Raw genomic sequence first — 181,212 nt, forward strand, 5'->3', positions numbered from 1 at the left:
TTTGATTATAAATTGCGCCTATTGCTTGCGATTTTTGATAGCTGCGATGCTCATGTATTGGCATACACTGTGCGTCTCGCTTCAAAACTCATTGCGCATAGCTCGCAATTTAATCATCAAAGCAAATAGATGTAAGACTTTGATGAGAAAACACCAAGCCCTGACCTCACGGTCGGGGCTTTTTTGTATCTTGAGGGTGTATCAGCCCTATGCGCCTCGCTTCAAAACGCCTATCACACAGACACCAACCGACACTTTTCCACATTTCTGACTACCTAATAGGCCGTATAAGGCTTGGATCGCTATGCTGAGTACTGGCTGACGTGGGTTTTATCCATGCTGGATAGGCGTAAACACCTGATCGTACCGATGTCGTTATGCGTATTAAAACGAAATTAGGAGGGACGTTTATGGTGACGCTATTTTATGACAGTTTGTGCCCGTTATGCGTCAAGGAAATGCGCAAGCTGTCACGTTGGGATAAAAACCAACAGCTCATACTGGAAGATATCCATCATCCCGATTTTGCAGCACGTTTCCCCGATGTGGATCCCAATGCCGCTAATCGCATTTTGCACGCCAAAGATAGTCAAGGACAGATGGTGTATGGTTTAGATGCTACTTATGCTGCATGGCAAGCGGTAGGCAAAGGGCATTGGGTTAAGTGGTTACGTAGGCCTGGCATTGCCTGGTTTGCGGATAAAGCCTATTTGTTTTTCGCCCGCCATCGTTATCGAATATCTGCGTTGTTAACGGGCCAAGCCCGTTGCCAGCGGTGCCAACTTGAATAAGGATACTTATGTCCCTAAGCGTGTATGAAAGAGATGATATATTGGCCATGGAGAAGCGCTACCGTGCGGCGTTCGTCAATAGCTTGTCAGGTTTTAAATCGGCGAACCTACTGGGAACAAGTGATACGAGTCGGCAGACAAATCTATGCATTGTGAGTTCTGCGTTTCACTTAGGGGCAAACCCTGCGTTGATGGGGGTGATTATCCGCCCTGATACCGTCCCGCGAGATACGTTAGCAAATATCAGAGAAACAGGTGTTTATACTCTCAACCATGTTCAAAAGGAGATGGTTGTCGCGGCGCATCAAACGTCAGCACGCTACCCACACGGCGTGTCTGAATTTGAGCAAGTGGGGTTGACTCCTTTATGGCGCGAGCGCATTAATGCGCCTTATGTTCAAGAGGCTGCTATACGTCTTGGTCTCATTCTTCGTGAAGAGCACACTATGGCGATCAATGGCACCCACCTGTTGGTGGGTGAGATCATTGAGGCACATGTTCCAGATAGCTGTATCAGCCATGATGGTTTTGTCGATATTGAGCAAGCAGGCTCCGTCGCTTTGAGTGGCTTAGACAGCTACCATACCACTGATCGTGTTGGTCGTCTGAGCTACGCTAAGCCCGATAGCATGCCTGAATGGCTTGGTTAGCGATTACGTGCCATATAATGGGCATCGACAAACTCGCCATTGCGGAACGCAAACTGTTTGGCGGTGCCTTCAATCTCAAAGCCAAAGCGTTGATAGAGATGGATAGCCGCTGTGTTATCTGTGTATACGGTCAACTCGATCCGTGACATATTCAACCAGTTTTCGGCTAAATCGATCGCTTTTTCCATTAGTGCACTACCAATGCCGCGGCCTTGATAAGCATCATGAACGCCCATGCCAATATCTGCGACGTGGCGACGGCGCGGGTTCGCGGCAATGACTAAGCCTAGGTTGCCGACCACTTTACCTTCTAGCTCGGCAACCAATGGGTATACGCCATCTGGCACGTTATTAAGCCGTTTTTCCCACATGGCGAGGCTTGGCATCGGTAGTTGTAAGGTGCCCGCTTGGGCCTTGGGTTGCGCATAGATATCACGTATCGCCGGAATGTCGTCGGCGTGGTATTGACGAATAATCAGAGACATAACACATCCTTGTGGTGAGCTTTCTTTTTAATAAGCCATTAAATTAAAAATAAATCAACAGCGTATATTAATTAAGTTACTGATTATTCACTCTAAATGTAGATCAAGCGGGGTTTTACTGGCTCGCCCGCCAATTTCTCGGGTCAGTCGGGGGACCAAATAGCCTGAAAGCTGGCCGATAATGTCTTGCACTAATGCGCGCGCTTCATCGTCCGAGACTAAAAAGTGGGCGGCGCCTTGAACTTTATCCAATACATGCAGGTAATAAGGCAAAACGCCAGCCTCAAACAGTCGTTGGCTCAGTGCCACCAACGCATCCGCACTATCATTCACGCCTTTGAGAAGCACGCTTTGGTTGAGCAGCGTGATCCCCGCTTGTCGCAATGCGTGGAGTTTGTCGCTTAATTCGTCATCGATCTCATTGGCATGGTTGATGTGGGTGACCATTACCACTTGTAAACGCGAGCGCGATAAGCGCTCGGTCAGTGCGGAAGTGAGGCGCGCAGGGATCACTACGGGCAAGCGAGAGTGAATACGCAGCCGTTTAACATGCGTTATTTGCTCGATAGCACTGATGAGCCAATCGAGCTCCTCGTCTTTTGCCATCAGCGGATCACCACCAGATAAAATCACTTCGTCTATCTCTGCATGAGCGGCGATATAATCCAGCGCCCCTTGCCACACGCGTTTGCTGCCTTTGTTATCTTGATAAGGGAAATGGCGGCGGAAGCAATAACGGCAATTTATGGCACAGCCTCCCTTAACGATCAGCAACACACGGTTGTGGTACTTGTGTAACAAGCCAGGAATCGCATTATCTTGCTCTTCCAGTGGGTCAGCGCTGAACCCGTCAACCTCAGTAAACTCGTCTGCCACTGGTAGCACTTGCTTAAGCAGCGGGTCATTAGGGTTGCCCTTTTCCATTCGGGCAACAAAACTACGTGGGACGCGCTGTGTAAACAAACGGCGCGCGGCAAAGCCGGCCTCCCACCCCTTTGGTGAAATTTCAAGCGTTTGCAGCAGTTCACTGGGATCTGTGATCGCCTCTGCGAGTTCTTTGATCCAGTTTCGCTCAACAGCAGGCTGGATTCGGGTTATGATGTGCGACATTTGTGAAAACTCGAAGATGTTAAGAGGATCAAGATGGCGTCTTTCAGCACTAATGAATTCCGCGGCGGTTTGAAAATTATGCTCGATAACGAGCCGTGTGTCATTACCGAAAATGAATTCGTAAAGCCAGGCAAAGGTCAGGCCTTTAACCGTGTCAAAATCCGTAAGTTGATCTCCGGTAAAGTACTAGAGAAAACATTTAAATCGGGTGACAGCGTTGAAGCGGCCGACGTGATTGAAGTCGATATGGATTACCTGTACACAGACGGTGAATTCTATCACTTCATGAACAATGAAACCTTTGAGCAAATTGCGTCTAATGAGAGCGCAGTGGGTGATAACGTCAAGTGGTTAGTCGAGAACAACACTTGTACGCTTACACTGTGGAATGGCGACCCTATCGTGGTTACTCCACCTAACTTCGTTGAACTCGAAGTGACGGAAACCGATCCAGGTTTGAAAGGTGATACGCAAGGCACGGGTGGTAAGCCAGCGACACTGAGCACAGGCGCTGTGGTTCGCGTGCCTTTGTTTATTCAAATCGGCGAAGTGATTAAAGTCGATACCCGTACGGGTGAGTACGTTGGACGGGTTAAGTAACGATACCGCGAAAAAGCCCTGAGCTGATATAGGCCAGGGCTTTTTTATTATGACGGGCCGTCGGTGTTCGTTAAATGACAAGCACCAACAGCACGGCGGCAATGCTGACGGCAAAAGCGATGGCATAGCACACCACTTTGCCTGCTAACCCCACATGCAGCTTCAAATCATGCAGCCCGTGATGAATGCGGTGCATGGCGTGCCACATTGGTAGCGCCAGCGTGGCGAGGATCAGCAATTTGCCCAGCCAGTGATCAGCAAACATCATCACACGGTCATAGCTCAATGCGGATGGGTCAATAACGCCAAGTGGGATGAGCACCCCCAGAATCAAGACAGTCACCGGGGTAAACATCGCGAACCAGGTCCCCCCGGCGCCAAATAAACTCCACCAAATGGGCTCATCAGAACGTTTGGGTTTGGGATCGATCATAACACCTCCTAAATGAGCACTAGAGCAATCAGTGAGATCACCGCGACCGCGGCCCATTGCGCACCAACCACCCATTTACCGTCGAGCAGTTTGCCTTTAATGCGAATCGGCATCACTTGCGGCATCATGCTAAAAAATGTGGTGGCATGAAACAGGCTGGCGACCAAGGCAACCAGGTTCAAGATAATCACAACCGGGTGGGCCATATAATCCAGCCAGCTTTGCCACGCTTGCGGTCCCTGAACCAAGCAAATTAACCCAGCGGTGAGACTAAGCGTGAAAAAGACCAAAGGCAGTACTGTCGCTTCTCGCACCATATAAAAGCGGTAGAACGGATGTTCGAGCCACCAAGTACGAGGCATGGGGCGTGTATAGGGTTTGCGATTACTCATCCTCTTACCTCCTGCCCATCTTTATTAGGATTAAACATGGCAATCACCATATCTTGGGTGGAAGCCACCTTGCCTTGGTTAACCGCACCCGCAGGATCAACACTTTTCGGACACACTTTTGAGCAGTAGCCGACGAAAGTGCACCCCCATGCGCCATTATCACTATTAATCAGAGGCATGCGTTGGGCTTTCCCCTTGTCTCGACTGTCAAGGTTATAGCGGTGTGCCAGCGCGATCGCAGCAGGACCAAGAAAGTCGGGATTGAGACCAAACTGAGGACAGGCGGCGTAGCATAAGCCGCAATTGATACAAGCGGCAAACTGTTTGTAGCGTGCCATTTGTTCAGGCGTTTGCGTGTTGGGCCCGTCTTCAGGGCGACGATCATTACCCAAGATATAGGGCTTTATCGCTTCAAGGCGCTCAATAAAGGGCGTCATATCGACAACGAGATCTTTTTCGATCGCAAAATTAGCCAAAGGCTCAATCACCACCCCTTTGGCGTAATCACGTAAAAACGCTTTGCAAGCGAGCTTGGGCACGCCATTGACCATCATCCCGCATGAGCCACAAATGGCCATGCGACACGACCAGCGATAAGAGAGCGACTTATCGAGGTTGTCTTTGATATACCCCAGCGCATCCAAGACCGACATGGTTTCATCGCCGGGTACAACGAAAGACTGCGAGTAAGGCGCATCATCCGTTGCCGGATCGTATCTGAGCACTGAGACCTGGTAGGTAGTTTGCGTCATGATGCGTGCTCCTCTTTTGAGTCAACATTGCCACCATTGGCGCGTTCTGCCGCATCACCATACAACCGCGCTTGTGGTTGTGACTTGGTGATTTTGACATCGCCATAATCAATGCGAGGACGGCCGTCAGGTTGGTAGAAAGCTAAGGTGTGCTTGAGATAGTTTTCATCGTCACGCTCGGTACAGCCCTCATCAAGGCGTTGGTGGGCCCCGCGAGACTCCTTACGCTGGATAGCAGAATGTGCCATAGCTTCGGCCACTTCCAAGCCATAGCCCACTTCAATGGCATAGAGTAGGTCAGTATTGAACACACTCCCTTGGTCTTGGATGGCAACATGCTGATAGCGTGCTTTGAGTTCCGCGATTTTATCAATGGTGGCTTGCATCAGATCTTCGCGACGATAAATACCGCAGCCCGCTTCCATTGTCTCGCCAAGCTCTTTGCGAATATCCGCCCAGTTTTCTTCGCCTTGATTGCTCAGCAACTGATCAATGCGCGCTTTGACGTTCTGAATCTGGGCATCAATCGCCGCTTGATTCCAATCTGTGAAGGCCGCTGCCCGTTTTGCTGCGCCTTCACCCGCCAAACGACCAAATACCGCCAATTCAGCGAGCGAGTTTGAGCCGAGTCGATTCGCGCCGTGCAAACCGACGGAGGAGCACTCACCAACCGCAAATAAGCCGTTAACGCGCGTTTCGGTTTGGGCATCCGTTTCAATGCCACCCATGGTGTAGTGCACCGTGGGACGAATTGGGATCGGCTCTTTGGCGGGGTCAACGTTGACATAGGCTTTGGCGAGCTCACAAATAAACGGCAGCCGTTCTTGAATATAGTCTTCGCCGAGGTGACGTAAATCGAGATGAACAACGTCACCGAGCGTGTGCTTGATGGTATTGCCTTTTTGCTGCTCATGCCAAAAGGCTTGTGAGACTTTATCGCGTGGGCCGAGCTCCATGTATTTGTTTTTCGGTTGACCGACGGGTGTTTCTGGCCCGAGTCCATAATCTTGCAGGTAGCGGTAGCCGTCTTTGTTGACAATAATGCCACCTTCGCCACGGCAGCCTTCGGTCATTAAGATCCCCGTACCAGGCAGTCCTGTGGGGTGATATTGGACAAATTCCATATCACGCAGCGGAATACCGTGGCGATAAGCCATGGCCATGCCATCCCCGGTGACAATCCCACCATTGGTATTGCAGCTGTACACGCGTCCCGCACCGCCAGTGGCTAACACCACCGATTTGGCTTTAATACAGACCAGCTCGCCTTCTGCCATGTGCAAGGCAATCAAGCCTTGTACTTGCCCGTCATCGATAATCAAATCAATCACAAAGTATTCATCGAGACGCTGGATTTGTGGGTATTTGGTCGAGGTTTGAAATAGGGTATGGAGCATATGGAAGCCGGTTTTATCGGCAGCAAACCATGTACGCTCCACTTTCATACCGCCAAACCGACGAACATTGATACTGCCATCGTCTTTTCGACTCCAAGGGCAGCCCCATTGCTCGAGTTGTACCATTTCATGGGCACAATGTTTGACAAAGTAATCGACGACATCTTGTTCGCATAACCAGTCGCCACCGCTCACGGTATCGTTGAAGTGGTTGTCTAGGCTGTCTTCGTCCTTGATGACGGCAGCCGATCCACCTTCTGCGGCCACGGTGTGGGAGCGCATGGGGTAGACCTTAGACACCAGCGCAATATTGAGAGAAGGGTCAGCTTCAGCGGCCGCAATGGCCGTGCGCAGTCCAGCGCCACCAGCGCCGATAACTGCAATGTCTGTGGTGAGGGTCTGCACGTTCATCCTCCAGTGTAGGGAAAGCCAGTGCTTGGCTTGTTTATTGTTCTGCTGTCATGGTAGGCAATCTACGCACAGTAAAAATTGACTCAGTCGGGGAATTGCCGTGATTTTGCGGGCATGGGTGTTAAATTGCATAAAAGTGTGATGTTAGTCGTTAAGTGCCTGCCTCTCTTGTAAAAATGAGAAATACTCACCAAGAAAATGCGTCGTGTGACACATCATTGTTGTGTGACAGCAGTGGTGAGCACTTGTCATTCCAGGCGGCAGCGATAGACTGGCGCCATCAGAGAGCGCAAGGGTAAACGTATGAGTGAGAGGAATCGGTGGCAGCCAACGGCAAGCGTGTCACAACTAAAAAAGCGCGCTGCGATCATAGCCCGTATCCGTCAATTTTTTGCCGTTCGTGATGTATGGGAAGTGGATACCCCAGCACTGAGTCAAGCGGCGGTGACCGATGTGCACCTTCATAGTTTCACAACGTCTTTGGTGGGACCGGGGTTTGCTGACGGCGTCGCCTTGCACCTCATGACCAGTCCAGAGTTCCATATGAAGCGGCTATTAGCCGCTGGAAGTGGGGCTATTTATCAAATCAGCAAAGCGTTTCGGAATGAAGAAGCGGGGCACTACCATAACCCCGAGTTTACGATGTTGGAGTGGTATCAACCTGGCTATACCCACCATGACTTGATGGACGAAATGGATGCCTTGTTACAACAGGTGCTGAGGTGCCAAGCTGCGACACGGATGAGCTATCAAACGGCGTTTGAATCTCTCACCGGACTGTGCCCTCTCACTGCGGAGATTGATCAGTTGCGTGCACTGGCTGCCACCCAAGGGCTCACCGATATCACTCAGGATGAAACCGACAAAGATACCTTGCTGCAGCTGCTTTTCTCGGTGATGGTGGAGCCGAATATTGGCCAGCAGGCGCCCGCCTTTATTTATGACTTTCCGGCATCGCAAGCCGCGCTGGCTAAAATCAGCGAAGCAGACACGCGTGTTGCGCATCGGTTTGAGGTGTATTACCGAGGGATTGAGCTGGCCAATGGCTTTTATGAGTTGCAAGACGCCAACGAGCAGCGACAGCGGTTTGAGGCGGATAATGCGGCACGTGTGGCTCGCGGTCTACCACCACAACCTATCGATGAGCACTTGTTGTCAGCGCTGGAAAGTGGCCTACCTGATTGCGCAGGGGTCGCGCTAGGGATCGATCGTCTTGTGATGCTCGCGCTCGGTTGTGATCACATTGATGCGGTGACCGCGTTTCCTGTCTCACGCGCGTAGCGCCATAAGAAAAACGCCGCCTTGCGGCGGCGTCTGAAAGGGCATTCACCTAGACTTTAAATTTTGACAGATCTTGATGCATATCCCGCGCGGCTTGCGCCATGCTTTCTCCCTGATTGCCGGTAGCACTGGCTTGCTGGTGGATCTCATAAGATAGATCTTTCACCGCTTGGGTATTGCGATTGATATCGTCAGTGACCGCGCGCTGCTCCTCGGCGGCGCTAGCAATTTGAATCGCCATTTCTGAGATAGTACCAATGGCGCTGGTGATTTGATTCAGGCGCTCACTGGCCGCTTCGGCGCGCTCCACACTTGATGTCGCCATCTCGTTACTCTGAGTCATATCATCGACCGCGCGCTGCGTGGTGTGCTGCAGCGTCTCAATCATGTTGCGAATTTCTTCGGTGGAGTCATGGGTACGCTGGCTGAGCACGCGCACTTCATCGGCGACTACCGCAAAACCGCGCCCTTGATCGCCTGCCCGCGCTGCCTCAATCGCCGCGTTTAGGGCAAGCAAGTTGGTTTGTTCTGCCACCCCTTGAATCGTCGCGATGATTTGGTTAATACTCTGTGCATTTTCATCCAGCTCGCGGATCACATTAGTGGCTCGCTCCACTTGCTCGGCCAACTGAGTGATGGCATTGCGGTTATCGCCGACCACGCTCAACCCTTCTTGGCATGACTGCTCCGCTTGTTGCGCCGATGAGGCCGTATCTTCAGCATGACTGGCCACCTCGTTGGCCGTGGTCGACATTTCGTGGATAGCTGTCGCTATTTGGTCAACGTCATTTTGCTGTTTATCAACCAACTGGCTGGATTGCAGGGCGTGGGTGCGGCACTCTTCCGCGCTTTCTGACAGCGTCATGCTTTGGTTCACTGCTTTACCCACCATTTGCTGGAGCTGAGCGAGGAAGGCATTGACGTATTCAGCCAATTCGCCAATTTCATCTTGGCGGGCGATGTTGATCCTTTGCGTCAGATCGCCTTCACCTGCAGAGAGCGTGCGCACGGCCCCTGTCAGCTCGCCTAATGGCTTTAGCAGTTGTTTGATTAACGCGCCGGCGACAAAGGCAATCACAATAAACAAAATCACTGAGGCGATCAGCACAAAGGTAATTTGCTCTGATACTGAGGCGTAGGCTTGCGTCTTGTCTTCAACGATACCCAAGGTCCAATCGGTATTGGGTACTTCGATAGCCGCGAGTAGCTTTTCTTTGCCATTGAGCTCAAAGGTGGTGAGTTGGCGTTGTGCGCTTGCATTGGCCATAAATGTCGGGGTGAGCTCTTCATCCAGCTCAGTGAGGGGTTGGCGACTGAGATCTGTGTCGCGATACGCCACTAAGCGGTTGTCACCATCGACGAGAAAGGCAAAGCCATTACTGAGTTTCAAATTTAACACTTGCTCGACAATATCGGTGACGGTGACGTCGGCAGCCAGCACGCCTTGATATTGGCCATTGAAGGCCTTGGCGAGACTGACCACCAAACTGCCGTCGAAATCTTGATAGGGCTCGGTAATGATTAAGCCATTGGCGTCACTGGCGCTTTGATACCAAGGGCGAGTGCGCGGATCATAGTCGGCGGGCCAATCTTCGCTTTTATCACCGTAGGCGATACGGCCATCTTCAAAGCCGGCATATACGGAGAGAAAATGCCCCGCTCGCTTGGTGACAAGAAGCTCGCGATCCACATTAGCCTTATTGGCGATCAGTGACTCGTTTGCCAATAGCATATCGGCGCGCGTACTCAGCCAGCTATCGATAAACTGGACGGTGGCATCCCCGACATCATGCATTTGCTTGGTGATACTGCTGGTCGTCTCGCTTTGGAGTTGACGCACAGAAATGCTGGCAAGTACCGCACTGACCAAGGCCACGATAAAGGCAATCGCCACAATGATTTTTAGCTTAATGGTTGGCTTGGGCATAGACACATTTCCATCTGCTTGAAAAGTGTCACAAGTGTATACGCAACGTTTGCACTAAAGTTGGATCGATAAGACAAAATGCGGTCACAACAGCGGCAAAGCGCAAGAAGATGGATGAATCTGTGATCTTTCTGCCAGTGACAGTCTGCCTACCCAGGCAGGCAGACTGCAGTGGCTCAGGTTATACTTTGAACTTGGAGAGGTCGTTGTGCATTTCTTGCGCATCTTGCGCCATTTGCTCACCTTGCTCGCCCGTTTCATTGGATTTTTGGTGGATCTCTAACGATAGGTCACGCACCGCTTGGGTATTGCGGTTGATATCCTCGGTCACCGCACGTTGCTCTTCAGCCGCGCTGGCAATTTGTGCCGCCATCTCAGAAATGTCGCCAATTGCACGAGTGATTTCGTTGAGTTTCTCGCTCGCTGAGGCCGCGCGCTCGACACTTGAGGTCGCCATATCATTACTTTGGGTCATGCCATCCACCGCGCGTTGAGTGGTGTTTTGTAGCGTTTCAATCATGTTACGGATCTCTTCCGTGGAGTCATGAGTACGCTGACTCAATACACGCACTTCATCGGCGACGACAGCAAAGCCACGACCTTGTTCGCCGGCTCGGGCGGCCTCAATGGCGGCGTTAAGCGCGAGTAGGTTGGTTTGTTCAGCAATATCCTGAATGGTGGAGATGATTTGGTTGATGCTTTGTGAATTGGTATCCAACTCTCGAATCACATCCGTCGCTTGCTCCACTTGCTCCGCCAGTTGGGTAATGGCATCACGGTTGCTCTCCACCACCTCTAATCCATCACGGCAAGAGCTCTCCGCTTCTTGGGCAGAGCGAGCGGTTTGTTCAGCGTTACTCGCAACTTCGTTGGCGGTGGTCGACATCTCATGGATGGCGGTAGCAATTTGATCGACATCGCCTTGTTGCTGCCCCACCAAGCTACTGGACTGGTGAGCAAGATTGCGACATTGGTCTGCGCGATCCGATAAGGTGACACTCTGGGTGACGCTGCGGCCTATCATCGCTTGTAACTGCTCAAGGAACGCATTGACGTGCCCGGCTAGCTCACCGATTTCATCTTTACGGACAATATCAAGGCGCTGAGTCAGATCCCCACTGCCTTTTGACAGCGAGCTCACTGCCTGTGTCAGTTGGGTCAGGGGGGCTAACATCCGGTGGATAAGGGCGCCGGCAATCAATGCAATGATCACAAAGAGAATCACTGACGTGACCAAGGTGGACACAATCTGCTCTGAGACAGACGCAAACGCCAACTTTTTGTCTTGTACCACGCCAAGGCTCCAGTCAGCGCCTTCAACGGGCGTCACGGCGAGCAGCTTTTCTCTTCCGTCACCGTCAAAGGTAATGCTCGCGAGTGCGTCACTGTTACGAGCCTTTTGGATAAAAGCGGGGGTGAGCTCATCGTCAACCTCGGTGAGCGCTTTGGTACTGAGCGCGGTATCCCGATAAGCGACGACATTGTTATTCCCGTCCACCAAAAAGGCGAAACCTTGGTTGGGTAACCGCACGTTGAGCACTTCTTGCACAATAGCGTCAACGGAGAGATCCGCCGCGATAACGCCCTCAAAGCGTTGATTGAACGATTTGGCAAAACTGATCACCATCCCGGCACCATTGGCATCGACATAAGGTGGTGTGATAATGAGCTCATTGGCGGCGTTGGCTTGTTTGTACCAAGGTCGAGTCCGCGGGTCATAATTGGCCGGCCAGCTTTCTGTTTTGTCACCATAAGCAATCGAGCCGTCTGCAAAGCCGGCGTAAACGGTGAGAAAGTTACCCTGGCGCTTGGTCAGCAATAATTCACGATCGACATTCGGCTGGGTCGCAATCAGTGGCACATTGGCGACTAGCATGTCACTGCGGATATCTAGCCACTCTTCGATAAAGTTGCTGGTGGAAAGACCGACATCGCGCATTTGCTCAGTGACGTTTTGCTGCGTCTCTTGTTCCAATTGGTTAACCGAAAACCATGCCTGTACTGCACTGACTAAGGCAACGACCAAAGCAACAGCAAGCAATATTTTGGTCTTGATGGTGAATTTCATTAAAGATCCCTCGTACTACCACGTTTTGATGACACTTTCTTATTGAGTGTCTGCTTAATTGTAGAAAGCTTGAGTCGATGAGGGATAAAGAATTTTGCAAAAAGTGGATTTATCCTCAAAGCTCAGCTGGCTGTCTTACTCACATCATCAGTGTTATCCCATTTTTAGCGGATGAAAAATATCAATTTTCTCGTTCTGGGGCGAATCTATCGTTTTGTGTCTCAATCGTTAAACGATTGTCATGTGAGTAAGAGGACAGCGGTATAAACTAGGCCTAAGCCACTTATGCCTAAGATGATACCGACTTTGACCAAATCTTGACTGCTGATAAATCCGGTTGAATATGCTAGGGAGTTGGGTGGCGTCGAGACCGGCAGTATCATCCCCAAGGAAGCGGAAAAAGCGACCACAATCAATAGCCCCTGCATACCGCCAATGCTTCCCAGTGCGGGCATGGAGGTCGCGATGGCCGCAGCTATCGGCATTAAGAGGTTAGCGGTGGCTGTGTTGGACATAAAGTTCGCCATCAGCCAGCAGATAATCGACAAGGTAACCAGCACCGTCATGGCGGTAAGCAGGCTGTAATCGACCGCATGAGCGAGCGCCGCGGCTAGGCCGGTTTGGTCGAGCGCGATCCCCATGGCAATCCCGCCAGCGACCAGCCACAACACATCCCAGTTAATTTGTTTGAGCTCTGGCTTACCAATAATGCCAGTGAGGGTAAAAATCGCCAGTGGGATCACCGCCACCACATAAGTATTCATGCCATGCAAACTGGTGGTGAGCCACAGCACGATCGTGAGGGCGAAGGTGATATAGACAGTGTAAGCCTGCCAGCTTTGTAAAAAACGCCCTTCTAAAGCGAGGTTCACGCGGGTTTGTTGACTCTGAAAGAGCCGTTGTAATAGCCACCAGGCGAAGGTGAGCTGAACGATCACGAAAGGCAGGCCCATCTGCATCCAACCCAGAAAAGAGACTTTATACTCCCCCGTTAAATACTGTAAGGCAATAGCGTTAGGTGGTGTGCCGATAGGTGTGGCAATGCCACCGGTATTCGCTGCCACGGGAATACAAAGCACGAGTGCCTTGACCAAAGGATCACCTTTGGGTAACACCGCGATAATTGGCGTTAATAGGGCCAGCATCATCACCGTGGTGGCAGTGTTTGACATAAACATCGAAAATACCGCGGTAATCAGCATCAGGCCAAGCATGATAAATTTAGGGTGGTGACCAAACGGCCTCAACAGCACACGTGCCAAATTGATGTCGAGTTCATATTTTGATGCGGCAATAGCCAGTGAAAACCCGCCCATAAACAGAATAATGATAGGGGATGAAAAGGCGCTGAGAATGTCGGTATAAGGAATTAAGTCTCCGCGAGGATGATGCAGTGTGATACCGCGAAACCAGTGTAAGCCTTTATCGGATATCATCACCAACTGCAGGGTAATGATCAGCAACGAGGTTGAAAACACCGGCACAGGCTCAAGGACCCACAGCAAGGCCGCCATCAGAAATATCGCTAACAAACGGTGCTGAATGATAGTGAGGTTAGCAATGGGTAACCAATCGGTAGGGACTAACAGTAGTAACAGCGGTAAGCCGAGGGCGACCAGCAATTTGATAAAACGAGCATTAACCACAAATACGCTCCTTCGTCATGGATGGGCGAGCGCGTTCCGCCTTAGACGCGAAGAGTCGCGTGCGCCTTATTATCAGTAATGGAATATCCGTATCATACGGCGCTTTATCTTGGATTAACGGGAAAAATATCCGAATTTCGACACAAAAAAGGGGCATAAATGCCCCATATTTCACATTTTTCTCAGGTTTTTAGCGGGACGTTAGTGCTGGCGGTGTGCGTAAGCTTGCCCCAATTGTGTCGGCTCACCAGGTAAGACGGCGTCATCAAAGCGTACCGCCCCTTTCGGGAAGAGGTTAATCACGGTAGAGCCCAGTTTGAATCGGCCCATTTCCTCTCCTTGAGCAAAGTGCATCGCCTGCTCACCGTCGGTTGGATATTGCCAACGACGAATACTGCCACCGGTTGGCGGGGTCACCGTCCCGGCCCACGTGGTTTCGATACTGCCAACAATGGTGGCGCCGACCAATATTTGTGCCATGGGGCCAAACGCGGTATCAAAGACGCACACGACGCGCTCATTCCGCGCAAAGAGGTTTGGCACGTTTTCTGCCGTCAGTGGGTTCACTGAAAACAAATCGCCAGGAATATAAATCATCTCTCGCAACACACCGTCACACGGCATGTGAACGCGGTGATAGTCGCGAGGAGAAAGGTACAAGGTGGCGAATTCGCCTTGGTCAAATTGCGCCGCAAGCGTGTCATCTCCGCCCACTAACTCGGTCAGAGAGAAGCTATGGCCTTTGGCTTGAATCAGGCGGCCCTGTTCAATCGCGCCTGCTTGACTGACACAGGCGTCAGCCGGAAAGACCAGCGTTGCCTCGTCGCCATCGATGGGGCGCAGCGCCGGCTTCAGCTCGCGAACGAAAAAATCATTAAAGGTGCGATAGTGGCTGGGATCGCTCACTTTTGCTTCGCTCATATCCACGTGATATTGCTTGATAAACCATTTGATCACAGCGGTGGTGAACCAACCCGCTTTCAAGTTAGCAAGTTTCCCCATCAATCGGGTCAACGCGTGTTTCGGCGTAAGGTATTGTAGGCCGACTTTCAAATCGTCTCGCACAGTGTAGTCCTAACCAATTATCGGGTTGTTGATGTCAGTGACGTGCCTTTTACTGGCGCGCAGTGTAGCGAATCTGTCAGTAAAGTGACAATCGCTCAGTGTTGCTTATTCCGCGAGAACTGACGGTTGTCTTTGGCTTCTTTCATGCTCTCAATGATGCGATGGTAGCTATCAAAACGTTCGACACTAATGTGTCCGTCTTCGACCGCTTGTCGCAGCAGGCAACCAGGATCATCGCCATGTTTGCAATCGCGGAACTTACAGCCACCTAAATAATCACGAAATTCGACAAAGCCATGAGCAATTTGTTCCGGTTCTAAATGCCATAAGCCAAACTCACGGACGCCGGGGGAGTCAATCAGATCGCCGCCTTGATCAAAATGATACAAGCGTGCGGCGGTGGTGGTATGTTGACCAAGCCCTGAATTTTCCGATACCTGATGCGTATGCGCGTGCACATCGGGGAGTAGGGTATTGACCAAACTGGACTTCCCGACGCCGGACTGCCCAACAAAGACGCTCACATGCTGGTCTAGGTGTGTCATCAACGCTGACATGCCTTCGCCCGAGTCCGCACTGACCATCACGAGGGGATAACCAATATCTCGATAGATATCGAGCAGATCATCGACCATCTCATGGCCCTCTTCATCCAACAAATCGACTTTGTTGATCACAATCAGGGGCGCGATATCCAGTGCTTCACAGGCAATAAGGTAGCGGTCGATAATGTTGAGCGACAGCTCGGGCAAAATAGCGGCCACGATCACCACCTGATCAATGTTCGCCGCGACGGGCTTGACCCCATCGTAATAATCGGGGCGAGTGAGCACGGAGTCACGTTCATGCACCGCCTCCACAACGCCAGCAAAGCCATCGAGCGCTTCTTTACCGGGTCGCCATACTACACGGTCGCCAGTGACCAGACTATGGACAGTGCGACGAATATTGCATCTGTGTATCTTACCTGTGTCGGGATCTTCGATATCAGCATGTTGTCCAAACCGCGTGATAACCCGCCCTTCCCGCGCGGATTCCAGTGCGGCATCTTCCCATTGCAGATCGGTATCTTTCTCTTTGATCCGGCGTTGTTGGTTGGATCTTACCCGTCGCAGTTGACCCTTCGTCAGTTTTTTCTTTTTTGCCACGTTGACTCTTATCGGTTAAGTTGGCTTTCATATCAAGCACAGTATGATACATGGTTTATCGATAAAAAAGGCAAGTTCAATGGCGTTCAGTGAAAACAATTTAATCTGGATTGATCTGGAAATGACGGGGCTGGATCCGGATACACATAAGATCATTGAGATCGCGACAATTGTCACCGATGCACAGTTGAATATTCTGGCTGAGGGGCCCGTCCTGGCGGTACATCAACCGCAAAGCGAGCTCGACAAAATGGATGATTGGTGCACGCGTACCCATAGCCAGTCTGGCTTAGTGGCGCGCGTACAACAGAGTGATATTGACGAGCAAACCGCCATTGAGCAGACCATCGCTTTCTTATCGCAATGGGTGCCGTCTGGCGCGTCACCGATTTGCGGTAATAGTGTGGGGCAAGATCGACGCTTCCTCTATCGCCACATGCCAGCGCTCGAGCGCTATTTTCATTACCGTACGGTGGATGTGAGTACGTTAAAAGAGCTGGTACGTCGATGGCAACCTGAGGTGTTGAATGATTTCTCTAAACAGGGAACCCATTTAGCGCTTGACGACATCCGAGAATCAATTGCAGAATTACGCTTCTATCGAGAGAGGATCTTAACGATCTGATGGGTCAGCCATCGATCTGATGCTCTTTTGAGCGATTAAAAGAAAAAACCAAAAAATTGCTCACCAGCACTTGCAACCCGGTTTTTTCTTCGTATAATTCGCAGCCCTAACGACGTGAATCGTCTGTTGAAAGCGACATTAGCTCAGCTGGTAGAGCGCAACCTTGCCAAGGTTGAGGTCACGAGTTCGAACCTCGTATGTCGCTCCAAATTAATATCGATCTGATGTTGATCAGGTCGATCTAAGCGACACTAGCTCAGCTGGTAGAGCGCAACCTTGCCAAGGTTGAGGTCACGAGTTCGAACCTCGTGTGTCGCTCCAAATTAAAATGCGATGTAATGCATCAGCAATGCGACATTAGCTCAGCTGGTAGAGCGCAACCTTGCCAAGGTTGAGGTCACGAGTTCGAACCTCGTATGTCGCTCCAAACAACAATTCGGAATAAGCGACACTAGCTCAGCTGGTAGAGCGCAACCTTGCCAAGGTTGAGGTCACGGGTTCGAACCCCGTGTGTCGCTCCAATCACTTGGTTAACCACCAGTGTGGCGTTTAAGATAGCGCCATCTTTAATGCTGTGAAGCATCATTTCTTACACAAATCCCATCCGTCCATGCTTTCTCTGAAAGCGCACGGTGGCGCGGTTTTTACCAATACTGCACAGACTTATCCACAGAGAAAGCGTTGTGGATAAACCAGTTAATGGATTTGTTGCTGTGTACGGTGCTGGTTATCTTATCATCAGGCACGGTATCTATGTTGCACATGTGAAATAAACGCAAACATACCTTAAATGCTTGTAAAATAAGAAAAATACATGGTTTTCTTTCAGGTTAGCTAACGCTTTTCCACAGTGTTATTCACTTACGTGATCTTGCTCGCTTAATGCACCATCAATGTGTTTAACTATCAAAAAGCGCACCATAAATGCGCATTGCGTGACGGTTTTCCACATTATGTGAATAGCGTCATCTTCCGCTTGTAAGCCTCCGATTAAGCGTCACGAGGCAATCCTTTTTCTATAATGCGCACGAGACGACGCGTCCCTGTGGGTAATGGTTTGACATCAATACGCTGTCGTTTTTTCTCTTGTTCGCTGAGCGCCCAGTGAATATGTTCGTCAACCAGCTTGTCCTCACCGAGCCGCGCCTTGAGACTGTCGATGATCGCTTGATTGAAGGGGGCATTGCCCATGGCAATCGCTAGGTTGCGCCGCCATTTTTGGATCCCGATGCGACGTATCGCCGACCCCTGTGTTAGTGATAAGAAGGTTTCCTCATCCCAGTTGAACAGCGTGGTGAGTGGCTGTTGCTCGAGGCTGGGGCGACAATGAAAATCAGCCTCTAAGGTGATCTCGGCCTCACGGTTAAACGGACAAACCAGCTGGCAGTCATCGCAACCATAGATACGGTTGCCGATGGCATGGCGAAACTCTAAGGGGATCACGCCATCATATTCGATAGTCAGGTAGGAAATGCAGCGGCGCGCGTCGACCACGCCTTCTGCGACGATTGCTTGAGTGGGACAACTGGTCATGCAGGCAACACATTTACCGCACTGATTCTCGACAGGGGTGTCGACGGGTAAAGGAAGATCCACCAATAACTCACCGAGAAAGAACCAGGATCCGGTTTCATCATTGAGGATCAGGGAGTGTTTGCCTGTCCAACCTAAGCCGGCTTTCTCCGCGAGCGGGCGCTCTAAAACAGGTGCAGAGTCGACAAAAGGACGATATCCGTATGGGCCCACTTCAGCCTCAATCTGTTGGCCCAGCTTTTTGAGTCGATTCCGAATCAGTTTATGGTAATCACGTCCCAGCGAGTAACGACTCACATATCCTAAATCAGGGTTTGCCAGTGTTTGGGCAAAGCCCGCGTTAGGCGGCAAGTAGTTCATCCGCACACTGATCACGCGCACTGTGCCTGGCACCAGTTCGTCCGGTCGCGCACGCATCATGCCATGTCTGGCCATCCACGCCATCTCACCGTGATACCCGTTGTCGAGCCAGCGCTGTAATTGCGCTTCATGTTGCTTGAGATCAACATCCGTGATCCCCACTTGCTGGAAGCCTAGCGCTTGCCCCCATTGCTTGATACGTTGGGCAAGTTGGTCGAAATCAATGGATGCATCGGGCTTGGGTTGCGACATAGCGATAGATCCTGAGGCCTTGGGTGGTGCAGTACAATCAATGGAGGCACTTAATGGCGACAAGTTTACCACAGAGTTTCTATCGCGCAGAGCAAGTTCGTGAAGGCGAGCAAGCGGTCGCGCGTGCACTGTCGATTCCCATGTATCAGCTAATGCTACGTGCTGGGCAGTCAGTGTTTGACTGTATCAATCAACATTATCCCAATGCGGCTCGACTATTAATCGTATGTGGTGCCGGTAATAATGCGGGTGATGGTTATGTGATTGCGCGGCTTGCCAAATCCTCGGGGTTAAGCGTTACCGTGTGGTCGCTAGTGACACCAAGCAAACTGGAGGGTGATGCGGCGACCGCTTGGCAAGAGTGGCAAGATTGTGGTGGTAGCTATGTTGAACACCCACCAACGATCAGCCAGTTCGATGTGGTGGTCGATGCTATCTTGGGTACCGGATTATCGCGTGCCGTGGAGGGGGAGTTTGCTCAGGCGATCAGCGCCATCAACCTCGCGGCGGTACCTGTGGTTGCAGTAGATATTCCCTCTGGGCTTTGTGCCAATAGTGGCTGTGTGAAAGGCGTGGCTATTGACGCCGATGTGACCGTCACCTTGATTGCGTTAAAGCAAGGATTGCTCACCGGCCAAGCGGTTGCCCATCGCGGTGAGTTAATGTTTGCGGGCCTGAATGTCGCGACAGCATTCTCGCGTCAGTCCACCCCTGCGGGTTACCTTGTTCGTGATGACTGGGTCGAGCAGCATTTACCTAAACGCTCACGCAGCGCACACAAGGGACAATTCGGTCGCGTCCTGTGTTTAGGGGGCGACCAGGGCATGGGGGGCGCAGTGGCCTTGTCAGCGCAAGCGGCGTTAAGAACCGGTGCCGGGCTTGTCAAAGTGGTGACGCAAAAAGCGCATACCCTGATGCTGGTAACACGTCAGCCAGAACTGATGACGCAAGGTTGGGAGCCCGGCCAATCACTCAGTGAGACGTTGGCATGGGCAACACATTTGGTCATTGGCCCGGGACTCGGCCAGAGTGCGTGGTCGGATGCGTTGTGGACGATCGCCATGAGTGCCCGGACGCCCAAGGTGATTGATGCGGATGGCCTCAATAAGTTAGCGCGGCAGCCACAACATCGCGATGACTGGATCCTCACCCCACATCCCGGTGAGGCGGCGCGCTTATTAGGTTGTGAAACCAAAGAAGTGGAACTTGACCGCTTTGCTGCCGTCAAAGCGATACACACGCGTTATGGTGGCGTTGCCGTACTTAAAGGAGCGGGAACAATCGTATATGATGGCACAAATTATGCTGTTGCTAATGTCGGTAACCCTGGCATGGCGTCTGGGGGAATGGGCGATGTGTTGTCGGGTGTCATAGGCAGTCTTCTGGCGCAAGGCGTAGACTTATTTCCTGCCGCGGCTCTGGGGTGCTATCTTCATGGCAAAGCGGGTGATAAGGCGGCCGAGGCAGGTGAACGGGGGTTATTGGCCAGCGATCTATTCCCCTATTTGCAACAATTAGTAGATTAGCGCACGGGTGGCGGTAGCCATGCAAGGTGCGACGAATACCCATATAAAGATGAGATCCCTTTGTAGTATGACCCAGACTTTTACCACCTCATTGACTGATGCCGATCGCACTGTGGCGTTTGGTGCCGCGTTGGCGCGTGCATGTACGCAAAATACCACTTGTTACTTGCACGGTGATCTTGGCGCCGGCAAAACCACATTCTGCCGCGGTTTTGTGCAAGCAATGGGACATACCGGGAATGTGAAAAGCCCCACCTATACGCTCGTGGAACCTTACCTATTGCCACCCTGGCACATATACCATTTTGACCTTTATCGGTTGGGCGATCCGGAAGAGCTGGAGTTTATGGGGATCCGTGATTATTTTAATGATCAGGCGCTTTGCTTGATTGAATGGCCGGAAAGAGGCCAAGGCTGGTTACCGCGCGCCGATCTAGACATTACTCTGCGCTATGACGGTGAGCAACGTGAACTGGTTATTGACGCGAATACCCGCGTTGGGATCGCAATTATCGACCGTCTAGAATGGGAAGACTAGCATGATGTGGCAGCGGCTTTGCATCTTGATGATCGCCAGTTTGTTGAGTGCAACAAGTTGGGCCAATAAGATTGAAAATATTCGGGTATGGCCCGCCCCCAATGAGACACGGGTGGTGGTAGATCTTGAAGATAAACCGGATTTTAGCTATTTCTCACTGTCACGTCCCGATCGGCTGGTGGTTGATTTAAAGCAGAGCCAGCTGGCTACGCGCTTACCTAAGCCGGTCAAAGGCAGTGATATCTTGCGTCAAATCCGTAAGAGCAGTCCGCCCGAGGCATCGACGTATCGGTTAGTTTTTGAGTTAAAAGACGGTGCCAAGCCGCATATCTTCTCGCTCGCCCCCGGGGGAGAATATGGCCACCGGCTGGTGGTTGATTTACCCCATCCTAAGAAAGTAGATAAAAATAAACCCGCGTTGTCTGTTGCTGAAAAGAAGCGACGTGAGACGGTGGCTGCATTGCCTTTTGGCACCGAGGATATCGTAGTGGCAATCGATGCCGGGCATGGCGGTAATGATCCCGGTGCGGTGGGGCCTAGCCGTAAATTTGAAAAATATGTCACGCTCTCTATCGCTAAGCAAACGGCGGCACGCATTAACGCTGTTCCTGGCATGCGTGCGGTTTTAACGCGGACGGGGGACTACTTTGTCGATTTGAACCGTCGGTCTGAAATTGCGCGTCAACACAAAGCCCACTTATTGGTCTCGGTGCACGCAGATGGTTTCCATAAACCACAACCTCGTGGCGCATCGGTATGGGTACTTTCTCGTCGCCGTGCGAACAGTGAAATTGGTCGTTGGATAGAAAAACATGAAGAGCAATCTAACTTGTTGGGTGGGGGCTCTTTGCTGGCACAGAATAATGAGGACGAATACTTAAGTCGTGCGGTATTGGACTTGCAGTTTAGTAACTCGCAAAAGGAAGGCTTTAATGTTGCGAAACGCGTACTAAAGGAGCTCGGCAAAGTCACCAAATTACATAAATCGAGTCCAGAGCACGCCAGCCTCGCGGTATTAAAGTCACCAGACATACCGTCTTTGCTCGTCGAAGTTGGCTTTATCTCTAATCCACAAGAAGAACGCCTGCTATTTCAGCGGGATCATCAGCGCCGGCTCGCGGATGCGGTCTATCATGGTATTCGCAATTATTTTGAGCGCTTCCCGCCGGATGGCACCTTGTTTGCTGCGCGCAAAAACGGGGTAAAACACGAAGTCAGTGCCGGCCAGTCACTGTCGGTCATTGCCAAAAAATATAAGAGTTCCGTCGCCGCGATAAAATCGGCGAATGGATTAACCTCCAATACCTTGCGGGTTGGCCAAGTGTTATCGATCCCCAATGTTGATGTCGCTAAATTAGCAGGCAAGACCAGCAAAACGACGTCAACGCGTACGCTGACGCACACCGTGAGTCGCGGAGAGTTTCTTGGCAAAATTGCCGAGCATTATCAGGTCTCGGTGGCGACGCTGCGCCGCGCGAATAACTTGAAGTCTGACACGCTCTGGGTGGGGCAAAAGCTGAAAGTGCCGGGTGCGACATCGCCAGCGGTCAAACACAAAGTCAAACGCGGTGAATACCTTGGCAAAATTGCCAGCAATTACGGAGTGACCATTGAGAGCCTCCGCCGCGCCAATGAATTACGCTCTGATACGCTGGCGGTCGGGCAAACCTTGATCATCCCAGGAAGCTGATATGGCGATTGAGATTTTACCCGCGCGCCTTGCTAACCAGATTGCTGCTGGGGAGGTGGTCGAACGTCCCGCCTCGGTGGTGAAAGAGCTGGTCGAAAACAGCATTGATGCGGGAGCGACCCGTATTGATGTGGATATTGAAAAAGGGGGAAGCAAGCTGATCCGCGTGCGTGATAATGGGTGTGGGATCAGCAAAGCGGATCTGCAACTTGCCCTCAGTCGACACGCCACGTCTAAGATCCACAGCTTGGATGATCTTGAGGCGATCATGAGCCTCGGATTTCGCGGTGAGGCGCTAGCGAGTGTAAGCTCGGTATCACGTCTTACTATCACCTCGCGCCCTGCTGACCAGCAAGAAGCATGGTCGGCGTTTGCTGAGGGGCGAGAGATGGCGGTGAATGTAAAGCCCGCCGCCCACCCGGTTGGCTGTACCGTTGAAGTGGTGGACTTATTCTTTAACACCCCAGCGCGGCGCAAATTTTTACGCACTGAGAAAACCGAGTTTGGCCACATTGATGAGTTACTGCGGCGCATTGCATTGAGCCGGTTTGATATCACCATCAACCTGCGCCATAACGGTACCCAAGTGCGCCAGTATCGACGTGTGCCAGAAAACGGCGATCCATTACGCCGCGTGAAGGCGATTTGTGGGCAAAAGTTTGTTGAGCATGCGTTGCGGATTGACCTGCATCATCACGACATGGCACTGACAGGCTGGATTTGCACACCAGAAGGTGCTCGTCAGCAAAGTGATATGCAGCATTGCTTTGTTAATCAGCGCATGATGAAAGATAAGCTGATTAATCACGCGATTCGCCAAGGTTATGAACAAAGCCTTGCACGGGATCAGTACGCCGCTTTCGTACTGTATATTGATGTCGATCCGCATCAAGTGGATGTCAATGTGCACCCAGCGAAACATGAAGTCCGTTTTCATCAGGCGCGCTTGGTGCATGATTTTATCTATCAAGCCATTTATGACGGCTTACAACAAGCGTCGTTACCTGAAGACCACAGTGTGAATCCTGAGACGGGCGAAGTGAGAGAAGCGGTCACTTATCAGCCGCGTGCCTCTGCGACCGCCAACCCCAACCCTTACCAACAAGCGGTTGACGCGTTCCCTGATTACCCTGGTAAACGGCAGGAAGACGGGGCATCACCGGCTTCCTGGTCGCGTGATACAGCGTATAAGCACCACGCCGATGACGGCCCAACGCGTGGCCGACCTTCTCACGGTTCAGACTGGCCGGGGAGAGCGGATGCTCCTTCTCGTTCACCCTCAAAGCAAGCGACGCAAGCGTATCAAGCATTGATGACCCCCCAACCGGATGCCGGGGCTGACCTAGGTGATGCCACGCCAACGCGTGCGACGAGTTTGTCGCCATTCGACAGCGTCCCGGCAGCTCTTGATACCGTCTCAACAACCACGAGCACGGGTCAGCCTGGATTAGGGAAGGTGCTTTCAGTGGTTGAGCAGCACTATGTGCTGATGGCATGGGGTGAGAGATTATGGCTGGCCGATCATCACCGGTTAGAATGCTGGCGCCATCAAGGCGTGCTACAACCCGCTCTGGGTGAGGGGCTAGTCACGCAACCTCTATTGATCCCACAACGATTATCTGCCTCTACAGAAGAGTGTCAGCGCGTGATCCAGTATCAGGCGTTACTTGGCCAGTTTGGTATTCATATTCGCCCTAAAGGGCAGCAATTAATGGTGATGTCAGTCTGTCAGCCACTAAGACAGCATAACTTACAGGCTTTTATCCCTGCGTTATTGGCGTTTTTAGCGCAATTAGATCCTGAGCAATCCCACATGGATCACAGCGCGAGTATGTGCTGTTGGCTGGCAAAGCAGTTGACAGTAGCATCGGATCCAGTCAGCCTTGCGCAAGCGGTACAAACCGTATCGGACGTTGAACAATATTGGCAGGGGGACGCGTTAGAAAAGGGCCGCCAGCGCTACTTTAAACGCATCGACCTGACCTCAGTGATAGAAGCACTACAGCATGACTAATCCGCTGCCTAAAGCGATTTTTTTGATGGGACCGACCGCGTCCGGGAAAACGGATCTGGCCATTGCGCTGCGCCAGATCTTGCCGGTAGAAATCATTAGTGTCGACTCGGCACTGATTTATCGCGGGATGGATATTGGCACCGCCAAGCCGACAGCGGAGGAATTAGCGCAAGCGCCGCATCGTCTAATCGACATTCGTGATCCGTCTCAAGCCTACTCGGCGGCAGATTTTCGTGAAGATGCGCTCACAGAAATGGCGACGATTGTCGCCGATGGTAAGATCCCACTGTTGGTGGGAGGCACCATGCTGTATTTTAAAGCATTGTTAGAAGGGCTATCGCCGTTGCCGAGTGCGGATCCTGATATCCGTGAGGGGTTAGAAAACGAGGCGCAACAGCATGGTTGGGAAGCATTACATGCTCAGTTATGCGAGGTTGATCCCGTGTCGGGCGCTCGGATCCACCCTAACGATCCGCAAAGAATCATGCGGGCGTTAGAAGTCTATCGGATCAGTGGGCAGACCCTAACAGCATTAACAGAAAAAAAAGGTGAACCTTTGCCGTATCAGGTACACCAATTTGCAATAGCGCCTCAGGATCGAGGCGAATTGCATCGCCGCATCGAGCTTCGTTTCGATAAAATGATCGACGCGGGGTTTGAAAAAGAGGTACGCACATTATACGAACGCGATGATCTGCATGTCGATCTGCCATCGATTCGTTGTGTCGGGTACCGTCAGATGTGGGACTATTTGGCCGGACGTTGCACCCATGATGAAGCCGTTTACCGTGGGATTTGCGCGACGCGCCAGTTAGCCAAGCGTCAAATAACCTGGCTAAGAGGCTGGGATAATGTGACGTGGCTTGATAGCGACACGCCGTCGCTGTCTTTACAAACGGTGACAAAAGCGTTGACGGCAGGGACGGAAACTTGATGTATACTGTCACTGACAAGGACGCTGCTTAACCGCGACAATTGACTACAATTACAAACAAATAAGGAAAAGAAATAATGGCTAAGGGGCAATCATTACAAGACCCATTCCTGAACGCGTTACGTCGTGAGCGCATTCCTGTTTCCATTTACCTAGTAAATGGTATTAAGTTGCAAGGCCAAATCGAATCGTTTGATCAGTTCGTGATCCTGCTAAAAAATACGGTTAATCAAATGGTGTACAAGCACGCGATTTCAACCGTTGTGCCGGCACGTGCTGTGAGCCACCACAACAATAATCAAGGGGCTGGTGAGCGTCCACAGGGCGAACGTCAGCAAGAAAAACCTGAGGAATAAAGCATTCTATTGCTAAGGAGTCTATCGCTTGTTTGACCGTTACGAGGCCGGTGAACAGGCTGTACTCGTTCATATAAACTTTACCCATGATGGCGAGTGGGATGATCTCAGCGAATTTCAAATGCTGGTGTCATCCTCGGGTGTCGATGCCTTGCAAGTTGTTGTCGGCAGCCGTCAGTCCCCTCATCCCAAATATTTTGTTGGCGAGGGAAAAGCCCAAGAAATAGCAGATACTGTGCAACAAGTCGGCGCGGACATTGTGATTTTTAATCACACTTTATCCGCGGCCCAAGAGCGCAACCTAGAGCAGCGATTTAAATGCCGAGTGTTAGACCGAACCGGATTGATCCTCGATATTTTTGCCCAGCGTGCGCGTACCCATGAGGGTAAGTTGCAAGTTGAGCTGGCTCAGTTACGCCACTTATCTACCCGGCTTGTGCGAGGCTGGACTCACCTTGAGCGTCAAAAAGGCGGGATTGGCTTGCGTGGCCCGGGTGAAACACAGTTAGAAACAGACCGTCGCTTAGTGCGTGATCGGGTGAAAGCGATTTTAAAGCGACTGGATAAGGTTGCGAAGCAGCGTGAGCAAGGGCGACGTGCGCGCGCGCGGGCGGAAGTGCCGACTGTGTCATTGGTCGGGTATACCAATGCGGGCAAATCGACCTTGTTTAATCGGATCACCGAAGCGGGGGTATATTCGGCCGATCAGCTGTTTGCCACCTTGGATCCGACATTGCGCCGTATTGAAGTGGACGACTTGGGTACCGCGATATTGGCGGATACCGTCGGCTTTATTCGTCACTTACCGCATGACTTGGTCGCGGCATTTAAAGCAACGCTTCAAGAAACGCAAGAAGCGAGCTTGCTACTACACGTGGTCGATGCCAGTGATGAACGCTTTGGTGACAACATTGAAGCGGTCAACAGTGTGTTGGATGAAATCGATGCGGCGGATGTGCCTCATCTTATCATTATGAACAAAATAGATAGTCTGGATCAGGCTGAGCCTCGTATTGAACGGGACGAAGAGGGCGTTCCGAAAGCAGTATGGGTGTCAGCGTTGTCTGGTCAAGGTATCGCGCTCATATTTGAAGCCCTTACCGAGCGTTTATCTGGCACCATGGTGCGGCATCAATTACGGCTGCCACCAAGTATGGCTGGGCGAATGCAAAGTAAATTTCACCAGATGCGATGCGTTATCAGTGAAGAGTACCAAGATGATGGGCATCTACTCGTCGATGTCAGGCTGCCGCAAACGGACTGGTATCGGTTAGAAAAAAGAGAAGGCAACCAGCTCGGCGACTTTATCGTCAGTGATTAGGCTGCTAGAGTAAAAAATTATCGTCAGATCAATTTGATGGAGTGCGCGAATGGCGTGGAATGAGCCAGGAAACAATGGCGGTCCCGACAAAGACCCCTGGGGGAATCGTGGAGGCCGTAATCAAGGGCCACCGGATCTTGATGAATTGTTTAACAAACTAAGCCGCAAATTGGGCGGCTTAGGTGGCCGCAAAGGTAAAGGACCATCGTTCGGCGGTGGTATGGCAGGGCTAGGCGTTCTCGCGCTGGTAGGTATCATTGTCTGGGGTATTTCCGGGTTCTATACCATCGGGGAAGCTCAGCGTGGTGTGGTGCTGCGGTTTGGTCAGTATGATCGTATCGTTCAACCGGGCCTGAACTGGAAGCCAACCTTTGTGGATACGGTCAGCACGGTGGATGTAGAGTCGATTCGTTCGCTCAATAGCTCTGGCCTGATGCTGACCAAAGATGAAAACGTGGTCAACGTGGAGATGGACGTTCAGTACCGCGTGATGGATCCACAGCAATATCTTTATAGCGTGACCAATGCAGATGACAGCTTGCGTCAAGCAACCGATTCAGCATTGCGTGCGGTCGTCGGTGACTCTTTGATGGATGACATCATCACTCGTGGCCGTCAAGAAGTGCGTGAGCGCACTCAGGTTGAGCTGAACGAAATCATCGACAAGTACGATATGGGCTTGTTGGTGGTGGATGTCAACTTCCAGTATGCGCGCCCACCGGAGCAGGTCAAAGACGCCTTTGATGATGCGATTGCAGCGCGAGAGGATGAGGCCCGCTTTATCCGTGAAGCCGAAGCGTATCGTAATGATGTGTTGCCGAAAGCAACGGGTCGTGCTGAAACGCTGAAAAAAGCGGCATTGGGTTACAAAGAGCGTACCGTTAACGAAGCAGAGGGTGAAGTCTCTCAATTTGAGAAACTCTTGCCTGAGTATCGTGATGCACCCCGTGTGACGCGTAACCGGCTATACATCCAGACCATGGAAGAAGTGTACAGCAATACGAGTAAGGTGATGGTGGATTCGCAAAGCGGAAACAGCAACCTCATGTATCTCCCACTGGATAAGCTAATGGGAGGCGCAGCCGTCGGCGCTAACCAGCGTAAAGAAACGTCGAGCAGCCAATATGGTATTGAGCTTGAGCAAAGCTCTCAGCCTCAACAGCAAGAGTCGGCGCCGCGTTCTGGTTCATCACGAGAAGGGAGATACTAAGCATGCGTAAGATGATGATCCCAGTTGTCGTCCTAGCGGCAGTGGTCTTTTTGATGTCGATCTTCGTGGTGAGTGAAGGTGAGCGTAGCATTGTGATCCGTTTTGGACGTGTGCTTAAAGCGGATAACGACGTGGCGAAAATCTACCAGCCCGGTCTGCACTTCAAACTGCCGTTATTTGATCGCGTTAAGACCTTGGATGCGCGTATTCAAACCATGGATGATCGCGCTGACCGCTTTGTTACCGCGGAGAAAAAAGACGTTATTATCGACTCTTACGTCAAATGGCGTATTAAAGACTTTGGCCAGTACTATCTGTCCACAGGGGGCGGTAATAAATTGACGGCTGAATCTCTGTTGCAACGTCGTGTTGCCGATGGCCTGCGTGCCGAAATTGGTAACAAGACCATCAAAGAGATTGTGTCTGAAAAACGTGATCAAGTGATGAAAAGTGTCCTTGAGCGGGCGGCCAGCGAGGGTTCGCGTGATTTAGGGATTGAGTTGATTGACTTGCGTATCAAGCGTATCAACCTACCGAGTGAAATCAGTGAGTCGATTTATGCGCGTATGCGTGCTGAGCGTGAGGCCGTCGCCCGTCGCCATCGTGCACAGGGTCGCGAGCAAGCGGAAATCATTCGTGCGCAAGCGGAGCTAGAAGTGGCGACGATTCTGTCCAAAGCAGAACGTCAAGCGCGGATCACTCGTGGTGAAGCTGATGCAGAAGTGGCGAAGCTATTTGCCAGCGCTTTCAAAAAAGAGCCTGAGTTTTATAGCTTTGTTCGCTCGCTACAAGCGTATCGTAAGAGCTTTAACAGCAAGAGCGATATGCTCGTCGTGGATCCGAAGAGTGATTTCTTCAAATACATGAAGCAACCTGAAGCGATAGAAAAGTAAATCGTTAGATGGGTAGCGACGCATAAAAGACAAGGCTCTGGCCTTGTCTTTTTTTATGTCGTCATCCCCTATTTTCGACGTAGGAGGTAAGAATGACTAGCCTGTGGGGCGCGCTAGCGCTGGTATTAGTGGTTGAGGGGTTAGGGCCGATGTTACTGCCGAAACAGTGGCGACAGATGGTCATGGCTTTGGGTGAACAATCTGACACCCAGTTGCGGCGTATTGGTGGCTGCTTAGTGGTGATTGGGAGTGTGCTGGCTTACCAGCTTTTAACCTAGCATTCAGCCACCTGGCACCGAGCAGACAAGTGAAAATGTCAATACGGTTAAAAAATGACTGCAACCGAGTTTTTAAGGTGCTAGAATCCATTTTTAACTAGCTGCATATCGAAGAAGATGGGTAATAACGTAGTCGTTCTCGGCACCCAATGGGGTGACGAAGGTAAGGGAAAGATCGTTGATCTTTTGACTGAAGATGCAAAATACGTGGTTCGCTACCAAGGCGGTCACAACGCAGGTCATACTCTTGTCATTGACGGTGAAAAGACCGTCCTACACTTGATTCCTTCTGGTATCCTCCGCAACAACGTTAAATGCATTATCGGCAATGGTGTGGTGCTGTCCCCGGACGCCTTGCTGAAAGAAATGGGTGAGCTGGAAGCACGTGGCGTGCCTGTGCGTGAGCGCCTATTCCTGTCAGAAGCGTGTCCACTGATCCTGCCTTATCACATTGCGCTTGACGCAGCACGTGAGCAAGCACGCGGTAAGAAAGCTATCGGTACCACAGGCCGTGGTATTGGTCCTGCGTACGAAGACAAGGTCGCCCGTCGTGGCCTACGCGTTGGCGATTTGTTCGACAAAGAAGCCTTTGCTGAAAAGCTTAAAGAAGTGATGGAGTTCCATAACTTCCAGCTTGAGCATTTCTACAAAACCGAGCCAGTAAGCTACGAAGAGACCTTGGCGAAAGTCATGGAGCAAGCGGACATCCTCACCGGCATGGTGATGGACGTGACTCAAGAGCTGGATGATGCCCGCAAGCGTGGTGACAAAATCATGTTTGAAGGCGCGCAAGGCACTTTGCTTGATATCGACCACGGCACCTATCCGTATGTGACCTCCTCAAACACTACCGCTGGCGGTGTAGCAGCGGGCTCAGGCTTTGGTCCTCGTCATCTTGGCTATGTGTTGGGGATTGCTAAAGCTTACTGCACCCGTGTAGGGGCAGGCCCATTCCCAACTGAGCTGGATGATGAGATTGGCATGCACCTTGGTACCAAGGGCGCTGAATTCGGTGCCACCACTGGCCGTAAGCGTCGTTGTGGTTGGTTTGATGCGGTGGCCATGCGTCGTGCCGTACAGATTAACTCGGTATCAGGCTTCTGCTTAACCAAGCTTGACGTGATGGACGGCTTGGAAGAAATCAAAATTTGTACCGGTTACAAGATGGCAGACGGTTCAACCGTTGAGGTGTCTCCATTAGCTGCTGACGCGTATGAGAACATTGAGCCTATCTATGAAAGCATGCCGGGGTGGAGTGAAAACACCTTTGGGGTGAAGTCTCTGGATGAGCTTCCACAAGCTGCACTGAACTACATCAAGCGTATCGAAGAGCTGACTGGTGTGCCTATCGATGTGGTCTCGACCGGTCCAGACCGTAACGAAACCATTATCAAAGTGCATCCTTTTAATAGTTAAGCACGTAAGACGGTTCGATACCAAAAGCCAGCGTTGATCGCTGGCTTTTTTCATATTTTAGTGTGGCGTAGGAAGCCAAATCGCGTGAAAGCGGAAAAAACTTGCCGCCTTTGCTAAAGTCAGTATGCAAGGTGCCGATACAAAAAAGCACACGGCGAGCGTGCGCGTTGCTGTTGGGTTTCTTGGTTGAATAGCGAGTAGGCATGAAGTTTCGAACGCTGATTTTTTCACTTTCTTTGACGACAGCGACGCTGACGACAGCAACGGCCCATGCGGACGTCGGGGCGGCTGTGCCTTTATACGAAGAAAGTGAGCTTATCACGCTGTTTGAAACCAACTCTCACCTTGAGCGCGTCAAACAAGACGAATGCCAGCTCGTACAAGATATTGAAGCCCGTGCCACCCGTGTGGGCTCCCCTGCCTATGAATTTTTATATGGCGATATGCTGGCGTGGGGTGTGTGTGTTGAGCAAGACGCGGATCTCGGTGTTTACTATATGAAGCTGGCGGCTCAGCAAGGGCTACCCGCCGCATTGGAGCAAATTGGCCGTTACTACGCCAATGGCACACTGGTGCAGCAAGATCAGCACCGTGCGATCCCTTATTTACGTGAAGCTGCCTCGTTGGGGGATACGCGTGCCCGGATCCAGCTGGCAGAGTTGCTGGTGGACGATGTCGGTTCGCCGCTTGATTATGAAGACGCTTACCGCTGGTTATATCAAACCATCACCGCGGATTCTCGCACCCGTAATCGTATCGCACAGTTACGTTCAGCACTTGAGGCGCGGATGCCGCAAAACATTATCGCCCGTGCTAAACGGCGCACCAGCTACTGGTAGCCGTCGGTCTTGTCAGTAGGCGACTTTGCGCGCAAAATTCGTTACACTCTCTATACACATCTGTTCCCAATCTGATTTGATATGGCCAATGCGCCATGCTCCTCTCGTTGCCTGCAAGCAAGGCGCTGAAACAAAACGTCAAACTGCGATCATCGCGGCGCAATAGCGACAGTTTACAGATATAATGAAATCAACATACGCCAATAGGAAAAGGTCTATGTCGCAAGACACAGGTTCGACAAATAATACCCCGAGCAGCCTCGCAGCCGATCCTCACCAGGCACGCGAAGCGGAGAAATACGAGAATCCGGTCCCGAGCCGCGAGCATTTGCTGGAAGTTATCCGCAGCTTCAAGGCACCAGTGAGCCGCGATAATCTGTTTTCACATCTGGGCCTAGCTGGTGATGAGCAGTATGAAGGGCTACGTCGACGCCTGCGCGCCATGGAGCGTGATGGACAATTGGTGTTCACCCGTCGCCAATGCTATGCCTTACCCGAGCGGTTGGACTTGGTCAAAGGGACCGTGATTGGTCATCGTGACGGTTTTGGCTTTCTGCGTCCAGAAGGCAAAGGCAACCACGATGATTGGATGCTGCCGCATCATCAAATGCGGAGCGTGATGCATGGTGACGTGATTTTAGCCCAGGGTGTTGGCACCGATAAGCGTGGGCGCAAAGAAGCCCGTGTGGTTCGCGTGCTCGAAGCGCGCCAAGGCCAGATTGTAGGCCGTTACTTTGTGGAAGACGGTATGGGCTTTATGGTGCCCGATGATAGCCGTCTTGGTCAAGATATTGTGATCGACAAAGAACAAACCCAAGGTGCGCGTATGGGCAATGTGGTGGTGGTCGAGATCATGCAGCGGCCAACCCGCCAAACCAATCCTGTCGGTAAGATTGTCGAAGTGCTGGGCGAGAACATGGCGCCGGGCATGGAAATCGAGATTGCACTGCGCACCCATGATATTCCCCATCAATGGCCGGATGCTGTGCTCAAGCAAGTCAAAAACTTGAGTGAAGAGGTGCCAGAAAAAGCCAAAGAGGGGCGTGTCGATCTGCGTGATTTACCACTGGTGACCATCGATGGTGAAGATGCCCGCGACTTTGATGATGCGGTGTATTGTGAGCGTAAACGCTCTGGCGGCTGGCGCTTGTGGGTGGCGATTGCCGATGTCAGTTACTATGTGCGTCCTGACTCGGCGCTGGATAAAGAAGCGCAAAACCGCGGCAACTCGGTGTATTTCCCTAACCAAGTCGTGCCGATGTTGCCGGAAGTGCTTTCTAATGGCTTATGCTCGCTGAATCCGCAAGTCGACCGCCTGTGTATGGTGTGTGAGATGACGATTTCAGAATCAGGGGCGTTATCTGGTTACAAACATTACGAAGCGGTGATGAACTCCCACGCGCGTCTGACCTATACCAAGGTGTCCCATATCTTGGAAGGCGACGAGGAGCTGCGAGAGCGCTACCGTTCTCTGGTCCCGCACTTAGAAACCTTACACGATATGTATAAGGTGCTGAGCGATGCACGTCAGCAACGCGGGGCGATTGAATTCGAGACGGTGGAAACCCAGTTTATTTTCAACGCACAACGTAAAATCGACCGCATTGTGCCGGTGGAGCGTAATGATGCACACAAGATCATCGAAGAGTGTATGATCTTGGCCAACGTCGCGTCTGCCCGTTTTGTGGAAAAACACAAAGAGCCGGCGCTTTATCGTGTCCACGAAGCGCCCGGCGAAGAGCGCCTCAGCGGCTTTAAAGACTTTTTAGGCGAGTTAGGCTTGAGTCTCAGCGGTGGCCTCGAGCCGACGCCGAAAGATTACGCGGCGCTGATGCATGTGGTGCATGGTCGTGCTGACAGTGAACTGATTCAAACCATGCTGCTCCGCTCGATGAAGCAAGCGGTGTATCAAGCGGATAACCAAGGCCACTTTGGTTTGGCGCTCAAGCAATACGCGCACTTTACCTCGCCCATCCGTCGTTATCCGGATTTGCTGTTGCACCGTGCACTCAAATACTTGATTGCCAAGCAAGCGGGTAAAAACCAAGACCGTTGGACACCCACTGGCGGCTATCACTACTCGTTTGATGATATGGATGTGCTGGGTGAGCAATGCTCGAAAACAGAGCGACGTGCCGATGATGCCACCCGAGATGTATCGGACTGGCTCAAATGTGAGTACATGCAAGATCACGTTGGCGATGAGCTGGAAGGCGTGATTGCTAATGTCACTGGTTTTGGCTTCTTTGTTCGCCTTAATGAGCTACATATCGATGGTTTAGTCCATATTTCCAACCTCGATAATGATTACTATCGCTTTGATATGGTAGGGCAACGCTTGGTGGGCGAAGGGTCTGGCCGTGTGTTCCGACTCGGCGATCAGGTAACCGTGAAAGTCTTGGCGGTGAACTTGGATGAGCGACAAATCGACTTTGAGCTGGTAGGCTCTGAGCGCAAAGCTCGTCGCCCGGGTAAAACGGCTCGTGACAAACGTAAAAAAGGCCGAGCGGAGTCGAATAAAGACCCGCAAGCCCGTCGTGAGCGAACCTCGGTTCGCCAACAGCTTAAACGTGGTGCGGTGCCAAGTGTTGAAGAAGACAAGGCGCCTGCAGATAAAAACGGCAAAAAGCGTAAAGTGAAATCGCCTGCGGAAAAAGCGCGTAAGAAAAAGGCGAAGAAACAAAAAGCCAAAGCGGGTCAGAAAAAGAAGTAAACCATGAGTAATGAAGTAATTTACGGTATTCATGCCGTTAAAGCGATTTTAGCGACCGACCCTTCCCGCTTTATCGAAGTGATGGTGTTAAAAGGGCGCCAGGATGAACGTCTGGTACCTGTGCTAAATGAGATTGCGATGTTGGGGGTCAGCATCCAACAAGTGGGTCGCAAGGCCTTAGACGACAAAACCCAAGGTGCGTCGCACCAAGGGATAGTGGCACGTGTCAAAGCGGGCCGTCAGTACAACGAAAATGACTTGGAGGCGATTCTCACCAATACCGAGAACCCCTTGTTGCTGGTACTTGATGGTGTCACCGACCCCCACAACTTGGGGGCGTGCTTACGTACCGCGGATGCGGCGGGAGTCAGTGCGGTGATTGTCCCGAAAGACAAGTCCGCTCAGCTTAATGCCACGGCGCGAAAAGTGGCCTGTGGCGCCGCTGAAGTGGTGCCTTTGGTGCGCGTCACCAACTTAGCGCGAACCATGCGTGCGCTCAAAGAGCAGGGCGTGTGGTTTGTGGGCACCGCGGGTGAAGCCGATCATGATGTTTACGACACCAAATTGGTGGGGCCGCTCGCCTTAGTGATGGGCGCAGAAGGAGATGGTATGCGCCGTTTGACCCGTGAAACCTGTGATGAGCTGATCCGGATCCCAATGGCGGGCAGTGTGTCGAGCTTGAATGTGTCCGTGGCGACCGGCGTTTGCTTGTATGAAGCGGTGCGTCAGCGTCGTTAAGCACAGCGCCTCTTGCTCAACGTTGAAGAAAAACGCCCCAGCTTGGGGCGTTTTTTATTTGGGAGGAAGAGCAGCTCGTTACAGTAGTTGCCAGACTGCGGCGCTGCCCGGCTTGTCGCCTTGCGTCCACCACTTGGCTTGGTAGCGTTGGTTGTTATATTCAACTTCAGCGCCGCCGGAATAAGCGACGGTCGCTTGCCATTCACTGCTTTGGTTGGCTTGGCTATCCCCGACGCGTTCCCATGGGGCGCCTTGGTCTGGGCGCTGGCCTTTGGTCCACCACTTGGCGCGATACTCAACCCCTTGATATAGAACACGATCGCCGCCGACGTACACGGTGTTTTCATCCCACGCTGGCAAGCCACTGGCCGGCGTCACGGTTACTGTGAATTGCGCTTGCGTGGTTTTGTCGCCATCGCTGACCTCGACCGTGACCACATAGTCGCGATTCTCCGTCACGGTGGGCGCGGTCAGCGTGACCTGATCACCGGTGCCAGAAACGGCCAGATCGCCAGATGCACGGTAGGTGTAGCTGAGTGTATCGCCATCTGGGTCGTTTGCCTCAATCGTCACGCGGGTTTGCTCACCGCTTTTCAGGCTAACAGGGGCGATAGGTGCCACAGTAGGGGCTTGGTTTTCACCCGGTACCACCACCTTAATGATGGCGCTGGCCTCGGCATTGGCTTGGCCGTCCGATACCGTCACCGACAGGGAATAGTCGGTGCTGGTGCTCACATCGGGGGCGGTCACAGTGACCGAATCCGTGTCGCTATTAGTCAGGGTCAACGCTGTATCGCCTTGCCAGCGATAGGTCAGGGCATCGCCATCCCGATCACGCCCATTGGCGGCAATGGTTAACGACGCTCCGGGCGCCAGCGTATAGCTTTGCTGCGCAAGGGTGACGGTAGGAGCATTATTGGCGGGTGGTTGACCATCCTGTGCTAATCCCTCGTGCATCGCATTGAGGATATCGCCATTGTCGGCATCGATTTCCCAAGCAAACAAACCGGCGAAGTTGTGATTGCGCACATACTGGCCTTTGGCTTTGACCGAGCGTGGGTTGTCATAAGTGACGAGCTTACCGTTGTCTGGGTTCCAAACATAAGCCGCTTCGGCTTGCTCATCATAACCGGGTTGGAAGCCATTGATACCGTTCCCCGCGCTGCCGAGCATGGATTTGACGATGCCTTTGTAGTCAATCACACCGGCTTCCCAAATACCGTCTGCGGTGCTGCCTTTGATCGGGCCGTTACCGGGTGCGGTCATCGGGTTGCTAGGATCGGTCGCATTGGCAGGGAAAACGCCTTCCCAGCCACGGCCGTACATCGCGGTACCAATCACCATTTTTTCCGGTGGTACGCCGCTTTCTAGCAGTAATTGCACACCATTATCGAGCGTGTAGGCAGGGCCTTTACGAGGCTCGCCGTTATCATCGACGCCAGTACCATCACATTCACCCGCACTCATGTGGCTGCCGCAGTAAATGGCGGTTTGGTGACCGGTGACATTGTTCCATGCGCCGAAAAAGTCGTAGGTCATGGCAAAGATATAATCCATGTACGGCGCGCTGGCGCTGTAATCGACGTTGGCCACTTTGTCATAACCGGCACCGACGGCCGAGGTGAGTTGGTACTCACGGCCCGTGTCGGCCTCGAGCTCATCCAACATCGCGCGCAGCTCACGCATTAAGGCCGCGTAGGCTTGGCTGTCTTTATCTGGATTGCCTAAATCTGGATTGGCACCGCCACCGCCTGGGTACTCCCAGTCAATGTCGACCCCATCATAGAACTTCCAGGTTTGTAGGAACTCTTTCATCGAGGCAACAAAGACGTCACGGTTGGCTTTGTCGGTGAAATCATAGAAGGGGTCTGACAGGGTCCAGCCGCCCACAGATGGGAGGATTTTCAGATCCGGGTAGCGCTGCTTGAGCGCCATCATTTGCGCATAAGTGCCACCAATCGGATCTTTAGCTGGTGTGCCGGGCAGTTTTTTCTGAATCGCCGCCCAAGGGTCATGGATCACCACTTCGTAGTCTTTTGAGCCTTGGCAGGCGAGCTCTAGTGCGCGCAAGCTGTTGCCATTTTCGATGTCGCCCAATGACTCATTGGGGCCACAAATGGGGATAAAGCCATATAAGATGTGGGTGAGATTTCCCGCGGGCACCTGACTGACATCGAAGTTACGACCATAAATGCCCCATTCGACAAAGTATGCCCCCACCACGGTATCAGGCTGTTTGGGGTAGTCATTGTTGTTCGGGTCGACATTCATCGGCAGTGGGTCAAGGTGCACACCGTCGGTGTCTGCGATCACGATGGGTTTGGCGGCACTGGTCGCACACTGGCCATCCACGCCGCCTTCACACAAGGCGAGTTTAAGCTGGTGGCGGCCTCCTTTGTCATAGGGAAAAGTGACAATGCCAGATTTGGTTCCTGCCGGTAAGGTGCCTTGATTGACGACCTGATCGTCAAAGTACACCTTGTAGCTATCACCACCATCACCGGACCAGGCATTCCATTTAATTTCAATTTGGACTTCGTCCACGCGTTGTACCAGATCTTTGTACGATCCGCGGCCATATTCGTCGACTTCAACAAAAGAATAGTTTTGTGGCTTCCAGTCCAAGCTTGGGGTTGAGGGGGCCGCCACGGCGTGGCTGGCACCCAGCGCCCCAGCAATCGCCAGAGAGAGTAGGGTCATTGGCTTCATGTTTGCTCCTTATTGTGTCACGCGTTGCCAAACAAGGGCAGCGCCGGGTTGCTCGTTTCGTGTCCACCATTTTGCTTGGTAGATGTTGTCGCCGTAGCGCACGCGATCCTTGGCCACATAGACCTCAGAAGCGCTCCACGCGGGCAGGTTGCTGGTGGGTTCGTCGGTAGCCGGGATCACCGACAGGTTGAAGCTATAGCTATCGTGGTGGCTAAAGACTTGATTTTGCACCACGTCATCGGCATTAAACTGGATCTCACCGTGGCGCATCACCCCGATACGTAAGGGCTCGTTAGCCTGTTGTTCGATAAGGCTGGCCAGCGCGTGTGGCCAATTCGCCACATTTTGGTCCGTCAATGTGAGTGTGACATCTACTACTTCTTGGCCTTGGCGGTTGTGCAAGCGGGCACGTACGCGATCGCCCAAAGCTGCCATTTGTGGATGTGGGACAAAGTAGCCCAGCTCGTGCCATTGGGCTGGCGCTGTCTGACTGGGGGTGATAGTGATGTCGGCACAGTTGTAGAAGCCTTCACCGGCCGGATCAATGCGTTGCCAACGGCTATAGAGAATGGCGTCACCTTGACGATCGGCGGGCAGGGTCACGGTCATCTCGTAATAACGGTTTCCGTTATCGCCGATCACAATGGGCAGATCGCCAAAGGTGTCGATCTTCTCGAGATCATCCCACGTCAGCGCATCGGTCGCGCCGTTGTAGTCTGGCTTGGTGAGATAAATTTCCCAATAGCTTGGGTTGTGCGGTGTGGTGGCGCGAAAACGTACGTCAATTTGGCCATTGCCATCTGGGGTGACTTCGGTCCGTTGCCAATCCGGTGAGGGCAAACTGATCCCGGCTTTATTGGGATCTCCGGCACCACATAAGTTGCCATCGGTCACGGCCGCTTTCACCGCATCCATATTGCGGTAATCCGCCACCAATTGCGCTGATTCGTGGTGTTGCACAAACGGGTAGTGCCCCGACTCTAAGAACGCAGCGCGACAGGCAGCATTGGGAATACGTGACCCATCTGAAGGCCACCAATAGCCCCCTTGCTCATGGCAAATCGCTTGGCGTGCTTTGGGGCTGTCTAAATAGCCATGTGCCATCACCTGTGAACTGCTTGCGACCAGCGCAAGGGCCACGGCGGTACGGCAGGAAAACTGTGTGAACGAAGACTTGAACATAACGACTCCTTAACGGGGGCACGCAGCCCCCGCATTCAAGACCAGAAATGGATTAGAGGCTGCAGATTTGGCGCCAAGCTTGACCACCGGGTGCCGCTTGGGTCCACCACTTGGCTTCCCATACCGCATCTTGGTAGATAAGTTGGTCGCCACCGCTGGCATGGTTGCCCCCGTTAGGCCAGTTGGGATAGGTACTCAGGCTGGCAACATCGACGCCGGGACACTGAGACTCTCCGCCACTTTGGCTGGTGCTACCGGGTAGCGCAGGCGGAAGGCTTGGATACTCCTGCTTCACCGCATAGCGCTGGCCATCTTTTTCGATGGTGATATTGGTCGGGTTGGTGATCGGCATGTAGTACATCACCTGAGCATCCAAGGTTTCACCGGGCTTAAAGCTTTGCTCAATGCCGCCCCATTCGTTAATCAGGGTGATGGCAAAGCGATGGTGCGTAGCATCAAACCCGCCGATGTTGTTGCCACTGGCGTTGCTGCTATCACGGACCACTTCCATGCGTAGCTTTTTCTGAGCGTTCCAGTCAGATTTAAAAATGGCCGAGGTAGACACGGGCACATCAAAGCTGATGGTGGCGCCCGATAAGTCCAGATCCGAGTGGTTGGTAAAGCGGAACGTGGGGCGAATAGGATAGTTGTCATCGCCCACTGGGAAGTTCAGCGCGTCAAAGGTGACATCCACTTGCTCGCTTGGCACTTGGAAGTTGGCATCGCCACGTTGCAGTGAGTAGTCGCTGCCAGCTTGCTTAAAGGTTTGGTACGCCAGCGAAGTCAGGGTATCGCCCATAAAGTAGGCTTGACGCTGATCATCATAGCGATAATCCCCCGCCAGCTCCCAGAACATCACCCCGCCTAGACCTTTATTGATCACGTAGTCGACCTTTTCGGCCATCGAGGTTTCATCTTCCATCGATAGGAATACGCGTTTTTCTTCGTTCCAAACCCACGGCGCTTTGGCGATGTCATCGTAATAACGTTGATAGTTACCGGTGAGACGGTCGCTAGGATCTTGCTCAGGATCGAGTCCGTACTCCGCGGCGTAGGCCGGTAGTTTGCCGTCGAGCAGGTTTTTCACATGCCACAATGGGTTGGAGCCAGCAGGCACTTCGTTGCCGAGCTCGTCCACATCATGCCAAAGGTTATCAATGCCGATTGCACCGTTGCCGCATTTGTTTTTCTCACCGACACCGGTGCCGGCTGGGCACTCACTTTGGTTTGGCAGTGGCGCGCGTCCCCAAAGGCCTTTATCGCCGCCTTGTACGTCTTTAAAGCCGCGGGTGTAATACGGGATACCGATATTGATACGGCCGGGAGACATACCGCCCATAAAATAGGTTGCTGCCCAGTCGGTATTTAGATAACCAATTCCCTCGAACTCAGGGGTTTGGTAAACATTCCACTGTTTAAGCTCCGAGTCTTCGCCGGTGTCGTACAGCGGCGCTTGATGGCCAACATGATCATTCCATGCCCCATGTAGGTCATAGCTCATGATGTTGACGTAATCTAAGTATTGGGTGGTTTGGAAGGTTTCCATCCCGCGCAATAAGTAACCCGATGACGGAGCGGCGATGGTCAGCATATAGTGCTTGCCATCTTGTGCACTGGCTCTATCGAGCGCTTCACGTAGCGATTTCATCAGCACTTGGTAGGATTTATTCAAGTGCGCCCGACGTGGGTTAGAGTACTCGAAATCGTCCGGATGCCCCGAGTCTTTCATTGACGATGGGTATTCATAATCAATGTCTAGACCATCAAAGCCATACTGGCGCAAGAAGGCGACGGCACTGTCGGTGAAAGCCCTGATGCCTGCTTGGTTGACACTGCCATCGGCATTGGTGGTCATGGTGTAGAAACCGCCACTGTCGATACGCTCGCCGTTTTCACCGAAGTAGCCCCCAGTTTCGGCCCAGCCACCCACGGAGATCAGCGTTTTCACGTCGGGGTGCTGCTTTTTATACTTGTTGAGCAAGTTAAAGTGGCCTTTGTACGGCAGGGTTGGATCCATCTCTGCGCCGGCCACGCCCGGCCAGGTCATTTGGGTTGCTGGATTATCGGGGGCATTGGGATCGCCGATAGACAATTGGTTGTCCGCATTGACGTGAGCAAAGGCGTAGTTAATGTGGGTGATCTTGTCCCAAGGAATATCGCTGACTAAATAAGCGGGCTGGCCGTTGGCACCGTTTCGCCAGCTGGTGAAATAGCCGATAACACGGCGAGGGTGATCAGCGCCCATGTATTCAAGGCCGTTCTCGTCATACACCGAGCAATACGGCACGTCGACATCGGGGGTGGTGTATAAACCAGCCGGACGACAGGCATACTCATCGCCGCCGGTTTGGTCATCACCCACCACCTGTTGCAATGTTTGGGTATCGGTCGCGCCTTTGTCGTCGGTCACGGTGAGACTAAACGTAAAGCGCCCCGTTTGTTCGGCTTGCCAGTCAATGGTGGTCGCTTCTGCACCTTCATATAAGACAGTGTCGCCTTGTGAGAGTACGAATGAGGTCACTGTGCCATCCGTATCGGCCCCGGCGAGGGTGAAGGTGAGTGTGTCGCCAACCTCAACGGGTCCAGACGGTGACACGGTTAAGGTTGCGGTAGGGGCTTGGTTAACGCTGCCCGCGCACTGGCCGAGGATTTTCCATGCTTTCCACTCGCCAGACTGAGTGGCAGGATCGGCTTGCGTCCACCACCTTGCCTCATAGGCGGTATTGTCCGCTTTGACTTGATCCCCTTTGGTGTAGGTATTGCCATTCTGCCAATCGGGCAGAGGCTGGCAATCAACCGCAGCATGCACGCTGGGGCTAGTTAACGCGAGCCCCGCCAAACCTAGCGCGACGGCACGTGATGGCGTCATCAGTTTCATATTTTGCTCCCAAAATTTTTGAAGCGAATTTCATCAATACAGTTAGCGATTGATGCGTCCTTCCCTACGCTTTTTGCACTAAAAAACCGACTTTCAGGTCAAGTCTAGGCAACAAAGTGGTTATATTGGGCAATGAATGCCAAGAAATGGAGGCGAAGGTGTAATAATTTGAGCGCGGGTTCAGAAATTAATTATCGATAAAAAAGAAGTGCATCAATAGCGTGATGTCGGTTGAAAATTAAACAAACTTGACAGTTTGCAGGCTTGATTTCTTGATTTTTTTGCGATTTGTCATGCTTTTTCGGTCTATGTCACGGAGAATGTTATCAGTAGGTTGTTGTTTTGAGCGAATTAAGTGGTGCGCACATTCTATGTTGTAAAGGGGGAGGATAAGGCGCGTGTTCCGATAAGTAACGCAGCGAGGGCCTTTTGACGTTGTGGTGACACGGTGACAGAAAGAAAAGCGGATAAAGAGAAAATCTGTTTGCTTATGCCGCTGCAATTCTGTACTATCTCGCGCCTGATTCTCGGTCTTTTACTTTTCGTTCCTTGCTTCCGCTGGACGACCGAGCCAATTGTGGAAGCTGATTAATCCGTAAGGAGCAACTCAATGCGTCATTACGAAATCGTATTCATGGTGCACCCTGATCAAAGCGAGCAAGTTGCTGGCATGATCGAGCGTTACACTGCGTCTATCAAAGATGCAGGCGGTCAAATCCACCGTCTAGAAGACTGGGGCCGTCGTCAACTGGCTTACCCAATCAACAAGCTGCACAAAGCACACTATGTTCTGATGAACGTAGAAGCTGAGCAGGCTGTGATTGACGAGCTGGAAAGCATGTTCCGCTTCAACGACGCGGTGATCCGTAACATGATCATGCGTACCAAAGACGCTATCACTGAGCCATCTGTCATGATGAAGGCTAAAGAAGAGCGTACCGCTAAGCGTGAAGAGCGCCCAGAAGCGAAACCAGAAGCAAAAGCTGAAGCGCAAGCTGAAGGCGAAAACGCAGCTGAGTAATTGCTGTGATGACCAATCGGTTGGAGCTTGCTGGTGTTATCAGTAAAGGTCCGGTCCGTCGCCAAAGTCCTGCAGGAATTCCGCACTGTCACTTTGTGTTAGAGCACCGTTCCACGCAGGTTGAAGCTGACCTACCTCGACAAGTGTTTTGTCGCTTATCTGTGGTAGCCAGTGGGCAAGTGTCAACACAACAAACGCAAAATTTAGTTTTAGGCAGCCATATCAAGGTAAGCGGGTTTCTCGCCTACCAAACCAGCCGACAAGGCGAGGGTAAATGGGTATTGCATGCCGACAACATCATAGACATTTAGATCAGGAGATAAGCCCATGGCACGTTTCTTCCGTCGTCGTAAATTCTGCCGTTTCACTGCAGAAGGCGTTACAGAGATCGACTACAAAGATGTAGCGACTCTAAAAAATTACATTACCGAATCAGGTAAAATCGTACCTAGCCGTATCACTGGTACTCGTGCTAAGTATCAGCGTCAACTGGCTCGTGCTATCAAGCGCGCTCGTTACCTGGCCCTGCTGCCGTACACTGACAAGCATCAGTAATCGGAACTGTCCAAGTTAGAGAGGATTGAAGAATGCAAGTTATTCTACTTGATAAAATCGGTAACCTGGGTGGCCTAGGTGATCAGGTAACTGTTAAATCTGGTTATGCGCGTAACTTCCTTATCCCTCAGGGTAAAGCAGTTATGGCAACCAAAGCCAACATCGAACACTTTGAAGCACGTCGTGCTGAGCTAGAAGCGAAAGTTGCTGAGCAACTGGCAGCCGCTCAAGCGCGTGCAGAAAAAGTTGAAGCACTAGAAGCCGTTGAAATCGCGTCTAAAGCGGGTGATGAAGGTAAACTATTTGGTTCTATCGGTACCCGTGACATCGCTGATGCTGTGACTGCAGCAGGCGTTGAAATTGCGAAAAACGAAGTGCGTCTACCAGAGGGCGCATTGCGTCACACTGGTGAGTACGAAATCAGCGTACAGCTGCACTATGACGTGTTCGCAACCGTAAAAGTAAACGTTGTTGCTGCGTAATCGCGCATCAAAACGTTGATAAAAAGCCAGCCCTCGGGCTGGTTTTTTTATAGCCACTGATAGCGAAGGCCGACGGTTAGCACGCTGTCGTGGTGCTTCAATCCTGGAGGCACATCCGTCATATAGTTGTGTTTGCTGGTTATTTTTATCGAAAGCTTTTCGGTAATGGTAGAAGCCAGAGTGACGGCACCTTCCACGCTGGTATTACTGGCGCCCGAGATTACAATGCTTCTCCCCTCTAAGCTGACACTGTCGACCAGTTGCCACTCTCCTTTAGCCTGTGCACGAATCACCGGCTCGCGAACCGAGTAAGGCATGATGAGATCGTCATCGTCGATTTCATCAAGATTGGGACGCTGGTAGCGATACCCTGGCCCCACTTCCGTGCTGAGTTGGAAGGTGTCACTTTGCCACCATTGGTGGCCAAGCCCTGTGGCTAACATAAAGTCATCGTAATAGGGACCGTAGCGGTCAGCGACATAGGTAGCGTTTAGTAAGACATAGCTGCGCGCGCTAATACCACGGTTTGCTTGGGCTTCTAATTCTGTTTTACGTTTATCTTCCTCGCCATCTTTTTCCACTTGTAGCACGCTCGCGCTGGCTTGATAACGTGTTTGTTCGCCATCATATTGACCATTCACTTCCCCGTTGACTGTTTGTGAATCGGCATTGCCGCTTAACTGTTGCAGTCCTAACGACAAATCACTTTGCCAAGGGGATGACGTGGTCTCCGTGGCGTGGCTAAAAGGGATATATAATGTGGACATCACAAGGAAGAGGGACGGCACTTTCATCGTGAATCACCTGTTGACAATATCGCGCCTTATCCTAGGTGTCCTGGCCTCCTAGGCGGTCAAATTTAAGTTAAAATCTCGGGGACTTATTCAGCGTTTGGAAAAAAATGCTGCATGGGGCAGCGTCCTGCGAGGACAGCGGGTATAATGACCCCCAGTAGCAATAGGTGAGTTTTTATGGCAGACAATCGTAAACCCGCAAAAGATCAGCAAGTCGCTAACCTCAAAGTGCCCCCACACTCTATCGAAGCCGAGCAGTCTGTGTTGGGTGGTTTGATGTTGGATAACGAACGTTGGGACGCGGTTGCGGAAAAAGTGGTCGGCCATGACTTTTATAGTCGTCCGCACCGATTGATTTATGAGTCCACCAAGTCTTTGCTTGATGAAGGCAAGCCGCTTGACTTAATCACCTTATCTGAACACCTAGAAAAAACCGGTCATTTGGATGATGTGGGCGGTTTTGCCTATCTGGCTGAGTTGGCTAAAAATACGCCAAGTGCGGCGAATATTGTCGCTTATGCGGATATTGTCCGCGAACGAGCCATGGTTCGTAACCTGATCGGGGTAGCCAATGAAATTGCGGATGCCGGCTATGACACCCAAGGGCGCACGTCAGAAGATCTGCTCGATATGGCGGAGAGCAAGGTGTTTGCGATTGCTGAGTCACGAACCAGTGAGACCGAAGGGCCGCAACATATCGACTCGGTGCTCAGTAAAACCCTTGAGCGTATCGAAGAGCTTTTCAAAACCCCACAAGATGGAGTCACGGGCGTATCGACCGGCTTTACTGATCTGAACAAGAAAACGGCAGGTCTGCAGCCTTCTGATCTTGTGATCGTGGCGGCTCGTCCTTCAATGGGTAAAACCACCTTTGCGATGAACCTGTGTGAAAACGCGGCGATGGATCAAGAAAAGCCGGTACTCATTTTCTCGCTCGAGATGCCAGCTGAACAGCTGATGATGCGTATGTTGGCCTCGCTCTCACGGGTTGACCAAACCAAGATCCGTACCGGTCAGCTTGATGATGAAGACTGGGCGCGTATCTCGTCATCGATGGGGATCTTAATGCAGAAAAAGAACATGTACATCGATGACAGCTCCGGCCTGACGCCGACGGATGTGCGTTCACGCGCGCGCCGTGTTGCCCGTGAGCATGGTGGGGTGAGCATGATCATGGTCGACTATCTGCAGCTAATGCGTGTTCCTGGCTTGCAAGAGAATCGAACTCTTGAGATTGCCGAGATCTCCCGCTCCCTCAAAGCGCTCGCGAAAGAGCTGAATGTGCCTGTGGTGGCGCTATCACAGCTTAACCGTTCGTTGGAGCAACGGGCCGACAAACGCCCGGTTAACTCGGATTTGCGTGAATCGGGTGCCATTGAGCAGGATGCTGACTTGATCATGTTTATTTACCGCGACGAAGTCTATAACCCGGAAAGTGCGATGAAAGGGATTGCAGAAATCCTGATTGGTAAACAGCGTAACGGCCCGATTGGCTCAGTACGACTGACTTTCCAAGGGCAGTATTCGCGATTTGATAATTATGCAGGGCCGGCGTTTGATGACGAGTAATCCTTTTATCATGACGAATGCGGCCAAAGCCGTTATCGATCCGGAGGCGATGATACACAACATCCAGGTGATGCGTCGCCAAGCGCCCAATAGCAAAGTGATGACAGTGGTTAAATCGGATGGTTACGGCCATGGTTTGGTCTCAGTGGCCTCCACACTTGCGCCTTATAGCGATGCTTTTGGGGTGGCACGGATTGAAGAAGCACTGACGTTACGGCAGGCCGGTATATGCTTGCCTATTGTTTTGTTGGAAGGTTTTTATGAAGCCGACGAGCTGCCGCTATTGGTTGAACACCAACTGACCGCCACGGTGCACTGTGATGAGCAAGTCACCATGCTGACTAACGCGGCACTGAGTGAGCCGTTACCCGTGTGGTTAAAGGTCGACTCTGGGATGCATCGCTTAGGCTTTGAGCCTGAGCAAGTGCCAGACGCACTCTCTGCCTTGAAAGCGTGTGACAATGTGGCGCCGCAAATTGGCTTTCTCAGTCATTTCGGTTGCGCCGACGAGATGGATAATCCCATTACGCAAGCGCAAATAGACACCTTCACACAGGTGACAGAAGGACTGCCCGGTGAACGCTCACTGGCGGCGTCGTCGGGAACCTTGTTTTGGCCGCAAAGTCACTTTGATTGGGTGCGCCCTGGCATTTGCCTATATGGTATTTCGTCGCGGATTGAACTGACGGGTGAACAGCTGGGCTTGAAACCGGCGATGCGCTTAACCTCAAGGGTGATGGCCGTTCGCAAGCTAAAAGCCGGTGAGCCGGTAGGATATGGCGCGCGCTGGCGTAGCGAGCGCGATACGCTGATTGGTGTGATAGCCATCGGTTATGGTGATGGCTACCCACGACTGGCGCCCGATGGCACCCCTGTTTGGTTGAATGGCCGCGAAGTACCACTCGCTGGGCGGGTATCGATGGATATGATCACGGTCGATTTAGGGCCAGATGCCGCTGACAAAGTGGGGGATGAGGCGGTGTTATGGGGGCCTGAGCTTCCCGTCGAGCGCATTGCCCGCTTGGTCGATACCATCGGCTATGAGCTCGTGTGCCAAGTGACCGGCCGAGTGCCGCGCCAATACCTGACCACCACCTCTGAGCGGCGGGCGGCGGGTTAGGCCCTGCCCCCTTATCTAAACGCATGCTGGCCAGCGAGACTAGACGTTGGCTTGTGGTGCGCCTTGCAGGGTCACTACCAAGGTACGCATGCCGCCCTCATCGCGATGCTCGCCTAGATAAATCCCTTGCCACGTGCCTAAATTCAGCCGACCTTGGCTGATGGGCACCGTGACGCTTGCGCCTAACAATGACGCTTTGATATGCGCTGGCATGTCATCGTCCCCTTCGTAGGTGTGGCGATAATAAGGCGCACGCTCAGGCACTGAGTGATTAAAGTGCGTCTCCATATCTTGGCGCACGGTCGGGTCGGCGTTTTCATTGAGGGTTAAGCTCGCCGAGGTGTGCTTGATAAACACTTGCACCATACCTACATCCATGTCGCCCAACATGGGGAGCGCGTGCACGATCTCGTCGGTGATCAGGTGAAACCCGCGCGGCAGAGCACGCAGACGAACCTCAGTTTGATACCACATAAGCAATCCTTGTTGTGATCTTTATCGTATGCTGTTGGCTCACAGGCGATCCAACTATTCTATGATTGATCGCAACCTACTCACAGCGATTAGATGTGAGAATCGAGCCATGATTATGTAATATTACACCAATGACCGCTGCGTACAGCGTGGTGGTGCTGACGTTATACAGGATCCTTGCCTGCTGTGATACCCACAGCAGCACTCACAACGCGATTTGGATGACATGATGCTAAAGACAACGAATCCCACTCAGACCGTGGCGTGGCAATCACTGACCGCCCATTTTGAAGAAGCGCAGGACTACACACTGGCTGATCTGTTTGCTGATAACCCAGAGCGATTTGCCCACTTCTCAACGCAATTCGAAGACAGCATTCTGTTGGATTATTCCAAAAACTTGATCAGCGAAGAAACGCTGACCAAGTTATTGGCACTCGCCGACGAAACCGGGGTCGCTGAAGCGATTGAGTCAATGTTTAGCGGTGAGAAAATCAACCGTACAGAAGATCGCGCGGTTCTCCACACAGCACTACGTAATCGTAGCAACACGCCTGTGATGGTTGACGGCGAAGATGTGATGCCTAAGGTTAATGCGGTACTGACGCAGATGCAGTCTTTTTCCGAGCGCGTGATCAGTGGCGAATGGAAAGGTTACACTGGTAAAGCGATCACCGATGTGGTGAATATTGGTATCGGCGGATCAGACTTGGGTCCTTATATGGTCACTGAAGCGTTGGCGCCGTATAAGAATCACCTTAACCTGCACTTTGTCTCTAATGTCGATGGCACCCATATGGCTGAGACGTTAAAAGATCTTAACCCGGAAACCACCTTGTTCTTGGTGGCGTCAAAAACTTTTACCACCCAAGAAACCATGACCAACGCACACACGGCGCGTGACTGGTTTATGAATGCAGCAGGGGATGAGACCCAGGTGGCGAAGCATTTTGCCGCGCTATCAACCAATGCCGATGCCGTGGCAAATTTTGGTATTGATACCGCCAACATGTTCGAGTTCTGGGATTGGGTTGGCGGCCGCTACTCACTGTGGTCGGCGATTGGTCTATCTATCTGCTTGGGTGTAGGTTACGACAACTTTGTCGCGCTGCTTGATGGTGCGCACCAAATGGACAATCACTTCAAAACCGCGCCGATGGCACAGAACATGCCGGTTTTGTTGGCACTGATTGGTCTTTGGTACAACAACTTTCACGGGGCGGAATCAGAAGCTATTTTACCGTATGACCAATACATGCACCGTTTTGCGGCTTACTTCCAGCAAGGCAATATGGAATCAAACGGTAAGTATGTCGACCGCAATGGTCGCCCGGTTGACTACCAAACAGGGCCTATCATCTGGGGCGAGCCAGGCACGAATGGTCAGCACGCTTTCTACCAGCTGATCCACCAAGGCACCAAGTTGATCCCATGCGACTTCATTGCTCCTGTGCACAGTCATAATGCGATTGGCGATCATCACGCCAAATTGATGGCGAACTTCTTCGCCCAGACGGAAGCGCTAGCCTTTGGTAAGAGCCGTGAGCAAGTCGAAGCTGAGTTGACGCAAGCGGGCAAATCAGCCGAAGACGTGGCTGCGATTGCGCCATTTAAAGTGTTTGAAGGCAACCGTCCAACCAACTCGATTTTGGTGGAGAAAATTACCCCTTATACACTCGGCGCGCTGATTGCCATGTATGAGCACAAGATTTTCACCCAAGGAGTGATTTGGAATATCTTCAGCTTTGATCAGTGGGGCGTTGAGCTCGGTAAACAGCTGGCGAGTAACATTCTGCCTGAGCTCGGTGATGCGCAGCAGGTCGAAAGCCACGATAGCTCAACCAATGGCCTGATCAACGCGTTTAAACAGTGGCGCCAAGCCTAAACTGAGCGTAACCGTGATTGAGAAAGTCAAACGCCGCGATGGTTATCGCGGCGTTTTTATATTTTTGGGGTCCAACCATTGGAGGCCACCTAGTGAGCTGTCGCCTTTGGCACAGCGCATGATCGCTTGCGACGTATGTCCGTTTAGTGATCGAAGCAGATCTCAATAAAGGCAGTGCCGTGCGGGGACTTAAATGGCATGATGATCACAGGCCCATCGCTTTTGTGATTGATGGTATGGCCTTTGCCGGATACGACCACAGGGGTGGCCATCTCAAACTCGAAGCCCTTTTCTGACAAAATACGCTTCGCGCCACCTGTCACCATATTGGTGATCTCACCGACCATATCCGTCACTTCTTCATCAATCGACTCTGACCGCTCTCCAAGCATACGCTGCATGATTTCAAGCGCCATATCTTCATCAAAGGTGACGGAAAAGGAGCCCTTAGTCTGTGGGCCGACCATGCCAATTAACCCAGAAACGTCCCCTTTGGCGATCTCTGACTTTTTCAAGTGAGGCTTCTCTGGCTGGATTTCCAGCTGTGCCATCGTCTGTAGCACATTGATCAGTGAAGTAAGAAACGGGTTGACGAATTGTGCTTCCATAAAGAATGTCCGTCCTAATCAATTCAGTATTAGTGAGCTAGGCATTGTGCGCAGGTACCATGGGTTTCAATCACGTGATGTTGGACCTCAAACCCCATTGTTTGCGCCTTTTCACGCAACGCCTCAGAAAGCTCCTCAGTGTGACACTCTTCCACGGTGCCGCATTGATCACAGATGAGCAGTTGGGAGCAGTGCCCCTGGTGGCCAAGATGACAACAAGCGATATAGCTATTGGTTGACTCCACCTTATGCACAAACCCCTGCGCTAACAGAAAGTCTAGCGCACGATAAACCGTTGGTGGTTTGGCTTGTGGCTCTGTTTCACGCAGCTCGTCTAGCAGCTCATAGGCGCTGATCGCACGTGAATAGTTGGCGATAATCTCGTAAACGCGCGTCCGCTGCGGCGTTAATCGCACGCCGCGTTGCTCGCAAAGCTGCTGTGCGCGGTGCAGTAACCCAGTGGTGTTGGTCATAGCGCCTCAAAGTGCTAACAGTCAGTCAGTTATCTTACCATAGCTGTATAACATCGCACCCCACCTATCGTCATCCTATGCGCTTTGCCACAAGTGTAAATAGGTAGTCCAATATCACTTGATCGCGATCAGTTACCCTACAGTAATGATAGAAGTAAAAATAAAAACCAATCAGTCGATTTTTGAATCGGCTAACTGTTTTGTGCTGTCATGTCAGTATGATGACAGCGTGCCACAGGCATTAAAAACATACCTTTACATCCATAATAGGAGTATGTACCGATGAAAAAACTGTTAGCCCTCGCCGCCATGGCGTTCGCGTCTGTTTCAACGCAAGCGGCTGCCAATGAGTGTGAGTTAACTGTCACCACCGGCGATAAAATGGCCTACGACCAGTCATCGTTGTCCGTACCAGCAAGCTGCAGCGAAGTTACGCTAACGCTGGAGCATCAAGGCTCAATGCCTGTGACCTCTATGGGCCACAACTGGGTGCTGTCGGAAACGTCTAACCTGCAAGATATCGCCATGAAAGGCGCCGGTGCCGGCGCAGATAACGACTATCTGCCACAAGGCGACGATCGCATATTGGCACACACTAAGCTGATTGGCGGCGGCGAAAGCACCACCATCACCTTCTCAACCGAAGGTTTGCAAGGCAAAGACTTAACCTATTTCTGCTCATTCCCAGGCCACTGGACTGTGATGAAAGGCAAATTCACCATCGAATAAGTCTTGTCGCGAGAGAGCACCTCGTTCGGCTCTCTCGCTTGCCAAGGTCGTTGTGATTTGGCAACCTGTAAGTGGTATTTATGGTAAGTTATCAAACGTGAAGAAGTTTCAATACTATAGTTATAACATTGCGATAAACGCTATCCCTAAGTTTTTATATCGTAAGTTAGTAGACAGAGACTTCGATGAGCTTTATCGCCAACATCAGAATGATATCGATTATCGTGTCGCGTATTATAACCGCATGGTCCAACCATTTTCTTTTGCTCCTTCGCTGATTAAACACGCAACCGGTAACCTGAAACGAGATTGCGGCTCTGCCTATTTTCTCGATATGTTACGAGTTATGCGCCGTTTTCCAGATGGGTTATTTTTGCACTATATAGGTGGGGATGTCATCAATGTACCTACATGCCCTGCGTTCGTGAAAAGTCGCCCGATTCATGGTGATAACCAAAACGCTGTCCTGCTGAAACTCAATGCTATTCGTCATTTTCAATTTATTGATGATCCTGTGCCTTTTGTGCAAAAGCGGGACAGTATGGTATGGCGAGGACGATGCTTCAATGATAAGCGCCGCCAGCTTCTTCAGCGCTTTTACACGCATCCAACTATTGATGTCGGGGATACACGCCCCGCGAATGATACTGACCAAGCCTATCGAAAAGCCCCGCTGACACCGCAAGCGCAGCTACAGCATAAGTTTATTCTGAGTGTGGAAGGGAAAGATGTCGCGACCAATTTAAAATGGATCATGTCATCTAACTCGCTTTGCGTGTCACCACCAATGGAGTATGAAACCTGGTTTATGGAGGGACGATTAATTCCCGGGGTTCACTATGCTGAGGTCAACGCGGACTTTTCTAATCTCGAGGAGGTGATGGACTACTACCTTACTCACCCTCATGAAGCGGAGGCCATTATTAACAACGCCCATCAATGGGTAAATCAATTTCGCGACCGACAAAAAGAGGCGGTGATCAGCTACTTAGTGGCAGAGAAATACTTTCGGATTTCGCAACAGCGCTAGGAGACAAGGGTCGCCATCCACTTTAGGTCATTACAGCCGCGTTCGTATTCTCATCCGTTTCTATTTCAAACCCTTCACGTTCACCTGTTCTGCTTAAATCTTACCGGTGCAATGTGTATAATCCGCGTCCGCCTGTCGAAAATGACCGTCGTTCAACGTAATTGCAGAGATTCGAGACCATGACTACCCCCAGCAAAACCGCCGCCAGCCCTGATGTGACGCCAAAAACGGTGATGCAGCGTTTCTCTGTTGCGCCCATGTTGGATTGGACCGATCGCCACTGCCGGTATTTTCATCGCTTACTATCAGAACACACTTTGCTGTTTACTGAGATGGTCACCACAGGCGCGATCATTCATGGTAAGGCCGATTACCTTGCCTACAACGAACAGGAGCATCCGGTGGCGTTGCAGCTGGGGGGATCGGATCCGGCGGACTTGGCAACATGCGCCAAACTGGCGGCTGAGCGTGGTTATGATGAAATTAACCTCAACGTTGGTTGCCCGTCGGACCGGGTGCAAAACGGGCGTTTTGGGGCGTGCTTAATGGCTGAGCCTGAGCTGGTGGCGCAGTGTGTGGCTGCCATGCGCGAAGTGACCGATGTGCCTATTACGGTGAAAACCCGCATTGGTATTGATGAGCAAGACAGCTACGAATTTTTGACTGACTTTGTGGGTACCGTCAGTGAAAAGAGTGGTTGTGATATGTTTACCGTGCATGCACGTAAGGCGTGGCTAAAAGGGCTGAGTCCCAAAGAAAATCGGGAGATCCCGCCGCTGGATTACCCGCGTGTTTATCAGCTTAAAAAAGATTTTCCGCACCTCACACTTGCCATCAATGGCGGGGTGAAAAGCCTTGAGGAAGCGGAACAGCACCTAGCGCATCTTGATGGCGTGATGGTCGGCCGCCAAGCTTATCAGAGCCCGTTTATGTTGGCCGAGGTCGATCAGCGTTTATTTGGCAAGACAACCCCTCGCATTACACGTCGCCAAGCAGTCGAGGCGATGTTCCCATACATTGAACAGCAGCTCACTCAAGGGGCGCAACTCAACCATATTAGCCGCCATATGTTAGGTCTGTTCCAAAATATGCCAGGCGCGCGGCAATGGCGCCGCTATATCAGCGAGAATGCGCACAAGCCGGGCGCGGGTGTTGAGGTACTGACCACCGCAATGAGCCATATCCCTGAGCAATGGCTTGATGCCTGAACCGGTGAAAAGCACCAATTATTGGTTAAAATATAACCGCACCTTCATGAAGACCTGAAGGCAACGCTGTAATCTATTGAATTAATGATAAAATATAGAGTGACAAATTGGCCTGAAACCTGCAAAGTCTGTCTCGCTATCAAGACAAGGAGATCGCAATGATCGAAATACTCTTTCTGATTGGCTTTGCTGTTGTATTGTTTATGACAGGCGTAAGCATCATGGGCATGGTGCTGGCCATGCTGGCCGGCTTTGCCGTGATGATGCTGGCCGGGATGATAGGTACGCTGCTTAAGCTACTACCATGGCTTTTGGTGATCGCCTTGGTTGTGTGGCTTGTTAAACGCCAGCGTCGCAGCCGCAAAGGTGAGCCTGAAGTGATTATCAACGAAAAGCGCTGGACACGATTCCGTCGCCGTTAAGCGCACAAAATTTGCGCGTCGACACAGCAAACACACGCCGTTGCGGGTTTTTCTCTTCACCTCGGCACAAAGCTTGCTATTATTCTAAGCAATCGGCGACAAGGCATGGCTTTGCCGCCTCCGCGTGACGACCTTTTTTAATCGACAATGTGGAGAGTTTCATGAAAACCACTTCAATGACGCTTGCCGCCGCAGCGCTCACTGCGTTTTTGGCCATGCCCGCTCAGGCAGATACCTTGGCAGGCGGTAAAGTAGGGGCGGATGCCTGGTTTATGGATGCTGACGTCAATAATGTAGAAGCCGATGATGCGAGCACTGCTGGCTCTTATTACGCGGCGATTGAGCATCCGTTACCATTGATCCCCAATGCGAAAATCCGCCAAACCTCGGTGAGCGTGGATAACCCTGATGTTGATTTTGACCAAATTGACTTTGTTGCCTATTACGAGTTTCTCGATAACGATCTCGTGTCGGTCGATGCGGGCATTAATATGCAGCGTTTCCAATCCGGTAAGTTTCAAGGGCAAAGCTTTGACGAGTGGCAACCGAACATTTATGCCGATGCACGTGTAGGTCTAGTCGGCACGCCTTTATTTGTATTTGCCACCGTGAGCAAAGGCGAGTTTGATGGCACCAGCACCTTGGATGCCGAAGCGGGCTTGCAATATCAGTTAGGTTTAGTGGCCGCTGATTTGAACGTGCGAGGCGGTTATCGCATGATCGACCATGACTTCGACTACTTTGACAATAATGACGGAGAGCTTGATGTGACTGGCTTCTTTGTCGGTGCAGAGCTCGACTTTTAATCGGTTGAGCGTCAAGGCAACGAGTAAAAAGCCGCGCACATGCGCGGTTTTTTTATACCTGAAGATTCCGCCTATTCGCTTCTGTTGCCCATGTCTCACTGCGACTTTCGCCTAATACCCAGCCAATAAAAACTCTGCCACGCTTTTTGAGCAATAACGGCAAGGAGAGAGCAGTACGTGCTCCGCCATCTACTCAAACACGGAATAAGGAAAGAGTATGATCTACGCAAAACCAGGAACAGATGGGTCAGTGGTTAGCTTTAAGTCGCGTTATCAAAACTTTATCGGTGGTGAATGGGTGCCGCCGGTGAAAGGGCAGTATTTTGCCAATACGTCACCGTGCACTGGCGAAACCCTTGCTGAAGTGCCGCGCTCAAGTAGCGACGATGTGGATCTGGCATTGGATGCGGCGCATCGCGCGAAAGACGCATGGGGGAAAACCTCTGTCACTGATCGGGCCAATATTTTGTTAAAAATAGCGGATCGGATTGAAGCGAACCTCGAAATGCTCGCCGTGGCGGAAACCTGGGAAAACGGTAAAGCGGTACGTGAAACCTTGGCGGCGGATATTCCTCTCTGCGCCGATCATTTCCGTTACTTTGCCGGTTGTATTCGCGCTCAAGAGGGCACCGCGGCGGAGCTGGATGCAGGCACGGTGGCGTATCATATTTACGAGCCTTTAGGTGTTGTGGGGCAGATCATTCCGTGGAACTTCCCCTTACTGATGGCGTCATGGAAGCTTGCGCCGGCCTTGGCGGCGGGCAACTGCGTGGTACTCAAGCCGGCGGAGCAAACCCCGACGACCATCTTGCTATTGATGGAGTTGATTGGCGATCTGCTGCCTGCTGGTGTGGTTAACGTGGTCAATGGTTATGGCGCAGAGGCGGGCCAAGCGCTTGCGACGTCGTCTCGGATTGCCAAACTGGCGTTCACAGGCTCTACGCCAGTGGGTCATCACATTCTACGTTGCGCGGCAGAAAACCTCATTCCTTCAACCGTTGAGCTGGGCGGTAAATCCCCCAACATCTATTTTGAAGATGTGATGCAGCAAGAAGAAGCATATATCAATAAAGCGGTAGAAGGCCTGTTGCTTGGCTTTTTCAACCAAGGCGAAGTGTGCACCTGTCCGTCGCGCGCGCTGATCCAGGAAAGTATCTATGACGACTTTATCGCACGCGTGATTGAGCGCGCAGGCACGATAAAACAGGGTAACCCGCTCGACACCGAGACCCAGGTCGGGGCGCAAGCATCAGACGAACAGTTTGATAAGATCATGAGCTATTTGAAGGTCGGGCAAGAAGAGGGGGCGAAGGTATTAATTGGCGGTAGCCATCAGGATTTGGGCGGCGGCTATTATGTGCAGCCGACCCTACTGGAGGGCAATAATAATATGCGGGTTTTCCAAGAAGAGATCTTTGGGCCGGTGATTGGGGTGACCACCTTTAAAGATGAGGCGGAAGCTTTAGAGATTGCTAACCACACCGAGTACGGGTTGGGTGCAGGGCTTTGGACCCGTGATATGAACCGCGCCTATCGTGTCGGACGTGCGATTGAAGCAGGGCGGGTCTGGACAAACTGCTATCACCTTTATCCGGCGCATGCCGCCTTTGGCGGCTACAAAAAGTCAGGGATCGGGCGAGAGACACACAAAATGATGCTGGGTCACTATCAACAAACGAAGAACTTACTCGTTAGCTACGACATTGATCCATTGGGTTTCTTTTAATAGAGACCACCTCAATGCGGAGGCGGTGACAACATCGCCTCGGCTCATCAAGCCTCCTGCATGGCAGCTTTGCTTATCTGAGACTAAACTCAATAAGTGATCCAATTCAGTGGGCAAAGCATCATGACAGCCGAACAGCTACGTGCTTTATACCGTCAGCAGCTTTTGATTGAGGCGGTTGTTGAGCCTTCGTTAGATAGCGAGGGGTGGGTTGTTGAGTGTCGCCACACCGGTGGTGGTTTAATGGCGCTTACCAATGCTGAAGGGATTGAACAATGCTTTACCGATATTGACCAAGCGACGTTGAATGCGCTTGAGATTGGTTTTCAGCAAGTTCGTATTGCTGACTAACATTATGTTCCCGCTCAATGACACGCCGCTGCGCACCTACCTTACAAAAAGTTATAAAACATTCACATCTATTCTTTATTGTTATTAATTGGTGAGGGTACGCTAGCATTCACGCAATGTTAGCAAGGAATGTCGTCACCATGTTACTCAAGGATCTCTCCGGGTTAACCAGCCCGCTCAATGATCAGCAGATAGGCCAGTTGCAACAAGCCGTGGCGGAGTTGTCACCGCAGCAACTGGCCTGGATCAGTGGTTATTTTTGGGGGTTAAGCCAAACACCTGCTGGTGAAGCGGCGGCACCCAATGCTATGCCACAAGCCAGTTCTGCTCCCAACCATACACTAACCATTTTGTATGCGTCACAAACCGGCAATGCTAAAGGCGTGGCGGAGGCGCTGCATCAGGAAGCGGAAGCGGCTGGGATCCCGGCCAAATTGGTTGCAGCAGATAGCTACAAAGGCAAGCAACTGGGCAAAGAAACCCATCTTGTGATTGTTGCTTCCACCAATGGTGAAGGCGAGCCGCCCGATAACGCCATTGAGTTACATGAATTTTTGCAATCGAAAAAAGCCCCCAAACTGGATCATCTTCATTATGCCGTCTTGAGCTTGGGAGACTCGAGTTATGAGTACTTCTGCCAGACGGGGAAAGACTTTGATGCCTTTTTGCAAAAGCTTGGCGCCAAGCCGATGGTTGCCCGCCTTGATTGCGATGTGGATTATGAAGCCACGGCCAGTGCTTGGCGAGAGCAAACCTTAGCCGAGGTGAAGCAACAATTTAAGGCCAGTGGTGATGCGCAGGTAGTGCCGCTTCATCAAGCCACCGCGCAAGCAAAATACACCAAACAGTCGCCTTATACCGCTGAGCTACTCACCTGCCAGCGCATTACCGGACGAGGCTCAGATAAAGCGGTTTATCATGTTGAGCTGGATCTGGATGAATCCGGCATTGAATATCAGCCAGGCGATGCTTTGGGGGTGTGGTATCAAAATGATCCCGAACTGGTGGACAGCATCGTCGCCAAGGTGGGTCTGCGTGGCGATGAAACCGTCGATATCGACGGTGACAGCCTCTCGTTGCGAGACGCGCTAATTGCCCACTATGAGATCACCGCCTCTAACCCACAGCAGATCAGTGCGCTGGCAGCGTTATCGGAAAGCGACACACTCACCGCATTGACCGAAGACAAAGCCGCCTTGCGCGAGTTCGCGAATCGCACTCAGCTGATTGATGTGCTGGCACTGGCGGACGTCAACCTGAATGTCGAGCAATTTCAATCGATATTGCGTCGGCTCACGCCGCGTTTGTACTCGATCGCCTCTAGCCAAGCAGAAGTGGAAGATGAAGTACACCTCACCGTTGGGCTGGTGGCTTATCAGCATGAGAGCGGAGAATCACGCCAAGGCGGCGCCTCGAGCTTTCTCGCCCACCGCGCTGAAGCGGCCGAGACGGTTAAGGTGTTTGTTGAGCACAACGATAACTTCAAACTGCCAACCAGTGATGACACTCCCATCATTATGATTGGTCCCGGTACCGGTATCGCGCCGTTCCGCGCCTTCTTGCAAGAGCGAGAGCAACGAGAGGCAAAGGGTGATAACTGGTTGTTCTTTGGCGATCGCACCTTTACTGACGATTTCCTCTATCAGGTTGAATGGCAGCAATACCTTAAATCTGGCCTGCTGACGCGGATGGATGTGGCCTTTAGCCGCGATCAGGCTGAGAAAGTGTATGTCCAGCACCGGTTGCTCGCGCGTGCTGAGACAGTGTGGCAATGGCTATCAAATGGCGCTTACATCTATGTGTGTGGTGATGCCAACCAAATGGCGAAAGATGTCCATGAAGCCTTAATCGAGATTGCCCAGACACAGGGTCAACAAAGCCGTGAGCAAGCGGAAACCTTTATTAATGAATTGCGCAAAGATAAGCGCTATCAAAGGGATGTGTACTAATGAGTGAGCAGAAATTTGCGGGCGATACACTGGGCCCACTAGCTGATAACGAGCGTTTGAAAGAGCAAAGTGATTACTTGCGTGGCACCATTGATCAAGACTTGGATGATCCGATCACTGGCGGATTCACGGATGATAATTTCCAGCTGATCCGCTTCCATGGTATGTATCAGCAAGATGATCGCGATATCCGTGCCGAGCGACAAAAACAAAAACTGGAGCCTTTGCACAATGTGATGTTGCGTGCGCGGATGCCGGGCGGGATCATTACGCCCCAGCAATGGCTGGCGATTGATAAGTTTGCCCGTGAAAGCTCGCTCTATGGCAGTATTCGCCTGACCACCCGACAAACCTTTCAATTTCATGGTGTCCTTAAGCCTAACATCAAGCTCATGCACCAGACCTTGAATGAATATGGCATTGACTCGATTGCCACCGCTGGGGATGTGAACCGCAACGTATTGTGTACGTCCAACCCGGTGGAGTCAGAGCTCCATCAGCAAGCTTATGATTGGGCAAAGCGGATCAGCGAGCACTTGCTGCCTAAAACCCGCGCTTACGCAGAGATTTGGCTCGACGGTGAAAAAGTCGAAGGCAGCCAAGACAAAGAGCCGATTTTGGGTGAGCGTTATCTGCCACGTAAGTTCAAAACCACGGTGGTGATCCCGCCACAAAACGACGTGGATGTGCACGCCAACGATCTCAACTTTGTCGCCATTGCTGAGAACGGACAGCTTGTCGGCTTTAACGTCCTCGTTGGTGGTGGGCTGGCGATGACCCATGGTGATACCAACACCTACCCGCGTCGCGCGGATGACTTTGGCTTTATTCCGCTTGAGCATACACTGAAGATCGCGGAAGCCGTGGTCACCACACAACGTGATTGGGGAAACCGCTCAAACCGTAAAAATGCGAAAACCAAGTACACACTTGATCGCGTTGGTGCGGATGTGTTCAAAGCGGAGGTGGAAAAGCGCGCCGGCGTGAGTTTTGCGCCAAGCCGCCCGTATACCTTTACCGGACGCGGCGATCGCTTAGGCTGGACCAAAGGCATTGACGGTAAATACCACCTCGCCCTGTTTATCGAAAATGGTCGTTTGCGAGATACACCAGAAAAACCACTCAAAACCGGCATGGCGGAGATAGCTAAAGTTCATCAGGGCGATTTCCGCATGACCGCGAATCAAAACCTGATCATCGCGGGGATCCCGGAAGCGCAAAAAGACGAGATTGAGGCGTTAGCGCGCCGTTACCGTTTAATTGATGACGAACACAGTGTGCAGCGCACCAACTCGATGGCGTGTGTCTCCTTCCCAACGTGTCCACTGGCGATGGCTGAAGCCGAACGCTTCTTGCCGGACTTTGTCACGGAAGTGGAGAAAATTCAGCAAAAACATCAGGTGCAAGATGATCCGATTGTACTGCGTGTAACCGGTTGCCCGAACGGCTGTGGCCGCGCCATGTTGGCAGAAGTGGGTTTGGTGGGTAAAGCGCCGGGTCGTTATAACTTGCATTTAGGTGGGAATTGGGAAGGTACCCGGATCCCTAAGATGTACAAAGAGAACATCACCGATCGTCAGATCCTTGAAGAATTGGATCAGTTGATTGGTCGCTGGGCGACAGAGCGCGAAGCGGATGAGCACTTTGGTGATTTCTTGATCCGCCGCGAGGTGATTGCCCCCGTGCATGTATCTAAGAGGGATTTTTATGCCTGAAACCGTTCAACCTAACGCGACGTTAGCCTTAGCTGACATTGCCGCGATGAATAAAAGTCAGCAAGCCTTGGCATTGGCGGAGGTGAATGCCACCTTGGAGGCACTCTCGGCATCTGAGCGTGTCGCCTGGGCGTTAGAGCACCTTGAAGGGCAGTTTGTCCTCTCGTCGAGCTTTGGGGTGCAAGCGGCATTGATGCTGCATTTGGTCAGCCAGGTGAAGTCGGATATTCCAGTGATTTTAACCGACACGGGTTACTTGTTTGCAGAGACCTATCGGTTTATCGATACCTTAACCACAAGGTTGGATTTGGACTTACGGGTGTATCGCGCCGCACTTAGCCCCGCTTGGCAGGAAGCGCGTTATGGCCAACTGTGGGAGCAAGGGGTGGAGGGGATCACCCAATACAATCACATCAACAAAGTCGAGCCGATGAAGCGCGCGTTGCGAGAGCTAAACGCCGGCACCTGGTTGTCGGGATTGCGCCGGGGTCAATCAGACTCTCGCGCCAATCTGCCGATACTCAGTGTCCAGCATGGAGTATTTAAGTTCTTGCCCGTGATTGATTGGTCAAACCAAGCGGTGGACGACTACTTGCGCGAGCATGATTTGCCGTATCATCCCTTGCGAGACCAAGGCTATGTGTCGGTAGGGGATGTGCATACCACCCAGCGCTTGGAGCCAGGTATGCGAGATGAACAAACACGCTTTTTTGGCCTAAAACGCGAATGTGGATTGCACGAAGATGACTTGAATGATGGCGCTGGCATATAGCGTGTTGAGTCTTGTCTGCGACAACGCTTCTCTCAAACGTCACCCTAGGGTGGCGTTTTTTTGTTCAAACACGCGGAACTTGTCTATCTTTTTTATTGAGTGACTCGTCAGCCGTGAAGTGTTCTGTGATATAAACAGCGCGCATTGCCAGGAGGCATAAATAAAAGCGGTCAGCTTTTATTTAACACGTCACGGATGCTCCATTTATGTGACCAACAGTGAAGCTTATGAACAAAAAATTCTCTTTAGTGGCGCTTGCCGTCGCCGGTGTCGTTGCCCTTGGGGCACCCGCCGTCATGGATTACTCCTCGCCTACGCCGTCGACGCCTGATACCGGCAATCGTTATATGGGGCATGGCAACGGCTGGCTAGAAGTGAGCACCTCCACCTTTGGCGACAATATTCAACGTGTGCAGCAGAAAGTCAGCGAAGGCACCAAGATTTGTGTGGTCATGAAAGCCGATGCCTATGGCAATGGTATTGCTGGTCTTTTACCTACTGTGATTGCCAGTGGCATTGATTGTGTTGGCATTGCTAGCAATGAAGAAGCGCGGACCTTGCGTGAAGGCGGTTTTACCGGCGAGATCATGCGTGTGCGCACCGCGACCTTACAGGAAATGGAGAGCGCATTAGCATTGAATATGCAAGAGCTGATTGGGTCGGCAGAGCAAGCCGAACAAATGCGTCAGCTTGCCGAGAAACATGATATTACCATTCCAGTCCATATGGCGTTTAATGCCGGTGGAATGGGCCGCAATGGCATCGAGATGAACGAGGAGTCGGGTAAGCAAGTCGCGTTGGATATTGCCACTGACCCGCGTTTTAACGTGGTCGGTATCATGACGCACTTTCCTAACTACGAAGCCGATTATGTGCGCAGCAAGTTAGGACAATTTAAAACCAACAGTGAGTGGTTGATTGAACAGGCAGACTTGAAGCGTGAAGATGTCTTGCTGCATGCCGCGAACTCGTTTGTCACTTTAAACGTGCCAGAGGGTCATTTTGATATGGTTCGCCCTGGTGGGGCGCTGTATGGCGATCAGCCAACCAACCGGGAGTTTCCGCCCATCATGAGCTTTAAGACCAAGGTGGCCTCTGTGCATCATTTACCCGCGGGCAGCACGGTTGGTTATGACAGCACTTATACCTTGGAGCGTGATTCTATTCTGGCCAATTTACCGGTCGGCTATTCGGATGGTTTCCCCCGTAAAATGGGTAATGATGCCGATGTGCTCATTCAGGGGCATCGCGTGCCTGTTGTCGGCGTTGCGTCAATGAACACTATTATGGTTGATATTACTGATATTGCGGATCAAGTGGCCCCCAACGATGAGGTGGTGCTATTCGGTCAGCAAGGGGATAAAACCATTGGTGCGGTAGAGTATGAGACCAATGCGGATGTGATTTTCCCAGAAATCTATAGCTGGTGGGGCGCAGTGAACCCACGTGAATACGTGCAATAACGCCGGACTAAAAGACAAAAAGCGATGCCGAGGCATCGCTTTTTCATTCCTGATTTGGCGCTTGTATTCAATCAGCGATTACAGGATGTCGAGTAGCTCAACTTCAAAGACAAGGGCAGCAAACGGAGGAATGGCTGCGCCCGCACCACGCTCGCCATAGGCGAGATCTTGTGGCACATACAACTTCCACTTAGAGCCAACTGGCATCATTTGCAGGGCTTCAATCCAACCTTTAATCACGCCAGTCACCGGGAATTCAACCGGCTCACCACGTGTGACTGAGCTATCAAATACACTGCCGTCAATCAATTGACCATGGTAGTGAACACGCACCTGCTTATCGCTGGTTGGAATTTCACCGTCACCTTGTACCAGTACTTCGTACTGCAAACCTGAATCTGTCACGGTGACGCCTTCGCGCTTGGCATTGTCTGCCAAGAAGGCATCGCCTTCTGCTGCTTGTGCTTTTGCAGCCTCTTGACGAACTTCTTCCGCTTTTGTGTGAAGCTCACGCAATGCGTTATTGATGTCGTCAATTTCAATCTCTGGCATTTCGCCAGCCAGCGCGGTGCTGATGCCTTTTGCAATGGCATCAACATGTAAGCCTTCTAGGCCGCTACCGGCAAGCTGTTGGCCCATTTGTAGGCCGATGCCATAGCTCGCCTTCTGCTCGACAGTTTCCAGTTGTACGTCAGACATAACGTCTCTCTTTTTTGCGTCAATAAAGTGTGAAAGGATAACAGGTGATGGTTTCGTGGGTAAACTTTTGTGCCAATAAGGCGTCCAAGATGAGGACAAAACAACAAAACATGCGCGGAGTGGCAATGAAGTTAACAGCAATGCGTTCATACTGGAACAAACTGCGTGCTGGATGGCGAGAGAAACTCACAGCGGGATGGGAAAACCGTCCTAGCGTAAAAAGCCTACATGGTTTGACGGGGCTAAAGCAGGGTTGGCAACGCCTACCGGCTTTACACCGACGCCTATTGATGGTGCTTATCCCGACTGTATTGGTGTTGGCTGTGCTTCCTAGTCCCTCGCCCAAAGCCCCCTCGCCCCAAACTCGTCAACCCGTCGCCCTGAATACAGGGGCGAATGTATCGTCAGCGTCGCAAAATGATTCGTCAGTCGCGGCGTCAACCGCTGAGCCTGCGACTCAACAAGCTGAAAAAAAAGAAAATAGCCCTTGGGTGAGCCATCAAATTGAGCCCGGTGACACGCTGGCCAAAGTCTTTCGTCGCTACGATCTAGCGTTAACCGATCTGTATGCGATTGCCAATATTGAAGGTGAGGGAAAGCCGATTAGTCGCATCCAGCCAGGACAGTGGATCCGCTTTAAACGTACACAGAGTGGTGCGTTAGATATTCTGCAAATTGAAACCGAGAAAGGGCAATCGGTACTCTATTTCCGTTTGTCTGATGGCGGTTTTGCTCGCCAACGCTAGTCTTTTGACGCCACGAGCCCAACCGAAAGCACTGGTAACAGGGTGCTTTCGGTAGTCAACCTCTCTTTATCTCAGCCTTGTTCTGTCTTTTTTCTACTCGATGTGTGATTAAAGTCGCTGCCGGACGATTTTTGATCTACTTTTTATAAATCGGTCAATAGGGCCGAATACGCTACACCATTGGGGCGGAAAAGGGATAAGTTGCTGTTCAGGGCAAGAAAGCTTACACAATCAGCCATCATTGTATGACAGACTTTTTGCAAAAATAATGAGTCTTTCATCACACTTTGGTTATTTTTTGTGCTAGTATTCGTGCCGCTGTGTAGGACAGACACGCAAGCCCGCCTCAACATGGATGTCTAGGCATTAACACGCTAATCACTATTTTGTTGAGGACTCGCTTTTCCATGTTGAAAAATCTATCTATTGGTAAAAAGTTTACGGCGGCTTTTTCCCTGATTGGTATCGCTGTGGTGATCTTTGGGTTTTATATCTATACCCAAGTCAGCGGCATGCGCGATAATATGCTGAACTTTACGGACGATACCCTCCCTGCAGTGCTTGAGATCGAGCGACTCAATGAAGAGATAATACGTATTCGTCAAGATCAGTATGCGGTCCTCACCTTTAGTGATCCGGCAGAAAGACGTGAAATCTTGGGTGAAATCGATGTCATGAAGCGCGATTACAGCCGCGCGCTTGATGCCTATGAAGAAAGCCTTTGGTACGACAACGAGCGTGCTATTTTTACTCGTATTCAAAATCACTGGGACCAATACAATCAAGAGCTCAGTGCCTTTCCGGACAGAGTCGAAGCAGGGCAACTGACCGCGGCGCAAAAAATCCTATCTAAGTCGTTTGGCACCTTTGGCCAGTTGGATAAATCGCTTAAAGAAATGTCTGAGCTGACCCAAGGTTTTATTGACTCAAACCGCACCTCAATGCTGAATCAAGTGTCTACGGTGAGCATGACTATTATCGGGGTACTGCTTGCGGTGATCGCCTTTATGATTGTGGTAGCGGTGGTCTTCACCCGCGCGATCATTAATCCGCTACGTATGGTGATGGAGCAATCGTCTGCGATTGCCAAGGGCGACCTGACTTACCAGTTAGATCGTAGCCAGATTGGCAATGATGAAATGGGTAAATTGGCCGACTCCAGTATCGCCATGCAAGATAGCTTGCGTAGCTTGATTGAAGAAGTAATTGCCGCGGTAACCCAGCTAAGCAGTGCGGTCGAAGAAGTGAGTGCGGTATCGAGCCAAACCTCGACGGGGATGCAAAATCAGCAACACGAAGTGTCGCAAGTGGCGACCGCGATGGCGCAAATGAAAGCCACCGTGGCGGATGTAGCGCAGAACACCGAGAGCTCATCCACCGCGGCCAATGAAGCGAGTGAGCAGTCGCGCATGGGCGCACAAGACATTGATGGTATGGTGGCCTCGATTCGCAAAGTCGCCGAGGACATGCGTCAAACCGGCGATACTGTGAATGAATTGGATCAGCAGTCGAAACAAATCAACATGGTGGTGGATGTGATTCGTGATATCGCTGAGCAAACCAACTTGTTGGCCTTGAACGCAGCGATTGAAGCGGCACGTGCCGGAGAGTCGGGCCGTGGCTTTGCGGTGGTTGCCGATGAAGTGCGTACCCTCGCGGGCCGAACGCAAGATTCGACCGGTGAAATCACCACTATCATTGAGAAACTGCAGCAGTTTGCAACCCAAGCGCGCAACGCCACCACCCAAAGCTGTGAAAGCATTGAGCAATGTGTGGAGCAGGGCGATCAGGCGCAGCAATTGGTGCGTGGGATTGAAACCTCGGTTGAGAACATTGCTGATATGGGCATGCAGATCGCTAGTGCCTGTGGTGAGCAAGACTCAGTGGCGGATGAGCTCAGTCGCAATATCGAGCGCATCAATGATTCAGCACAAGAAGTGGCGGGTGGCGCCGATCAAACTGCGCAAGCCTGTAGCGAATTGAGCCAATTGGCGCAATCACTGCAAAGCACTATGCAGCGTTTCCGCCTGACAAAATAATCGCGAAACGATCGCGCACGCTTCATGACAATGAATCCCGCTCCTTGAGCGGGATTTTTTTGCTTAAACGGCAGACGTCTCACTGACTGATAAGCGCATATCGATATGTGGGATACCGTCTTCTAAGTAAACGTCGGAAAACGCGACAAAATCGTGCTTTTGGTAAAAGCGCTGTAGGTGTGCTTGAGCGCCTATTTCGATGTTTTGCGCGGGCCATTGCTGTTGGCATACTTGAATGGCTTGGCGGATCAGCTGATGACCCCATTGCCCATTGCGATGAGTGGGTGCAATGATCACGCGACCAATACTGCTCCCTGGGTAACTTGCCCCGGGAGCGAGAATACGGGCATAGGCGGCGAGCTCTCCATTCAGCCAGCCCATTAAATGCACGGTATCTGGCGCGGTATCGTGCGTGTCCAGCTCTGGATAGGCGCAGGCTTGCTCAACCACAAACACATCGACACGCAATTTCATCAGTGTGAATAAAGTGCGCGTATCCAGCGCGTCAAAGGTTGCCTGTTGCCATTCCATGTCATTTCCTCTTGATTGAACATAAAAAATACCGCAGACAGGCTGCGGTATTCAAAGGCTATTTATCTTTCAGCGTTAATTATTGGCGAGGTTGGCCTAAATCAACATGATAAACGGCAAATCCGACCTCATCTTTTCCTTCTCGCGTCATCGACCAGCGGCCTTTTTGCTCAATAAACTGCGCTGCTTGCTCACTCGGGGAGGTTTCAAAGCTCACCACGGCATCTCCCTTAATCGGGGCAATCGACCAGTTATTGTCAGCGCTAACGGTCACCTCACCTTCCTCTTCACTCACGCGACTGATGTAGTTGGCGACCACGGTGCGGTTTTCATCCGGCGCGGCAAAGGCAATATGATCGCTGCCGGTACCTGGGAACTTTGCCCCATACGCACGGTAGTTATTGGTCGCCACCAAGAAGGTTTGCTCGGGATCAACCGGCTCGCCTTGATAGGTGAGGTTGACGATCCGTGATGCCTCTGGGTTCACTTCATTACAATCGCCGTCGTAACGCGCGGGCTGGGTGACATCAATTTGGTATTCCACCCCATCAATCACGTCAAAGTTATAGGTGCGGAAACCGTCCCAGTTGATCAGCGATTGCGGCTGCGCTGCGTTTGGATCGATTTGATTAAACTGGCCGGCGCTGCACTCCAGCCATTGGGTGAGTTCGGCGCCAGAGACTTTCAGCGCCACCAAGGTATTCGGATATAGGTAAAGATCGGCGGCGTTGCGGAAGGTCAGTTGACCGGCTTCCACTTCCGTAAAGTTGCTCGGATCGTTTTTGCGTCCACCGGCCTTAAAGGGCGCAGCGGCAGAGACAACCGGAAGATCGGCCAAATCTGGGTCGCCTTGGATCATGCGCTCGACATAATCTTGTTGAGCGAGATTGACGATTTGTACGGTTGGGTCATCTTGTAGCAATGCCAAATAAGAGTACATCACATCATTGGCTTTGCCGATTGGTTGATTCACAAAATCTTGTGTGGCTTTATGATCGGCTTCTACCGCATCAAGCATCGCCTTATCGGCTTCAACCAATGCCTTGTTGTTGGCGCGGTCAAAAATGGGTCGCGCATGCGCGTTGCTATCAGTGACTTGCCATTGACCGTCCACTTGCTCGAGGGCGAGATCAATCACCCCCACGTGGCTGCCCCAGCGGCCAGCCATCACACTAGCGACGCCATTGATGGTGCCTTTTTCGATATCCGCGCCGGGAATATTGGCAAAGTCCTCGCCAGGGAATACCGCGTGCGAGTGACCAAAGGCAATGGCATCAATGCCGTCGACATCGGTGAGGTAATACACGGAATCTTCAGCCATCGCTTTATACGGCGCTTGGGAGATACCAGAGTGTGGGATTGCCACCACCACGTCAGCACCCTTGGCTTTCATCTCTGGGACGAGCTTTTCAGCGGTTTGTTTAATGTCTTTGGCGATCACTTTGCCTTCAAGGTTGGCTTTATCCCAAGTCATGATCTGCGGCGGCACAAAGCCGATGTAGCCGACTTTGATGGTATGGCTGTCACCGTCTTCATCTTTGAGTTGGTATTCTTTAATCAAATACGGGTCAAAGTAATGCTCGCCAGTCTCTGCATCGAACACGTTGGCGTTGATATACGGGAAGTTGGCGTCGTTAATCGACTCTTTTAAGAATGCTAAGCCGTAGTTGAATTCATGGTTACCGATGTTACCCACTTCATAATTGAGCAAGTTCATCGCTTTATATACCGGATGTACTTCTCCGGGTTTAATGCCTTTGCTGGCCATGTAGTCGCCCATCGGGCTGCCTTGAATCAGGTCACCATTATCCACCAATAGTGCGTTTTTTGCTTCATCACGCGCTTGTTTCACCACGGTGGCGGCGCGAACCAAGCCGATTTTTTGTGACGGTTTGTTTTTGTAGTAGTCATAATCCATCACGTTGGTGTGAATGTCGGTGGTTTCAATCACACGTAGGTTAATGGTGTCGGCAAAGGCACTGCCAGAGGCGGCAAATAAGCCGGCTACCACAGCAGTGGCGACAGCAGATGGCATCAAACGCATAACAAAGTCTCCAGTGAAAAATGTGCGTTAGTTATCAGGCAGATGAATTATGCCGTTTCTCATACCTAGAAAGCTGTGCGATTGATCGGCTTATTATCTTCGGCTGTCGCTCAACACCGATATCTTGCACGCTTTGCGATCTCAGTCATCGTTAATCCTTTCAGGCAAAGGCACTCCAGATCTTTTAATCACAAAAAAGAATAAAAAATGAATTTATAGAATTTCAGGTAATAGATGTGGGGCGATATAGTGGCGGTATTGTCATCAAGGGAATGCGCGATCATGGATTATCTCCCCCTCTTTGCTCAGCTCAAAAACCGTCCTTGCCTCGTGGTAGGTGGCGGCGAAGTCGCATGGCGCAAAACGCGCATGTTGCTCAAGGTGAGCGCGGCCGTCACTGTGGTTGCCCCTGACGTCGACCGTGAAATTGCGGAGGCGCAAGCGCAAGGGAAATTGACCGTCTTGCGCGAGGCGTTTCGTCCCGAGCATCTGGATGGAAAGATACTGGCGATTGCAGCGACTGACAACGCCCTCGTCAATGAGCTGGTCTCCACCGCTGCTGATAGCCGCAATATCTTAGTCAATGTCGTTGATGATACCCCTAAGTGCAGCTTTATTGTCCCTTCTTTGGTTGATCGCTCCCCGATCATTATTGCCATCTCATCGGGCGGCAAAGCGCCGGTATTGGCGCGGATGTTACGAGAAAAAATTGAAACTCTGGTGCCGCAACATATCGGCAAGATGGCGGCAATGGCGGGTGCGTTTCGCGACAAACTGAAAACGCGTATTCCGACCTTAACGGGCCGGCGCAAATTCTGGGAGGCCGCTTTTAGTGGGCGGTTTGCCGATTTAGTCGCGGCGGGCAAACACCAGCAAGCCGAGCAAGCGCTGGAACAGCTTAGTGGACAAATCACCACCCAAGGCGAAGTGGCGTTGATTGGCGCCGGGCCGGGGGATCCGGGTCTATTGACCTTGCGCGCGTTGCAGTTGATGCAGCAAGCCGATGTAGTGCTTTACGACTACTTGGTGGCTGAACCGATTATGGAGCTGTGCCGCCGAGATGCGGAGCTGATTTGTGTGGGCAAACGGGCGAGCTACCACAGTGTGAGCCAAGACGACATCAATCGCCTGTTGGTCGAGCATGCTCAAGCCGGAAAACGGGTGGTGCGCTTAAAAGGGGGCGATCCTTTCATGTTTGGCCGTGGCGGTGAGGAATTACAAACCCTTGCCAACGCCGGTGTCTCGTTTCAAGTGGTGCCCGGGATCACTGCAGCGGCGGGGGCGACGGCCTATGCCGGTATTCCGCTCACCCATCGCGATCATGCCCAGACCGCACTGTTTATTACCGGTCATTTGAAAAAAGAACAAGACACCTTGGAGTGGGCGACGTTAGCGCGCCCGCGTCAGACCTTGGTGATTTATATGGGATTGATGAAATCTGCCCATATTCAAAGCCAACTGATGGCTCACGGTCGATCGCCGGACACACCTGTGGCGGTGATTGAAAACGGCACGCGTCCGGAGCAGAAAGTCTTTACCGGTCAACTCAACAACTTACCGTCGCTGGCGGAACAAGCTGCGTCGCCCGCGCTTATTGTGGTGGGCGAAGTGGCGGCACTCGCCGGTCAGCTGACATGGTTTGGCGAGGGGCGCGCGGTAAGCGATGCCGACCCCACGCAAGCCCCCACCGCTGTGGTTAACTTCGCTTAAAGGATAGTTAGGATGGATGCAAAAACACTCACTCACCTCCAGCAGTTAGAAGCCGAGAGCATTCATATACTGCGGGAAGTCGCGGCGGAGTTTGATAACCCCGTGATGCTGTATTCGATTGGCAAAGACTCGTCAGTGATGCTGCATTTGGCGCGCAAAGCTTTTTACCCCGGAAAGATCCCGTTTCCGCTGCTGCATGTCGATACCGACTGGAAGTTTCGCGACATGATTGCCTTTCGCGATCGTACTGCCAAGGAGCTCGGGCTGGATCTGATTGTGCACAAAAACCCAGAAGGGATGGCTCAGGGGATCAATCCTTTTGATCACGGCTCCGACAAGCACACCGATATCATGAAAACCCAAGCGCTGAAGCAGGCGCTGGATCAGCATAAATTTGATGCGGCATTTGGCGGCGCGCGTCGGGACGAAGAAAAATCCCGCGCCAAAGAGCGTGTCTATTCGTTCCGTGATAAGAACCATCGCTGGGATCCGAAGAACCAACGGCCAGAGCTGTGGCGCAACTATAACGGTCAAGTGAACCCGGGCGAGAGCATTCGTGTTTTTCCGCTCTCTAACTGGACTGAGCTCGATATCTGGCAATACATCTATCTGGAAAATATCGACATTGTTCCGCTTTATTTAGCAGCCGAGCGCCCAGTGGTAGAGCGTGATGGCACCTTGTACATGGTGGATGATGCGCGGATGCCGATTGGGCCCGACGAAACCGTGACCCATAAATCGGTGCGTTTTCGCACCCTGGGCTGCTACCCATTGACCGGGGCAGTAGAGTCACACGCCAATACCTTGCCAGAGATCATCGAAGAGATGTTGGTCGCTACCTCGAGTGAGCGTCAAGGGCGGGCGATCGACCACGATCAGTCCGGGTCCATGGAGCGCAAGAAGCGTCAGGGTTATTTCTAAGGAGCAGTCATGAATCCAGCAATTCAACAACAGGTGGCCGATCTGGGTATTGAGGGTTACTTGCAACAGCACCAACACAAAAGTTTATTGCGCTTTTTGACCTGTGGCTCGGTCGATGACGGTAAATCGACCTTGATTGGCCGCTTGCTGCACGACTCGCAGCAGATCTATGAAGATCAGCTGGCTGCGGTCCATGCCGATAGCCAGCGTGTCGGCACCACGGGCGAGAAACCCGATCTGGCGCTACTGGTAGACGGCCTGCAAGCCGAGCGCGAGCAGGGGATCACCATTGATGTGGCGTACCGGTATTTCTCCACCTCCAAGCGCAAGTTTATCATCGCTGACACCCCCGGCCATGAGCAGTACACCCGTAATATGGCTACCGGCGCGTCGACCTGTGATGTGGCGGTGATCTTAATCGACGCGCGTCACGGCATCTTGGATCAGACCCGCCGCCATTCATACATCGCTAACTTGCTGGGTATTCAGCATTTTGTGGTAGCGGTGAACAAGATGGATTTGGTGGAATATAGCCAAGCTCGGTTTGATGAAATCCAAGAGCAATATTTGGCGTTTGCCGATCAGCTCAACCCCGGCTTGTCGGTGTCTATGGTGCCCTTGTCGGCACTGGAAGGCGACAATGTGGTCAATGCCAGTGACGCGATGGCGTGGTATCAAGGCGAGCCGCTGCTCAGCCAGCTAGAAGCCATCGACATTGAAAAATCGCGCGGGACGGGCGCATTCCGTTTTCCGGTGCAGTATGTCAATCGACCAGATCTGAACTTTCGCGGTTACGCCGGCACCCTTGCCAGTGGCGAGGTGCATGTGGGCGATGAGGTTAAGGTACTCCCTTCTGGGCTTACCGCGAAGGTCGCGCGCATCGTCACCTTTGACGGTGATCGTGAATTTGCCTTTAGCGGTCAAGCGGTCACCCTCACTTTGGATAGAGAAATTGATATTTCGCGCGGCGATCTCTTGGTGCGAGCGGACGATGACGTGGCGGTGGGGCAACGATTTGACGCCGACGTAGTGTGGATGACGCAAACCCCACTGGCACCGGGGCGCGAATACGAGATTAAGTTGGCCAGCAAGAAAACCTCGGCACAGGTTGAGGCGCTGTCCTATGGGGTGGATGTGAATACGCTTAACACCCATGACGCAGACACCTTGCCGCTCAATGGCATTGGTCGTTGCACCCTGACCCTGAGCGAAGCGGTGCCGCTGGATACCTATCACGATAGCCCGAATACCGGTGGCTTTATCCTGATTGATCGTCTCACCAATGTGACGGTCGGCGCGGGCATGATCCGTCATGTGGCGGAGACGCAGCCGCAAACCACCTCGTCGTTCTCAGCGTTTGAGCTTGAGTTAAACCAGCTGATCCGCAAGCACTTTCCGCATTGGCAAGCGCGGGATCTGCGTCAACTGGGATAAACGATGAGTTGGCAAGAAACCACGGTACTCACCTTGCTGGTGGCGATTGTCGCCGGCTTGGTGCTCACCCGCATAAAGCCTGTACTCTTGTTTGCGGGGGCCGCGTTTGTGGCGTTCCAAACCGGGCTCACCTCGGTTGAAGCGCTGACGGCGAACTTTACCGCGCCATCACTGCTTACCTTGGTATTGCTGATTTTGGTTTCTTGTGCGTTGGAGAAAACCCATCTGACCAGCTGGGTCGCCCGACAGGCGTCGCACGGCGCGCTACCCACCGTGATTGCCAAATTAGGCATATCGAGCGCGCTGCTATCGGCGCTGGTCAATAACACAGCGGTGGTGGTGTCGATGATTGGCGCGCTCAAGCGTAACCGACGTCACTCACCTTCGCAGCTTTTGATCCCATTGTCATATAGCGCCATTCTCGGTGGCACCCTAACGCTGATTGGCACGTCCACCAATCTCATTGTGAACAGCTTTGTTGAGCGGGCGGGTTTACCCAGTTTGGGCTTTTTCACCCCAACGTTCATCGGTGCCGCGGCACTGGTGGCGGGGCTGTTGGTGTTAATTCCGTTCAGCTATCGGTTGCCACGCCAGGATGGTGAACAAGAGGAAAGCTTGCCGTATGTACTTGAAGCACGACTAGCCGCCGACTCGCCCTTATGCGGTCGCAGTGTGGCCGACAATGGCTTGCGGGCACTACGCCGCTTGTACTTGGCCGAAATTCATCGTCAAGACGGGGTGATTGCGCCTGTGTGTCCGGATACGCCGTTATTGGCCGGTGACAAGTTGCAGTTTGCTGGTGATGTGGAAAGTGTTGCGACCTTACAAGAGATCCCAGGCTTGACCTTGTTCGGTCAGCATCACATTGATGGACAAAATTTGATTGAGGTGGTGGTGAGCCACAGCGCCAGCATTTGTGGCAAAACCCTCAAAGCCGCCCGTTTTCGCGAGACCTTTGATGCGGTGGTGGTCGCCATTCGCCGCGGCCATGAAAAACTCGACGGGGGACTGGGCAATATTCCTTTGCATGCCGGCGATACGCTGGTGTTGGTGCCGGGTAAAACCTTTCGCCAAGACAGCCAAGCGTTGCGGCGTGAATTCGTGCTCTTTAATGGCTTGGAAGCCAGTACCCGTATTTCCGAGCGTAAAAGTGTTGCGGTACTGGCAGGGTTTGTGGCGGTGATCGGCGCTGCCTTGCTGACCCCGGTTCCGCTGCTTAATGGCTTAGCCGCTTATTTGGTGGTGTTGCTGGTCACCGGCATTATCTCCTTGCACGATTTACAACGCCGCTTTCCGGTTGAAGTGGTGGTGATTGTCGGCGCGGCGCTGACGTTGGCACAACTGATGTTGGCGTCAGGGCTTTCAGCACGCTTTAGTGATTGGTTTATGGCGACTTTTAGCGCAGGGGGCGCGATAGGGGCACTGGTGGCGGTGTACTTGCTGACTTTGTTGCTAACCGAGCTTATCACTAACAATGCCGCGGCGGCGCTAGCTTTCCCGCTAGGCTATAGCTTGGCGCTAGGGTATGGAGTGGATCCTATGCCCTTTGTGATGGCGGTGCTGTTTGGCGCCAGTGCCAGTTTTATTTCCCCTTACGGGTATCAAACCAATTTATTGGTATACAGCGTGGGCAATTACCAGCTACGTGATTATTTGCGTCTGGGACTGCCATTATCTGTGGTGTATTCCGCGGTGGTGCTCACCCTGTTACCGATTGTTTTTCCTTTAACGCCGGTGGCCTCTTAATCATAGCGTGGCCAACGAAATTGCGGAGACTTTCATGACTGACACTGTATCTGCGCCAACCGATCCCAACGTGATTTGGCATCAGCATCATGTTGATCAAGCCCAGCGCAGCGAACAAAAACAGCAGCAACCTGTAGTGCTTTGGTTTACCGGCTTGTCTGGCTCGGGTAAATCGACCATCGCGGGCGCGCTAGAGGCGGCCTTGGTGGCCGAAGGGCACCATACCTATTTGCTGGATGGTGATAATATTCGTCATGGCTTATGTCGCGATCTGGGTTTTTCCGATCAAGACAGGCGCGAGAATATTCGCCGGATTGGTGAAGTGGCCAAGTTGATGACCGATGCGGGCCTGATTGTCTTGAGTGCTTTTATCTCACCGTTTCGTGCGGAGCGAGAGATGGTGCGCGAGCGTTTGCCAGAGGGGCAGTTTATCGAAGTCTTTGTCGATACGCCGCTGACAGTGTGTGAGCAGCGCGACCCCAAAGGGCTGTACAAAAAAGCGCGTGCCGGCGAGATCCCCGCCTTTACTGGCATATCGTCAGACTATGAGCCACCGCAAACACCGGCGGTCCATTTGACCGGTGATCACAGCGTCGCTGAGCATGTGGCGACCTGCCTTCGCATACTGCGTGAGCGCGGGGTGCTACGCACGTCGGATTAAGCGTGGGTGTTGACCGTATCACCCACATCGCTGTGCATCTCAAAGCCTTCGGCGAGCAACTCACAAATGGCGTGGTGGTAATCGGGATGCACGCGTTTACCGACCAGTTTTGCGAGCTCATGGCCGGTGGGACTAAAGCGGTAGTAATAAAGACGCATCCCTTTGTGTAATGGGGTGAGCATGTATTGGGTGTCTTGCAGTTTAAACGGCATCGCTGGCTGCATTTCAATCACGCCGGATTCGAGCTCAGTGCGCAGGATCAGCCCCAAGTCCATCAACAGCATTAAGTCGGTGTAAGACAATTGATAGTGACCCAGCGAGAGTTTATGAGGCGGCTCTGGGCGCAGCAGTTGCACCAAGCCTTGGCGGCGGCGAAAACCGGTGACTAGCTTTTTGGTGCTGTCTTGACCAAAGGTGCTGGATAATGCACAGGCGCGTTGCAGTGCTTGCGCTTCGCGCTGGGTCATGGTCTCGAGAATGGTCAGTGCTTTAATTGAGGTGCTGCCGGGGCGGAGCATTTCTTGTTTGAGGATCTTCGCCCACAACTGCTGCATCGCATGGCCGTGAATATTGCGTGCTAAATCGAAAAAACGCACTAGCCAATCTGGATCTGGGGTCTGAGCGGTTTCGCTATGACACTGGTCGTAGGTCAGAGCGATGATGGCTTCGAGATTGGCCTGCTGCTTTTGCATCACATGACGCTGGCGGTTGGCACTGCGGTGAGCGAGATCTTCCTGCTCAACCTCCTGCAGGCGCGCATCCACGTGGTACTCACTGGCAATCGCTTTCAGTCGTCCTTTACTGCCACGCAGATCCGCGTCTTCTTTGTAACTGTGATCTTGATGTTGCCGTTTGTCGGGATGGGCGTCGACGACCACGGGTTTGTCTTGCTCTGCCATGCGAGTCTCACACTGATTGTCAGCAAAATTTAATGCTGGCAAATATGTTAATTAAAGATTAAATTTGTTAACATTATGAGTGTTAACAATCAAGTGTAGGGATGCGTGTGCGCAAGCAAAAACTCAACCCCATCAATCTGCTGTTGATTGCCGTGTACATTGGCGCACTGGCGATCTTGTCTCATTATATTGTCTGACAACATCGGGTGCGCCGATCGGGCTCACTGATTGATAGGGACTTATCCGTCGTCGTAGTCAGTTAATTCGGTGCCTTGTAGCACATATCCCACTTCTGCCAAGTCATGACTGACATGCTCGGTTTTCAGTGTGCCCTCGACATACACCACATCCCATAGTTGTTGAATCGGCGCGCCGCCGGCAAACTTTACATAAACAATCTGATTAGGTGGCGGCGGTGGGACATGGATACAGGCGCCAAGAAAGGGCACCAATAGGAACTCCGTCACCACTTTATCGTCGCCTTCTAGAGGGATCACAAAGCCAGGGATTTTGACCTGGCTGTTGTTGAGCTCCGGGCGAACTGAGCCAACAAGACTTTGTGGATTCTCACTGTCGTGGCTGATTTCCGGCATCCCGCGGCTATCAAATTGGGCGCGTTCGTGCTCGGGGACCAAATCAATCCAATCTAGCGTGAGTGGCTCACTGCTTGCCCACGCCAGTGAGCTTAACAGGCCACAGAGTAAAGCGATAAGACCGAGCGTTATCCGTTTTTTCATCTGTTACACCTTAATTGTCATGCCATCGGCGAGCGCCTGTCGATAGGCCCGCCAGGCCGGGATCAAGCCCACGATAAAACCGGCGATTAACACACCTGCCATCAGTGATAGCTCATAAGAAGATGGCCAGTCGAGTGGCAAGAACAAGCCAAACTCACTGAGGATATAAGGCTGCGCCAGCGCCAGCCCGCCATAAAGCAGGAGCACACCAAAGACGATCCCTGCGACGGTGATCGCGACTGCCTCACTGACCAGAAGCAAAATAATATGCAAAGGACGCGCGCCCATCGCACGTAAAATTGCCATTTCTCGCCGACGTTCATTCAGGCTGGTAAGTAGGCTTGAAAGCATGCCCAAAAGCCCGGCGACGGCGACAAATCCGGAGATCACCAGCAGTGCTTGCTCGCCAACCCGCATCATACCCCAGAGTTCATGCAAGGCAATACCGGGCATAATCGCGGTGAGTGGCTCGCGTGGATAGGTATTAACCCAGCGCTGGACGGCAAAGGTTTTGATTTTGCTGTTTAGTCCCACCATCACTGCGGTCAGCTGCTCCGGTTGTAGCTCGCGTTGCTGCGCTTGCGCTTGGGTGAGACCTTGGCCGAGTCGTGCGCCACTTTCCCAGCCGACATGAATCGCTTCGATGGCTTCAAGCGACACATGCACACTGCGGTCGACGGGGGTGCCAGTGGGCGCTAAGATCCCGGTGACCGTAAAGGGTAAATTGTCATGCTGATTAAAGCCTTTGTCGGCCAGTCCATGGGCAATGATCAGACTATCGCCCATCTTGTATCCCAGCTCTTTCGCCACTTGGGCGCCAATCACGGTATCAAATAAGCCGGAAAACGGGCCGCCTTGGCGAAAGGCGAGTGGTTGTTTTTGACCATATTGATAATGAGCAAAGTAATCATTGGTGGTGCCGACCACGCGAAAGCCGCGATGAGAATCGCCCAGTGAAATGGGAATGGTCCAATTCACATCCGAGTGCTCACGAAGGCGCTGGTAACTGTCCCAGCCGATATTGTTGGTGGCGTTACCAATACGAAACACCGAGTAGAGCAGTAAATTAATGGGACCGGAGCGGGCACCGACAATTAAATCGGTATTGGAGATGGTGTTGGCAAAGCTGGCCTTAGCTTGGGTGCGCACCTTCTCCACCCCGAGTAAGAGCACCACGGCGATGGTGACAGTCAGCAAAGAGAGCAGGGCGGTGGCGCGGCGATTCTTGAGGCTTTGCCCTGCCAATCCTAGTAGTGAAATCATTGGTTGGCCTCCTCGCGGTGTATGGCGCGATTAAGCGCGGGAAGCGAGACATCGCGGTCAAACAAGGGCGCCAATTGGCTGTCATGGCTGACAAACAATAAGCTGCTATTAGCTTCACGGCATCGGTCTTGAAGTAATTGAATAAAGGTATTTCGGGTGTCTGCGTCGAGCGCAGAGGTGGGCTCGTCAGCGATAATCAATGCTGGTGCCCCAATTAATGCGCGAGCCGCTGCGACCCGCTGTTGCTGGCCGATACTTAGCGCAGTCACTGGCTGATGGTAACAGTGCGCGGGAAGACCAAGTTTATCGAGTAAATTGGCCGCCTCTTGGTGTGCAGGCTGGCTGAGTGCCTGACGCCGCGTGTGAGAAAAGCGCAGCGGGACGGTGACATTGTCAATCACCGATAAATAGGGCAGCAGATTAAATTGCTGAAAAATATAACCAATATGGTTAGCACGGAATTGATCCCTTTGGCGATCATTCAGTGCGGTTAGCGCTTGATGATTGACCGTCAGTGTTCCCGATTGTGGGGTATGAATGCCTGCAATCAGGCTCAGCAGGGTGGATTTCCCACTGCCACTGGGGCCTTTTAAAAATACATGCTCGCCATCATCGATCGCAAAGGTGTCGATATCTAAGATCGGTTGCGGCTGATCTGGCCACGTAAAACGCAGTTGTTCGATGGTTATCATGCCTGACAGGGGCGCTTAACGCGCCCCGCCTCCTTGTTCACTACCACTGGATGTGCGACTTGGCACGATTCAAGGTGTCTACCCAGACCTTATCATCAGTAAAGGCCTGAATTTTGATGGTTTCTGTGTTGGGGAACAGGCTAAACCAATCAGTTTGTAATTCGGTGAAGGCTTGCGGGTTTTGGCAAACGAATTGGTAGTTCGCTGATAAGGTGTTGTGGTTACCGTGATCATGCCCATGATGCTCATCGTGGCCGTGGTGCTCGTCGTGGTCATGGTGCTCATCGTGGCCGTGGTGCTCGTCGTGGCCGTGGTGCTCGTCGTGGCCGTGGTGCTCGTCGTGGCCGTGGTGCTCGTCGTGGTCATGGTGCTCATCGTGGCCGTGGTGCTCATCGTGGTCATGTTGCTCATCGTGGCCGTGGTGCTCGTCGTGGTCATGGTGCTCATCGTGGCCGTGATGCTCATCGTAGTCGCTAAAACTGCTGGTGACTTTGGCCTCGGCGAGCTGGCAATTTGCCTCTTTGGCTAGCTGGAAGCGTTTCCCACCATCACGCAGCAGTGCATAAGCATCTTCAAGTGTTTGCTGGTCGGCGGCATTTTTCGGGTGGTGCTCAAACCCAACCACATCATGGCCGGGTGCGGTCAGTTCAATCAGCACACGCTCACCGTCTTGGGCAAGGCTTGCGGTGACTTCACCGTGCACATGGGCATCGAACGACTGATAGTTGGCTTCGTCAGCAAGCGTGGCTGTGGACGCGGTTGCGATGGCCATGGCGATAACATTGGGTAAAAAACGGGTTTTCATTGGGTTCTCCTAGTGAATAAATGGGTTAACTGATTGCGGTATTTATCCAACTAGGTGGGTCGCGCGCCGAAAAGGCGATGGCGATGTGGTAAGCACGTGGTGGCTTAGAAAGGGTAATAATTGCGTTGACCACATAGGTGGGCGCAGGTGCTGTGACAGCATAAGCTAAGAGGGCGGGTGGCACCAAGTGGCAGGCGCTGCAGTGCTCACTGTGATGCGTTGGAGTGAAAGTATCGAGGTGATGATGCCCCCACAGCCCAGCTTGGCTGAGCAGCAAAACAAACAGCAGATGGACGATCAATCGCCGAAACATACCAACTTCCGCGCCATATAAGTAATGTGATAACATAACAATTATCATCATCAACGCCAAGTATTGAATGGCAGCGCGGGCTGTCCCCGCGCGCGGTTGTTATTGGTTGACCAGTTGGGTGACTAAGCTGACGACTTGATTCACTTCATCGGCACTTAATTTGCCTTCTTTGACAAAACGTACTGAGCCTTTGTCATCCAATACAGCAATTAACGAGCTTTCTTCTTTTAGGCGCCACGCTTCGGCAACACTGCCGTTTTCGTCGAGCACGATAGAAGACCAACTAAACTCGCGTTTACTGTCTTCGGCTGATGATTTCACAAAGCCACCGGTGCCCCACATGGCATCATCTTGGTTAATGATGGTGGTGGTTTGGTAGCGAGCGTCATCAAAGTCCGCGGCTGTGATGGCTTCCATTAACGGCGCGTTCATTTCCTTGGCACTGCTGCGTCCGGCGATAGCTTGGATCACGCGCACCTTGCCTGGCAATTGCTCGGTTTGCCAGTCTTGATAGACGATATCGTCGCCATTGAGGGTCAATTCGCCATGCTCGGCGACCTTGGCTGAAGGTAAAGGTGCACCATTTTGGATCGTGTGCGCCATACTGGTGCCAGAGAATAACGCAAATACGAGAGCAAGTAGGGTGGTTTTTTTCATTATTAATCATCCATGTTTGTGGTCACTATTTGGCATCAGGTGCCAAGTTATCTATGGTTACGCCAGACGGTGATTTGTGCCAAGTATCTAAGGTGAATCCGTGCGCAAGATCGGAATTTTATCCGGTGATCTTAAAAAGCCTTGGCTCGTCATCGATCAAATAAGGGAACTTTTGGTGTTGTGTTGCCTCTAACACTGTGTTGGTCACCTTGGCAAGGTGGCACTATGCTTGCTTAGCTTTGTACGCGGAGATGGTTAGATAATCTTCTGCTCTCCATGGTGGTAGCTCATATTTGCTGTGAACAGTGAATGAATCGGGTTACCGTTTCGGTCTGTTAATCAGACTTTGTTGAGAAAAAAGAAAGGGATCCTTATGCTTCGCATCTTTCGTCAATATCGACCAACCCAGATTGCGCGGTATGTGAAACGATTTTTTAAGGGCCGACTCTATATCGAAGGTGTAGGCGCGTTTGAGTTTGATGGTGGCCGTTTGCTGCCGCCGGGACACAGTGACAAACGAGCGTTATCGGTAATGACCGAGGTGAATAAAGAAATTAAAGCCATGGCCATTACCGCATAAACATCGCCACGCTGAAAAAACACGTCCAACCGGACGTGTTTTTTTATGCCTCACCCTTCAGCCATGGTTGATGATGAATGGCTGAGCACCAATGGCTTACTGCGGGGGGAAACAAACACCTGTGCCACCTAAGCCGCAGTAGCCTTGCGGATTTTTGTGCAAGTACTGCTGGTGGTCAGTTTCCGCGAAATAGTACGCGCCAGCGGGTGCGATCTCAGTGGTCACCGCATCTGGCTTACCCGCCTCTCTCAATGCCGCCTGATAGGTCGCCAGACTCGCCTCGACGCTGGCTTGGTCCGCTGGATCGCAATAGTAAATTGCGGAACGATATTGCGGGCCGACGTCATTGCCTTGACGCATGCCTTGGGTCGGATCGTGGTTTTCCCAGAACACTGCAAGTAGGGTGTCTAAACTCACCACTGACGGGTCAAAAATCACGTTAACGACTTCGGCATGGCCGGTTTGCCCTGTGCACACGTCTTGATAACGCGGATGCTGGGTGACGCCGCCACTGTATCCGACTGATGTCATGACTACCCCTGGCTGTTGCCACCACTTTCGCTCGGCCCCCCAAAAACAGCCCATACCAAAAATAACCTGTTTTTGACCGGCCGCTGGCGTGGCCGTGATAGGCTGATTAAATACCGCGTGCGGTTCGGTTGGAATAATAGGATCGGTGCGATCGGCTATCGCATTGTCAGGTTGGGTAAAGGAAGATTGCATCGACATAGGCATCCTTTGACTGCTGTGATGGAAAAGCGCAACGCGTGCTGCTTTGCGCGTTAATGGTTGGCGTTCAGTCATGGCTCCCGCACCTTGTTATCAACATGGTACTGGCATCCATCCCCGCTCAACACGTAATATGGCAAGATATCATCAATTTAGCCGGGCGACACCCGGGTAATGGATCTCACTGTATGAATATACGGCTACTCCCGCTATTCGCGATCGCTATCAGCTTGATGGCTAGCGTTGCTCGTGCGGATGTCGACATTGATATTGAAGGGCTAAACGGCATTGCACAAGACAACGTCGAGACCTATCTCGCGGCGATTGCCCCAGAAGAGCGAGATGGCTCCTACCGATTTATAGCCCGGGTCGAAAAAGATGTGCGCAAAGCGCTGCAAGCGGTGGGCTTTTATCAACCCAAGATCACCACGCGAATGGATGAAGACGCCACGCTGGAGGTCAAGGTTGACCCAGGTAAACCCGTTCGCTTGGCACAAGTGGATGTGGTGTTCAATGGCGAAGCTAATATGGATGATGACTTTCATGCTCTCATCGCCCAAGGGCCTCAGCCGGGCGCGAGGCTCAATCACAGTGATTACGAGACGCTAAAAAGCCAGATTCAAAGTTTGGCAGTGAAAAAGGGATATTTTGATGGTCGCTTTACGCAAACGCGATTAGAGGTTGCCCCTGATCGTCAGCAGGCCTTTATTCGGCTTCACTTTGCCAGCGGTAAGCGCTATCACTTTGGTGCGATTCGCTACCAAGGTGCGCAAATTCAGTTGCAGCGTCTCGACACTTTACGTGATTTTTCTCCGGGCGAGCCGTATCGCGTGTCGGTATTGGGCGAGTTTAACCAAGCTCTCGCGAATACCGGTTGGTTCGCCAGTGCCTTGGTGCAAGCGGACATGGAAGAAGCCGATGACAACGAAGTGCCGATCAAGGTGACGCTCACCCCTGAAGCACGCAACAAGTTTGAAACCGGGATTGGGTACTCCACCGACATTGGTCCGCGGTTCAAGTTTAACTGGCGAAAGCCTTGGTATAACTCACGCGGCCACAGTATCAACACATCACTGGCGATTTCTGAGCCCGAACAGACGCTAACCTCGACCTACAAGGTCCCCTTGGAGGATGTTTCCCGCGAGTATTATCAAGTGCAGTTAGGGTTACAAAATACCGATCAACGCGATACCTCCAGCCTCGAAGTGTCCACCTCTGTCTCTCGCCATTGGCTGTATGATACCGGCTGGCAACGCAGTGTCTCATTGCGCTGGCTATATGAAAACTACACCCAAGGGCAAGATGAAGACATCGTTAGCGTGGTGCTGCCTGGGATCAATTTCACTCGCACCCGCGCTCGCGGTGGGTTAATGCCGCATTGGGGAGACAAACAATCTATTACATTGGAAGCAGCTGATCCGGTTTGGCTGTCCGACATCAGCTTGGTGCGCTTACAAGGGCGGAGTGCGTGGATTCGTAGTCTCAATAAAAACCATCGCGGCTTATTACGCGTTGATGGCGGCGCTTTGATTTCTGAAGAATTTAGTGAAGCGCCACCATCGTTGCGTTTTTTCGCCGGGGGCGACAACAGCATTCGTGGCTATGCCTACGAAACTGTTTCCCCGCGTGACGATAGCGGTCAGCTCAGTGGCGCGCGCTATATGTTAACCGGTACGTTAGAGTATCAATATCGCCTCGGCGGCAACTGGTGGTGGGCGTTATTTACCGATGGCGGTGATGCGTGGACCAGTCATTTATCGTGGAAGCGTGCGGCCGGTACCGGTATTCGCTGGTCATCGCCGGTCGGCCCGATTCGTCTTGATGTCGCACATGGCTTTGATAATGACGATGATGATTTTCGTGTACACCTTACCTTGGGGCCTGAGTTATGAGTCGCTGGTTCGTCAGGCTAACGTTTATTGCGTTAATTGCTCTTTTTTCATTGGTGGGGCTGGTGGCGGCCGCACTTTTTACTCCGGTGGGTCTGCAAGTGGGCCTGTGGGGCGCGCAGAAAGCCTTACCTGCGTTGTCGGTTGATGAGGCCGAAGGCAGCCTGCTGACCGGCTTTATGCTGCAAGGGGTGCGCTATAAGGATGCGCAGCTGCAACTGAACGCCAAACAGCTGAATCTTGTTATTGAAGGTAAGTGCTTACTGACGCCTGCGATTTGTATTGACCAATTGGCCGTCGAAGGGGTCAGGCTCGATATTGATTTGCCCGCGAATGAGGAGGATACATCGTCGGAAGACGTATCCACGTCGGCTATCCACGCGCCGTTGCCTATTCATGTCAATGCCTTTGCCTTTAACGAGGTGGCGATTCAGGTCGCTGGACAGTCGGTGAGTTGGCACCAACTGCAAGGTGGCGTGCATTTTGTGGGTGATACGTTAACTGTATCGCCGGCCGATTGGCAGCAGTTGGTGGTGAGTCTGCCGAGCAACACCGAGCCTCAACAAAATACCGACCAAGCGGTCGGCAAACCGGATAGCGCGGTGGCAAGCACACCATGGCACTACCCGGGCTTGGAGTTACCCACGGTGGCGCTGCCGCTGGCTATCGAGGTGGAGCAGCTTCGCTTGCAAGATACGCGGATTGAAGCGGGCACAGTACAAACCCTCTCAGCGTTATCTTTGGCGGGTAGCGTTCGAGGCAGTGCGGTAACCATTGATAGCTTCTCAGTGACCGCCCCCCAAGGCACGGCAAGCCTTGCAGGTGATATTACACTCGAGGGTGAGTACCCACTGACCTTGCAAACCCAGTTGACCACTCATCTCGCCCCCCTTCAAGGCCAAGCCTTATCACTGTCGGCTTCAGGAAGCCTGGCCGCGCTTGAGCTAAGCGCGAATGCGCGCGGTCCGGTGACAGCGACGCTGGAAGGAGAGGCAAACCTGCTGGCGGCGAACTTACCTTTTGCGATGCAATTGGATAGCGAGGCATTGACGTGGCCGCTTACGGGGGAAGCGATCGCGGCATTACGCGAGCTACAATTTCACGCCGATGGGGATTTGTCTGACTATCAGCTCGGCTTACAAACCGGTGTCGGCGGCCCTGAGGTGCCAACCACTCAGCTGAATCTTGCCGGCCAAGGCAGCCTGACGGCGCTGACCCTCTCGCAGCTGGAGGCCAACACGCTCGGCGGCAAGGTGGCTGGCCGTGCCAGCGTGGATTGGTCCAGCGTGCCTTTTTGGCAAGCTGAGTTAGGCTTTGCCAACATTCAACCTCAGCAGCAATGGCCAGAGGTGACGGGAGATTTAACCGGTGCAATCAGCCACCGTGGCCGCTTAACCGCCCAAGGCGGCTGGGATGTGTCGGTGCCCACGTTGGTGGTGCATGGCGAGTTGCAAAAACTGCCGCTAGCGGTCGCGGGCGCGCTCAATGCGCATGATCGCGATGGCGATGGTCAGCCGAGCGTGTCGACACCGGGATTGACGCTGTCACACGGCCCCAACCAAGTGACGGCGCAAGGGCAAGTGCGTGATGAGTGGCAAATGGGGCTCTCGGTCGATATTGCTGATTTGTCGCAATCCTTGCCCATGCTCACTGGTGTGATCCGCGGAGATGCGCGACTGAGCGGGCCGTTTGCGCAGCCAACCGCAAAGTTGGCGATTCATGCTAAGCAGCTGCGTTGGCAAGATGTGCGCATTAATCAGCTGACGGTAGACGGCAATCTTGCCGTAAAAGACCGCTTAGGCGGTGATCTGACGGTATCGGTATTGGGCGGGCGCTATCAAACCGCGCGTTTAGATAACCTCGATTTAGCCGTGCGCGGTGATGAAGCCGCCCATCAGCTGGATTTGCGCTGGCAAGGTGCTCCAGCTTCTGGCGCGCTGCGCATTGAGGGTGCATTGACGCGAGACACCGGCTGGCAAGGAAAATTACTCGATACATCGGTGAGCGTGGAAGATCTTGGCGACATCGTGCAGCAAAGTGCAGCACCGATTACGCTCGGTTTCGCCGATATGCAAACTGAGGTTGGCGAGCATTGTTGGCAGTGGCAAGCGACCTCTTTGTGCTTATCGCAACCGGCGACAATCGGTGCGCAAGGGGAGGTGGTTGCCAAGATTGAAGGCTTTGAAGCCGCGCAAATCGCTGCCTTCTTACCGCCGGAATGGCAACTTGATACACGTGCCAATGCCGCGGTTCATGCACGCTGGCAGCCTGACGCCTCGCCCGATGTGCAAGCCTCGATTGATATCGCGGATGGTGATGTGCGCCAGCAGGCCGACACACCACTGGTGATTGGCTGGCAGCATGCCAATCTCAATGCGCGTTGGCATCAGGATAAATTGCAAGGCGCGATGGCGCTGACATTGTCCGAAGGAGGCACCCTAGCCTCGGCCTTTACCTTGACCGATCTGTTGGCGCCAAGTCGCGCCTTATTGGGGGAGGTGACGGTCAATGACGTTCAACTCGCGACACTCGAACCTTTGCTGGGTAGCGATCAGCAAGCAGATATTAATGGTGAAGTGAACGCTAACTTGCGGATGGAGGGGCCGCTGACCTTGCCGAATGTGTACGGCGGGCTGACGATTGACGCGTTGCGAGTCAAAGGCTTGGCTTCACCTGTCGATGTGAACGATGGGCGGTTAGCACTCACGGTGGATGGTAAGCAAGGCAAGGTAGAAGGCGAGCTGGTGACGCCGGATGGTGTGCTGGCACTTAACGGCGATGGGCAATGGCCCAGCATGGACGACTGGCGCTTTGGCTTAAACGTGGCGGGGGATACCTTACGCGTCAACGTGCCGCCCATGGTGCGGCTGGATGTGGCACCTGATCTTACGGTATCGGCAACGCCGCATGATATGACTATTCGGGGCGATATTCGTGTGCCTTGGGGGCGGATTGAAGTCGAGAATCTGCCCGAGTCTGCGATCACGGTCTCGGATGATACGGTCCTGCTGAAAGAGAACTATGTGCCAGAGGATATTGAGCAAAGTGAATCTGTGCCCTTTAATTTACAGACTGATGTGCGACTGGAGCTGGGGCAAGATGTGCAATTAGCAGCGTTCGGACTGAAATCGCGTTTGGCAGGAGCGCTTAACATCAAAAACAATCAGCAAGGTGCCTTAATTGTGGGGAATGTGAGCCTGCTGGACGGTACTTACCGCTCGTTTGGCCAAGACTTGCTGATTAAAAAGGGCGAGATCTTATTCAATGGCCCCGCTGATCAGCCGTATTTGCAGGTGGAAGCGATTCGAAATCCTGAACGCATCGAAGGGGATGTCACAGCAGGGATCCGTTTAACGGGGCCCGCCGATGACCCGGTTGCTGATGTGTTTATGGATCCGGCAGGCTCGCAGGCAAACGCCCTGTCTTATTTGTTACGTGGCCGCGCGCTTGATGCCGGCGCCGGTGATGCCAATATGACCTCGATGCTGATTGGCTTGGGCTTAGCGCAAAGTGGCAAGCTAGTGGGTGAAATTGGTCAAGCGTTCGGTGTGGAAGAACTCACTCTTGATACCGCTGGTGCTGGTGATGAGCAGAAAGTAGAAGTATCGGGTTATATCCTGCCCGATCTAGAGGTGAAATACGGTGTGGGGATCTTCGATGCGATAGGGGTGTTTACGGTGCGCTACCGATTGATGCAAGACCTTTATCTCGAAGCGGTCTCTGGGGTGGATCAAGCGGTGGATTTGCTCTATCAGTTTGAGATCAAATAGAAAAAAGCCCGCGAAGGCTCGCGGGCTTATGTGTCATTGACGCGGAGGATTACTGCTTTGCGCGCTCAAATGATGACAGGATTTCGTCTTTTGCCGCCTGGGCATCTTCCCAGCCATCCACTTTCACCCACTTGCCTGCTTCTAGCTCTTTATAGCGCTCGAAGAAGTGCGTGATTTGGGCTTTTAGCAGCTCAGGTAGGTCGTTCACGTCTTTCACGTGATCGTACTCTTTGGTTAGCTTGCTGTGCGGTACGGCGATCACTTTCGCATCTTCACCCGACTCGTCGGTCATTTTCAGCACGCCAACAGGGCGGCAGCGGATCACTGAGCCTGGTACCAATGGGAAGGGAGTGGGTACCAGCACGTCGACAGGGTCACCGTCCAACGACAAGGTGTGGTTCACATAGCCATAGTTACATGGGTAGAACATAGGCGTTGCCATGAAACGGTCAACGAAAACGGCGCCGCTGTCTTTATCGACTTCATACTTGATAGGATCGGCGTTAGCTGGGATCTCAATCACCACATAAATATCTTCAGGCAGCTCTTTGCCCGCAGGGACCTGGTTCAGGCTCATGGGATGTCCTTTTGTTTAATGAAAAAGTGTGTGCCAATTATAACCGCCAAGCGTGAAAATAACAGAGGCGACCGTGTTGGCCGCCTCTTTATCATGGAAGACTGTCGTTAGGCGTCTGTTTTGCGCTTATTCGTCGTCATGATCCGGATAAGCGTCGAGATACTCCTCGACTTTATCGACCATATTGCTCGAGCCAACAAAGAATGGGACGCGCTGATGGAGCTCATTCGGAGCGATGTCCATGATTCGCTGGGTGCCATCGGTTGCTTTGCCGCCGGCTTGCTCGATAATAAACGCCATCGGGTTGCACTCATACAGCAAGCGCAGTTTGCCATTGGGGTAGGCGAGCGTGCTGGGGTAGAGGTAAATGCCGCCCTTTAGCAGGTTACGGTGAAAGTCAGCGACCAAGGAGCCAATATAACGCGACGTGTAAGGACGTTTCTCTTGTGGGACGTTTTCTTGACAGTATTTGATATATTTTTTGACGCCTTGCGGGAACTTGATGTAGTTCCCTTCGTTAATCGAGTAGATATTGCCGTCTTTAGGAATGGTCATGTTTTCGTGAGACAGGCAAAACAGGCCGAGGGATGGGTCATAAGTGAAACCATGCACACCATCACCGGTGGTGTAAACCAACATGGTCGATGAGCCGTAAATGATATAGCCGGCAGCGACTTGGCGGTGACCGGGCTGGAGAAAATCTTCTTCGGTGGGCGGTGTCCCCACAGGCGAGACGCGGTGGTAAATGGAGAAAATGGTGCCAACAGAGACGTTAACATCAATGTTAGAGGAGCCATCAAGTGGGTCAATCAACACCACATATTTGGCATTACGGTTAAGCTGTTTATTAAAAATAACCGCGTCATCTTCTTCTTCACTGGCCACGCCACACACTTGGTCGCGCGCTTCCATCGCGGCTTTAAATTTTTCGTTGGCATAGACGTCGAGTTTTTGCTGCTCTTCGCCTTGTGCGTTTTCCGTCCCAATCGCGCCGGCAATGTCGACTAAGCCGGCTTTGTTGATTTCACGGTTAACAATTTTGGCGGCCAGACGAATCGAGGCGAGAAGAGAAGATAAATCGCCGCTAGCATGCGGAAACGCGTGTTGCTTCTCAACAATGTACTCGCCGAGGGTCTTAATGTCGGGCATTCTCAATCCTTAATGATGATGAACTGTCTTTCTTGTGCAATCGGATACATGGGCAGTGGGCTGCCTCTTCAAATCGCCGCTATTCTAGCTTTCGTGACTTTTTAATCGTACTGAAGAAATGAATCAGGCGAGGGAAGTGTGATCGCGACATAAAAACCATGTCAGATGCGCGCAAGCGATAAGACCCAAGCGTTAATCCGAGGCATAATAAACGCCTGCGCCAAACGGCAGGGCAATCAACAATACAGTGAAGGCTATGCATATTCATATTTTAGGCATCTGCGGGACTTTTATGGGTGGCGCAGCCATGCTGGCAAAACAACTTGGGCACACGGTGACGGGCTCTGATAGCCATGTTTACCCACCGATGAGCACACTACTGGAGTCTCAGGGAATCGATATTATCGAAGGCTATGACCCTGCCCAATTATCGCCTGCACCTGACTTAGTGGTTATTGGCAATGCCATGAGCCGAGGCAACCCTTGTGTTGAGGCGGTCCTCAATCAAGGGTTGCCTTATACTTCTGGCCCGCAATGGCTGCACGACTTTTTACTGCAAGAACGCTGGGTGCTGGCGGTATCTGGCACTCACGGAAAAACCACCACCGCGAGTATGCTGGCGTGGATTTTAGAAGACTGTGGTTATCAACCTGGCTTTTTGATTGGTGGGGTGGCGAGTAACTTTAACGCGTCGGCGCGATTAGGCGATAGCCCGTTTTTCGTGGTGGAAGCCGATGAATATGACAGTGCGTTTTTCGATAAGCGCTCTAAGTTTATTCATTACCAACCGAAAACTTTGGTGATCAACAATCTTGAGTTCGATCATGCTGATATTTTTGATGATCTGGCGGCGATCCAGAAGCAATTCCACCATGTGGTGCGTACCGTGCCAGGAATTGGGCAAATTATCGCTCCGTCAGACGATGCTAATGTCACGGATACCCTCGCCATGGGCTGTTGGAGTGAGTGTATTTATGCGGGGCCGGATGGCCAGTGGCAAAGCGTGAAAAAAGATTCGGCTGGCAGTCAATTTGACGTGTACTTTGCCGGTGAACTCGTGGGGACGGTGAGCTGGGATTTAGTCGGTGATCACAATGTGCGTAATGCGTTGATGGCCATCGCGGCAGCGCGTCATGTGGGGGTGACACCTGATTTGGCCTGCCAATCGCTCGAACGATTTATCAATACCAAGCGTCGGCTTGAGTGGCGCGGTGAGCAAGCCGGCGTCACTGTGTATGACGATTTTGCCCATCACCCAACGGCGATTCGATTAACCCTTGAGGGGGTGCGCGCGAAAGTAGGCAGTGGCCGTATTTTGGCGGTGTTAGAACCACGTTCCAATACCATGAAGCAAGGGGTTCACAAGGATACACTAGCGGCGTCGTTGGCCGGTGCGGACACGGTGTTCTTATATCAACCGCAAGGGCTAGATTGGTCGCTTGAAGCGGTGGTGGACAACTGCACGCAGCCGGCGCATATACATGACGATATTGATGCACTGGTAACTGCCCTGACTAAGCACGCCCAAGCAGGCGATACCGTGTTGGTGATGAGCAACGGCGGCTTTGGTGGCATTCATGACAAGCTGCTAACAGCTCTGGCGAGTAAGGAGGCGGTTTATGGCGGATAAACGAATAACCTTGGCGTGGACAGGCGCATCCGGTGCGCCCTACGGTCTACGTTTGCTCGAGTGCTTACTCGCACAAGATTATCAGGTTTTCTTATTGATCTCGTCGGCCGCACGTGTGGTGTTGGCGACCGAGCATGGGCTGAAGTTGCCCGCCGGGCCGGATGCGGCGAAAAAGGTGTTAGTGGAACACTTACAATGTCACACCGATAAGCTGGTGGTGTGTGGCAAAGAGGATTGGTTTTCGCCGGTCGCCTCGGGATCGGCAGCGCCCAAGCAAATGGTGGTGTGCCCCTGCTCGGCAGGTTCGTTATCGTCCATTGCCCATGGTTTGTCTGATAACCTTATCGAACGCGCGGCGGATGTGGTACTTAAAGAGCGCGGACAGTTGCTCTTGGTGGTGCGCGAGACCCCGTTTTCAACACTGCATTTAGAAAACATGCACAAGCTGTCGCAGATGGGGGTAACGATTATGCCTGCCGCGCCAGGCTTTTATCACCAGCCCCAGTCGATCGATGATTTAGTGGACTTTATGGTGGCGCGCATTTTAGATCACTTGGGGGCCGAACAAACCTTGGTGCCTCGCTGGGGCTATGACCAACGCCAGCGGTGAACAATGCTCAGGCACGCATCGACGTGCCTGAACCCTATGGTTAAGGTTTTAACACCATTACATGGACACTGGCACCTTCGAGCACTTTGGCTGCAACTGAGCCCAGCATCATTTTATTGACGCGTGAACGCTTATGGCTTGGCATCACAATCAGATCGCAGCCGATGCGCTCTGCCGTTTTAATGATCCCCTTGTAGGGCTTACCTTCTTCAACCGACACCTGACAGGCCACGTTTTCGGGGACATATTTATCCGCAAATCCTTGTAAATTGCGCTTCATGTCGCGTTTCATTTTATTGGCGGCTTCTTCAGGGAAGTAAGAGGCGACCATCGAATTGTGAATGCCGGGCAGCACAGTGAGCAGGTGTATTTTGGCCCCTGACTGGCTGGCGAGCCAAACGGCGTGATCCACGGCGGTATCTGCAAAGCTTTCGTCGTTCAAATCAACGGGAACCAATATATGTTTATACATAGCGATATCCTTTGCGCTTATAAAAGAAAGGGGCACGTGTTACCCACGTCCCCCTGTTATTAGGCTTGGCGAATACGGCGGCGTTGATTCCACCCCAACAATGCTAAGAGCAAGAGAGTAGGGACAAACACCCACTCTTTCCATGGCCGGACATTATCAACCGTCACCGTTTTGATTTGCCAGTCAAAATCGATGCCCGCTTTGTCAGCGTCACTGCCAAACTGGATCATATCCACCAACAACTTGTCATCTTCCTCACGAAGCATTAAGCCTGTGTCGTTAATGCGGGCTTCACCGCTTTCAAGGCTATGATCCACGGGCAGAACCACGTGTTTGGAGACTTGCTCACCAAAGAAGTTTTCCCCTTCCACTTCAAGCTGCAGCGGTTTTCCTTCTGGTAGCTGCTCCGCTACACGGGTGATCTCTGTGCCTGGGAAGCTGGTGGTCGGTGGATACACTTCGTCCCACCAAAACCCTGGGCGGAAGAGGGAGAAGGTGATTAACAACAGCAGTGCGGTTTCCCACCATTTGTTCTTGGTCATCCACCAACCTTGTGTCGCGGCAGAAAAAGCCAGCATGGCTATTGTCGCCGACACAATGGTCAAAATCAGGTGGAAGGGGCCATCGAGATCGAGCAACAACAACTGAGTGTTGAAGATAAACATAAATGGCAGGATGGCGGTGCGAATATCGTAGGTGAAACCTTGCACACCGGTGCGGATGGGGTCGGATTTAGCGATCGCTGCCGCCGCAAAGGCAGCCAGCCCCACCGGGGGCGTGTCATCGGCAAGGATACCAAAGTAGAACACGAATAAGTGTACCGCGATCAGTGGAATAATTAGCCCCTGCTGTGCGCCCAAGGTAACAATGACCGGCGCCATCAGGGTGGAGACCACGATATAGTTGGCGGTAGTCGGCAGTCCCATCCCTAATAGCAAGCTGATCACCGCGGTGAACAGCAGCATCAGGAAGATGTTACCGCCGGAGATGAACTCGACGAAGTCTGTCATTACCAAGCCGATACCAGTGAGTGTCACCGTACCCACCACGATCCCGGCCGCTGCGGTGGCGACACCGATACCGATCATGTTGCGCGCACCAGTAACAAAGGCCTCAGCTAAGTCTGTCACCCCGTCGCGGATCTCTTCTTTAAAGTTGGTACGCTGGTTGAAGTAGGCAATCAGCGGGCGCTGGGTGAGAATGATAAAAATCATAAACACCGTCGCCCAAAATGCAGACAGGCCTGGTGAGAAGCGCTCGACGGTCAAGCACCATACCAATACGCCGATTGGCAGCAGGTAGTACAAGCCTGAACGCACGGTGGGGCCCGGCTCTGGCACTTCGGACAAATCGGCCGCCGCGGGGTCTTCCGCTGCTTGCGATTTATACTGGGCGGAGTAGCGTACTAAAAGTACATAAGCCACCAAGGTGAGGATACCGATGACCACGGTTGCCATAGCGCCAAACACATCCTTGGTCCAACCAATGCCGTAGTAAACCGCAGCACTGAGCACCAGCAAGCCGACAAATACCGTCATGAACGAGAACAGTTTTTGTAATACCGTGCTGGTATGGCGGCGTGGTAAGCCTTCCATACCGGCTTTACAAGCCTCTAGGTGCACGATGTAAATTAGCGCAATATAAGAGATCAGTGCAGGGAGTAGCGCGGCTTTAATCACCTCGACGTAGGAAATCCCCACGTATTCCACCATCAAGAATGCGGCAGCGCCCATAATCGGCGGAGTCAGCTGGCCATTGGTCGACGCGGCAACCTCCACCGCCCCGGCTTTATGGCTCGGGAAACCCACGCGTTTCATCAGTGGAATGGTGAAAGTCCCGGTGGTGACGACGTTGGCAATCGATGAGCCCGAGACCAAGCCTGAGAGGCCAGAGGCCACGACCGCGGCTTTCGCAGGACCGCCGCGCATATGGCCTAATAGTGAGAAGGCCACTTTAATAAAATAGCCACCGGCGCCGGCACGGTCGAGGAGTGCGCCGAAGAGCACAAACAGAAAGACGAAAGAGGTGGACACCCCCAGTGCTACGCCAAAGACGCCTTCAGTCGTCAGCCACAAGTGTGACATGGCTTTGTTCAAGCTTGCCCCTTTGTGAGCGATGACATCCGGCATGTAGGGGCCGGCAAAGGTATAGAGTAAGAAGACACCAGCCACCACCATCAATGGGGGGCCAAGGGCGCGGCGTGTTGCTTCCAACATCAGAATCATGCCGATGGCGGCAACCGTGATATCAAACGAGGTGTAAGCACCAGCGCGATCAGCAAGCTGATTGTAAAAAAGGAAGAGATAACCTGCGGCTAAACTGCCTACGAGCGCAAAAACCCAATCGAGCAAGGGAACGCGATCACGGGGTGAGGTTTTACGCGCGGGATAAGCGGTATAAGCCAAAAACATTGCGAACGCTAAATGGAGCGAACGTGCTTCGGTATTATTGAGTACGCCAAAGTCGAGCGCAAAAGGTAGCGGTGACGCATACCAAAGCTGAAAAAGGGACCAGCAAAGTGGTACCAGCCAAAGAATACGTCCTGATAGTCCATGCGGTGATCGTGCGCCTGTGTCTGCTTGCGCCACCATGTCTTGCACATCAGGAGACGATTGATGTGTCTTCGTCATGCAGTTTGTCCTTATTATCATATGCACCGCTGATGCGGCTACAGTGTCCCGAGAAATGCATACCCGGCTGCGTCACTCTCCATGAGCGACTCGCCTGTCTGCAGCCCACTGCTACGTTCGCAGTATAATTGACGTTTAACGAAAGCGTGAACAGTGTGTGGCAGCTAAAAGCAGATAGTAACAGAGGGGTATCAAAAAATTAAAACGATGTTATCGCTTTTGCTTTCGTTGTGGCGACTCAAAAGTAAGACAGGGCAGGTAGGCAGCGGCTTCACGCTGCCTGATAAAGGAATCAATAATGATATTCAAAGAGATCACACACGGCCTCAAATAAGGCTTCTGTGCTGGTACCGCGGGTGGGTGTGATAAAGATGGTGTCGTCTCCAGCCACTGCTCCTAGGATACCTTCAGCCTTGCCCAGAGAGTCAAGTAGGCGAGCGATGAGTTGCGCCGCCCCTGGCCCCGTATGGATCACCACCACAGCCTCATTATAGTCAATTTCCATCACCAGCTCGCGCAAGGCGCTGCCAGTGGTTGGGACACCGAGTTCAATCGGTAAGCAATAGACCATTTCCATTTTGGCGTTGCGGGTACGCACAGCGCCGAACTTGGTCAACATGCGTGATACTTTCGACTGGTTGATGCCCTCAAATCCTTGAGCACGTAGGGCTTCGACAATCTCACCCTGAGAACTGAACTTTTCTTCTTTGAGGATCGCTTTAAACGCTCGAACCAATTGGTCTTGTTTTTCTGAGTTACGCATGACGGCAGACTCGCAATGACAAACGAGTGGCTATTTTGCATATACATGCAACGAGGGGCAATCACTGAGGGTGTAAAATGGCGACAATATCACTGTTGCTGACCAGACACCCCGCGACAACGAAAGGGTGGGGGAAAGGGAGAGCGAAAAAATGAGAGCTTAGGCTGATCATCACCGCCTGAGGCTTGAGTGGGGGTAGGGGCGGGCATATGATGAAGCAACAGTTCGCACCATTGATGGGCGATTTGTGCCCGAACAGAAGCCGGACCGGATCCGGACTATAAGAAATATCGAAAGGAGAACGACATGAAAGTTGCTGTGATTGGCGCCGCGGGAGGCATTGGTCAGGCTCTAGCCCTACTGCTAAAAAACAATTTACCAGCCGGTTCCGACCTGGCTTTGTATGATATCGCTCCTGTTACGCCAGGTGTGGCGGTTGACCTCAGTCATATCCCCACGCCGGTCACCATCAAAGGCTACAGCGGCGAAGACCCAACGCCAGCACTTGATGGGGCTGATGTGGTATTAATCTCTGCGGGGGTGGCCCGTAAGCCGGGTATGGATCGCTCTGACTTGTTCAATGTAAATGCCGGGATTGTTAAGTCATTGGCGGAAAAAATCGCCGATGTCTGTCCAAAAGCCTGCGTAGGCATTATCACTAACCCAGTGAACACCACGGTGGCGATTGCCGCGGATGTGCTGAAAGCCAAGGGCGTGTATGACAAAAACAAACTGTTTGGCGTGACCACGCTGGATGTGATCCGCTCTGAAGCCTTTATCGGTGAGCTGAAAGGCATGGATCCACGCGAAGTGTCTATTCCTGTTATCGGTGGCCACTCGGGCGTGACCATTCTGCCGCTATTGTCGCAAGTAAAAGGGGTGACGTTTAGCCAAGAAGAGGTTGAAGCCTTGACCCCACGCATTCAAAACGCTGGCACCGAAGTGGTGGAAGCCAAAGCCGGTGGTGGTTCTGCGACCTTGTCGATGGGTCAGGCTGCATGCCGTTTTGGTCTATCGCTGGTCCGTGCCCTGCAAGGCGAACAAAACGTGGTGGAATGCGCGTACGTTGAAGGCAGTGGCGAGCATGCCCGTTTCTTTGCTCAACCTGTACGTCTAGGCAAAGAAGGGGTCGACGAGATCCTAAGCATCGGTGAGCTCAGTGCGTATGAGCAACAAGCGATGGACAAGATGCTAGAAACGTTGCGTAAAGATATTAAAATGGGCGAAGAGTTCGCGGCAAAATAGTGGGCAATTCGACATTGGTGAGAGAAGCGGCGCAACAGCGCCGCTTTTTATTTTGGCTAGGGGCTTATATTGAGCTAGGTGTTGCGGTCAACCGCTAAATGCGCCAACGCCACTAAGGCGTGTTTATACGGGGTATCTGGCAGCGTATCGAGCGCACGGATCGCTTTTTCTGATTCCTGCTCGGCACGTTTTCGCGTATAGGCGAGAGAGCCGCAGGCGTCCATACAGGCCAGAATCGCCTCGAGTTTATCGCGGCCATTGCCTTTTTCGATGGCGGTACGGATCATCGCCGACTCTGCCTCAGACCCATGTTGCATGGCGTGCAACAAAGGCAATGTTGGTTTGCCTTCGGCGAGATCATCGCCCGTTTGCTTACCCATTTCATCGTCAGCGCTGGTGTAGTCAATCACATCATCAATTAACTGGAACGCCGTCCCGAGGTAACGGCCATAGTCTTGAAGGGCTTTCTCCGTCTCCGCGTCCGCCTCGTTAAGAATCGCGCCAATCTGGGTGGCTGATTCAAACAAGCGCGCCGTTTTAGAGTAGATCACCTGCATGTAACTGGTTTCTGTGGTATCAGGGTCGTTACAATTCATCAATTGCAGCACTTCCCCCTCAGCGATCACATTGGTAGCCTCACTCATTAAGTCCAGAATGCGTAACGAGCGCAGGCTGGTCATCATTTGAAACGAGCGGGTATAAATGTAGTCACCGACTAACACACTGGCCGCATTACCAAACAAGGCATTGGCCGTTGCGTTACCGCGACGCAAATCGGATTCATCGACCACGTCATCATGGAGCAAGGTGGCGGTGTGAATAAACTCAATAAACGCGGCGGCGGTGGTATGTTTGTCACCGTGATAACCAAGCGCACGCGCCGCTAATACAGCGAGCATCGGGCGCAGTCGTTTACCACCGCTATTGACGATGTAAAAGCCGAGCTGATTGATTAGCGCGACATCAGAGTTTAGCTGGGCGAGGATCTTTTGATCGACCTGCGCCATGTCGTCACTAATTAAGGCTTGGATTGATTTGAAATCCATGAATATATCCGGGCGTTGTCCTAGTTACTTGCCTGCCGAGCTAACGAAATAAATCACAACTCACTAGCAGCAAGAGGCGAAATATTGCATGTTAATACGTTCAGAATGGCGTGAAACCTTCGTCAGTATCGGCACCAGAGCGGGTATTTAGCTTCGCATAGTACACCAGATAACAGGCGACGAGATAGCGCTCACACAGGGAAAATGTGCGGGAATTAATGCTGAGCACCTTTTCACCAATTTTCTTGCTTTCCCCTCTTGCCTCAAATCAATTTCTGCCGTAGAATTCGCGCCCTATTGATGAATTATATGCGCACCCCTTGTTGCTCAATAATGCAGCAGGCCGTGCGGAAATGCGGAGTAAAACATGTACGCAGTTTTCCAAAGTGGTGGTAAGCAACACCGAGTAAGCGAAGGCCAGACTATTCGCTTGGAAAAGCTAGACGTTGAAACTGGCGCAAGTGTAGAACTTGACAAAGTATTGCTAGTGGCAAACGGCGAAGACGTTAAAGTTGGCGCGCCTTTTGTTAGCGGTGCAAAAGTAACAGCAGAAGTTGTTACTCACGGTCGCGGCGATAAAGTGAATATCGTTAAGTTCCGTCGTCGTAAACATTCTCGCAAGCACATGGGCCACCGTCAGTGGTTCACTGAAGTCAAAATCACTGGCATCAGCGCTTAAGAGTAGGAGAGAGAAGAGATGGCACACAAAAAAGCTGGCGGTTCTACTAAAAACGGCCGCGATTCAGAAAGTAAACGCCTAGGTGTTAAACGCTTTGGTGGTGAGTCTGTACTAGCAGGTAACATCATCGTTCGTCAACGTGGTACTAAATTCCACGCAGGCAATAACGTAGGTTGCGGTAAAGACCACACTCTATTCGCTCTGTCTGATGGCAAAGTGAAATTTGAGACCAAAGGTCGTCATAACCGTAAATTCGTTACTATCGAAGCTGAATAAGCTTCAACGCCAAGCGAATTTTTGAAGCCCTGCCTTTTGGCGGGGCTTTTTATTGTGTCTGGTGATCACCGGTCAGTGAGCGTCTGATCAAAGCAGCACAGAAAAGCGGTCAAAACAGAAAAATGATCCTAAGATCGATAAGATCGCCATTCACTAATCTGGGATAAAACTAATTGCAATAAACGTGCGTTTTAGCGATTGGTGCGGAGAAGTTAGCATGAAGTTTGTAGATGAAGCGATTATTCGCGTCGATGCCGGAGACGGGGGCAATGGCACCGTTAGCTTCCGGCGGGAAAAATATGTCCCTAAAGGGGGCCCAGATGGCGGTGATGGCGGCGATGGTGGTGACGTCTATCTGCTGGCCGACGAAAACCTGAATACCCTGATCGATTACCAGTTTGAGCGCTTTCATTCTGCGGCTCGTGGCGAAAACGGTCGCGGTGGCAACTGTACCGGTAAACGGGGCGACGACTTGGTGCTGAATGTTCCGGTGGGCACGCGCGCCATCGATGAAGATACCGGTGAAGTGATTGCCGATTTAACCGAGCATGGCATGCAGGTAATGGTGGCCAAAGGCGGGTTTCACGGCTTAGGCAATACCCGATTTAAGTCGTCTATCAACCGCGCCCCACGACAAAAAACCATGGGAACCAAAGGCGAAGTTCGTCAGCTGCGTTTGGAGTTGTTGCTGTTGGCTGATGTGGGGATGTTGGGCTTGCCGAATGCGGGTAAATCCACCTTTATTCGTGCGGTATCCGCGGCGAAACCGAAAGTGGCTGATTATCCTTTTACCACCTTAGTACCTAGCCTTGGGGTGGTCCGTGTAGCGGCTGACAAGAGCTTTGTGGTGGCCGATATTCCAGGCCTGATTGAAGGTGCGGCGGACGGCGCTGGGTTGGGCATCCGCTTCTTGAAGCACCTAGAGCGTTGCCGCGTCTTATTGCACATGATTGACTTGCTGCCCGTGGATGGTACCGATCCGGTCGATAACGCGTTCACCATTATTGATGAGCTGAACCAATACAGCGAAAAGCTGGCGGATAAACCGCGTTGGTTGGTGTTTAATAAAGTGGATTTGATGCCGGAAGACGAGGCGCAGGCGCAGATTGACCGCGTGCTTGAGGCATTGGCGTGGGATGACAAATACTATGCGATATCTGCGATTAATAAAGCGAACGTCCAACCGCTTATTTACGATCTGATGGCGTCGATTGAAGCGCTACCCGCGCCGAAACCTGAAGTTGAGCCGGAAGATGAGACAGTGGCGTTTAAGTGGGATGATCACCACGAACAGCAGCTCAATCAAAGTGATGACGACGATGATTGGGACGACTGGAACGAAGACGACTACGATGTCGAGATCATCTACAAGCCTTAATCTTATAAAGCCGTTACTGTTGTAGCGGCTTTTTTTATCTCCGACATGGCGATAATCTGAGCACAACTTTATTTGCATCAAAGACCGAGATGACGCTGTGGTGAATACTGCGAGTAGATAAGTGCAACGAAGAGGGATTTTTGAGGTGGGAAAGCGGTTAACCGAACCAGAGCAACGGGCCATATCGCGTCTGGTGATTGAAGTCGGCCAGCGGCTATTACAGCATGGTGCGGAAAGTAAACTCGTCAGTGATGTGAGCATCCGTTTAGGGCGGGCGCTAGGGCTCGATAGCGTTGAACTGGCGTTATCGGCGAGCTCCTTAGTGGTCACCACACTCAGTCAAGGTCACTGCATTACCACCGCCAGACGTTGTCCCGATCGCGGGATTAATATGAAAGTGGTGACCGATATCCAGCGCACGGTCATTTTGGCCGAGAAAGGGATCCTCGACGCCTTGGCGGTACGTAAGCGCTTGAGCCGGATTGAGCCCTTTCGTTACCCACCTTGGCTCGTGGTGGGGATGATAGGGTTATCGTGTGCGGCCTTTAGTCGTTTAGCGGGCGGTGATGCGGTGGTGTTTGCACTCACGTTTATCGCCTCTGCCACCGGTATGCGGGTACGCCAGTTGATAGCTCACCGTCAATTTAATCCGCTTCTCACTTTCGCGGTCACCGCCATGGTCACCACCTTGATATCCAGTGTGGGGACCATAATGCATTGGGGCAATGAACCCTTCCTCATCATGGCCTCATCAGTCTTAATGTTGGTACCTGGCTACCCGTTGATAAATGCGGTATCAGACATGGTCAAAGGCTTTGTCGATATGGGTATCGCACGCTGGACGATGGCATCCTTGCTCACCTTGGCAACAGCATTAGGCATTGTCGGTGCTATGAGTCTCGTGGGGGCGTGGGGATGGTTATGAGTTTATTGCTCGCCTTACTGGAAGATATGTTTTTTGCTATGATCCCTGCGGTGGGGTTTGCATTAGTGTTCAATGTACCGGTTAAGGCGCTCAAATACTGTGCTTATGGCGGTGCCGTGGGGCATGGCTTACGCTTTTTACTGATGGAGTCTGGTGTCGCGATTGAATGGGCCACGCTGGCAGGGGCGACCACGATTGGCTTTTTAGGTGTGTACTGGTCGCAGCGCTTTTTGGCGCATCCCAAGGTGTTTACCGTGGCAGCGATCATCCCGATGATCCCCGGCGTTTACGCGTTTAAAGCGATGATTGCGTTGGTAACCATCAACAATCAAGGCTATAGCCCTGCTTTATGGGCGAGCCTTATCGAAAACCTCACCACAGCTGGCTTTATTCTCTCGGCATTGGCCATTGGTCTTGCGATGCCCGGGTTATTGTTTTATCGTCGCCGACCAGTGATTTAAGGAAAAAGGCACCTAGAATGCGCATCAGTTTAGTTGCTGCGATGGCAAACGATCGAGTGATTGGCAAGAATAACCAAATGCCGTGGCATTTGCCGGCGGATTTAGCGTGGTTTAAACGCACCACCCTTGGTCACCCTGTGGTGATGGGGCGTAAAACCTTTGAGTCGATTGGTCGTCCGCTGCCCAAACGACCGAACATTGTGATCAGCCGCGACCCTGATTTTCAGCCAGAGGGCGTCACAGTGGTGAGCTCGCCAGAGCAAGCGCTTGAAACCGTGGTCGAGTATGAGGAGGTCATGGTGATTGGTGGCGGTACCATTTATCAGGCATTTTTGCCCCGTGCTGACCGTTTGTACCTGACCTTTATCGATCTCGACGTCGACGGCGACACCCGCTTCCCGCAGTGGGGAGAAGGATGGGTGAAAACAGAGGTTGGCGCCCATCCTGTGGATGAAAAAAACGCCTACCCCGTCACTTTTACTGTCTGGGATCGTGCCTAAGTGGCGCTATTTTCTGCCGCTAACGTAAAGCAGGCTTTATCTTCCCAACGAAGGAGCGTGAGCTTACCGCCCCATACGCACCCAGTATCTAGCCCATAAAGCTTGGGCTGGATGGTGCCATTTAACGCCGCCCAATGGCCAAACACCACCGACTGATCAAGCGGCTGGCGCGCCGGCACCTCAAACCAAGGTAACAAACCACTGTCCTCGGCCTGGTTGGGCGGCAATTTGCATTGCATATCAAGGCGGCCATCTGGGAAACAAAAACGCATGCGGGTAAAGCTATTGATGATATAGCGATAGCGGTCAAGCCCGGTGAGTGTTGGATCCCACTGTTCGGGGCTGTCGGCATACATGTTTTCTAGCAACCAGCGCTGATCATCACTGCGCAATATCGCTTCTACCTCGCGTGCACAGGCGACTGCTGTCTTTTTATCCCATTGCGGGCTAACCCCGGCATGGGTGAGTAAAAAGCCACCGTCTGGCGCGGAGACATCCATCAGAAGCGGTTGCTGAGAAAGCCAGCCGAGGAGTTGCTCCCTATCTGGCGCATCGAGAATGGGCTGGGTGTTGTCTTTGGCTTTGACCGGTTTTATGCCATGGGCAACGGCCAGTAAATGTAAGTCATGGTTACCCAAGACAACCTGAGCTGCGTCACCGAGCTGATAAAAGTAACGTAATACGCTAAGGGAATCTGGCCCACGTGCGACCAAATCCCCAACTGAGTACAAAGTGTCTTTATCTGGGGAAAACCCGACTTGGGTGAGAAGCGCATCTAATGTGCGCTCACAGCCATGGATATCCCCGACAAGATAGGTCGCCATATGCCTCCCTGCTGGGGTTAGTGGAGAATGTTTGGCAGCGCGAGACGAAACGGTGCGATGTCGACTTTAAATGACTGATCGTCTTGACCTTGCATGGTATAAAAACCTTGCATCACACCCACAGGGGTCTCGATGATGGTGCCACTGGTGTAGGTGTATTTTTCCCCCGCGGCAATCTTGGGTTGCTCGCCGACAACGCCTTCTCCTTCTATTTCTAGCTCTTTACCATTGGCATCGGTAATGAGCCATTTTCTGCGCATAAGTTGCGCAGGGGCATCGCCGCGGTTTTCAATGGTGACGGTGTAAGAGAAGACAAAACGCTCATTGTCAGGCTCTGATTGGTCTTCCACGTATTGGGTCGCGACGTGAATCTCGAATTGCGATTGTTCAGTGGCTTGCAAATCAAGGCTCCTGTTTATGATGAGTGATTGGCGTCCAACCAGTTAGCTAAGCGGGAGAACTGCGCCAAAGTCATGTGCTCAGGACGTAAGCTGGGGTCGATACCGAGCTCGGTCAAGGTGTCCGTGCTGACTAATGATTTAAAACAGTTACGTATGGTTTTGCGACGCTGATTAAAACCTTCACGACACACGCGCTCCAACCATGACAAATTGGTGACTGGGTGTGGCAGGGTTTTGTGTGGCACCAGACGGACAACGGCAGAGTCCACTTTCGGTGCGGGTTTAAAGGCACTCGGTGGCACTTCCAATACAGGGATGACTTGGCAGTAGTATTGTGCCATCACAGTGAGACGCCCATATGCTTTGGTGCCCGGGCCCGCAGCCAGACGGTTAACCACCTCTTTTTGCAACATAAAGTGCATATCTTGCACTTGATCGGCAAACGAGAACAGATGGAACATTAACGGTGTAGAGACATTGTATGGCAGGTTACCAAAAATCCGCAGTGGACCTTGCTTGGCAAGCTCGGCAAAATCAAATGCCATGGCATCGGCCTCATGGACCGTGAGTTTGCGTCCCATAAATGGATGACTGCGTAGGCGTGCGGCAAGATCACGGTCAAGCTCAACCACGTTTAAGTGATCAACTTGCTCAGTGACGGGCTCGGTGAGCGCGCCGAGGCCTGGGCCAATCTCAACCAGATTCTCGCCGGATTGGGGATTAATGGCTGACACTATCCCATCGATGACATATGGGTCGTTTAGGAAGTTTTGTCCGAAACGTTTTCTGGCACGGTGGCCTTGATGGACTTTATCGCTCATGCTTGCTATCTACTAATTCAATGGCGTGGGAGATGGCCGTCCGCAGGCTTCCTGTATCCGCCGTACCGGTACCCGCTAAATCCAGTGCAGTACCATGATCTACTGATGTTCTGACAAAAGGCAGACCCAGGGTAATATTCACTGAGCGCCCAAATCCTTTGAATTTTAACACAGGTAAGCCCTGGTCGTGATACATCGCCAGCACCGCGTCTGCATCTTGCAGGTATTTTTCCTGGAAAAGCGTGTCTGCAGGTAAAGGACCGACTAAATCCATCCCTTGTTGGCGCAGATCATCCAGCGCCGGCTCAATGGTGTCGATTTCTTCTGTTCCTAAACAGCCCCCTTCACCAGCATGCGGATTCAGGCCGCACACATAAATACGAGGATGTGTGATGGCAAACTTTTCGCGTAAGTCTTGATGCAAAATGCCGATAACGTCGTGCAAGCGCTCACGGGTGATGGCCTTGGAGACATAGGCCAATGGAATATGGGTGGTGACCAAGGCGACGCGTAGCCCCTCAGTGGCGAGCATCATCACGACTTGATTGACATTGGCGTGTTGGGCGAAAAACTCGGTGTGGCCACTAAAAGAGACCCCAGCACGGTTGATGATCCCTTTATGAACCGGACCGGTGACAATCGCGGCAAACTCGCCGCTCATGTTTCCTTCCGCGGCGCGGGTGAGGGTATCAAGTACATAGCGGCCGTTAGCCTCATCCAGTTGCCCGGGCGTCACCGGCGCGCCAATCGGCGTCTCTGCGACAATGAGCTCGCCCGCCTTGTGTGCTTGCGGCTCAGTGCGGGGATCGTAGTCGCGTAAGCTGATGGCTAGCCCTAACTGCTTGGCGCGCTCAGCCAGCATCTGCTTATTGGCGACGGCGACAAGCTGATGAGGCCAGGCATGAAGCGCCATGGCCAAGACAAGATCAGGCCCGATGCCTGCAGGCTCTCCGGGCGTAATCGCGATACGCTCAGCTGTCATCGGTGAGCACCTCGACGTAAGCCCCTGCGCGTAGCTCTTGCAGCCAGGCCTGCGCTTCTTCGTTGAATTTTCTATTGAACAGCATGCGGTAAGCGCGATTTTTCACTGCCGCATCGGTTTTATCCACTTCACGACGATCAGTGACTTCGACAATATGCCAGCCATGTACGGTTTTAAACGGCTCGCTGACTTGTCCTTCTGGCAGGGCATCGACTTTGGCTTTGAAGGCAGGCACATAGGCATCTGTGGTTGACCAACCTAGATCCCCCCCATTGACTGCCGAGCCTGGATCGTCGCTGTACTGCTTGGCGAGATCGGCAAAACTTTGCTCACCACGTCGGATTTGGTTCGTCAGTTGGTTGAGCTCTTTCTCCGCGCCTTTATCACTCAATACGATCGATGGTTTGATCAGGATATGACGCGCTTTCACTTCGGTGACCGCGACCGTTTCTAGCCCTTGTACATCGTCAATTTTGAGAATATGGAAGCCAACGCCGCTTCTAAAGGGGCCGATGATCGCCCCTTTACCTTGGTTGGTGATCTGGTCGGCGAAAATGGTCGGCATTTCTTCTCGTCGCAACCAGCCCCAATCACCGCCGTCGAGCGCTTTGGGCCCTTTGGAATATTCCATCGCCAGTTCAGCGACATTCCCGTCATGGCGTAGAGTATCGACTAAGCGATGAGCTTGCTGTTTCACGCTTTCACGCTCAGCCTTGCTAGCATCGTCGTCTAACTTGAGCTGAATATGCGAAAGTTTGTATTTCACTTTTTGCATTTTTTGCTCGTTTAGTTGGCTAGCGAGCGTCTCGACTTCTTGCGGTAAAATACTAATACGGCGACGTACTTGCGCATTACGTGCTTCGGAAATGGTGAGCTCACGACGCACTTGTTCACGGTATTGTGCCCACGCGACACCTTGCTCAGCCATTTTTTCACGCAGGGCTTGTACGCTAACCGATTGCTCCTTAGCAATGTTTTCAATTGCTTGTTGCAATTGGCTGTCGTCTATCTGAATCCCTAAACGTTTAGCCTCTTGCAGCTGCAGCTCCTCAATAATCAGCCGCTCACGCATCTGCTCTTCAAGCACCTCTTGCGGCGGCAATTCGCGATCGCTGTTGGCAGCATTAAGGGTAACGGTACGACGCATCGCCGTCATATCACTTTTTAACACCACGCCGTCATTGACGACCGCAATCACGCGATCGAGTGCTTTCGGCGCGGCTTGTGTTAAAGGGGTCAGCAACACTAAAACGCCAGTGATGAGGGCGTGACTCCATTTGTTCATGCTTTGTCCACTTCTTTTCATAGGTTCAACAGTCCAGACCACAATATGGCGGGTTAGTTCTTAAGGGCAAAAGGATTACGATAACCCAAGGCGTTACCCGAGTCTGTACTGAAGTTAAAGCCACTGTCAGCTCCCAGTCCCAATAGGCTAAACGAGAGGGTCACGTTGTTGTCGTATTCTGGGTCTGTATTAATATCCGAGCGCGAGAGTAAGTACTCGTTATAGCTCAGGCCGACCACCCAACAATCCGAGCGATAGGTCAGGCTAAACTGATTTTCTAGCATCACGTCTTGAGTCAGATCGCGCCAGTATTGGCCTTTAAAACTGAGGCCTCCCCACAGTGGGAAGCCTGTGACCACACCGGCTTGGGATAGGCCGTCATCGGTGAGTGCGCTGATATCGCGGTTAGGCAAGGTAGACTCAATGTATTCTTGGGCCACATAGCGATAACTGGTTTGCGCGTAGAATTGTTGGCGGCGATACTCGGCAATCACGTTACCAAATTGCATTTCACTGAGGTTGCTGTCGTACTGCATTGATGCCCGTAAAAACAGGTAGTCATCAATATTCGCTTCCCCTTCGAGCGCCCAAGATGAATAGTCAAAGGTTTCTGCGTCTTGGTTTGACGGCTGATCAAAGTAATAAATTTGCCCGAACGACAGGTTGAGTCGCTCTTTATAGCCACCGTCGTAAAAACGAGTGGTCGCCCCGTAAGTCAGCTGGTTAGCCGGGTTAACATAATCAATGCTGCTAAATTGATTGCCGCGGAACAAACCATAGTAGTCGGTTTGTAAGCGTGCGGTATCGTAGCCACCACCACTGAAGTTGACGGGGTTATAAATATCCCCTTGCTCTACGTCTTTGATGTACAAGTATTGCACTTGAGGTTCGATCGTTTGGCTAAAGTGCCCCCCCATCGCCCAAAAGTTACGCTCTAGAACCACGCCGGAATGCAAGCGCACGGTTGGGATTTTACGCTCCACCGACTTACTCAAGGTCGCCGTCGACTCGGCATCTGGCATGGCATTGTCAAAGCGCTGATCGTAATGGGTGTAGAGCATGCTGGCTTCGGCCGTGGCATTAAACCAAGGGCGTGTGAAGGGCATGGTCAAGGTCGGGGCGAGATGTGTGCGCGTTGCTTCTGGTTTATTCGGGTCGTCGTTAGCAAACACACTAAATTGTGCCGGTACGCTGATATCCAACCATGGCAGCACTTGCGGCGCGTAGTAGTTAAAATCGACTTGCGGCATCAAACGATACACGCTGGTATTTTCTGTGAGCGGTTGGAAATCTCTCACGCGCACGGTGCTGTTCCAATCTAAGCCGCGGTAGCTGACTTCACCGGTTTGCAGCAAGGTATTGTCTTCCCGTTTACCCACGTCCGAGTCAATGTTTTGGAAGTAGGTGATGTCACTGACCTTGCTGTAATCGGCTTGGTAGCGCCAGTGACCCTGTACGCCGCTGTGCGTCCAGTTAAAGCCCCAGCGTGCGTCAAGATCTGGGTTACGCTGATCATCAGGCAGATATTCTGAGTACAAAGCGCCTGAGCCGAGTGGGGTTAAATAACGCACCTTAGTATTGAGCTGCACACCCCGTTCCGACATGTATTTGGGCGTGATCGTGGCGTCAAGTTGCGGATGGATGTTCCAATAAAATGGCGTTTCCATCTCGATACCATCGCGATCACTCCAAGAGACTGATGGGTATAAAAAGCCCGTTAGCCGGCCATCTTCAACGGGCACCCGCAGGTATGGCAGATAAAAGATCGGCACATTCATCACCTCAAACCGAGGGTGATAAAGGTCAGCAAATAAGCTACTGTCTTCTTTTTCTATTTTCGAGGCAGAAAAGCGCCAGCTTTTGTCTTCGTCCGGACAGGTGGTATAGGTGCCATCTTCCAGCTCATAGAAGGTGGTACCGTTTTTAAATACCCGCTTGGCTTCCCCTCGCCCTGGCGTACACAGCATCTTGTACTGCGCATTATTGAGTGTGGTGTCTTCGTTTTCTAAATTGGCTTGTAAATAGTCCGATGTCACCATCATCTGGCCGTCATTGAACACCACATCACCTTGAGCGGTGACGATCCGTTCTGGATCGCGCAAGGTCGCGGTATCTGCCGTCATTTTACGATGACCTTGGGTCACCTCGACATTACCGTTGTAGATGGCTTTTTCATTGGTTTGCGCTTCCGCGCGATCGGCCACCACGCGAATAGGCGCATTGTTCACATCTTGGGTTTGCTCACTCGCTGGAATACAGCGCGCCTCGCTATCAGGACAAGGTTCGTTGGATGATTCCGCATTAGCAAAAACAAGGGCTGGGCCATAAAGCGCCAGGCTAATCATGGTGGCTAAAAAGCTACGTGCAGTCGGTGACATTGAAGAAGACATTCCTGTTTTATCTGATTGCGTGGTGTACACGAAGGCAACGCATCAGTATGCTTTGGCTGCAAAATGCGATTATCATAAATCAATTTACGCCCGGCATCACCTGTAAATGTTCAGGGTGTGAAACTAGCAATGAGACCATGGCATGCGACTAAATGGCAAGGTAATTGGTGCAATTCTCGGCACATTGTTGGGAGGCCCAATCGGTTTTCTTCTTGGCCTTTTCTTGGGTCATCAGTTTGATAAAGCGAAACAGCGCGCGCGTTTCGGCGGTTTTGGTGCCCAAGGCCCACAAGCACAACGTGTTTTTTTTCACGGTACCTTTGCCGTGATGGGACATATCGCCAAAGCCAAAGGGCAGGTGACACAGGATGAAATTCGTCTCGCCAGCTTATTTATGGACAGAATGCAGCTGCAAGGTGAAGCCAGGCAGTTGGCTCAGCAGGCATTCCGTGAGGGGAAAGACAGTGATTTTCCGCTGGATGAAACCCTCAACGGCATTCGTGCTTTGAGCCAAGGGCAGCGTGATTTGTCGCGTGTCTTTCTGGAAATGCAAATACAAGCGGCGTTTGCTGACGGCGAGCTACATCCTAAAGAGCGCGAACTACTCTATATGATTGCTGAGAAACTGGGTTTTTCGCCGCAGCAACTGGAGCAACGGTTACGGATGCAAGAAGCCGCGTTTCGCTTTAGCCAAGGTTATCAAGGCGGCTGGCAGCATCAAACCGATGGGCCGGGCGCACCACCACGGCAAAGTGAGATTGATGATGCCTATGATGTGCTGGGTGTTGATGCGTCGGCTTCCTCTCAGGAGGTGAAAAAAGCCTACCGTAAGCTGATGAATGAGCATCATCCCGATAAATTGATGGCAAAAGGCTTGCCGCCAGAAATGATGGAGCTTGCCAAAGAAAAGGCGCAAGAAATTCAAAAAGCCTACGACGTGGTGAAAAAAGCCCGCGATATGTAGCGGGCTTGTGCGCTAGTCAACCAGTGTATGTTGCGGCGAACCGCTTAAAAAGCCATCAATGTTATCCACCAGTTGGTTGGCGAGACGGTTAACCGCTTCATCTGCGCCCCATGCGATATGAGGGGTGACCAGCAGGTTAGGCAATGATGCGGCGATCAGCGGGTGAGTGTTAGGTGCCGGCTCTTCACTCAGCACATCCAATCCAGCACCGCCAATTTGACCCGTTTCTAGCACGTGTAGCAGCGCGGTCTCGTTGACTAAGCCGCCACGTCCGGTGTTGATCAATATGGCATGCTCTGGCATCAACGCCAGCGTGTCTTGGTCGATAAGATGATGGGTGTTATCGGTGAGTGGGCAATGTAAGGAGAGCACATCTGCTTGGCATAGCACGTGTTCAAAAGGCAGATAACCAGGCCGGCATGCCTGTGCACCACGGTGCTCGGCGAAAACCACCTTCATTCCTACTGCGCGCGCAAGTTGTGCGACGGCCTCGCCCAATGCACCTTTTCCAATGATCCCCAATGTACTGCCGGCCACACTGCCAATAGGGTGGGTGAAAAAGCAGAACTGTCCTTGCTTTTGCCATTCGCCATTTTGGACATCTTGGTGGTAGCCGAGGAGCTGGCGCTTGAGGGCAAAAATCATGGCAATGACATGCTCAGGCACCGACTGAGTGGCATAGCCTTGCACATTGCATACTTGTACACCATGCGCTTGGCAGGCCGCCAAGTCGACATTGTTTACCCCTGTTGCGGCCACCGCAATCAGTTTGAGTTTCGGACAGGCGGTAAGCACCGTTTCATCGATCACCACCTTGTTGGTAATGGCGATATCAGCATCTTGTAAGCGCGCGATCACATCGCTGGGTTGCGTTTCACCGTAGGCTTGCCAGTGATGTGGATGCTGGGGCGTGGGCAGGACAATATGCGCTGGGATAGTGTTGCGGTCGAGAAAGACGATATTGACGGGGTCGTGTTGAGCCATGTTGATCTCCGAGTCTCAATCCATGGCTCTAGGGTGCGAGATATCGCGATGTTGTGCAATGGTTTCAGCTAGCTGGCCTGTGAATCCGTCGTTGTATTCGCAAGTGGTACGGCCAATTGATACTCATTGGCCAAGCGGTTGTCGGGCATCGTGGGGTAAAAATCACAGGGAGCCTGAAAATGGAGCGTTTCACCGGTGGCCGGATGCAGCAGGCTGAGTTCGGCAGCATGGAGGTGCAGTCGATGGGTATAGGCGAGCGCATCCGGGCAGGCATAAAATTCATCGCCGACAATGCTGTGCCCTATAGACTGCATATGCACACGCAGTTGGTGCGAGCGTCCCGTCAACGGGTACAGGGCCATCAAGCAGGTAGATGGTGAGGCTTGCAAGCAACGGTAGTGGGTTTGTGATGGCTTGCCATGTTCAAAGCACACTTTCTGACGCGGGCGGTTGGGCCAGTCACAAATCAGCGGCAAGTCAATGATGCCGTCATGGCTGTCGGGTTGTCCCCACACTTCCGCATAATAGAGTTTGGTGGGGATGCGGTCGCGAAACTGCGCTTTAAGGTTGCGCTCTGCTTCTTTATGGGCGGCAAAGGCCATCACCCCTGAGGTGGACATGTCTAAGCGGTGAACCAGCTCGGCGGAGGGAAACGCGGCTTTCACGCGCGACCATGCGCTGTCGTAATGCTCGGGATTGCGACCAGGGTTGGCCAGCAGACCACTGGGTTTGTTGATCACCACCAGATCCGCATCTTGATAGAGGATGTCTAACCAAGGGTCTGTCGGTGGATGGTATTCAGTCATTGCCATAGGGTTTATCGGGGCCGCCGGGCCCCGTCTCATTTTGGTTTATTGGTGGCTAACCACAACAAGGCGCAGCGCATCGAGTTCAATTTGTGCGTGCTGAATATGGTGCGACAAGGTGCTTATCTGCTCGCGTAATGCGTCTAGCTCATCATCACGAATATTCGGATTGACCGTTTTCAGCGCCTCTAAACGCGCTAAGGCTTGTTGGAGCTCGGTTTCCATTTCTTGGAGCGCCCGGGTTTGGATCTCACCGAGGGCTTTTTCTGCCAGTGGCTCACTGCTCTCAATCAGTTTGTGGATTTGGCTTTGTACTGAGTTGACCATTTTACTGCCGAGGTGACGGTTAACAGGGCTCAGTTGACGATGGAAGCTTTCAAACTCGACGTTGGCGGACAGATCATTGCCATTGGCATCAAGCAACAGTCGCACGGGTGTTTGCGGTAAAAAGCGGTGGATACCGCTCGATTTCGGAGCTTGGGCGTCAATGGTGTAGATAAGCTCGACAAACAGCGTGCCGACCGGCAGTGACTTGTTTTTAAGCAGTGATACCGCGGTGGTGCCGATGTTTTCGCTCAGCAGCAAATCAATGCCGCCGCGAACAATGGGGTGCTCCCAAGACACAAACTGGACATCTTCGCGACTCAATGCGGTATCGCGGTCAAAGGTGATGGTACAGCCATCGGTAGGTAGCCCTGGGTAGCTGGGCACCATCATGTGTTCAGACGGTTTGACCACCAAGGCATTTTCTCCTTTGTCATCTTGATTGACACCGATAGTATCAAACAGCCCCAAGGTAAAGGTGACTAAGTTGGTATCGCCATCCTGCTCAGCAATGGTGTTTGCCAGTTGGTTGGCGGCTTCCCCACCGTGAGAGTGCATTTCTAGCAGTTTATCGCGGCCTTGCTCCATTTCCGCTTTTAGCTGTTGGTTCATGGTGGCACTGTCGTGAATAAGGGTCGTCAGCGCATCATCTTGTTGGTTGGCGGCCAACAAGGCCAGGAGGGTCTCGCCGTATTGTTCAAACACCGCTCGGCCCGTGGGGCAAGTATCTTCAAACGCGTCCAAGCCTTCGTGATACCAGCGCGCCAAAATGGTTTGCGCGGTGCCTTCAAGGTACGGGACATGAATGGCAATATCTTGCGTCTGGCCAATACGGTCAAGACGGCCAATACGCTGCTCGAGTAAGTCGGGATTCATCGGTAAGTCGAACATTACCAGCTGATGGGCAAACTGGAAGTTGCGCCCCTCAGAGCCAATTTCCGAGCAGATCAAGACCTGGGCGCCCCCTTCTTCTTGGGCAAAGTAAGCGGCGGCTTTGTCACGCTCAACAATCGACATGCCTTCATGGAATACGGTACCGCGAATGCCTTCGCGCTCACGCAGTGCTTGCTCCAGAGTCAGTGCGGTTTGCGCCCGCGAGCAAATAATCAGCACCTTCTCGCTGCGATGGGCCTTTAAGTAATCCAGCAGCCAGTCAATACGCGGATCAAAGCCCCACCAGCTCGCGCTATCCCCTTCAAACTGTTGATAGATATCTTCTGGGTACAGGTTTTGCACGGCCTTTTGTTCGCTTGAGCCGGTGCTACCCATCATGCCAGCGACTCGCATGGCAGTTTGATACTGACTGGGTAGCGCGAGTGGGTGCATATGCAGGTGGCGGCTGGGGAAGCCACTGATTGCCGCCCGGGTATTGCGAAATAACACACGCCCGGTGCCGTGACGGTCCATAAGATCATCAATCAATTGTTGGCGCGCCTGAGCGTTCTCTTCTGCGTTATCACTGTGCACTTGGGCTAAACGTGCTGACAGATCTTCGTGTTGCAATAGCTGACGTATCCCAGCTTGTGCCGCGTCGGTCAGTGGGGTATCACTCAGCAGCGCTTCAACGGCCTCAGCCACGGGCGCGTATTGTTGTGCTTCTTCGACAAAGACGTCGTAATCATAGAAACGGTCGGGGTCGAGCAGGCGCAAGCGAGCAAAATGGCTTTGTTGGCCCAGTTGCTCAGGCGTGGCGGTAAGTAGCAACACGCCCGGCGTATGTTCGGCAATGCTCTCAACGATTTGATATTCTCGACTCGGTGCCTCCGGCGTCCAAGTCAAGTGATGGGCTTCGTCAACCACCAGTAGATCCCAATGGGTATCACACACTTGTTCCACCCGGCGGCGGTTTTTGCGCAGAAACTCGAGTGAGCACAATACCAACTGTTGGGTATCAAAGGGGTTGGGGGAGTCGGCAAAAGCCTCGACACAGCGCTCTTCATCGAAAATGGAGAAATGCAGATTAAAGCGGCGCATCATCTCCACCAGCCACTGGTGCTGCAGGGTTTCGGGTACCACAATCAGCACACGTTCCGCACGGCCAGCCAGCACCTGCTGGTGGATAATCATTCCTGCCTCAATGGTTTTCCCCAACCCCACTTCGTCGGCGAGCAGCACGCGTGGTGCATGACGACGACCGACTTCATGGGCAATATAAAGCTGATGGGGGATCAGGCCAGCACGCATACCCGTCAAGCCGCGTAGCGGGCTGCGCAATTGCTGATATTGGTTGGTCAGGGCGCGATAACGCAGGGCAAAACGGTCCATACGATCGAGTTGGCCTGCAAACAGTTTGTCTTGCGGCTTGTTAAAGCGAATTTGGTGGCTGAGTAAGATCTCACGCAGTACGACCTCATCTTCCCCTGTGTCGGAACGCTGGCCGTAATAGGTCAATACCCCATCGTTTTCCTCAACGCGTGAGACGGTCATGGTCCAGCCTTCGTGACTTTCCACCTCATCGCCGGGATTGAACATCACCCGAGTCACGGGCGCATCATGGCTGGCGTACAGCCGTGTTTCATCACTAGCAGGAAACATTAGGGTCACGGTACGGCCATCAACGGACACCACAGTGCCGAGTCCAAGATCATGTTCCGTATCACTGATCCAACGTTGTCCAAGCGCAAATGACATAGGGGAAAACCTCTGAATTAACTCGATTGTCGAAAGACGCGACGCCATTCAATACAGCGTCGTTTAAATACTCTGCTATTCAGTGTGGCACTGAAAAAATTGGCCGCCAATAGTACTCGAACTTGTGAGGAGGGTCACGATGAAACTCAACGAATCGCATCAAAGGTCACGCTGACATACAAACGTCATTAATGGGCGGCAAAGATAAAAGCGTGAGCTGGCGCAGTAAAACAAGTTGGGCGCATCCCAACGGCCAGGTCTACGCTTATTTTAAGCGCTGTCACCGACAGTGAACTGCCGACACAGGAGGTGCCTATGGGCGACGCCGACCGGAAGCTGTTTGTACTTGATACTAATATTCTCCTCCACGAGCCTTTCTCGATTTACTCTTTCCAAGAACACGATGTCGTGATCCCCATGACTGTCCTCGAAGAACTTGACCGCATCAAAGACAGCAAGCGCGATGTCTCACGGGATGCGCGTGTGGCGATCCGCGCCTTGGAAGATATTTTTAAAGAGGCTACTCCTGACGAAATTGGCGAGGGTATTGCCGTTGGCAAAGGGGATGCCACTGGCACGGTATCGATTCTCGCTGATTTTGAGATCAAAGAAACGGTCCATGCCTTCGCGGATAAAGCGGGTGATAACCGAATACTCAATGCGGTGTTATATCTACAAACCAAACGCTCGCCACGTAAAGTGGTGTTGGTGACCAAAGACATCAATATGCGTCTGCGCGCCAAAGGGGCGGGGGTGATGCATGTGGAGGATTATCGCACCGACCAGTTGATTGATGATGTACGATTGTTGACCAAGGGTTTCCACCAATTTGAAGGTAGCTTTTGGGATAAAGTGGGGGAGTGCAATAGTCAAGCCTATGGCACAGAGACCTTACATACGTTGCCCTCCGAGCTCCTCGATACCCCGTTTGTTAATCAATACCTGTTGGATGACAGTGACGATTTTGCTGCGCGAGTGCAAGCCATTGATGGCGATAAAGCGGTGATTAAAGATCTGAGCCGAGAGCGATTAATGCATCGCGCCGCTTGGGATGTGAAACCGAAAAATATCTACCAAGGCATGGCAATGGATGCGTTGCTGGATCCGAGCATTGACTTGGCGATCCTCACCGGTCCGGCGGGCTGTGGTAAAACCATTCTGGCGATGGCAGCGGCCCTTGAACAAGTGGTCGAAAAAGGGATGTATGACAAGATTATCGTGACCCGCAATACCCCAGATATTGGCGAGTCGATCGGCTTTTTACCGGGCACTGAAGAAGAGAAAATGTTGCCTTGGCTTGGGGCCGTCACCGACACGCTAGAAGCGTTGCACATGCATGACGAGTGCACTGATGGTTCGATGCGGTACATCATGGAGAAAGCCAATCTACAGTTTAAATCGATTAACTTTATGCGTGGTCGTTCGATTCAAAACGCGTTTGTCATTTTGGATGAGTGCCAAAACCTGACTGCCTCTCAGCTTAAAACCATTATCACCCGATGTGGGGAGGGTACCAAGCTGGTGTGCTCGGGGAACTTAGCGCAAATTGATTCTTCGTATTTAACCCCAGTGACATCAGGGCTGACTTACATTGTCGAGCGGTTTAAAAACTTTGAAGGCAGTGCGTGCGTATACCTCAACGGCGTGGTGCGTAGTCGGTTGGCTGAATTTGCCGAAGAGAATTTGTAGTGGGTATCAGGTGGTGGTCATCAAGCCGCCACCTTTCTCCATGAGCTAAAACAATTCAACATCGTCCTCGGCGACAAAGGTTTTTATCACCCCAGATTGCAGTAAGTCATCATAAAAAGCGACTTGGTTACGGCCGTTTTGTTTGGCGTGATAGAGCGCTTGATCCGCATTGCCTAAGATGGTGCTGGTACTGAGTTGTCCACGTTCAATTCGTGTCGCGCCCATGGAAATAGTCACGGTCTGAGCGGCACCAAAATCTCGAGCGTTGACATTAGCAATAAAGGTGTTGGCTTTTTGCTCTGCCATCGCCCGCGAGCAGGGCTGAAACAGCACCACAAATTCATCGCCGCCATACCGGAACAAGGTGTCTTGTGACGAGAAGGTCTGGCGCATCAATGAAGCCAGTAACAAGATGACCTCGTCACCAAATACATGACCAAAGTTATCATTGATTTGCTTAAAGTGATCAACATCGAAAATACACACCCAAGGAACCAGGGCGCTGCCATTTTCGCTGGCAGGGGAAGGCTCACTTTGCGCTAAGCGATCACAAATAAGATCCAGCTTTTTAGAGAGGACTTTGCGATTAAATAAGCTGGTGAAACTATCACGTTCACTGGCCATGATAATCTGCTGATAGTTTTCATAAATACGCGTTAGTCCAGCGACGAGTGCGCGTTGGTCCTTGCTAAGGCTTTTGGCGCGACCGCATAAAACCCCGCTGACACCTTCTTCTTTCTCGTAATAAATGGGAACGGCAATCAATACATGATCATTGGCGTAGTGTTGAGTGACCGCTTGTGTCGCCAGGCACTCATCAAGCAGGGCATCAATTTGATGAATGTTTTCTTGCTGAAAAGCACTATTGTCGTTGGTGCCGAGTACGGTAAAGGCAGGCTGCATGTCACCGCAGTAATCGAGCAGCACCACCTCGCTAATTGGGGTGAGTTCGGTAATTGAGGTCAGCAAGCTTTTGGTGATCGCGTCGACTTCTGTTTTAGCGGTGAAATCGACAATGGAATCGAGGATTTTTATGCTGCTGGCGGCCACTGGGCGCCTCCTTGGAATCTTCCGTGTTTTCCTTAGTATAGAAGTCAATCCAAGTGGCGCCACCCATCACTCTTCGTCCGTCTTGCCCATATAACCTTGCATTATCGCGGGTGGGGTCTCGAGGGTTTCGACAGGACAATGCAGGCGGACTTGCCCGTTATCCAAATAAAGAAACTCAGAGGCGATGGCTTGGGCGTCTTCGGGATGGTGAGTCACCATCACCACCGTTGTGCCTTGCTCTTGGGCGGTACGCTTGACCAGTGCCAGCATGTCTTTTTTTAGCGCGGGATCGAGTGCGGAGAAGGGCTCATCAAGCAGCAATAAAGGTTGGTTGCGTGCGATGCTTCTACCCAGTGCGATACGTTGTCGTTGCCCGCCTGACAATTGGCCGGGCAGGCGAGAGAGATAGTCGCTTAAGCCGACCGATTGCGCTGCCTGTTCAATGTTTTCCCGTTGGGTAGCGGTGAGTTTCAGTGATGGTGATAAGCCAATCGCCATATTGTCGAACACCGACAAATGGGTAAAGACATTATGCTCTTGGAACAAGATAGACAGTGGCCGCTGGTGGGCGGGGGTTGTTGTCACTGGCTTACCATCAATAGCAATCTCGCCACTATCAGGGGCAATCAACCCGGCAATCAGTGATAGTAAGGTGCTTTTGCCTGCCCCGCTGGGCCCGAGCACGGCCACAATCTCTCCAGGGGCGATATGGGCATCAAAGGTCATCCAATCTTGTTGGTAACTATACTGAACATCGGAAATCGTTAACATGCGTGTCTCCATTGGATAAGGCGCGTCAGTAGGGCATAACACCCCAAGCTGGTGAGCAGTAACAGCATCGCCGCGGCGGCGCCCGCTTCCATTTGGTAACTGCCCATTAAGCGAAACAAATACAGGGGCAGGGTTTGAAAGTTTTGACTACCAAATAAGGAGATGGCACTGAGATCGCCCATGGATAACACAAAACTCACCGCGACACCGCGCGCAATAGGTGCACGTAAACAGTCCCACTCAATCAGACGTAAACGCGTGATGCCTCTGACGCCTAAGGTGGCGCACAAGTTATGGTATGACTGAGCGAGCTGGAAGGCGGGGGCACTCAAGACCTTGATAAGATAAGGCAGCGCCATCAGGGCGTTCACTGTCATTACCAGCCACAGCGCTAAGCTGAATACGTTACTAAACTGGCGAAACAGCAAAAAAAGCCCAGTACTGAGCACGATACTTGGCACTACCAGGATGATGGCACCGAGCGTTTCTATCCCATCCGCCTGTTTTTTTCGTCCATGTAAGCGCCAGTGCCGACTGGCTAAGATCACCGCCACGGCTAACACAAAAGCAAAGGTGGTGGCGCCCGTGGCAATGAACAGCGAGTGCAGAGTTGCTTGCCACAATGCGCTATCGCCGAGCACCGCTAATGCGCTGGGGTTCAATCCGCGTGCAATCACCACGCCGAGAGGCGGTAACACCAGTAGTAAAACGAGGCCAATCCAAAGGCCGTCCCAACACTTGGCCGCACGGCTATCCAAAGATGCAGGAAGCGGCAGCACTTCACTGGGTGTGCTCGGCAGCGGGCGCGTCAAGGTTTGCACGGTAAATGCGATGGCCCCGCATAGCAGCATTTGCCACAGCGCGAGGACAGCACCCGTTTGTAAATCGAAATCAAAATGAATGGCTTGGTAAATGGCCAGCTCGATGGTCGTCGCTTTCGGCCCGCCGCCCAGTGCCATGACAGTCGCGAAGCTGGTAAAGCACAACATAAATACTAGCCCCACGATATGAGGCAAGCTTTGGCGTAGATACGGCCATTCTAGGTGCTTAAAACGTTGCCAGCCTTTGAGCCCTAGCTGGGTAGCAAGACGGCGTTGATCGGCTGGGATCCCCTCTAAGGCTTGCACCATTAATTGGGCGGAAAAAGGGAGATTAAAAAACACATGGGCGAGTAAAATGCCACTTAAGCCATAAATAGAAAACGGCATAGCCGCATCGAAGTGCGCGAAAGCTTGTGCAATCCAGCCACTACGGCCATAGATAGCAACCAGTCCAAATACTCCCACCAAGACCGGCAGCACCAAGGTCATGGCGAATAACTTCAGCAGCCATGCCTTTGCTGGAAATTGTCGGCGAGACAGCGCATGAGCGACTGGCACTGCTAGCCCAACGCTAAGTACGACGGATAAAGCGGCCTGTTTAAAACTAAAGTAGGTGACATGACGCAAGTAGGTATCTTGCCATAAGGAGGCAAGTGACAAATCGTGGCTGTGAGAGAATAACGCCCAGAGTGCGCTGCCAATCAAAGCCACGACCAAGCTGGCCGCAATACTGCCCGGCCAGGTTCGAGAAGGGTTGAGCATCTTGGCTATTCAACCAGCGCGGTTTGCCAGTCACGCACCCATTGCTGGCGATTGCCCATCACTTCATCAGGCTGATACAGCAAGCTCTCTTGCGGTTTGTCCAAGGTGTAGAAGACATCAGGCAAGTTGACATCGGTGACCGGATACATCCACTGAGTGGTTGGGATCACCGACTGTGCCGCATCACTGAGCATAAATTGTAAAAACGCATCCGCACGTTCCGGCTGATCGGTATAGGCTGATTTAGCGGCGACTTCGATTTGCATATAGTGCCCCTCTTCAAACATAGCGGCGGCAAAGCGATCGTCTTCATCGGCCACTAAGTGGTAAGCCGGCGAGGTGGTGTAAGAGAGCACCATGTCCGCTTCTTTATTGAGGAACATGTTGTAAGCTTCGGTCCAGCCTTTGGTCACAGTGATCGTGTTATCGGCAAGATCGCGCCATGCTTGTTGATTATTATCGCCGTACACTTTTTGGATCCAAAGCATTAGCCCCTGGCCGACCGTTGATACGCGCGGATCTTGGTAAATCACACTGATGTCATCGCGCTCCTCAATCAAGGCTTTGAGGCTTTTGGGTGGGTCGAGCAAACGAGTAGTGTCATACACAAAGGCAAAATAGCCGTAATCGTAAGGGATAAAGTATTTGTTATCCCACCCGCCAGGCACTTGCAGGCGCTCGGTATTGACCGCGTGCTCGGCAACAATCCCACTGCGCTCGGCTTCTTTCATTAAGTTGGTATCCATACCGAGTACGATATCGGCTTGGGTGGTTTCTCCTTCAATGCGCAGGCGATTAAGTAAGGCGGCCCCATCGTCGAGAGACACAAACTCAAGTTGGCAATCGCATTGCTGTTCAAATTTCGCTTTAATTTTAGGCCCCGGCCCCCATTCAGCAATAAAGGAGTCATAGGTATAGACAGTAAGCGGGTCCGCGGCGCGGGCGCCGAGTGATAATAGCGATAAAGAAACCAGAGTGAGAACAGAGGTAAAAACTTTCACAGCACGCTCCTAAGTTGGGCGTGGGTGTTGAGGCAAGTTGATGGCAACATCAAGTCTCAATCCCTACGCCAGTGTTAGCTGGATCAGGTTCGATGGGTCTAGCGCAGTGCGCAATCTCAGCCGTGAGGCTCCCCAATGAGTACGGTGGTATTGTACTGATTGGCTTAGGGTTAACCAAGCCTTTTAGTTGCCGAGTTGGTTAAGGTCCCAGTTGTAGTCGTATTCCAATGTTGCCTCTTGTGGCAATGGAATATCGCGATACTGGTTTATGTGAGCGATCACGCCCTGCTTATCGCCACCAAAGTCAGCTTCAAACCATTCATAAATTGAGGAAAGTTGCCATTTTTCCCCTTGCTGACTCACGCCTTTATCACTGTTAATGAAGGTATAGGCGGCGTGCTCGAGCTGTGCATCAAGTGCACTTGCTTGAAAGGCTTGTGGCTGAAGATTAGGGCAGCCAAGGCTGGCACAGTTGACCGCATAGTGGGTACGCGGGTCCTGCCAAAGCGGGCGTAAAATCCGGTGTTCGATATCGTTTAAAGTGAGCGGCTCGCCAGCGACGGTAACCACTTCATCATCCCAAGGGCCAAAGCTAAATAGCCCACCGAGTTTGGTGATGGAACGGACCGGGTACTCGGCGATAATCAGTTTTACCGTGACCGCATTATAGAGGTTAACCCAATACGCGTATTGCTCGTCTTTGGTCAGGGTACGTGGGTCGCGCGCGGTGAGCATACCAATGTAATGGTCGAGGGTTGCTTTGTCGTTATCCGTGACGGCGGCATAGTTAAATAAGGTGTGCTGCCCCTGAGATTGCAAATACTTATCGAGTAACACTTGCCAGCTGTGATGGGTAAACGTGGCTTGGCTGTCAGGGTTATGGGCATCCCACATTGCCCAGTAATCCGCTTTGGGCGCGGCTTGGCTGATGAGCGGAAACACTAACCAGAGCAGAATTATCAAATGTTTTTGCATTGCCAGTCCTTAATGCGATCAAACCTTCTTTGAGACTAGACCAAGCGAGTCAGCGGTTGTTTTCATTGAGGATGGAAAAAATGGGTTGAAGCGCCAATAAGTACGGGTAATACCGCGCTTATTGGCGTTCTTGGAGGGCGTATTACACCAAAAAGTCTGGTATTTGTTTTTCAAAGCGTGAGATATCGGCTTCGTGCTGCAACGTCAGACCGATGCTATCTAACCCTTCCAACAGGCAATGACGGCGAAAATCATCCATCTGGAAGGCAAAGCAGTGTTCACCGGCTCGAATGGTTTGGGCGGGCAAATCCAGGGTTACCGTCGCGCCTTCATTTTCGGCTACATACGCAAATAAAGCATCGATTTGGGCTTCTTCAAGGGTCACCGGCACCATTTGGTTATTGATGCAGTTGCCATAGAAAATATCGGCAAAACTGGGGGCGATAATCACTTTAAACCCGTAATCATCCAGCGCCCAAGGCGCATGCTCGCGGGATGAGCCACAGCCAAAATTCTCGCGGGTGAGCAAGACGCTCGCGCCTTGGTAACGTGCTTGGTTAAGCACGAACTCGGGGTTCGGTTGCTGGCCCGCATCGTCTAAAAAGCGCCAATCGTGAAACAGGTGCTGCCCAAAGCCGGTGCGGGTGACTTTTTGCAAAAACTGCTTAGGAATGATCGCATCGGTATCGACGTTTGCCGCATCCAACGGGGCAACAATGCCGGTATGAGTGTGTATGCCTGACATAAGGCCTCCTTATATTTGGTTAACGTCGATAAAATGGCCCGCAATCGCCGCCGCTGCGGCCATGGCTGGGCTGACCAAGTGGGTGCGGCCTTCACGGCCTTGACGCCCTTCAAAGTTGCGGTTACTGGTGGAGGCGCAGCGCTCTTTGGGGCCTAAGCGATCATTATTCATCGCCAAACACATCGAACAGCCGGGTAAACGCCATTCAAAGCCAGCGTCACGGAAAATGACATCCAGCCCTTCTTGCTCCGCCTGTGCCCGCACTTGCTCGGAGCCCGGCACTACCATGGCATGTACACCCTCTGCCACGCGTCGTCCTTTGGCGACCGCGGCGGCTGCGCGCATGTCTTCAATCCGTGAGTTGGTGCAAGAGCCAATAAAGACTTTATCGATACGGATTTGGTTGATGGCTTGGCCGGGTGTCAGCCCCATATATTTTAATGCGCGTTCTGCCGAGTGACGTTCAATCGGATCGTTCATTGTCTCTGGAGCAGGCACGGTATCATGCACACTGACCACTTGGCCGGGGTTGGTGCCCCAGGTCACTTGATGGTGAATTTGACTGCCATCGAGGGTGACCACGCGATCAAACTGCGCATCGGCGTCCGAATGCAAGGTTTGCCAATAGGCGATTGCCTGCTGCCATTGCTCGCCTTTCGGGGCAAATTTCTTGTCTTTTAAATAGGCAAAGGTGGTGTCATCCGGGGCGATCAGGCCAGCTTTGGCGCCTAATTCGATTGCCATGTTGCACACCGTCATTCGCCCTTCCATCGACAAGTCGGTGATTGCGTCCCCGCAAAACTCCACCACATGCCCGGTGCCGCCGGCATGACCGACCTTGCCAATAATGGCTAGGACAATATCTTTGGCAGTGATCCCGGGGGCGGTTTTGCCCGTGACTTCAATTTTCATCGTGCGGGCGCGGGATTGCTTGAGCGTTTGGGTGGCCAGCACGTGCTCGACCTCAGAGGTACCAATGCCAAAGGCCAGTGCACCAAAAGCACCGTGGGTTGCGGTGTGAGAGTCACCACAGACGATGGTGGTGCCGGGCAGGGTAATACCAAGTTCGGGGCCCATCACATGCACAATGCCTTGGTAAGGGTGATTCAAGTCATACAGAGTGACACCGAACTCTTCGCAGTTTTTGGCCAGTGTTTCCATTTGGATACGCGCCATTTCCCCTGACGCGTTAATGTCTTTGGTTTCGGTGGAGACATTGTGATCCATGGTGGCGAAGGTTTTACTCACTTGGCGCACCGGACGCCCTTTTTCCCGCAGACCATCAAAGGCTTGTGGTGAGGTCACTTCGTGCACCAAATGGCGGTCGATATACAGCAGCGGCGCTTCGCCGGGCTGCTCGGTGACAATATGGGCTTGATGAATTTTTTCGTACAAGGTCTTGGCGCCTTGCTGGGTGTTTGCATTCGACATAGCTCGTATCCTTACGGGTAATTATTCTGCGCCTTGGCGGATATAGGCGGCGATACGATCGCCCATTTGTTCGGTACTGAGGGCAGGATGGTTGCCCGCCAGATCAGCGGTCAGCTCACCGGCCGCCAGTGCTTGGCTGACCGCATGCTCAATCGCACAGGCCGCGTCTTCTTCGCCTAACGAGTAGCGTAACATTAGCGCGGCGGAGAGAATTTGCGCCACTGGGTTGGCGATATTTTTACCCGCAATATCGGGGGCAGAGCCGCCGGCGGGTTCATACAAACCAAATTTACTCGCGTTCAAGCTCGCAGATGGCAGCATGCCCATTGAGCCGGTGATCATTGCGCACTCATCGGAGATGATGTCACCGAAAATATTCGAGCACAGCATCACATCAAATTGCGATGGGTCTTTAATCAGCTGCATGGTGGCGTTGTCGATATACATATGGCTCAAGTGGACATCCGGATAGTCCTTGGCCACCTCTTCCACCACTTCACGCCATAGCATTGAGCTTTGCAGTACATTGGCTTTATCGATTGAGCACACTTGCTTATTACGCAACTGAGCCGATTGGAAGGCAATGCGGGCGATACGCTCAATTTCATAGCGATGATAAACTTCCGTATCAAACGCTTTTTCCTCGCGGCCTTCACCTTCACGTCCTTTGGGCTCACCAAAGTAAATCCCACCGGTTAGCTCTCGCACCACCACGATGTTAAAGCCTTTGTCGGCAATGTCGGCGCGCAGCGGGCAAAAGCCTTCGAGACCAGTGTGGATTTGTGCCGGACGCAAGTTACAGAACAGCCCAAAGTGTTTGCGCAATGGCAGCAAGGCACCGCGTTCCGGTTGCTCGGTTGGCGGTAAATGCTCCCACTTTGGGCCGCCCACTGAACCAAATAAAATCGCATCGGCTTTTTCACACCCAGCCAAGGTTTGTGTGGGCAGCGGCGAGCCATGGGCATCAATCGCGGCACCGCCCACAGGATAGTGGTGACGTTCCAAAGTGAGTGAGAATCGCTCGCTAACCGCATCAAGCACCTTCTCGGCTTGCGTCATGACTTCGGGGCCGATACCGTCACCGGGTAAAATAGCAATCTGATGTGCGCTGGCCATGGTTATACTGTCTCCTGTTTTAAGTGGGATTGTTCCTTAATCTGGGCGATTTTGTCGGCGCGATAAATGGCATTGATCACATGCAGTAGCGCTTCACCTGAGGCTTCGATAATGTCGGTCGACACCCCGGTGCCGTGATATTTACGGCCCTTGTAGTTAGCAATGATGTCGGCTTGGCCGAGACCATCTTCTCCTTCCCCTTTGGCGGTCAGATCGAATTTATCCAGTTCAATGTCATAGCCGGTGATCCGATAGATGCACTGATAAAGGGCATCGACGGGGCCGTTACCAATTGCCGCCTCGCGTTTCTCTTCGTCGCCACATTGCAACTTGATGCTGGTGGTCGCCATTAGGCTGCCCGATTGCACGCCTAAATAGTTCAGCTTGTAGAAGTCGTCCTCTTCTTTGAGGTTGTTGAAGAACATCAAGGCTTCTAAGTCGTAATCGAACACCTGACCTTTACGATCTGCCAGCTGCAAGAAAGATTGATACAAGGAGTCTAAATCGTAACCTTGTTGGTCGTAGCCAAGGTTATCCATGTGGCTTTTCACCGCGGCACGGCCGGAACGGCTGGTCAGATTAAGCGCCTTTTTGCCCAAACCAATCGACTCTGGGGTCATGATTTCGTAGGTGTTTTTGTTTTTCAGCATGCCATCTTGGTGGATGCCGGAGGAGTGGCTAAAGGCATTGGCTCCGACCACCGCTTTATTGGGTTGGATTGGCATGTTGCAAAGCTGACTAACTAACTTGCTGGTGCGGGCAATTTCGGTGTGGTTCAATCCTGTTTCTACGCCTAACAAGTCAGCGCGGGTTTTCAAGATCATCGCAATCTCTTCCAGCGCGCAGTTCCCCGCACGTTCACCGATGCCATTGATAGTACCTTCCACTTGGCGAGCGCCTGCTTGAACCGCGGCAATAGAGTTGGCGACCGACATCCCTAAGTCATCATGACAATGGACAGAGATCACGGCTTTGTCGATATTCGGCACGCGGTTAAACAAGGTCGCAATGATATCGCCGAATTCACTCGGCACTGTGTAACCCACCGTATCTGGGATATTGACGGTGGTCGCACCGGCATCAATCGCCGCTTCGACCATACGGCACAGATTATCTATCGGGGTGCGCCCGGCATCTTCGCAGGAAAACTCCACATCGTCCGTGTATTGGCGTGCATGCTTAACGGCGCGTACCCCCATCTCGACCACGTCATCGTAGCTGCGGCGAAGCTTATCTTTGACATGGATGGTTGAGGTGGACAAGAAAGTGTGGATACGAAAGGCGTCAGCGGCTTTGAGGGATTCGGCGGCCACATCTATGTCTTTAGGAACCGCGCGAGACAAGGCACAGACGCGTGCATGTTGCATGTGCTCGGCAATGGTGCGCACGGATTCAAAATCGCCCGGTGAGGAGACCGGAAAACCGGCTTCAATAATGTCTATCTTCAAGCGGTCCAAGGCTTGGGCGATCTGCAATTTCTCTTTGACGGTTAAACTTGCTGACAGCGCCTGCTCGCCGTCGCGTAAGGTGGTATCAAACAGAATGACTTGGCTGTTCTCGCTCATGGGTGACTCCCTGTTGTGTTTGCTTGGCCGCTTTGAAGGGCTCTTTAATTGGCGCTTGATGTTATTTTGGCGACGTTAGATACAAAAAAACCCGCGTCTGGCGCGGGTTTTTGAGATTTGGCATTCACTGTTTTCTGCCCAAAACCTACCCGCGCGACTGGGTCACGATAAGGAGGAGGATGAGGCGTAGGTGAAACAGTGTCATGCTGATGTCCGTCAGTAAATATTCTGTTACCAGAAATAACAGAGCGATGGGGAAAGCGTCAATCTGAAAAAAACAAAACCCGTTTTCTGCGCAATATAACGGTAAAAAACTGGTTGATTAAACTGGTTTTAAAACTAAAAGTTAGATTTTTGTGCTACGCTCTGGCGCGGCTTTGTCCAGTCTTCATTATTTTTACTTGTCCCAACGTACCTGAGCTCAAGCGGCGACGTAAATTCATCGAGATGACCCAATAACGTCACCGACCTGTCATACCGGCTGACTAGAGTTTAACCATCAGCTCGCCGCATTGGGAGGCAGGATGAGAAGCTTTACCGCGATTAAACGCTTCGACCACACGGTGTCGACACTGTGTTTATCTCACCGCTTTAGCGCTGGCACAGCGAAAATAGCCCGTACCGTTTCCCGATCAGGTGACGGGCCACTCTATCTGGTGATTGGCTTTACTGCATGGTGGCTTCATGAGGCGGTCGGGCTCTGGTTTTTGCTCACAGGATTGATGGCTTTTGCCATCGAACTCCCGATCTATTGGGTGCTTAAACGCAGCTTTCGGCGCGCACGTCCTTCGCAGTTACCTGCCTTTATCACGCCTTCCGATCTTTACAGTATGCCATCAGGCCACACGGCCGCCGCTTTTCTCATGGCCTCATTGCTGAGCACCTTTTTTCCTTCGTTAACCCTTTTGGTGTTCATCTGGGCCAGCCTAATCGGTATTTCGCGCGTGTTACTGGGCGTGCACTTTGTGAGCGATATCGTGGTTGGCGCTGGGTTAGGGCTGCTGTGCGCGACGTTGGCACACAGTATCACTTTCGATCTTTACGGAATAACAGGTATTTAATGAAGCTTTTATACGGTGTTCAGGGAACCGGTAACGGGCATATATCGCGAGCCCGCGCCATGGCTTGTGCCTTAGCAGGATATGATGTCGAGGTCGATTTTGTTTTTTCGGGGCGGCCAGCCGAGCGTTATTTTGATATGGCGCCATTTGGTGACTATCGCACGTTTACCGGCATGAGCTTTGTCAGCCGTGATGGCAAAATTGATATGTTAGCCACCGCGCGACACAATCGTTTTACACAGCTACGACGCGATATTCGCCAGCTTGATGTATCAGGTTACGATAAGGTTATCTCTGATTTTGAACCCATCAGTGCGTGGGCGGCGCGCCGGCAAGGGGTGCCATCGGTGGCGATCAGCCACCAAGCGGCGTTTTCTCACGCGGTGCCCAAACATGGAGAAACGCTGATCAATCGCATGATCATGCGTTATTTTGCGCCAACCGACTATGCCATTGGCTTGCATTGGTATCACTTTAACCAACCGATCTTACCCCCAATTATTGATACCACTCCGGTGGATAAAGCGGTGGCATCGTCCACTGCGGAGAGGGCGGTGCTGGTGTATCTCCCCTTTGAATCTTTATCTTCAGTCAGTGAGCTGCTGTTGCGCTTTAGCCAACCTTTTATCTGCTTTCACCCCGAGGTTAATGCCCCCTACCAACGTGAAAACCTTACGCTAATGCCCTTAGGCAAAGAAAGCTTTCACACGGCACTGCATCAGTGCCAGGGTGTGATCGCAAATGGGGGATTTGAGCTTCCATCGGAGGCATTAAGTTTAGGGAAAAAGCTCCTTTTAAAGCCATTGTCTGGTCAGTTTGAACAGTTGAGTAATGTCGCAACACTTTCTCAGCTTGGGCTAGCACACAGTATGGATAGCTTGAATGCGAGCGCGGTACGTGAATGGCTGCAGGCACCGGCGGTGGGCGCGATTGGGTACCCAGATGTTGCTCAAGCATTGGCGGAGTGGCTGGTAAAAGGAGAGTTAAGTCAGACACGTAGCCTGTTTCACCATCTATGGGCTCAGGTTGACTATCCAGAAACGGTTGAGGAGTCGATTTTGGACTTTAATCGCTCATCAATGCGCATGGATCCACACCCACTCAGGTTGCAACGCTTGATTCGGTAGTGCGATGTGCGGCGCGCGCCGATAAGCTGCTTCCACAAGGCTGAATCACGTTTTTACATTTTTGCTAGAGCATTCACTCAATTTCTCTTGAGTTTGATGGTGCGCTCGGTAAACTCGCTGTCATTATTGAGCGTACATGTGTTCGCCAAACGGCGAGCCAAGAGAGACTCCGTGAACACCCAAAACCATATCGTCACGCGCATTCGCGATCAGATTGCCGCCCAAAATGAACGCGAAGCAATCCGCTTCCAACAAGACACGCAATGGATAAGCATTAGTTGGCGCCAGCTAGGCGAACGCATCGATCAGCTGTCACGCTGCTTACTCAACGCTGGCTGTCAGGTGCAGCAAACCGTCGCCATTTTTGCGCCGAACAGCGAAAAATGGGCAATGTTGGACTATGCCGCGTTGCAAATTCGCGCCGTACCTGTGCCGATTTACGCAACTAGCACCGCCCAGCAAGCCGCACACATTATCAATGATGCAGACGTACAGTGGATTTTTGCCGGTGACGAACAACTGGAGAGCGCGGTTACTGCCCTTGAACACTGCCCTAACGTCAAAGGGGTGGTTGCCCTAAGTCAAGAGACGGCGGTTCCCGTACATCCCAAGGTGTGGGATTGGGCCAGCTGGCTATTGCAAGACGATCGCGGCTATCAAGCCGAGTTAGACGCGCGCATTGACGCACGATGCATGGACGATCTGACCACCTTGATTTATACCTCCGGCACTACGGGCGATCCGAAAGGGGTGATGCTGGATTATGCCAATGTGGCGGCGCAGTTGGATGTGCACGATCAAGTATTGGCATTAAGCCCTGATGATGTCTCTTTGGCCTTTTTGCCACTTTCTCATGTGTTTGAGCGCGCATGGAGCTATTACGTCCTTCACCGCGGGGCGGTCAATTGCTATCTCTCCAACCCGCTTCAGGTGCGTGATGCATTGGCCGAGGTCAAACCGACGGTAATGTGTGCAGTACCGCGTTTTTATGAAAAAATCCATGGCGCTATCCACGACAAACTCAGTCGGGCCACAGGGATCAAACCCCATTTATTCCGTTGGGCGCTGCGCCAAGGCGAGCGTCATGCTGCGCAATTACGCACCGGCCAGTCTCCGTCTTGGTGTCAGCAATGGCAATTGGCGTTGGCCGACAAGCTGGTGCTCAGTAAGTTACGTGCGCTACTAGGTGGCAAGATGCGTTTGATGCCATGCGGTGGGGCGCGTCTTGACCCCGAAATCGGCGCGTTTTTCCACGCGATAGGCATTAACGTCAAGCTCGGTTATGGCATGACCGAAACCACCGCCACGGTTTCTTGCTGGGACGATACCCGCTTTGATCCCCAATCGATTGGCCATCCGATGCCAGGGGCAGAGGTGCGAATTGGGACGGACGATGAAATTCAAGTCCGTGGGCCGATGGTAATGCGGGGTTACTTTAATCAGCCTGATGCGACTGCCGCCACCTTTACCGAGGATGGCTTTTTGAAAACCGGCGATGCGGGGTATCTTGATGCCAAGGGCAACGTATTTATCACTGACCGAATCAAAGAGTTGATGAAAACCTCAGGCGGTAAGTACATCGCACCACAGCGGGTGGAAGGCGCTTTGGTGCGCGATCATTTTATCGATCAGATTGCGGTGGTGGCCGAGGCGCGTCATTTTGTATCGGCCTTGATTGTGCCTTGCTTCGATGCCTTAGAAGAGTGGGCGCGGGCGGCCAATATCGAATATCAAAATCGCAAAGAGCTGCTAAAACACGCCGATGTCGTGGCCTTGTTTGAAAAGCGTTTGCAGAGCTTACAACATGAATTGGCCAAATTTGAGCAAGTCAAACGCTTTACCTTGTTGCCACAGGGCTTTTGCATGCACAGTGGCGAGCTCACGCCGACCATGAAACTGCGCCGCAAAGTGATCCTTTCACGTTACCAACATCACATTGACACCATGTATCAACGTTAGTCCTGGTGCATCAAAGCGGGGGAAGGTTTCTCATGGCTGAGAATCTTCCTTTGTTTTCGTTATTTGTATGCCTTTTCCCCCTTTTTCCTCCCCACGCCTGAATAGCAAATCTGGCAAAGTGTCGATTTTATAGTGGATGTTTCCAATTTCTTCCCCCGTAGTCAGCGTAAACCAGCAACATTCACTCAACATTTAGATTAAAAATGTAAATACTGATTAGCTAATAGACAGTTTTGCAAATAAAACGTTACATTGATTGCAGCTTCATCCGAAGCAGGCCAAGTGACAATCTAACGCCGCCTTACCGCCAGTATTTGGTTCAGATGTCCGCGTGGTGAGTGACCACCAGTACATCCAAGAGTAAGGGGCAGGATTAGGCTAAAAGTAAGTCCTAACTATGCAAACAGGGAGGCGTAGAGTGGAAATGTTATCCGGTGCCGAGATGATCGTGCGCTCCATGATCGATCAAGGCGTAAAACATATTTTTGGCTATCCAGGCGGGTCGGTACTGGATATTTACGACGCATTACACGAAAAAAGTGATATCGACCATGTGTTGGTGCGCCACGAACAAGCCGCGGTACACATGGCCGATGGTTATGCGCGTGCCACGGGGGAAGTGGGCGTGGTTCTGGTCACGTCAGGCCCAGGGGCAACCAATGCCATTACCGGCATTGCCACCGCGTATATGGACTCGATCCCCATGGTGGTGTTTTCTGGCCAAGTCATGAGCGGCCTGATTGGTAATGATGCCTTCCAAGAGTGTGACATGGTGGGGATCTCCCGCCCGGTGGTCAAACACAGCTTTTTAGTCCAGCGCGCCGAAGATATTCCTAATATTGTAAAAAAAGCTTTTTATCTTGCCGCGACAGGACGTCCTGGCCCTGTGGTGGTGGACATCCCCAAAGACATGCTGAATCCGGCGCAAAAGCATCCGTATCAGTATCCTGACAGTGTGCGTATGCGCTCTTACAACCCGACCACGTCAGGGCACAAAGGTCAGATCAAACGTGGCTTAAAAGCGCTACTGGCAGCGAAAAAGCCGGTGCTATACGTCGGTGGTGGGGCCATCATGGCCGACTGCGGCGAGCAAATTCGCCAGTTGTCAGAAAGTCTAAACATCCCCGTCGTTAGCACCTTGATGGGGCTGGGGGCGTTTCCCGGCACCCATGATCACGCGCTAGGGATGCTGGGCATGCATGGCACCTACGAAGCGAACATGGCGATGCACCAAGCCGATCTGATTTTTGGTATTGGTGTTCGTTTTGACGATCGTACCACCAACAATCTAGAAAAATACTGCCCCGATGCCACCATCATGCACATTGATGTGGATCCTTCCAGCATTTCTAAAACTGTGGCCGCAGATATTCCCATCGTCGGCTCGGCGGATGCGGTATTAAATAGCATGCTCAAATTGCTGGTGGAGCAAGGTGGCAATAACGACAGCGATGCGATCAGCACCTGGTGGCACAATATTCAGATTTGGCGTGAGCGCCAATGTTTGCAATATGTCGCTGATCCTGAGCGGATTAAACCCCAGCAAGTGATTGAAACCTTGTATCGCCTCACCCATGGCGAGGCGTATGTGACCTCAGACGTCGGCCAGCATCAAATGTTTGCGGCACTCTATTATCCGTTTGATAAACCACGTCGTTGGATTAACTCCGGCGGCTTGGGCACCATGGGCTTTGGGCTACCCGCCGCCATGGGGGTGAAGTTTGCGCTGCCGGACGCGCAGGTGGTGTGTGTCACCGGTGATGGCAGTATTCAAATGAACATTCAGGAGCTGTCGACGGCATTGCAATACGACATTCCGGTGGTGATCGTCAACCTCAACAACCGTTTCCTCGGGATGGTCAAACAATGGCAGGACATGATTTATCAAGGCCGCCATTCGCACTCTTATATGGACTCGGTGCCGGACTTTGCTGCGATCACAGAGGCTTATGGTCATGTGGGGATGCGCATCAATCATCCTTCCGAGCTGGAAGCGGGCTTAGAGGCAGCCTTGGCGATGAAAGATCGCTTGGTCTTTGTCGATATCAATGTTGATGAAACCGAGCACGTTTATCCGATGCAGGTACGCGGTGGGGCGATGAATGAAATGTGGTTGAGCAAAACGGAGAGAACCTAATGCGCAGTATTGTATCGGTTTTAATGGAAAACGAACCAGGTGCCTTGTCGCGCGTGGTGGGCTTATTCTCTCAGCGTGGCTACAACATTGAATCACTCACGGTGTCACCGACGGATGACGCAACCTTATCGCGCTTGAATATCACCACCTCGGTGGTGAGCGACGCGGACCGCGAGCAAATCGAAAAGCACCTGCACAAGCTGATTGATGTGCTGAAAGTAAGCAATGTGACTGAAAGCGATCATATTGAGCGCGAGCTGGCGTTGGTGAAGGTGAAAGCCAGCGGCTTTGCCCGCGCGGAGGTAAAACGCACCGCCGATATTTTCCGCGGTCAGATTGTGGATGTGACGCACTCGCTCTACACCGTGCAGTTGACGGGTGACAGTGACAAGTTAGATGCCTTTATTCGCGCGGTCGGTGAGATCACTGAGATCATTGAGGTGGCACGCAGCGGTGTGGTTGGCATCGCACGCGGTGAGCGAGCGTTGCGTCAGTAACCAAAGCCACTGGCCGTTGTAAGAAAAATGGCACGCCAAGGCGTGCCATTTTTGTGCGTGTTAGTCGGGGTTAATCAAGTACACCAAGGCTTCATAGGGTGCCAGTTGCATTTCTGGCATTAAAGGCTTGGCTTCTGGGTAATTATGGCTGACCAAGTCTGCGTTCGGGGCCGGGGCGAGAGGCAAGGTCGCCGTGACCGGTTCGCCATAAAAATTACACACCACCACCAGTTGGCTGTCGCCATTGTCGCGACGATAGGCGAGCAGTTGTGGGTGATCAGGCAACAAGTCCTGATAATCGCCTTCACGGATCACGGGTAAGGTTTTACGCAGGGAAATCAGCTTTTTGTAGTGATAGAACACCGAGTCTTTATCCGCCAGTGCGGTGTCGACATTGACGTCAACATAGTTAGGCGCAGGCGTTAGCCACGGTGTACCTGTGGTAAAACCGGCGTTTGCTGAACTGTCCCACTGCATAGGCGTGCGTGAATTATCACGCGAGCGTGCCGCCAGAATGGCCAGCACTTCCCCTTCTGGCATGCCTTGGTCGCACAGCAGACGGTGCATGTTGCGACTCTCAACGTCTTGATAGTCATCGATACGCTGGTAGCCAGGGTTAGTCATGCCAATTTCTTCCCCTTGATACACGTAAGGCGTGCCTTGCTGCATATGAATCGCAGTGGCAAGCATTTTAGCGGACGCGACCCGATAGTGGCGGTCATCACCAAAGCGGCTGACCACACGCGGCTGGTCGTGGTTACACCAAAACAGTGCGCCCCAACCTTGATTATGCAGGCCGTGTTGCCAAGTGCGGAAAAGCTGTTTTAGGGCCAAGAAGTCAAACGGCGCCAGTCGCCACTTCTCGCCGCCCGGATAATCGACTTTTAAGTGGTGGAAGTTAAACACCATGGAGAGCTCTTTGCCATCCGGCGCAGAGTATTGCTGACAGTGCTCCAGAGTGGTTGAAGACATCTCGCCCACGGTGACGCTGCCGTAATGCTGAAAAATATCCCGGCTGATCTCTTGCAAGTACTCGTGGACGCGGGGACCATCGGTATAAAAACGGCGACCATCGCCTTGATGATCGTTGGGAAAGGACTGATCTTTGGAGATCAAATTGATCACATCGAGGCGAAAGCCATCCACGCCTTTCTTGGCCCAAAAGGCCATTACGTCTTTGACGGCTGCCCGCACCTCAGGGTTTTCCCAGTTAAGATCGGCCTGTTCGGTGGCAAATAGGTGGAGGTAATACTGGCCGGTGGGTTCGTGCCATTGCCACGCGCTACCACCAAATTTTGATTGCCAGTTGTTAGGAACACCGCCGTTAACCGGATCTTTCCAGATGTAGTAATCGCGATAGGGACTGTCTTTACCAGTCAGCGCGGATTGGAACCAGGGATGCTCGGTCGAGGTGTGGTTAATCACAATATCCATGATGATGCGGATATCGCGCTTATGCGCCTCGGCGAGCAGGGTGTCGAAGTCGTCCATGGTGCCTAGGCTGGGGTCAATCGCGTAATAATCGGCAATGTCGTAGCCGTTATCGACTTGTGGTGATACATAAATGGGGGTTAGCCATAATGCATCGATGCCCAAGGTCGAAAAATAGTCCAGTTTTTCGATAATGCCCGGCAGATCACCTGTCCCTGTTTGTGTGGTATCACGGAAGCTTTTCGGGTAAATCTGATAGATGGTGGCCGTTTTCCACCAGGGATGTGCGTGCATAATGTCTCTCTTAACGCTAAAAAAGCGGGGAGCGTACTCCCCGCGGACGGAATGGGAATTAGACGACCGCCAATTTGCCTTTGCTGGCCTGGCGGCGATACATAAAGGCGGTGAGTGCGATTGGCACCAAGATGGCGATTAACATCGCGACTGCGTAAACACCCCAGAATTGTGGCTGGATAGATAAGATGCCTGGTAGACCCCCGACACCAATACCGTTGGCCATCACACCGGAAAGACCACACACAATGGCGGCCAGCGCTGAGCCAACCATCGCGCACAGCATTGGGAATTTGTAACGTAGGTTAATCCCGTACATGGCCGGCTCTGTCACGCCAAGGTAGGCGGAAATCGCCGCAGGTACAGAGATTTCACGTTCGTTTTCTTTCTTGCTGACCCAAATAATGCCAACCACCGCCGAGGCTTGTGCAATGTTGGACAGGGCAATCAGCGGCCAAATAGGCGTGCCGCCCATTTCCTGCATCAGCTGCAGGTCCACCGCGTTGGTGGTGTGGTGAACACCGGTAATCACTAAAGGTGCATAGAGGAAGCCAAATAGCGCTGCACCGATAAAGGCGAAATCACCGGTCATCGCCGTGCGAGCCAAGAAGGCGACGCCGTTGCCGATTTCACGCCCAAAGGGACCGATAAGGGTGTGCGCCAGTACCACTGAGGTGAGCAGCGCGACAAACGGCACCACCACAAGATAAAGGTAATCTGGAATAATACGTTTTAACTGGGTTTCAATAAATGCCAGTGCCATCCCCGCAAACATGGCTGGGATCACCTGTGCTTGGTAGCCGACTTTTTCAATTGAGAACCAGCCAAAGTCCCACACTTCGGGCATCTCTTTACCGATAAGGTAAGCGTTCATCAACTGTGGCGATACTAGGGTAATACCTAGCACGATACCCAAAATGGGTGTGCCGCCCATTTTCCTCACCGTCGCCCAACATACGCCGACAGGCAGGAAGTGGAAGATGGCTTCGCCAAGCAGCCATAAGAAGCCGTGAGCGGTGGCCCAAAACTCACTGATTTCGGTCAGGGTTTTGCCATCGAACATGCGGATATCGCCGATCACATTACGGAAGCCGAGGATTAGACCACCGGTGATAATCGCGGGTAAAAGGGGAACAAAAATTTCCGCGAGGTGTGAGATGGCACGCTCAGTCAGGCTCATATTTTGGCGCGCGGCTTGTTTGGCCTCGTCTTTTGACTGGCCTTCCACCCCGGTTTGTTCTTCTAGTAGGGCGTACACCTGGTCGACATTGGTGCCGATCACCACCTGAAATTGACCGGCGCTGGTAAAGCAGCCTTTGACCATGGGGAGCGCTTCAATCGCGGCCACGTCCGCTTTTTCCGGATCGTTTAGCACGAATCGTAAACGGGTGAGGCAGTGGCTAACGGTGGCGATGTTGTCTTTGCCGCCAATATGCGTGACCAATTGGTCAATGGCTTTTTTATCTATCTGGCTCATAAGCAATCCTGTATTGCTGTAGGGTATTCATTGGTAACGTTCCCACTGATTATGGATCGTACTAATCCAATTATCAGTGGAATCGTTCCCATTGTTTGAAAACCATCACACAGAAATTTGTAACTGCCTGATTTTTGGTGTTGGTTGAAGGTTAGGGTGTCACCAGGTGGCAAGGTTGTGTCCAGTGGCTAACCACGGGATCGTCGTCATCCAGCTGCTTGAGTAGCAAGTCGGCTGCATGTTGCCCTGCTTGGTGGTAACCTAGCTCCACACTGACGGCGCGTGGAAACATAAAGCGTAGCATGTCGTGATTGCCAATGCCGCCAATAGCGATATCTTCTCGCCCAAGTGTTTGTAGGCGTTTCGCGACCCCTAGAGCGAGGGTATCGGACGCACAAACAATGGCATCGGTCTGTGTATTGATGAGGCTATCTGTGGCGTTGTAGGCGGCATGTAAGCTCATCTCACAGCGGTGTAGTCGTGGTGAGATCTGGTGGGTTTGGCAAAAATGCTGGTAGGCATCAGAGCGGGCGAGACCTGTGGTTTCATCTCGCTCATCAATCCCTAAGAAAGCAATATGCCGACACCCTTGATGATAAAAGTGATCCATCACTTGTGCGACCGCGCCTTGGTTGTCGTAGCTGACGCTAACGTATTGATCACTATCGACGGCTAGCACAACACAGTTAGGGGCGAATGGCGCTAGCGCGTTGAGATCACAGCCAGAAAAACCAAAAAAGATAATACCGTCGACATTACGGCGTTTCAGCACATCGAGGTGAGCTTGTGCTTTTTGTTGTGAGAATTGGCTTTCCATGATGGCGGCGTCATAGCCTTTGGCATACAAGGTATTGAGCAGGCCAGTCAGTGCAGTGTTTTCTGAATTGGAGCTGAGTTTCGCCACGATCACCCCCACGACGCCACTGCGTTGTGCACGCATCGCACGTGCGGATTTAGAGGGCATAAAGCCATGCTGATCGATCACGGCTTGTACTTTCTCGCGTGTGCTGTCTTTGACCCGTGGATCATCGTTTAGCACACGAGATACGGTTGATTTTCCCACCCCGGCTAAGCGGGCGATATCCAAAATGGTCAATGCTTTTGTCATCTTGCTCTCTGCAGTCACACTAAATCAGCAGCTTAGTCGCCGCCTGTTGGGGGGTGATGATAACAGGCGTGATTGGCGCTTGCGATTTATTGATTAATTTGTAAACTATTGCCTGATTTTTGAACAGACTTCCCGCTTTAGACTGAAATGATGATGAGTCACCCATTACTACAAACAATCAATAAGTGCCTAGTACGCGTTACCACCCTGACCTTAGCGGTGATGGCCGTCAAGTTTAGTGCCATCTATTTGGTACCGTTAGCGGTATTGATAAAAACCCACTTCAAAGAAATTGTCCACTGGTAAAGGTGCCGATCCTGTCTCCGACCATGGTATTTAGTCCCAACCAATAGTGTTGATAAGCGCGGCTGTGAGCTTGTGGTCGCGCAGAGACAAGCCCGCGCAATACTGGCATTAAGCGCTGCCAACTGGTTGCAAATTCAAAGCCGATATCAGGATGAGTGAGGTAGCGTAAATGCTGGGCGACAAGCGGCTGTATTGCGTCTGCGAGATACGGGTTGATCCCGGCAAAGAGCGTGCAATGAAGCTGCTGATGCCAGTGCGCCACGGCCGCGACGTCACGATAATCCTTGGCTGGCAGATTCTGTAGGCTGTGCAGTAAACCCAGTAGGGTCAATGAGGTCGGCTCATCCAACCGAGGTGGCAGCCTATCCATGAAAGCGCCAACCATTGCCTGTATGCCAGACGCGAGAGGTTGCCAGTCTGCCTGACTTAAGGGCATTAACTGGTATCCGAGTTGGGGTTGGTAGCTGATGCGTCCCGCCATGGCGAGTAAATGCAAGCCATCACGTGCCGTTGCTGTGGTTAAACCAAGTTGTTCGCATAAGGTGGCGACGGTGAGTGAATAATTGCCGTGCGCATTCGGTGTTAATGTGAGCTGGCGGGTTAATACTGCTGCCCAAATATGCGCCATGGCTTCTTGTGCTTTGGTTGGTTTCATTGCGCTTCCTGCTGTGCCTTCTTTTATCATGCCACTGAACGGGTGATAAAAAAACGCCCCGAACGAGTCGGGGCGTGATGGTTTGTAAAAACCGCTTAGGTCTGCAGTAAACGTCTTATTACAGAACGTGCACTGAGGCGGTGTTGGTGGTACCAGACGGCACGAGTGCGCCTGAGACCATGACCACGATATCGCCTTTGTTCGCTAAGCCTGACTCTAGCGCGATGGTTTTACCACGACGGTAGAACTCATCGGTGCTATCGATGCTTTCGATCATCACAGGTGTCACCCCTTTGGTCAGACACAAGTGAGCGGCTGTTTTCGGATTAGTGGTGACCGCAACAATGTTTGCGGTTGGGAAGTACTTACGCACTGAGCGCGCTGACTTACCTGCTTCAGTCGCAACCACAATCAACGGGGCACTGAGCTTTTGAGAGGTATCGACCGCGCCTTTACAGACCGCTTCGGTGATACGTAGGCGGTCGCTATCAAGGCGAGAGCCTAAGGCTGGAGACATTTGACGGTCTGTGCGCTCACAGATTTGTGCCATAATGCTCACCGCTTCTAATGGATACTTCCCTTTCGCTGATTCACCTGACAGCATCACCGCATCGGTGCCGTCCATGATGGCGTTGGCCACGTCACCTGCTTCTGCGCGGGTTGGGCGTGGGTTTTTGATCATCGAATCGAGCATTTGTGTCGCCGTGATAACCATCTTGCGTGCACGGTTACATTTTTCGATCATCATCTTCTGCGCGAAGATCACTTCTTCAACGGGGATCTCTACACCGAGGTCACCACGAGCAACCATGATGCCGTCAGATGCTTCCAAGATAGCGTCAAAGTTGTCGACACCTTCTTGGTTCTCAATTTTAGAGATGATCTTGATGTCGCTACCGCCGTTTTGCGCCAATAGCTCGCGGATTTCTTCTACGTCTTCTTTCTTACGAATAAATGAGGCAGCAACAAAATCAACGCCTTGCTCGCAACCAAATTTCAGATCCGATTTATCTTTTTCAGCCAGCGCAGGCAAGCTGACAGAAACGCCTGGCAGGTTAACGCCTTTGTTTTCGCCGAGCTCACCGTTGTTGAGTACTTTACAAACCACTTCTTTTTCAGTCGTTTCTAGTACTTCCATCTCAAGTAGACCATCATCAACCAGTACTGTATCACCCGCTTTTAAATCTTGCGGCAGACCAGCGTAGGTCACGGCGACGCGTTCTTTATTGCCCACAACAGAGGTATCTGTGGTGAATGTAAAGGTTTGACCGGCTTCCAGTAGCACATCGTCGCCACCTTCCAGTTTTACCGTACGGATCTCAGGACCTTTGGTATCCAGCAAGATAGCGGCTTGTTTGCCGGTTTGCTTCATCACATTACGCAAGTTGGCGATACGCGTACCATGCTCTTGGTAATCACCATGTGAGAAGTTAAGGCGCATGACATTCATGCCAGCTTCAACAAGCTGAGTAAGCATCTCTTCAGATTCGGTTTTTGGGCCAATCGTACATACGATTTTGGTCTTTTTCATCGACACATTTCTCCGGTCAAAAATTGAAACATAAGCCTGATGCTTTCTCACAACACACCGAAAAGTGTAATTTTACCACGCACTTTTACTACTTAAGTGGCTGTGAAAGCGAATTTTTTGCATTTTGCAATGACGTTACCGCAGCCAGGGTTGCTGTGGTGACGTCACTGTTTATCGATCGTGAGTATAGATTGTCTGCGGTGATCTGTGTTGATCACGGGCAATAAAGGCTTCATTGACAATAAAGCACTCAATAGTGCTCCTGTCTCATGAGTCTTCCCTTCCTTTGGGGCGCGTAAATTTACCACAGCTGACGATTTAAATCATTACAACCCGATGACAGCACACTGGTGAATCAAGATATTTTTATCATGATTACGCTTTCTGTTGATGTTTCCACCTTTACCATACGACGTATTCCTTTTTGCTGCTTTTATCGGCCATCAGTGGCCATTTGCATGCTTTCTGATGTGATCTAGCTTCCAATTTGAACTGGATCATGCTTTTTTATTAAGTCTTTTGCGTTCCCTTAGAATTTATCTACCATCAAGACTCTTTGAATGGACTGTCTAATAATGTTTGCGCGCACTTTTCGACTTTTGACAGGGATGCTGCTCCTGGCCTGCACGTATGTGAGTACGTTTGCATGGGCTGACGACGCCTATCTGTCAGAAGAAAAAGACATTTTAGTCGCCACTCATTCTTCGGTCTGGAAGCCTTACAGCTACTTGTCTGATGATGGCCAACCAAAAGGCTTGTTGGTCGACTTCTGGCAAGCCTACGGCCAATATAATCATGAGCCCGTACAATTTGTGTTACTCGATTGGGCCGACACGCTCGCTTATATGAAAGAAGGCGGTAACCGTGTTCATGCGGGGTTATTGAAGTCCACCGAACGCGAGGACTACCTCGATTTTGTTGCGCCTATTTTTAATATTGATGGTTCGTTATACATCCGCAATGAAGCGCGCGGCACCAAAACAGATACGCTTGTCGGCGGTAAGGCAGTCGGTGTTGTTGCAGGCAGTTATGAGTCAAGCTATCTCAACGAGCATTATCCGGACGTTGAACAACAGACTTACGCCAATAATGAGCGGTTATTTGACGCCGCTTTCAGTGGTGAGATTGATGCGCTAGTGGCGGATAGCCAAGTCGCTAATTTTTATATGCTCACCTTTGATAAGCCATTGACGTTTGTCGCAGAGCAAATCCTTTACACACGCCCGATTTATGCGGCGGTGCCCAAAGGCAACCAAGCCTTGCTCGCGCAAGTTCGCGAGGGAATGAGTAACATACCGGCGGAAGAGCTGTTACGCATCAAGCAAAAGTGGATCAATACCGAGCGCGTCGAGGCTTACCCGGCTTGGCTTATTCCCAGTATCGTGTTGTCGGTGCTGTTAGGCGCGGTGACCTATATCTTTATTCTGAAACGCATGGTGTATAAACGCACGGTCGCATTACGCCGAGCGAATGCACGTTTGCGAGAGTTTGCTAATACCGATCCTTTGACGCAGTTATTAAATCGCCGTGGACTCGAAACCTACTTTACCCGCTTAAAACCCAAGCTGAGCCGCCAGCAGGAAGTAGGATTAATTTTGATTGACCTTGACCATTTCAAGCAGGTCAATGATACCTATGGACATATGCAAGGCGATAAGGTGCTGGTACATCTGGCGAGCTATTTAAAGCGATATGTTAAAAAAGGGGCCGCTGCGCGTTTAGGCGGAGAAGAGTTTTGCATCTTATGCCCGACCCAAGATTTAGATGCCTTAATTGAAATGGCTAACCACATTCGCTGCGATATTGCGGACACGGTGTTTGAATTTGGCGGCGCCGATATTCGTGTCACTGTGAGCATTGGTGCCATTGTTTCCAGTGATGTGGTGGAGGAGATAAAGCAGCTAGAGCTAGATGCGTTGATCCATGCCGCTGATCTTCTCATGTATCGCGCGAAAGACCGTGGCCGCAACCAAGTGATGCTCGCTTCTTCGCAATCCGTTAATACCCCCATCGTCGAAATATAATACCGTTTACTGTCGGGTAAAGTGGGTAATACTTTACGCTGGGGAAAGCGCCTACTTATTCCCTAGCCGCAATGGCTAATGATTGCACCCCATACGTCCCGAAGCTGCTGCGGTGTCACGCATGTCTTTTTCTCTTTGATGCACCACCCTCCTCTTTTCTACTTTTTTTGTTTTCTTTCCTTGCAGCGTTTTTATCAGTAAATATACTGTATATATATACAGGTATTTTAATGATGAAAACACTCGACCAATTAGCCCAACAACACGGCCTATGGCGCGCCAGTCAGCGCCCGTTAATGGCGGAATTACCCGATAAAAAAGCGACCGGTTATAGCGCCTTTGATCAGTGCCTTGGCGGGCTTCCGTCTCCAGGTGTGACGGATATCATCAGTGACTATGGCGTCGGTGAGTTGCGGCTGGTGTTACCGGCGTTGTATCACGCGAGCGGCCAGCAGGTGGTGTGGATCCGGCCACCGGTTGGACTCAACGCAGCGATGCTACATCAGCAAGGCTATTCCACAGACAACACCTTGTTGGTGTCCCCCAAAAGCGATCAAGATGCGCTGTGGGCCGCTGAGCAAGCGGCGCGCAGTGGCGCGTGTCAGGCGGTAGTGTTATGGCCATCTTCGCTCACGGTTGGGCAAGTGAAGCGCCTAAAACTGGCGGCCGAACATGGCCAATGTGCGGTGGTTCTGTTGCGCCGTCAGCAGACGTACTCATTGACCTTGCCGGTTGATTTAAGCGTGGCGCTGGCGCCTTCCGCATGTGGCGTAACGGTCACGGTGCGCTATTGTCGCGGCCAATGGCCACCGGCTCCGTTTACCCTCGATTGGCGTACGCAATGGCCCGCGTTGGTGACCTGGCCGAGCAATGCAGAGAATTTGCTTGCCTTTCCCTCACGACAACAGCGGGAGCAAGCGTAATGTCATTGTGGCTGTATCTGCATTGCCCGAGCTTGCTGTTAGATAGTCTTTATGCGCCGTCATCGGCGCAAGCAGTGGGACTGGTCAGCGAGCAAGAAGGCCGTTTAGTGCAGCTCTCTGTAGCAGCGAACGCGCAAGGCCTAAATATCGGTATGGGGTTAGGGGCGGCGGCGCTTATTTGTCATCAGCTCGCAGTCTATCCTTATTGTGCGGTGAAAGAGCAGTCCGCGCTTGAGCAGCTCGCCACACAGCTTTATCCACTAGTCGCAGAAATCAGCCTCAATCCCCCTAAAGGTTTATGGCTACACGTGTCACCGATGTTGGCCTTATATCAGGGTTTTCCCCCGCTATGGCAGGCCGTGACTCAAACGCTGGTGGAAAGTGGTATTCGTTATCAGGCCGGGGTGGGCGAAACGCCGCGAGCCGCCGAGCTTATGGCGTATGGCCATACGGGCAAGATCAGTACCGACCCCGAGCACTTACAGGCGGCTTTGCAGCAACTGCCGTTGGCTGCAGCCCCTTTACCAGAGGCGGTAAAAACCCAGTTTACGCGTCTGGGCCTCTCTCAGTTAGGTGAGCTTATCGCCTTGCCCACCGCTTCGCTGACGCGACGTTTTCCGCGCTCTGTGGTGGATTATCTTGCTGAAGTGCGTGGCGATAAGCCGACGCCGCTGCGTTATTTTCAGCCACCGCTGCAATTTTTTCAGCAACGGGTTTTATTGTTTGAGCTCAGTGAGCAAGCCCATTTATTGCCCATTATCGAGAATCTCGTCTCGGCACTGTGCCGTTTTCTTGAGCAGCGTAGTGCCTGCACCCCCGCGCTAACGTTGGGCTTTAGCTTGCGTGATGGATGTGAAGAAACCTTGCCGGTGATGGCCGCGCATGGCGAGAAAGACGTCGAGCGCTGGATGGCATTGGTGCGTTTACGGCTGACGTCATGGCAAGTGAGCCAGCCAGTGACGGCAGTGAGTGTGTGCGCCACGCAAATTGATTGCCACCAGCCTGGACAAACCGATCTCTTTAGCGCGCAGCAAGGCGAGCAAAACCGCGATGAGTTGGTCGCGACACTGGCAGCCCGACTAGGGGAAGAGTCGGTCATGCGGTTGGCGTATGTGGATCATCACCGTCCCGAGGCGGCCAGCCAACATGTCCCTCATCATCATAGCGCCACGCCGACGGCCTCGGCACCTACGCGCCCACGTCCAAGTTTATTGTTGCCGCAACCCACACCACTGATTGGTAAGGTCACCTTACGTGAAGGGCCGGAGCGGATTGTCACGGGCTGGTGGGAAGGCGTGCCTATCCAGCGCGATTACTTTATTGCCCAAAACGCCCAGCAACAATGGCTGTGGGTGTTTCGCACGCCAGAAAAAACCTGGTTTTTACACGGCTGGTTTAGTTAGACGGTGAAGCGATGAGTACGTATGCCGAGCTGGTATGTTGCAGCAATTTCTCCTTTCTTGAGGGCGCCTCACACCCGGAAGAGCTGGTGGCGCAAGCGGCAGCATTGGGCTATCAAGCGCTTGCGATCACTGATGAATGCTCGGTCGCAGGAGTGGTGCGTGCGTATCAAGCCCAGCGTGATTATCCGCAGCTTTCGCTGATCATTGGCAGTCGCTTTCGCCTGCATGCGTTAGATGTTGTTCTACTGTGTCCCACCCAAGCGGCTTACCAAGAGCTGTGTCGGATTATCACCAATGCGCGGCGGCGCAGTCAAAAAGGCGACTACCAGCTGAGCGAGTGGGACTTGATGTCGGTGCGTCATGGCTTGGTGCTATGGCTACCTCATGGCGCGGAGAGCGATCATCACTGGGCGACGTGGCTGCTGCGTTATCATGGCGAGCGCTTGTATCTGGCCGTGCGGCGCGATCTAGCGGATAACGACCATCCGTATCTGGCACACTGTCGCATGCTGGCAAGCCAGTATGAGCTTCGCGTGACCGCGTGTGGTGATGTGTTGATGCATCACCCTGAGCGGCTGGCGTTACATCATACCTTAACGGCGATTCGGCATCGCCAGCCTGTCGCTGAATTGGGAAGGACGTTATTACCCAATGCAGAGCGCGCCTTACGCCCGCTGTCTAAACTACGCTCTCTATTCCCCCCTGAGTGGCTGGCGGAAAGTGCCCACATTGCCGATCAGTGTCAGTTTTCCTTGGCGAGCCTCAAATACAGCTACCCCAAAGAAGTGGTGCCGACTGGCGAGCCTGCGATGGCCTATCTGCGTGAGGCGGTCAAGCAAGGCGCACAGCAGCGTTTCCCCAAGGGGGTGCCCCGTGACGTGGGAGTCATCATTGAAAAAGAGCTCGCGCTTATCGAGGCGCTCGATTATCCGTATTACTTTTTGACCATTTACGATCTGGTGCGCTTTGCCCAATCGCGTGGGATCTTATACCAAGGGCGCGGATCGGCGGCGAACTCGGTAGTGTGTTATTGCTTAGGGATCACCGCGGTGGATCCATGCAAAGTCGATGTGCTGTTTGAGCGCTTTATTAGCAAAGAGCGCGACGAGCCGCCGGATATTGATGTGGACTTTGAGCACCAGCGCCGTGAAGAAGTGATCCAGTATTTGTATCAAAAATATGGCCGAGAGCGGACCGCCTTGGCGGCAACCGTGATCCGTTATCGGCTGAAAAGCGCATTACGCGATGTGGGCAAAGCGTTAGCGATCCCCGCTAGCCAGATTGATTTTTTTATTCAAAACCTCAATCGGCGCGATAAAACCCAGCCTTGGACGCAGCAACTTCAGCAGTTGGGGCTGGATCCTAAAAGCGCGAAAAGCCAACAATGGCTGTCGCTTACCCAGACATTGATCGGCTTTCCGCGCCACCTTTCTCAGCATGTCGGCGGCTTTGTGATTGCGGATGGCCCTTTGTATGAGTTGGTGCCGGTGGAAAATGCGGCGATGGCAGAGCGGACGGTGATCCAGTGGGATAAAGACGATCTGGAAACGCTGCATCTGATGAAAGTCGACGTACTGGCGCTGGGTATGCTCACTGCGATTCGACGTACCTTTGATTTGATTGCCCAAACCGGTGGCCCTCGCTTGAGTTTGGCGGCGATCACCCAACAAGGCGACGATCCGGCGGTGTTTGCGCGTATTCAGAAAGCCGATACCGTGGGAGTGTTTCAAATTGAGTCGCGAGCACAAATGAGTATGCTGCCGCGGCTCAAACCGGCTTGTTATTATGATTTGGTAATCCAAATTGCCATTGTCCGCCCGGGGCCGATTCAAGGTGACATGGTGCATCCGTATCTAAAGCGCCGTGATGGGGAAGAAGCGGTGAGCTACCCGTCCAAAGCGGTTGAGCAAGTGCTGGCGCGCACGCTTGGGGTGCCCATTTTTCAAGAGCAGGTGATCAAGCTGGCGATGGTGGCGGCCGGCTTTTCCGGTGGGGAAGCGGATCAGCTGCGTCGCGCGATGGCCGCTTGGAAAAAAAAGGGCGGACTGGCGCCGTTTCGCGACAAATTGATCGCTGGGATGACCGCGCGAGGCTATCGCGCCGACTTTGCCGAGCAGCTTTACCGGCAAATCTGTGGGTTTGGTGATTATGGCTTTCCTGAGAGCCACTCGGCTTCGTTTGCGGTTTTGGCCTATGTATCAGCGTGGCTAAAGCATTATTATCCCGCCGCGTTTTATACCGGCTTGCTCAATAGCCAGCCGATGGGGTTTTACTCACCGTCACAATTGATGCAAGACGCCACGTGCCACCAAGTGCCTGTGTTGCCGGTTTGTGTGCAGCACTCAGGGGCGGATCATCGCTTAGAAAAGGTCGACGATCAGTGGGGCGTGCGGCTAGGATTGCGATTAGTCAAAGGGTTGAGTGCGGCGGCAATAGACCGATTGCTGGCCCATCGCCCGGAGGCAGGCTTTGCGTCTTTATCGGCACTGCAAGAAATTAACCTTGACCGTGATGCCTATCAAGCCCTAGCCAGTAGCGGTGCATTGGCGACGCTGGCTGGCAATCGCTATCAGGCGCGCTGGGCGCTGATGGATCAGCAGCGGCAACTACCGCTACTGGCCGCCAGTGACGATGAGGTTGCGTTGCCTCACTCGCCTTCCCAGTGGCAGAACGTGATTGAAGATTACGCAGCCTTGGGGCTGTCGCTCACTGACCATCCCATTCGTTTGATGGCTCAAGCCGGCACGTTGGGGCGTTTTACCCGTGGTGTTGAGTTATCACAGTGTGCGCCACAAAGCTGGGTGGCGGTAGCGGGTGTGGTGACGGGCAAGCAATCCCCCGGTACGGCCAGTGGCGTAACCTTTGTCACCTTGGAAGACGATACGGGCAATATCAATGTGGTGGTTTGGGCGGGGACGGCACGGGCGCAATCCCGTGCTTTTATGCAAGCCAAGGTGTTGAAAGTGCATGGCATTGTCGAGCGGCAAGGCGAGGTGGTGCACGTGATTGCCGGTAAGTTGATTGACCTGACTCCGACGCTCACCACCTTGTCGGTGGCCGCGCGTGAATTCCGTTAACGCGACGCGCTAACTGCATCGGGGCAGGCGGGCGCCGGACACGCGGCTACCGCTTGAATACGCTGACGATGCAGCTCATCACGAATCGCCGCCCCTTTAAAGCCTGCGTCGACAATTGGCTTAACCTCTACCTGTTGCGCGCAAGCAAAGCGCTCGCGTAAGGCGTCGGCTTGTGGATAGTAATAATTTTCACGTCCCTTGCGGCCACGCACATCGGCCAAACACGCCAAGGCCAATTGCTCGACCCGCTCGGGTTTGCGCCACGCATCGATCTGATTAAATAGTGCAACCCAATGCTCAGGGCTGAGTTGATCGCACTTATGAATCTTGGAGTGGTGCGCACTGACCACCAAGGCCAAATCCCGATAGGCGTTGGGGATACGTAGTCGCTCGCACAGCTCTTTGATAACGGGCAGTCCGCGATCACCGTGGCCGCGATGGCCGGGCAAGATGGAGGCAGGGGTGAGGGCTTTACCGAGATCATGGACTTGTGCGGCAAAGCGGATGCTTTTGTCATCGGTCAATGAGGCGGCATAACGGCTGACCATTTCCGTGTGGATGCCGGTATCGATTTCAGGGTGCCAGTTGGCTGGATTCGGCACGCCGTACAGGGCGTCGATTTCAGGAAGCACCACCGCAAGGGCACCACAATCGCGCAGTACAGCAAGAAACACATCGGGACAATCACTACCGAGCGCTTTTTCCCACTCGCGCCAAACCCGCTCAGGGGTGAGGTGGGCGAGCTCGCCCTTGGCGACCATCGTTTTCATCAGCGCTAAGGTATCATCGGCAATGGTAAAGCCGAGTGGCGCAAAACGGGCGGCAAATCGTGCCACGCGCAGTACCCGTAATGGGTCTTCGCTAAAGGCGGGCGAGACATGGCGTAGAATGCGGTTATGTAAATCTTGCTGACCGCCATACGGGTCAATCAAGCTGCCCTCTTCATCTTGGGCGATGGCGTTGATGGTGAGATCGCGGCGCTGAAGGTCCGCTTCCAGTGAGATATCTGGCGAGAAGTCGCAAATAAACCCGGTGTAGCCCTGGCCTGATTTTCGTTCAGTGCGGGCGAGGGCGTGTTCTTCGTGTGTGGTGGGGTGTAAAAAGACGGGGAAATCTTGGCCGACTTGCTGGTAGCCGGCTGCTTGCATTTGTTTGACGGTGGCACCGACCACTACCCAGTCTTTATCTGTGACCGGCAAGCCTAATAGCGCATCACGTACAGCACCGCCGACAAGATAATGTTCCACACCAAACTCCTTAATGACAAAGAGAAGACACAATCACGTTTGTGTCGCGAATGGGTTTAAGTATACATAGAGCCTAGCAGCACGCCCACCGTGTGCTTAAAAGGCCGCTATCAGGATCGCAATAAAAAAGGCTGCCAATGCAGCCTTTCATTCACGATTATGCCCAGCCGTCGCGGCGACGTTTTTTACGTGGGATAAGATGTGGCAGCACCAAGCCAAACAGTAAGCCACCGCCGGCTACCATGCCGCCGTAGGTGAACCAACGCATCAGAAGATCATCTTTTTGGGTATCTATTTTGGCGCGTAAAGCACGGATTTCGCTTTGCGCATCAATCAGTTTTTTATTGAGTTCGCTGCTGTGTGCTTCCAGCTTCTCGATCTGCGCGTTGCGCTGTTTAAGGGATTCAGCCAAGCCTTTTTGTTGTGCTTTAGCATCATCTTTTGCACTGGCCAGCGCGGACTTTACCTTTTTCAGCTCTGATTCTAGCGCCGGCACGCGTTCTTTTAAGCCAGGTTGTGTGGTCACGTAGTCACTTTTTACCCAGCCTTTACGGCCACGGCTATCAACTACTTGGGTATAGCCCTCATCGCGATTGCGTTTTAGCACAGTGACTTTATCACCCGCATCGACACTGCCGATAATACGATATTGTGTGCCCGGGCCTGAGTGCATATAAGTGAACAAATCATCAGAAATATAGTTTTCTGCCATCGCTCGAGGCGCGGCAACGAGAACGAACAGCAATACGAGAGCAGAATACAGGTGTTTCACGTCTGGGGTCCTTTGCATAATTTCAGTGTGGGACACATCGGCTTTGCTGGGCATAGTGCCATAGGCGTAAAAGAAAGGGGAGCCATGCCCCCCTTTTTTTGACTGTGATTTGACATCACCGGCGCTTGTTACGCAAATAGCGAGGTCATCACTTGGTAAAAGATCACAGCCAACAAGGCCCCCGCGGGTAAGGTGATCAGCCATGAGGCAACAATATTACGCACCACACCCAAGTTGAGTGCGGCAATACCGCGGGCAAAGCCAACGCCCAAAACGCCGCCGACTAAGGTTTGTGTGGTTGAAATAGGGAGGCCAGTGCCAGAGGCGAGCACAACCGTACTTGCGGTCGCCAGTTGCGCGGCAAAACCACGACTTGGGGTAAGCTCAGTAATGCCCGAGCCCACAGTCGCCATGACTCTGTGTCCCATGGTGGCAAGGCCGAGTACAATCCCCGCGCCACCCATCGGTAAGATCCACCAGGCGATTTGTGCTTTTTCCGCTACAGCACCGAGGTTTTGTACCGTGGCCACGATGGCCGATAGCGGACCAATGGCATTGGCCACGTCATTCGAACCATGTGCGAAGGCCATCGCACAGGCGGTGACCACCATCAATAGGCTAAATATCCGCTCAACCCCCTGAAACCCTTGATTTTCATCGCCGCGATACTTTCTAGAAATGTAATAAACACCAAAAAACATCACCATGGCAGAGAGCACGATGGAGGCGCTCACGGACTCTAAGGTCGTGAGGTGGAGGCCAACATGTTTGAGACCTTTTTTGATGGTGACCATCGCGATAATAAACGCGGTGAGAAACATATAAAGCGGCACGAAACGTTTGGCATTAAGCACAGGGCGGTCGGTATCAAAAATCAGTCGTTGTGCACTTAAGAATATAAAGTAAGCGAACAAGCCAGAGATAAAAGGGGTGATAATCCAACTGCCAACGATGCCTTGCACCGTATGCCAATCGACTGCATCTGCGCCAACCGATAGGCAGGCAAAACCAATAATCGCACCAATGATAGAGTGGGTGGTGGAGACGGGCCAACCCATGAATGAGGCAAGTAATAGCCAGGAGCCAGCCGCCAGTAGCGCGGACATCATGCCAAAGACTAATTCCAACGGCTGATCAGCATAAAAACTGGTGTCAATCACACCTTTGCGAATGGTGTCTGTGACCTCACCACCGGCTAAATATGCGCCGGCGAATTCAAAAATCATGGCAACAATAATGGCTTGTTTCACGGTCAGCGCTTTAGAGCCGACCGACGTGCCCATTGCATTGGCGACGTCGTTGGCGCCGATACCAATTGCCATTAAAAAACCAAAAGCCGCGGCGACCATGATCAGTATGGTCCCGTGATTCATCAGGATTTCCATTGTAATACCTTGTTGTTACATCACTCGGTTAGGAACGGGAAAGCATGACCTCTAAGCGCGCACCCACACGTTGCGCCTGGTCAGCAATTTCACCGACCCACTCGAGGATTTTGTACAAGAACATGACGTCAACAGGGTTGTACTCCTGCTCAACGGCCATTAATGCTTGGCGAAGTTGGATTTGCATAGAATCGGTATCGTCTTCAATCACATCCAACTGATGAATCATTTCGGCGACTAAGGTGACTTCGCGCCCTTTAAAGCCAGTCTCAAGTAGCTCTTCAAGCTCGTTGATCACGCGGCGTGCTTGCGCGGCAGCATCTAAGCATCGCTGCACATAGGCGATAAAGGCATCATTCATTGAGGGGGGCATACGAAGCTGACGGCCTATCACGCGGCCGGCAATATCTTTGGCTAAGTTTGCCAGCTTGTCTTGCTGGGTGAGGAGCTCGAGCATGTCCGTGCGATCGACGGGCATAAAGAGACCTCGTGGTAACTTAAGCCGGATATTGCGCTTTAGGGTATCAGCATCTTTCTCAATATCTGAGATTTGCTGACGGAGTTGATTTGCCTTATCCCAATCTTGTTGCTCGCAAGCATGAAAAAAGGGGATCAGTAACTCACAACAATCGTTTACACGATTTACGTGACGCTGCAGTGGTTTAATAGGGCTTTTTGCAAATAGCCCAACAATTGTATTGACTGGCATAGCCGTAATCTACCTGGTTGCCTCGAGCCCAGAGGGCAAAAAAGAGAGGCGAAAAGTTCAACGATGGTATATCGGAGCGGCGATGGTAGCGCAGAACATAGGCTAAAGAAATAGCTTTTGTGATCTCTGCCTCAGTGCGCGTGATCAAGCCTGGTAGTGATAGCGCTTGCCGACAGGATCAATTGTTCATATCCTTGTCAGGCAATTGGCTATAGGTAACCGTATGGACACTGAGATAGAGCTCAAATTTTTTGTCTCTTCTGACTTTTCTCATCGCATTCGCGATAAAATTGTCAGTGTAAAACAGCTACAGCAAAGCCAGCGTGAGCTGGGAAACATCTACTTCGATACGCCAGATTTTACCCTACGTAAATACGATATCGGTTTGCGGGTACGTCGTTTTGATGGTGTGTACATTCAAACCCTCAAAACGGCAGGTCGGGTCGTGGCTGGGCTGCATCAGCGCCCAGAATACAACGCCGAGCTTAACGGACCTGAACCTGATCTTTCTTTGATCCCAGTCGATGCATGGCCCGATGATCTGGATGTTGATGCACTGAGCCAAGCTCTCCAGCCGTTGTTTTCCACCGATTTTGTGCGTCAGCAATGGCTGTTAGCAACGGATGACGGTAGCCAAATCGAATTGGCGAGCGATCAAGGCGAGGTCTCTACCGAAGCCGGCGACAAGGATGTGATTTCTGAGGTGGAGCTGGAGCTGATTTCCGGGCAAACCGATGCCTTGTTCTCGCTGGCACGCAGCCTGGCGGATGAAGGTGGCTTACGCCTCGGAAATTTGAGCAAGGCGGCGCGTGGCTACCGCCTAGCAACCGGCTATCAGGGTGATCCGGTTAAAGCCTTATCCATCGTTAAACTCGGCGCTGATGATAGCCAAGAAAAAGCCCTGATTCGGATCCTCGAGCATGCGTTGAATCACTGGCATTATCACGAGCAAATCTACATTGAGCGTGAGTCCCTTGAGGCGTTACAAGAAATTCGCTATGCCGTCTTGTTGATCCGACAGGCGTTTGTCTTATTCGGCAGTGTGGTGCCGCGCCGAGCAAGCAGTTTACTCCGTCAAGAGCTGCAATGGTTTGAGGGTGAACTGGCGTGGCTCGATGATGCTCGGACGAATGCCCGGCTGTGTGAAGACAAAGGCCAATATCTGCGTAAATTAAACGCGCGAAAAACCTTGGTGAAAAGCTTGAAGGTCGAACAAGCGAGGTTGCCTGAACGAGAGGACATTGTCGCGCTGCTACATACATCGCGGTATTGCAATTTACTGCTCGATTTAAGTCGCTGGATCCTCTCGAAAGGTTGGCAACCGTTTTTAGATGATAAAGCGGCGGATAAGCTTGCCCAACCGATTCAACGTTTGGCCGACAAAGCACTGCCAGAGTCTTGGCACGAGTTGCTTGACGCATTTGATGAAACTAAACCACTGACGCGGCACGACTACTTTGACCAATACCCTCGCTTGCAACGCAATTTGTTGCTAGGCACTTGCTTGGCCTCTTTGTATGACAAAAGTCGGCGTAAAGCCTTCCGCTTGCCTTGGCTCGATATGTTGCAAGGCATTGAAGAGCTTCGCTTGCTCGAGCCGGTGCGTGAGCGAGTGGTCGAGATTGACGATGAAGAGGATAAAAAACAAGCAGAGAAGTGGTTGGCACGTAAAGAAGAGTCACTGTTTCATGCGATGACGCAAAGCCGTCAAACGGGATTGCGTCTTACTCCTTATTGGCAAGAGTAAGCGAACGAGAGTGATAAAAAGCAGCCTGGAGGTTGCTTTTTTTATGTGTGCCTTTATGCGGTTACCTTGCTTGAGTATCCAGTTTCAATGTCTGAGGCGATTCGATAAAACCGCCTCTAGGATCAATATATTTGGCACTTTTTTACGTTATAAACAGGCAAGGTGCGTGATGATAATTTGATTAACTTATCATTATGGGCATTGTTTATGGGCAAATTTCACAAATACGGTAAACAAGGATTCAGTGAGGGTGACGTTTGCCGATATAACATCACTCAGTATTAATAATCGCCCGTTTGGCAGTCAGTTGGCTTAATAACGGACATGGAGCTTTCAGGATTATGGCTAAACATAACTTTTATGCGTGGGAAAAACCCGTTACCAATCTGCGCTTGATCCCAAAACTCGTGATTCTCATGGTCTTTAGTACCATTATTCTGGTCGGTAAGCAGATGTGGGATGCGAACACGTTTCGCCAGTCCGTGATTGAGTTCACCCTGAATCAGACCCAAGAATTAGCGCGATCCAGCGCGGCAATGACAGGCACCCTCATCGATCAGCCGGATGGGGAACGCTTGATGCGAGAGGCGGTGGATACCATGAACGCCGAATTCAGCGAAGGGGCGTATTTATATTTGGTCAATGGCACCACTCGCCAGGTCTGGTCTCACCCTTCAATGCGCCAGTTTGACGCGTTGCGCGTGCCGGATGAAAGCACCGGAACCGATGTCGCTGACTTGTTTCTCAATCAGTCAGGCGCGTTTAGCTATACCGTTTATGACGGTGGCCGTCATGGCTATGCCGTGCCCGTAGGCGGCAGCGATTGGTGGCTCGTGGCATCACAACCGACGTCTGAGGCGCAGGCGTATTACCAAGATTATATGATTCAGGTCGCGTGGCAAACCGCGCTGATGATTGTCTCTTTCATGGTTATTTTGCTGGGCGGCTCCAATATTATGCTGCGGCAAATTAATTATCTTACCGATAGAATTCGGGCGCTCGCCAACCGTGATCTCAGTGAACCGATTGAGATGAATAGCCGGGACGAGTTTGGTGATTTAGCGCGTGAGCTGGAAAGATCGCGTCAGCAATTGGTGGATGTGATTAACGCGCAGCGCCAAGCGTCGGATGATCTTTCTTCTCTGGCTGAGATTATGACGATCAGCATGTCGGAAACCAAAGAGTCATCGCAAGAGCAATTCTCTGAGATGGATCAGCTTGCCTCGGCGATGAGTGAGATGAGTGCGACCGTGCAAACCGTCGCTGAGCATACTCGAGAGGCGGCCAAAGCGACCGAAACCTCTAGCCAACAGGCGAACAGTGGCCAAGAGCACGTGAGCAGTACCATCAAAACCATCAATGAGCTGTCCAATGACATCAGCGAGTCATCCCAGGTCGTGGGGCAGGTCGATGCCCAGGTGGAGAAAATCGGTACTGTCGTGGTCACCATTCAAGGAATTTCAGAGCAAACCAATCTACTGGCACTCAATGCCGCGATAGAAGCCGCACGCGCGGGCGATACGGGGCGTGGTTTTGCAGTGGTGGCGGATGAAGTACGCAAGCTGGCGCAACACACCCAAGAAGCCACGGTGGAAATTCAAGATATGATCACCCAGTTGCAGCAAAGTGCGCAAAAAGCGGTGGGTTTGATGGATCGCAGTGTTTCCGAGGCCAAGACAGGCGTCGAGTCAGTGAGCCAGGCTGGCGGAGAGCTTGAGCAAATCGTCACGCAAATCCAATCGCTTAATGACATGAACTTCCAAATCGCGTCATCGGCGGAACAACAAGCGTCAGTAGCCGGTGAGATGAACCAAAACCTCACCAATGTTAAAGATTTGGTCCAGGCATCGGTGACAGTGGCGTCTGAGCTGCATGAAACGGCAGAGATGGTTGAACAAAGTGCACAATCACTCAAAGATAAAATTGAGGCCTTTAAAGTCTAACCACGTTTGAGGTTTTATCCGTAATCAACAACGGCTCGCTGCATCGGTGAGCCGTTTTTGTTAGTGTCGATACAGGACGATAGCAAAAGGACTGCCCATGGTACTCTCTGACTCTCTTGCCGCTTGCTTGCATCAGCACTGGATACGATTAAATGAAATTGCCCCTGAGGCCGTGCCGCAGTGGCAAGGCACGGCGCGTGAGCAACTCGAGCAGGCTTTAGCGTGTAGCGAGTTTGTCGCCAAGGCATTAACCCAAACCTCTGGACTTCTCGACTGGCTGTATCAGCATCGCCAGCAAGCCTCGCGTGAGCAGACATACCAAGCTGAGTTGAGTCAGGCGTTGGAAGCGGTGACGGATGAGAGCGAGTTTCACCGTCAACTCCGTCAGCACCGCCAGCGTGAGCTCGTATGGATTGCGTGGCAGGAAATCCAAAATCAATGGCCGGTTGAGCAAGGTTTACAGCATCTATCAGCCCTTGCGGAAGCGCAAATATTATCAGCTTATCAATGGCTCTATCAGCGCGGCTGTCACGACTGGGGCACACCCATGAGCCCCGAGGGGGAGCCGCAGCCGATGCTGATTTTGGGCATGGGCAAACTTGGTGGTGGCGAGCTCAACTTCTCTTCAGACATCGACCTGATCTTTACTTACCCTGAGGCGGGAGAAACCCAGGGCGCGAGAAAAAGCATCGCCAATGCCCAGTTCTTTACCCGGCTAGGGCAGCGCTTGATCAAAGCGCTTGATCAACCCACGGTGGACGGTTTTTGTTATCGGGTTGATATGCGTCTTCGTCCCTTTGGGGATAGTGGCCCTTTAGTGATGAGCTTTTCCGCACTCGAAGATTACTACCAAGAACAAGGGCGTGATTGGGAGCGCTATGCGATGGTGAAAGCGCGCGTCATGGGGAAAGAGCAGTATGACTGCTATCAAACGTTACGGCAGATGCTACGCCCGTTTGTCTTCCGTCGTTACATCGATTTTAGTGCCATTCAAGCGTTGCGGCGGATGAAACAGTTAATCCAACGAGAGGTACGTCGGCGTGGCTTAACGGATAATATTAAGCTTGGTGCGGGGGGGATTCGTGAGATTGAATTTATTGCTCAGTCGTTTCAGCTTATTCGTGGCGGCCGAGAGCCCAGTTTGCGCCAACGTGGCTTGCTCGACACCTTAGATGCGATTGCGGAACTGGAATTATTGCCTACCGCTGAGGTAAGCCAATTAAAGGCTGCGTATTGCTATTTGCGTCGAGTTGAAAACCTCCTACAAGCCATTGATGACAACCAAACGCAGACCCTGCCCGATAACGACCTTGATCGTGAGCGGCTTTGTCACGCCATGGGGGTCAATGACTGGACGCGCTTACAGGCCGACATCACCCAGCATATGCAAGCGGTTAATCAGGTGTTTTCCGGCTTGATTGGCGAAGATGAGCAAGAAACAGACACGGACGTCGATACTGAGTATCACGATCTATGGGCGATGGCGCGCGATGTAGAAAACGCCCACTTGATCTTAGCAGGCTTAGATTTACCGGACACCAATATTGCTGAGCAGTTATTAGCGTTTAAACAAGAGCTGGCTAAGCGCACTGTGGGCCCTCGAGGACGTGAGGTGCTAAACCGTTTGATGCCCGTCATGTTAAGTAAGCTACTGACGTTACCGCAACCACAGCAGGTGCTGCCACATATCACCCACCTGTTACTCAATATCTCGACGCGCACCACCTACTTAGAGCTGTTGGATGAGCACCCCGGGGCGATTGATCAGCTGTTACGACTTTGTACGGCCAGCCCGATGGTGGCAGAAAAGTTGGCGCGCTACCCTTTGCTACTGGATGAGCTGCTTGATTTAACCCATTTGTACCAACCCTTGGCGCCGGATGCCTATCGCAGCGAATTACGCGATTATCTTGCTCGTATCCCCGTTGAGGATATGGAGCAACAAATGGAGGCGGTGCGTCAGTTTAAGCAAGTTCAGTTATTAAAAATTGCCGCGGCGGATATCGCCGGTGTGCTACCTGTGATGCGCGTCAGTGATCACTTGACTTACTTGGCCGAAGCGATTGTGGAGGCGGTGGTCAATCAGGCTTGGCACCAAATGGTGGAAAAATATGGCCAACCAACACACTTGGGCGAGCGCGAGGGGCGTGGCTTTGCGGTGATTGGCTACGGCAAGTTAGGCGGATGGGAGCTGGGTTATAATTCTGACCTCGATGTGGTTTTTCTCCATGACTGCCCCGCGGATATTGAGACTGACGGTCGTAAAGTGATTGATGGTCGGCAGTTTTATCTGCGTCTTGCTCAGCGTATCGTCCATCTTTTCTCTACGCGTACTCCCTCTGGGGTGCTGTATGACATTGACACACGCCTTCGCCCTTCCGGCACCTCCGGGATGCTGGTGAGCACGCTCGAAGCTTATGCTGATTACCAACAAAAAGAGGCGTGGACATGGGAGCACCAAGCACTGGTGCGTGCACGCATGATATATGGTGATCCTAAGCTAGAGTCCGGCTTTACCCAGGTCCGTCATCGCATTCTCACCACGCCACGAGACATCGATACGCTGCGAGAGCAAGTCAGTGGCATGCGTGAAAAAATGCGTCAGCATAAAGCGACAGGACAAAAAGATACCTTCTCCATCAAACAAGACGCCGGTGGGATCACTGATATCGAGTTCTTGGCGCAATACTTAGTGCTCGGCAACAGTGCCAGTCAACCGGCGCTTACCCGATATAGCGATAACGCGCGTATTTTTGAGCAAGCCGGAGAGCTGGGAGTGATGCCACTGACGCAGGCGGCGGAATTAAAGTCGGCCTATACCCGGATGCGCAATGCGCTCCACCGGAGCCACCTAGCTGGTGAAAGTGGGCAGGTGGAGGCTGATGCCTTTATCGATGAGCGTGAAATCGTGCAGCAAGCCTGGCAACAGTGGTTTGATGGGCAAGCAGACTCGCAGCGTAAGGCGCAATAATGAGGCCGCGATTGGCGGCCTATATAGGGCTAGATTCCCTCGTATAAGGAAGACTCACCCTCTGGGCGGGTTTTAAAACGCCGATGCAACCACATATATTGCTCTGGAGCGCGTAGGATCAGTCGTTCAACCGCTTGGTTAGTGATCACCGCTGCGGCATGCGCTTCTTTAGGGAAATCCGTTATCGGTGGGTCGATTTTAACGCGGTATTGGCCAAGCCGTCGTTCTCTCACCACAGAAAATGGTACCACGGTGGCGTGGCCGGCATGGGTCAGCAAACTGGTGCCTGTGGTGGTACAAGCTTGTTTGACCGCAAACAGTGGTGCGAATGTGGAGCGGCGGCGACCATAATCGTGATCGGGTGCATACCACATGCGATGACCCTCTTTGAGGTAATGGATCATCGACTTAACGTCTTTGCGATCGACGCCAATATTGCGCTTCATCCGGCCACGGAACTGAAACCAGTCATACACAGGGTTGGTATTGGGGCGATACACCCCCACGCCAGGCGTTTGTTCGCTTAAGCCGCGCGCGCCAATCTCTAAATTTAGAGAGTGCACGGCAATTAAAAGCACCCCTTTGCCTTGTTGTTCAAGCTCAAGCAGGGTGTCTAATCCTTCAATGGTGACATGCTTGTTGATTCGCCATTTGGGCCAAAACCACGCCATACCAGTCTCGAACAAGGCAAGGCCGGCGTTGGCAAAATTTTCTTTCACCATCGCAGCGCGGTTAGCGGGCGTCATCTCTGGAAAGCACAGCGCTAGGTTACGATCGGCAATTTTAACGCGGCGTTTCATTAGTGTATGCATCAAGTGACCCAAGCTGCGGCCCATATAAAATTGGACGCGATAAGGCAGCCAGCTAGCCAGATACATTAACCCGACGCCGAGCCAGGTATGAAGATAGCGAGGGTGAAGAAACCCAATGCGAAAAGTGGGGGCTGAAAAATCGCTCATAGCGTTAATGACTCATGAAAACCAAACCAGAAAGAGCCGTGAGGCCCGCGCTATTGTAGAGTAAATTCTTGGCGCTGTCCTGCGCGAGTGTGTGCGGTGAGTGTTGAGATTGTGCGCAGCATACGCCTGTGAGCCCCCCATTTAGCCTATGGCTATGCTACTATCGCTCGGTAACGACAGTATTCGGAGATCCAGATGAAACTCAGCCTTCCTGATTATAGCCAAGCCAATGTTCTGGTCGTCGGCGATGTGATGCTCGATCGCTATTGGTATGGACCGACGGGACGCATTTCTCCAGAAGCGCCCGTGCCTGTAGTGAAGATCAATCAAACGGAAGAGCGCCCAGGTGGCGCCGCGAACGTGGCGATGAATATCGCAGCCTTAGGTGGGCATACCCAGCTGATTGGTCTGACCGGGAAGGATGAACAGGCTGATGCGCTCACACAAACCCTCGACTCGCTAAATGTTAACTGTGATTTTGTGGCGCTAGACTCGCATCCCACTATTACTAAGCTTCGGGTAATGAGCCGTAACCAGCAGTTGATTCGTCTGGATTTTGAAGAGGGTTTTGCGGGTGTGGATGTGGCACCCATGCTGGCTAAAGTCGAGGCGGCACTGCCCAAGGCGCAGGCGATGATCTTATCGGACTATGCCAAAGGGGCATTAGCCGAGGTGCAAACATTGATTCAGGCCGCCAAACAAGCGGATGTCACCACCTTGGTTGACCCTAAAGGCACGGATTTTGAGCGATATCGAGGGGCGAGCTTACTGACGCCAAATATGGCAGAGTTTGAAGCGGTGGCAGGCACAGTGACGGACGATCAAAGCTTGGAAGAAAAAGGCCTGGCGTTGATCAAGCAATACGAGCTTGGTGCGTTGTTGGTCACCCGCAGTGAACATGGGATGACATTGCTGCGCCCTGATGCCGCGCCGCTGAACTTGCCAACGCTTGCCAAAGAAGTGTACGACGTCACAGGGGCGGGGGATACCGTGATATCGGTATTGGCGGCATCATTGGCCGCGGGCAAACCGATAGAGCAAGCCTGTGCGCTGGCTAACGCTGCGGCCGGCGTGGTAGTGGGTAAGTTGGGTACCTCAACCCTCTCTACTATTGAGCTGACCGAAGCGGTACACGGCTCGCACGAGTCTGGTTTTGGCGTAACAACCGAAGCGCAGCTGATTGATGCGGTGCACGTCGCCCAAGGGCGAGGTGAGAAAGTGGTGATGACCAATGGCTGCTTTGATATTTTGCACGCAGGCCATGTGGCGTACCTCAATGAAGCAGCCAAACTGGGCGATCGCCTGATTGTTGCCGTCAACACGGATGCATCAGTCCAAGCGCTGAAAGGGCCCGGCCGTCCGGTCAATCCAACCGATCGACGGATGGCGGTGCTGGCAGGGCTGGGCGCGGTCGATTGGGTGGTTCCTTTTGGCGAAGAAACGCCTGCGCGCCTGATTGGCGAAGTCTTGCCCGATTTGCTCGTTAAAGGCGGTGATTATCAGGTCAACGAGATTGCTGGTGCCGAGGCGGTGCTCGCCAACGGGGGAGAGGTCAAAGTGCTTAATTTTGAAGATGGCTGCTCTACCACAGAAATCATTGAGTCGATTCGGCGTGGTCAATAGCGCCTTGCCCTTTCAACTCATGACAATAAAAAAGGTGCCCGTCGGCACCTTTTTGCATACTAAAGCCTCAAGCGTGAATCACTCTTGCTTAACCAGCCCTTGGTTAATATCGAGCAAGTCTTGCTCAGACAAGGTGCCCATGGCTTGGTGTAAACGTAAACGGCTTAGAATATAGTCGTAGCGCGCATTGGAGAGGTTGCGGTTGGCATCGTAAAGGCGACGCGTAGCATCCAACACATCGACAATGGTACGAGTACCCACTTCAAAACCTGCTTCAGTGGCTTCTAGCGCTGAGCGTGCAGAGACCACGGTTTGCTCATAGGCACGCAGCGCACCAATTGAGGCATTGATGTCGTTATAGAAAGCGCGCACATCTTTTACCGTGCTGCGGTATTTGGCTTCAAGACTTTGTGACGCGGCCACATACTCATGCTGCGCCTTTTCCACATTGGCCGAGGTGCTGCCGCCGGTGAACAGTGGCAAGCTAAAATCGAGGCTGGCAGTGCCTTGGTTGTAATCAGAGGAATAAACATCGCTGTGCTGATTATCGCTATCCGTCATCCCGTATTGTGCGCTGAAGGTCAGCGTGGGCAGGTGACCGGTTTTGGCCAGCTTAATCTGCTCTTTGGCGGTATCACGGGCAATGCGGTTGGCGAGTAACTCGAGATTTTTCTCTTCGGCGACTTTGACCAGTGCTGCCGGTTGCTGCTGCGGGTTACTGGCACTAAAGCGGTCAGTGTCGAGCACACGCAAGTCATGTGGGGCTTGGCCGGTGATCTCACGCAAGCCCTCATAGCTGTTGGTGAGCGCATTTTCGGCCAAAATTTCATCGGCCAGTACGGCATCGTATTGCGCTTGGGCGTCATGCACATCGGTAATCGCCGAAAGGCCCACTTCAAAACGTTGCTTGGTTTGCTCAAGCTGACGGCCCACGGCCGCTTTTTCTGCCTGAATAAACTCAAGCTTGTCCATGGCGCGCAACACGTCAAAATAGGCTTGTGCCACGCGTAGCATTAATCCTTGCTGCTGCGCCGCATAGGTCGCATCTAGCTGGCGCGCCTGCATTTCACTGATATCCAAGTTGACCCAGCTATCACGTTTGAAAAGCTGTTGGCTTAAGCTGATATCGGCGCTGGTGGTGTCGACGTCACGCTGATCGTCGCTGTCATTGCGGGTAATGGCGTATCCCGCATTTAAGGCTATTTGCGGTAGCAAGGTGCCACGAGTGGCATCCACAGCAGAAAACGCTGCGTCGCGCTCGGCGGCCGCTTGATTAAGAGTGGGATCGCTTTGCTTCGCTTGTTGATAAATTTGGGCGAGATCATCGGCAAGGGCTGCACTGCTTACGCTGCCGAGTGCCAAGCTTAACGCCAAAGGGAGCAATTTTTTCATAGATGGAATCCCTGAATCTGTGCGATTAGATAAATAGACGGTCACTAGCTTACCGCAATTATGCTTGCGTGAAACTGACAATTTGTTAGGACATTGAGTGTAAACTATCCAATTTGCAAATGGGACTGAAAAATAGTTGTAACTTTTATCAAAAAAGTTAAGTTTATGGTTTGCTAGAAAGACGCGCGTTGCCGCTCGGCACAGGCCAGTGGGTATAGGCGTGACTCAGCATTTCAATTCGTCAGCTCGTGTCATCGAGGATAAGGAGCCCGCATGTCAGACTATCCGCCTGGACAATTCGATCGCGACGATATTGTGATCGAGGATATTTCTTCGCTTTATCAAGGTTTCTTTTCCATTCAGCGCTATCAGTTTCGTCATCGCTTGTTTGAAGGCGGCTGGAGTGGCTCTGTGGTGCGGGAGTTGTTTGAACGTGGCCATGCGGTGGCTGTTTTACCCTATGATCCCGTACGTGATGAAGTGGTGATGCTTGAGCAAATCCGCGTGGGGGCGATGGCAGCAGGCGCGACACCATGGCAACTCGAAATTGTGGCTGGGATGATAGACAAAGACCAATCCCCCGAGCAGGTTGCCCACCGTGAAGCGCGGGAAGAAGCGGGGCTATTACTGCATCAAATGGAGCGTGTTACCCGTTATTTATCCAGCTCTGGTGGCTGTTCTGAACAGTTGGATGTGTTTGTCGCAATTGTTGATGCCTCGGAAGCGGAAGGCGTGCACGGCCTCGACAGTGAAAATGAAGACATTTTGGTGCATCGATTATCTCGCCAACACGCCTATCAAAAGGTGGTTGATGGTGAGATTGAAAACGCCGCCTCAATCATTGCGTTGCAATGGTTGGAACTCAATGCCAGTCGCTTGCGTCAAAGCTATAATGAACAAAACAGTAAATAGACAGTAGGTGTGTGTGAAAACAGAATATCGTGTCGACTTACCAGCGATGATGCGCTTGTATGAAACCAACTACGCCAAACTTGTCCGTTTGATGCCCAAGCGTGACGAGGTGGGACAGGTGTGTCGATACGATATCCAAGGGCAGGAATATGCTTTGGTCGTGCGTGAGTCAACCCGCTATACCACCTTACTGGATATTGCTCAGTTGAGCCCAGGCGCCGCGCCGGATTACTTACGTGCTAACCTGACAGTGCGCTTGTATCACGATGCACGGGTCGCGGAAGTGTGTACCACGCAGCAGATTTCACGCTTAAAACCACGTTATGATTACCCGAATCCGCGCATGCATCAGCGCGACGAAAAACATCAGGTTAATGCATTTTTATCGGATTGGCTTGGCCACTGCCTACGCCGTGGCGTGGTGGCGTCTGATCCTATGTATAAATCATCGTTAAACTAAACCAGCAAAGGTATTTTCAACGTTGCAGTCTTGCCAGATAGATAACGCCGACGGCGATTGTATTCGTCTTTTGCAAATCACCGACACACACCTGTTCGCGAGTGAGCAGGGTAGCTTGCTGGGTATTAATACGCTTCGCAGCTACCATGCGGTGCTGGATGCCATCAGTGCCACTGACCCGACTTTCGACGCCATTATTGCCACGGGGGATCTGTCTCAAGATCACTCCGCTTTATCGTATCGCCGTTTTGTCGACGGTATCGCCCGGTGGTCACAGCCTTGCTTTTGGCTACCGGGTAATCATGATTATCAGCCAGAAATGAGCGCGGTATTACAGTCAAATACCCTTCGTTCTTGCTCGCAAGTTCTGTTGGGGGAGCATTGGCAAATGGTGCTGCTCGACAGTCAGGTGGCTGGTGTACCGCACGGCGAATTATCACAAGCGCAACTGAACCTTTTGGATACACACTTAAGCGCGCATCCTGAGCGCCATGCATTGGTGTTGCTGCACCATCATCCGTTGGATGCAGGAAGCACTTGGTTGGATCAGCATAAATTGGCAAACCGAGAGGCATTCTGGCAAGTGATGGCGCGTCATCCTCAAGCGAAAATTGTGGTGTGTGGGCATATTCATCAGGCCTTGGATGTGCGTTATCAAGGTGCGCGTGTGATGGCGGCGCCCTCCACCTGTATCCAGTTTATGCCAGACTCACACGACTTTGCGCTCGATAACCAAAACCCAGGTTGGCGCTGGCTTGAGCTGTATGCCGACGGGCGCGTAGAAACGCAAGTGGCGCGTGTAACCGGTCAGCACTTTCGGCCAGACTTCGACTCCAGCGGATATTAATCATGCCATCAGCGTTGCTTTATCTTCATGGCTTCAACAGCTCGCCGCAATCGTTAAAGGCGAGACAGATGCAAGACTATTGCGCCCAGCATCGTCCTGATATTGAGGTGTTGGTGCCACAACTGCCTAGTCATTCTGAGCCAACCGTGCAGTTACTGAATGAACTGATCACGCGCTTTAGCGAAACCCATCAGCTGGGTTTGGTGGGAAGTTCGTTAGGAGGCTTTTTAGCCACCTGGCTGAGTGAGCGTTATCAACTGCCCGCTGTACTGGTTAACCCCGCGGTTCGCCCTTACGAACTCTTGCAAGACTATGTTGGGGAACAGGTTAATCCTTACACCCAAGAACGCTACACCCTCGAGGCTGCCGATATCAACGCCTTGCGTGAGATTGATGTGCCGGTCTTATCTCATCCTGAGCAATTTTGGTTATTGCAACAGGAAGGTGATGAAGTGCTGGACTATCGCCAAGCAGTGGCAAAATTCAGTGCCAGTCAACAAACGGTTGAGCCGGGAGGCGATCATAGCTTTGTCGGCTTTGAACGTTACTGTGGGGATATTCTCCAATTTCTTGGTATCTAGCGCGCCATCAGGCTAGAGGCATTGAAACAGAGGCACACAGACGCAAGCTCGTGCTATCTTAGCCGCTACGTCACAGCAGACGGATAGCAGCTCACAGAAACTTGTGGCAATCTGGCGCCGCGCTTGACAAGCGGATCCCCCTTGCTGACCATGTCATCACATTTATTAAGCCAATCGATTATGACAGAACAAAACTATAACGCAGGATCGATAGAAGTCCTCAATGGGCTCGAGCCCGTGCGCCGACGCCCCGGTATGTACACAGATACCAGTCGCCCTAACCATCTTGGGCAGGAAGTCATCGATAACAGTGTCGATGAAGCGTTAGCCGGCCATGCCAGCAAGATTGATGTGATTCTCCATGCCGACCAATCACTGGAAGTGATTGATGATGGTCGTGGTATGCCGGTTGATATTCACCCTGAAGAGGGCGTCTCTGGGGTTGAGCTGATTTTATGCAAACTGCATGCGGGCGGTAAGTTCTCCAACAAAAGCTACCAATTTAGCGGTGGTTTACACGGGGTGGGTATCTCCGTAGTGAATGCGCTGTCTCATCGGGTAGAGATTACCGTTAAGCGCGATGGTCAAGTGTATGATATTGCCTTTGAAAACGGCGACAAAGTACAAGATTTAACCGTAACGGGCACCTGTGGTCGTCGCAACCGTGGCACGCGCGTTCACTTTTGGCCAGATGGCCAATTTTTTGATTCTGACAAGTTTTCACTGGCCCGTCTTAAAACCATCTTAAAAGCCAAGGCAGTGCTGTGCCCGGGACTGACGGTCAATCTCACTGATAAAAACACCGATGAGACCACATCCTGGTGTTACCAGGATGGGTTGAAAGACTACCTCGCTGACAGTGTCAAAGGCTATGAAGTTCTGCCGGAAACACCTTTTATCGGCGAATTCAGTGGCCAGACCGAAGCCGCGGATTGGGCGGTTATTTGGTTGCCAGAAGGGGGCGAGCTAACGACAGAAAGCTATGTCAACCTGATCCCAACGGCACAAGGTGGCACGCATGTAAATGGCTTGCGCCAAGGGATGCTGGAAGCGATGCGTGAATTCTGTGAGTTCCGTAACCTTCTCCCTCGCGGTGTAAAGCTGACCGCCGATGATATTTGGGAGCGCTGTGCGTACGTGCTGTCGGTTAAGATTCAAGACCCACAGTTTGCGGGGCAAACCAAAGAGCGCTTGTCCTCTCGCCAATGTGCGGCGTTTGTGTCTGGGGTGGTCAAAGATGCCTTTAGCCTGTGGCTGAACGAGCGCCCACACCTTGCTGAGCGTTTGGCGGAAGTGTGTATTGCCAGTGCCCATCGCCGCATGCGTGCCGCGAAGAAGGTGGTGCGTAAGAAAGTGGCATCAGGCCCAGCGCTACCCGGCAAACTCACTGACTGTGCGATGCAAGATTCAAGTCGTACCGAGCTATTTTTGGTCGAGGGGGACTCAGCGGGTGGCTCAGCTAAGCAGGCTCGGGATCGCGAATTTCAAGCGGTGATGCCGCTTCGAGGTAAGATCCTCAATACATGGGAAGTCTCCGCAGACCAAGTCTTGGCCTCCCAAGAAGTACATGATATCTCTGTGGCGCTGGGTATTGACCCTGATTCTGGGGACTTGGGTAATCTTCGTTACGATAAAATCTGCATCCTCGCCGATGCGGACTCCGATGGCTTACATATTGCGACCTTGCTATGTGCACTTTTTATGCAACACTTTAGAGCCTTGGTTCAGGCTGGCCATGTGTATGTGGCAATGCCGCCGCTTTACCGCATTGATTGTGGCAAGGAGGTCTTTTATGCCTTGGATGAAGATGAAAAAGCAGGGATCCTTGAGCGTTTGAGCAATAAACGCGGCAAAATCAATGTGCAACGCTTTAAAGGTTTGGGGGAAATGAACCCGTTACAGCTGCGTGAAACCACCATGGATCCCAATACTCGTCGCCTGGTTCAGCTCACTATTGATGATGATGAGCAGACGCAGCAACTGATGGATATGCTGCTGGGTAAAAAACGGGCAGAGGATCGCCGCCATTGGCTGCAGCAAAAAGGCGATATGGCCGAGCTTATCGATATCTAAATCACTATAACGGGATCTTATTCGCATGACAGAGGTGACTTATGATGGGGTAGAGCAACTTGCTCTGCGCCAGTTCACTGAGGACGCATACCTCAATTACTCGATGTACGTCATCATGGATCGCGCACTGCCGTTTATCGGCGATGGCTTAAAGCCAGTGCAGCGCCGGATCATTTACGCGATGTCAGAGCTGGGGCTATCCGCCACGGCAAAATATAAAAAATCGGCGCGTACTGTCGGGGATGTACTGGGTAAATACCATCCTCATGGCGACTCGGCGTGTTACGAGGCCATGGTATTGATGGCTCAGCCGTTTTCCTATCGTTATCCGCTGGTGGATGGTCAGGGCAACTGGGGCGCACCTGACGATCCTAAATCGTTTGCGGCGATGCGTTACACGGAATCACGCTTATCACGCTTCTCAGAAGTGTTGCTGCAAGAACTCGGGCAAGGGACGGTTGAATGGGGGCCTAATTTTGATGGCACCATGAAAGAGCCTAAAACCTTGCCGGCACGCTTACCGCATATTCTCCTCAATGGGATCACCGGGATTGCGGTAGGGATGGCAACGGATATCCCGCCACACAATGCGCGTGAGCTTGCCAACGCCTTGGCCGCAATGATCGATAAGCCGAGCTTGGACTTAGACGGTGTACTGGAGCATGTACAGGGGCCTGACTACCCTACCGAAGCGGAAGTGATCACGCCGAAGTCAGATTTGAAAAAGCTCTATGCTAGCGGACGGGGCTCTATCAAAATGCGCGCGCTTTGGCATAAAGAAAGCAATGAAATTGTGATTACTGCGCTGCCTCATCAAGTATCGGGCGCTAAGCTGCTAGAGCAAATCGCCAATCAAATGCGGGCGAAAAAGCTGCCGATGGTAGACGATCTCCGTGATGAGTCGGATCATGAAAACCCCACCCGGATTGTGATTGTGCCGCGCTCTAACCGTGTCGATTGTGATCAACTGATGGATCACTTGTTCGCCTCGACCGATCTAGAGAAGAACTACCGCGTTAACCTTAATATGATTGGCCTTGATGGACGCCCACAAGTTAAGGGGTTACATGGCATTTTATCTGAGTGGTTAACGTTCCGTCGCCAGACGGTGAGACGCCGCCTCGAGCACCGGTTAGAAAAAGTCCTCGCCCGCCTGCATATTCTAGAAGGCTTACTGGCCGCTTACCTAAACATTGACGAGGTAATTGAAATCATCCGCAGTGAGGATGAGCCTAAAGCCGAGCTGATTGCACGTTTTGGTTTGAGCGAGAAACAGGCAGAAGCGATCCTTGAGATCAAATTACGCCAGTTAGCCAAGCTTGAGGAAATCAAGATCCGTGGTGAGCAAGATGAATTGAGCCAAGAGCGCGATAAGCTAGAGAAGTTGCTCGGCTCAGATCGTCGCTTGAATACCTTAATCAAAAAAGAAATCCTCGCGGATGCGGAAAAATACGGGGACGACCGTCGTTCACCGCTGGTTGAGCGAGCGGAGGCCAAAGCGTTAACCGAGCGTGACTTAGTCCCCAGCGAACCCATCACTGTGGTGCTCTCAGATAAAGGGTGGATCCGCCATGCCAAAGGGCATGATGTGGATGCCACTGGCCTTAATTACAAAGCAGGCGACAATTTCCTCGACGCGGCACCGGGTAAAAGTAACCAACCCGCGGTTTTCCTGGGGTCTGATGGTCGCAGCTATGCCATAGAGTCGCACACCTTGCCATCCGCGCGCAGCCAAGGTGAGCCGATTACCGGGCGAATTAATATCACCCCAGGCTCGTCTATTCGTCATGTATTAATGGCGGATGAGGGGCAGCTCACCTTGGTGGCCTCGGACGCCGGTTATGGTTTTGTGTGCAAGCAAGCGGATATGCTCTCCAAAAACCGCAGCGGTAAAGCCTTATTGACGGTTCCAGATCAAGCCGAAGTGATGCCTCCGCGCCAGGTGGGTGATTTGGAAAGCGATTTGATTGTCGCGATTTCCAATGAAGGCCGCATGCTGGTGTTCCCGGTCCATGAGCTTCCGCAACTGAGTAAAGGGAAAGGGAATAAGATCATTAATATTCCTGGCGCACGCGCCAAGTCACGTGAAGAGGTGTTAAGCCAACTGTATGTGGTGCCGGCCAATGCCGGGGTGACCTTGCACGCAGGGAAGCGCAAACTGACCTTAAAACCGGATGATCTCACTCATTATCGTGGCGAGCGAGGTCGACGAGGCAGTATGCTGCCGCGTGGTCTCCAGCGCGTCGATCAAATCGAAATCCTGCCCGAACACTAAGTCGCTACCGCCCCTGAACCCAGGGGCGGTGTGGGTGCATTTTTGCGCTGAATCGGTATACTGACTCGCCTTTCACGCCTGCTCTTTGGAGAGAGAAATGATTTTTGTCGTGCGACTGCTGGCTTTATTGATTGTCGCTGTTTTGCTGTTTGTTTTTGGTGGTTTGTATTGCTTGTTAAGCCCTCGCAACCCTCGTAATTGCTACCATATCAGTAAGTGGTTTGGACGCCTCTCTGGTTTGTTCGGGATTAGCCTTGAACTGCGCTTCGCAGAAGGGGCACCTCGTGAGCCTGGCGCTAGCGTGTGTATCGCCAACCACCAAAGCAATTGGGATATGGTAACCTTATCGAATGCGTTGATGCCTGGCGCGGTCACCGTGGGTAAGAAAAGCCTGTTATGGATCCCCATTTTTGGTCAGCTCTATTGGCTCACGGGCAATGTATTGATTGATCGTGCCAATCGCAGTAAAGCCATGGGAACCATTGCGCAGGTCACAGAGAAAATCCGAGCCAAACAGTTGAGCGTATGGTTATTTCCCGAAGGAACACGTTCACGCGGGCGCGGACTATTGCCCTTTAAAACCGGCGCATTTCATGCGGCGATCGGTGCGAACGTCCCCTTGATTCCCATTGTATGTAGCTCGACGCATCACCTAAAAGCGAACCGCTGGAACAACGGCCATGTGATTGTTGAAGTGATGGCGCCAATTTCGTCAACAGGCTACGATAAAGACAATGTCCGTGACCTCGCGAAGCATTGCCACCAGGTGATGAAAAGCAAGCTCGAACAACTTGATGCAGAAGTGGCGGAGCGCAACCAAGGCGTTCGCTAATTGAGGATAGGTTTATGACTTCAACCCAGCGCCACCATGTGGTTTTGGTCTCACCGAGCGGTGAACCTCAAGGGATCGCTGAAAAGTTGGAGGCCCATCAGCAAGGATGGCTGCACATGGCCTTCTCAGTGATGTTGTTTCGTTGCAATGAGCAGGGTGAGCGTGAGTACTTGCTACAGCGTCGCGCGTTCGATAAGTATCACAGTGGTGGATTGTGGACCAATACATGCTGCTCGCACCCTAAACAAGATGAACCGGTTGCGGCGGCGGCAAAACGGCGCCTGTATGAAGAGTTAGGGATAGCGCGCCCGCTTGATTTTACCATGGGACCTTGGTTTGAATACCGTGCCGAGTTGGATAACGGCTTGATAGAGCATGAATTGGATCAAGTCATCGCCTGTGAAGTCAACCATGTCGACATGATCCCTAACCCAGATGAGGTAGCAGACTGCCGCTGGTGGTCTGAAGATGAAGTCAAGCAGGCGATGGTGGACGCCCCCGAGCGCTTCACCGCTTGGTTTGCTGACGTTTTATCACGTATCGATGTGATGGCGCGCTGTTGATAAGTGTGCGCTATGCCATCACGACATAAAAAAGCGGCGCCTGGAGGCGCCGCTTTTGCATTAGCTCTTCGCTGGAAGTAGCTTTTTGCTGAAATAGCTTTTCGTTGCCGTCGCTTACCAATTAGGCTTGGCGTACCGCAATCGCTTCAATTTCGATATCAACGTCTTTGGGCAGGCGTGCGACCTCAACGCATGAACGAGCAGGGTAGTTTTCCACACCGTGTTCATCAAAGAACGCACCATACACTTTGTTGACATCCGCAAAGTCTTCCATGTTTTTGACAAACACGGTGAGCTTAACAATATCATTCACTTTAAGCCCAGCAGCTTCTACCACCGCTTTGACGTTGTCGAGAGACTGACGTGTTTGTGCGGTGATTTCAGGAGAGATCTGGCCAGTCACTGGGTTGACGGGGATTTGGCCTGAGGTCAGCACCATGTTGCCAAGGTCAACGCCTTGCGAATACGGACCGATAGCTTCTGGCGCCTGCTCGGTTTGCAGTACTTGGGTCATTGTCTGTTCCTTTGTTATAAAAAGCGACACCTATAGTCTGCAACGGTTAGCTTGCCACGTAAAGCCGTTTACTCAGGGGCAAGGCGGTCTCGAACCACTTGCTCGCAGGCGGCAAGCTCATTGAGCTGGCGTGGTGCGACCAGGACAGTATCGTTCCCGCCTACCGTTCCTAAGATCAAAGGATGTCGGTGCAAGTCGAGTAAGCGAGCGATCAACTGGGCGCCCCCAGGGTGGGTTTTCACTACCACCATGGCTTGGCTACAGGTGATGTCATCGATTTGTGAGCCGACAGAAGACACCGCGTAGACAGGCTCCATGTCTCCGCTAAGTGCGTAGACTTTTTGCCCATGCGCATTGGGTACTTTGGCGACCCCGAGCTTGGATAATAGGCGTGAAACGGTCGACTGGCTGACATCAAGATAGCCGAGTTGAACCAATTTCTGGCGAACGGCATCTTGGGTGGTAAAGCTTTGCGTTTGCAGCAGGTGTCGACACGCAGAGAGGATATCGTCCTCCGGTGTGGTCGTTTCTACCGATAGAATTGCATCATTAACCACGGGCAACCCCTTATAATAAACGGCATTTCACGTCAATATCAGCGCATAAAGCTAATAATGCGTGATTCAATCGCATATGCTATCAGTTGCTTTTGAATGAAACTTTGATGGGTGTCACTGGGTGGTGTCAATATTGAGAAGTAGGGCGCCACTCGGCGCCCTCGCTCAGGTGGCATTAATCGCCAAGGGTGGCGACCATCACCGCTTTGATGGTGTGGAGACGGTTTTCTGCTTCATCAAACACAATTGAGCAGTCTGACTCAAACACATCTTCTGTGACTTCTAGGCCTTTTAACCCATACTTTTCTTCGATTTCTGCCCCCACTGTGGTTTCGTTATTGTGGAAGGCAGGAAGACAGTGCATGAATTTCACGTGCGGGTTGCCAGTGGCTTTCACGACATCCATATTGACTTGATAGGGCTTCATGAGCGCAACGCGTTCATCCCACGCTTCTTTAGACTCACCCATCGACACCCAGACGTCGGTATACAAGAAGTCACAATCTTTCACGCCTTCTTGTACCTCTTCGGTCAGCGTAATGCGTGCGCCGGTTTTTTCGGCGATAGCACGACACTGTGCGACTAGCTCTTCTTCTGGCCAGAATGCTTTCGGAGCCACTAAGCGGATGTCCATCCCCATTTTAGCGGCACCCACCATCAGAGAGTTCCCCATGTTGTTTCGGGCATCGCCTAAGTAAGCAAAGCGCATTTCGTGTAGTTGCTTGCCGCGTCCATGCTCGAGCATGGTCATCAAGTCCGCTAAAATTTGGGTGGGGTGGAACTCTGTGGTTAATCCATTCCAGACAGGTACCCCTGCGAACTCACCCAGCTCTTCCACAATGTCTTGGCCAAAGCCGCGGTATTCAATGCCGTCATACATCCGACCCAATACGCGTGCGGTGTCCTTCATCGATTCCTTATGGCCAATTTGTGACCCCGTTGGGCCGATGTAGCTCACTTGGCCGCCTTGATCAAAAACAGCGGTTTCAAAGGCACAGCGGGTGCGTGTTGACGCTTTTTCAAAGATAAGGGCGATGTTTTTGCCTTTTAGACGGGGCGTTTCGTAGCCATTGTATTTCGCTTTTTTCAGCTCAATGGCCATATCGATAAAGTGTTGGATCTCACGAGGAGTGAAGTCCAGTAATTTTAGGAAGTTACGGTTGCGTAGATTAAAAGCCATAGTGGGCAATCCTCTTTGTTATTGGTCTCAGGCCTGTGCAGGGGTAGGCTGGCCGTGAGAAATATTGTTGTTATTGACTGAGTGTGGACGAATACGTGTGCCAGCTTGGCCTGCCAAGATAGCAAGGCCATCTTCGAGGGCGCCAATACCTACTAGCTTGCCGCCTTGGCGAATAAACTCGCAGGAGGCATCGATTTTTGGCCCCATAGAGCCAGCATCGAAGGTATATTGGCTGAGATCATCGGGCGTTGTGTCGGCAAGTGCGCGTTGACTTGGCTCACCATAATCGAGGTAAACCGCTTCGGCATCGGTCAAAATAAGCAGCGCATCGGCATTGATTTGACGGGCGAGGAAGGCGGCAGACATATCTTTATCAATGACAGCCTCGATGCCTTTTAGCTGGGTCCCTTCTTGGATCACAGGGATACCGCCCCCTCCCGTACAAATCACTAAGTGCCCTTGGTCGATGAGGCTCGCGATAGCGTCGTCTTCGACAATCCCAGTAGGTTGTGGGCTGGGCACAACACGGCGATAATATTGGCCGTCCGGTTTAATATCCCAGCCATACTTTTCGGCCAATTGGGCGGCCTCTTGTTGGTCATATACCGGGCCTATTGGCTTGGTGGGATTCGCAAACGCAGGATCGTTAGGATCGACCGTCATCTGGGTCAGCATGCAAGACACGTGTTGGTCTGGCGCTAAGTTATGCAACTCTTGCATCAGCATATAGCCAATCATGCCTTGGGTTTCTGAACCTAGCACGTCCAAAGGATAAGGTGTCACGGATTTGTATTCGAGCCCCTGCAGGGCCAGTAAACCAACTTGAGGGCCATTACCGTGGACGAGCACCACGTTGTATTGTTCGCCGATAGCCGCAATGGTTCTGGCCGCTTTGGCGATATTGGCACGTTGAATGTCGGCTTCTAAAGGTTCGCCTCGACGAAGCAGGGCGTTGCCTCCGAGTGCCACGACGACAGTGGGTTTTTTCATAGTCTTACTCTCTACAGTCGGTGGGGGCTGAGCCAGGTGCCCAGCCCGCTCGGGGATTAAATGCCATCACGATGAATCGGGCAGCTCATGCAGCGTGCGCCACCGCGGCCGCGACCCAGCTCATCACCCGGAATGGATAGAACAGTGATCCCAGCTTTGTCGTATTTCTCATTGGTATAAGTGTTACGCTCGTAGCCGACGACGACACCTGGGCGCACGGTCAAGACATTGTTGGCGTCATTCCATTGTTCACGTTCCGCTTCGAAGCTATCGCCGCCGGTAGTGATCAGGTTCAGTGGGCCGACATCGAGGGCTTTTTCGATGGCGGTGAGGAAGTAATCTTCTTCGCGTACATTGAGATGGCCGCTACGGTCACCGGTCAGACTCCAGCATTTGATGTCTTTGCGAATCACTTCGGGGTACACCGAGAAAGTATCTTCACGCATATGGGTCATCACGGTATCTAGGTGCATGCAAGAGCGATGTTTTGGCAGCTCCATGGCAATTACTTGCTTGGCTTGTCCATGTTTGAACAGGCTGGACGCGAGGTTTTCCACCCCTTGTGGCGTGGTGCGTTCAGACATGCCAATCAATACCACGCCTTTCCCTAGGACAGTGACATCGCCGCCTTCAATGGTGGCATTGTCGTAGTCGATGTTTTGTGCACCAAAGTAGGTAATAAAGTCGCCGTTCGCAAAGCGAGGATGCCATTTGTAGATCGCACGCAAGTGGTTTGTTTCACGCTTACGCGCCGGTTTGGCCATGGGGTTAATCGACACACCACCATATAACCAGCACGAGGTATCACGTGTGAATAAGTGGTTAGGCAGGGGGTCAATGATAAAGTCCGATGGGGCATGCATCGCTTGTAACATGGAGGTCGTTGTAATCGGTAGCTCGGAGTACGCCAGCCCTCCTAAGAACATTGATGCGAGCTCGTGGTGAGGGAGATCATTGAGATAGCAGCGAATATCGTTCGCAAATGACGGACCAAAGGTATAGTCCGAGATCTTAAGGTTCATTAGCCAGGCTTTGGCTTCGGGTACATCCAGCGTCTCGGCAAGCAGGTTTTGCAGCAATAGCACCTCAACGCCCTGATCGCGTAGTGTTTGAGCGAATTTGTCATGCTCTTCACCCGCACGTTCAACTGACAGAACATCGTCGAAAAGTAAGTCATGACAGTTCGAGGGGGTGAGGTGGGTTAAAGCACGCTCGGGGCGGTGCAACATCACGGTGCGTAATTGACCAATTTCAGAGCCGACATAGAAGTTGTTCATCTTTCTTTCTCCGTATATCTCTGCTTGGCTTTTTATCGGAAGGGAAATAAAAAGTGCAGGTTTTTTATTGGGTACAAATTTATTCTAACGCGGTGAGCCGGTTGAACTTGAAGTTAGATCACATTGAAACCATTGCCTCTATTTCGTGGTTTTTACTCTGTGTTAATGGTATTTATGGCAGCATTAAAAAATGGTTTTTAATACTTAGTCACTTTTATTGCGTGCTTAGCGGTATTATTTTTATAGTGCTAGGTTTTTAGCGGTGCATATGTATTTTTTATGCCTTTTATGTTTTATTTTTATTTCACCTTATGCGCATTAAATGCATGATTATCTTTAGTGGTGTTTATATTTAACAAATGCCGAGCGATTTTTGTTTCTATTTGTGATGACGATCGGTATTAAATCGCTTTGTGTTAATAATGTAATAGAGGTGTGAATGGGTAGGGAAGTGTGCAGTTATAGCAGGGGACGTGAGAGAAATAAAAAAGCGCACTGCTTGATAGCAATGCGCTCTACGCTTAGTTGATGTCTGATGTTATAACATGACGCCAAGGCTAAGCATGGCCATGATCATAATGGTAAGAATGCCAAGCAACGGCGCGACCCATTTTATCCATTTCGCATAAGGCACGCGGGCAATGGCCAAGCCACCCATCACCACGCCGGAGGTAGGTGTAACGAGATTGACGAGCCCCGAAGCTGATTGATAGGCCGTTACTACCAATTCACGCCCAACGTTAGCAAAGTCGGCCAATGGCGCCATAATTGGCATGGTGAGCACTGCCAAGCCAGATGAAGAAGGCACCAAGAATGACAGTAACACTTCCAGCCAATACATCACGTTAATAAAGACGAAAGACGATAAACCGCTGACTAAGCTCTCGGCACTATTAAGGATGGTGTCGGTAATCATGCCTTTATCCATAATCACCACGATCCCGCGGGCAATGCCGATGATTAGCGCCACACCGAGTAGGTCTCTCGCCCCATCAATGAAGCTGGTGGTGATTTCCTCTTCGCTCATGCGTGCAATCAGGCCAATGATGATGGCAGCCCCCAGGAAGACGGCTGAAATCTCTGCCATCCACCAATCAAGAGATGAAACACCATATATCATCACGGCAAAGGCACCGGCAAAGATAGTCAGTATCACTTTGCGTGTGGCCGTAAAATCAAGGCTTTGGTTGTCGTCGTGCTCGCCCAGGAAGTGTTTTTTATTACTATCATACTGGTCATAAACGATCGATTGGCTCTGATCGGCTTGTACTTTGCGCGCATAGCGCATGACATAGACAACACAAATAAGCCAGCCAATGACTAAGATCGCAAGACGCAGGAGGATACCATCAGTGAAAGGGATCCCTGCGGCATTGGCTGCAATCACAGTCGCGAACGGATTGATGGTTGAGCCTAACGTACCTATCCCTGCCCCAAGCAGTACTGTGGCCGCTGCGACTACAGGGTCAAAGCGTGCAGCCATCATCACAGGCACAAGTAGCGTATAAAAAGGCAAGGACTCTTCCGCCATGCCATAAATGGTGCCCCCGGCGGCAAATAAGCCCATCAAAATGGGGATCATCCACTCTTCGCGTCCCTCTAGACGCTTGGTGACGCGTTCAATCCCCGCATCAATGGCACCTGTTTTGGTGACCAACCCTAAAAAGCCACCAATGATCAGAATGAACAGCGAGACATCAATGGCGGCCGCTTCATACGTTTGGTGGTTATAAAAACCGTCAATGGGAGCCAGCAGGACATCGACAATGCCTTGAGGGTTACTGTCAACCTGTTCGTAAGTCCCTGAGATAGGAACGTCTCGACCGAGCTCTTCATTATACTCTCGTTCATACTGACCGGCGGGCACCACCCAGCTCAGGGCGGCGACGACGGCGATAAGAATGAATAGAATGGTATAGGCGGACGGGAACTTTAAGTTCGAGAACCAGCCTTTTTTTTCGGGAACACTGTGAGTACTCATACTTTCTCCTCATACCTCTTATTAGCATCTATAGTGCGCTACACGTATTGAGGTAATTCCGTTAATTTCACGTTATTTATTATTTTTATGCCGTGGTACATGGCTTTGCATTCATTGTAAAAGTGGTTCCCTTTTCACTTCTTAGTGATATCTCACAAAAGAAGAGGTGGTTAATGGAGCACCAAAAAGGTGAACTCCATAAAACTGAATGTGGTGTTGTTATTTATGCGTAGTTATTATTTTCTCTTTTTGTGTGGCTTGGGTTTTTATTGATTAAATGATGTTGGGCTCGCTTCCTCTACGGTGCTGAAAGCTGAGTTAATGATGAATTTATGTGCGAGCTTTGATTATTTAGTCAATCAGTCGCTTTACGTGTGATGAATAAAACCTAAAGAATAACGGATAGGTGAATAGGTAGAAATCAACCCATTTATTGTCTTATGTCAATTTATAACGGTGAGCCGATAGGTAGGGGAGGGCACGCAGCAGGTGCCCAGTCGAGAGAGGTGATTAGTCTTTTTTGTTCTTAGTGGGCTTGGGAAGCACAATCATGTCGCATTCGGCGAAGTGGTCTTGAAATGCACGGTTATTAATGTCGAAAAGAACAACCAGATTCCCGAGGCCAAAGCAGGCAGTGGCCAAACGAATAATGGCTTGAGTGGGACGAATGTTGCTGCCATCGGTATTTTGTAACCTAAGCCGCCACGCGCGCATGCCCAGCGTTTGTCCGGCTTTACACCAAAAGTAGCCATAAAAACCACCGATGACACAGGCCAGATACGCAGTATAAAGTGGATTGACTATCGGGTGATGGGTTAAGAAATCACTGATGTCTTGGTAAGGGGCAATCGACATGCCTAGCACTTGTGCTAGGGCGAGTATTGCCATCATTCCCCCTCCGGCGAGCATGAGCAAAGCCGCCACGACGAGGAGATCATAAAGCCAAGCGGCTAAACGCCGGAAAAAGCCTGCGGTTGGGCAAGCGATAGAAGAAGTTTGCATTTGATTGTTCACACCCCAGTACTCAATTCGGTGCTAGCCTAGCATAGACCGGCAGACAGTGAGTAAGCTTATACCTCGGTTTTGCGATGTCTTTTGGGGACAAATTCAGCACCAATGTGGCTGAATGGCTTGAATTGGTTAAAAATAGTGCGAACGAACGGATTTTTATTTTTATTACTTGCACTCCAAAGGTCGGTACGTATAATTGCCCCCACTTGCCGAGATGGCGGAATTGGTAGACGCAGCGGATTCAAAATCCGCCGCCTTAACGGGTGTGAGGGTTCAAGTCCCTCTCTCGGCACCAAATCCCAAAAAAGCCCCAGTCAAAAGACTGGGGCTTTTTTCGTTGTGGGTAAGGATTAGCGCTGATCAGGTCACACTCCGCTACATTCCATCCCGCCAATTGTTACTTGCCAAGGTATGATCGCCGTCTGGGCAATAACAGGGAGTAGCAGTGTGCAAATGCGTTATCGAGACATTGCCAGCTGGATCGAAACACAAATTCAGCAGCGTGTTTGGCAAGTCGGTGATCGGATCCCTTCGGTGAGGGAGATGAGTCGGCTTCAACACGTTAGCCCAATGACGGTAATGAGAGCTTATGAGCAATTAGAAGCCGATGGTTGGGTTGAGGCGCGTCCGCGCTCTGGCTTTTTTGTGCGGCCTCATTATAACAAGCTCGCGGTGGATGCATTGGCACGACCACAAGCGCAATCTCAGTGGCTCGACACCCACCAGGATGTGCTTGATGTGATCAGTGCTAGCCATAAAGGCGCGTACTACCCATTTGGTTCAGCTTTTCCTGATCCTCAGTTATTTCCCATGCAAGCGCTTGGCCGCGCGATGGCGCGAGTGCTGCGTCAATCCTCTCATCCCGATCACTTCACGATTTTACCGCCGGGCGATATCGGCCTACGTCGACAGATTGCACAGCGTTATCTCCGCCAAGGAATTAAAGTCAGTATTGATGAAATCATTATTACTAATGGGGCAATAGAGGCATTGAGTCTGTCTTTAGCGGCAGTGACGAAGCCAGGAGATAAGGTGATTATTGAAGCCCCCGCGTTCTACGGGGTGCTGCAGACACTCGAACGTTTACAGCTTAAAGCCGTTCCCGTCGCGGTTGATCCTGAAACAGGGGTCGATATCCATGCACTGGAACATGCCTTAGCGTCCCACTCGATCAGTGCGTGTTGGTTGATGAGCAACTTCCATAATCCCACGGGCGCGTCGATACCAGCGCATCGCAGGCCAGATGTGGTCAGCATACTCGCTGCGTATCAAGTGCCATTGATAGAGGATGATGTCTATGGCGAGCTGTTTTTCTCAGAGGCAAGGCCGATGCCGCTTAAAGCCTACGATACGCAGGGTAGTGTGCTGCACTGTGGCTCGTTTTCGAAACAACTCGCACCGGGTTTTCGGGTTGGCTGGATAGCGGCAGGCTGTTATGCGATGCAAATAGAGAAGCGCCAGTCTGTATCGAGTTTGGCAGTCGGCGCACCTAACCAATTGGCGATTGCCGATTATTTAAAGCAAGGTGGGTATGACTCGCACCTACGGCGATTACGCGAAACATTGTCTTCCCGCCATGAGGTGATACGTACAAGGCTAAAAGCACTTTTACCTCCCTCTACAGTGATGAGTCAGCCTACAGGCGGCTATTTTTTGTGGATCATGCTCGATAAGGGCATCGATACGCGCGACCTCTTTCAAGCACTCAGGCCTTATGGCGTGACAATCGCACCGGGTGCACTATTTGCCAGTGACGGACGCTTTAATCACTGCTTTCGACTGAACGTCTCGATTGTGGGAAGGCAAAATGCCGAAGGGGTCAATGATAGTCAGAGCTTGGAGGGGCTCACACAGATTGCGAGCTCGATCTCAGCTTTATCTGTGCACTCAACTGTCACAGCCGAATACTGAACTATCTGTACTAATCTACCGTGCGTCTCCCTCGATAAACTCAACACGTACACAACATTGAGGGGGAAAAGGATGAAATCAGAATTGAGTATGATGGTCGTCGCGATAATCTGCGCGGCTTTATTGATCCTTGGCCATGTCATCATCATAGAGACACTTGCCTATTATACGTGGGCACAATGGACAGCCGGTGCGATACCTTTTGTACTCCTGCTGATGGCGTGGGGCTCTGTACGTTACTGCCGAGCTAAAGAACGCGCGGAAGAAAAACAGCATTCGCACTAAGAGTGATTGAAAATAAGAACGGGTGAAGACCAGCCACTTTCCGTTCTTGCTGACTAAAAAAGCGCCTTTTGTCTACTTTTGTTTGTTTTGTGAACAAACGAGTAGCAAGGCGCATTTTTTTTATGTTTAGGGGTTGCGGGAAAAACTGAGATCTCTATACTGCGCTTCCTGTTGACGGGGCAACGAGACGCAAGTCACGAAATGCCAACCACTCAGTCAACACGCTCTTTAACAATTTGACCTATGCAATCTGTGTGGGCACTCGTTGAGAATAGACAAAAAAATTTATTCGATGAACTGAGTGACCAAACGACAACTTTTACAGTTGTTCGGCACAGTCAATTCGTT

153 protein-coding genes, 5 tRNA genes, 1 pseudogene and 1 riboswitch are annotated in these 181,212 nt (G+C 52.0%); of the genes and pseudogenes, 86 read left to right on the plus strand and 73 right to left on the minus strand.

Annotated features, from left to right (window positions below):
* The first annotated feature begins 410 nt into the window (after window positions 1–410).
* On the plus strand, window positions 411–791 hold the full coding sequence (locus EHW56_RS10270; protein WP_152796142.1) for a thiol-disulfide oxidoreductase DCC family protein: 381 nt from the start codon (window positions 411–413) through the stop codon (window positions 789–791).
* Window positions 792–799: 8 nt separating this feature from the next.
* Window positions 800–1,441, plus strand: coding sequence for a flavin reductase family protein (locus EHW56_RS10275; protein ID WP_046074401.1), 642 nt, complete (start codon window positions 800–802; stop codon window positions 1,439–1,441).
* On the opposite strand, the gene EHW56_RS10280 is transcribed toward EHW56_RS10275, so the two are convergent.
* Both EHW56_RS10280 and epmB read right to left on the minus strand, forming a co-directional pair.
* Window positions 1,438–1,926: a GNAT family N-acetyltransferase gene (locus EHW56_RS10280; protein ID WP_152796140.1), complete on the minus strand. Its 489-nt coding sequence runs from the start codon at window positions 1,924–1,926 to the stop codon at window positions 1,438–1,440. The two genes, EHW56_RS10275 and EHW56_RS10280, sit on opposite strands and share 4 nt — an antisense overlap.
* Window positions 1,927–2,013: 87 nt before the next feature.
* Window positions 2,014–3,036 (minus strand): EF-P beta-lysylation protein EpmB, encoded by a 1,023-nt coding sequence (gene epmB, locus EHW56_RS10285; protein WP_152796138.1) that lies wholly within the window; start codon window positions 3,034–3,036, stop codon window positions 2,014–2,016.
* A 33-nt stretch (window positions 3,037–3,069) separates the two neighbouring features.
* Between epmB and efp the strand changes: the two genes are divergently transcribed.
* Window positions 3,070–3,636 carry an elongation factor P gene (efp, locus tag EHW56_RS10290; protein ID WP_046074398.1) on the plus strand — a complete coding sequence of 189 codons (567 nt, stop codon included), beginning with the start codon at window positions 3,070–3,072 and terminating at the stop codon, window positions 3,634–3,636.
* 70 nt (window positions 3,637–3,706) lie between these two features.
* Here efp and frdD read toward each other — a convergent pair whose 3' ends face one another.
* The 4 genes from frdD to frdA are packed head-to-tail and all read right to left on the minus strand — an operon-like array spanning window position 3,707 to window position 7,015.
* On the minus strand, window positions 3,707–4,069 hold the full coding sequence (gene frdD / locus EHW56_RS10295; RefSeq protein WP_046074397.1) for a fumarate reductase subunit FrdD: 363 nt from the start codon (window positions 4,067–4,069) through the stop codon (window positions 3,707–3,709).
* 8 nt (window positions 4,070–4,077) lie between these two features.
* Complete coding sequence (gene frdC, locus EHW56_RS10300; protein WP_046074396.1) at window positions 4,078–4,461, minus strand: fumarate reductase subunit FrdC; 384 nt, start codon at window positions 4,459–4,461, stop codon at window positions 4,078–4,080.
* Complete coding sequence (locus tag EHW56_RS10305; RefSeq protein ID WP_069361570.1) at window positions 4,458–5,213, minus strand: succinate dehydrogenase/fumarate reductase iron-sulfur subunit; 756 nt, start codon at window positions 5,211–5,213, stop codon at window positions 4,458–4,460. The genes frdC and EHW56_RS10305 overlap by 4 nt, the downstream gene beginning before the upstream one ends.
* Entirely contained in the window at window positions 5,210–7,015 is a 1,806-nt protein-coding gene (gene frdA / locus EHW56_RS10310; RefSeq protein ID WP_077667701.1) for a fumarate reductase (quinol) flavoprotein subunit, read from the minus strand. Before frdA ends, EHW56_RS10305 begins: the two co-directional genes overlap by 4 nt.
* A gap of 309 nt (window positions 7,016–7,324) precedes the next feature.
* Between frdA and epmA the strand changes: the two genes are divergently transcribed.
* A complete protein-coding gene (gene epmA, locus EHW56_RS10315; protein ID WP_152799679.1) occupies window positions 7,325–8,302 on the plus strand; it encodes an elongation factor P--(R)-beta-lysine ligase in 978 nt (325 codons plus the stop codon).
* A 49-nt stretch (window positions 8,303–8,351) separates the two neighbouring features.
* On the opposite strand, the gene EHW56_RS10320 is transcribed toward epmA, so the two are convergent.
* The 5 genes from EHW56_RS10320 to rsgA all read right to left on the minus strand — a co-directional run bounded on the left by EHW56_RS10320 (window position 8,352) and on the right by rsgA (window position 16,156).
* Window positions 8,352–10,229, minus strand: a complete 1,878-nt coding sequence (locus EHW56_RS10320) for a methyl-accepting chemotaxis protein (protein WP_152796131.1) — start codon at window positions 10,227–10,229, stop codon at window positions 8,352–8,354.
* 181 nt (window positions 10,230–10,410) lie between these two features.
* Entirely contained in the window at window positions 10,411–12,297 is a 1,887-nt protein-coding gene (locus EHW56_RS10325; RefSeq protein WP_077667695.1) for a methyl-accepting chemotaxis protein, read from the minus strand.
* A gap of 239 nt (window positions 12,298–12,536) precedes the next feature.
* Window positions 12,537–13,943 (minus strand): SLC13 family permease, encoded by a 1,407-nt coding sequence (locus EHW56_RS10330; RefSeq protein ID WP_172970026.1) that lies wholly within the window; start codon window positions 13,941–13,943, stop codon window positions 12,537–12,539.
* Window positions 13,944–14,144: 201 nt separating this feature from the next.
* Window positions 14,145–14,945: an archaetidylserine decarboxylase gene (gene asd, locus EHW56_RS10335; RefSeq protein WP_152799775.1), complete on the minus strand. Its 801-nt coding sequence runs from the start codon at window positions 14,943–14,945 to the stop codon at window positions 14,145–14,147.
* Between the two features lie 158 nt (window positions 14,946–15,103).
* Window positions 15,104–16,156: a small ribosomal subunit biogenesis GTPase RsgA gene (gene rsgA / locus EHW56_RS10340; RefSeq protein ID WP_046074389.1), complete on the minus strand. Its 1,053-nt coding sequence runs from the start codon at window positions 16,154–16,156 to the stop codon at window positions 15,104–15,106.
* Between the two features lie 79 nt (window positions 16,157–16,235).
* Between rsgA and orn the strand changes: the two genes are divergently transcribed.
* The 5 genes from orn (at window position 16,236) to EHW56_RS10365 (ending at window position 17,302) form a co-directional block, all read left to right on the plus strand.
* Window positions 16,236–16,781, plus strand: a complete 546-nt coding sequence (gene orn / locus EHW56_RS10345; RefSeq protein ID WP_046074388.1) for an oligoribonuclease — start codon at window positions 16,236–16,238, stop codon at window positions 16,779–16,781.
* Between the two features lie 132 nt (window positions 16,782–16,913).
* A tRNA-Gly gene (locus EHW56_RS10350) sits at window positions 16,914–16,989 on the plus strand.
* Window positions 16,990–17,026: 37 nt separating this feature from the next.
* Window positions 17,027–17,102: transfer RNA gene (locus EHW56_RS10355), tRNA-Gly, on the plus strand.
* Between the two features lie 30 nt (window positions 17,103–17,132).
* Window positions 17,133–17,208: transfer RNA gene (locus EHW56_RS10360), tRNA-Gly, on the plus strand.
* A gap of 18 nt (window positions 17,209–17,226) precedes the next feature.
* Window positions 17,227–17,302 (plus strand) — tRNA-Gly (locus tag EHW56_RS10365).
* Between the two features lie 469 nt (window positions 17,303–17,771).
* On the opposite strand, the gene queG is transcribed toward EHW56_RS10365, so the two are convergent.
* The gene (gene queG, locus EHW56_RS10370; protein ID WP_158010030.1) at window positions 17,772–18,899 is read right to left on the minus strand and encodes a tRNA epoxyqueuosine(34) reductase QueG; all 1,128 of its coding nucleotides are present in this window, start codon (window positions 18,897–18,899) and stop codon (window positions 17,772–17,774) included.
* 80 nt (window positions 18,900–18,979) lie between these two features.
* On the opposite strand from queG, the gene EHW56_RS10375 reads away from it, so the two are divergent.
* From EHW56_RS10375 to rlmB, 14 genes are all read left to right on the plus strand, one after another.
* A complete protein-coding gene (locus tag EHW56_RS10375; protein WP_152796129.1) occupies window positions 18,980–20,452 on the plus strand; it encodes an NAD(P)H-hydrate dehydratase in 1,473 nt (490 codons plus the stop codon).
* Between the two features lie 67 nt (window positions 20,453–20,519).
* Window positions 20,520–20,990 (plus strand): tRNA (adenosine(37)-N6)-threonylcarbamoyltransferase complex ATPase subunit type 1 TsaE, encoded by a 471-nt coding sequence (tsaE, locus tag EHW56_RS10380; RefSeq protein ID WP_152799680.1) that lies wholly within the window; start codon window positions 20,520–20,522, stop codon window positions 20,988–20,990.
* Window position 20,991: 1 nt separating this feature from the next.
* Entirely contained in the window at window positions 20,992–22,680 is a 1,689-nt protein-coding gene (locus EHW56_RS10385; protein ID WP_152799682.1) for a LysM peptidoglycan-binding domain-containing protein, read from the plus strand.
* 1 nt (window position 22,681) lies between these two features.
* Window positions 22,682–24,694, plus strand: coding sequence for a DNA mismatch repair endonuclease MutL (gene mutL, locus EHW56_RS10390; RefSeq protein ID WP_152799684.1), 2,013 nt, complete (start codon window positions 22,682–22,684; stop codon window positions 24,692–24,694).
* On the plus strand, window positions 24,687–25,628 hold the full coding sequence (gene miaA / locus EHW56_RS10395; protein ID WP_152796121.1) for a tRNA (adenosine(37)-N6)-dimethylallyltransferase MiaA: 942 nt from the start codon (window positions 24,687–24,689) through the stop codon (window positions 25,626–25,628). The genes mutL and miaA overlap by 8 nt, the downstream gene beginning before the upstream one ends.
* Window positions 25,629–25,705: 77 nt before the next feature.
* Window positions 25,706–25,984, plus strand: coding sequence for an RNA chaperone Hfq (gene hfq, locus EHW56_RS10400; protein WP_046074381.1), 279 nt, complete (start codon window positions 25,706–25,708; stop codon window positions 25,982–25,984).
* 28 nt (window positions 25,985–26,012) lie between these two features.
* Complete coding sequence (gene hflX / locus EHW56_RS10405) at window positions 26,013–27,305, plus strand: ribosome rescue GTPase HflX (protein WP_152796119.1); 1,293 nt, start codon at window positions 26,013–26,015, stop codon at window positions 27,303–27,305.
* A gap of 49 nt (window positions 27,306–27,354) precedes the next feature.
* Entirely contained in the window at window positions 27,355–28,515 is a 1,161-nt protein-coding gene (gene hflK, locus EHW56_RS10410) for an FtsH protease activity modulator HflK (protein WP_046074379.1), read from the plus strand.
* 2 nt (window positions 28,516–28,517) lie between these two features.
* Window positions 28,518–29,408: a protease modulator HflC gene (hflC, locus tag EHW56_RS10415; protein WP_046074378.1), complete on the plus strand. Its 891-nt coding sequence runs from the start codon at window positions 28,518–28,520 to the stop codon at window positions 29,406–29,408.
* Between the two features lie 92 nt (window positions 29,409–29,500).
* The gene (locus EHW56_RS10420) at window positions 29,501–29,686 is read left to right on the plus strand and encodes a DUF2065 domain-containing protein (protein WP_046074377.1); all 186 of its coding nucleotides are present in this window, start codon (window positions 29,501–29,503) and stop codon (window positions 29,684–29,686) included.
* Window positions 29,687–29,803: 117 nt separating this feature from the next.
* Window positions 29,804–31,102 carry an adenylosuccinate synthase gene (locus tag EHW56_RS10425; protein WP_046074376.1) on the plus strand — a complete coding sequence of 433 codons (1,299 nt, stop codon included), beginning with the start codon at window positions 29,804–29,806 and terminating at the stop codon, window positions 31,100–31,102.
* A 203-nt stretch (window positions 31,103–31,305) separates the two neighbouring features.
* Complete coding sequence (locus EHW56_RS10430) at window positions 31,306–31,941, plus strand: tetratricopeptide repeat protein (RefSeq protein ID WP_152799686.1); 636 nt, start codon at window positions 31,306–31,308, stop codon at window positions 31,939–31,941.
* A gap of 217 nt (window positions 31,942–32,158) precedes the next feature.
* Window positions 32,159–34,654, plus strand: a complete 2,496-nt coding sequence (gene rnr / locus EHW56_RS10435; protein WP_152799688.1) for a ribonuclease R — start codon at window positions 32,159–32,161, stop codon at window positions 34,652–34,654.
* Between the two features lie 3 nt (window positions 34,655–34,657).
* Window positions 34,658–35,392, plus strand: coding sequence for a 23S rRNA (guanosine(2251)-2'-O)-methyltransferase RlmB (gene rlmB / locus EHW56_RS10440; RefSeq protein ID WP_046074372.1), 735 nt, complete (start codon window positions 34,658–34,660; stop codon window positions 35,390–35,392).
* A 78-nt stretch (window positions 35,393–35,470) separates the two neighbouring features.
* Here rlmB and EHW56_RS15695 read toward each other — a convergent pair whose 3' ends face one another.
* The 4 genes and pseudogenes from EHW56_RS15695 to EHW56_RS10455 form a co-directional block, all read right to left on the minus strand.
* Window positions 35,471–36,046 (minus strand): carbohydrate-binding protein, encoded by a 576-nt coding sequence (locus EHW56_RS15695; protein ID WP_370517636.1) that lies wholly within the window; start codon window positions 36,044–36,046, stop codon window positions 35,471–35,473.
* A 51-nt stretch (window positions 36,047–36,097) separates the two neighbouring features.
* Window positions 36,098–38,101 (minus strand): annotated as a pseudogene (locus EHW56_RS10445) (glycosyl hydrolase family 18 protein); the annotation flags it as partial.
* 9 nt (window positions 38,102–38,110) lie between these two features.
* A complete protein-coding gene (locus tag EHW56_RS10450) occupies window positions 38,111–39,283 on the minus strand; it encodes a lytic polysaccharide monooxygenase (protein ID WP_152799693.1) in 1,173 nt (390 codons plus the stop codon).
* A 52-nt stretch (window positions 39,284–39,335) separates the two neighbouring features.
* Window positions 39,336–42,161, minus strand: a complete 2,826-nt coding sequence (locus EHW56_RS10455; RefSeq protein ID WP_227486528.1) for a glycosyl hydrolase family 18 protein — start codon at window positions 42,159–42,161, stop codon at window positions 39,336–39,338.
* 610 nt (window positions 42,162–42,771) lie between these two features.
* Between EHW56_RS10455 and rpsF the strand changes: the two genes are divergently transcribed.
* From rpsF to rplI, 4 genes are read left to right on the plus strand one after another with little or no spacing between them, the layout of a single operon-like run.
* Entirely contained in the window at window positions 42,772–43,182 is a 411-nt protein-coding gene (gene rpsF / locus EHW56_RS10460; RefSeq protein WP_046074370.1) for a 30S ribosomal protein S6, read from the plus strand.
* A gap of 8 nt (window positions 43,183–43,190) precedes the next feature.
* Window positions 43,191–43,493, plus strand: coding sequence for a primosomal replication protein N (gene priB / locus EHW56_RS10465; RefSeq protein ID WP_046074369.1), 303 nt, complete (start codon window positions 43,191–43,193; stop codon window positions 43,491–43,493).
* A 16-nt stretch (window positions 43,494–43,509) separates the two neighbouring features.
* Entirely contained in the window at window positions 43,510–43,737 is a 228-nt protein-coding gene (rpsR, locus tag EHW56_RS10470; protein ID WP_021023493.1) for a 30S ribosomal protein S18, read from the plus strand.
* 32 nt (window positions 43,738–43,769) lie between these two features.
* Window positions 43,770–44,219, plus strand: a complete 450-nt coding sequence (gene rplI, locus EHW56_RS10475; RefSeq protein ID WP_046074368.1) for a 50S ribosomal protein L9 — start codon at window positions 43,770–43,772, stop codon at window positions 44,217–44,219.
* Between the two features lie 47 nt (window positions 44,220–44,266).
* Here rplI and EHW56_RS10480 read toward each other — a convergent pair whose 3' ends face one another.
* Window positions 44,267–45,013: a YdiY family protein gene (locus EHW56_RS10480; RefSeq protein ID WP_152796111.1), complete on the minus strand. Its 747-nt coding sequence runs from the start codon at window positions 45,011–45,013 to the stop codon at window positions 44,267–44,269.
* Window positions 45,014–45,190: 177 nt separating this feature from the next.
* Between EHW56_RS10480 and EHW56_RS10485 the strand changes: the two genes are divergently transcribed.
* Together EHW56_RS10485 and alr (EHW56_RS10490) are read left to right on the plus strand one after the other, a co-directional pair.
* Window positions 45,191–46,582, plus strand: coding sequence for a replicative DNA helicase (locus EHW56_RS10485; RefSeq protein ID WP_077578833.1), 1,392 nt, complete (start codon window positions 45,191–45,193; stop codon window positions 46,580–46,582).
* Entirely contained in the window at window positions 46,572–47,702 is a 1,131-nt protein-coding gene (gene alr, locus EHW56_RS10490; RefSeq protein ID WP_227486527.1) for an alanine racemase, read from the plus strand. Before EHW56_RS10485 ends, alr (EHW56_RS10490) begins: the two co-directional genes overlap by 11 nt.
* A 39-nt stretch (window positions 47,703–47,741) precedes the next feature.
* Here the strand turns inward: alr (EHW56_RS10490) and EHW56_RS10495 are convergent, their stop codons facing one another.
* A complete protein-coding gene (locus EHW56_RS10495) occupies window positions 47,742–48,176 on the minus strand; it encodes a secondary thiamine-phosphate synthase enzyme YjbQ (RefSeq protein WP_152796109.1) in 435 nt (144 codons plus the stop codon).
* Window positions 48,177–48,405: 229 nt separating this feature from the next.
* Between EHW56_RS10495 and pgi the strand changes: the two genes are divergently transcribed.
* Window positions 48,406–50,061: a glucose-6-phosphate isomerase gene (gene pgi, locus EHW56_RS10500; RefSeq protein WP_046074363.1), complete on the plus strand. Its 1,656-nt coding sequence runs from the start codon at window positions 48,406–48,408 to the stop codon at window positions 50,059–50,061.
* Window positions 50,062–50,204: 143 nt separating this feature from the next.
* On the opposite strand, the gene EHW56_RS10505 is transcribed toward pgi, so the two are convergent.
* Together EHW56_RS10505 and zur are read right to left on the minus strand one after the other, a co-directional pair.
* Window positions 50,205–50,669, minus strand: a complete 465-nt coding sequence (locus tag EHW56_RS10505) for a chemotaxis protein CheX (protein ID WP_046074362.1) — start codon at window positions 50,667–50,669, stop codon at window positions 50,205–50,207.
* Between the two features lie 29 nt (window positions 50,670–50,698).
* A complete protein-coding gene (gene zur / locus EHW56_RS10510) occupies window positions 50,699–51,142 on the minus strand; it encodes a zinc uptake transcriptional repressor Zur (RefSeq protein ID WP_074214093.1) in 444 nt (147 codons plus the stop codon).
* Window positions 51,143–51,424: 282 nt separating this feature from the next.
* On the opposite strand from zur, the gene azu reads away from it, so the two are divergent.
* The 11 genes from azu (at window position 51,425) to alr (EHW56_RS10565) (ending at window position 63,313) form a co-directional block, all read left to right on the plus strand.
* Complete coding sequence (gene azu, locus EHW56_RS10515) at window positions 51,425–51,871, plus strand: azurin (RefSeq protein WP_152796107.1); 447 nt, start codon at window positions 51,425–51,427, stop codon at window positions 51,869–51,871.
* 97 nt (window positions 51,872–51,968) lie between these two features.
* Window positions 51,969–52,901 (plus strand): glycosyl transferase family 90, encoded by a 933-nt coding sequence (locus EHW56_RS15555; RefSeq protein WP_172970027.1) that lies wholly within the window; start codon window positions 51,969–51,971, stop codon window positions 52,899–52,901.
* 179 nt (window positions 52,902–53,080) lie between these two features.
* Complete coding sequence (gene dusA, locus EHW56_RS10525) at window positions 53,081–54,109, plus strand: tRNA dihydrouridine(20/20a) synthase DusA (RefSeq protein ID WP_152796105.1); 1,029 nt, start codon at window positions 53,081–53,083, stop codon at window positions 54,107–54,109.
* Window positions 54,110–54,267: 158 nt separating this feature from the next.
* A complete protein-coding gene (gene pspG, locus EHW56_RS10530; protein ID WP_152796103.1) occupies window positions 54,268–54,531 on the plus strand; it encodes an envelope stress response protein PspG in 264 nt (87 codons plus the stop codon).
* Window positions 54,532–54,692: 161 nt separating this feature from the next.
* Window positions 54,693–55,337, plus strand: a complete 645-nt coding sequence (locus EHW56_RS10535) for a TIGR04219 family outer membrane beta-barrel protein (RefSeq protein WP_046074319.1) — start codon at window positions 54,693–54,695, stop codon at window positions 55,335–55,337.
* A 217-nt stretch (window positions 55,338–55,554) separates the two neighbouring features.
* Window positions 55,555–57,063 carry an aldehyde dehydrogenase family protein gene (locus EHW56_RS10540; RefSeq protein WP_152796101.1) on the plus strand — a complete coding sequence of 503 codons (1,509 nt, stop codon included), beginning with the start codon at window positions 55,555–55,557 and terminating at the stop codon, window positions 57,061–57,063.
* A gap of 123 nt (window positions 57,064–57,186) precedes the next feature.
* Window positions 57,187–57,414 carry a hypothetical protein gene (locus EHW56_RS10545; RefSeq protein WP_046074318.1) on the plus strand — a complete coding sequence of 76 codons (228 nt, stop codon included), beginning with the start codon at window positions 57,187–57,189 and terminating at the stop codon, window positions 57,412–57,414.
* Between the two features lie 140 nt (window positions 57,415–57,554).
* Window positions 57,555–59,363, plus strand: coding sequence for an assimilatory sulfite reductase (NADPH) flavoprotein subunit (locus tag EHW56_RS10550; protein ID WP_152796099.1), 1,809 nt, complete (start codon window positions 57,555–57,557; stop codon window positions 59,361–59,363).
* On the plus strand, window positions 59,363–61,078 hold the full coding sequence (gene cysI, locus EHW56_RS10555) for an assimilatory sulfite reductase (NADPH) hemoprotein subunit (protein ID WP_152796097.1): 1,716 nt from the start codon (window positions 59,363–59,365) through the stop codon (window positions 61,076–61,078). The genes EHW56_RS10550 and cysI overlap by 1 nt, the downstream gene beginning before the upstream one ends.
* Window positions 61,071–61,850, plus strand: a complete 780-nt coding sequence (locus EHW56_RS10560; RefSeq protein ID WP_077666599.1) for a phosphoadenylyl-sulfate reductase — start codon at window positions 61,071–61,073, stop codon at window positions 61,848–61,850. The genes cysI and EHW56_RS10560 overlap by 8 nt, the downstream gene beginning before the upstream one ends.
* A gap of 227 nt (window positions 61,851–62,077) precedes the next feature.
* Window positions 62,078–63,313: an alanine racemase gene (gene alr, locus EHW56_RS10565; RefSeq protein WP_077578821.1), complete on the plus strand. Its 1,236-nt coding sequence runs from the start codon at window positions 62,078–62,080 to the stop codon at window positions 63,311–63,313.
* 78 nt (window positions 63,314–63,391) lie between these two features.
* Here the strand turns inward: alr (EHW56_RS10565) and EHW56_RS10570 are convergent, their stop codons facing one another.
* The gene (locus EHW56_RS10570) at window positions 63,392–64,012 is read right to left on the minus strand and encodes an FKBP-type peptidyl-prolyl cis-trans isomerase (RefSeq protein WP_077606404.1); all 621 of its coding nucleotides are present in this window, start codon (window positions 64,010–64,012) and stop codon (window positions 63,392–63,394) included.
* Between the two features lie 125 nt (window positions 64,013–64,137).
* Here EHW56_RS10570 and EHW56_RS10575 point away from each other — a divergent pair, with 125 nt between their 5' ends.
* Together EHW56_RS10575 and EHW56_RS10580 are read left to right on the plus strand one after the other, a co-directional pair.
* A complete protein-coding gene (locus EHW56_RS10575; protein WP_172970028.1) occupies window positions 64,138–64,758 on the plus strand; it encodes a LysM-like peptidoglycan-binding domain-containing protein in 621 nt (206 codons plus the stop codon).
* 407 nt (window positions 64,759–65,165) lie between these two features.
* A complete protein-coding gene (locus tag EHW56_RS10580) occupies window positions 65,166–66,797 on the plus strand; it encodes a methyl-accepting chemotaxis protein (protein WP_152799697.1) in 1,632 nt (543 codons plus the stop codon).
* 63 nt (window positions 66,798–66,860) lie between these two features.
* On the opposite strand, the gene EHW56_RS10585 is transcribed toward EHW56_RS10580, so the two are convergent.
* Both EHW56_RS10585 and cpdB read right to left on the minus strand, forming a co-directional pair.
* Window positions 66,861–67,328: a GNAT family N-acetyltransferase gene (locus tag EHW56_RS10585; protein WP_046074311.1), complete on the minus strand. Its 468-nt coding sequence runs from the start codon at window positions 67,326–67,328 to the stop codon at window positions 66,861–66,863.
* Window positions 67,329–67,407: 79 nt separating this feature from the next.
* On the minus strand, window positions 67,408–69,363 hold the full coding sequence (gene cpdB, locus EHW56_RS10590; protein WP_370517157.1) for a 2',3'-cyclic-nucleotide 2'-phosphodiesterase: 1,956 nt from the start codon (window positions 69,361–69,363) through the stop codon (window positions 67,408–67,410).
* 291 nt (window positions 69,364–69,654) lie between these two features.
* Here cpdB and cysG point away from each other — a divergent pair, with 291 nt between their 5' ends.
* From cysG to cysC, 5 genes are read left to right on the plus strand one after another with little or no spacing between them, the layout of a single operon-like run.
* The gene (cysG, locus tag EHW56_RS10595; protein WP_152799699.1) at window positions 69,655–71,082 is read left to right on the plus strand and encodes a siroheme synthase CysG; all 1,428 of its coding nucleotides are present in this window, start codon (window positions 69,655–69,657) and stop codon (window positions 71,080–71,082) included.
* 12 nt (window positions 71,083–71,094) lie between these two features.
* On the plus strand, window positions 71,095–72,003 hold the full coding sequence (gene cysD / locus EHW56_RS10600; RefSeq protein ID WP_046074308.1) for a sulfate adenylyltransferase subunit CysD: 909 nt from the start codon (window positions 71,095–71,097) through the stop codon (window positions 72,001–72,003).
* A 9-nt stretch (window positions 72,004–72,012) separates the two neighbouring features.
* Window positions 72,013–73,437, plus strand: coding sequence for a sulfate adenylyltransferase subunit CysN (gene cysN / locus EHW56_RS10605; RefSeq protein WP_152799701.1), 1,425 nt, complete (start codon window positions 72,013–72,015; stop codon window positions 73,435–73,437).
* 3 nt (window positions 73,438–73,440) lie between these two features.
* Entirely contained in the window at window positions 73,441–75,183 is a 1,743-nt protein-coding gene (locus EHW56_RS10610) for an SLC13 family permease (protein ID WP_152799703.1), read from the plus strand.
* Window positions 75,184–75,217: 34 nt separating this feature from the next.
* On the plus strand, window positions 75,218–75,844 hold the full coding sequence (gene cysC, locus EHW56_RS10615; RefSeq protein WP_152796087.1) for an adenylyl-sulfate kinase: 627 nt from the start codon (window positions 75,218–75,220) through the stop codon (window positions 75,842–75,844).
* Here the strand turns inward: cysC and EHW56_RS10620 are convergent.
* From EHW56_RS10620 to EHW56_RS10650, 7 genes are all read right to left on the minus strand, one after another.
* Window positions 75,841–76,743, minus strand: coding sequence for a TIGR03899 family protein (locus EHW56_RS10620; RefSeq protein ID WP_046074304.1), 903 nt, complete (start codon window positions 76,741–76,743; stop codon window positions 75,841–75,843). The genes cysC and EHW56_RS10620 overlap by 4 nt on opposite strands.
* A gap of 239 nt (window positions 76,744–76,982) precedes the next feature.
* A complete protein-coding gene (locus EHW56_RS10625; protein ID WP_152799705.1) occupies window positions 76,983–77,480 on the minus strand; it encodes a DUF3299 domain-containing protein in 498 nt (165 codons plus the stop codon).
* 3 nt (window positions 77,481–77,483) lie between these two features.
* Entirely contained in the window at window positions 77,484–78,743 is a 1,260-nt protein-coding gene (locus EHW56_RS10630; RefSeq protein WP_077606395.1) for an ABC transporter permease, read from the minus strand.
* Window positions 78,740–79,435, minus strand: a complete 696-nt coding sequence (locus EHW56_RS10635; RefSeq protein ID WP_152799707.1) for an ABC transporter ATP-binding protein — start codon at window positions 79,433–79,435, stop codon at window positions 78,740–78,742. The genes EHW56_RS10630 and EHW56_RS10635 overlap by 4 nt, the downstream gene beginning before the upstream one ends.
* A 40-nt stretch (window positions 79,436–79,475) precedes the next feature.
* The gene (locus tag EHW56_RS10640) at window positions 79,476–80,240 is read right to left on the minus strand and encodes a DUF2796 domain-containing protein (protein ID WP_152799710.1); all 765 of its coding nucleotides are present in this window, start codon (window positions 80,238–80,240) and stop codon (window positions 79,476–79,478) included.
* A 25-nt stretch (window positions 80,241–80,265) separates the two neighbouring features.
* Window positions 80,266–80,589: a hypothetical protein gene (locus tag EHW56_RS10645; RefSeq protein ID WP_046074299.1), complete on the minus strand. Its 324-nt coding sequence runs from the start codon at window positions 80,587–80,589 to the stop codon at window positions 80,266–80,268.
* Between the two features lie 63 nt (window positions 80,590–80,652).
* Window positions 80,653–81,210, minus strand: coding sequence for a YtfJ family protein (locus EHW56_RS10650; protein ID WP_046074298.1), 558 nt, complete (start codon window positions 81,208–81,210; stop codon window positions 80,653–80,655).
* Between the two features lie 373 nt (window positions 81,211–81,583).
* On the opposite strand from EHW56_RS10650, the gene EHW56_RS10655 reads away from it, so the two are divergent.
* Window positions 81,584–81,790 carry a DUF1107 domain-containing protein gene (locus EHW56_RS10655; RefSeq protein WP_025673598.1) on the plus strand — a complete coding sequence of 69 codons (207 nt, stop codon included), beginning with the start codon at window positions 81,584–81,586 and terminating at the stop codon, window positions 81,788–81,790.
* Window positions 81,791–81,886: 96 nt separating this feature from the next.
* On the opposite strand, the gene msrA is transcribed toward EHW56_RS10655, so the two are convergent.
* Window positions 81,887–82,519 (minus strand): peptide-methionine (S)-S-oxide reductase MsrA, encoded by a 633-nt coding sequence (msrA, locus tag EHW56_RS10660; protein ID WP_369795695.1) that lies wholly within the window; start codon window positions 82,517–82,519, stop codon window positions 81,887–81,889.
* Window positions 82,520–82,707: 188 nt separating this feature from the next.
* On the opposite strand from msrA, the gene EHW56_RS10665 reads away from it, so the two are divergent.
* Window positions 82,708–84,411, plus strand: coding sequence for an autotransporter assembly complex family protein (locus EHW56_RS10665; RefSeq protein WP_227486526.1), 1,704 nt, complete (start codon window positions 82,708–82,710; stop codon window positions 84,409–84,411).
* Window positions 84,408–88,178: a translocation/assembly module TamB domain-containing protein gene (locus EHW56_RS10670; RefSeq protein ID WP_152800426.1), complete on the plus strand. Its 3,771-nt coding sequence runs from the start codon at window positions 84,408–84,410 to the stop codon at window positions 88,176–88,178. The genes EHW56_RS10665 and EHW56_RS10670 overlap by 4 nt, the downstream gene beginning before the upstream one ends.
* A 49-nt stretch (window positions 88,179–88,227) precedes the next feature.
* On the opposite strand, the gene ppa is transcribed toward EHW56_RS10670, so the two are convergent.
* Both ppa and fbp read right to left on the minus strand, forming a co-directional pair.
* Window positions 88,228–88,755: an inorganic diphosphatase gene (gene ppa, locus EHW56_RS10675; protein WP_046074295.1), complete on the minus strand. Its 528-nt coding sequence runs from the start codon at window positions 88,753–88,755 to the stop codon at window positions 88,228–88,230.
* 126 nt (window positions 88,756–88,881) lie between these two features.
* The gene (gene fbp, locus EHW56_RS10680) at window positions 88,882–89,904 is read right to left on the minus strand and encodes a class 1 fructose-bisphosphatase (protein WP_077638668.1); all 1,023 of its coding nucleotides are present in this window, start codon (window positions 89,902–89,904) and stop codon (window positions 88,882–88,884) included.
* Window positions 89,905–90,160: 256 nt separating this feature from the next.
* On the opposite strand from fbp, the gene mpl reads away from it, so the two are divergent.
* Window positions 90,161–91,534 (plus strand): UDP-N-acetylmuramate:L-alanyl-gamma-D-glutamyl-meso-diaminopimelate ligase, encoded by a 1,374-nt coding sequence (mpl, locus tag EHW56_RS10685; protein ID WP_152799714.1) that lies wholly within the window; start codon window positions 90,161–90,163, stop codon window positions 91,532–91,534.
* Entirely contained in the window at window positions 91,524–92,144 is a 621-nt protein-coding gene (locus EHW56_RS10690) for a flavin prenyltransferase UbiX (RefSeq protein ID WP_046074292.1), read from the plus strand. Before mpl ends, EHW56_RS10690 begins: the two co-directional genes overlap by 11 nt.
* Window positions 92,145–92,184: 40 nt before the next feature.
* Here EHW56_RS10690 and EHW56_RS10695 read toward each other — a convergent pair whose 3' ends face one another.
* From EHW56_RS10695 to argR, 3 genes are all read right to left on the minus strand, one after another.
* On the minus strand, window positions 92,185–92,616 hold the full coding sequence (locus EHW56_RS10695; RefSeq protein ID WP_069361671.1) for a universal stress protein: 432 nt from the start codon (window positions 92,614–92,616) through the stop codon (window positions 92,185–92,187).
* A 59-nt stretch (window positions 92,617–92,675) separates the two neighbouring features.
* Window positions 92,676–95,246 (minus strand): TRAP transporter permease, encoded by a 2,571-nt coding sequence (locus EHW56_RS10700; protein ID WP_152796075.1) that lies wholly within the window; start codon window positions 95,244–95,246, stop codon window positions 92,676–92,678.
* Window positions 95,247–95,538: 292 nt separating this feature from the next.
* On the minus strand, window positions 95,539–96,009 hold the full coding sequence (argR, locus tag EHW56_RS10705; RefSeq protein ID WP_046074289.1) for a transcriptional regulator ArgR: 471 nt from the start codon (window positions 96,007–96,009) through the stop codon (window positions 95,539–95,541).
* Between the two features lie 306 nt (window positions 96,010–96,315).
* Between argR and mdh the strand changes: the two genes are divergently transcribed.
* Window positions 96,316–97,254 carry a malate dehydrogenase gene (mdh, locus tag EHW56_RS10710; RefSeq protein WP_046074288.1) on the plus strand — a complete coding sequence of 313 codons (939 nt, stop codon included), beginning with the start codon at window positions 96,316–96,318 and terminating at the stop codon, window positions 97,252–97,254.
* Window positions 97,255–97,328: 74 nt separating this feature from the next.
* Here mdh and ispB read toward each other — a convergent pair whose 3' ends face one another.
* Complete coding sequence (ispB, locus tag EHW56_RS10715; protein WP_046074287.1) at window positions 97,329–98,300, minus strand: octaprenyl diphosphate synthase; 972 nt, start codon at window positions 98,298–98,300, stop codon at window positions 97,329–97,331.
* Between the two features lie 367 nt (window positions 98,301–98,667).
* Here ispB and rplU point away from each other — a divergent pair, with 367 nt between their 5' ends.
* From rplU to folA, 6 genes are all read left to right on the plus strand, one after another.
* A complete protein-coding gene (rplU, locus tag EHW56_RS10720; RefSeq protein ID WP_046074286.1) occupies window positions 98,668–98,979 on the plus strand; it encodes a 50S ribosomal protein L21 in 312 nt (103 codons plus the stop codon).
* An 18-nt stretch (window positions 98,980–98,997) separates the two neighbouring features.
* A complete protein-coding gene (rpmA, locus tag EHW56_RS10725) occupies window positions 98,998–99,255 on the plus strand; it encodes a 50S ribosomal protein L27 (protein ID WP_046074285.1) in 258 nt (85 codons plus the stop codon).
* A gap of 217 nt (window positions 99,256–99,472) precedes the next feature.
* Window positions 99,473–100,633 carry an Obg family GTPase CgtA gene (gene cgtA / locus EHW56_RS10730; RefSeq protein WP_046074284.1) on the plus strand — a complete coding sequence of 387 codons (1,161 nt, stop codon included), beginning with the start codon at window positions 99,473–99,475 and terminating at the stop codon, window positions 100,631–100,633.
* 145 nt (window positions 100,634–100,778) lie between these two features.
* Window positions 100,779–101,558, plus strand: a complete 780-nt coding sequence (locus EHW56_RS10735; RefSeq protein ID WP_046074283.1) for a threonine/serine exporter ThrE family protein — start codon at window positions 100,779–100,781, stop codon at window positions 101,556–101,558.
* Window positions 101,555–102,019, plus strand: coding sequence for a threonine/serine exporter family protein (locus EHW56_RS10740; RefSeq protein WP_046074282.1), 465 nt, complete (start codon window positions 101,555–101,557; stop codon window positions 102,017–102,019). The genes EHW56_RS10735 and EHW56_RS10740 overlap by 4 nt, the downstream gene beginning before the upstream one ends.
* A gap of 17 nt (window positions 102,020–102,036) precedes the next feature.
* Complete coding sequence (folA, locus tag EHW56_RS10745) at window positions 102,037–102,519, plus strand: type 3 dihydrofolate reductase (RefSeq protein ID WP_046074281.1); 483 nt, start codon at window positions 102,037–102,039, stop codon at window positions 102,517–102,519.
* Here the strand turns inward: folA and apaH are convergent.
* From apaH to lptD, 6 genes are read right to left on the minus strand one after another with little or no spacing between them, the layout of a single operon-like run.
* Window positions 102,516–103,343, minus strand: a complete 828-nt coding sequence (gene apaH, locus EHW56_RS10750; RefSeq protein WP_152799716.1) for a bis(5'-nucleosyl)-tetraphosphatase (symmetrical) ApaH — start codon at window positions 103,341–103,343, stop codon at window positions 102,516–102,518. The two genes, folA and apaH, sit on opposite strands and share 4 nt — an antisense overlap.
* A gap of 17 nt (window positions 103,344–103,360) precedes the next feature.
* On the minus strand, window positions 103,361–103,744 hold the full coding sequence (apaG, locus tag EHW56_RS10755) for a Co2+/Mg2+ efflux protein ApaG (RefSeq protein WP_046074279.1): 384 nt from the start codon (window positions 103,742–103,744) through the stop codon (window positions 103,361–103,363).
* A gap of 14 nt (window positions 103,745–103,758) precedes the next feature.
* Window positions 103,759–104,565, minus strand: a complete 807-nt coding sequence (rsmA, locus tag EHW56_RS10760) for a 16S rRNA (adenine(1518)-N(6)/adenine(1519)-N(6))-dimethyltransferase RsmA (protein ID WP_077606389.1) — start codon at window positions 104,563–104,565, stop codon at window positions 103,759–103,761.
* A complete protein-coding gene (pdxA, locus tag EHW56_RS10765) occupies window positions 104,555–105,547 on the minus strand; it encodes a 4-hydroxythreonine-4-phosphate dehydrogenase PdxA (protein WP_046074277.1) in 993 nt (330 codons plus the stop codon). Before pdxA ends, rsmA begins: the two co-directional genes overlap by 11 nt.
* Window positions 105,537–106,832: a peptidylprolyl isomerase SurA gene (surA, locus tag EHW56_RS10770; RefSeq protein ID WP_046074276.1), complete on the minus strand. Its 1,296-nt coding sequence runs from the start codon at window positions 106,830–106,832 to the stop codon at window positions 105,537–105,539. The genes pdxA and surA overlap by 11 nt, the downstream gene beginning before the upstream one ends.
* A gap of 53 nt (window positions 106,833–106,885) precedes the next feature.
* Window positions 106,886–109,210 carry an LPS assembly protein LptD gene (lptD, locus tag EHW56_RS10775; protein ID WP_152799718.1) on the minus strand — a complete coding sequence of 775 codons (2,325 nt, stop codon included), beginning with the start codon at window positions 109,208–109,210 and terminating at the stop codon, window positions 106,886–106,888.
* 154 nt (window positions 109,211–109,364) lie between these two features.
* Here lptD and djlA point away from each other — a divergent pair, with 154 nt between their 5' ends.
* Entirely contained in the window at window positions 109,365–110,186 is an 822-nt protein-coding gene (gene djlA / locus EHW56_RS10780; RefSeq protein WP_152799720.1) for a co-chaperone DjlA, read from the plus strand.
* Between the two features lie 12 nt (window positions 110,187–110,198).
* On the opposite strand, the gene EHW56_RS10785 is transcribed toward djlA, so the two are convergent.
* From EHW56_RS10785 to rapA, 3 genes are all read right to left on the minus strand, one after another.
* Entirely contained in the window at window positions 110,199–111,170 is a 972-nt protein-coding gene (locus EHW56_RS10785) for a D-2-hydroxyacid dehydrogenase (RefSeq protein WP_152799722.1), read from the minus strand.
* 68 nt (window positions 111,171–111,238) lie between these two features.
* Window positions 111,239–111,982, minus strand: coding sequence for a bifunctional tRNA pseudouridine(32) synthase/23S rRNA pseudouridine(746) synthase RluA (gene rluA, locus EHW56_RS10790; RefSeq protein ID WP_152799724.1), 744 nt, complete (start codon window positions 111,980–111,982; stop codon window positions 111,239–111,241).
* A 39-nt stretch (window positions 111,983–112,021) separates the two neighbouring features.
* Window positions 112,022–114,931, minus strand: a complete 2,910-nt coding sequence (gene rapA / locus EHW56_RS10795) for an RNA polymerase-associated protein RapA (protein ID WP_152799726.1) — start codon at window positions 114,929–114,931, stop codon at window positions 112,022–112,024.
* Window positions 114,932–115,246: 315 nt separating this feature from the next.
* Between rapA and EHW56_RS10800 the strand changes: the two genes are divergently transcribed.
* The gene (locus EHW56_RS10800; protein ID WP_046074270.1) at window positions 115,247–116,620 is read left to right on the plus strand and encodes a PhoH family protein; all 1,374 of its coding nucleotides are present in this window, start codon (window positions 115,247–115,249) and stop codon (window positions 116,618–116,620) included.
* A 45-nt stretch (window positions 116,621–116,665) separates the two neighbouring features.
* Here the strand turns inward: EHW56_RS10800 and EHW56_RS15700 are convergent, their stop codons facing one another.
* From EHW56_RS15700 to leuA, 9 genes are all read right to left on the minus strand, one after another.
* On the minus strand, window positions 116,666–117,670 hold the full coding sequence (locus EHW56_RS15700; protein ID WP_152799728.1) for a GGDEF domain-containing protein: 1,005 nt from the start codon (window positions 117,668–117,670) through the stop codon (window positions 116,666–116,668).
* 66 nt (window positions 117,671–117,736) lie between these two features.
* Complete coding sequence (gene thiQ / locus EHW56_RS10810) at window positions 117,737–118,441, minus strand: thiamine ABC transporter ATP-binding protein (protein WP_152799730.1); 705 nt, start codon at window positions 118,439–118,441, stop codon at window positions 117,737–117,739.
* Complete coding sequence (gene thiP, locus EHW56_RS10815; RefSeq protein WP_046074267.1) at window positions 118,435–120,024, minus strand: thiamine/thiamine pyrophosphate ABC transporter permease; 1,590 nt, start codon at window positions 120,022–120,024, stop codon at window positions 118,435–118,437. Before thiP ends, thiQ begins: the two co-directional genes overlap by 7 nt.
* 5 nt (window positions 120,025–120,029) lie before the next feature.
* Window positions 120,030–121,025: a thiamine ABC transporter substrate binding subunit gene (gene thiB, locus EHW56_RS10820; RefSeq protein ID WP_077667646.1), complete on the minus strand. Its 996-nt coding sequence runs from the start codon at window positions 121,023–121,025 to the stop codon at window positions 120,030–120,032.
* Window positions 121,026–121,068: 43 nt separating this feature from the next.
* Window positions 121,069–121,170: riboswitch (TPP riboswitch) on the minus strand.
* Between the two features lie 38 nt (window positions 121,171–121,208).
* Window positions 121,209–122,000: a DUF547 domain-containing protein gene (locus tag EHW56_RS10825; protein ID WP_152799732.1), complete on the minus strand. Its 792-nt coding sequence runs from the start codon at window positions 121,998–122,000 to the stop codon at window positions 121,209–121,211.
* A 142-nt stretch (window positions 122,001–122,142) separates the two neighbouring features.
* The gene (leuD, locus tag EHW56_RS10830; RefSeq protein WP_152799734.1) at window positions 122,143–122,745 is read right to left on the minus strand and encodes a 3-isopropylmalate dehydratase small subunit; all 603 of its coding nucleotides are present in this window, start codon (window positions 122,743–122,745) and stop codon (window positions 122,143–122,145) included.
* Between the two features lie 9 nt (window positions 122,746–122,754).
* The gene (gene leuC / locus EHW56_RS10835) at window positions 122,755–124,176 is read right to left on the minus strand and encodes a 3-isopropylmalate dehydratase large subunit (protein ID WP_152796051.1); all 1,422 of its coding nucleotides are present in this window, start codon (window positions 124,174–124,176) and stop codon (window positions 122,755–122,757) included.
* A 21-nt stretch (window positions 124,177–124,197) separates the two neighbouring features.
* Window positions 124,198–125,292: a 3-isopropylmalate dehydrogenase gene (gene leuB / locus EHW56_RS10840; RefSeq protein WP_152799736.1), complete on the minus strand. Its 1,095-nt coding sequence runs from the start codon at window positions 125,290–125,292 to the stop codon at window positions 124,198–124,200.
* Window positions 125,293–125,294: 2 nt separating this feature from the next.
* Window positions 125,295–126,857 (minus strand): 2-isopropylmalate synthase, encoded by a 1,563-nt coding sequence (leuA, locus tag EHW56_RS10845; protein WP_152799738.1) that lies wholly within the window; start codon window positions 126,855–126,857, stop codon window positions 125,295–125,297.
* A gap of 524 nt (window positions 126,858–127,381) precedes the next feature.
* Between leuA and EHW56_RS10850 the strand changes: the two genes are divergently transcribed.
* The 5 genes from EHW56_RS10850 to ilvN all read left to right on the plus strand — a co-directional run bounded on the left by EHW56_RS10850 (window position 127,382) and on the right by ilvN (window position 133,638).
* Window positions 127,382–127,918: a phosphatase PAP2 family protein gene (locus EHW56_RS10850; RefSeq protein WP_152799740.1), complete on the plus strand. Its 537-nt coding sequence runs from the start codon at window positions 127,382–127,384 to the stop codon at window positions 127,916–127,918.
* Window positions 127,918–129,045, plus strand: coding sequence for an MJ1255/VC2487 family glycosyltransferase (locus tag EHW56_RS10855; protein ID WP_152796042.1), 1,128 nt, complete (start codon window positions 127,918–127,920; stop codon window positions 129,043–129,045). Before EHW56_RS10850 ends, EHW56_RS10855 begins: the two co-directional genes overlap by 1 nt.
* 171 nt (window positions 129,046–129,216) lie before the next feature.
* Window positions 129,217–131,004 carry a long-chain fatty acid--CoA ligase gene (locus EHW56_RS10860; protein WP_370517155.1) on the plus strand — a complete coding sequence of 596 codons (1,788 nt, stop codon included), beginning with the start codon at window positions 129,217–129,219 and terminating at the stop codon, window positions 131,002–131,004.
* Between the two features lie 418 nt (window positions 131,005–131,422).
* A complete protein-coding gene (locus EHW56_RS10865) occupies window positions 131,423–133,141 on the plus strand; it encodes an acetolactate synthase 3 large subunit (protein ID WP_077606375.1) in 1,719 nt (572 codons plus the stop codon).
* On the plus strand, window positions 133,141–133,638 hold the full coding sequence (gene ilvN, locus EHW56_RS10870; protein WP_046074256.1) for an acetolactate synthase small subunit: 498 nt from the start codon (window positions 133,141–133,143) through the stop codon (window positions 133,636–133,638). Before EHW56_RS10865 ends, ilvN begins: the two co-directional genes overlap by 1 nt.
* Before the next feature lie 60 nt (window positions 133,639–133,698).
* On the opposite strand, the gene treC is transcribed toward ilvN, so the two are convergent.
* From treC to pykF, 5 genes are all read right to left on the minus strand, one after another.
* Window positions 133,699–135,363, minus strand: a complete 1,665-nt coding sequence (gene treC, locus EHW56_RS10875; protein WP_152799742.1) for an alpha,alpha-phosphotrehalase — start codon at window positions 135,361–135,363, stop codon at window positions 133,699–133,701.
* A gap of 58 nt (window positions 135,364–135,421) precedes the next feature.
* On the minus strand, window positions 135,422–136,840 hold the full coding sequence (gene treB / locus EHW56_RS10880) for a PTS trehalose transporter subunit IIBC (RefSeq protein ID WP_046074254.1): 1,419 nt from the start codon (window positions 136,838–136,840) through the stop codon (window positions 135,422–135,424).
* Between the two features lie 151 nt (window positions 136,841–136,991).
* Window positions 136,992–137,948, minus strand: coding sequence for a trehalose operon repressor TreR (gene treR / locus EHW56_RS10885; RefSeq protein WP_077638654.1), 957 nt, complete (start codon window positions 137,946–137,948; stop codon window positions 136,992–136,994).
* A gap of 283 nt (window positions 137,949–138,231) precedes the next feature.
* Window positions 138,232–138,909, minus strand: coding sequence for a hypothetical protein (locus EHW56_RS10890; RefSeq protein WP_152799744.1), 678 nt, complete (start codon window positions 138,907–138,909; stop codon window positions 138,232–138,234).
* 118 nt (window positions 138,910–139,027) lie between these two features.
* Entirely contained in the window at window positions 139,028–140,440 is a 1,413-nt protein-coding gene (pykF, locus tag EHW56_RS10895) for a pyruvate kinase PykF (RefSeq protein ID WP_077638652.1), read from the minus strand.
* Between the two features lie 632 nt (window positions 140,441–141,072).
* Here pykF and EHW56_RS10900 point away from each other — a divergent pair.
* The 4 genes from EHW56_RS10900 to EHW56_RS10915 all read left to right on the plus strand — a co-directional run bounded on the left by EHW56_RS10900 (window position 141,073) and on the right by EHW56_RS10915 (window position 147,867).
* Window positions 141,073–142,464 carry a sensor domain-containing diguanylate cyclase gene (locus EHW56_RS10900; RefSeq protein ID WP_172970029.1) on the plus strand — a complete coding sequence of 464 codons (1,392 nt, stop codon included), beginning with the start codon at window positions 141,073–141,075 and terminating at the stop codon, window positions 142,462–142,464.
* Window positions 142,465–142,694: 230 nt separating this feature from the next.
* On the plus strand, window positions 142,695–143,387 hold the full coding sequence (imuA, locus tag EHW56_RS10905; protein ID WP_172970030.1) for a translesion DNA synthesis-associated protein ImuA: 693 nt from the start codon (window positions 142,695–142,697) through the stop codon (window positions 143,385–143,387).
* Complete coding sequence (locus EHW56_RS10910; RefSeq protein WP_152799750.1) at window positions 143,387–144,790, plus strand: DNA polymerase Y family protein; 1,404 nt, start codon at window positions 143,387–143,389, stop codon at window positions 144,788–144,790. The genes imuA and EHW56_RS10910 overlap by 1 nt, the downstream gene beginning before the upstream one ends.
* 11 nt (window positions 144,791–144,801) lie before the next feature.
* Window positions 144,802–147,867, plus strand: a complete 3,066-nt coding sequence (locus EHW56_RS10915) for an error-prone DNA polymerase (RefSeq protein ID WP_152799752.1) — start codon at window positions 144,802–144,804, stop codon at window positions 147,865–147,867.
* On the opposite strand, the gene EHW56_RS10920 is transcribed toward EHW56_RS10915, so the two are convergent.
* The 4 genes from EHW56_RS10920 to EHW56_RS10935 form a co-directional block, all read right to left on the minus strand.
* A complete protein-coding gene (locus tag EHW56_RS10920) occupies window positions 147,864–149,114 on the minus strand; it encodes a multifunctional CCA addition/repair protein (RefSeq protein WP_172970031.1) in 1,251 nt (416 codons plus the stop codon). The two genes, EHW56_RS10915 and EHW56_RS10920, sit on opposite strands and share 4 nt — an antisense overlap.
* A gap of 157 nt (window positions 149,115–149,271) precedes the next feature.
* Window positions 149,272–149,886, minus strand: a complete 615-nt coding sequence (locus EHW56_RS10925) for a TIGR04211 family SH3 domain-containing protein (protein ID WP_046074406.1) — start codon at window positions 149,884–149,886, stop codon at window positions 149,272–149,274.
* 128 nt (window positions 149,887–150,014) lie between these two features.
* A complete protein-coding gene (locus EHW56_RS10930) occupies window positions 150,015–151,271 on the minus strand; it encodes an inorganic phosphate transporter (protein ID WP_046074246.1) in 1,257 nt (418 codons plus the stop codon).
* A 28-nt stretch (window positions 151,272–151,299) separates the two neighbouring features.
* Window positions 151,300–151,980: a TIGR00153 family protein gene (locus EHW56_RS10935; RefSeq protein ID WP_046074245.1), complete on the minus strand. Its 681-nt coding sequence runs from the start codon at window positions 151,978–151,980 to the stop codon at window positions 151,300–151,302.
* Between the two features lie 223 nt (window positions 151,981–152,203).
* Between EHW56_RS10935 and EHW56_RS10940 the strand changes: the two genes are divergently transcribed.
* From EHW56_RS10940 to glnE, 3 genes are all read left to right on the plus strand, one after another.
* The gene (locus tag EHW56_RS10940) at window positions 152,204–153,727 is read left to right on the plus strand and encodes an inorganic triphosphatase (protein WP_152799756.1); all 1,524 of its coding nucleotides are present in this window, start codon (window positions 152,204–152,206) and stop codon (window positions 153,725–153,727) included.
* A 341-nt stretch (window positions 153,728–154,068) separates the two neighbouring features.
* Complete coding sequence (locus tag EHW56_RS10945; protein ID WP_152799758.1) at window positions 154,069–155,670, plus strand: methyl-accepting chemotaxis protein; 1,602 nt, start codon at window positions 154,069–154,071, stop codon at window positions 155,668–155,670.
* Window positions 155,671–155,767: 97 nt separating this feature from the next.
* The gene (glnE, locus tag EHW56_RS10950) at window positions 155,768–158,641 is read left to right on the plus strand and encodes a bifunctional [glutamate--ammonia ligase]-adenylyl-L-tyrosine phosphorylase/[glutamate--ammonia-ligase] adenylyltransferase (protein WP_152799760.1); all 2,874 of its coding nucleotides are present in this window, start codon (window positions 155,768–155,770) and stop codon (window positions 158,639–158,641) included.
* A gap of 29 nt (window positions 158,642–158,670) precedes the next feature.
* Here the strand turns inward: glnE and lpxL are convergent, their stop codons facing one another.
* A complete protein-coding gene (gene lpxL, locus EHW56_RS10955) occupies window positions 158,671–159,600 on the minus strand; it encodes an LpxL/LpxP family Kdo(2)-lipid IV(A) lauroyl/palmitoleoyl acyltransferase (RefSeq protein ID WP_152799762.1) in 930 nt (309 codons plus the stop codon).
* Window positions 159,601–159,795: 195 nt separating this feature from the next.
* Here lpxL and hldE point away from each other — a divergent pair, with 195 nt between their 5' ends.
* Window positions 159,796–161,223, plus strand: a complete 1,428-nt coding sequence (gene hldE / locus EHW56_RS10960) for a bifunctional D-glycero-beta-D-manno-heptose-7-phosphate kinase/D-glycero-beta-D-manno-heptose 1-phosphate adenylyltransferase HldE (protein WP_077668513.1) — start codon at window positions 159,796–159,798, stop codon at window positions 161,221–161,223.
* 78 nt (window positions 161,224–161,301) lie between these two features.
* Here hldE and tolC read toward each other — a convergent pair whose 3' ends face one another.
* The gene (gene tolC, locus EHW56_RS10965) at window positions 161,302–162,615 is read right to left on the minus strand and encodes an outer membrane channel protein TolC (protein WP_152799764.1); all 1,314 of its coding nucleotides are present in this window, start codon (window positions 162,613–162,615) and stop codon (window positions 161,302–161,304) included.
* Between the two features lie 273 nt (window positions 162,616–162,888).
* On the opposite strand from tolC, the gene nudF reads away from it, so the two are divergent.
* From nudF to idi, 8 genes are all read left to right on the plus strand, one after another.
* Window positions 162,889–163,527 carry an ADP-ribose diphosphatase gene (nudF, locus tag EHW56_RS10970; protein WP_046074238.1) on the plus strand — a complete coding sequence of 213 codons (639 nt, stop codon included), beginning with the start codon at window positions 162,889–162,891 and terminating at the stop codon, window positions 163,525–163,527.
* 13 nt (window positions 163,528–163,540) lie between these two features.
* Window positions 163,541–163,987 carry a DUF1249 family protein gene (locus EHW56_RS10975; protein ID WP_077459426.1) on the plus strand — a complete coding sequence of 149 codons (447 nt, stop codon included), beginning with the start codon at window positions 163,541–163,543 and terminating at the stop codon, window positions 163,985–163,987.
* Window positions 163,988–164,009: 22 nt separating this feature from the next.
* Entirely contained in the window at window positions 164,010–164,834 is an 825-nt protein-coding gene (gene cpdA, locus EHW56_RS10980; protein ID WP_077578776.1) for a 3',5'-cyclic-AMP phosphodiesterase, read from the plus strand.
* A 2-nt stretch (window positions 164,835–164,836) separates the two neighbouring features.
* On the plus strand, window positions 164,837–165,415 hold the full coding sequence (gene yqiA, locus EHW56_RS10985) for an esterase YqiA (RefSeq protein WP_152799766.1): 579 nt from the start codon (window positions 164,837–164,839) through the stop codon (window positions 165,413–165,415).
* 180 nt (window positions 165,416–165,595) lie between these two features.
* Window positions 165,596–167,488: a DNA topoisomerase IV subunit B gene (gene parE / locus EHW56_RS10990; RefSeq protein WP_077578850.1), complete on the plus strand. Its 1,893-nt coding sequence runs from the start codon at window positions 165,596–165,598 to the stop codon at window positions 167,486–167,488.
* Between the two features lie 25 nt (window positions 167,489–167,513).
* Entirely contained in the window at window positions 167,514–169,763 is a 2,250-nt protein-coding gene (parC, locus tag EHW56_RS10995; RefSeq protein WP_152796010.1) for a DNA topoisomerase IV subunit A, read from the plus strand.
* Between the two features lie 97 nt (window positions 169,764–169,860).
* Complete coding sequence (locus EHW56_RS11000) at window positions 169,861–170,595, plus strand: 1-acylglycerol-3-phosphate O-acyltransferase (RefSeq protein WP_046074234.1); 735 nt, start codon at window positions 169,861–169,863, stop codon at window positions 170,593–170,595.
* Window positions 170,596–170,609: 14 nt separating this feature from the next.
* The gene (idi, locus tag EHW56_RS11005) at window positions 170,610–171,158 is read left to right on the plus strand and encodes an isopentenyl-diphosphate Delta-isomerase (RefSeq protein ID WP_077668518.1); all 549 of its coding nucleotides are present in this window, start codon (window positions 170,610–170,612) and stop codon (window positions 171,156–171,158) included.
* Window positions 171,159–171,279: 121 nt separating this feature from the next.
* On the opposite strand, the gene EHW56_RS11010 is transcribed toward idi, so the two are convergent.
* The 7 genes from EHW56_RS11010 to EHW56_RS11040 form a co-directional block, all read right to left on the minus strand.
* Entirely contained in the window at window positions 171,280–171,672 is a 393-nt protein-coding gene (locus EHW56_RS11010; RefSeq protein ID WP_046074232.1) for a RidA family protein, read from the minus strand.
* 68 nt (window positions 171,673–171,740) lie between these two features.
* Window positions 171,741–172,229, minus strand: coding sequence for an arginine repressor (locus EHW56_RS11015; protein ID WP_370517154.1), 489 nt, complete (start codon window positions 172,227–172,229; stop codon window positions 171,741–171,743).
* Between the two features lie 175 nt (window positions 172,230–172,404).
* A complete protein-coding gene (argF, locus tag EHW56_RS11020) occupies window positions 172,405–173,409 on the minus strand; it encodes an ornithine carbamoyltransferase (protein WP_046074230.1) in 1,005 nt (334 codons plus the stop codon).
* A 27-nt stretch (window positions 173,410–173,436) separates the two neighbouring features.
* Window positions 173,437–174,399, minus strand: coding sequence for a carbamate kinase (gene arcC / locus EHW56_RS11025; RefSeq protein WP_152799771.1), 963 nt, complete (start codon window positions 174,397–174,399; stop codon window positions 173,437–173,439).
* 56 nt (window positions 174,400–174,455) lie between these two features.
* A complete protein-coding gene (gene arcA / locus EHW56_RS11030) occupies window positions 174,456–175,676 on the minus strand; it encodes an arginine deiminase (RefSeq protein WP_046074228.1) in 1,221 nt (406 codons plus the stop codon).
* Window positions 175,677–176,214: 538 nt separating this feature from the next.
* A complete protein-coding gene (locus tag EHW56_RS11035) occupies window positions 176,215–177,657 on the minus strand; it encodes a YfcC family protein (RefSeq protein ID WP_152799773.1) in 1,443 nt (480 codons plus the stop codon).
* Window positions 177,658–178,167: 510 nt separating this feature from the next.
* Window positions 178,168–178,659: an RDD family protein gene (locus tag EHW56_RS11040; protein ID WP_077578849.1), complete on the minus strand. Its 492-nt coding sequence runs from the start codon at window positions 178,657–178,659 to the stop codon at window positions 178,168–178,170.
* A gap of 217 nt (window positions 178,660–178,876) precedes the next feature.
* On the opposite strand from EHW56_RS11040, the gene EHW56_RS11045 reads away from it, so the two are divergent.
* From EHW56_RS11045 to EHW56_RS11055, 3 genes are all read left to right on the plus strand, one after another.
* Window positions 178,877–178,963: transfer RNA gene (locus EHW56_RS11045), tRNA-Leu, on the plus strand.
* A 158-nt stretch (window positions 178,964–179,121) separates the two neighbouring features.
* The gene (locus EHW56_RS11050) at window positions 179,122–180,579 is read left to right on the plus strand and encodes a PLP-dependent aminotransferase family protein (RefSeq protein WP_227486529.1); all 1,458 of its coding nucleotides are present in this window, start codon (window positions 179,122–179,124) and stop codon (window positions 180,577–180,579) included.
* Window positions 180,580–180,651: 72 nt separating this feature from the next.
* Window positions 180,652–180,864: a hypothetical protein gene (locus tag EHW56_RS11055; protein WP_046074225.1), complete on the plus strand. Its 213-nt coding sequence runs from the start codon at window positions 180,652–180,654 to the stop codon at window positions 180,862–180,864.
* The last annotated feature ends 348 nt before the right edge of the window (window positions 180,865–181,212 follow it).

This window comes from Salinivibrio sp. VGrn1 (assembly GCF_009377995.1).
GTDB classification, from domain to species: Bacteria; Pseudomonadota; Gammaproteobacteria; order Enterobacterales; family Vibrionaceae; genus Salinivibrio; species Salinivibrio siamensis.

Coding starts and splice junctions, on each gene's coding strand:
- EHW56_RS10305 (WP_069361570.1), bottom strand. CDS start 5,213: ATGACGCAAACTACCTACCAGGTCTCAGTGCTCAGATACGATCCGGCA.
- ilvN (WP_046074256.1), top strand. CDS start 133,141: ATGCGCAGTATTGTATCGGTTTTAATGGAAAACGAACCAGGTGCCTTG.
- dusA (WP_152796105.1), top strand. CDS start 53,081: ATGACTACCCCCAGCAAAACCGCCGCCAGCCCTGATGTGACGCCAAAA.
- EHW56_RS10740 (WP_046074282.1), top strand. CDS start 101,555: ATGAGTTTATTGCTCGCCTTACTGGAAGATATGTTTTTTGCTATGATC.
- mdh (WP_046074288.1), top strand. CDS start 96,316: ATGAAAGTTGCTGTGATTGGCGCCGCGGGAGGCATTGGTCAGGCTCTA.
- EHW56_RS11055 (WP_046074225.1), top strand. CDS start 180,652: ATGAAATCAGAATTGAGTATGATGGTCGTCGCGATAATCTGCGCGGCT.
- EHW56_RS10505 (WP_046074362.1), bottom strand. CDS start 50,669: ATGGAAGCACAATTCGTCAACCCGTTTCTTACTTCACTGATCAATGTG.
- treR (WP_077638654.1), bottom strand. CDS start 137,948: ATGACAAAAGCATTGACCATTTTGGATATCGCCCGCTTAGCCGGGGTG.
- EHW56_RS10585 (WP_046074311.1), bottom strand. CDS start 67,328: ATGGAATGGCAACAGGCAACCTTTGACGCGCTGGATACGCGCACTTTA.
- EHW56_RS10650 (WP_046074298.1), bottom strand. CDS start 81,210: ATGAAAAAAACCACCCTACTTGCTCTCGTATTTGCGTTATTCTCTGGC.
- EHW56_RS10375 (WP_152796129.1), top strand. CDS start 18,980: ATGGCGACAAGTTTACCACAGAGTTTCTATCGCGCAGAGCAAGTTCGT.
- lpxL (WP_152799762.1), bottom strand. CDS start 159,600: ATGAGCGATTTTTCAGCCCCCACTTTTCGCATTGGGTTTCTTCACCCT.
- priB (WP_046074369.1), top strand. CDS start 43,191: ATGACCAATCGGTTGGAGCTTGCTGGTGTTATCAGTAAAGGTCCGGTC.
- thiP (WP_046074267.1), bottom strand. CDS start 120,024: ATGCTCAACCCTTCTCGAACCTGGCCGGGCAGTATTGCGGCCAGCTTG.
- hflK (WP_046074379.1), top strand. CDS start 27,355: ATGGCGTGGAATGAGCCAGGAAACAATGGCGGTCCCGACAAAGACCCC.
- EHW56_RS10910 (WP_152799750.1), top strand. CDS start 143,387: ATGTCATTGTGGCTGTATCTGCATTGCCCGAGCTTGCTGTTAGATAGT.
- rplI (WP_046074368.1), top strand. CDS start 43,770: ATGCAAGTTATTCTACTTGATAAAATCGGTAACCTGGGTGGCCTAGGT.
- cysG (WP_152799699.1), top strand. CDS start 69,655: ATGGATTATCTCCCCCTCTTTGCTCAGCTCAAAAACCGTCCTTGCCTC.
- hflC (WP_046074378.1), top strand. CDS start 28,518: ATGCGTAAGATGATGATCCCAGTTGTCGTCCTAGCGGCAGTGGTCTTT.
- azu (WP_152796107.1), top strand. CDS start 51,425: ATGAAAAAACTGTTAGCCCTCGCCGCCATGGCGTTCGCGTCTGTTTCA.
- arcC (WP_152799771.1), bottom strand. CDS start 174,399: ATGAAAAAACCCACTGTCGTCGTGGCACTCGGAGGCAACGCCCTGCTT.
- pgi (WP_046074363.1), top strand. CDS start 48,406: ATGCTAAAGACAACGAATCCCACTCAGACCGTGGCGTGGCAATCACTG.
- ppa (WP_046074295.1), bottom strand. CDS start 88,755: ATGAGCCTGAACCAGGTCCCTGCGGGCAAAGAGCTGCCTGAAGATATT.
- folA (WP_046074281.1), top strand. CDS start 102,037: ATGCGCATCAGTTTAGTTGCTGCGATGGCAAACGATCGAGTGATTGGC.
- EHW56_RS10385 (WP_152799682.1), top strand. CDS start 20,992: ATGATGTGGCAGCGGCTTTGCATCTTGATGATCGCCAGTTTGTTGAGT.
- rapA (WP_152799726.1), bottom strand. CDS start 114,931: ATGTCATTTGCGCTTGGACAACGTTGGATCAGTGATACGGAACATGAT.
- EHW56_RS10610 (WP_152799703.1), top strand. CDS start 73,441: ATGAGTTGGCAAGAAACCACGGTACTCACCTTGCTGGTGGCGATTGTC.
- efp (WP_046074398.1), top strand. CDS start 3,070: ATGGCGTCTTTCAGCACTAATGAATTCCGCGGCGGTTTGAAAATTATG.
- EHW56_RS10280 (WP_152796140.1), bottom strand. CDS start 1,926: ATGTCTCTGATTATTCGTCAATACCACGCCGACGACATTCCGGCGATA.
- EHW56_RS10935 (WP_046074245.1), bottom strand. CDS start 151,980: ATGCCAGTCAATACAATTGTTGGGCTATTTGCAAAAAGCCCTATTAAA.
- EHW56_RS10625 (WP_152799705.1), bottom strand. CDS start 77,480: ATGAAAAAACGGATAACGCTCGGTCTTATCGCTTTACTCTGTGGCCTG.
- frdD (WP_046074397.1), bottom strand. CDS start 4,069: ATGATCGATCCCAAACCCAAACGTTCTGATGAGCCCATTTGGTGGAGT.
- EHW56_RS10425 (WP_046074376.1), top strand. CDS start 29,804: ATGGGTAATAACGTAGTCGTTCTCGGCACCCAATGGGGTGACGAAGGT.
- EHW56_RS10580 (WP_152799697.1), top strand. CDS start 65,166: ATGTTGAAAAATCTATCTATTGGTAAAAAGTTTACGGCGGCTTTTTCC.
- imuA (WP_172970030.1), top strand. CDS start 142,695: ATGATGAAAACACTCGACCAATTAGCCCAACAACACGGCCTATGGCGC.
- rluA (WP_152799724.1), bottom strand. CDS start 111,982: ATGGCAATGACTGAATACCATCCACCGACAGACCCTTGGTTAGACATC.
- EHW56_RS10320 (WP_152796131.1), bottom strand. CDS start 10,229: ATGCCCAAGCCAACCATTAAGCTAAAAATCATTGTGGCGATTGCCTTT.
- surA (WP_046074276.1), bottom strand. CDS start 106,832: ATGAACAAATGGAGTCACGCCCTCATCACTGGCGTTTTAGTGTTGCTG.
- EHW56_RS10570 (WP_077606404.1), bottom strand. CDS start 64,012: ATGTCTGACGTACAACTGGAAACTGTCGAGCAGAAGGCGAGCTATGGC.
- EHW56_RS10485 (WP_077578833.1), top strand. CDS start 45,191: ATGGCAGACAATCGTAAACCCGCAAAAGATCAGCAAGTCGCTAACCTC.
- EHW56_RS10420 (WP_046074377.1), top strand. CDS start 29,501: ATGACTAGCCTGTGGGGCGCGCTAGCGCTGGTATTAGTGGTTGAGGGG.
- EHW56_RS10535 (WP_046074319.1), top strand. CDS start 54,693: ATGAAAACCACTTCAATGACGCTTGCCGCCGCAGCGCTCACTGCGTTT.
- EHW56_RS11035 (WP_152799773.1), bottom strand. CDS start 177,657: ATGAGTACTCACAGTGTTCCCGAAAAAAAAGGCTGGTTCTCGAACTTA.
- nudF (WP_046074238.1), top strand. CDS start 162,889: ATGTCAGACTATCCGCCTGGACAATTCGATCGCGACGATATTGTGATC.
- parE (WP_077578850.1), top strand. CDS start 165,596: ATGACAGAACAAAACTATAACGCAGGATCGATAGAAGTCCTCAATGGG.
- idi (WP_077668518.1), top strand. CDS start 170,610: ATGACTTCAACCCAGCGCCACCATGTGGTTTTGGTCTCACCGAGCGGT.
- mpl (WP_152799714.1), top strand. CDS start 90,161: ATGCATATTCATATTTTAGGCATCTGCGGGACTTTTATGGGTGGCGCA.
- EHW56_RS10630 (WP_077606395.1), bottom strand. CDS start 78,743: ATGATTTCACTACTAGGATTGGCAGGGCAAAGCCTCAAGAATCGCCGC.
- rplU (WP_046074286.1), top strand. CDS start 98,668: ATGTACGCAGTTTTCCAAAGTGGTGGTAAGCAACACCGAGTAAGCGAA.
- djlA (WP_152799720.1), top strand. CDS start 109,365: ATGCGACTAAATGGCAAGGTAATTGGTGCAATTCTCGGCACATTGTTG.
- argF (WP_046074230.1), bottom strand. CDS start 173,409: ATGGCTTTTAATCTACGCAACCGTAACTTCCTAAAATTACTGGACTTC.
- hfq (WP_046074381.1), top strand. CDS start 25,706: ATGGCTAAGGGGCAATCATTACAAGACCCATTCCTGAACGCGTTACGT.
- pykF (WP_077638652.1), bottom strand. CDS start 140,440: ATGAAAAAGACCAAAATCGTATGTACGATTGGCCCAAAAACCGAATCT.
- epmB (WP_152796138.1), bottom strand. CDS start 3,036: ATGTCGCACATCATAACCCGAATCCAGCCTGCTGTTGAGCGAAACTGG.
- lptD (WP_152799718.1), bottom strand. CDS start 109,210: ATGTCACCGACTGCACGTAGCTTTTTAGCCACCATGATTAGCCTGGCG.
- EHW56_RS10945 (WP_152799758.1), top strand. CDS start 154,069: ATGGCTAAACATAACTTTTATGCGTGGGAAAAACCCGTTACCAATCTG.
- EHW56_RS10620 (WP_046074304.1), bottom strand. CDS start 76,743: ATGGCAGAGCAAGACAAACCCGTGGTCGTCGACGCCCATCCCGACAAA.
- cpdB (WP_370517157.1), bottom strand. CDS start 69,363: ATGCCATCTGCTGTCGCCACTGCTGTGGTAGCCGGCTTATTTGCCGCC.
- EHW56_RS10270 (WP_152796142.1), top strand. CDS start 411: ATGGTGACGCTATTTTATGACAGTTTGTGCCCGTTATGCGTCAAGGAA.
- zur (WP_074214093.1), bottom strand. CDS start 51,142: ATGACCAACACCACTGGGTTACTGCACCGCGCACAGCAGCTTTGCGAG.
- cgtA (WP_046074284.1), top strand. CDS start 99,473: ATGAAGTTTGTAGATGAAGCGATTATTCGCGTCGATGCCGGAGACGGG.
- leuA (WP_152799738.1), bottom strand. CDS start 126,857: ATGAGCGAGAACAGCCAAGTCATTCTGTTTGATACCACCTTACGCGAC.
- pdxA (WP_046074277.1), bottom strand. CDS start 105,547: ATGACAGCTGAGCGTATCGCGATTACGCCCGGAGAGCCTGCAGGCATC.
- EHW56_RS10700 (WP_152796075.1), bottom strand. CDS start 95,246: ATGACGAAGACACATCAATCGTCTCCTGATGTGCAAGACATGGTGGCG.
- EHW56_RS10940 (WP_152799756.1), top strand. CDS start 152,204: ATGGACACTGAGATAGAGCTCAAATTTTTTGTCTCTTCTGACTTTTCT.
- apaH (WP_152799716.1), bottom strand. CDS start 103,343: ATGGCGACCTATCTTGTCGGGGATATCCATGGCTGTGAGCGCACATTA.
- EHW56_RS10695 (WP_069361671.1), bottom strand. CDS start 92,616: ATGTATAAACATATATTGGTTCCCGTTGATTTGAACGACGAAAGCTTT.
- argR (WP_046074289.1), bottom strand. CDS start 96,009: ATGCGTAACTCAGAAAAACAAGACCAATTGGTTCGAGCGTTTAAAGCG.
- frdC (WP_046074396.1), bottom strand. CDS start 4,461: ATGAGTAATCGCAAACCCTATACACGCCCCATGCCTCGTACTTGGTGG.
- EHW56_RS10550 (WP_152796099.1), top strand. CDS start 57,555: ATGTTACTCAAGGATCTCTCCGGGTTAACCAGCCCGCTCAATGATCAG.
- cysD (WP_046074308.1), top strand. CDS start 71,095: ATGGATGCAAAAACACTCACTCACCTCCAGCAGTTAGAAGCCGAGAGC.
- EHW56_RS10800 (WP_046074270.1), top strand. CDS start 115,247: ATGGGCGACGCCGACCGGAAGCTGTTTGTACTTGATACTAATATTCTC.
- cysI (WP_152796097.1), top strand. CDS start 59,363: ATGAGTGAGCAGAAATTTGCGGGCGATACACTGGGCCCACTAGCTGAT.
- ispB (WP_046074287.1), bottom strand. CDS start 98,300: ATGGATTTCAAATCAATCCAAGCCTTAATTAGTGACGACATGGCGCAG.
- orn (WP_046074388.1), top strand. CDS start 16,236: ATGGCGTTCAGTGAAAACAATTTAATCTGGATTGATCTGGAAATGACG.
- EHW56_RS10825 (WP_152799732.1), bottom strand. CDS start 122,000: ATGCAAAAACATTTGATAATTCTGCTCTGGTTAGTGTTTCCGCTCATC.
- EHW56_RS10655 (WP_025673598.1), top strand. CDS start 81,584: ATGCTTCGCATCTTTCGTCAATATCGACCAACCCAGATTGCGCGGTAT.
- EHW56_RS10785 (WP_152799722.1), bottom strand. CDS start 111,170: ATGGCTCAACACGACCCCGTCAATATCGTCTTTCTCGACCGCAACACT.
- epmA (WP_152799679.1), top strand. CDS start 7,325: ATGAGTGAGAGGAATCGGTGGCAGCCAACGGCAAGCGTGTCACAACTA.
- EHW56_RS10915 (WP_152799752.1), top strand. CDS start 144,802: ATGAGTACGTATGCCGAGCTGGTATGTTGCAGCAATTTCTCCTTTCTT.
- msrA (WP_369795695.1), bottom strand. CDS start 82,519: ATGTCGATGCAATCTTCCTTTACCCAACCTGACAATGCGATAGCCGAT.
- EHW56_RS10450 (WP_152799693.1), bottom strand. CDS start 39,283: ATGTTCAAGTCTTCGTTCACACAGTTTTCCTGCCGTACCGCCGTGGCC.
- mutL (WP_152799684.1), top strand. CDS start 22,682: ATGGCGATTGAGATTTTACCCGCGCGCCTTGCTAACCAGATTGCTGCT.
- leuC (WP_152796051.1), bottom strand. CDS start 124,176: ATGTCGAATGCAAACACCCAGCAAGGCGCCAAGACCTTGTACGAAAAA.
- EHW56_RS11050 (WP_227486529.1), top strand. CDS start 179,122: ATGCGTTATCGAGACATTGCCAGCTGGATCGAAACACAAATTCAGCAG.
- EHW56_RS11040 (WP_077578849.1), bottom strand. CDS start 178,659: ATGCAAACTTCTTCTATCGCTTGCCCAACCGCAGGCTTTTTCCGGCGT.
- EHW56_RS10640 (WP_152799710.1), bottom strand. CDS start 80,240: ATGAAAACCCGTTTTTTACCCAATGTTATCGCCATGGCCATCGCAACC.
- parC (WP_152796010.1), top strand. CDS start 167,514: ATGACAGAGGTGACTTATGATGGGGTAGAGCAACTTGCTCTGCGCCAG.
- EHW56_RS10480 (WP_152796111.1), bottom strand. CDS start 45,013: ATGAAAGTGCCGTCCCTCTTCCTTGTGATGTCCACATTATATATCCCT.
- EHW56_RS10850 (WP_152799740.1), top strand. CDS start 127,382: ATGAGAAGCTTTACCGCGATTAAACGCTTCGACCACACGGTGTCGACA.
- arcA (WP_046074228.1), bottom strand. CDS start 175,676: ATGAACAACTTCTATGTCGGCTCTGAAATTGGTCAATTACGCACCGTG.
- cysC (WP_152796087.1), top strand. CDS start 75,218: ATGACTGACACTGTATCTGCGCCAACCGATCCCAACGTGATTTGGCAT.
- EHW56_RS10430 (WP_152799686.1), top strand. CDS start 31,306: ATGAAGTTTCGAACGCTGATTTTTTCACTTTCTTTGACGACAGCGACG.
- yqiA (WP_152799766.1), top strand. CDS start 164,837: ATGCCATCAGCGTTGCTTTATCTTCATGGCTTCAACAGCTCGCCGCAA.
- leuD (WP_152799734.1), bottom strand. CDS start 122,745: ATGTCAGGCATACACACTCATACCGGCATTGTTGCCCCGTTGGATGCG.
- cysN (WP_152799701.1), top strand. CDS start 72,013: ATGAATCCAGCAATTCAACAACAGGTGGCCGATCTGGGTATTGAGGGT.
- pspG (WP_152796103.1), top strand. CDS start 54,268: ATGATCGAAATACTCTTTCTGATTGGCTTTGCTGTTGTATTGTTTATG.
- rnr (WP_152799688.1), top strand. CDS start 32,159: ATGTCGCAAGACACAGGTTCGACAAATAATACCCCGAGCAGCCTCGCA.
- EHW56_RS10275 (WP_046074401.1), top strand. CDS start 800: ATGTCCCTAAGCGTGTATGAAAGAGATGATATATTGGCCATGGAGAAG.
- alr (WP_227486527.1), top strand. CDS start 46,572: ATGACGAGTAATCCTTTTATCATGACGAATGCGGCCAAAGCCGTTATC.
- EHW56_RS10665 (WP_227486526.1), top strand. CDS start 82,708: ATGAATATACGGCTACTCCCGCTATTCGCGATCGCTATCAGCTTGATG.
- EHW56_RS10325 (WP_077667695.1), bottom strand. CDS start 12,297: ATGAAATTCACCATCAAGACCAAAATATTGCTTGCTGTTGCTTTGGTC.
- glnE (WP_152799760.1), top strand. CDS start 155,768: ATGGTACTCTCTGACTCTCTTGCCGCTTGCTTGCATCAGCACTGGATA.
- thiQ (WP_152799730.1), bottom strand. CDS start 118,441: ATGTTAACGATTTCCGATGTTCAGTATAGTTACCAACAAGATTGGATG.
- treC (WP_152799742.1), bottom strand. CDS start 135,363: ATGCACGCACATCCCTGGTGGAAAACGGCCACCATCTATCAGATTTAC.
- EHW56_RS10540 (WP_152796101.1), top strand. CDS start 55,555: ATGATCTACGCAAAACCAGGAACAGATGGGTCAGTGGTTAGCTTTAAG.
- EHW56_RS10455 (WP_227486528.1), bottom strand. CDS start 42,161: ATGAAACTGATGACGCCATCACGTGCCGTCGCGCTAGGTTTGGCGGGG.
- rpsR (WP_021023493.1), top strand. CDS start 43,510: ATGGCACGTTTCTTCCGTCGTCGTAAATTCTGCCGTTTCACTGCAGAA.
- fbp (WP_077638668.1), bottom strand. CDS start 89,904: ATGCCCGACATTAAGACCCTCGGCGAGTACATTGTTGAGAAGCAACAC.
- treB (WP_046074254.1), bottom strand. CDS start 136,840: ATGAGCCAGATAGATAAAAAAGCCATTGACCAATTGGTCACGCATATT.
- asd (WP_152799775.1), bottom strand. CDS start 14,945: ATGGGGAAACTTGCTAACTTGAAAGCGGGTTGGTTCACCACCGCTGTG.
- tsaE (WP_152799680.1), top strand. CDS start 20,520: ATGACCCAGACTTTTACCACCTCATTGACTGATGCCGATCGCACTGTG.
- rlmB (WP_046074372.1), top strand. CDS start 34,658: ATGAGTAATGAAGTAATTTACGGTATTCATGCCGTTAAAGCGATTTTA.
- alr (WP_077578821.1), top strand. CDS start 62,078: ATGAACAAAAAATTCTCTTTAGTGGCGCTTGCCGTCGCCGGTGTCGTT.
- EHW56_RS10890 (WP_152799744.1), bottom strand. CDS start 138,909: ATGAAACCAACCAAAGCACAAGAAGCCATGGCGCATATTTGGGCAGCA.
- EHW56_RS10855 (WP_152796042.1), top strand. CDS start 127,918: ATGAAGCTTTTATACGGTGTTCAGGGAACCGGTAACGGGCATATATCG.
- hldE (WP_077668513.1), top strand. CDS start 159,796: ATGAAACTCAGCCTTCCTGATTATAGCCAAGCCAATGTTCTGGTCGTC.
- EHW56_RS10635 (WP_152799707.1), bottom strand. CDS start 79,435: ATGATAACCATCGAACAACTGCGTTTTACGTGGCCAGATCAGCCGCAA.
- miaA (WP_152796121.1), top strand. CDS start 24,687: ATGACTAATCCGCTGCCTAAAGCGATTTTTTTGATGGGACCGACCGCG.
- rsmA (WP_077606389.1), bottom strand. CDS start 104,565: ATGAGCGATAAAGTCCATCAAGGCCACCGTGCCAGAAAACGTTTCGGA.
- EHW56_RS11000 (WP_046074234.1), top strand. CDS start 169,861: ATGATTTTTGTCGTGCGACTGCTGGCTTTATTGATTGTCGCTGTTTTG.
- EHW56_RS10930 (WP_046074246.1), bottom strand. CDS start 151,271: ATGGAAATCCTGATGAATCACGGGACCATACTGATCATGGTCGCCGCG.
- rpsF (WP_046074370.1), top strand. CDS start 42,772: ATGCGTCATTACGAAATCGTATTCATGGTGCACCCTGATCAAAGCGAG.
- EHW56_RS10690 (WP_046074292.1), top strand. CDS start 91,524: ATGGCGGATAAACGAATAACCTTGGCGTGGACAGGCGCATCCGGTGCG.
- EHW56_RS10560 (WP_077666599.1), top strand. CDS start 61,071: ATGCCTGAAACCGTTCAACCTAACGCGACGTTAGCCTTAGCTGACATT.
- rpmA (WP_046074285.1), top strand. CDS start 98,998: ATGGCACACAAAAAAGCTGGCGGTTCTACTAAAAACGGCCGCGATTCA.
- leuB (WP_152799736.1), bottom strand. CDS start 125,292: ATGGCCAGCGCACATCAGATTGCTATTTTACCCGGTGACGGTATCGGC.
- tolC (WP_152799764.1), bottom strand. CDS start 162,615: ATGAAAAAATTGCTCCCTTTGGCGTTAAGCTTGGCACTCGGCAGCGTA.
- EHW56_RS10575 (WP_172970028.1), top strand. CDS start 64,138: ATGAAGTTAACAGCAATGCGTTCATACTGGAACAAACTGCGTGCTGGA.
- EHW56_RS10495 (WP_152796109.1), bottom strand. CDS start 48,176: ATGTGGTATCAAACTGAGGTTCGTCTGCGTGCTCTGCCGCGCGGGTTT.
- EHW56_RS10645 (WP_046074299.1), bottom strand. CDS start 80,589: ATGTTATCACATTACTTATATGGCGCGGAAGTTGGTATGTTTCGGCGA.
- EHW56_RS10670 (WP_152800426.1), top strand. CDS start 84,408: ATGAGTCGCTGGTTCGTCAGGCTAACGTTTATTGCGTTAATTGCTCTT.
- EHW56_RS11010 (WP_046074232.1), bottom strand. CDS start 171,672: ATGACCCAAGTACTGCAAACCGAGCAGGCGCCAGAAGCTATCGGTCCG.
- EHW56_RS10545 (WP_046074318.1), top strand. CDS start 57,187: ATGACAGCCGAACAGCTACGTGCTTTATACCGTCAGCAGCTTTTGATT.